We start from the raw sequence: 230,686 nt of genomic DNA, 5'->3' as shown, positions 1-230,686 counted from the left end.
CGTAAAAATGAGAGCAGTAGAATAGATTTAAACCCTTAATCGATAGAAAGATATACATAAAATCTAATTTTTAAATTACGGTTTTAACAATAAAGACATCATAAATATATGATGTCTTTATTGTTTTTAGAAACTATTTGCGTAATTATTAAAAATAAGTAGTGTTCTTGATGAGTAAGTATTAATACTTATATTTGTGTGATTCGCTTAAAGCTTTTTATGCAAAATACAGTTGTAAATACATATAGAACACCGCCAAACGTGAGATCGCTCACGAGAACGGCTTGCGAAGTATGTGATAATTCCGATTGTTTAATTAAAAATGTTTTAAAAACGTTAGGTCCTAAAACTCTAGAAAAAGAAAAGAGTGACATTCGTTGTAAAAAGGGCCAACAGTTTATAATAGAGGGCGCTCCAGTTAATGGCTTGTTTTTTATTCTCAAAGGTACTGTTAAGGTTTTTAGAACCGGTATTAATGGTCGTGAGCAAATAGTTCGTTTTGCGAAAGAAGGCGAAATTATTGGCCATCGTGGTTTTGGAACGGAAGAATATTATTCTATTGGTGCCGTGGCTTTGCAAGATACTGTGCTTTGTTATTTTTCTAAAGATAGTTTACAAGATGCTTTAAGAAAAAGCCCTGAGTTTAGTTATCAATTAATGTTGTTTTATGCCAACGAGCTTAACCGCAGCGAATCTAAAGTGAAGTCTATTTCTCAAATGACGGTTCGTGAGCGAGTTATTGACACATTGTTGTATATTAATAGAAAGTTTGGCGATTTACGTGGTTATCTCAATTTGCCACTAAGCCGAAAAGAATATGCCGATTATGCAGGAACCACAGAAGAGCAGGTAATCCGTGTGTTTTCTTTGTTAAAAAAGGAAGGTTTAATTTCTGCTAAAGGAAAAAAAATTGGTGTTCCTAATGTGCAAGTACTTAAAAATGAAATTAGCGAACATAACTATTTCTTAGATAGTTAAGCATCATTTTAAAGTTATTCAAATTATATTTTTATTTCACTTTTAGATTTTCTTGATTTCAAGTTAAAGACCGTTTAGTTTGTAAAAGTTATTCTTCATCTAAAAAACATTATTTCAACTTTATTTTTATAAATACGTGTTTTTATACGTAGTTTTTTATGTTTACTATGTTGGTTTACGTAGTTTGTTTTGTGTGTTTAAGTTATTGTTAATTAAGCTATTGGTTGTTTTAACTGTGTTTTCGCAGGTTTTTATATGATAAAAAAGCTATTGTTATATGGGGAATATCATGTATTAAATTGAGTTCTACTTATATATTTGCAACAAGTAAGTATTAATACTTAGTAATTAATTAAAACAATTCAACATGAAATCATTATTAACAAAATCCTCTTTAGTTGTTGCCTTAGCGGTTGCATTAAGTGCTTGCGGAGGCAAAGAGAAAAAGAAAGAAATAGCAGAAACTGTTGTAGCCGAAGTTTCTAAAACAAAAACATTAGATATTGAAAAACCACAATTAACATTTGGTTTTATCAAATTGACAGATATGGCGCCGTTAGCTATTGCGAAAGAAAAAGGATTTTTTGAAGATGAAGGTTTATTTGTTTCAGTTGAAGCACAATCGAATTGGAAAAATATTTTAGATCGTGTTATTGATGGTCAATTAGATGGTTCGCACATGTTAGCCGGGCAGCCTATTGCTGCGGGAGCAGGATTTGGTCGTCAAGCCGATTTAGTAACGCCTTTTTCAATGGATTTAAATGGAAATGGAATTACAGTATCCAACGATGTTTGGGCTAAAATGAAACCAAACGTACCAACAGGAGAAGATGGAAAGCCTGTGCACCCTATTAAAGCAGAAGCTTTAAAACCAGTAATTACAGAGTATAAAAACTCAGGTAAGCCTTTTAAAATGGGAATGGTTTTTCCGGTGTCTACACATAATTATGAAATTAGATATTGGTTAGCAGCAGCGGGAATTCACCCGGGTATGTATACGGCCGATAATGTTCAAGGACAAATTGATGCTGAAGTTTTACTATCTGTAACACCTCCGCCACAAATGCCAGCAACGTTAGAAGCAGGAACTATTCATGGATATTGCGTAGGTGAACCATGGAACCAGCAAGCAGTATTTAAAGGTATTGGAGTTCCTGTAGTAACAAATTACGATATCTGGAAAAACAACCCGGAAAAGGTTTTTGTAATGACAAAGAAGTTTGTTGAAGATAACCCAAACACGGCTATTGCTGTAACAAAAGCTTTAATTAGAGCTGGTAAATGGTTAGATGAGCCAAGTAATAGAGCTGAAGCTGTAAAAATATTATCAATGTCTCAATATGTTGGTGCGCCAGAAGAGGTTTTAGCCAATTCTATGACAGGAACTTTTGAGTTTGAGAAAGGTGATAAGCGTGATATGCCAGATTTTAATGTATTCTACAAATACAATGCAACTTATCCATTTTATTCTGATGGTATTTGGTTCTTAACGCAAATGCGTAGATGGGGACAAATTCCTGAAGCTAAGCCAGCAGCATGGTATAAAGAAACTATTAGTAGTATTTATAGACCAGATATCTGGACGCAAGCCGCTAAACTTTTAGTTGAAGAAGGAAACATTCCTGCAGGAGATATTCCAACTACAGATGGTTTTAAACCAGCAACAGCAGATTTTATAGATGGTACAACTTACGATGGTAAAGATCCAATTTCTTACATCAATAGTTTTAAAATAGGAAATAAAGATAAAGCGATACAATAATTAGTAAAGCCAATACATAGAGAAGTCATGAAGCAAAGTATAACATTAGGAAAAGTAACCAATTTTGTAGGGTTAGGGTTTTTAAGCACCTTAAAAGACCTATTTACTGGGAAACTAGAAAGAGAAGATTTAAAAAATGTCCTACGTAAAACCGTTGTTCCACTGGCTTCTATGCTATTATTTATTGGGCTGTGGCATTTGGGTGCAAAATCTTTGTACAACATAGAAGCAGAATTTAAAATTGAAAAAGCCCTTACTGATCAAGGTCCAGAAGCTGCCGATGCTTTGCGTAGTTGCATAGCATCGGGAGATTCTAGTTGCCAACCTAACACGTTGCCATCACCGAGTCAGGTTTGGGATTCTTATAAATCGTTATTAAGAGATCATAACATTATAAAAGCTGATAAAGCTGCGTTTATTGAAAAAACAGCTGTTTTAAACGAGAAACGTTTGGCAGAAGGTAAAGATGCTATTACATATACTGGGCGACCATCTTTTGTAGATCAAATATTTAGAAGTTTAAAAACAGTGTTTGCTGGGTTTTTATTAGCCTTATTTATTGCGGTGCCTTTAGGTATTTTCATTGGGTTGAGTCCGACTTTAAAAAGCGCATTCAACTGGTTTATTCAAATCTTTAAACCGGTATCTCCAGTAGTTTGGTACTTACTTGTTTTTATGATTGTAAAAACATTATTGATCGATTCTAGCGAGGATAGCTCGTTTACTATATCGTTTATTAGTGTTGGTTTTTGTTCTATGTGGGCCACTTTGGTAAATACTGCTATGGGTGTTGCTACGGTAGATAAAGATTATATTAATGTAGCTAAAGTATTGAAGTTAGGACCGTTTCAAAAAATATTTAAAGTGGTATTACCATCGTCTTTACCATTAATTTTTACAGGTTTAAAAATTACCCTATCGGTAGCATGGATGGTTTTAATTGCTATTGAATTATTAGCTCAAAGTCCTGGTTTAGGTCTGTTTGTTTGGGAAGAATTCCAGAATGGGGCAAACGATTCTAATGCAAAAATTATTGTGGCCATGTTTGTTATTGGAATTATTGGTTTTTTATTAGATCGCATTATGCTAACCATACAAAACTGGGTGTCTTTTGATAAAACGGAAGGGATTTAATTGAACAGACGAATTTGCGTTAGGGATTGCAGTGGAAAGCCCACAGCGTAGGCACGGAGCGAGGACTTGTAGCGTAAAGCTCGACCCTTGTGGTAACGCCCAAATAAAACTTAGAAAAATGGCATATTTAGAATTAAATAATATTTATAAAACTTACGGTAAAGGCGAAAACGAACCGGAAGTGCTATCGAACATTAATTTATCGATTGAAGAAGGTGAATTTGTTGCTATTGTTGGGTTTACTGGTAGTGGAAAAACCACTTTAGTAAACTTAATTAACGGTTTAATTACGCCAACTAAAGGTGAGGTTTTATTTAAAGGTGAGCCTGTTATGGGAACTAGCCATGAGCGAGGTGTTATTTTCCAAAACTATTCGTTGCTGCCTTGGTTAACGGTAGGACAAAATGTGTATATGGCTGTTAAGGAGGCTTTTCCTAAAAAGAGTAAAGCGGAGTTGCATGCTATTGTAGCCGATTATGTGGAGATGGTGAGTTTAACACCTGCCATTAATAAGCGTCCGAAAGAATTATCGGGTGGTATGCGCCAACGTGTATCGGTTGCTAGAGCGTTAGCCATGAAACCAGAAATGATTATTATGGACGAACCTCTTGGTGCTTTAGATGCTTTAACGCGTGGGAATTTACAAGATGAAATTTTAAACATCTGGGGAAAAGATAAACGTACAGCGCTGTTAATTACTAATGATGTAGATGAAGGTATTTACATGGCAGACCGCATTATTCCATTACGTCCTGGACCAAATGCAACTTTAGGTCCTGAGTTTAAAATTGATATTGAACGCCCTAGAGATAAAACGGAAATGAATGATAATCCGAATTTCAAAAAAACAAGAAATGCCATTATTGAGTATTTAATGGATATTGGAAATGAGAGAAAAACTGAGGCTAAGGAAGCTATTGTGCTTCCGGATTTGAGTCCTAAGGATTTTGTTAATCAATTTTAAAAGTAAAAAGCATGAGCGTTATAATTGAAAATAAACAGAGCGATATACTTAAAAAACAAATTTTTCCTTCTCATGAAGTGATGTTGGATTTGAAAAACCTGAAAAAGGTTTACCCAACCCCAAAGGGTGACTATGTGGTTTTGGAAGATTTAAACTTACAGATTAGAAAGGAAGAATTTGTTACCATTATTGGGCATTCGGGCTGCGGGAAAACAACGATGCTTTCTATGATTGCTGGATTAAACCCTATTTCGGACGGACATATATCTGTTTTAGGAAAGCATATAAAAGGCCCTGGGCCAGATAGAGGTGTTATTTTTCAGGCGCCGAGTTTAATGCCTTGGATGACATCTTTACAGAATGTTTTGTTGGGCGTAAATAAAGTGTTTCCGCATGCTACAAAAGCACAAAGGCATGATATTGCTAAGTATTATTTACAGAAAGTAGGCTTGGAAGATGCGTTTGATAAAAAGGCATCAGACCTTTCTCAAGGAATGCAACAGCGTGTTGGTATTGCTCGTGCTTTTGCTATTAAACCTAAAGTATTATTGCTCGATGAGCCTTTTGGTATGCTAGATTCTCTAACAAGAGGAGAGTTGCAAGATATTTTAATTGAAATTTGGAATAAAGAAAAAATTACAGCCGTTATGATAACGCACGATGTAGATGAAGCTATTTTTTTAGCAGATCGCGTGGTTATGATGACGAGTGGGCCTAAAGCGAAAATTGGTGATATTTTAAATATTGATTTTGAAAGACCACGAACACGTAAATCGGTTTTAGAACACGACGATTACTACAAGTATAGAAAACACTTAATAGACTTTTTGGAGCATTAAAAAGTAATATAAACATGAGATTTATCATAAAGTAAAAAAGGATAGTCTTATACATTTGCCTTAAAACATTAAAAAAGTTACAACAATCAATCACTAGATAATTAAAAACGTAAAATTAAAATTATGAAAAAAATTTATTTAACTATAAGCATACTAGCCTTAATGGTTCAATTTGCACAAGCACAGTTTACTTTAGATGGTGAGTTTAGGCCAAGAACCGAATACCGTAATGGTTTTGGTGGTATTATTCCAGATGCAGCAGACCCTGGTTTTGGAATTTCAACAAGAATACGTTTAAATACAGGTTACTCTACAGAGAATTATAAGTTTTATGTAAGCTTACAAGATGTTATGGTTTGGGGAGAAAACAGACAAATTTTACCTTACGACCAGAATAACTCGTTTGCTGTATTCCAAGCTTGGGCAGAGGTGAAATTAGGCGAAGGATTTACTACTAAATTAGGTCGTCAGGTTATTTCTTACGACGATCAACGTATTTTTGGAGGCTTAGACTGGGCACAACAAGGGCGTAACCATGATGCGGCATTATTGAAATATAAAAAAGGAAAATTTTTATTAGATGTTGGTTTAGCGTTTAATCAAGATTACTCGAACCCAACAGGATTTCAATCGACTTCTACAGCTTACGGTACTACAGGATATTTTTCTTATAAAACCATGCAATATGCTTATTTAAAACAATCTTGGGATAGTTTTTCTGGTAGCTTATTATTTTTAAACAATGGTTTTCAGAAATATGAAGCAGATGGTGTAACTCCAGATGGTGTAAACAGCATTCAAACTTTAGGAACACACTTAGATTATAAAAGTGGCGATTTTGGAGCAGCATTAAATGCTTTTACTCAAATGGGTGATACTGTTGATGGTGCTTATTTATTAGGCTTAGAGTTTACTTACAAAGCATCTGCTAAAGTTGGTTTAGGTGCTGGTATGGAACTTATTAGTGGTAACGATACTACAACTGCAGATTCTGAAGCTTTCTTCCCGCTATACGGAACCAATCATAAATTTAATGGTTTTATGGATTACTTCTACGTAGGAAATCATGCTAACAATGTTGGTTTATTTGATATACACGTAAGTGCAAACTTTAAACTTAACGAAACCTCTAGCTTAATGGTTAAAGCATTAAACTTTAGTGGTGAGCAAGAGTTAGCTAGTGGCGAGAAATCTTTAGGAACAGAGTTAGATTTAGTATATTCTAAAGCCTTTAAAGGTTATGCTTTAAAAATAGGGTATTCTCATATGTTTGCTAGTGATGGTATGTACGAGCTTAAAGGTGTTACAGAAGCTGCTGCTGCCGATGTACAAAACTGGGCCTGGGCTATGTTAGTTATTAAGCCTAAGTTTTTAAACTAAGTTACTTTTAAAGAAACTCAAAATATTAAGAATCCCGCTTTTGGCGGGATTTTTTTTGTTTAAAGATCAGCCTAACTGAAAAAGAAGTTACACGCAGTGAAAAACACCGTTAACTCATTAAGGATGGTTTATACCTCATCCTATTGATATATTCGAATAAGAAAAATATATATTATGAAACAACAATTAAGTATTTCGGTTAAGCAACCATGTTCGGAAGATTATAATCAATTTAAACCTACGGCTTGTGGCGGGTTTTGTAATTCCTGCGACAAGGAAGTGATAGATTTTAGAAGAATGAATGACCAAAAGTTAACGGCTTATTTTAAAACCAACCAAGAAAACACTTGCGGCATTTTTGCGACTTCGCAGTTAAAGACATATACTTTAGAAGATAAAACAGGAAGCAATACATCATCTTTTAATTTTCTAAGAGTGGCAAGTGTGGCTTTTATTTCGTTAATTTCTTTACAAAATATACAGGCGCAACAAATACAACGGCCAACGCAAACGGTACAAAAAGTAAATGCTTTTAGTAGCGAAGCGGAAGTGAAAAGAACATCTTCTAAAACTGAATTTTTAAAAGGAACAGTTTCTGATACGTCTAGTCCGTTACCAGGTGTAAATATTATATTAAAAGGGACTACTATTGGTACAAGCACTAATTTTGATGGTGAGTTTGAGTTTCCTGAAACCTTAAAGGAAGGAGATATTTTGGTTATAAGTTACATTGGTTTCGAAACACAAGAAATTGTAATTAAAAATAATCAAAAACCATTAGATATTGTAATGCGTGATGACGTTTGCATACTTGTTGGTAAAGTAGCTGTAAAAGAAGTTTATGAGTCTAAGCCAAACTTATGGCAAAAAATTAAAGGTATATTTTAGATGAAGCGCTTTGTATTCATTTTTATAACCTTAGTTGGTTTTACATCGGTATCTCAACAGTCAGATTTTAATACTATCGATTTTAAAGAAGCCGATAGTATTTCTGTATTGTACAATAATACCGCTTTAAAGAATTTACCTGTTTTAGCGCATAACCTCACGTTTCATTTAGATTCTGATGTCGAAAAATTTAGAGCCATTTACAAATGGGTTTGCCTCAATATAGAAGGTGATTATGGTTTTTATTTAAAAACGACTCGTAAGCGGAAAAAGTTAAAAAATGATAGTTTGGCTTTTACTGATTGGAACAAGAGTTTACAGAAAAAAGTGTTTAAACAGTTGGTAGAAAATCAAAAGACTATTTGTTCGGGTTATGCTTATTTAATTAAAGAATTAGCGTCTCTATCGGGTATAGCGTGCGGGATTGTAAATGGCTATAGTCGTTCACCAAGTAGCCAGATAGGAGCGCTTGGTGTAGCTAATCATTCATGGAACGCGGTGAAACTGAATAATAAATGGTATTTGGTAGATGCTACTTTAGCGAGCGGTTATTTTAATGTGAATGAAAACAAATTTATTAAGAGTTATAACGACGGTTATTTTTTAGCCGAACCAGAACAATTTTCTAAAAGTCACTTTCCATTAGATTTAAAGTGGTTGTTGTTAGATGAAGCTATAGATAGTAATCAGTTTGTTAATGGGCCGATGGCTTATGGGAGTTCTTTTAAATATGGCGTAGTTCCGGTATATCCAAACACTCTAAAGATTGAAGTTTTTAAAGAAGGAACGATTCCCTTTCAACTGAAAATTTTAAAAGATATTAATTTAAATGATGTTCAACTTTCTGTGAGTAATGGCGTTACTAAGGAAGTTGTACAGAATGATGATTTTACTTTTGTAGATGGGATACTGAAGCTAAATTATAGTTTTAAAACAAGAGGTCATTATGATTTTCATGTGTTGATTGATGATGAGGTTGTTGTTTCTTATGCGGTGCGGGTTTTGAAAGGGGATAAGCAAGGGAAGTTGGTTGTTTTGAATAATGAAAAGTGATTAATTGAAGAGTAGTTTTTCTTAATAAAAATTTATAGAATGATTAAAAAACACTATCTATGTAGGAAATTAACTAGCGGCTAGTATTTTAATTATTGCTAAAGTTTAGTTGAAACTATTTCTTTTTTTCTGGATAATAGTTGCTGTTTTTTTTAGATGATTAATTTACAGTCCATTAAAAATAAAACCCAAATGAAAAAAGTAAGCTTATTAGTTGTATTATTTATTATCGGATTCAATTTATCATCTTGTTCTTCAGATGATGATAACAACGAAAAACGAAGTAAAGAAGAATTGTTAATAGGAGAATGGAAAAAAAATGGCATAGGCGTTATATGTGCTTCTGGAAGTGAAAGCTTTGAAGCGTATTCTGGTTGTAAGGAAAATGGATCAATCACTTTTAATGCCGATGGAACTTATTATGATATTCCTTATATTCAATATATGGGAGACTGTATTATCGATGGAGAAAGTAATGGAACATGGGAATTTATAGATGATGAATTATATATTAGAAATAGTGAAGAAACTACCGCTTTAAAAGCTAGTTTATTTGAAATTTCCGAAAGTTCATTAAAACTAGGTGCAGATTCTAATCCATGTGATGGTGAAGATGCGCCTTCTATAGAATATATAGATTTTAGTAAAATATAATAAAAAAGTTTCTAATTTGTTGTCTATTAGCTGTGGCTAATTCTGCCATAAAATACCGTTACTCGGCATATAACTAAATGTAAATATGAAAGAAATTAGCTTTAAGAAATGGGCATTTCATTTTATAATTTGGATTTTAGTGCTTAATGTTATTATAATCTATCTAACAATAAGCCTTGTTGACTTTCCTGGATTAGAAAATAACACAATTTCTGTTTTGTTGTATCTTGGAATATTGGCTAATATTTTGTTATTTCTGAGTATAGTATTTATTGTAATTAGTAGTATTAGAAATGAGAAAAAAAATTATCAATATTGGGTTTCTATAACAGGTATTATTCTTTTCGGAATACTTCCTTTTATTTTAAGTTTTGTTGCTTACCTTATTTGAATATATATTTTAAGTTGCCGTTATTTTAGGTGTTTGTGTTTGATTGTTTTTTTTGTAGTTAAATAGTAATATTGAAATAATGAAAAAGATATTCACAAAAGCAATTTGGTTAATACTATACTTAGCATTCAATATTGTTGTGTTTTTTATTGAAATAAACCTGTTCTTCAAGAAGAATAATACGAGTTACAGCGGTAATAGCGGTGTTACTTCATTGGATGATTTTTTTGCTTTATCTCATGCTTCTTTTAATGTCCTTGGAGAATTAGCAATAGTTGGTTTTTCATTTGTGGCTATCGGTATAGCTTTGGTTGCTTTTTTACTTTTTATACCACTTCTAGTTTATTTTTTAAAACCAAAATATAAAACCAGTAAGAAGAAGTTTTTATTTAGTTTGCTAGCTGCTTTCTGTATAGTAATTATACTAAAACTGATTGTTTATATTTGGATGTTTGTGGATCTTAATTATTAATGTTCGCTTTTTATTTACAACCAGAAATGTCATTAATTTAAACAATAACTCATGAAGAAACTGATAGTTTTATTATTAATATTGGTAATGGGGTTTGCATGCTGTAAAAATTCAGAAAAGCAAATTGACAAGATTGAAATTTCTAAACAATACTTCAAAGCTCTTAGCGATTCGGATTACTCAAAAATATCTAATTGCGTTACAGATAGTATAACTACAATTGAAGGTGAGTACGAGGTAACATATTCTAAAAAGGATTATTTAGAGTTATTGAAATGGGATGCTGTTTTTAGCCCTAACTATAATATACTTGAAATAGAGGAAGCGGGTGGAATAGTGAAAGTGAAAATTTCAAAAATAGATAAAAGAATTGCTTTTCTTCAGGAAGTGCCATTTATAATGCATCAAACTATAAAGTTTCAAAAGGAAAAAATAATTAGTATTGAAACGGAATATTTGGATTTTAGAGAAGCTACATGGGAAATGAACAAAAACCGACTTATAAGCTGGGTTGATAAAAACAATCCTGAATTGAATGGATTTATACACGACCAAACAGAATCTGGCGGAATCAAATTTTTGAAAGCTATAGCGCTTTATAAAAACAGAGAATAAAGTGTTTGAACAATGAGTAAAACTCTAGATTAAATTAGGTGTTTAGGCAGCAGAATTGTTCTAATAAAAAGTCTTGATTCCTAATAAATTATAAAATTCCAAATACATTTATTACATTTAAGCATCAAACAAACTTAATTTATGCTTAAAAAAGTTTTTGGAAGCGCCGTTTTTGGTGTTGAGGCTACAACGGTAACGGTAGAAGTGAATGTAGATAAAGGCGTTGGTTACCATCTTGTAGGATTACCCGATAATGCCATTAAGGAAAGTAACTTTCGTATAGCGGCAGCACTTCAGAATAACGGATATAAAATTCCTGGTAAAAAAATCATTATTAATATGTCGCCTGCCGATTTGAGAAAAGAAGGTTCGGCTTACGATTTAACTTTAGCCATTGGTATTTTAGCGTCCACAGACCAAATTAAAGCAGAAGGTTTAGAAGAATACTTAATAATGGGCGAATTGTCTTTAGACGGTACGCTTCAGCCTATTAAAGGTGCATTGCCTATAGCTGTTAAGGCTAGGGAAGAAGGTTATAAAGGTTTTATATTGCCAGCCGAGAATGCCAAAGAAGCTGCTATTGTAGATAACTTAGAGGTTTATGGTATTGATAATATAAAGCAAGTTATAGACTTTTTTGATAAGGGAACAGCTATAGAACAAACTATAATAGATACACGTAAAGAGTTTGAGCAGAATTTAGATTTTCCGGAGTTCGATTTTGCAGATGTAAAAGGGCAGGAAGGCATTAAGCGCTGTATGGAAATCGCTGCTGCTGGCGGACATAATATTATTTTAATTGGTCCTCCTGGAGCAGGAAAAACGATGCTTGCTAAACGATTACCAAGTATTTTACCACCTATGACATTGCATGAAGCCTTGGAAACTACTAAAATACATTCTGTAGTGGGTAGAGTAAAAGATACCGGTTTAATGGCTCAAAGACCATTTAGAAATCCACATCACACAATTTCAAATGTGGCATTAGTCGGCGGCGGAAGTTATCCGCAACCAGGTGAAATATCTATGTCTCATAATGGTGTTTTATTTTTAGACGAATTACCAGAATTTAAGCGTGAAGTTCTAGAAGTTATGCGTCAGCCACTAGAAGATCGCGAGGTTACTATTTCTAGGGCAAAATTCACGGTTACTTATCCATCATCGTTTATGTTGGTAGCGAGTATGAATCCGAGTCCGAGTGGTTATTTCAATGATCCCGATGCACCTGTAACATCTAGTCCTGCAGAAATGCAACGTTATTTAAGTAAAGTGTCGGGACCGCTTTTAGATAGAATTGATATTCACATTGAAGTGACGCCTGTGCCTTTTGATAAATTATCGGATGATAGAAAAGGAGAGAGCTCGGTAGATATTAGGAAGCGTGTGACCAAAGCTAGGCAAATACAAACAAAACGTTTTGAAGATTCTGATAAAGTACATTATAATGCCCAAATGAATGTGAAGCAAATTAGAAAACATTGCGTTCTAGATGAGAATTCGAAACAGTTGCTCAAAACGGCTATGGAACGCTTAAACTTATCGGCTCGCGCCTATGATAGAATACTAAAAGTATCTCGAACTATTGCCGATTTAGAGGGTATTGCAGAGGTAAATGGTTCTCATATTAGTGAGGCTATACAATACCGTAGTTTAGATCGCGAGGGTTGGTTAGGGTAGATTTACTAAAATATTTCCTCCACATGTTTTTTAATATTTGTAGCTATTTTATCAATAGGTAAATCGTTAGCATCAAAACCAAAAGGGTCTTCAATTTCTTCAGCAATTAATTCTAAACTCGCCAATACATAAAAAACAAAAACGACTACAGGCACTGCATAATATCCTAGGCTAAACACATAGCCAAAAGGCAAAGTCATGATGTAGAAAAATATGAATTTTTTAATAAAGGCACTGTATGAATACGGAATTGGTGTGTTTTTAATACGTTCGCATGCACCGCAAATATCGGTAAACGATTGAATTTCGGCATTTAAAACGATAAGTTGATCGCCCGTAATTTTCTTCTGTTCGTGTAAATCGTTCACCTTTTGGAAAATCATTTTAGCAACTTGGTTCGGGTGGTGTTTGTGCTTGTCTATTTTTAAATCTTCATGATCAAAAAGTTGCAAACTCGTTTCTTTATTGTTTAAATGCTTTACCAAAATAGAGGCATAACTCGGTATTAACTTTTTAAAATAGCTTCTATCGTGTTCTTCTTTTAAAATAACATGTAGTTTTATGGCTAAATTTCGGCTGTTATTAACTAGTGCTCCCCATAATTTTCTACCTTCCCACCAGCGGTCGTAAGCAGTGTTTGTTCTAAAAACCAATAGCAATGAAATAACAAAACCCAACATACCATGCATTACCGTAATATTTGATAAATGACTTTTTTCTGAAAGTTTCCAGTATTCTAGTTCCATGTAGCCAACTCCATAGGTATAAATTCCAATAAAAATCATTAAAGGAAAAAGCTTTCTAAACGTATCCGATTTGTGAAATCTAAAAATAAAGGTAATCCAATCTTTTGGGTTGTATTGTACCATAGGTAAATGCGCTTGTTATAGTTTGGAGGCAAAATTATAATATATTTTACACGTATGACTTCAAAATTAAGTAAAATCTATTTTTTAAGATTTAAATATTTTCTGTATTAATAAGCATGTTTTACTAATGTTACCTACTAAATTTGGATGCTTTTATAGTTGAATATTAAAAGTATTTAGAATAATTAAATAGCAGTTCTAGGAGGTGTCGCTAATATAAATAGTTTTTATATTAAAAGGTTATTTAATACAATAGTTTAGGTCGATAAGGGGAGCTTTGGTAGAGTGAGAAATTCGATATCAATAAAACTTAAACTACTAAATAATTTTTTAGTAGTTTTGCAAAAAAAACAATTTCTTTTACAGAATATAAGCAAAACAAAAATGAGTACAGACAAAAAAGTATGGTTTATTACTGGTGTATCATCAGGATTAGGTAAACAGTTAGCTAAAGAGGTTTTATCACAAGGACAAATTGTGGTAGGAACTTTTAGAAAACAAGACCAAGTAGAGGCGTTTAACAATGAAAACCCAGGGAATTCTTTTGGTGTACTTATAGATGTTGCTTCTACACAAATGATTGTTGATGGTATTAAAACCATTTATGATAAATTCGGAAAAATTGATGTAGTTGTTAATAATGCCGGTTATGGTATTATGGGAAGTGTTGAAGAGATTTCTGATGAAGAAGTAAGAAGACAGTTTGAAGTAAACGTTTTTGGCGTTTTAACGACTATTAGAGCGGTTTTACCACAAATGCGTAAGCAACGTTCTGGACATATTATAAACATAACTTCTATTGCAGGACGTGTAGGTTCTCAAGGTTTAGGGATTTACAATGGTTCTAAATTTGCTTTAGAAGGTATTGGGGAAGCTTTAGCGGCAGAATTAAAGCCACTTAACATTAAAGTAACAAACGTTGAACCTGGACCATTTAGAACAGAATGGGCTGGAAGTTCTGCAGCTTATGATAATACTAAAATAGAAGATTACGAAAGTACGGTTGGTGAGCGTATAAGAGGTTTACAAAATTTAAGTGGAAACCAACCAGGAGATCCGCAAAAAGCGGCTGATGCTATTTACAAATTAGCTCAGTTAGAAGAAGCTCCAGTGCATTTACCTTTAGGTAAAATTGCTTATGAAGTTTTCGGAAAAGTAAATAACGGATTAATAGAAGAATTAGCTAAGTTTGAACACTTAGGTAAAGAGTGTGATTTCGAATAGGTTATTGTAACCCAATTTATATAAAGTAAAAACCGCCTAATAGGCGGTTTTTTTATGGCATAATGTTATGTAAAAGCTTTAATTTATGTCAATACTATTAAGAACAGTTTTTACAAGTACCAGTTAAAACACAATTAACATCCTGAACAATGTATGCCTTCGGGATAGAGAAATTAACTTCAGCATGCAAGCATTCTATAGTTTCACAAATTAAACATTTAAAGTGAAGATGATTCTTTGCTATTTCTTGTTCACCAACTTTGTTATACGATGCGAAATATTGTTTACCATCTTCAGCAACAATTTTATGCAAAACACCATCATCACAAAATCTATTTAAAACACGATAAATGGTTGCTCTATTGATATTAATATCTATTTCTTGTTCAATCGCATCCTGACTCATCGCTTTTCCGGTTGTTGTTAAAACCTCCAAAACAGCCTCTTTTGTTGGTGTATTTCTTCTTTTCATTTATTAATGCGATTTATTTGCAATAATTTATTGCGATTATGTTGCAATATTATAAAAACATAATATATTTGCAAAACCAATTAATGCGACAACATTGCATTTAATGTGTCGAAATAATGAGAGAAAGTTAACAAATAGTACGTTTACTTACTAGTTAAATAACATGTTTTATAAATTTTAGATGAAAATTAAAAATAACACTGTAGATATTATTGCTTTTTCTAGTTCGTTAATTTGTGCGGTTCATTGTGCTACAATACCATTGATACTTTCATTTTCATCATTGGGTAGTTTACATTTTTTAGGAAACCCTATAATAGAGTGGACCTTTATAGCTTTTGGTATTGTGTTTGTTTTAGTATCTCTTTGGCCGAGTTATAAAAAAACACATTTTAAATTAAAACCTTTACTGTATGCTTTATTAGGCTTTTCATTTATTTTATTGGGCAGGCTAGATTTAAATGAATTTTGGGAAGTAAGCAATACTGTTGCAGGAGCTTCTTTAGTATCGCTAGCACATTATTTTAATTGGAAGTTGTTACAGACAAAAGAAAATCATAAACATTAAAAATACGTTTTAGAAATTACAGTTTAATTGTAGTGTTAATACAAATAATGAAAACCAATCGCATAAAAAATAGTATTACTTATTTTTTACTTGTTATTTTCTTCTCAATGAAAATGGCAGGGTTTCATGTATTGTCTCATGCTGACGATGATGATCATGCCATACATTGTAACATATGCGATCATGCAATCACCAATAACTTAACACCTTTAATTACTCCTGTTTTTTCTAATTTTTCTTTAGATGATATTGAATATCTTCTTCCTAAAGAAATTAGTCAGAATTATAAATTTATACTGGCAAGCTCGTCTTCCAAAGATCAGCTCTTTTCCAGACCTCCACCATTTTTGTTATAATACCCTATTTCGTTTAATTTTTTAATAGCAACATTATGCCTAAGGGTTTATATAACCCTTATGGCATATATGTAAAACTTCATTTTTTTATAATGAGGTTTTAGATAAGCCATGTTGTCTTAATAAATTCCATGTTTAGGTTTGGTTTTCGCTCGCTCTCAAGGGCTATTTTTTCAATCTTATAACATTAATATGTTTTACAAAACATTAAGTATTTGGCTTTGTTTTAGTCTATACGCCATGGCATGTACCCAAGATTCTTTAATTATAAAAGGTTTGGTAGTAAATGCAAAAACTTTACAACCTATTGAAGGTGTCAATATTATCGGAGACGGTTTTTTTTCTATTTCATCCTCAGATGGTTCATTCATAATAAAAAACATTACTAATGGTAATTACGTTTTAAATGTGTCTCATATAGGCTATGCACCTAAAACTGTTAATGTGCACGTATGGCGTAATATGGATCTTATTTATGTGGCTTTAGATGAAGCTGTAACAAATTTAGATGCTGTTGAGGTTAATGGAAAGACAAGTAAAAGAAGAGATAAGGAGTCTTCAACAATTTCTTATAAGGTATCCAAAGAATTTCTAAATCAAAACCGGGAAAACAGTCTTATGCAGACCTTAAGTAAAATCCCTGGAGTAAGTACCATTAATATTGGTTCTGGGCAGTCTAAACCCGTAATTAGAGGTTTAGGGTTTAATAGGGTAGCGGTAGTGCAAAATGGAATAAAACACGAGGCACAACAATGGGGAAATGATCATGGTTTAGAAATAGATCAATATGGTATAGAGAATATACAGATAATTAAAGGTCCGGCATCTTTAGTATATGGGGCCGATGCTATTGCGGGTGTTGTAGATATAAAGCCTAATAAAATACCTGCTATAAACTCATTTAATGGAGAGGTTAATCTTTTAGGTGAAAGTAATAATGATTTACTAGGTGTTTCGGTAGGAGTAAAGGCGAGAAAGGAAAGTTGGTTTTATCGTAGTCGTTTAACATTAAGAGATTATGGTGATTACAAAGTGCCTACAGATAAAATTAATTACGAAAATTACATTTTTGAATTGCATGACAATCATTTAAGAAATACCGCAGGTATAGAGGCTAATGCTAGTTTTAATATTGGGTATTCTTCAGAGGGGTTTACTACGGAAACATCATTTAGTAACGTAAACGCTAAAAACGGTTTTTTTGCTAATGCTCATGGCTTAGAAGTTAGAACTTCTAGTATAGATTATGATAGTTCTAGTAGAGATGTCGATTTACCATACCACAAGGTGAATCATTTTAAAATTACAAACAATACATCGCTAGATTTAGGGAACCATACATTTCATTTAGATTTAGGTTACCAAAATAATAATAGAGAAGAACACTCCGAGCCTATACCACATGGTTATATGCCAACACCACCAGATAGTAAAGAGCGTGCTTTTAATAAAAACACGTACACTTTAAATGTTAAAGATGTTTTTAAACCTAATGCTAAGCATGATGTGGTTCTGGGGGTGAATATGGAATATCAAGATAACAATATTGGCGGTTGGGGTTTTTTAATTCCAGAATATACTCGTTTTACTGTTGGTGCTTTTGGTTACGATCAATTTGAAATTAATAAAAACTTACATCTACAAGCTGGTATTCGATATGATTTTGGTGTTGTAGATACGCACTCTTATTTTGATTGGTATCCGTCTACTCGAAATAATGACGATAATACAATCTCTAATATTTATCTGCAGAGGTCTCAAGATAAAACCTTGAATTTTGGAAGTACAAGTGCTTCTGTAGGGCTTAGTTATTTACGTAATAAAATAACGTATAAAATTAATATAGGAAAGAGTTTTAGAATGCCTCTATCTAATGAGTTGGCTTCAGATGGGGTTAATTATCATATGTATCGTTACGAAAAAGGGAATCTAGATTTAGATCCCGAAGCATCCTATCAATTAGATATGGAGGTAGATTATAGTGCTAAAAAGTTTAGTGTAGCCCTAAGTCCTTTTGTTAACTTTTTCGATAACTATATCTATTTAAACCCAACGTCTAGTTATTACGAAACGTTACAAATTTACGAGTATACACAAGCTAAGGTTTTTAGGGTTGGTGGTGAGCTAAGCGCAAGTAGTACGGTGCTAAAAAATGTAACGCTAAATGCTTCTGCAGAATATGTGTACTCTAGACAAACTAGCGGACCCAAAAAGAATTTTACACTGCCTTTTTCCCCACCATTATCTGGTAGGCTTTCGGCTAATTATCAATTTAAAGATTTGTTGTTTTTTAATAGTCCGCAATTAAGTGCCGAATTAAAAGTAGCAGGAGCTCAAAACGAAATTGTACCACCAGAGCAAGTAACAGCTGGCTATCAGGTTTTAAACATGGCTTTTGTTTCTAAACTTAACAGCTCTAAAAATAGCCTCCCTATAGAAATGCGATTAAAATTAAATAATGTATTCCACACAACGTATTTCGACCACACCAGTTTCTATAGGTTAATCGATGTGCCTGAGGCGGGCAGGAATATATCACTCTCTTTAACAATACCTTTTTAAATAAATTCAAATTAATTATTAAAAACAAACAAATGAAAACAACAATTATGAAAACAAATTTTAAAGTATTAGCCGTTACAGCTATTTTCGGACTGCTATTAAACTCGTGTAGTAGCGATGATACTGAAACACTAGATGCTCCTGTTATCTCTAGTTTTGAGTATGGCGAAGGTTCTACACATTCTACAGATTTAGTAGCTTATAAAGGTTCAGATATTCATCTAGAAGCTGTTATTTCTGCCGAAGCCGTAGTAAGTAGTATTACGCTTTCTATTCATGCTCACGATTTAACTCCAGGTGAGGATGAGGTAGATTGGGATTTTGAACAAGTATTTACAGATGCTAATTATTTAGTGATCAATCCTACATTTCATGAGCATGTAGATATCCCAAATAATATTCCTGTTGGAGAATACCATGTAGAATTAACGGTTGTTGATACACAAGGTAATAGCACAGAGATTGAAGGCGATCTTCAAATTTTAGATAGCATTACTATAAGTGAGGCGTCTATCGATTCTACAGTGGTACGAGGTAACGATTTTCATGTAGAATTTATGATTAATGCAGTAAATGGCATCCATAATATTACAGTTGATTTTCATGCTCATGGCGTTACTGTAGGTGAAGGTGAAGTAGAATGGGATTATGAAGAAGAGTTTTTAGATGGTTACCATGAAGAAACTGAAATAGAATTCCATGAGCATTTTGATGTTCCTGCTACAGCACCAGCTGGAGAATATCATTTAAGCTTTGTTGTTGAAGATGAAGAAGGGAACACAAAAACATACGAATCTCATATAGATATTACAGTAGAATAAATACAATTATTCCGCATAGCAGCTCATGGTGCTATGCGGTTTTTAAAACCAATAAAATGAAATTTATATCAAAATATAATTACCTAAGCATATTGTTTGTTTTAATATTAGCATCCTGCTCCGTAGATGATAGTGCAAATAAAGATGAAGAAAAACCAACAATAAGTATTAATTACACCGAAGGGTTTCCACAGGCCTGCACAGAACTTGTAAAAGGCGAAACCTATACGTTTAAAGCAATGGTTACCGATAATTTAGCCTTGGCTGCTTATAGTTTGGATATTCATCATAATTTTGACCACCATACGCACGACGATCAAGAAGAAACTTGCGATTTGGGAGATGTGAAAGCAGCAGTTAATCCATTTATCTACGTCGAAAATTTTACTATAGAAGAAGGTTTAACTTCTTATGAAATAAATATTAGTTTAACCATCCCTGATGATATTGATACAGGCGATTATCACTGCGCTTACTCGGTAACAGATTTAACAGGTTGGCAAGCTAGAACGTCTATAGATATTAAAATTATTGAATAAGTGATAATACATACTCGTAAGTTACTCCAAAAATAACAGCTAAACCGAAGCTTAACAGAGTTCCTATTAAGATGTATTCGGTAAGCTTACGGTCTTTAGCTTTAGATAAATCGCTAAAACGCAACACCGATTTTGCTGCAATTATAAAACCAATACCCTCCCAATGTTGTGTTATAATTAATGCAAATACAAACAAACGCTCAAGAATACCAATAAAAGCACCAGCATTTTCTAAAGATAGATTACTGTTGTTTTCTTTAAAATACCACTTAGAAATTACAGTTTTCATAATGATAGATGAAACCACGGTAACACCTAAAAGTGCAGTAATAAATAATAAGAATTTAGGATTGTAAAGTGAGTTTATGTTTAGCTCGTAAGGTTGATAAATACTAACAACAATAGCTATCACTATTAAATGTGCTAATTGATCTAAACCAAATAACAGGCGTCCGTTAGATTTTGTTTTCAGCCTTAGCTTAATAAGATCTATAATGTAGTGAGATAATATAATTGACACAAACGCCAGCCAATACTCAAAGTTAAATTGAAGCACCACAAGTAAAGCTGCAAAATGTACTAAAATATGATAATATAGATATTTAGACTTATGCTTTTTAGATTCTTTATGTGTAACCCATTTTTGAGGTTGTAATAGAAAATCACCTATGAAATGAGCAAGTATGAGTTTTATAAAAAGTATAATCATAGTGTTTTTACTTGTGCGTTATAGTAGTTTAATAGTTTAGAAATTTCGTCAAAACCACCACGTTTAAGGCCTTTACTAATATTACTTTGTGTGGTTTCAAAATGGTTGGCAAGCTCTACTTGAGTAAGTTCTGGGTTTTCTAGAGCCGTTTTTATAAGTTTTGCTGAGGTTGTAGTCCAGCTGTTTATAGTCAGTAAAGCCAATTCGAACATAATATTGGTTTGTAAATCAAACTGTTTAAAAGGCGATTTAATGGCTAGAGTTGTTTTCTTTAAATCATCAAAACATTCTCCAGAATTTATAAAAGCGGTGCCGTTAGATTCTGTTATTTTGTCCGATGTATAGGTTTTTTCGCCAATACCTATGGCAATTCTAACATCAATATTTTTGAATTGTTTAATACTCGATTTTATTAAAACGGCTGCTTTTAAAGCGTCTTCTGGAGCTGTTTCTAATTGAAAGCTATCTCCTCTAAAAACATCCCATTGCTTGGGTTGACGGCCATATTGGTTTAAAACCTCCTTAAGAGCATCTAACCATTTTTTTGGTTCGCTCGATTTCGAGTTAATAATATCTCCGGTTATTATGCTAGTCATTTTATTATGGGCTTCTTCATCAAATGTATTACTTTTCTTGTTTACTTCAAAATATATTCCTTTAAAATAGAATATTTGATTTTATTCCTTAATATGGTAATATTTGTATTTATGCTTGTTTAAGGTTATAATGGGATGTATATCGTAATTAACTACTATTTCTCTGCTTTAATTCTAAAAGCGAGGAAAATTAAAAATTCAAACTAATATCTTTGCATAAAAATTTAATATGGGTATGAAGTTATTTAAAGAATTTAAAGAGTTTGCCGTAAAAGGTAACATGATGGACATGGCAGTCGGTATTATAATTGGTGCTGCTTTTAACAAGGTAATCGATGTTTTAGCGAAAAAAGTAATTTTGCCTCCATTAACTTTATTAACTAGCGGTGTTAACTTTAAAGATCAGCGCCTTATCCTTAAAGATGCTGTTCTTAATGCTTCAGGAGAAATTTTAACCGATGAGGTTGCTATTGGTTATGGCGCGTTAGGTGAAGCTTTAATCGATTTTTTAATTATTGGTTTTACTATCTTTATCGTGGTGAAGTTTATGAATAGATTAAGAAATAAAGCACAAGACTCTGAAGATAAAACGGTTACAACACCTAAAGATATTGAATTATTAGCACGCCTTACCGATTTAATGGAAGAGCAAAATAAATTACTGAAATCTAAGTAGCATCATGGGAAAAACAGGGCGTGATAAAAACACGAAAAACAAAGCAAAGCATTCTAGGTTAATGGATCAAAAGAAGAATAAGAAAAAAGCCGAAATTGCTTTAAGAAAAGAGCGATTAAAGGAAATTATAAAACGTTCGAAAGAGGAGAAAAGTTAGTTTTAACTCTGCTCACTTTCAAACATATATTCACTACGTTCGTTATATTTTACATTTTCTTTTATAAGAATATCGATAGGTAAAAATGTTTTAGAATTTGGTGCTTTATTTTGAACCAAATAATCGGTTAATATACGCACAGCTTCATAGCCTTGATCGAATGGCTTTTGCGATATTAAAAAAGACACTGAGTCGTTTAATAAGCATTCTATATTTTGTGGTGTATTATCAAAACCAATCAGTTTAATGTTTTCTAAAGTTTTATTTTCAATACAATCTACAATAATATAAATCCTACTCGAAGGCACAAAAATGCCTTTAATTTCAGGGTTTTCAATTAAATAACTGTTTATTTTTTCTTTAGTTTCTACCGTGTTATCTAAGCTTTCCAACTTTAATGTTTGGCTTTTAGAGCTCACATTGTTTTTTAAAAAATAATCATTAAAGCCTTTTATTCGGTTCGATACCGCGTTGTTTTTTAATATGTTATGTCGTGCCTGTAGAATTAAAAAAGTTTCAGCATTCGGACTACTAAAATGCATTAATTTTCCAGCAATATATCCAGCATTGTATGAGTCTTGACCAACAAAAGCCATGTTTTTAAAGCCATCAATATCAATGTTTAAAAATAAATAAGGAATGTTTTTATCTTCCAAAAGTGCTACTATCTTTTTGGTTTCTTTCGAAAAGTTTGGCACCATAATTACTGCCGTAGGTTCCGATTCTAATAAAGTTTTAAAAGTTTCGAAATAGGAGTGTGCATCGTATTGGTTAAAGGTGAAATTGTTAACCTGAATACCAAACGTTTTTAAATCATCGGCTGCTTTTAAAACACCCATATGTGGCGATTTCCAAAATAAATCGTCAGCATTATGTTTAGGCATTAACGTTGCAATAGTGTGCTTATTTTTCATGGCAAGCGCACTCGCAATAGGATTTACACTAAAGTTATGCCGATCTAGAATTTCTCTAATCTTTAATTCTGTTTTTTTAGACACACCACCGCGATTGTGGATAACGCGATCTACGGTACCTTCAGAAACTTGGGCTTCTTTTGCTATATCTTTTATTGTAATCATCTTAAATAGGTCACGTTTAACTTTATACGAAGCAATTAGAAACTGAAATGTATAACTTTAATTTCAAGCAATTTAGTTAATATTTTTTATTTTTTGTGTGCGCACACTATTTTTTTTCGTTACATTTGTGTGTGCGTACACGAAAACGCAAAATTAAAGAAAAATTCAACTATCAAAACTATGAGTAAAGTAATTGTTTTAACAGGAGCAGGAGGCGTTATTTGTGGCGCATTAGCCAAAGCATTAGCAAAAGAAGGTCATAAAATTGCCGTTCTAGATTTGCGTAAAGAAGCCGCAGATATTATTGCAAACGAAATTAATGCCGCTGGCGGTGTAGCAATTGGTGTTGCTGCCAATGTTTTAGAAAAAGAATCGTTGCAAGAAGCTAAAGATATTGTGAATGCTAAATTAGGTGCTTGCGATATTTTGATAAACGGAGCAGGAGGGAATCACCCATTAGGAACAACTTCTAATCCTCATTTTGCTGAAGCAGATTTAGAAAATAAAGCAGAAGGTTTTAAAACCTTTTTCGATTTAGATCCTACAGGTATTAAGTTTGTATTCGATTTAAACTTTTTAGGGACTTTATTACCAACTCAAGTTTTTGCTAAAGATATGGTAGGTAAAAAAGGGTGTAGTATTTTAAATATTTCATCTATGAATGCTTTTACACCTTTAACTAAAATACCTGCATATAGTGGTGCAAAAGCTGCTGTATCAAACTTTACACAATGGTTAGCGGTACACTTTTCTAAAGTTGGAATTCGTGTAAATGCATTAGCACCAGGTTTCTTTTTAACCGATCAAAATAGAAGTTTACTTACCGAAAGCGATGGTAGTTTAACAGCACGTGGTAATCAAATTATAGAGCAAACACCAATGGGTAAATTTGGTGAACCAGAAGATTTAGTAGGTACAACTTTATGGTTATGTGGCGAAGGCGCATCATTTGTAACAGGTGTAGTAATCCCTATTGATGGTGGTTTTAGCGCTTATAGTGGTGTTTAAATAAATCAAATTCTGCAAGGTGTTAATCTTGTAAGTTTATAATAAAATATTAAAAATTATGGAACAAACATGGCGTTGGTACGGGCCGAATGATCCCGTATCGTTATCCGATATAAAGCAAGCAGGAGCAACAGGTATTGTTTCTGCATTACACCATATTCCTAACGGACAAGTGTGGACTGTAGAAGAAATTCAAAAAAGAAAAGATACTATTGAAAATACGGGTCTTACTTGGAGTGTTGTAGAAAGTGTACCTGTTCACGAAACTATTAAAACACGTTCAGGAAATTTTCAAGAGTATATTGAAAATTATAAAACCAGCATTAAGAATTTAGCAGTTTGTGGTATCCATATTGTATGTTATAATTTTATGCCTGTTTTAGATTGGACACGTACCGATTTAGGATTTGAAGTTGAAGATGGTTCTAAAGCCCTTCGATTTGATGTGGTTGCTTTTGCTGCTTTCGAGCTGTTTTTATTAAAACGTCCGGGTGCAGAAAACGATTACTCTTCAGAATTACAAGCCGAAGCTAAAGTTTACGCCGAAAACCTTTCCGAAGAAGATAAAACGCAATTAATTAATAATATTATTGCAGGCTTACCAGGAGCAGAAGAAGGGTATACTTTAGAGCAGTTTCAAACGATATTAGATACTTATGCTGATATTGATGCGCAAAAATTAAGAGAAAACTTAGCCGCATTTTTAAAAGAAATTATTCCTGTAGCTTCACAAAATGAGGTGTTAATGTGTATTCATCCAGACGATCCACCTTACGCTATTTTAGGCTTGCCTAGAGTTGTGAGTACAGAGGAAGATTATGCTTATTTATTTGCGCAAGTACCAGATCGATCTAACGGAATTACATTCTGTACGGGTTCTTTAGGGGTTCGAGCAGATAATGATTTGGTTCAAATATTCGAGCGTTTTGCCGATCGTGTACACTTTTTACACTTTAGAAGTACGCAACGTGATGAAAAAGGAAACTTTTACGAGGCCAACCACTTAGAAGGTGATGTTGATATGTATAGCGTAATGAAAGCGGTTGTTTTAGAAGAAAGAAGACGTATAGCTGCAGGTATGAAAGATGCTTTAATTCCTGTGCGTCCTGATCATGGACATCAAATGTTAGATGATTTACATAAGAAAACAAACCCAGGTTATTCTGGAATTGGAAGATTGCGTGGTTTAGCAGAGTTAAGAGGACTGGAGTTTGGAATTTCGAAAAGCATATAATTATGAGTACTATAAATTCAAAAAACTTTATAACTGATAATTTCTTGTTGCAGTCTGATATAGCTGAAACATTGTACCATCAGTACGCTAAAGATTTACCAATTATAGATTATCATAACCATTTATCGGCTAAGCAAATTGCCGATAATAAACCGGTTAAAAACATAACGGAGGTTTGGTTAAAAGGCGATCACTATAAATGGCGCGGCATGCGTGCTAATGGTATTGAAGAGTTTAATATTACCGGTGCGGCATCGCTAAAAGATAAGTTTTTAAGCTGGGCAGAAACAGTGCCTTATACTTTAAGAAACCCTTTGTTTCACTGGACTCAGCTGGAATTAAAACGTTATTTTGATATCGATGATATTCTACAACCAAGTACAGCTGATGCTATTTATGAGAAAGCGAATAGTATTTTAGAGCATAAAACACCTGCACAACTTTTAGAAGATATGAAGGTGGAAGTAGTTTGTACTACGGACGATCCTGCTGATGATTTAATGGATCATAAAAAAATTGCAGAAGGTGATTTTTATACCAAAGTATTACCAACGTTTAGATCGGATAATTTATTTTGGATAGGAAAGCCAAGTTTTTCTAAATATTTAATTCGTTTAGGAGATGCTTCAGGAATTACTATTAATTCTTTTGATGCTTTTTTAAAAGCGATAGATCAGCGTATTGCTTATTTTGATAGTTTAGGCTGTAAATTATCAGATTTTGGACTAGGAGAACATCTCGATATTGTAGATTTTACTGAAGAAGATGTTGCTTTAATTTTCGATAAAAAATTAAAAGGAGAAATACTTTCAACTTCAGAAATCACAACTTATCGTTCATTTTTATTTCTGTATTTAGGAAAAAAATATCACGAATTCGATTGGGCACAGCAATATCATTTAGGATCACTTAGAAATAATAATACTAGGCTAGAGGCAGAAATTGGTCTAGATGCTGGTTGCGATTCTATTGGAGATTTTCCGGTAGCAGAATTTATGTCTAAATTGTTTAAAGCTTTAGAATCTACCAATCAATTAGCAAAAACCATCACTTATAATTTAAATCCATCGCAAAACGAAGTATTCGCTACCATGATGGGGAATTTTCAAAGTGCTGATACGCCAGGTAAAATGCAATGGGGCTCTGGTTGGTGGTTTTTAGATCAAAAAGACGGCATGGAAAAACAATTAAATACGCTGTCTAATATGGGCTTATTAAGTCGCTTTATTGGTATGCTAACCGATAGCCGTAGCTTTTTATCATTCCCTAGGCATGAGTATTTTAGACGTATTTTATGTAACCTTATGGCAGAAGATGTTAAAAATGGACTTGTTCCAAATGATTTAGAATTTATAGGAAAAATAATTCAAAACATTTGCTATTTTAATGCTGTGAAATATTTTAAATTCAACGACTAGACCAAACACTAAACTAAACTAAATAAGAATGATGAATAGAATATTATGTGCCTTTTTAATTTTGTTCGTTATGCAGAGTTGCAAAAAAGACGACGATATTAAAATGATGTATTTGGCACATACATTACCGCAAACACATCCCGTTCACAAAGGGATTTTAGAATTTCAAAAGGCATTAAACGCGAAATCTGGCGGAAAAATACAAATTAAAATTTTTCCTGATGGCCAATTAGGTTCCGAGCGTGAAGCTTTAGAATTACTTCAAATAGGGAGTGTTGCAGTTACAAAAGTAAGTGCAGCCACCTTATCTAACTTTGTTCCAGAATATCATATTTTAGGTATTCCATATTTATTTAAAGATAAACAACATCAATACGATGTTTTAGAAGGCGAAGTAGGGAAATCTATTTTAGAAAAAGGAAGTAAATTTTGGCTACGTGGCTTGTGTTATTATGATGCTGGTAGCCGTAGTTTTTATACATCGAATAAAGCGATACGTAAGCCAGAAGATTTAAAAGGCCTTAAAATTAGGGTGATGAACAACCAAATGGCTATTAATATGGTAGAGGCTCTTGGAGGTTCGCCAACACCGATGGCTTATGGCGAATTATACACTGCTATACAACAAGGTGTGGTAGATGGCGCGGAGAATAATCCGCCATCATTTGTATCTTCAAATCATTACGAAGTAAGTAAATATTATACTTTAGATCAGCACTCCTCAGTGCCTGATGTGTTGTTAATTGGAACCAAATTTTGGGAGAAATTAACTGCTGAAGAAAAACAATGGGTTCAAGAAGCGGCCGATGAATCATCGCAAGCCGAAAAAGTGTTTTGGCAGAATTCAGTTGAAGAATCTATGGAGACAGCAAGAAAAGCTGGTGTAGAAATTATAATTCCGGATAAATCATTGTTTCAAGAGCAATCTAAATCTGTATTAGAGGCTTTTGTGAAAGATCATCCAGAAATGAGCGAAATCATCAATAAAATCAAAAATCAATAAGTATGAAAAAAGCAGATATTCTTTTTGAAAAAGTATGTCGGATTATGGAAATTATTTTAGTCTTCATATTCGGATTATTGGTTATTGATGTTTTAAGTCAGGTGTTCTCTAGATATGTATTAAATACATCTTTTGCATTTACCGAAGAGTTAGCGCGTTTCTCATTAATATGGTTGTCTATACTTGGTGCAGCTTACTTAAGCGGAAAAAGAGAGCACTTATCTATGGACTTTTTATATCAAAAATTTTCGAGTAAAACCAAGAAAAAAGCACTCATATTTATCGAAATATGTATTTTATTATTTGCATTGGTCGTTATGGTAATTGGTGGTTTTAATTTAGTTTATACCACATTACATTTAGGGCAATTGTCTGGTACATTGCGTATTCCTTTAGGATACATTTATGCTATTTTACCAATAAGTGGCCTTTTTATTATGTGTTTTTCTGTATACCATTTAGGAAAAATTAATGCTAACGAAATAACCGAATAATTATGAGTATTGAAGTAATAAGTATCATCGTTTTATTTGTAAGTTTCTTTACATTATTGATGTTAAGAGTACCAGTAGCTTATAGTATTGGTATCTCCACAACTATAAGTTTATTGTTGAATATTGACAAATTACCAGGTCTAACAACCATTGCGCAACGAATGACGACCGGTATTGATAGTTTTGCACTTTTGGCCATTCCGTTTTTTGTATTGGCAGGTGAAATTATGAAGCAAGGAGGTATAGCCAATAGGTTAATAAATTTCGCCAAATCTTTAGTAGCAAGTTTACCAGGAGGATTAGCTTATGTTAATGTATTAGCTTCTATGTTATTTGGTGCTATTTCTGGATCTGCTATTGCAGCAACTTCTGCCATTGGTAGTATCATGACCGATAGAATGGAAGAAGAAGGTTATCCAAGAGAATTTAGTGCATCGGTAAATATTACCTCTGCAACTACCGGATTGTTAATTCCCCCAAGTAATATTTTAATTGTATATGCCCTAGCAAGTGGTGGTACAGCATCTGTAGCAGCGCTATTTATTGCAGGTTATTTACCAGGTATTTTATTAGGTGTTGCTATCATGGGGTACATTGCTTTTGTGGCTATTACACGTAAGTTTTCTAAAGGAGATCGTGCACCAATATCTTTAATTTGGAAGTATTTTAGAAAAGCATTTTTTAGCTTATTATTATTAGTAATTGTAGTTGGTGGTATTGTTGCTGGTATTTTTACAGCAACCGAAGCTTCTGCTATTGCTGTGCTTTATGCTGGTGTTTTAGCATTAGTTTATGGCGATGTGAAACCTAAAGATTTTCCTTCTATTTTATTAACGAGTGCAAAAACTACAGCAGTAGTGATGTTTTTAATTTGTACGTCTATGGCGATGTCTTGGTTATTTTCTTTTGAAGGTATTCCGGAACTTATTAGTAGCTTTTTATTAGAACAGTTTAGTAATAAAATAGTTATATTTTTAGTGATTAACTTGGTACTTTTAATTATTGGAACTTTTATGGACATGACGCCAGCGGTTTTAATTTTTACACCAATATTTTTACCTGTAGTAGTTGCCCTAGGAATGGACCCTGTGCATTTCGGAATTGTTTTAGTACTTAACCTTTGTATTGGTTTGTGTACACCACCCGTTGGAACCATTCTCTTCGTAGGTAGTGGAGTCGCCAATGTTTCGGTATCGCAAGTAATAAAACCATTAATTCCATTTTTAGTAATTATGGTTGTTGTACTACTTTTAATTACTTATATCCCTGCAATTTCAATGTATTTACCACGACTTTTAGGGTTGTAACCGTAAATATTAAATTATAATTTTAAGGTTGAATTTTTAGAAAGCTCACAATTTTATCGAGGCTCTAAAAATTCAACCTTATTTACTTTAACACATTTTGAACCTTCAATTTGAGACTTAGCAAAAGTTTCAAATTTATAAGTCCCTTTGTTTGACTTTTATGTTAAAACCTTAAGTAAACCGGTGGATTATTGTAATTTTACTAAACAAAATAAGACAAATAACAAGTATTCGAAATAGAACATTTATAATACCAATAATTTTGATTTACATTTAAAATATAGGTACAACCTGAAATTAGATTATTATGTTTCTTTCATAGTTATTTTTACTGCAATTTATATGGATAAACCATTCGAAATAAAAATTAACGAGGACTCTCGTGTACCAAAATATAAGCAAATAGTAGATTCTATTGTAAACGATATTTCGAGAGGCAAACTATTGGTTGGTGAAAAAATACCATCTATAAATGAGTTGAGTGAATCTTGCTATTTATCTAGAGATACCGTAGAAAAAGCATACCGACAACTCAAGGAACAGAAAGCTATCGTATCAGTTAAAGGAAAAGGTTTTTATACAGCGAAAACAGATTTAATTTCTAAGGTTAATGTGTTTTTCATGATTAACAAGCTGAGTAATTACAAAATGATGATTTATAATTCGTTTGTAAAAAGCTTAGGAAGCGATGCCCTTGTTACACTATCTGTTTATCACTGCGAAGAATCTATTTTTATTAAAACCTTAGAGAAAAATTTAGGCGCCTTTGATTATTATGTAATCATGCCACATTTTAAATCTCAAGATTCTAAGCATATTAGTACAACTACGCCTGTTAAATTGGCTATAGATAAAGTCCCTAAAGATAAATTAGTTATTCTAGATAATAGTAAAATTGATATCGCTGGTAATTTTGCAGCCGTTTATCAAGATTTTAAGGAAGATATTTATGAAGCGCTACAAGAAGGTTTAGAGAGACTTAAAAACTATGACAAGCTTGTTTTGGTATATCCCGATAAGTTGGTGTATCCATATCCAAAACGTATTGTGCATGGCTTTCAGAAATTTTGCGCGGAGTTTAATTTTGAATTTGAAGTTTTAGATCAAATTTATGATCATATGGATCTTGACAGCAAAGATGCTTTTATTATTATTGAAGAAAACGATTTGGTAAACTTAGTACGCCAAGTGCGTAAAAAGAATTTGGTTTTAGGAACAGATATTGGTATTATTTCATACAACGATACACCTTTAAAAGATCTTTTAGGAATTAACGTAGTTAGTACAGATTTTCAAGCTATGGGTGACCAAGCGGCTTATTTGGTTTTAAATAATAAAAAAAATCAAGTAAAAAATGTCTTTAATTATATTGAAAGAAATTCCATTTAAATCACCAGACTTTTTTAACAAAAAAACGCCTGAATTTATTTTCAGACGTTTCTAATTCTTATACTATAAAATCTTATTGTCTAGATGATATAGGGTTTTCACGTACATATGTTTTCCCTTCAAAAGAGATGTGGTAATCGCTTTCAAAAAATCGACTTGGTAAATAATAATCGGTTGTTATAATTTGTGCACCAGATTTTTTTGCATCTTCAAAATGTTTATAATCGTTTGCTCTCGCTTCTTTTGTTCCGGCATCGGCACGTGTTCTAATAATATACCCTTTAGATACTAAACCAGATATGGTTTCATTCTCTGGGTTATTTATGATTAAAGTTGCAGCTTCTGGAGTTCCTGGTTCTGCATTTACAAACAAAACACGCTCTTTTAGTGACGGATGGTTTTTAATATATAAAGCGCGCTTAGCTTTTGCATCATCTAAAATAAAAAGAAACTTTCCACGCGAAGCTTTTAGAGTAGGCCAGTTATTATTAAAAACAGCTTCTTCTAAGGTAGCATGTTCACCTCTAACATCGTCCGGAGTTATAAGTTTATCTCTTCCAAGACCAGCTATTAAAGCATCATCCAATTTTTCAAAACCAGCTTCCGTAAAGGCTTCAGGTGTAGTTCCAAATCTATTAGTATCTCCATCTTTGGCTTCTAAAGTTATAAATACAGGTTCGTGCGTTGGGTTGGCGTCAGACCAAGATTTTATCGCCATTAAACACGCTTCTAAAGTATTGTAATGCGATCTAAAATCGATATCTGGCATGTGCAAAACTTTAAAACCTGGTTTTATCATATCTTTATTAGGGTCAAAATCTTCTTGCGCCTCGGCAAATTGTAAACCTTTAGGATTTGCAAATTTCCCGCCTTCTGTATCAAGGTAAACATCTATTTCTAAATTTCGTAAGCCTAAATCTAACTGTTCTGGTATTGAGATATGATCGTATTGTAGAGATTTCATCTTATCACTTTGTGATTCTAAAAAGGTATACAATTTATCTTCAATAGCCTTTTTATAACTGTTGTGAGAACCTATAACTTGTATTTGATTAATATGTAAGGCATCGTTTTGCGCAAACAAATTAAAACTAAAAAATAGAAGGAGTAAAGTGTTGTAATGTTTCATAAAATAAGTTGGGTTTTTTAGAGGCACAAAAGTAGACTGTTAAGTTTAATGCTATGTTAATAAATTGAAAACAAAACATGAATATTTACTTTCATATTAATGTTTTGAAAGATGTTTAGTTGGTTGATTTTGTGTTTTTTAACGATTTAAGGTCGGAATTGTAAGTTATGGTTTATTTAATAATGAGATAACGATAAGGTAAATTAGAACAGCTTAATATTTTCTTTTTTTGCAATCTCTAAGAGCATAACAACATGCTAAAACATTAAACCTATAACTTAAAAAATTCGACTCTATGTAATAATTAAATAGCAACCCTAATTTACAAATTAAAAACCGTAGTTGCTGGAACAACTACGGCTAAATTATTAAGCATTGTAAAACCAATCACTTAAAAATGTACACTAAAAATAATTTTTTTACACTAAAAAACATAGCTTTTTTAGTTTTATCTATTCTCTTATACCAAACTGGGTACGCAAATAGTATGCCTAATAGAGATTTAAATTTCAAAAATGATACCTTTCAAACAACTATAAAGGGTATTGTTTTAGACGAATCTGGAGTACCATTACCTGGAGCTACCATTATTTTAAAAGGGACTTCAACAGGTGCTTCTACCGATTTTGATGGCGTATTTTCTATTAATGCCGCAATAGGGCAAACACTTCAGGTGTCTTTTGTAGGTTACGAATCTCAGTACGTTGATGTAACTTCTACAGATTTAAAAATTAACTTAAAGCCGTTAAACGCCATGTTAGATGAAGTTCTAATTGTAGGTTACGGTCAACAAACAAAAAAGGATTTAACAGGTGCAGTAACTCAGCTTTCTACTGGCGATTTTAAAAAGGGAGTTAATGTATCACCCGATAATTTAATTCAAGGTAAAGTAGCAGGTGTACGCGTTGTGCAATCTAGTGGCGAGCCTGGTGCAGGTGTTAATGTTTCCATTCGTGGTGTAGGGTCTATCCGTAGTGGTAGTTCGCCATTATTTGTGGTAGATGGTATACCGCTAAGTAACGAAAACGTTAGTGCTGCCAGCCCAAATGTTGGTTTGGGTAGTTCTAGCGCTAAAAACCCGTTAAACTTTTTAAATACTAGCGATATTGCTTCTATTACAGTTTTAAAAGATGCATCTGCAGCAGCTATTTATGGCGCTAGAGGTTCTAACGGTGTTGTAATTATCACTACTAAAAAAGGAAAAACTGGAGAAGCGTCTATTACCGTAGATTCTTATTTAAGTATCGCTTCTGTGATTAAAAAAACAGATGTTTTATCGGCTAGTGAATACAGAAACGCTATTACAGATGTAGCTTACGATCATGGTGGGTCTACCGATTGGCAAGACGAGTTATTGCGCAGTGCTGTTACGCATAACAACAACTTCTCGTTTGCTAAAAAGACGGACAGCGGAAACTATTATACCTCTTTATCTTTTATGGATCAGGAAGGTATTGTTGAAACGAGTGGTTTTAAAAGAACAACAGCACGTTTAAATGCTGAAGAGTCATTTTTAGACAACAAACGTTTAAAAGTTAAAGTGAATTTAACGGCCAGTCAAATTAACGAAACAGGAGTTCCAAATGGAGCAGATGCTGGATCGGATGGGCAATTAATTATTCATGCATTAATGGCAAACCCAACACAACCTGTTTTTACTGAAGATGGCGATTTTACCAATTTCAACTTAAACCAGAATTATAACCCAATGTATTTGTTGGATATTTATGATGACCATACGCAAACGCTACGTGTTTTAGGAAATCTAGAAACAACATTCAGAATTATAGATGGTTTAGAATACAAGTTTAATTATGGTATAGATCGTTCGGTTTCCGAAAGAAATTCTACTATTTATCCAAATGCTACCGATAGAACGCCAGATGGTGCTTATGTTCAGAATAATTTAGAGTCTGAAAGTGTTTTAATGGAACATTATTTAACCTACCGATTTGGTTTAAACAAAAGTAAGTTTGAAGTTTTAGGAGGGTTCTCTTATCAAGAATTCGATTTCTCTGGAACTACATTTTCTTTAATAGGTATAGATGAAAAAGGTACAGGCGTAGCTCCAGAATACGATCCTGGTTATTCTGGCGAGCAATCTGGAGTTAGCGGATATGCGCAAAGAAATGAGTTGCAATCTTATTTTGGAAGATTAAACTATAATTTTGATGATAAATATTTACTTACAGCTTCTTTAAGAGCCGATGGCTCTACACGTTTTGGAGAAAATAATAAATACGGTTATTTCCCATCGTTTGCTTTAGGTTGGAATTTAGATAACGAAAACTTTATTAGTGAAATAGACGATATCGATCAATTAAAATTCAGAATGAGTTGGGGAGAAACTGGTAACCAAGAAGTTCAGAATAAAATTACTCAAGCGAGTTATTCGCAATCGGCTTCAGGTGGATATTACTTGTATGACGATTACAATTTAATAAACGGAATTGTTGTAAATCGTACGGCAAATCCAGATTTGAAATGGGAAGTGGTAACACAACTTAACGTTGGTATAGATTTTAGTTTATGGAACAACAAGCTTTACGGATCTTTAGATTATTACAATAAAACGACAACCGATGCTATTTTAAATATTTCTTCGGAACCATTAAGTCCTACTACAACGGTTTGGAAAAACATCGATGGAAAAATTGTAAACAAAGGTTTTGAGTTTGCTTTAGGTAGTAAAATTATTAATACCGAAGATTTTTCATGGAGTGTAGATGTCAACGGTGCAACTTTAGATAATGAAATACAAAATCTACCAGTATCAGAATTATACTCAGGGAGTGTTGCAGGTCCTGGATTATCTGGGGTTTTTGCCAATATCTATAAAAGCGGATACGAGGCTGGTTCTTTCTTTATGCTGAAACATTTAGGTTTTGATGCTGATGGAAACGATATTTTTGAAGATTTTAATGATGATAGCGTTATTAATACTGAAGATCGTCAAATATTTGAAGGCGCACTTCCAAATTTCACCTTTGGTTTAAATACAAACTTAAGCTACAAACGATGGGATTTAAGTCTTGCTTTTATTGGGCAAACAGGAGGTTTATTGGTTAATAATACCAACTTGGCATTAAACATCAACAATATTGTTTCAGATAGAAATGTATTGTCTCAGTTTTATAACGATGGTGCAAGTTTTACAAACCAACCACAATTGTCTACACTATACTTAGAAAAATCAGATTTCATTCGTTTAAACAATGCAAGACTTGGTTATTCTATAGATACCGATGCGCTTAATATTACGTGGTTACAAGGTTTAAACCTATACGTTAGCGGACAAAATATTTTCACAATCACTAATTATTCAGGATTCGATCCGTTGGTTAATAGTCCGCGTGCTTCTGGAGGAAATCAATCTATTGGTATAGATTACACTACTTATCCTTCCTCAAGATCATTTTTACTTGGTGCAACTTTAAAATTATAATTTATGAAAATTTCAAATAAAATATCAAAAATAGCTTCCGTATTCATGGTTGGTGCACTCGTTTTTAGTTGTACAGATTTGAATGAAGAAGTGATAGACGAAGTTATTGGTGGAGAAAGCTCTAACCCAGAAAGCGCCATGGCTGCGGCTTACGGTCAATTAGCAAATAGAACCTTTACCGATCACGGTAATGTATTTGGTTTGCAAGAATATCCAACCGATGAGTGTATGCTGCCAACCCGCGGAAGTGACTGGGGCGATGGTGGAAAATGGCGTGCATTAACCGAGTTTACTTGGGGAACAAACAATGCTGCAGTTGCCGGTACTTGGAATAATTTAACGAGCGGAATCACTAAAACCTTAACGGCAATTGAGTCTTTAGAGCAAAATCCAGATTATGCAAATTACGATTTGTTTTTAGCAGAAGCTCAAGGTTTATTGGCTTTATATGTTTACAATACGTTAGATTTATTTAACCAAGCGCCATACAGAGACCCGTTTACAGCGGGTGCGCCTTTAGAAATTCTTCAAGGAGAAACTGAAATCGATAACCTTATTGCCGATGTAGAAAGTATTATACCAAACCTTGTTAATTTAGGTGAACAACAAACCTATAATGGGCGTTTTACAAAACAGGCGGCTTATGCATTACTGGCAGATATGTACTTAAATAGAGCTGTTTTTAAAGATCGTTATAATGCCAGTTCTAGTTTTAATTTTACGGAACCTGCTGTAGATAATAATGGTAGCGATATGGATAAAGTTATTTATTACACATCATTATTAATTGATGGTAGCTTTAGTTTAGAGAGCAACTATTTCAAGAATTTTGATATAGATAATGGCAGCGGTTCTGAAATTATTTTTGCCATTGTTCAAGAAAATGATAACATTAGAAGTAGTGATAACGATTTTGCATACATGTCTACAGGGCGTGCACAAAAGCAAACACCAGATAATCGTGGTACAAACGGATCTTGCGTAGAACCTGAGTTTTACTACACTTGGGATGGAAATCATGATGATCCTCGTTTTCACCGTTACTACCAATATAGTGATGGTACTTGGTTTATGAACGATGGAACCACAGGGAGTGTACCTGCTGAAGATAGCAGAACAGATACCGGAAAGTTACTTGTACATTTTAACCGTGGTTTACAAGTAGGGCAGCAGTATGGCCCAACTTTAGACGGAAAAGGTGGTTTTAATATGACAGTTGATGGACGTATTGAAATCAGTAAATTGTACATGGAAAAAAACACGACAACACCAATGGATTACACTCCAGATTTAGATTTTAGTAACCCTGTAGAAGCTGTGTTTTCTCAAGATCAAATTAATCGTGGTGTACGTAACTTTAAATGGGAATTCGACCCTAACTACGGTAACGGAAACTCTGCTGTAGATGTGCCATTATACCGTTTAGGAGGAATGTATTGTATGCGTGCAGAGGCTTATTTCCGTAACGGAGAAACAGCTTTAGCACTTGCCGATATCAATATGTTAAGAACAAGTAGAACGCGTGAAGCACTCTTCGGAAATGCGCCAGGTGTTGCTATTACTTCTTTAGATGAAACAACACTTTATAACGAAATTGGTTTTGAAATGTATTGGGAGATGTATCGTAGAAAACAAATGATACGTTTTGGAACTTTTGATAAACCTTATACAGCCAAACCAACTACGGAGCCGTATTTAAGAGTTTATGCTATTCCTCAGGCTACTATCGATGTAACCGCTGAAATTAGTCAAAATTTCGGGTATATCAATTAAGCATCAATTTTATAAATTGGTAATATGGAAAATCTCAGGCTTATGGTCTGAGATTTTTTTTTGAAGTAGTTTTTAAGAAGTTACCCGTTTAGTAATCAGGACCACCTTGTTATTGCCTAAGTCTGTAGTGAAAAATACGTAGAGATCGCCACCATCTTTAATATTAAATTTTTTTCTGATATTTTGTACCGTTTCCGGGAAATTTCTCGTGGTGATGTTCGCTTTATTTAAGCCTCTTTTTTTTATCTCTTTTTTGTTATACGGTAAAATGTCTTCAATCTTAAAAGTCCTTCCAGGGAAATCTATTAAAGTCGCATTGGTGTATAAATGCGAATGTTTATGAAGTTTAGAAACCTGTAATTGATTAGAAATAGAATTGAAAGCGCCAGATTTTAAAATAGCCGAATTCGGCTCGTAAAGATAGGTGAGTGGTAGGCTGTAATTAGAATCAGTCGTTTTTTCTTCATCTAAAATAAAACTAAAAAGGTCTTCTTTTTCCTTTTTAATATTGCATGTTTTAATACCGATATCTCCATTGAAATCAGCTTCTAAAATCCAAAGTAATTCTTTTACTTCGTTATTTACAGCTACAACATGTATGGTTTTTACATGCTTTAATTCGCCAATACCAACGGACAAATCGAGAAGCGGTGATGTTTTAATCATAATATTTTTACTTCTTTTAAAAAGTAAATCTAAATGCGTAGGTACATTAGGTAAGCAATCATTTAAAAAGAAAACTTTTCCTTTGCTATCATGTCGTCTAGAAGGGTCTATGTAAATCCAATCGAATTGAGAATCAAGGCTTTTTAAATACTCAATACCGTCAACAGTTTGTGTTTCTATGTTTTCAACACCTAATTGTTTGTAATTATGACTAACTATTTGAGATAATTTGGGGTTTATTTCGCAATGAGTAACCTTTTTAAAGTGTTTTGAGAAATAATAACAATCTACTCCAAAGCCACCGGTTAAGTCGATTATAGCATCGCCTTGTATTAAATTAGCTTTGTGTTTTGCTGTAACTTCAGAAGAGGTTTGCTCTATGTTTAATTTATTAGGAAAATAAATGTTTTCAGCATTAAACCAAGTAGCTAACTTTTTTTCGCTTCGTTTTTTTGCTTCAATTTGTTCGATAATTTCGTTGGTTTCAACAGCTTCAAAATTGGTGCCTTTTAATAAAACGGAGCTTATATCTGCCTTTAAATGAGCATAAATAAAATTTTGAATCTCAGTATGTAGTATAGAATTATTCAAAATGAATTTATAAACCTTTAGTTAGTTTTTTTACAATCTTGTTTTCAGCTAAAAACTCTTTTAAAATCACTTTAATAGCGGTGTAAGCAGGCACGGCTATTATTAAACCAATAATGCCAAAAAGAATACCTGTAATTAAAATCACCAAAAATATTTCTAACGGATGCGATTTTACACTCTTAGAAAATATTACGGGTTGGCTGCCAAAATTATCAATAAGTTGCCCAATCATGAACACAATAAATACCCAAAATGTTTTAGGTAAAATAACGTCGTTAAAGCTTTCGCCTAAGTTACTAGTCATGGTTAAAGTAAGCATTAATGCCGCGCCAATTAACGGACCAACATAAGGAATAAGGTTCAACAATGCACATAGAAAAGCGATAACAATAGGGTTTTCTACACCAATAATAAGTAAACCGATGGTGTAAATAATAAATAGAATTAGTATTTGAAAAATAAGCCCTACAAAATATCGGGATAGTAGATCTTTAATTTTAGTTGAAGAGTTTTTCCAGCGAGACTCTTTGTTAGCGGGAATAAATGTTAGAATGCCATTTTCAAATAAACGGCTATCTTTCAAGAAGAAAAATGAAATAAATAATACTGAAAATAAACCAATACTAAAACTTCCAAGTCCACTTAAAACCGAGTTTAAAAAGTTCGGAATCATAGCGAAATTAATTTTAGACAGTAGGTTAGAGTCTTTTAAAGATTGTTCTACATCAATTTTATGTAAATCAAAATACTTGAGGATTTCAATATATAAATTTTCGATATTTTCTTGTAATAAGTCAATATCTAAAAGCGATAAATTTTGACCTTGTTTTACTACCAACGGAATAAATAAGCCAACCAAACCTATAAATAAGCTTAACAAAACAAGCATAGTTACAATAACGGCAATGGTATTTTTAAACTTCAATCTACGTTCTAAAAACAGAACAATAGGTCGGCCAATTAATGAAATTACTGCTGCTATGGCCACGTAACCAATCACCGATTGTATTTGGTATAGAAAATATAAAATGAGTGCTATGCCTAAAATAATGCCAATAGCTTTGAGTATACCGTTTGAAATGGTGTTCGAATTCATCTTGTAAATATAATATTATTTACGTTGAAATTTTGAGAGCATTCATTTTTTTGAAAAAGGTATAAACAGTAATTTATTAAAGTTGCTTTGTAATTTCGTAAACGGCGATGTTTGTGGCTTGCACAACATTCATACTGCTATTTTGGCCAAACATATCAATATGAAATACTGCATCTGATAGATTTAAAATAGCTTCGGATACACCAAAGTTTTCATCACCAATAACTAAAACAATAGATTTTTCATTTGAAATTTTAGCGGTGTGAATCGGTTCACTTTTATCCGTTATTTCTAAAGAAATAATATGATGATTGTTTTCTTTTAATTCTTTTACAACCTCTAAAGCCGATGGACATATATCATAATTAACCACTTTTTCTGTTGCTCGTGATGTTTTTGATATTTTTCGTCCCAACTGAATGTTTTCACCACAAAGCACCAATTTTTCAATTCCAAAAGCATCTGCCATTCTAAATAAACTACCAATATTTGGTGCATTGGTAACATTATCGCATACCAAAGTGATTGGAAATGTACGTTTTTTGAAGTTGGTGGTGTAGTGGGTGAGTTGCAATTTTTTTGTTTGAATGGTTAGCGTGTAATTGAGAAATTCTCATGTGAAATTACGATATAACTAATTAGGACTAGCATACATATTAGGAATAATATAAACCCAATAAGTGTTCGTTTTATTTTTTTAGACAGTTTCTCATTTAAAGAATTGGATTTAAAAAAGGGTTCAACCAACTGAAAAACAAGATGAACTATAGTTTCCATAATTTAATTTAATGTTCAAAAGCATACTTTACAATATTAGCTCCCATTTTTAGAGCCTTTTCTCTAACATCTGCAGGATCGTTATGTATTTGTGGGTCTTCCCAACCATCGCCTAAATCACTTTCATAAGTAAATAGCAATATCAATCTATCTTTTTCAAATAAACCGAATGCTTGCGGGCGTTTGCCATCGTGCTCATGTATTTTTGGTAAACCTTTAGGGAAACTAAAAGCCGAATTAAAAACAGGGTGAGTGGCTGGCAATTCGATTAAATCTTTATTCGGAAATACTTTTTTAAGTTCCTTTATAATATAAGGCTGCATGCCATAGTTATCATCAATATGCAGGAAACCACCTGAAATTAAATAGTTACGTAAATTTTCGGAATCTGTTTCATTAAAAAACACATTACCATGTCCCGTCATGTGAATAAAAGGATATTGAAAAATATCAGGACTGCTCACTTCAACAGTTTCTACTTTAGGGTTTATTTTGGTATTAATATTTTCGTTACAAAATGTAATTAAGTTTGGTAAAGCCGTGGCATTCCCATACCAATCACCACCACCTTGATATTTTAAAATCGCCAAATCTTGTGCAGTACAAACCACCGAAAGCAGACAAAATAAAATGGAAGTAATGAATTTCATGATTTAAGTGTATTACATTTCATTAATAAACGCAACAGAATGACAAGCAACAATAGCAGCAGTTTCTGTGCGCAAACGTGTTTCTCCCAAAGTTACAGGAATAAATTTGTTTTGAAGTGCTAGATCTATTTCTTTAACCGAAAAATCACCTTCCGGACCAATTAAAATAGTGATATCTTGATTCGACTGGAGTTCGTTCTTTAACGATTTCTTATCGGTTTCTTCGCAATGTGCAATAAATAAATGTCCAGAAAAGTCTTGATTTACAAAGGTTTTAAAAGGTACTGCCTCTTTTAATTCTGGTAAATAGCAACTTAAAGATTGTTTTGCTGCCGATTGAATAATGCGTTCAAAACGTTCTGGCTTAATGATTTTACGTTCGCTATGGTCGCAAATAATAGGGGTAATACTATCGATACCAATTTCTGTGGCTTTTTCTAAAAACCACTCATAGCGGTCGTTCATTTTAGTAGGAGCGACCGCTAGGTGTAGGTTATAATTTTTTTTAGGTTGTAATGTTTTGGATACAATTTCTGCTGTGCATTTATTGATATTAGGTATCGATATTTGAGCAGAAAAGAGCCAACCTTTTCCATTTGTAATATGCAAAGTATCTCCAACTTGTTTACGAAGCACTTTTACAATATGCCTGCTTTCTTCTTTTTCAAAAGAAAATTGTGTTGTGTTTTCGTTTATGTCGGGATTATAGAATAGTTGCATTAGTTTTTTGCTTCAACAATTTTTAAAACTTCAATTTCTGCGATGTCTTTGGGTTCATGTGTTTTTAAAACTACATAATACCAGTTTTTTTCAGTCACATCCACTGTGAAAATATCATTTAAGTGATGTTCGCTACTTACAATTGCGCTTTCAAAATCTGGATGTACTTCTCCTGATAAAAACCAACCTAAGTCGCCTCCTTTATTGGCGTTTTCATCCATGGAGTATTGTTTAGATAAAAAATCAAATGGTGCTCCGTTATGGTATTTTGCAATAATTTTATCACGCAAGTTATTAATTTCATCTAGTTGGTATTTCGTGCCATCTAGATAAATATACGCAACTCTGTAATAGGTTTTCTTATTCTTTTTAACAACTTTATATACTGTTTTCTCGTATTCGTTTTCGTTAACCTTAGTACCTCCAAGGCGCATATCGAAAAGCTCTTTTGCTAAATTTGTTTTGTGTTTTTCCTCGTTAAAGGTAATAAGTTTGTTTTTTTTAGAGTTTTTCGACTCTAGAAATTGTTCAATTTGTTCTGGAGTTTCAACAAGTTCTAATTCTTTTTCGATTGATTTTTGTGCGTTCAAAAAAGATGAAAAGCCTATAAAGGCTGAAATAAATAAAAGTTTGGTCATAATATTTGGGGTATATTTTCAGAGCCAAATTTAAAGTTAATGTTTGTGATATGAAAATAGAGGCTATAAGTTATTAAGAATATGTTGTTAATTGCTTTAAATTGAGTGCGTTAATTTATATTTTTTTTGCTTTGACTACGTTGAATAGCAAGGTGATTATTGAAGTTGTGCGTTATTTTTCAGCTTTAGGCTGAATAAATAAAAGCCTAGCTATTCAATTTAGAACTGTAAAAAAGGATGAATCCATAGCCCGTTCCGAAGAAAACGAAGCATATGGAGCTTTTGAAAAACAAAAAAGCCACATAAATTATGCGGCTCTTTTTGAAAAAATATTATAATGAAATTTAGATTTTTAATCGTGCTGATGCTACTACATCTTGCTCGGCAAAATCTTCTTCTAAAAATTTTAAATAACCAACAATAGCAATCATAGCGGCATTATCTGTAGTGAATTCAAATTTTGGCACGTAGGTTGTCCAACCAAACTTTTGTTCACCATCTTTTAAAGCTTGCCTTATTCCCGAATTGGCCGAAACACCGCCACCAATGGCAATATGACTGATACCTGTTTCTTTAGTGGCAAGTTTTAATTTATCAATTAGAATACCAATAATAGTATATTGAATAGAGGCACAGATGTCGTTTAAGTTTTCTTCAATAAAGTTAGGATTGGCCTTAACTTCACGCTGAATAAAATAAAGCACAGCTGTTTTAAAACCAGAAAAACTAAAATTTAATCCATCTACTTTCGGTTTTGTGAATTTAAAAGCTTTAGGATTTCCTAGTTTGGCACGTTTATCAATTTCTGGACCTGCAGGATAACCTAGCCCTAAAATTTTTCCGCTCTTATCAAAGGCTTCACCTACGGCATCGTCAATAGTTTCGCCAATTACCGTCATATCAAAATAAGAATCTACACGCACAATTTGTGTATGTCCGCCCGAAATCGTCATGGCTAAAAACGGAAAAGGTGGTTTATCAAAACCTTCTTCATCTATAAAATGAGCCAAAATATGCGCTTGCATGTGGTTTACATCAATTAACGGAATATTTAATCCGTAGGCTAAAGATTTTGCAAACGATGTACCAACCAATAAACTACCCATTAATCCTGGGCCACGTGTAAAAGCAACAGCATGAAGTTGTTCTTTGGTAATATTTGCCTTTTTTAACGCTTGGTGAACTACAGGTACAATGTTTTGTTGATGCGCTCTAGACGCCAATTCTGGTACTACACCGCCAAATTCTTCATGTATTTTTTGGGTAGCGACAACATTACTTAAAATTTTACCGTTGTGTATTACGGAAGCCGCTGTATCATCGCAAGATGACTCAATTCCGAGTATATAAATATTTTGTTCCTTCATTAGTGAATATTAGGCACAATAATTGTTAATTTTGAATCCGAGTAACCGAATTAAGAAATTCTATTTGTTTGTGATTGCAAAAATAGTTTATTCTAAATAAAATTATAACGTTAAGGGTATCAAAAAATTTCTAAAAATATTATTGAAAATAGCAGGTATATTGCTATTGTTGTTCATCATTTTGGTGTTGGTTCTCTCTATTCCTGCCATACAAACAAGTTTAGGTAATTACGTCACTAAGCGCATTAATAGTGATTTTAAGACCAATATAAATGTAGATAAAGTTAGTCTTCAATTTAATGGAGATGTTGAACTTAAGCAAATTTACATTGAAGATTATAGACAGGATACCTTAATAAGTATTGCCGAATTAAATACATCTATTCTAGGTGTTAGGAACCTAATTAATGGACAATTGGTTTTTGGAGATATTGATATTGAAAATCTTAATTTTAATATTAAAACTTATAAAGACGAAACGGATACTAATTTAGATGTTTTTGTGGCACGTTTTGATAGTGATAATCCAAGATCGGAGAAAAGTAATTTTTTATTATCGAGTAGTGATGTATCCATATACAACAGTGTTTTTAAATTTATAGATGAAAATAGAGAAACAACTAAGTTGCTGCATTTTGAAGATTTAAACATAAACGCTACCAATTTTTTAATTAACGGAAGCGATGTAAATGCCAGAATTAATACACTTAATTTTGTTGATAGTCGTGGTGTTACCGTTAAAAATATGATGACCGATTTTAGTTATACCTTAACCGATATGACTTTCGCTAATTTGAGTATTAAAACCCCAAACTCAGAATTAAAAGGCGATTTGAAATTTTCTTATGATAGAGCAGATTTTAAATACTTTACCGATAAGGTTTTGGTTTCGGCTAGTTTTAAGGATTCTAAAGTTAAGTTAGACGAATTAAATACGTTTTACAATGAATTTGGTGTAAACCAAACAGCAACTTTTAGTACAGATCTTTCAGGAACTTTAAATGATTTACAAACCTCTAATTTAAAATTAAACACCAACAGAAATACTCGAATTTACGGAGATATTAGTTTTAAAAACCTTTTTAATAAGGAGGAAGGTAATTTTTATATGAACGGGAAATTCAGAAATTTATCTTCTACATATAAAGATTTAAAAGCCTTGTTACCAAACGTACTAGGCGCAGCTATTCCGTCATCTTTTGATAGGTTAGGGTATTTTACCGTAGTTGGAAATTCTCAAATTACATCGTCTACGGTGGTTGCAGATATTCAAATAGATACCGAGCTAGGTTTTGTCGATTCTAACTTAAGAATAAGTAAAATTAACGATATTGATAATGCGGCTTATAAAGGTAATATTATTTTTGAGGAATTCGATTTTGGAACATTTTTAGACTCTCCAACCGTTGGTAAAGCATCTCTTAATTTTGATGTAGATGGTAATGGTTTTGTTACTAAAACTATTAATACACAAGTAAAAGGTGATGTGTTTGAAGTTGAGTACAATAACTACAAATATCAAGGTGTAAAAGTAGCCGGAAATGTTAGAAATAATATTTTTGACGGAAACCTTATCGCTAATGATAGAAACCTGAAATTAAACTTTACAGGCCTTGTAGATTTCTCTGAAACTGTAAATAAATATGATTTTGAAGCTAAGGTAGAATATGCCAATTTAAACGCTTTAAACTTCGTAAAAAAAGATAGTATTTCTATTTTTAAAAGTACAGTTAAAATGAATATGAATGCCAGTAATTATGATGATGCTTACGGTAAAATTTCATTTAGAAAAACTAATTATAAAAACGAAAATGACACCTATTATTTCGATGAATTCGATATTTCATCGCGTTTTAGCGAAGGTTTACGTTATATAGAAATTAACTCACCAGATATTATAGAAGGTGATTTTAAAGGAAAATTTAAATTTAAGGAGCTTAAAAAATTATTCGAAAATTCTATTGGTTACATTTATACCAATTATATACCGAATGAGGTAGAAGCGAACCAAAGCGTCGATTTTAATTTCACCATTTATAATAAAATTGTAGAAGTTATTTATCCAGAGCTTCAGTTGGCAAAAAACACCTTTATTCGTGGGCAAGTAGAGAGTGATGAAAGTCAATTTAAACTCACCTTTAAATCACCTAAAATTAAGCTTCAAAATTATTTTGCTAACAACATCGAGTTACAAGTAGATAACAGTAATCCAGTTTTTAATACTTACGTAGAAATAGATAGTTTAAATACTAAATATTACAATGTTTCTAACTTTAATTTAATTAATGTAACGGTTAATGATACGCTATTTATGCGATCGGAATTTAATGGAGGAAAACGTAATAAAGATAATTTCAACTTAAGTTTCTATCATACTATCAACGAAGCCAACGAGTCGGTTATTGGGTTTAAACAATCGGATGTTACAATTAAGGATAATAAATGGAATATTAATGAGTTACAAGATAAGTTTCATAAAATATCATTTGATAAAAAACTAACGAAGTTTAATATCGATAAGTTTAGAATTAATCATGAAAATGAAGAAATTAAACTCTCCGGATTCTTGAGAGATTCAACAGAAAAGGATATAAAACTTAACTTTACTAATGTCGATTTAGCTAAAATAACGCCGGATATTGATAGTTTAAATTTATCTGGAAACGTTAATGGTAAACTAGATTTAGTGCAGCAAAACGGGAATTATTTGCCTAATTCAAGTATCATTATTAATAACTTTAGGGTTAACGATTTTCTGTTAGGTTCTTTCGATGCTAATATTAGCGGTAATGAGTCGTTAACAAATTACACTGTTGATGCTACAATTAAAAACGATGATTCTAATTCGTTTACCGCAAAAGGTGATATTTATGTAGCAGGTAAGGCTTCTCGAATTGACGTAGGTTTGGTGTTTGATGGTTTCGATTTATATCCATTAAACCCTTTGTTACGAGATGTTTTAAGTGATATTCGAGGTAAGGCCGAAGGAGAAATACAGGTTGTTGGCGATTTACGAAAACCTAATTTTAATGGTGAACTTATAGTGAAAAAAGCAGGATTAGGAATTCCGTTTCTAAACGTGAATTACGATTTTGCAGAAAATGCTTCTGTGACTTTAAAAAATCAAAGTTTTATATTCAACAACATCAATATTACCGATACAAAATACAAAACAAAAGGATTGCTAAAAGGCGATTTAAGCCATGTTAACTTTGCTAAATGGAGTTTAGGCTTAGATATTACAACTAAAAACTTATTAATTTTAGATACGAAGGAAACGGAAGATGCGCTGTATTACGGCACAGGTTTTATTGGAGGTGAAGCTAGTATTTCGGGACCAACCGAGGAGCTAAGGATAAATGTTATTGGGGAAACTAAGCCAGGAACGGTGTTCAAAATACCATTGAATGATGCCGAATCTTTTGGAGATAACACCTTTATACATTTTATTACTAAGGAAGAAAAAGAGGCACGTAACAAAGGAGAAGAACTCATTTTTGATGAAATTAAAGGTTTAGAGCTTGATTTCGATTTAGATGTAACCGAAGATGCCGAAGTAGAAATTATAATTGATAAAGCCACAGGGCACTCCTTAAAAGGTAGAGGGCGAGGCGGATTGTTAGTTGAAATTAATACTAACGGAAAGTTTAATATGTGGGGAGATTTCGCGGTTTTCGAAGGACTCTATAATTTTGCTTATGGCGGTTTTGTGCAAAAGCAATTTACGGTTCAGCCGGGTGGAACTTTAGCTTGGGAAGGTTCGCCTTTAGATGCAGAGATAAACATGAATGCTATTTATAAAACCCAGGCAAATCCATCACCATTACTAGATACACCAATTAATAGAAGTATACCTGTAGAATTAAATATTGCTTTAACAGGAAGTTTGGAGCACCCTGTTCCAGAATTTACTTTTGAGTTTCCTAATGTGAATTCTACCATAAAATCGGAGTTAAATTACCGTTTAGAGTCGGATAGTGATCGTCAGGATCAGGCCTTGTATCTTGTTTCAACAGGTTCTTTTTCTGGAGGTTTAGATGAACTTAATTTTTCGGGCACCATTGCAGAGCGTCTTAATGGTATAATTAATAGTGTGTTTTCTAACGGAGATAGTAAACTAAGTTTAGGTCTAAATTATGAGGCGGGACAAAATACTCCAGATTATCAAACCGATGATCGTGTTGGTTTAACACTGCAAACACAAATTAGCGATCGTGTACTTATCAATGGTAAAGTAGGTGTGCCTGTTGGTGGCGCAACCGATACAGTTATTGCTGGCGATGTGGAAGTCTCTTTTCTTTTAAATGAAGATGGTACGTTAACCGCTAAAGTTTTTAACCGAGAAAACAGTATTCGTAATTTTGGTGAAGATATTGGGTACACGCAAGGTGTAGGGCTTTCGTACAATGTCGATTTCGATACGTTTAAGGAGTTGCTTAGAAAAATATTTACAAAGAAGTCCGACAAAGAAGATGATGTATTAGAGCGACCTGAAAAGGAAGCGGAAAACGCACTACCTGATTATATTTCTGTAAAGCCAGCTTCAAAAAACTAATTTTTTTTCAATAATTCTCAATAAAATTACCTCAATTTGATTTTAATCGAATAATTCGGGGTTAAAATAGCATGTTATTTCTTTTTTATTACTAAAACGTTATAGTATCAAACTACTAATAAAACAGTGTTAATAGTATGATTATATTCTTTTTCTTTATTAAATTTACGTTTTAATTATAAGAAATAAATGCCAAATAAAATAAAGAAAATAGGAGTGTTTACATCAGGAGGAGATTCTCCAGGTATGAATGCCGCCATACGTTCGGTAGTAAGGTCTTGTGCCTACTACAATATAGAATGTATTGGTATATATAGAGGTTACGAAGGCTTAATGGAAGGCGATTTTGAATCGATGGATGCCCGTAGCGTAAAAGGAATTATCAATAAAGGCGGAACTATATTAAAATCGGCACGTTCTACAGAGTTTAGAACCAAAGAAGGCCGTCAAAAAGCTTACGATCAATTAAACAAAGCAGGAATTGATGCTTTAGTTGCTATTGGTGGTGATGGTACGTTTACCGGCGCATTGGTTTTTAACGAAGAGTTCGGTTTCCCAGTAATGGGTATTCCAGGAACTATCGATAATGATATTGTTGGAACGTCTCATACATTAGGTTTCGATACGGCTCAAAACACCGTAGTAGAAGCTATTGATAAAATTAGAGATACAGCAAGTTCACATAACCGTCTATTTTTTATAGAAGTTATGGGGCGTGATGTTGGGCATATTGCTTTAAACACAGGTATTGCTGGTGGTGCTGAAGAGATTTTAATTCCTGAAGAAGACTTAGGGTTAGAACGTTTGGTAGAATCTTTAAAAAGAAGTAGAAAATCAGGTAAATCGTCTAGTATTGTAGTGGTTGCCGAAGGTGATAAAATAGGTAAAAATATTTTTGAACTTAAGGACTATGTTGATGAAAACATGGAAGGGTACGATGTTAGAGTATCTGTGTTAGGGCACATGCAGCGTGGTGGTTCACCATCTTGTTTCGATCGTGTTTTAGCGAGTAGAATGGGCGTTAAAGCCGTAGATTCTTTATTAGAAGGTAAATCTAACTATATGGTAGGTTTAATTAATAATAAAATGCAGCTTACTCCTTTAGATAATGCCATAAAAGGAAAAACAAAAATTAACTTAGAATTATTGCGTGTCTCAGATATCATGAGCACTTAACATTTATAAACAAGAATATGTCAAAATTAAAAATTGGAATTAACGGATTTGGTAGAATAGGTAGAATTGCTTTTAGAGTAGCAGCTTCTAGATCTAATGATATTGAAGTAGTAGGAATTAATGATTTATTAGATGTTGATCATTTAGCTTACTTATTAAAGTTCGATTCTGTTCACGGACAGTTTGATGGAACTATCGAAACTAAAGATGGTAACTTAGTAGTAAACGGAAACACAATTAGAGTTACTGCAGAACGTAACCCTGAAGATTTAAAATGGGATGCTATTGGAGCAGACGTTGTTTTAGATTGTACTGGTATCTTCACAACTTTAGAAGGTGCTCAAAAACATATAACTGCTGGAGCTAAAAAGGTTGCAATTTCTGCACCATCTGCTGATGCACCAATGTTCGTTATGGGTGTAAACCATAAAGAAATTACTGCTGCACATACTATCGTATCTAACGCATCTTGTACTACTAACTGTTTAGCGCCATTAGCTAAAGTAATTAACGATAAATTCGGAATTGCTGAAGGTTTAATGACAACTGTTCACGCTGCAACGGCTACACAATCTACTGTTGATGGTGTATCTAGAAAAGATTACCGTTTAGGTCGTGCTTCTTTAAACAACATTGTACCAGCTTCTACTGGAGCTGCAAAAGCTGTTGGAAAAGTAATTCCTGAATTAAACGGAAAATTAACTGGTATGGCTTTTAGAATCCCTACTGTTGATGTATCTGTAGTAGATTTAACTTGTCGTTTAGAGCGTCCAGCTCCATGGGCTGAAATTAAAGCGGCTTTAAAAGAAGCTTCTGAAGGTGAATTAGCTGGTATTTTAGGTTATACTGAAGAAGGTGTTGTATCTCAAGATTTCGTGTCTGAACCAAAAACAAGTACATTCGATGCAAACGCAAGTATGGCATTAAATGACGGTTTTGTAAAATTAGTTTCTTGGTATGATAACGAGTTTGGTTATTCAACTAAATTAATTGATTTAGCTCAACATATCGGATCAATATAATAAATAATTTATATATTTCCACAGTGTTATTTATTTTGAATAATGCTGTGGATTTTTTTATTCTAAGAACTTATGATTTTAATTGTAGATAGTGGTTCTACTAAGTCCGATTGGCTGGCTGTAGATAAAGACGGAAATAGATTAATGGATAAAATCCGAACTAAAGGATTAAACCCAGCCATATTAAGCGAGAAAAAGCTTAATAAATTAATTAAGAAAAGTAAAGAATTAAAATCTAATGCCGATAAAGTAACACACGTGTTCTTTTATGGCGCGGGTTGTGGTACAGATAATGCAAAAGACTTATTAAGTACCGTTTTAAAAGATATTTTTACTAATGCTCATGTTGAAGTTAACGAAGATACATTAGCTGCCGTTTACGCTACTATTAACGATCCAAAGGAAGCTGCTGTAGTTTGCATTCTGGGTACAGGCTCTAACTGTAGTTATTATGATGGTGAAGTGTTACACCAACGCGTTATATCACTTGGTTACACGCTAATGGATGATGCTTCTGGTAATTATTATGGTAAGCAGTTAATTAGAGATTATTACTTTGGTAACATGCCAGAAAATGTTAAAATAGCCTTTGGTGCTAAGTTTAACATGGAGGCAGATTTTATTAAATACAACCTATACAAACAACCAAGTCCTAATGCGTATTTAGCGGGATTTGCTGAATTTATGTTTTTACATAAAGATTCAGAATACACCATTAACTTAATTAAAGATGGTATTCGTTTGTTTGCAAAAAACATGATTTTCCAATTTAAAGAAGAGCTAAAAACAGCACCTGTACATTTTGCAGGATCTATAGCCTTTTTTGCTCAAAAAGAAATTAGAGAAGTTGGAGAAGAAATGGGCTTTACAGTTGGAAATTTTGAGCGTAGACCTATTGATGGTTTAGTGCCATTTCATACCAATAATTTAAAGTAAAAGATAAATGCAAAAGCATTTAGCAATTTATATATCTAATAGTTTTGATAAGGAAAGCCTTATCAAAACTATTTTTTTTGGAGAACTAATTTCTGGTTTTTCAAGTTTAAAGGGTGCACTTTTTTCTGAAGTAATTTTAAATAAATTTATAGATGAAGAAATACGTCACGGCAAAAAGAACGTAGCTACCCAAACAAAAAATAGTTTACTTCATTCTTCAGAAGGTGAACGAAAAAAAGCACTTCTCGATCATATAATAGCTCAAAAACCCGATTATTTAGTAATCGATAATGTTTTTGGCAATTTAGACGTTGCTACACAAGCATATATTGAAAAGGAGTTGGCTGCTTTAAGCGAAACAACTTCAATTGTTCAAATAGCAAATAGAAAATTAGATGTTCTTCCTTTTATAAAATGCATATATCAGGTAGAAAATAATAAGTTAGTTGAGTTTTCAAATACAGAAAATAAAACAGAACCTTTTTATTTTATTGAAGCTTTGCCTACGGTAGAGTATCATGATAAACCCGAAATTTTAAATCCTTTAGTTAAGTTTAATCAAGTATCTATTAATTACGGCGAACGTTCTATTTTAAATTCCATTTCATGGGAAATAAAATCTGGACAATTTTGGCAATTAATGGGACCAAACGGATCTGGTAAAAGTACGATACTAAGTATGATTTTTGGGGATAATCCTAAAGCGTACGGACAAGACATTACGTTATTTGGGGTAAAAAAGGGGAGTGGCGAGAGTATTTGGGATATTAAACAGAAAATAGGTTATTTTTCTTCAGAAATGCTTCGCGGTTTTACCCGCCGAGATGCCATTGGTAACATGATTGCTTCTGGTTTTTTTGATACCGTTGGTTTGTATAAAACACCAACCAATGCGCAAATAAAAATCGCGCAGCATTGGTTACGGGTTTTAAATATGTTCGATATTAGAAAACAATGTTTTTTATCGCTTTCGCGCGGACATCAGCGTTTGGTTTTAATAGCAAGAGCGATGGTTAAAAACCCTCCGTTGCTTATTTTAGACGAACCTACTAATGGTTTAGATGATAGTGATGCCGCTTTATTTTGCGAATTGATTAATAAAATAGCAACAGAAACTGATACAGCTATTCTATATGTATCTCATAGAAAAGAAGCTAATTTAGATCCTGATTTTATTTATGAATTACTTCCAACAGAACAAGGTTCTACAGGGCGTGTAATCGATTAATCTACCGCAGGTCTAATATCTACTGCTACTTTCATTTTATTGGCACCAGAACTATAAATAACACCTTTTAATGGTGGTACATCATAATAATCACGACCATAAGCCACAATAATGTGTTGGTTTTGTGGTATTTGATTATTTGTAGGGTCGAAATCTACCCATCCAAATTTTGGAATATATACAGAAAACCATGCGTGAGATGCATCGGTTCCTATTAGTTTTTCTTTTCCAGGAGGCGGTAATGTTTCTATATAGCCACTAACATAACGAGCTGGTAAGCCAATAGATCGCAGGCATGCAATCCCTATTTGCGCAAAATCTTGACAAACTCCTTTCTTGTTTTCCATAACTTCTTGGATAGGAGTAGCCACATTGGTAGCATTTGAATTAAACTCAAAATCGGTAAAAATGCGTAACATTAATTCTGAAGTCGCTTCGAATATAGGTCGGTCTGGCTTAAAAGACTTTAAGGCGTAGTCTCTGATGTTTTTGGATATTTTAGCAATTAAAATAGATTCTAATAAAAACTGTTTTACTTCTAAAATTTCAGGTGAAATAGATTTTAATTCCTTTTTGGCTTCATCTAAAGTAATAGTTAAACCACTTTCAGATTTATGTATATCAGGAGCCAAAGTATAATCACGAAGCACTTTGCTTTTTGCAATTACTTTTAATTCTTTATGGTATTGCTGTATGGAAAAACGGGTGATGGTGTTTCCGAAAAAGTCAGTACGTTCAGATATTTCTGTTGGTTTCGGACTAATTTCCAAGTCGTAACTTAAAATGGTTTGTCCCAAAAAATCACGTGGTTTTAAGGTCGCGATATTATGACAAAATGTTACGCCATTGCCGTATTTGTAACTTGTGGTATGTGATAATTGAAAAACCATTATTGAAGTGGAAAGTTTTGATTAACCAATTGATTTTGTTGATATGAATGATTGAAATATGTATCAGAAATAGATAAAGATGTTTGATGCAATAATTCACTAAGTTCAGAAAGCATATCTTCTAAATTCTCTCTTACAGCTTCTGTTTCATCTAATTCTAATAATGTATCGATATTAGATTTTAGAATTATTTGATTGGCCTCATGAATTAAATCGTAACATTTTGAGTTACCCGTAATCCCAGTTGGTAATGGTAATTTGCCAATATCTTTTAAAATACGACTTAATTGATAGGTGAGAGAACGGCTGTATTTATCGTTAAGTATAACTAATTTTACCACGTTTTCAACACTTAGGTAAGATCGGTAACTGTAACGGTAAATATTTAAACTTTCATGACTAGATAATAAAGCCTCAAGCATTTCATATTCTAAATCTTCGTCATAACTCGCTACAATTAAAGATCTGCATTTTGCAATGGTTAAACTTGCTTGTTCGGTTTGCAAACCAATAAAATAAAGAAGTAAACCTTGGTCTACTAAAATACTTTCTTCTATTAACCCCATAAAAGCAATAAGGCGAGTAATGGTGCTATCGAGTAATTTTATTAATGCTGCTACCGAGTATTCTTTGTCTTTATCATGCTTATTCCATAGTTTTTTGATACCATCGAATACGCGCCACATATCTTTAGACCATAAATTTCTTAAGGTGTAATAGGAATTATTGAAACTACCTAAAGTTTGTGCTAACGAACCTACTTTATAACTGTCTAGAACAAGTGCGTTTAGTTCTTTTAAAGGGTTTTTAAGCACGTCTTCTTTGCCTTTACCCACAAAGCCCGGTAAAGTATGGGTGATTCCTGTTATGGCTTCAAAAATAATTTTTAAATTTTCGGGAGGAACTTCACCATTTTTATATTGCGAACTTTGCATACTATTTAAACACATGCGCAATAGGCGAGAAGTGACTAGAGCACGCCCCAAGTAACGACCAGACCAAAATAAGTTTTCTGCGGTATGGCTAGGTAAATCATTTATATCTGATACAGGGTTTCTAAATGTATTATCCCAAGCATAATTATGGAAGTAGTTTTGTTGCGTATCACTAACAATCCAAAAATCTTTACTAATGCCACCTCTTTGGTTGGATACTATTAAGTTCTCCCGCTCTGCGGCAACACGTACTAAACCTCCTGGCATAATGCTGTAACCATCTTTTTTGGCGATAGCAAAGGTTCTACACATTATTTTGCGCGGCTCTAATTTACCTTCAATAAATTCTGGCGCAGTAGAAAATTGTATTTTTGCTTGTGCTACAAATCGATAAGGATTTGCTAATATTTCTTCTTTTAATTTATTTAGTTTAGCTTCATTTAAAAATTCACAGAAGTATATACTTTCTCTATTAGAGCGATCAATTCGTTTTACAACATATTTTTTTATGTTCTTTAAAACATGATTTCGTTCCTTTTCTTGTCCACACCACCAAGAGGCTATTTGCGGAAGCAGTAATTCTTCATTAAAAAAATACTTACAAATAGCATTCATAAACGGGATAAGTCCAGAGTTTTCTAAAACACCGCTACCTATTGGGTTTACAATGCTTACGTTTTTTTGCCTAATAACATCTAGAATACCTGCGATGCCTAAATAAGAATCTTCACGAAGTTCTAAAGGATCCATGTAAACATCATCTACACGCCTTAAAATAACATGAACTTGCTTTAATTCTTTTAAAGATTTCATCCAAACTCTACCATTTCTAACCACTAAATCGTTTCCTTTTACTAAAGGATAGCCAAGAAATGAAGACATGTAGGCATGCTCAAAATAAGTTTCGTTATGCGGACCAGATGTTAGTATAACAATGTTTGGATTATCGATATCTTTAGGAGCCGCATCAATAAGCATTTGGTTGTAATCCTGAAAAAAATCGCTTGGTTGTTTTACATTTATACCGTTAAATAAATTTGATGCCGCCTTGTTCATGGCGAATCTGTTTTCTAAAGCATAACCTAAACCAGAAGGTGCTTGCGTACGATCGTTAACCACCCACATACGGCCATCTGGGCCTCTTGCTAAATCGGCTGCATGAATTAGTAAATCTTTGGAGGTGTTGTATTTTATTTGATCGCATTGGCGTAAAAAACCACGATGAGCAAACAATACTTCGTGAGGTACAATACCATTTTTTATAAGCTCACGTTTACCGTAAACATCTTTTAAAATTAAATTGAGTAACTCAGCGCGTTGTTTTAAACCTTTTTCAATGGTTAGCCACTCTTTATCATGGATTAAAAAAGGCACAATGCTTAAATCCCAAGCACGGTGTAAGCCCTTTGGGTCGTTATAAACGTTGTAGGTTACACCGTTTTCGTCCATTAACCAATCAATTTCTTTTTGTCTAGAAATTAATTCGTCAGGACCTGCGGTGATTAAATTAGATAGTAAATCACCCCATTCTGGGTTAATTTTCATATTAGATTTCAATACTTCATCATAATTTTTATGATTGGTAAAATAATTCTGAAATAGTGTATTTGAATCTATGGTCATTTAATTTATTAATTACTTTTTTCTTAAATCTGTTGTGTTAGGAAACTCAAAATTAACAGGTAATTCTTTATAATTGAATTTTTTAGAACTTCCTTTCTTTTTAACGGTAATGCTTGATGTATTATCATCTGTTATAGTTTCTTTTATCGGATCGATTTCTCCTTGCGTATGCCCAGATTCCCAAAAACGGTTAATTCGTCTAGATTCTGCTTCGTAACTATTTACCGGATGTACGTCGTAAGAACGTCCGCCAGGATGTGATACAAAATAGGTGCAACCACCAATAGAACGTTTGTTCCATGTGTCAACAATATCGAAAACAAGAGGAGAATCTACACCAATAGTTGGGTGTAATGCAGAATACGGATCCCATGCCTTATAACGTATACCTGCCACAAATTCTCCTTTTACAGAGGTTGCTTTAAGGTTTACTTTAACACCGTTGCAAGTTACAACATATCTTTCTTCTGTAAAATTAGTAACTTTAATTTGAATTCGTTCCAAAGATGAATCTACATAACGTGCCGTTCCGCCGCCAGTCATTTCTTCACCTAAAACATTCCAAGGCTCAATGGCTGCACGAAGTTCGATATGAATGTTGTTTATAGTTACCATACCATGTAAAGGAAATCTAAATTCGAAAAAAGGATTAAACCATTCTTCTTTAAAGCGGTATCCAGCTTTGTTTAGAGAGTTTACAATGTCTTTTATATCTTCTCGCACAAAATGTTCTATTAAAAACTTATCGTGTAATTCTGTCCCCCAACGTACTAAATCATGCTCGTAAGGTTTTTTCCAGAACCAAGCCACCAAAGTACGTACCAGTAAATTTTGCATTAAACTCATTTGTGGATGTGGTGGCATATCGAAAGCACGAAGCTCTAAAATACCTAAACGCCCCGATGATGAATCTGGTGAATATAGTTTATCAATACAAAATTCTGCACGATGTGTATTACCGGTTAAATCGGTTAATAAATGTCTAAACAATCTATCGGTTAACCAAAATGGAACCTCGCCGTCTTTAGGTATTTGACTAAAGGCAATTTCAAGTTCGTATAGGTTTTCCATACGCGCTTCATCTATTCTTGGTGCTTGGCTGGTTGCACCAATAAAAGATCCTGAGAATAAATAAGAAAGCCCCGGATGATGTTGCCAAAAGGTTAATAAACTTCGTAATAAACTAGGTTTACGGAGTAATGGACTATCCGCAGGAGATATGCCTCCTAAAGTTACGTGGTTTCCGCCACCTGTCCCCGTGTGCTTTCCATCGAGCATAAACTTTTCGGTACCTAAACGCGATTGTTTTGCTTCCTCGTAAAGCGTAAAAGTGTTTTTAGTTAACTCGTCCCAGTTTTTGGCTGGATGCACATTAATTTCAATAACACCAGGATCGGGAGTGATTTTTAAGGACTCCAATCTGTTATCCTTTGGTGCTGGATAACCTTCTAAAATTACCGGTATGTTCAATGCTTTTGCTGTAGCTTCTATAGAAGAAAGTAAGTCGAGGTAAAATTCAGCGCAATCTAATGGCGGTAAAAATAAATATAGTTTTTGATCTCTAACCTCGGCACAAAGTGCGGTTCTAATAAAATAATTAGTTTTCGGACTTTCTAATTCGCCGTTAACAAAAGCTGCATATCTATTGGTTGCTACTTTTTTATAGCTAGGGAATCTGCCACGTTTGGTAAATTGATCGGGTTCGAATTTTGGAAATTCTTCATATTCCGATTTATGCACTAATGATGATAAAGGTAAACGTAAACCAACTGGTGAATTACCAGGCGTTAAAAATAAATGATTACGTCTAAATTGCCATGTACACGTGTGCCATTGACCAAAACTATTGTTTAAAGGCATTAAATACCCAACAACTTTATTTGTGCCTTGCTCTAATATTTCTCCTAATTTCTTTTGAATTAACGAGCCATCTTTATCTTCTCTTGGGTCAATATCTGTTGGTAAATTACCTTCTTCCCAAAGGAAATAAAAAGCATCTTCAAAGGCAGGCATTATTGTTTTATCAGTAACACCTAAATATTTGGTTAAGGTTTCTAAGAATATTTTATCGGCATTTTCGGGTACAATTTTATTATCAGCAAAGGTTGAAAGTAATTTTTCGTTATGCCAAATTACTCTACCATCTTTACGCCAGCAAAGCTCCGTTCCCCAACGTGGTAAAGGTTCTCCAGGATACCATTTACCTTGTGCGCGATGTAAAAATCCGCCTTTAGCAAATTTATTAAATAGGCGCTTCGTTAAGTCGTCTGCTAGTTGTCTTTTATGTGGTCCGTCGGCATCTGTGTTCCATTCAGGCGATTCCATATCATCAATAGAAACAAAAGTCGGTTCGCCACCCATGGTTAAACGTACATCTCCTTTTTCTAGTTCTTTTTCAACTTTAAAACCAAGTTTATAAATGTCGTTCCATTGTTTGTCTGTGTAGGGTTTTGTTACACGAGGCGATTCGAAAATGCGTTTTACAGAATTTTCAAATTCAAATTCAGTTTCACAAATATCTGTCATTCCAGAAACCGGTGCAGCACTTTCAAATGAAGGGGTACAAGCTAATGGAATATGACCTTCTCCGGCTAATAATCCCGATGTAGCATCGAAACCAATCCAACCAGCACCAGGTAAATAAACCTCTGCCCAAGCATGTAAATCTGTAAAATCTTCCTCAGGACCAGAAGGGCCATCAAGCGATTTTTCATCAGATTTTAATTGTACTAAATAACCTGAAACAAAACGTGCTCCAAAGCCTAAATGTCTCAATACTTGTACAAAGAGCCAAGCATAATCACGACATGATCCGTTTTTTTGAAGCAATGTTTCTTCACAAGTTTGTACTCCAGGGTCGAGTCTAATATTATAACTTAAGAACTCGTATATTTTCTGATTAATATCAATTAAAAAATAGATTGTTTTTCTTGGCGTATAATCTAAAGTTTTAATAAATTCATGAATAAGCGGACCATTATCGGTAATTTCTAAATAGGGTAGAAGTTCCTTTTTAATGGTGTCACTATAAGTAAACGGGTATTCTTCCGCAGCTTCTTCAACAAAAAAGTCAAAAGGATTTATGGTTTTTAAATCGGCAATAATTTCAACTTCAACAGAAAGTTCGGTCGTTTTATCAGGAAAAATTAATCGCGCTAAATAATTACCAAAGGCATCTTGTTGCCAGTTAAAAAATTGATTTTCGGGTTTAATTTTTATTGAATAAGCCTCAATTGGCGTTCTGCTATGTGGGGCAGGACGTAATCTAAAAATATGTGGAGATAGATTTATAGGTCTATCATACTTGTACTTTGTTTTGTGTGAGATTACAATTTTTAACGCCATAAATTTCTTGGTTTATTATGAATGAATTTATTAGTAAAAAAGATTCTTATAAAAATACATTAATTTTCATTGTAAAATAGTGGTTTTGAATAAAACTAGACGCTTTACTATAAGTATTAAAACATTGAAAATTATGCAGATAAAAAATGATGATTTGATGAGTTTTAGGATTGTTTATCCCTTTTTTGATAAATCATTTTTTAAATCACTAAATATTAATGATTGTAAAATCTATTTTCCTGCTCGTTAACTCTAATAAATGTGGTACGTTTGGTAAGTTCTTTTAATCGAGATGCCCCAACATAAGTACAGGTACTTCGTAAACCTCCTAAAATATCTTGCAAAGTAACGTCAACAGGACCTTTATAGGGCACTTCAACCGTTTTGCCTTCACTAGCACGATACTCTGCCACACCTCCAACATGTTTATCCATAGCTGTTGAGGAACTCATTCCGTAAAATTTTCGGAACTGTTTGCCGTTTTTTTCAATAATATCACCGCCACTTTCGTCGTGTCCTGCAAGCATACCACCGAGCATAACAAAATCGGCTCCTGCGCCAAAAGCCTTGGCAATATCACCAGGAGTTGTGCAACCACCATCACTAATAATGTGTCCGCCTAATCCATGAGCAGCGTCTGCACATTCTATTATTGCCGAAAGTTGTGGGTAACCAACGCCGGTTTTTACACGAGTAGTACAAACAGATCCTGGACCAATACCAACCTTTACAATATCGGCACCAGATAGAATTAGTTCTTCTACCATTTCGCCAGTAACTACGTTGCCAGCAATAATTACTTTATCTGGATATTGTTTTCGGGTGCTTTTTACAAAATCTGCGAAATATTCCGAATAGCCATTTGCTACATCAATACAGATGAATTTTAGTTCTGGTTTTAATGCAAATACAGCAGCAAGTTTTTCTGAATCGTTTTTACCAATACCTGTACTAACTGCAATATGATTTAAATGATTTTCTGAAATTGAAGATAAAAAAGCTTTCCATTCAGGAACGGTGTAATGTTTATGTATGGCAGAAAAAAGTCCTTTTTTAGCAAGAGATTTGGCCATTTCAAAAGTGCCCACCGTATCCATATTAGCAGCCATAATCGGGATGCCGTTCCAAACTGTAGTGCTGTGTAAAAATTTAAATTCACGCTCTAAACTTACTTCAGATCTGCTTTTTAAAGTAGATCTTTTTGGGCGGAACATAACATCTTTAAAGCCTAATTTTATTTCGTTTTCTATGCGCATTACTATCGATTGTGTTTTATTGAAAATTATTAAAAGAAAATTTAAATTTAAACAAAAAGAATAGAACAATGAATGACTAATTAATTATATTAGTGTTTTAATCATTATCTTTTTTGATTTGTTAACCTGCCAATTATAAATGAATTTTATCCCGGAGTCTGTAAAGTATATTACCGTTAAAAAGAAATTATCTTTTTCAATATTCACTTCTATTGCGGCTATTTTAATCATTGGTTATCTTTTTGTTGATGATAAAATTTATGCGGAATTAGCGGCCTTATTTCTTTTTATAGTAGCTGTTATTCAGGTTTTTGCTCTGCAATTCTTCTTAAAGAGTTTGTTAAAGAATGAAGTAATAAAAGAAAACTTAACATCTAGAATAAAGGAATTAAAAACAGATTTAGAAAAATCTGAAAATTTAGCCGAGCATAAATCAATCTATTTAGCGAACATGAGTTATGAGGTGCGAACGCCTCTTAACACGGTTTTAGGTATGCTAAATATGCTAAAACAAACCAATTTGGATAGTGATCAGGTGGCTCAGGTAGAAATTGCAGAATTTTCATCCATGCATTTATTGCAGTTGGTGAAAATGGTTACGGATAATGCAGAAGTTGATAGTGCTGATGTTAAACTGAATTTTATCGCTATAGACTTAAAACAAGATTTAGGTAACCTATTTAAAGTATTTGAATACCAAGCCTGGGAAAAAGGATTGGAGTTTGATTTTAAATTTTTGTTTGAAGAAAAAGATAAATCTTTAGTATATGGCGATTCGTCTAGAATACAACAGGTTTTAATTAACTTGATTAATAACGCTATTAAATTTACTAATGCAGGGAAGATTTCTATTATTATCGATCAAACTGTGGGAATAGATCATGAACAGATTGTAACATTTTATGTAAAGGATACTGGAGTAGGGATGCGATCTGACGAGGTTAAGCGCTTTTTTGATGATGATACTAATATTCCGGCTTCTATTATTAAAGATTATCGCGGTGCTGGTTTAGGACTTTCTATTTCGAGAAAGTTAGTTAAGCTAATGGGGGGAACCTTAAAGCTTGAAAGTAAAGAGAACGAAGGTTCAACTTTTTATTTTAGTCTTCAATTAAAAAAGACACTTAATATTAAAATGGTTGAAGAAGCAACACCTGGACTTCATGCTAAATTTAATGTGTTGGTTGCGGAAGATAATAGAATGAATCAAAAAGTAATTAAGTTTTTACTTGAGAAGCAAGGTGCCGATTGTACGTTTGCGAAAAACGGTTTAGAAGCTGTAGAACTTTATAAAATATTAGATTTCGATATGATTTTTATGGATATCTATATGCCAGATATGGATGGTTATGAAGCCACCCGTGAGATTATAAAAACCAAAAAGTATCAACAACATAAAACACCAATTATAGCCGTATCAGCAAGTGCTTTTGAAGAAGATATTGAAAGCGCAAAACAAGCCGGTGCTAATGAATTTTTAGCAAAACCTCTTGAGTTACCAAAACTAAAAGAGTTGTTGGATAAGTATGCGCTTTAGAATCTAAGGGTGTTATCTATTTTATTGCGATAACACTAATTTCTACATTTACATTTTTAGGCAGTCTAGCGACTTGTACGGTTTCGCGTGCAGGTGCTGTGGCGTCGTCAAAATAACTTCCGTAAACCTCGTTGATGTTTACAAAATCGTCCATATTACTAATAAAAATCGTCGATTTAATAACATTTTCAAAAGTCATATCAGCAGCTTTTAAAACTGCTTTTAGGTTATTCATTACCTGTGTAGTTTCAGCTTTAATATTTTCTAAAACAAGCTCACCAGTTTCTGGGTTAATAGCTATTTGCCCAGAAGTATATAATGTGTTTCCTGTTAATACAGCTTGGTTATATGGGCCTATAGGCGCTGGAGCTTCAGTAGTAGTGATTATTTTTTTCATCAGTAAAATTATTTATCAGGTTGAAAATCGTTTAAGTTCAGCAATAAAAATAAGAATTATATACTTCTGTGTAAACAAAAATATAACATCTTAACTTTAAAGTTGTACATCGGCAGATTTACGTTTTTCGTATTTAAGATCTTGTAAAAGGCTAGATTTTATACCGATGAAAAAGTTCCATGAGGTATACGTTCCGAAAGGAACCCAGCTTAAGTTCATTCTCCAGCTTTCTAAATCACGTTCAAAACGTAGTTGAGTAGAGGTGAAGCCATTGTTTTTAACATCGTAACCAGATGATGCTCCAATAGACCATTTATCTGATAATTGAATGTCTCCAGAGAACATTAATGAGTGCGATGATATTTCGTTTTGCCTTGTAGAGTTAGAATAATTTACTGCATACGCTAAACGTAAACTCCAAGGGATTTTATAGCGATAAAGGGCGCTTTTAGTGTCTTTATCTTCATCGTCTTTTTTAGCGATAGGTTTAGAGAAATCTTGAGATACACCAAACATGTCATCGTCTCGACCACCACCTTGCAAGTTTTCATCACGATTTCTATCGTCGTCTTTAGAATCTTTTTTGCCTTTTTTATCACTAGATAACGACCAACTAGCAGTCATGTTTGCACTAGTTAATCTAAATAAGCTTCCGCCGTTATCAACATTAAAAGTATCAATTCTATTATTGTTGTTATCCAGAGCGTAAGGATCTAAAGTTGCTCCAAAATTCAAACTTAATTGATTATCGAAAAGTTGTGTACCACCACTCATTCTTATTGGGCTCCATTGTAAAGAATCTCCAGCAAAATTATAAGATGTAGAAAAGTTTAAGTTATTAAGTAAAACCACCTTTTTAGGCTCGGTAGCCGTGCTATCTTTATCGCGTACTTTAGCTTCTATATTATTGGATAATGAAATACCCATAGAGCTAGAAAATGTTTGACCTGGTGTGCCAAAAATACTTTCTTCAAATCTAGTAAAGGATACATCTTCTTTGGTTTCGCCATCTGCACTTACAACCTCGTAAGTATCATAATATTTATCGAAAGCAGGATTGATATTATAACTAATAGCAGGGCGCATAACGTGCCTAATTTTCTGTATTTTAGGATCTTTACCTTCTTTTTCAAAATCGAACATACCGTAAATAGTTGTACCTAAACTAGTAGAGAAATTATAAGTTCTAAAAGAATCGAAGCCATTTACTGTTTCAGTAACGGTTTCTCTAGTTGTAGTATCAAAACTTTTATCAATAGTTTTAAATGTCCAAACTTCATTGAAGTTTGCACTGGTACTCATACTAAAATATTTGAATAACTTAAAGTTTGTGGTTAACGGGATACTATGTTGAAATCCTGCTTGAGCATCGTCGAACATTTCCTTTTTAAAGAATAAAGAATCTGTAGTTTCAATTCTATTTTCCCCACGCAGATTATACTGTAAATTTATATTTTGAATAATCCCTTTTTTAGAACCCGTTTTTGGAGCAAAAGGGTACATTCTACCAATACTACCTTGCAGTGTAGGCAACGTCATATTAATGGTTTCTGTTTGCGTATTTTGAGAGTGTGTCGCTGTTAAGCTAACATTAACCTGTGGTTCCCCTTGAAAAGTTTTAGAGTAAGAAACCGAAGATGATAATGTATTATTAAATCGGTTTGCAATATTCACTTGGTTTAAAGAGCCGCTATAATAATTGCTACTACCAAGGTTTACCGAGGCAGAAAAACGTGAATTAGGATTAGCTTTAGCGTCTTGGCTATGAGACCATCTTAAGTTGTATAAGGTGTTTTTAGCATAATCGGAAAAACCAAGTTCACTCGTTATTAAACTTTCATATCTAAAAGCTACATTACCTCTGTATTTATAGCGCTTTGCATAAGTATTTTCAACTCTTAGTCCGTAACTTCCATTAGTGTAATAATCTCCCAAAACAGTTAAATCTACATGGTCGTTAATTGCAAAATAGTATCCACCGTTTTGTAAAAAGAAACCTCGATCGTTTTGCTCACCGAAACTAGGTAAAATAACACCTGATGTATGTGTTTCGGTCTGAGGGAAAAAGGCAAAAGGTAATCCTATTGGTGTTGGTACATCGTAAATAAACAAGTTAGCTAAGCCTGTTACAATTTTTTTACCGGGAACAATTTTTGCTTTTCTTAGCTTAATATAATAATCTGGATCTTCAAGGTTTTCAGCTGTTGTATATTTTGCGTTCTTTAAGAAGTAAACCGAATCGTTTTCCTTTTTTGTGATACTAGCAATTACAGTCCCTTCACCTTGCTCGGTTTTAGAATTATATATAAGTGCTTTTTTAGATTTTGAATTAAAAACAATAGAGTCGGGCTCTACCACGCTACTTCCTTGTGTAAATACAGGTTTTTGAGTGTATTCACCAGTAGTATCAATAATACCTCGAGCACGAACGGTGTTTGTTGTATAATCTACAATAATACTTCCTGCAGAAATGTTCATGTCACCATAATCAATTTTGGCTTGATTATATAAATACAGTTTGTGTTTTATTTGATTGAAGGTGGTGTAATCTACCGCACTGTAAACCACTTTATTTTCTAAAAGACCTTTTTTAGGTTTGATAGAATCGGTTTTAGTGGAATCCTGAACTTTTTCATCAATTATTGGTGCTAGTACACTATCGGTTTTTATTGTCACCCGATTTTCAACAGAAGGTTTAATAGAATCCGTCTTTTTTTTGATGTCCTGCCCAAAGCTTAGCATGTTAATAAACATGGTAAAACTTAGTGCAAAAAGTATATTAAAGTTGTTTGTCTGCAACGCTTTTAAATGTATTTTTGTAAAAGTATGGCTCGGTTTTTGAAAAGCCAAAATTACATATATTTTTCTGTGAATGTTTTATATTCTTAGAAAAATTTTAAATTAAACTAAACCGAGTATTTTAATCGTTACTATTTTTTAAATGGCATGCTTTTAATTTTAAAAATAGCCGTATTTTTTAATACACCGGTTTAAAACACAATCTGATTTATCTCATGAAAACGAACACCTTATTACTTTTCGTATCTTTTATATTAGTATTAACATTTTCTTCATATGCAAATAATGGAAATAACGACGGCGATAAGTTTGTTGTTGTACTAGATGCAGGGCATGGCGGTAAAGACCCTGGTAATATGGGTAATGGATATAAAGAAAAAGATATTGCATTAAAAGTGGTTTTATCTATTGGAAATGCCTTAGAAAAGAACCCAAATATTGAAGTTATTTATACCCGAAAGGAAGATAAATTTATAGATTTATTTGTTCGTGGTAAAATCGCAAATAAGGCTAAGGCCGATTTATTTGTGTCTGTGCATTGCGATTCTCACACTTCTCAAGCTTATGGAGCAGGTACTTTTGTTTTAGGTTTACACAGAAACAATACTAATTTTGAAGTTGCTAAAAAGGAAAACTCGGTGATTTTATTAGAAGATAATTATCACCAAAATTATGCGGGATACGATCCTAATTCGCCAGAATCGGCAATTAGTATCATGATGGGTATGGAAGATTATCTAGATCAAAGTATTCAATTGGCAAGTTTAATTCAGAGTAATTTTGTTGGTAAATTAAAACGAAAAGATAGAAGTGTTAAGCAAGCCGGATTTATTGTGTTACATCAAACGGTAATGCCAAGTGTTTTGGTAGAGTTGGGGTTTTTAACAAATAATAAAGAAGGTGCGTATTTAAATTCGAAAAAAGGACAACAAGATATGTCTAAGGCTATTACAGATGCTATTTTGCAATATAAGGCATCAATAGAACAAAATGTAGCCCATACTGTTTTTGAAGATGAAGTTGAAGAAACGGCATCAACAAGTGATGACATATATAAGGACGTTACTTTTAAAGTACAAATAGCGGCAAGTTCAAAATCCATAGCTACAAAACCTTATAATTTTAAAGGATTATCTGCCATTTCTAAAGAAAAAACAGGTAACTTATACAAGTATTACTATGGTTCTACATCAAATTATACACAAACAAAGCAATTGGTGAGCGATGCAAAAAGTAAAGGCTATAAATCTAGTTTTGTTGTAGCTTTCAAGAACGGTAAAAAGATAAGTCTTACTGAAGCTTTAAAAAGGTAATTCAGAAAATAAGAGCATTCTTTTTAAAATTATCTTAAATTTGTCTTTGTTATTTAAAGAAAATACAATTTGAAAATATCTAGAGAAGTAAAAACAGGCATATTAGTATTATTAGGAATTATCCTTTTCATATTTGGTTTTAATTACCTAAAAGGGCAAAACCTGTTAGATAGTTCTAAAACCTACTACGCAGTTTACGATAATGTTGAAGGTTTAGCACCTGCAACACCTGTAACTATAAATGGTCTTAACGTTGGAAAAGTTATTAGTTTGAAATTTAAAGGCGATGGTTCAGGCAAATTATTAGTAGAATTATTGGTGGATAACGATTTTGAATTTTCAAAAAACAGTACTGCACAATTATATGATACTGGTTTAATAGGCGGAAAAGCCGTGGCTATAATACCGGCTTTTGATAATGCAGAAACAGCTGAAAATGGAGCTATGTTAACAGGAAAAGTAAAAGCAGGTTTAACAGATGCATTAGCAAGCCAATTAACACCGTTACAAGCTAAAATTGAAATTATGCTTACAAGTGCCGATGCTTTAATTTCTAATTTAAATGATGTTTTAGATGAAAAAGGAAAGGCAAACTTAAAGTCTAGTTTGGCTAGTTTGAGTGAAACCATGAATTCTTTTCAAGGCACTTCAAAAGCTTTAAATAATATCATGCAAACCAATCAATCTAAAATCACTACAGTTTTAACTAATGCTGAAAGTGCAAGTAACGATTTGGCTAAAATGACAGGAGAACTTTCTAAAACAGATTTAGCAGCTACCATGAAGAATTTAGAAACTACGCTAGCGAGTTTTGAAAACATTATGGCAAACCTAGAAAAGGGAGAAGGTACCATGGGCAAACTATTAAAAGACGACGATTTATACGATAATTTAGAAGGTGCAACCGCAGAATTAGAGTCTCTATTGTTAGATTTTAAATTACACCCAAACCGCTATACTAGAATTCTTTCTAAGAAAGAAATTCCATACCAAGAACCAGAAACTAACTAAGATTTAAATGACATATTTACCAAACATAGTATTCGCTATAATTTTATTTTGTGGCATTGGATATTTTGCAAAAAATGTAAAAAAACTATTCCGTAACATTAACCTCGGTCAAGATGTTGATGTTAGCGATAACAAACCCGAACGTTGGAAAAACATGGCACGCATTGCTCTTGGACAAAGTAAAATGGTGCGTCGTCCTGTTTCAGGATTTCTGCACGTTGTGGTTTATGTCGGTTTCGTTATTATAAATATTGAAGTTCTAGAAATTATAATCGATGGACTTTTTGGAACACACCGTATAGGTTTAAGTGTTTTGCCAACATCTGTCTACGGTTTTTTAATAGGGACTTTTGAAGTTTTAGCATGTCTAGTTTTTGTATCTGTAATTGTATTTTGGATACGTAGAAACGTTATTAAAATTCAACGTTTTTGGAAAAGTGAAATGACTAGCTGGCCAAAAAGCGATGGAAATATCATTCTGTATTTCGAAATGGTTTTAATGAGCCTTTTCTTAATAATGAATGCTACCGATTTGCATTTCCAAGGGTTAAACTCAGGAAACGTTATCAGTCAATATATTGCACCAATGTTTTCAGGTTTACCTGAAACAACGTTGCATTTTATAGAGCGTAGTGCTTGGTGGATACATATTGTTGGTATTTTAATTTTCTTAAACTATCTATATTTTTCAAAGCATTTACACATATTATTAGCGTTCCCAAATACGTTTTATGGCAAATTAACACCAAAAGGCCAATTCAACAATTTAGAATCGGTAACTAATGAAGTAAAACTAATGATGGATCCGAATGCCGATCCATTTGCTGCACCTGCAGAAGGTGATGTTGATGAAGTTCCTGCTAAATTTGGAGCTAGCGATGTGCAAGATTTAAGTTGGGTAAGTTTATTAAATGCTTATACATGTACGGAATGCGGACGCTGTACTAGCGAATGCCCTGCAAATTTAACAGGTAAAAAATTATCACCACGAAAAATCATGATGGACACGCGTGACCGTCTAGAAGAAGTTGGTAAAAATATCGATGCCAACAATGGTGAATTTAAAGATGATGGGAAACAATTACTTGGCGATTACATTACAAACGAAGAAATTTGGGCGTGTACTAGTTGCAACGCTTGTGTAGAGGCTTGCCCAGTGAGTATAGATCCATTATCAATAATTATTGAAATGCGTCGTTATTTAGTGATGGAACAAAGTGCGGCACCAACAGAACTTAATAACATGATGACGAATATTGAGAACAACGGAGCGCCATGGCCATACAACCAAATGGACCGTTTGAATTGGAAAGATGAAAAATAATGGATGAGATACGCTTTAACCATATTAATTATAAATTTATTTTGTTTTAATCGGGTTCAATCTCAGGTTGGATACCAAAAAGATTCACTGCAAATAAAGGTTTATGCTGCGATTGACTATGTAGATAGTCATCCATCAGAAATTAAGGTTAAAAAAGTATTTTGTGATTATTGCTCAGAGTTTCAAATAGAAAAACTATCAGAAGAGGCTTACCGAAGAACGTTTTTAATTCGTAATGATAAAAATGTTCGACTTACAAACGGCACATTTAAACATGCTTTATATATTAGAGTTTCAAAAAAGGATTTAGCGGGTTTAAAAAGAGAAAATTTTGATATAGAAGAAGAAGACATAAATACAAATAATTAAAATAAACCATTTTAATTTATAAAAGAATAAAAATGAGCGAACAACTAAACGTACCAACCATGGAAGAACTCATGGCTCAAGGCAAACAACCTGATATTTTATTTTGGGTAGGTTCCGCTGGAAGTTATGATGATAGAGCCAAGAAAATAACACGTGCTTTTGTTAAAATATTAAATAAAGCCAACGTTAATTTTGCTGTTTTAGGCACCGAAGAAACTTGTACAGGCGATGTTGCAAAACGTGCGGGTAACGAGTTTTTGTTTCAAATGCAAGCCATGATGAATATCGAGGTTTTAAATGCTTACGAGGTTAAACGTATTGTAACTTGCGATCCGCATTCTTTTAATTGCTTAAAAAACGAATACCCAAGTTTAGGTGGTAATTATGATGTTTTACACCATACACAATTTATAAAAGAGTTAATAGAATCTAAGAAATTAGAGATAAAAGACGGGGTGTTTAATGGAAAACGCATTACTTTTCATGATCCTTGTTATTTAGGTCGTGCAAACTCAGAATATGATGCACCACGTGATGTATTGGCAACATTAAACGCAAATCTTCTCGAAATGAAACGAAGCAAATCTACTGCATTATGTTGTGGAGCAGGAGGTGCGCAAATGTTTAAAGATGCAGAAAAAGGGGATAAGGAAATAAACGAACTTCGTACAGAAGATGCGCTTAAAACTAACCCAGAAATCATAGCAACGGCTTGTCCATATTGTATGACAATGATGAGCGATGGCGTAAAAGTGAAAGAAAAAGAAAGTGAAATAACCGTTTTAGATATTGCAGAATTAATTGCACAGTCTCAAGGTTTATAAATAATTCAATTTAATAAATGAAGGATGTTTAGGTTTAATTAACCCGAACGTTATTCATCTTATAAAGAAAAAAATAATGCTAGTAGATTTTAATATATTACCACCAGAATCACGCGTTTGGATATACCAAGCTAATCGTTCGTTTAACGAACAAGAGCTAGAAGAAATTAAGGCCAAACTTAATGTTTTTATAGAAAACTGGACGGCACACGGTAGCGATTTACAATCGGGTTACACTATAGAGTATAAACGCTTTATCGTTATTGGTGTTAACCAAGCTATGAGTCAGGCTACAGGTTGTTCTATAGATGCTTCGGTGCATTTTATTCAGCAATTAGAAAAGGATTACAACGTCGATTTAATGGATAAAATGAACGTGTCTTATAAGCAAGGTGAATACGTAGCTTATAAAACATTAACAGATTTCCGTAAAATGGCAAAAGACAAAGCTGTTTCTAAAAATACTATTGTTTTCAATAACTTAGTTGCCAATGTTGGTGAGTTTAAAGAAAACTGGGAAGTTCCTGCAAGTGAAAGCTGGCATAGTAGATTTGTAAAGTAAAATTTAAACACCCACAAATAATTAAAATTTGTGGGTGTTTTTTTATCCAAACAGTTTGATATTTTACAAGAATAGGGCAAAGTGTATTATTCTATAAAAAACTTTCATAATTCAAATAGAATAATGATTTTTACATCTTTGAAAAAGTAAAAACTAAATTATGGCTAAAGAGATTGTTTTATTAAATATTTCAGGACAGGATAAACCAGGTTTAACATCTAGTTTAACTGGCGTTTTGGCCGAATATGGCGCAAAAGTTTTAGATATTGGTCAGGCCAATATTCATGATACATTGTCGCTTGGTATTTTGTTCGAAATAAAATCTAAAAAGAAATCGGCAGCCGTTTTAAAAGATTTACTTTTTAAGGCTTATGAGCTTGGTATTTCGGCTAAGTTTACTCCAATTTCTTTAGATAAATATGAAGATTGGGTTACGCTTCAAGGTAAAGACCGTTATATCGTAACACTTTTAGGTGAAAAATTAGCAGCCAAACAAATATCTGAAGTAACGAAAGTAATTTCAGAAAAGAATTTAAATATTGATTCTATTAAACGTTTAACAGGGCGTTTATCTTTAAAAAAGCAATCTGAATATCCACGTGCTTCTATTCAACTTTCCATTCGTGGTCAAATTGATAATAAAGCTGAAGTTACTGCGAAGTTTATGCAGATTTCTAATGATCTCGATGTTGATATCGCTTTTCAGGAAGATAATATTTACCGTAGAAACCGTCGTTTAGTTTGTTTCGATATGGATTCTACGCTGATACAGGCTGAAGTTATTGATAAATTAGCAGAACTTGCTGGTGTTGGTGATGAAGTAAAAGCAATTACTGAATCTGCTATGCAAGGAGAAATTGATTTCAACGAAAGTTTTAAACAACGTATGAAGCTTTTAAAAGGCTTAAGTGAAGAAGTTTTACAAGATGTTGCTGTAAATTTACCAATTACAAAAGGAGCTCGCCGTTTAATTGATACATTAAAAAGTTACGGTTTTAAAACTGCTATTCTTTCTGGAGGATTCACATATTTTGGTGAGTATTTAAAAAAAGAATTAGGTATGGACTATGTTTATGCTAATCAATTAGAAATTGTAGATGGTAAGTTAACTGGTGGCTATTTAGGAGATATTGTTGACGGTAATAAAAAAGCAGAATACTTAAAAGAAATAGCCGCAAAAGAAGGTATTGATATTAGCCAAACTATTGCGGTAGGCGATGGTGCCAACGATTTACCTATGCTCAATTTAGCGGGGTTAGGGATTGCATTTCATGCGAAGCCTAAAGTAAAAGATAATGCACAAAGTTCTATATCTAGCATTGGTTTAGATGGTGTTTTATACTTGTTAGGCTATCACGACAGACATATTGATTTAATTGAGTAAAGATTATTTACTTGGTATTATAGAATAAAAAAAGCTCTAAAAATTTTTAGAGCTTTTTTTATGGATTATATTTTGTTAGTCACGATAAATAGCCATTATCGGGATGTCGAAATTGTTTAGCAAATCTTCAGTTAAACTAAAAGAGAATAGACGTTGGTAAAAATTCCGTTTATGGTTTATTAAGCAAACCATATCTATTTTGTTGTTAATGCAGTATTCTGTTAACGATTTCTTCAGGTTAATAGAATCTATAGAAATAAACTCTACATTATTTAGGTGGGCTAAATCTAACGATTGCTTAAAGGTTTCCATTAAAGGAGAAATTGATTCTACATGTGCTAAATCGAAATGAATAACATGTAGTTTTGAATTGAATTCTTGAGATTTTTCGATAACATCTCCTAACGGAATAATTTCATCTTCCTTATAATCCACTAGAAATACAATATTATCCAAATAACCATCGAAAACAGCTTTTTCTGGTATGGCAATAACGGGCTTGCTAATTTCTTCTAATATTTTAATGGTATTGGTTTCCATAAAAATGTTAAACAGGCTATTTTGGCTACTTTGTGTACCCATAATAATCAAGTCAATCTTATCTTCTTTTTTTAAAATATACTTTTTTAAAGACTCTACAAAAGTACCTTCATCTACAACATATTTTACGTTTAAATTTCCTGCCTTACTGTTTTTAATAAGTTTTTCAAATGGAGGGAATTTATCCTTTTTACTTCTAAAGTTCTGTATATCTACTTTATTGTAAACAGCCTGAGCATCTTCATTTAAAGGATCTCCGGCAGTATAAGTGTGATACACAATTAACTTAGAATTAGACTTTTGTGCATATTCCATAGCATATGTAAAAGCATTTAAGGATAATTCGGTGAAATCTGTTGGAAATAATATGCTTTTCATCTTTTTAACGATTAGGGTTATGTTTTAATTTTAAAATGAAAGTAAGGTTATAGCGTTGCTAAATATTTTACAGCATAAACTAGAACAATACTCACTACAAGGCCTATAAAAACTTTAAACAAATCCATACCTAAATTACTAAACATAGCTCTTCTAGGTTCATTTTTTCTAAGCATGTAGTTTAAGGCAATTTCTCTACCGGCCAGAATACCTATAAACACCCAGGTGGTACTCATTGGCACATTATTTAACTCCTTAAAGTAGAATAAAATAATACCGTATGTAAAATCTATAAGCGTAGCAGACCTTAAATCGACGGTGTTGGTTTTAGATTTAATAATGCCTTGTATGGCACCTCCTTTTTTCGCGATAATAAAAGCGAGCATCACTAATATAATAATTAAAGAGAATATTAACTGCCATAATTCGAGTTGTCTTGGTAAGTAAACATAAATATTGGCAAAATCCTGAATAAGCCATTGCGACCATAAAAAACCGGTAGAACCCCATTGTAAAGCGGTCCATATTTGGTTTTCTTTTGCTGTAATTGGGTTTTCTATAAATTTTTTCTCTAGTACTTTGGATATGGCCAAATACAAAATAATGGCGGCAACAAAAGAAACCGCATAACCAGAAACGGATTTTAAAACCATATCGGTTAAATTCTTTTGGTTAAAAAACGTAAGAATTAAAAATGATGTGCTTACAGGAATTCCGGTACGCGTAAGTATCATTAAAATAATAGGAGGTAATATATAATACCATGAAAAGGGGTTTGGCATAGGGTATTTTTCTAAACGTCCATAAGAGACATCGCCGTCATGAGTAATGTAACCATAGATTAGGGTAAATGTTAGAATACCACCTGCATAAAGCCACAACACCCACCATTTTTTTCGTTCATTAGAGCTTAGAAAAGTCCCTAACGTTTGGATGGTATCATTACCTATTACAGAATAGGCGGCTAATGTAAAGCCAAGATAAATAACTATTGTAGAAAAATCCATTGATAATGTTGGTCTGGTTGTTTTTTTATGTTGGTGGTAAATAACGTATTTAAAACAATATGATATGTTATATAATGTTTATTAATTAGTTAAATATTATTACTGTTAAATCTATTAAATTCAGAGGTGTAGAAGAGTTTTGTTTTTAAGAAAAAGTGTATTTATTAATTAAACTTTTTTGATTTGGTAAATCAATACTAGGGTAGAAGTGATTGGTGTAAATGTGCTATATTTTCTAAAGATTTAATAAACGTTTTAAACGATTGATTTAAAAAAGGTTAACAGTTCATTTTGATATTTTATTAAGATTTAATCTAAATAAGCTTTGATTTCTTTAAAAAGAAAATATATTTGCAATTCTATTTATATCAAGTCTAAATAAAAATAAATTATGAAATTCAAATTATTTAACCCGCTTTATCTTTTTACGTTAACACTTTTTGTAGCATCTTGTTCTAGTGATGATGATGGAGGAGACACAAGTGAAAGCATCGAAAAGTCTGCTGTTATTGAAAACTACGCCAAGCTTGTTTATCAATCTTATTTAGATAGTTATACAGGAGCTGTGTCGTTACAAACTGCGGTAGATGTTTTTATAGAAACACCAACTGATGCTAATTTTACAGCAGCAAAAACGGCTTGGTTGAGTGCTAGAGATATTTATGGGCAAACCGAAGCTTATAGAGAATGCAACGGTCCTATAGATACAGAAAATGAAGCTTGGAGTGTTGGTAATGAAGGACAACTTAATGCTTGGCCAATAGACGAAAGTTATATTGATTATGTAGCATCTGGAACAGAAGCTTATGCGGGTAGTTTTACAAGTATTATTTCTGATACGAGTGTAACCATAGATGAAGCGACTTTAGCTTCTTTAAATGAAGAAACCACCGATAAATCTATCAGTACAGGATGGCATGCTATAGAGTTTTTACTTTGGGGACAAGACAATACTTTACCAAGTGAAGATTTACCTGGGCAACGTGAGTATACCGATTATACTACCGCAGATGATGCAGATCGTAGAGCTGATTATTTACAAGCAGCAACCGATTTATTAGTAAGCGATTTAAATGCATTAACTACAACTTGGGCTCCAAATGGTACTTATAGAACTGTTTTTGAAGCTTTAGATGAAGATGTTGCGTTAAAGCAATTTATTAACGGTGCTTTCTTTATTGCTGGTGACGAATTAAGCTCGGAACGTATAATCGCCCCTGTAGATTCTACAGATGGTATTGATGGATTAGGACAAGAAGATGAGCATTCATGCTTTAGTGATAATACGCACAAAGATATTTGGGCAAATGCGCAAGGTGTTTATAACGTAGTTTTTGGAGCTTATGGTAATGTCTCTGGAGATTCTTTTTACGATTTAGTAAAAGAAAAAGATGCAGCTCAAGCTGAAAAGTTAAAAGATGCGGCAGACGAGGCTATGGCAAAAGTAAATGCAATAGCTAATAATAGCGAACCTTTTGATTATCTAATTACATTAGAAAACTCAACAGATGCTAACTTTGGTGTAGTGATGCAAAGTGTTGTTGCTTTACAAGATTGGGCAGATGAAATTAGCGCATCCGCAACTGTAATAGGAATTAATTTATAGAATAACACCCCATTTTTAAAGTGAAATCCCGAATTATACATTCGGGATTTTGCTATTTAAAATCATGATTAAAATGAAACTGAAAATCGTATTTATTTCCATAATTATAACTTGCTTATACAGTTGTTCCGATGATGATTATACGGCTACATCTAAAATTGAATATGAAGAAGGCGAAGAGTTTCTTACTAGTGATTTAGGAGTTAATTCAACAAGTAACAATGCTTTTGGTTTTGAAATCAGTGGATTATCATTTGTTGAGCAAGCCGAATTTGCTACAGGTAACTCTTTGTTTAATCAAACTTGGGTTTCCTCGCCGGCCTCTACAACAGGTCGAGATGGTTTAGGTCCAACATTTAATGCAAGAGCTTGCGCAACCTGTCACTTTAAAGATGGTCGTGGTAAAGCTTTTGTTAATGGTGAAGATTCTAGTGGCTTTTTAATGCGTATAAGTATGCCAGGACAAGATAGTAATGGAGATGCTTTGCCTGTTTTGGGCTATGGAACTCAACTTCAAGACCGAGCAAATAATGGTATTCCGTTTGAAGCAAAGGTTAATGTAACTTACGAAGTTATTAATGGAGAATATGCCGACGGAACGTCTTATCAATTACAAAAACCAATTTATAGTTTTTCTCAAGAAGCCTTTGGTTCTCTTTCTGGTGTGCTAATGTCTCCTCGAGTAGCACAACAAACTATTGGTTTAGGTTTAATTAGTGCTTTGCCAGATGAAGAAATTACAAAGTTTGAAGATGAAACCGATAGTGATAACGATGGTATCTCGGGTCGAGCAAATTATGTTTATAATTATCAAATAAACGAGAGAGATTTAGGTAAATACGGATGGAAAGCCAATGCGCCTACATTAAAACAGCAAGTTGCTGCGGCCTTACATGGAGATATGGGGTTAACCACATCATTATTTTCAGATTCTAATTGTCCGTCACCACAGCAAGATTGTGCCGATGCTATTAATGGTGGTACTCCAGAAGTTACCGATGTACAATTAGATAAAATGTTATTTTATCAGGCGCATTTAGCAGTACCTAATAGACGAAATTATAAGGATGAAAACGTACTGAAAGGTAAAGCACTTTTCTCTTCATTAAATTGTATTGGTTGCCACGCTATTAATCAAAAAACGGGTACGGAAGCGGCAAGTGATTATCTTAAAAATATAACTATAAAACCATATTCTGACTTTTTATTACATGATATGGGAGATGATTTGGCAGATAATAGACCCGATTATTTAGCAACTGGAAATGAATGGCGAACACAACCGCTTTGGGGTATTGGCCTTATTTCTACAGTAAATGGCCATACTAATTTAATGCATGATGGTAGAGCCGCAAATATTGAAGAAGCTATACTATGGCATGGTGGTGAAGCAGAAAATATAAGAGAAGATTTTAAAAACCTTTCGGTTGATGATCGTGAAAACCTTATCAGTTTTGTGAATTCACTTTAAAAAAATGATTTATTTATTAGTTTCATATTAAAACTAAAACACTATTAAAAAACATGAGAAATTTATCAATATTATTTCTGACTTTTTTACTTTTCACTTGTAACTCGTCGGACGATAATACAAAAGCATCATTTAAAGTCGATTTACTTTTAGTCGATGTTGTTAACCAAAATATTCTACCTGCTGTAGAGCATTTTGTTTCAGAAAGTGTTAATTTAAATACGGCTGTAGAAACATATTTAGCAGCTTCTACAGAATTTAATTTAGAAGCTTTACGTGTGCAGTGGCAAGTTTCCGCGAAAGCGTATGGAAGTATTTATGCTTTTAATATTGGTGATGTTCGTGGTCAGTTTATGCATCAGGCTTTATTCAATTGGCCAACATTACCAACGGCTATAGAAAACATTTTGATTAATAACGAAGTTGTGGATGAAGCGCTTGTACTAAGATTAAGTCCACAAATAAAAACACTTTCAGGCTTAGAATATTTGCTTTTTGGTGACGATTTAGCAACGGTTAATGCTGCTTTTGTTTCATCTGAAAAAAGAAGAAATTATTTAAAATATACGGCTTTGGAATTAAAGACGCAATCGGAAAGACTTCAAGGTATTTGGGGTACTGTAAACTCTGGTGCTTATGCTTCAACCTTTATAGCCAATCAAGAAACAGGAATAAAAGGATCGTTCAATTTACTATACAACGGTTTATTTAATTTGATTGATAATGCCAAGATCACCAAAATAGGTAAGCCTGCAGGTTTAGAGAATTCCGATAATGTAAATCCAGAAATTTCACAAGCTTACTTTAGTCATACTTCATTAGCTATTATCGAAAATAACATTAAAAGTTTAGAGGCGGTATATTTTAATCCAAATGGTTTGGGTATTTCAGATTATGTATACGCTACAATTGATAATGATGAATTAAACAATGCTGTAGAAGCTAAAATAGCAGAAGTTTATGCAGCTATTGATGCCATACCAACTAATTTTTATACGGCTATTACAAGTAACCCAGAAGAGGTTGAGAATTTACACGAGAAACTTGGTGAGTTAGGTGTTTTATTTAGTGTAGATGTACGTAGTATTTTATCTATTATTATCACAACAACAGATAATGATGGTGATTAATTCAATGTTTTATTTAGACTTTAAAATAGATTAAGCAGGTTTACTTCAACTTAAATTTAAAATCTGTTACAAACTTCTGTATAAATCTATCTTAAAGTCTTTTCATCTTCTTTTTAAAAGTATTATTTTGGCATGATTATTAGTATTGTATTAAACGACTAGTAATTTCTTAATTAATTCTTTTTATGCGTCATATAAAATTTACCGTAGTTTGTCTGTTTTCAGTACTTTCTATTTATGGTCAAAATTCTAAAAACCCCTTAGAAACAGCCAACCCTCAAGCTCAACATAAATGGGTAGATAGTGTGTATGCTTCACTATCCTTATCCGAAAAAATAGGGCAATTGTACATGGTTCAGGTCATGTCTAGCCAAAGTGCTGCAACAAAAGTTAAGGTCGAAAATTTAGTAAGAAACAACCATATTGGTGGTGTAATATATTCTAATGGCGGACCATACCGTCAAGCCAAACTGAATAATCAACTGCAAGCGATATCAAAAATCCCGCTTTTAGTTGGTATGGATGCCGAATGGGGTTTAAGTATGCGTTTAGATTCTACTTATGCTTTTCCTTGGAACATGACGCTTGGAGCCATTAAAGATGATAAATTAGTTGAAGAGGCTGGTCGATATATTGGCGAACATTGCAAACGTTTAGGTGTGCATTTTAATTTTGCACCTGTTGTAGATATTAATACTAACCCTAAAAATCCAATTATTGGTAACCGTTCTTTCGGTGAAGACCGAGATAATGTTACTCGTAAGGCTTCTGCTTTCATGAAAGGAATGCAAGGCGCTGGAGTTTTGGCTAATGCAAAACATTTTCCTGGTCACGGCGATACCGATCAAGATTCACATTTAACATTACCAACTATTAGTTTTAATGAAAAACGCATAGATTCTATAGAGTTATATCCATATAGAAAATTAATTACCGAAGGACTTTCTAGTGTTATGGTGGCGCATTTAAATGTACCTGGTTTAGATAATTCTGGTGTGCCTTCATCTTTATCAAAACATATTGTTACCGATATTTTAAAGGAGAAATTAGGTTTTAAAGGTCTTATTTTTACTGATGCCTTAACTATGAAAGGTGCTGCCGATTTTGATGAAACCGGCGATATTGATTTAGCTGCTTTTAAAGCTGGTAACGATGTGATGCTAATGTCTGAAAATGTAAGTATTGGTATTTCTAAAATTAAAGAAGCTTATAATAGAGGTGAAATTACAGAAGCACGATTAGAACTTTCGGTTAAAAAGATTTTAATGGCTAAGTACAAAGTTGGTTTACAGAATTATAAACCAATTAGTTTAAATAATCTTGGCAAAGATTTAAACAGACCAGAAGATGATATTTTATATGAAGAACTACTAGAAAATGCCATTACTGTTGTTAAAAACGAGAATAACTTAGTCCCTTTAAAAAAGTTGGAAATTAAATCGATAGCTTATGTTAATTTAGGTGACGATTCTGGTGATGTATTTTTTAATGAACTTAAAAAGTATGGTAAAGTACATGCCGTAAAAGGAAATAATTTAGAAGAATTAATGGGAAGGTTAGAACCTTATAATACCGTTATTGTTGGTTTACATCGCTCTAATGCTAACCCATGGAAAAGCTATAAGTTTACAGAGAAAGAGATTAGTTGGTTGCACGAAATTTCTAGATCGCACAACGTAATTTTAGATGTGTTTGTTAAACCATATGCACTTGCCGATTTAAGAACTATGGCAAATATTGAGAGTGTTATAGTAAGTTACCAAAACAGTGCTATTGCACAACAAAAATCTGCACAACTTATTTTTGGAGCTATTCCAGCAAAAGGAACACTTCCTGTTTCTATTGGACAGTTTTATAATGCTGGCGAAGGTATAGATAGTGAAGCTATAAAACGTTTGGGATACACTGTTCCAGAGCGTGTGGGAATGAATTCTGAAAAATTAAACAGAATAGATTCTATCGCTAATTATGCTGTAAACAATAAAATGACACCCGGAATTCAACTTTTGGTTGCTAGAAAAGGGAAAGTGATTTACAATAAAAATTTTGGGAAACACACCTATAGCGGAAAAGAAAAAGTGGGTTTTGATGATATTTATGATGTAGCATCTCTAACAAAAATATTAGCAACCTTGCCGTTGGTAATGGAGCTGGAAGAACAAAATGTTATTTCACTAGATACTAAATTAGTAGAAGTTTTACCTGAATACAAAGGGTCTAACAAAGAGAATGTGACTTTTAAGAAGATGCTTTCGCATTATGCTCAATTACGTCCATGGGAACCCTTCTATTATCATACTTTAGATACAGTAACTAAACGCCCTAGTGCAAAATATTATAGAAAAATTAGAAGTCCAGAATTTAATGTTGAAGTGGCCAAAAACTTGTTTTTAAGAACTGATTATCAAGATTCTATTCCGAAGATAATTAAAGATTCAGAATTGCTAGATCGCTTGAGATACCGTTATAGTGACTTCCCTTATTACATTCTAAAGAAATTTATTGAAGAGTATTACGACAGAACGTTAGAGCAATTAACGCAAGCGCATTTTTATGAGTCGTTAGGTGCGAATAACACCATGTATAATCCGTACCATAAAATAAGTAGTAAAAAAATAGTACCTACGGAAGAGGATAATTATTATCGTTTTCAAAAAGTACACGGTTACGTGCATGATATGGGAGCCGCCATGCAAGATGGTATTGGTGGCCATGCGGGGGTTTTTAGTAATGCCAACGATGTTGCGAAAATTATGCAAATGTATTTGCAGAAAGGGTATTACGGCGGAAAGCGTTATTTAAAAGAAGAAACCGTAGATAAGTTTAATACGCGTTATTTTGAAGCTCAAAATAACAGAAGAGGAATTGGTTTTGATAAACCTCAATTGGGAACAGTAGGACCAACATGTGGTTGTTTATCTATGAAGAGTTTTGGGCATTCTGGTTTTACAGGAACTTATGCTTGGGCAGACCCAGATGAAGAAATTGTATATGTATTTTTAGCAAATAGAACCTACCCAAATGCAGGTAAAAACTTGTTGTTAAAAGAAAATATTAGAACAGAAATTCAGCGTTTAATTTACGAAGCGATTGAAGATTAAAATTTTAAATTGAAGAGCATGAAAATAGGTATAGTGTGTTATCCAACATTTGGAGGTAGTGGCGTTGTAGCAACAGAATTAGGTTTAGAGCTTTCTAAGCGTGGCCATGAAATCCATTTTATTACATATAACCAACCTGTGCGATTGGAATTATTAGGCAATAACGTTCATTATCACGAAGTAAATGTACCAGAGTATCCATTGTTTCATTACCAACCCTACGAGTTAGCTTTATCGAGTAAATTGGTTGATATGGTGAAGCTTCATAAAATAGAAATCCTTCATGTACATTATGCTATTCCGCACGCATACGCGGCTTATATGGCTAAAAAAATGCTTATTGAAGAAGATATTTATGTGCCAATTGTAACTACACTTCATGGTACCGATATTACACTTGTTGGTAGTCATCCGTTTTATAAACCAGCTGTAACGTTTAGTATCAATAAATCTGATGCTGTTACTGCGGTTTCAGCGAGTTTAAAAGAAGATACACTACGTTTGTTTGATATAAAAAAGGACATTGATGTAGTGCCTAATTTTATAGATTTAGAAAAATATAAGCATCATAGCGTTACAGAATGTCAACGTGGGATGATGGCTAAAGACAACGAAAAAATAATAACACATATTAGTAATTTACGTCCCGTAAAACGAATAGAAGATGTTATTAGTGTGTTTTATAACATTCAAAAAGCAATGCCAGCCAAACTGATGTTTATTGGTGAAGGACCTGAAAAGGAAAAGATGGAAATACAATGCGCTGAACTTGGTATTACAGATAAAGTAATTTTCTTCGGAAGAAGTAATGAAATTGATAAGATACTTTGCTTTAGTGATTTATTTTTATTGCCTTCTCAAACGGAAAGTTTTGGTTTAGCGGCTCTAGAAGCTATGGCATCTGGTGTTCCTGTAATTTCAAGTAACACGGGTGGTATTCCAGAAGTTAATGTGCACGGTGTTTCAGGGTATTTAAGTGAAGTGGGGGATATTGAAGATATGAGCAAAAATGCTATACATATTTTAAGCGATGAAAATCGATTAAAAACCTTCAAAGAAAACGCTCGAAAAGAAGCCTTGAAATTCGACTTACACGAAATTGTACCGCAGTACGAGAAAATTTATGAAAAAACACTAGCCAAGTGTTTGGTGCTTTAAAATTATAAAAATAACTCAGCTTTAAATCCACTCATATTAAAAGAAAATGGAAACATTCACTTTAGCACGCGTTATTCATGTTATAGCTGTTATTTTATGGATTGGTGGAGTCTCTATGGTAACTACCGTTATTATTCCGGCCGTAAAAAAGCTAAAATCCAAAGAAGATCAAATTAAAACCTTCGAAGCATTAGAAGGTAAATTTGCTATACAAGCTAAAGTAACAACTTTACTAACCGGACTTTCTGGTTTCTATATGTTATATGTGCTCGATGCTTGGGATCGATATTTTGATTATCGGTTTTGGTGGATTCATGCTATGACTTTAGTTTGGGTACTTTTTACTCTTATTTTATATGTTTTAGAGCCGCTTATATTGCATAAATTATTCAAAAAATATGTAGAAGAAAATCCTTCAAAAACATTTTCAATACTTCATAAGGCGCATTGGTTTTTACTAATATTAAGTTTAATAACTACGGCAGGAGCAGTTGCTGGTAGTCATGGTTGGTTTTTTATAAAATAAAAATCCGCCATAAATTGACGGATTTTTAAGAGTTTCATTATTGTGTTCTAAAAGTTTTAGAGCTAATGTTTAATACACATCACTAACTGTTTCCGTTAGCGTTTTCATAAAAGCGACTAAGGCGTTTTGTTCTTCAGTTGTTAAATTAAGTTCATCGAATGGCAAAGTTTGGTGTTCTAAATCGAAACCTAGACCGCCACCACCTCCAAGGTTGTAAAATTCTACAACTTCCTCTAAAGATTTATAAACACCATTATGCATGTAAGGCGCTGTTAGAGCAATGTTTCTAATACTTGGTGTTTTAAACATGCCTTTATGTAGTGGTTCTTTAAAGCTCCAATAAAAACCTAAATCATCATCAAGTTGTTTGTTTTCTGCTGTTTCCGGAACTCCAATAACTTCTTTTTCTGTTTCAGTATAAAAAGGAGGAACTGTTCCGTTGGTTAAAGGCATAAAGTGACAAGTAGCGCACAAGGCTTTTCCCATAAATAAATTATATCCCAGTTTTTCTTCATCTGAAAAGTTATTTTCCTCGCCTCTTATGTTTTTATCAAATTTAGAATTGAAACCATTTAAGGTTGAAATATATGATGAAATGGCTTTTATAACATCCGTATTATTTGATGAAATTTTTCCGAAGGCATCTTTAAAAAGAGTGGTATAAGTTGAGTCTTTTAGAATGGCGTTTGAGAACTTATGCACATCGGAGTTAAACTCTTTATCATTTGTAAATACAGATGAAATTTGATCTAACAAGGTGTTTGAGCGTCCGTCTAAAAAGAAACTTTGTTGAAATGCCGTATTTATAAGTGTGGGTGTATTTCGTAGCAATGGTTTACCTTGATTATCTAAATTTAGTGCAACATTATCGGCATAGCCTTTATTAGGTAAATGACAGGTAATACAAGCCATTTTTCCGTTTTCGGAAAGTTTAGGGTCTGAGAATAATTTTTTACCTAAAGTAATCTGTTTCTCAGTTGGGTTTTGGTTGATAGCAGCTGTAAAATAATTTAAATTAAAACTATCGTCTTCAAAAAAAGTAGGGGCATCAAAATTAAAAGGAGTAGTGTCTATTGGTTCCCAAAGTGCACTAGATTTTCTAATATCGACCCAATTTCGAGTAATCGGATTCATATAATCGCGTGTAAATGTAAAGCGATCGAAAGTATCAAAATCTTGATTTTTATTAATAAAAGCAATAGCTTTTTCAATATTAGCATTAAAATCGGAGTCTAATTTTTCATTCTTAAGTTTAATACTATTTTGTATGGTAGCCTTATAGACGGTTTGTAAACTTTCTAGTGAAACAATAGTTTCATCAATGCCTAAATGACTTACTGGCGTATCAAAACCAGATATGGCTAAGCTTACTATACGTAATAGTTGCTGGTGTGTGGCTATAAAAAAGCGTTGTGGATTAAGATCTCTTTTGTCAATAGCTTTTTTAAGGTTAGAAAGCATGCCTTTTTGCACGTATAGTTCTTGTTTAAAATCGGCCTCGGAAGTTTCATTATCAAAAACACTTTCTTCTATTTTTTGATAACCAACTGGTTTGATAATCTTACCGGTGTCTTCTTTATAAATAGGTAGGGCAGGGCCGTTTGCTCTGTGGCCAACCTCCGGATTTAAATACGATGCGTAAGGTTCGGCTTTTTTGAAAGCAACACGAGATAAAGCGAAATAGGTTTTGGCTTTTTTACCGTGCATACCTTCCGTTTCTAAACTATCGATATAACTTAAAGCTAAATCTATGTTTTGGGAGTAATAGTTTTGTGCAGTCGACCAATTTATTACAGAAATGGTTTCTTTTTTATCCTGTTTGCATCCAGTTATTGAAATGCAAATAATTAAGAAGAATAGCGATTTTAAATATCGAAACATGTGTGAAAGTTATAAAAATGAAAGAATCTTCATTGTGAAAATGAAGATTCTTAATATTAAAAAAATATTGTGTTTACTATCTAGCTAAGCCTTTTAATAATACAATTTGTCCACCTTGGTTATGTGGTAAACTGCTAGAAACAAAATCATCGCTTTCCCAGTAATGTGGTTGTAAGTTTAAAATAAATGTATCTGGCACACCTACTTTATCAGAGATATCAGTTAAAGCACCAAACTCACCAGAAAATCCTGTAGATCCTGTTGGGTCTAAGTTATTTTCAACTTTTAATTCTAAAACAACTTTATTATTGTTACCATCTAAATCTGCTTGGTAAATTTGTGCAGCATGGTTTCTAGAGAAAGAATTTGGATCTTCTTGCACGTAGATAAAGTTTTCTGTAACGCAAATATTATCTGGACTTTGTAATTCTGCAAGGTTACCATCTTGATTGTTAGTATCAGTGTTTCCGCTAATAATTTGAGTTAATTTACCTTCTAATGGATTAGTTTCATCAAGTTCAATTTTGTAAACAGTTCCCCAATCGTTATAAGTTCCTCTTCCTGGACCTCTTCCTGTTACCGCAAAAAATACGTCTCTTGCATTGGCATCGCTACCTTTTTTATAATCAACATCTTCAACACGCATAAACTGAGAAGCAAATACATTAGTACAAGCGGTTTCCATTTCACTTTTAGTTAAAGCCGCACCATCTACGATTTCTACAAATTCGATGTCGTAAGTTTTTTGAAAATCTAAACTACCTTCGTTGTAAACTTGATCTGCAGCAACATCCATAGTTCCGCCAGCACCATCAGAAACTTGCTTAAATCTTAAAACATAAATTTTTCCGTTTGCTAAATCTGCATCACCGTTTTCAGATAAATACATAGTTACTTGGCCTTCAGACCCGCTAGAATCATCATCTCCACCAATAATTACCGTTTTACCAGTATAAGCACCTTTTGGTAATGGTACAGCGTTTTCCCAAGAGAATTCACCTAAAGCATCTAAACCAAAATCTGCAGTTGGAGTAGGTGTTTCAATCCAAGGATCAATTCCTTTAACATCGTAAGCGTAACTTTCTGAAGCAGATAAAAAGATATCTTTATCACCACCATGTACAGCAGCTTCCCACATAGTACCAGAACATTGTCTTGCATAATCTGCAACACCACTATTTAATAACCAATCGCCAGAAATAGGATTAAGGTCTTTATCAAAACGAATTCTAGAAACAGCATAATCATCTTCTGCATTTACAACATAGATGTACTCATCACCATCTTTTAAAAATCCTGCACCATCTTGAGCACCAACTAAACGAAAACCGTTAGAAAGCACATCGGTAGAACTTAATAAAGAAAAAGCTTCTACTGTACTAAATTCACTGTGTAATTTTACTAAAGGAGCTAAAGACGATTTGTTACTAAACATAGCTTCTGGTGGTGTGAAATCTTCACCATCCTCACCATCTTTTCCGTCTTCGCCATCTTTTCCGTCAACACCGTTAATACCATCTTTTCCATCTTCGATATCACAGCTAACTATTACTGTACTTGTAGATGTTACAATAAAAAGGAATAAAAATAATTTAATGTACTTGTTCATCATTTAATATATAAATATTGGTTAATTAATTCGGTTCAAAATTAGAATTTGAATCAAACAACCGTGTTAACTAACTGCTGTGCTTAATTTAATTTTAAGTAACCTTAGTGTTAAAAAGATTACTTAAATATTAACAACATGTAGAATTAGGCACTGAAATGTTAAGTGAATATAAAATGAATGTTTCTTAAATTTAATACGACAAAATTGGTGGTTCAATTTCCTGTTAATTCTTAACGAAATTTTTAGAATTGCAAAATTGAATAAGCTTATATTTACACTTTCTATCTATTTTAATATGCCAGCAGACTGTATTTCGTTTAAAAACACAGGATATTTTTCAAGTTTAATTTGCGATTATCTCGATGAAAATCAAGAGTTAAAACCATTTTACAACCGTTTTCCAAACCTTGATAATTTCAAAAATCAAATTGAAGAAAAGGGAGCCCATTTTACTCCAGAATCTCGAAAAGTATTGCATGGGGTACTAACTGAACAGTATAAAAAGGTTGAAGCTTCGGTATTAACACTTCAAAATATAGATTTATTAAAATTAGAAAACACCTTTACCGTTACAACAGGGCACCAGCTAAACTTGTTTACGGGACCACTGTATTTTCTGTATAAAATAGTATCGGCTATTAATCTTTCAAAAGAATTAAAAGAAAAATATCCCGATCAAAATTTTGTTCCTATTTATTGGATGGCAACAGAAGATCATGATTTTGATGAAATAAATTATTTTAATTTCAGAGGAAAAAAAGTGCAATGGAATAAGGACGCTAGCGGAGCTGTAGGAGAATTATCTACCGAAGGTTTAGCCGATGTTTTTGAAGTATTTTCAAATGAAATTGGACATACTAAAAATGCTGAATATTTAAAAGGTCTTTTTCAAAAGGCTTATTTAGAGCACGATAATTTAGCCGATGCTACCAGATATTTGGCAAACGCTGTGTTTCACGAATATGGTTTAGTAATTGTTGAAGCCAATAATGCCGCATTAAAAAAAGAGTTTATCCCTTTTATAGAAACCGAATTGTTGAACCAAACATCGTTTAAGGCGGTTACGGAAACTATAGAAGATTTAAATAATTATTCTGAAGGCTATAAAGCGCAAGTAAACCCAAGAGAAATAAACTTATTTTATTTTAATAAAAATTTAAGAGAACGTATTGTTTTTGAGAAAGGTGTTTATAAAGCGATAAATACCGATATAATTTGGACAAAAGCGGCTATTCTGGATGAAGTAAAAAAACATCCGGAGCATTTTTCACCAAATGTGATTATGCGACCTCTATACCAAGAAGTGATTTTACCAAACCTGTGTTACATAGGTGGAGGAGGAGAATTGGCGTATTGGTTTCAATTAAAAAAATATTTTAATACAGTAAATGTACCTTTTCCGGTATTGTTATTAAGAAATTCAGTTTTAATTCAAACGGAAAGTCAGAGTAAAAAGCTTGAAAATTTAAATATTTCTAAGGAAGATGTTTTCTTAAAGCGAAGTGCTTTCATTAATAAAAAAGTTAGAGAAATATCAAATATTGATATCGATTTGTCTGAACAAAAGAAACATTTGATAAAGCAATTTGAAAGTATGTATAAAATTGCCGAAGACACCGATAAATCGTTTTTAGGTGCTGTAAAAGCTCAAGAAGTAAAGCAATTACAAGGTTTAGAGCATTTAGAGAATCGTTTACTTAAAGCTCAAAAACGTAAATTGAAAGATGCCGTTTCGAGAATGACGGACTTACAAACCGAACTTTTTCCGGGTGGTAGTTTACAGGAACGAAACACTAATTTTTCGGAATTTTATTTAGAATATGGCGAGCAATTGTTACCAAACTTAATAAAAAACTTACAACCTTTAAAAGGCGATTTTTTACTGTTAACAATTTAGTTAAAAAAGTTGCGGTGCTAATTCGTCATTTTAAAATCAATCGTTATTTTTGCGCATGCAACATGACAAGGTACTTATTTTAGACTTCGGATCGCAATACACACAACTTATTGCCCGTCGAGTTAGGGAACTCAACATTTACTCCGAAATACATCCATTTAACAAAATTCCAACCAATTTAGACACCTACAAGGCGGTTATTCTTTCGGGAAGTCCAAACTCTGTAAGAGGTGAAGATGCTTTGCATCCTGATTTATCAGAAATTAGAGGGAAAAAACCAATGCTAGCCGTATGCTATGGCGCGCAATATTTAGCGCATTTTTCTGGAGGTGAAGTAGCACCATCGAATACCAGAGAATATGGTAGAGCGAACTTATCGTTTATAAAAACTGATGAGCCTTTTGTGAAAAACATTAGCAAAGGCAGTCAAGTTTGGATGAGCCACTCTGATACTATTAAAAAATTACCAACAAATGGTGTTTTAGTAGCTAGTACAAACGACGTAGAAAATGCCGCTTACAAAATTGAAGGAGAAACAACTTATGCCATTCAATTTCACCCAGAAGTTTATCATTCTACAGATGGCAAACAACTTTTAGAAAACTTTTTAGTGGGTATCGCTGGTTTAAAACAAGACTGGACTCCAGATTCTTTTGTTGAAGAAACTGTAGCTGCTATTCGCGAGAAAGTAGGAAATGATAAAGTAGTTTTAGGGCTTTCTGGTGGTGTAGATTCTACCGTAGCAGCGGTTTTACTTAATAAAGCGATTGGTGAAAACTTATATTGCATTTTTGTTAATAATGGATTGTTACGTAAAAATGAATTTACATCAGTTTTAAAACAATACGAAGGTATGGGCCTTAACGTAAAAGGCGTTGATGCGTCTGAGCGTTTTTTAGAAGCTTTAAAAGGTCTAGAGGATCCTGAGAAAAAACGTAAAGCCATTGGTAATTCTTTTATTGAAGTTTTTGATGATGAAGCTCACAAATTAACTGATGTAAAATGGTTAGCTCAAGGTACTATCTATCCAGATGTTATCGAGAGTGTATCTGCTACAGGCGGACCATCGGCAACCATAAAAAGTCACCATAACGTAGGTGGATTACCAGATTTTATGAAACTTAAAATTGTGGAGCCACTTCGTGCTATTTTTAAAGATGAAGTACGCCGTGTTGGTGCTACTTTAGGTATCGATCCAGAATTATTAGGTCGTCACCCTTTTCCTGGCCCTGGTTTAGGAATTCGTATTTTAGGTGATATTACAGCCGAAAAAGTACAAATGCTTCAGGAAGTAGATGCTATTTTTATAAATGGTTTAAAAGAATGGGGATTATATGATAAGGTTTGGCAAGCAGGTGCTATGTTGTTACCAGTTAACAGTGTAGGTGTAATGGGAGATGAGCGTACTTACGAGAAATGTGTTGCACTTAGAGCTGTAGAAAGTACCGATGGTATGACGGCTGATTGGGTAAACCTACCTTATGAGTTTTTACAAAAAACATCAAACGATATTATTAATAAAGTAAAAGGTGTAAACCGTGTGGTTTACGATATTAGTTCTAAGCCACCAGCAACCATTGAATGGGAATAGGGGTTTGTAACCAATTTTAATCCTATGGAATTTTGTTTTGGCAAGCAGAACACTAATGCCTATAATTTTTAGTAATTAGTTGGCTGTTTTGTTAAAAACGAACGTATATCCAAATAATGATAATACCTAATTGATGTTTAAGTTTTTTGGCATGTTATGTGCTATATCTATAAAAACAAGCATCAATTAGGTAATTTTAAAAAAACATAAATGAGTAAATTCTTTTCCATTATTTTAATTGCTATAATGTGTAGTTTTGGCACATTACAAGCACAAAATTTTAGTACACACCAAGTAAAAGCCGGGGAAACTATAGAGAGTATTGCTAAGCGTTATTATATAACCGCGAACGATATTTATACTTTAAACCCAGATGCTAAAAAGGAATTAAAGGCAAACACTATTTTAATTATTCCTATTTCTAAAGCTAATAAGCCAACAGTTACTACGGTAAAGGAATTAAAAGGTTTTAGAACACATAAAACTAAACGCAAAGAAACGTTATACAGTTTAGCTAAAAAGTACGATGTATCGGAAGATGATATTAAAAAGTACAACAAGTTTTTATATGCCAATACACTTCGTAAAGGTGATAAGCTTCAAATTCCTATTTTAAAAGAAACTAAAGTTGTTGATGAAGTAAAGAATACAAAACCATATTTGGTACAAGCCAAAGAAGGTAAGTGGCGTATTGCTTATAAATTTGGAATTACTTTAGAAGAATTGGAAGCACTTAACCCTAAAATGGGAGCTGTACTTCAAGAAGGGCAACAAATTAATGTTCCTAATTTAGAGAAAGAAGAAATTAAGAAGGTTGATGAAACTTACGGTTATTATAAAGTATTACCTAAAGAAGGATTTTATCGTCTAAAACTAAAATTAGGTTTAACTCAAGAAGAGCTAGAAGCTTTAAATCCTGAATTAAAAGAAACGGGATTAAAAGTTGGTATGATTTTAAAAACACCACAAGGCAATACTAATTTAGCGGGTGTTGTAAACGCAAGTTATGATGGTACGTCTTCTGATCTAAAAATGAAGATAAAAGATTACGGTACTAAGCATATCGCTGTTATGTTACCTTTTAGATTAAATCGTGTGGAGTTTGATACCACTGCAGACACTAAAAAAAGTATTAAAAGTGATCCGTATTTAAATGCATCTTTAGATTTTCAATCTGGAGTTTTAATGGCTATCGATTCTTTAAAAGCTTTAGGTCTTTCTCTTAAAGTTGATGTTTATGATACCAAATATGAAGTAAGTGAAGTGTCCAGAATTTTGGCAGCTAACGATTTTAGTGATGTAGATGCTGTTATTGGCCCATTAACGCCAAGCACATTTGCTAAAGTAGCATCAGAATTACAAGTAAACAATGTACCAGTAGTTTCTCCAATTGGGTTAGATTTACAATTACGTTCTAACGTTTTTCAATCTAGACCTAAAACAGAATTATTAAAAAGTAGAATTGTACAATTCGTTAAAAAAGACACCTTAAGTAATAATGTTATTATTGTGGCAGATTCTAAACACGTATCTATAGCAAACGAATTAAAGCGTACGTTTAATCAAGCTTCTATTGTTTATTCAAGAAAGAATAAAAAAGGGCAAGATGAAAATTATGTACTTGTTAATGATATTGTAGGTTCATTAAAAGCAGGTAATAACTATGTGTTTTTAGAAACCACTAATGCTGGTTTTGTATCGAATGTAACAAGTTTATTAGCTTCGGTTAATAATACTATAGAGCCTGGACAAAAAAATAACGACAAAAAGAAAATCACTTTGGTTACAACCGATATGAATGATGCTTTTGAAGGTGATCAGGTTTCTAACGAGCATTTATCTAAATTAAATTTTCATTTTGCAGCAACTTCAAAATGGTTTGATGAAACGGAGAATAGCTTTGTTAAAAAATATGAAAGTATGTATAACACAACTCCAAACAAAAGAGCTGTTCGTGGTTTCGATTTAACGATGGATGTGGTTTTACGTTTGGTATCTTCAAATAGCTTGTATGAGTCGGTTAACGACGCGCCATTAACAGAATATATTGAAAGTAAATTTGCTTATAAAAAAGATATTTCTGGGGGGTATTATAACGACAGTATCTATTTAGTAAAACATCAAAATTTACGTATTGTAGAAGTGAAGTAATTAAAAGTAAACCAAGATATAATCTAATTGTTTTATATCATATTAATAAATTCAATTTTTTATTGTGATTAAAATATTAGCATTTTTATTTTGTACTATAAGCTTCCAAACAGGAGAAGCTGTTATTTCTTGGGAAGATGATTATAAATTGTCTTGGTCAGATTTTAAAGGAAAACCAAAGCAGAATTCAGGAGCAGTTGCAGAAACTGCATCAGGAATTAGCTTTGGTTTTTCTGTTAAAGAATTAAACTCTAATATTGTAAGTTATACAACTGAAGTACATGCTTATTTTAGTGTCGAAAAATCTTGGTTTCATAAAGATAAAGCCAGTGATTATATTTTAGAGCATGAGCAATTGCATTTTGATATAACAGAATTGTTTGCAAGAAAATTTAGAAAAGAAATTGCTCAACAAAAAGTTTCAAACGATATTAAGGCTAAATTAAAAGTAATTTACAAAAAACATGTTACCGATTTAGGAATGATGCAAAAACGCTATGATGCGGAAACAGATCACTCTAAAAAAATCGATGCTCAACAACGATGGCAACTTTTTATTAAGAAAGAACTTGATAAGCTGTCTAAATTTAAACTTATAGAATAACCCTGTGGTTCCAGATAAACATTTCCTGATAACATTAGCCCATACCAAAATGCCTTTTGGTAAATATAAAGATCGTTACTTAATAGACTTACCCGAATATTATGTGGTTTGGTATCATAATAAAGGGTTTCCAAAAGGAAAGTTAGGCGATATGCTTAAACAAGTTTATGAACTTAAATTAAATGGTTTGGAAGATTTAATTAGAAATATACAGCGTAAGTATCCTAAATAAATAGTTATAGTTTATGCGCGTCTTCATTTTCAAAATCTGCATAAATTAATTAAGATTACTAGCCGCTTTTTAATTAAAACTAATAACTTTGATATTATTAGAATTTAGTTATTCTAATGGCGCGGCGCTTTTCTTAAAAGCCCGTTGTATTTAACGAAACTATATTTATACATAAAATGACTTTAGCTGATTTAAAATCGGAGTTATCTGGAGAATTATTATTCGATAATTTATCAAAATCTATTTATGCCACAGATGCTTCGGTTTATAGAATGTTGCCCATGGCGGTTGCATATCCAAAGGATAAAGAAGATATAAAAAAGCTAATTAGTTTCGCAAAATCTAATAATACAACTTTAATTCCGCGTACAGCAGGAACATCTTTAGCAGGGCAATGTGTTGGTAAAGGTATTGTGGTAGATATTTCAAAATATTTCACCAAAATTATAGCGTTTAATAAAGAGGAGCAAACCGTTACGGTACAACCGGGTGTTGTGCGCGATGCGCTTAATAATTTTTTAAAACCTCACGGCTTGTTTTTCGGCCCAAATACGTCGACTTCAAACCGATGTATGATAGGTGGGATGGTTGGTAACAATTCATCTGGAACAACATCTATTCAATACGGTGTTACCAGAGATAAAGTATTACAATTAGAAACTATTTTAAGTGATGGAAGTGAAGCTGTTTTTGGCGAATTAACTTCTGATAATTTTAAAAAGAAAATAACAGAAAATACTTTAGAGGGAAAGATTTATAAATCGATTTACGAAGAATTAAAACAGGATAAAGTCAAAAACCGAATTATTGAAAACTTCCCTAAACCAGAAATTCATAGACGAAACACAGGTTATGCTATTGATGAGTTAATAAAATCGAATGTTTTTTCGGAAACTCCTGAGAAATTCAATATGTGTAAACTGCTTTCTGGTAGTGAAGGAACATTGGCTTTTTCAACGGAAATTACTTTAAAATTAGATAAACTTCCACCTAGCGAAGCCATTATGGTTGCGGCACATTTTGATAGTATAGAAAACTGTTTAAGTGCTGTAGAATTAACTATGAAATATAATTTGTTCAATTGCGAAATGATGGATAAAACCATTTTAGATTGTACTAAACAAAATAAAACCCAAGAAGAAAATAGAGCATTTATAGAAGGCGATCCCAAAGCTATTTTAATGTGCGAGGTAAGAGGCAATTCTGTTGCCGAAGTGGAAGCTTTAGGTTTAGCTTTAGTTGAAGCTATAAAAACATCAAATCTTAGTTATGCTTACCCATTGCTGTTTGGAGATGATATTCAAAAAGCAAATAATTTACGTAGTGCAGGTTTAGGCTTGTTGGGAAATATGATTGGTGATAAAAAATCGGCAGCGTGTATAGAAGATACTGCAGTTGCTTTACCAGACTTGGCAAACTATATAGCTGAGTTTACTGCTTTAATGAAAGGCTACAATCAAGACGCCATTTATTACGCACATGCTGGTGCAGGAGAACTGCATTTACGCCCTATTTTAAATTTGAAAAAGGCTGAAGATGTTGTTTTATTTCGTAAGATAACAACCGATGTAGCTAATTTAGTTAAAAAATATAATGGATCCATGAGTGGCGAACATGGCGATGGTATTGTACGTGCTGAATTTATTCCTTTAATGATTGGTGAAGAAAATTACCAATTAATAAAGCGTATAAAATCGGTTTTCGATCCTAATAATATTTTCAATCAAGGTAAAATTGTAGATGCTTTTCCTATGGATCAAGCACTGCGTTACGAAGTAGGCCGTAAAGAACCTGAAATAAAAACAATGCTCGATTTTTCGAAATCCCAGGGCATTTTAAGAGAAACTGAAAAATGTAATGGTTCTGGAGATTGTAGAAAATTACCAGAGTTTGGCGGAACCATGTGCCCAAGTTATCGTGCAACTCGAAACGAAAAAGATACTACTAGAGCACGTGCTAATGCTCTACGAGAGTTTTTAACGAATTCTGATAAAGAAAATAAATTTGATCATGAAGAGTTAAAATCTGTGTTCGATCTATGTTTAAGTTGTAAAGCTTGTGCATCGGAATGCCCAAGTAGTGTTGATGTGGCGAGTTTAAAAGCAGAGTTTCAATATCAATATCAAAAAGAACATGGTATTCCGTTTAGAACAAAACTTTTCGCTTATAATAATCAATTAAATAAATTAGGAAGTGTAGCGCCAAGTGTAACTAATTTCATGTTTTCAAACAGGTTTACATCTTCAACATTAAAAAAAGTATTTGGTATTGCTCCCGAACGTACATTGCCATTAATTTCAAGTAAAAATTTAGAAAAAGAATATAAAATTCATTCTAAAACTAGAACTTCTAAAAGATATATTAAAACTGTTTATTTATATAATGATGAGTTTACAAATTATTTAGATACTGAAGTAGGAGTAGACGCTTTAGAGCTTTTAAATGCTTTAAATTACAAGGTTGAAATGGTTGCAAATGAGGAGTCTGGACGAACCTATTTATCTAAAGGATTATTAGAGCAAGCCAAAAAAGCAGCTAATAAAAATATTAATATTTTTAAAAATATAATTTCAGAAAACACACCTCTAATTGGTATTGAACCTTCGGCTATTCTAACTTTTAAAGATGAATATTTAAAATTAGCAGACGATAAAATTTCAGCAGAATCTATAGCAAAAAGCACATTTTTAATTGAAGCGTTTATTCAAAAAGAAATTGAATTAGGGAATATAAAAGCAGAACAATTTACTTCGGAAGCTAAAACCATTAAATTCCATGGACATTGTCATCAAAAATCTGATAGCAATCAGTTGTCTAGTTTTACCGTTCTTAATTTGCCAAAAAATTATAAAGTAACCATAATTCCGAGTGGTTGTTGCGGTATGGCAGGTAGTTTTGGTTACGAGAAAGAACATTATAGAGTAAGTATGCAAATAGGCGAACAAACGTTGTTTCCTGCCATTAAAAAAGCAGCTGTAGAGACTGTTATTTCCGCAAATGGTACAAGTTGTCGCCATCAAATTAAAGATGGTACAGGCCGTGTTGCAAAACATCCTATTAGTGTTTTAAGAGAAGCTTTACTGTATTAATTTATAGATTTGGAAAATAGTTTCAAGTGCTATAGGTTATTTATTTCTAGACAATAATTCCTTTTAAAATTTAGTGATTTTAGTAATAAATTTGAGCTCAAAATTACTTCAAAATCATTATTAATCAATCACTTTCAAATTAGCCTAAAACAATTCCTAAATAACTATTTAAATTTTGTAAATTTGCCTGCGTTTATAAGCGCAACATGACAACTACAGCAAAATACATTTTCGTAACCGGTGGGGTTACATCATCCCTAGGAAAAGGGATTATCGCGGCATCGCTCGCAAAACTTCTACAAGCACAAGGCTATAGAGTAACTATTCAAAAACTAGATCCGTATATCAATGTCGATCCAGGGACTTTAAACCCTTACGAACATGGTGAATGCTATGTTACCGAGGATGGTGCCGAAACCGATTTAGATTTAGGACACTACGAACGTTTTTTAAACGTGCCAACTAGTCAGGCAAATAATGTTACTACAGGTCGTATTTACCAAAGTGTAATTCAAAAAGAACGCCGTGGTGAATTTTTAGGAAAAACTGTTCAGGTGGTTCCTCATATTACCGATGAGATTAAAGAGCGTATCCAAATGCTTGGTAAATCTGGCGATTACGATATTGTAATTACAGAAATTGGTGGTACTGTTGGAGATATTGAATCTTTACCATACATAGAAGCTGTACGCCAATTACGTTGGGATTTAGGTGAAAATAACGGTATTGTTATTCATTTAACTTTAGTACCATTCTTATCTGCGGCTGGCGAATTAAAAACAAAACCAACCCAACATAGTGTAAAAACATTAATGGAAAGTGGAGTACAAGCCGATATTTTGGTTTGTAGAACCGAGCACCAATTACCTATGGAATTACGTCGTAAACTTGCATTGTTTTGCAATGTTAAGCAAGAGGCTGTAATTCAATCTATAGATGCGTCAACTATTTACGATGTACCTAATTTAATGCTAGAAGAAGGTCTGGATAAAGTTGTGCTTAAAAAGTTAAATTTAGAAAGCATTGTACCAGATATTTCGAACTGGAATAAATTTGTACATCGTCATAAAAATCCAAAGTATGAAATTACTATTGGTTTAATTGGTAAATATGTAGAATTACAAGATTCTTATAAATCAATTTTAGAAGCTTTTATTCACGCTGGAGCGGAAAATGAAGTAAAAGTTAATATTGAATCTGTACATTCAGAATATATAAATGAAGATAATGCTAAACTAAAACTGGGCCATTTAGATGGTGTTTTAGTAGCACCAGGATTTGGTGAACGTGGTATTGAAGGTAAAATTGATGCTGTACGTTATGTACGTGAAAACAATGTGCCGTTTTTCGGAATTTGTTTAGGTATGCAAATGGCAGTTATTGAATTTGCTAGAAACGTACTGAATTTAAAAGATGCTGATTCTACTGAAATGAGTCCGGATACCAAAAATCCGGTTATCAGTTTAATGGAAGAGCAAAAAAGTGTTACCGATATGGGAGGTACCATGCGTTTAGGAGCTTGGGATTGCGATTTAAAAATCGGTTCGGCCATTCGTGATATTTATAAATCGGAAAGTATTAGCGAACGTCATAGACATCGTTATGAGTTTAATAGTGATTACAAAGAACAAATTGAAGCTGCCGGAATGAAAGCAACAGGATTAAACCCAAATACAGGTTTAGTTGAAATCGTTGAAATCCCTACGCATCCTTGGTTTATTGGTGTGCAGTATCATCCAGAATACAAAAGTACAGTGGCCAATCCGCACCCTTTATTTGTAGCTTTTGTAAAAGCAGGATTAAACTTTAGTAAAAAGCGTAAAAGTGCCAAGATGGCACAAAACGAATAGTGGATAGTTTTTTGATTTAAGAAAAATAATAGAAAAAGGCCTGATGGATGTTTTAATTTGTCAGGTCTAAAATTTGAATACATGGAAGAAAAGAAATTAGACGTTAATTCGATTATTGGTTTTGTACTTATTTTCGGAATATTAGCGTACATGCTTTGGCAGAATAAACCAACGCCAGAAGAGCTTGAAGCACAAGAAAAAGCAAAGCAAGAACAAATTGCAGCAGAAAATAGTGCCAAGCAAAATGACACCAAAGTAATTACGGCAGACGATTTTAAAGCTGCTGGTGTTTCAGATTCATTACAATTGATTGGCTTAAAAAATAAATTTGGTGCTTTTGCTTATGCAGCATCAACGGCTTCAGATAAAGAAACCCTTGTTGAAAGTGATGTTTTCGCTTTAAAATTTAGCAACAAAGGTGGTTACCTTTCAGAATTACAACTTAAAAAGTTTGTTAATTACGATTCACTTCCTATTTACATCATAAAGGATCGTAATTCAGTGTTCAATATTAATTTTGGAACAACAGATAGTAGAACTTTAAATACTAAAGATTTATACTTTACGCCATCTGTAACTAAAAGTGGAGAGAATACTGTAGTTTCAATGAAACTTAAAGTATCAGAATCTAAATTTTTAGAATACCGTTACGAGCTTAAACCTAACGATTACATGATCGACTTTACGGTACGTTCTCAAGGGTTAAGCGATGTTATTAATAGCTCTCAAGTTATTAATTTAGACTGGGCTTTAAAAGGATATAGACACGCTAAAAGTATTTCTTATGAAAACAGGTATACGGATATTCATTATGAGTATGAAGATGGCAAAGCGAACTACACAGGTGCTCGTGATGCTGATGAGGAGTTAGAAGATGTAACTTGGATAGGCTATAAGCAACACTTCTTTTCATCTGTATTATTAACAGATACAGCATTTAAAACAGCACAGATTAAATCTGAAAACTTAGTTGATGATGAAGTTGTAGATACGGTCTATACAAAATATTTCGATTCTAAAATGCCATTGGCATTACAAGCAGGAGAGCTGAACCAGTCTATGGATTTCTATTTTGGTCCTAATGATTTTGACGTTGTAAACTCTTATGATCGTAATTTAGACGAGTTAGTGCCATTTGGTTGGGGACTTTTCGGTTGGATTAACCGTTATATCTTTACGCCATTATTCGGCTTTTTAGGAGGCTTTTTACCTTACGGTATCGCTATTATTGCTATGACGGTTTTAATTAAATTAATGCTATCATTTGTACAGTACAAGCAGTTTTTATCGCAAGCGAAAATGAAAATTCTTAAACCAGAATTAGATGCTATTCGCGAAAAGCATAAAGACAATAAAATGAAAGCGCAACAAGAAACTATGGCGTTGCAAACTAAAGCAGGAGCAAGCCCTATGGCAGGTTGTTTACCAGCTTTAATACAGCTTCCTGTATTCTATGCTTTATTTCAATTTTTCCCTTCTGCATTCGATTTAAGACAAAAATCTTTCCTTTGGGCAGACGATTTATCATCTTATGATGTTATTGCAGATTTACCGTTTAACATTCCGTTTTATGGAAACCACGTAAGTTTATTTCCGTTATTAGCATCGATTGCAATTTTCTTTTATATGCAATTAACAACAGGGCAAAACATGCAATCGCAACCACAGCAAGAAGGTATGCCTGATATGGCAAAAATGATGAAGTACATGATGTATTTCTCACCAATTATGATGTTATTCTTCTTTAATAATTACGCTTCAGGATTAAGTTTATATTACTTTATCTCGAACTTAATTAGTATCGGAATTATATTAGTGATTAAGAATTTTATTTTAGATGAAGATAAGATTCATGCACAAATTCAAGAGAAGAAAAAACAGCCTAAAAAGCAAAACAAATTTCAGAAAAAAATGGCTGAAATGATGGAGCAAGCAGAACAACAAAAGCAAGCTCAGAATAAAAAGAAATAAAGTAAACTTTTTATATAATTTTAAAGCCCATGAACTAATTAGTTTATGGGCTTTTTCTTTTCTTAAATCTTGGGCGTTACCCAAAAGGGTCAGGCTTTCGCTACTCAATCTTTTTTTAGTTAAGGCACATTGATAAAAGGTTATGCCATGCCGTGATAATAATGTTAATATATTTATTAATTAGAGTATAGCCTAAAAAAAGGATTTCAAACAAGCCGCTCAATCCTTAACGCAAAATCTAGGCCTTTCTAAGGGAGATAAATGTATTTTTACATATAAGTATGTAAATTTTAAAATCTTGTCTCAAGATTTATTAAAACATAAAAAAAATCTGCAAGTTTTTACACTTACAGACCTTTAAAGAGAGATGCTTTATATACTAAAGCTTAAAAATAAACCCTAGATTAATGCTACGGCCTATATTGTAAATACCATCGGTTTTTAATCTAGATAGATGGCTAATGTATGTTTTGTTTGTTAAATTGGTACCAGAGATTGTAACCTGAACGTCATTGTTGAAAACCTCAAAACTACCGCCTAGTCCTGCACTTAATAAGCTGTAACCATCAGTTGCTGTTTCAAAATCACCAACGTTGTTTTGGTCAAAAGCGGTTAGGAGTTTTACAAAGGCATAACCATCTTGAATCCAGTTTTTCTCAAATTCTATTCTCACCATATTGGTTAAAGTATTTGCAGGAATTAGAGGTAGATAGCTGTCATCATCAAGTTTTCCTGTAACCATTTCAAAACTAGATTCAAAGTGTAACCAATCTATAGGGTGTGGGTGTAAGTGAAAACCAAATTCTCCACCATATAGGTAAGCATCGTCTTGTAAATAAAGAAAAACCGGATCATCATTCACAAAGCTGCCATCTGGAGATAAGAAAATGTAATTATTTATTTTGTTATAAAATCCATTAGCAAAAAGCTCTAAATGTTCATTCTGAAATTCTAAAGACAAATCTGCTTGAAAGTTTTGTTCACTTTTCAAGTTTTCATTTCCAATTTCATAACGGTTTGTACCTTCATGACTGCCTTCCGAAGTTAATTCTGATAAGTTTGGAGCTCTAAACCCGGTTGCTAAATTTACACGAGTTGTTAAGTTTTTAGCAATATCTGTTTTAACTCCAAAAGCACCATTAAAACTTTCAAAGCTTTTATTTAACCCGTTTAGCACATCTATAGTTCTGGTGTCAAAACGCGCTCCAATTTGTATATCGGCTTTTTCAAAATGAATATGCGATGTTCCTAAAATACCAAAATCATTAGTTGTTGCGTCTGGTATAAGTTCTTCTTCACCGTAATTAGAATTGGTTTGGTGCATACCTTGTACACCAAATATAGTCTCAAACTTCCCTAATTGTGGTAAGCTATATTTAACATCATAGTTAGCCGTTTTAAGCTTCATGTGCAAGGCTGCTTCTAGAATATCATCATCGTGATCTTCTTCATCATGGTGCTCTTCCTCGTCATGATCTTCTTCTTCATGTTCCTCATCTTCATCGTGGTCATGTTCTTCTTCAAACTCTTTTCTATCATTATAGATATAGCCTAAATTAATATCTAATCTAGAATCGTTAAAAAACACGGTCGATTTAGAGCTCATCACGTGGTTTGTAATATCTTGATAAGGTAATAGAGGCGTTTTGTTTGTAGATTGTTCGCCAATTTCTTCAGGAATTCCAAGTTTAGAATGGTTGACATTGTAACGAAATTCAGTTTTAAATTTAGAAACTTGATAGCCAACACCTGCTTTAAAATCTTGTTCTCTAAAACGTGTGTTTGTTACGCGATAATCTTCGGTATCGTAATCTGAATGTTCAGCTAAACTTCCTCTAAATAAAAATTTCCAATTATTTTCTGAAGTTTTAAAACTAGCACTAGTGTTAAAGCCTTGTGTATTGCTAAAGTAATTTGCTCCTAAATCACCACTAGATGTTCCTTCTTCAGCAAAACGTTCTGGATTTAAATACAAAACTCCACCAAGAGCATCACTACCATAGAGTAGGGAAGCAGGGCCTTTGATAACTTCTACACTTTCAACTCCAGCATCGCTTAATCCAAGGCCGTGTTCGCCTCCAAATTGTTGATTTTCCAAACGAACACCTTGTGTGTATACTACAACACGGTTAGAGCTTAAACCTCTAATTACAGGTTTACCAATACCCATACCGGTTGTTACACTTTCTACACCTGCAATATTTGTTATTCCATCGGCTAAAGTTACAGCGCCCTTGGTTTTTAAATCTTTAATAGATTTTTGTTCAACCTTCATAACATTATCGCGCTGTAATTTATGGAAAGGCGTTGATATAATGATACTCTGCATTTCTATGGCAGATGGAGTTAACTTTATTTCAATGTCTTCTGTAGATGGTATAATTAATTTTAGAGATTGAGTTTCATAACCAATCATAGAAAATAAAATATTATAACTACCAGAAGGTAAGTTTTCGATAGAAAAGCGTCCGTTTTCATCGGTAGCAGCACCTTTTTCTAAATCTGGGAAATAGATATTTACAAAGGCTAACTGATCTTGGTTTGAAGCATCTAAAACGACACCACTTATTGTATTTTGAGCATATACACTCGAGATTGCTAAAAATAGCAACGCGCTTAAAAATATTCGCATAATGAGAGAGTTTGCGCTTTCTTGTTAAAATGAATTAAAAGAAAACGTATTAATTTAATGAATAATATAACCGAAGAAATCCGGGATGAGATATAATTAAATTAATACTGGAGGGCCGCGAAGAGAGGCCTGTAAGCGTTGAAATTCACTAATAAAACTGTATTGAGAAACAAGTTCTATTGGTGTTTCTTTTTCAATAAAGAATGTAAAAGTGTAATCTGAAAAAGAGAAGTTGTTATTGATTTGAAACTTATGAAATTCACAATCTAAATCTACTTGGTGAATATGCAAATTATCACCATTAGTACATACTTTGTGATGATGATGTGCAAAAACATGAGCCATTTTTACACCTGCTGGAACAAACAGCATGAGTGCTAACAAAACTGTTAGTGACTTAAAAATGATATGTTTTTTTATAGCGTTCAATTAATCTACCAAACGTTTTAAACCAATTCTACGGAGCATTTTCTTTTCGAAATTCCAAAAGAATTTATATTGCCCAAAGATCCAACCTATTAAAACAAGAAGGATTTGGTAAAAAATAAAACCAATAACAATATATAAAAACCAGTATGCAAATGTTGGCAAATTGTCTCGGTTAATACCCATAAGTTTTATTAACGGACGACTTACAAAAACAGAAGAAGATCCTGTAGAAGCAAAAACCAAGAAAATACTAATTAATTCCCATCGGTAATTGACCTCCCATTTTTTTTCTAGTTTCTCGAAAATTTTAAGAATGAATTTTAGAAGAACAAAGAATATTACGGCTCCTAAACCTATTAAAATAGCTAGGTTTTCTTTAGAAATAAATAAGCCTGCCAATTTAAAAGATGAGTAGCCTAATGCAACCAAACCTATAAAAGGAAAGATAAGTTGCCAATTTTTAGTTATTTGCCAGTTAGCCTTAAATTTTTGCACATGTTACGTTTAGAAATGCAAAAATAGGTAAAGTGTTTTAAATACGAGGATTGTAAGGCCCTAATCTTTGTTTATAAGTTCGTTGAAAGTAAATGAAGTAGTTATAAAGTTTGTAGTTTACTTCGTAACCATAATCTATATGGCTTTGATAATCAATTTGTAACTCGTATAAATTACTATTAAATCGAGATGGTTGATTGACGCGTTGATTCCACTCAATAACGTATTGATAATTTCTAGTTTCTAAATATTGCTGTGAATAAAAGCCTTCTGGTCGTGCTTGGCTAGCTAACCAAAAGTTAAAACCTGGTTCTATGATGATAATTTCGTATTCTAAATCGTCGTTTGAAATAGTTACAGTATCACTAAGTTTTTCGTTGGCTACTTGTTCGTTTTTTGTTTTGTTTGGAACAGCGGTTCTTCTGGTATTACAACTAGCAACAAAGGCACAAACTAATAAAAGGTATATAAAGTTTTTCATAATAAATATTGTTTAGTCAAATTTAGGCTTCATTACTCTGTTTAAAAAAGATGAATGAGTAAACCGTGTTTTTGACTGAGCGAACGGCTTTAAGTTCATTTTAAATTTACAAAAACCATTCCTTAATACAGATAAACTAAATGGTTTTAACAAAAAAAGAGTCAAGCTATTAACTTGACTCTTTTTATATATTTATGTAATTCAGGAATTTATTTACCGAAAAGACCTCCTAAAAGACCTCCAATACCACCAGATTTGTTAGCACTTCCAAGTACCATTCCAGCTACATCATCAACAACACTACCGTCACCATCTGCATCTAAAATAGACTCTAAGAAACTTTGTTCTTTATCTGCAGAACTTCCACCAAGTAGACCACCTAATAAATTACCAATTCCATTAGAATCGCTCACGTTTTGTTGTTTAGCTTGGTTGCCTAAAACACCCATTAAAATAGGAGCAGCAACTTTTAATATATTAGCAACAGAACCAGCATCTAAACCAGATTTCTGACCAATAACTTGTTCTACACCACTTTGTTTAGCACCTAAAACGTGACCTAATATTTTTTCACCATCGTTCTTTACAGCATCATCAACACCACCACTAAATAATCCGCCAAGATTATCTAAAATGTTACCGTCTTGTTTACTTTGAATAGCACCCATAAGTCCTGCTGCACCTTCTGGTGTTGCTGCATTACGTTGCATAGCTTTCATTAAAACAGGTAAAGCCATTGTTAATACGCTTCCTGTTTTGTCTGCGTCGTTTCCTGTTGATCCGGCAACACCGCTAATGATTGATTTTCCTAAGTCACTGCTTAATAAGTCTAAAATTCCTGACATTTGTTTTGTTTTTAAGTAATACCTATTTAGAAGAAAAAGGTATTTAGGGTTTATAAATTGGATTTCAAGGTACAAAAAAAGTCCTTACTTCTAATATTAGGACACATAATTTCCCGATAGGTCACATTTAAAATGAAGAAACCCTCAAAACAAATGTTAAGAGGGTTTTTATAAATTTAAATTATTACTAATTCTTATCCAAGAATAGAAATAATTTGAGTTGCTAATTCTGTTCCAATTCTATCTTGCGCTTGGTTAGTTGCTGCACCAATATGTGGTGTAAGCGATAACGCAGAATTCATTAGTAATTGCATTTCTGGTTTAGGTTCTTTTTCAAAAACATCTAAAGCAGCTCCTGCTACTTTTCCACTTTCAATAGCTTTAACAAGTGCTACTTCGTTAACTACACCACCACGTGCTGCATTAGCAATAATAACACCATCTTTCATTATTTTGAATTCTGCCTCGTCGATAACATAATCGTCTTGAGCAGGAACGTGAAGCGTGATAAAGTCCGATTGTTTTAAAACGTCGTCCTTAGAAATAGTTTTAATATCAAAGTTTACTTTTTGACCATCAAAAAATTCTAACTCTAAGTTCGCATTTTCTAAAAATGGATCGAAAGCAACCACTTTCATACCAGCTCCTAAAGCTACTTTTGCTGTGGCTTGACCAATACGACCAAAACCTAAAACACCTAAAGTTTTTCCTTTAAGCTCAGTTCCTTTAGCATAAGCTTTCTTTAAACCTTTAAAGTTGCTATCACCTTCTAGAGGCATATCGCGGTTTGAGTTATGTAAAAAACGAGCTAAACCGTAAAAGTGACCAAATACTAATTCTGCCACAGAATGAGAAGAAGCAGCTGGTGTATTAATTACAGAAAGTCCTTTTTCGCGAGCATACTCTACATCAATGTTGTCCATACCAACACCACCACGACCAATAATTTTTAATCCTGGGCAAGCATCTATTAAATCTTTACGTACTGTAGTTGCACTACGTACTAATAGAACAGCGATGTCTTTTTCGTTGATATAGTTTATTAATTGTTCTTGAGCTACAGTTGTTGTAATTACTTCGTAACCTGCTTTTTCTAAGGCATCAATTCCACTTTGAGAAACGCCATCGTTTGCTAATACTTTCATTGTAATTGTTTTTTATTCCCACATAAGTGGAAATTTTTTATATTTAATTATAGTTGTTGTCTTTATTATATTTCTGCTAACGCAGAAATCAAAAAGCTGAGTTTTAAGCTTTCGCTTCTAATTCACTCATAACTTCTACAAGTGCTTTTACACTATCTAAAGGTAAAGCATTGTACATAGAAGCACGGTAACCACCAACACTACGATGACCGTTAACAGCGCTAATTCCTGCTTCTTTCAGCATAGTTTCAAACGTTTCTTTTAAGTTATCGTTTGTTAGGTTGAAGGTTGCATTCATCATAGAACGATCGTCTTTAGCTGCGAAACCTTTAAATAATGGGTTCAAATCAATTTCAGAATACATTAAACGAGATTTCTTTTCGTTTTCTTCTGCAATAGCTGCAACACCGCCTAAACCTTTTAACCATTCTAAAGTTAACATAGTTGTGTAAACAGGGAATACAGGAGGCGTGTTAAACATACTACCTGCTTTGATGTGTAATTTGTAATCCATGATAGAAGGAATATCGCGAGATACTTTTCCTAAAATATCTTCTTTAATAACAACTAAAGTTGTTCCTGCAGGTCCCATATTTTTTTGAGCTCCAGCATAAATAAGATCGAATTGAGAATAATCTATAACACGAGAAAAGATATCACTACTCATGTCGCAAACCATAGGTACACTTGTTTTTGGAAACGATTTCATTTGTGTTCCAAAAATAGTATTGTTGGATGTGCAGTGGAAGTAATCATAGTCCGAAGGAACATCGTAACCTTTAGGGATATAGTTGTAATTAGCATCGGCAGAAGACGCTACTTCGTAAATGTCGTCTAATTTTTTTGCCTCTTTAATAGCTTTGGCACTCCAAGCTCCAGTATTTAAATAACCTGCTCTTTTTTCTAAAAGATTCATAGCTACCATTAAAAACTGTGTACTTGCGCCACCTTGTAAAAATAATGCTTTATAACCTTTACCTTCTAAACCTAATAATTCTAAAGCTAAAGCTCTAGCATTTTCCATAATATCAACAAACTCTTTACTTCTGTGTGATATTTCGATTAAAGATAAACCTGTATTATTGTAGTCAACTATAGCCTCGGAAGCTTTTAATAATACACTTTGAGGTAAAATACTTGGTCCTGCACTAAAGTTATGTTTTTTCATTTGTAAAGTTATATGGTTTTTTTATGGTTTTAAATATCATCCAAATTATACATTTTGTTATAGTTTAAAAATGTGGATGTTTCATTTAAATTTTCAAAAAATGTAAGATACAAAGTTGCTAATTAATTGCTGAATTGGTGTTAAAAATTCGATAATTTTTTCGTCAAATCGCTAACAAAAATTCAACAGAATCGACACTATCCGCATAATCCCAAAGTTCTGGTTTTTGAGTGGCACCAAATGCGATTTCGTTTTTTGCGAATCCTTTGGCGACTATACATTGTATTTTCTCCGAATCTGCTTCTAATTTTTCATTTAAAGCCGCTTCAGAATCGTAGTACTCATAAAATAGGGTTGCAATAGGTGAAGCGTAACTTTCATCTTCTTTTATCATGAAGAATCCGTTTTCTAGCATATCGAACTCACTCATTAAATATACGGCTTTGTTATAATCGTAATTATTGGCGTATTTTGCTTTGTTTACAATATCATGCCAATGGTAAATACCTTGAAAAAAGCCGTCAAATTTATATCCTTTTGGTACATAGAGTTTAGATACGTTTCTGCAACCAAGACCATAATATATAAAAATATCTTCCGATAGGTTTTTTAAATCTTCTTCAGTTTCATTTCCGGTTAAAACCGCAACCGAATTTCTATTATTTCTTATTATAGAAGGTTTTCCTTTAAAGTAATATTCAAAATAGCGGGCTGTATTGTCGCTTCCGGTAGCAATAACGGCATCAAAATCGGTAAGTTTTTCTTCCGTAAAGGTCATTTTACCTTTAAACTGAGGTTCTACAAATTCTAAATATTTAGCTAAATAGGGTAGTAGGTGCTTATCGTTACTAGATTGTTTTACAATAACTTGGTGTCCTGAAATTAATACAGCAAGAAAATCGTGAAACCCAACTAAAGGAATGTTTCCGGCCATAATAATAGCGACCTTTTTAGGTGTTACGCTATTAAACTGATAAGCATTAAGCCATGTGTTTAGCTTTTCGGGTGTTAAACTATCTGCCCAACCTTGCAATGCGAAAGCCATGTTTTCTTTAGTAAACCAACCGTTATGTTCTTCGGCAAGTTTTAGTTGATGTTTAAAACCATCGAAAAACATATCGTTATGTTCAATATTATCTTTCTTTTGTATCACTTCGTTAGAAAATTGACTTAAAAATTCTCCTAATTTTACAAAAGCGTTAATTCTTTCTTGTAAATTCATTCTTAATTTGGTTATGAATAGTTTTGGCTTTATTTTTGCAACTGCAAATTTAAGGAAACTGTAATAGAGTTCTTAAATTTTAAAAATAAAAATTACTATGGCAATTATAATAACAGACGAGTGTATAAATTGTGGGGCTTGTGAACCTGAGTGCCCAAATACAGCAATATATGAAGGTGCCGACGACTGGCGCTATAAAGATGGAACAAGTTTAGATGGTACGGTTGTTTTAACAAACGGGCAAGAGGTTGACGCTGATGAAGCGCAAGAGCCAATTAGCGACGAGCTTTATTATATTGTACCAGATAAATGTACAGAGTGTAAAGGTTTCCATGATGAGCCGCAATGTGCTGCAGTTTGCCCTGTAGATTGTTGTGTGCCAGATGAGGATGTTGTAGAAACAGAAGAAGAACTTTTGGCTAAACAACGTTTTATGCATCCTGAAGGATAGAAAATAAAAACGTTTTAAATACAAAAGAATCCTGGGCTTAGCGCTTAGGATTTTTTTTTGTATTAAACTTAAGTAAAATAACAGACCTTAATAAGGAGTTGTTTTAGGTATTTGGAAAGTCTCGGCCGCGTTTTGTTGTTAATTCGTAAGAAATTCGATTGAGTTAAATTTTACTTCAATTATGATATTTATTAATCTAATAAAGACCATATTAAGCACGGAATGGGTGTATTTTTGAATTGAATAGTCTCAAGATTTGACGTAAACTCCTTTTAGTATGAAATTTAATGTAAAAAGCGCTTTGTCTTACAATGTAAATGGTCCCACCACATTTATTTTTAATATTCATGCTTTGAATACATCTAGTCAAACGGTTTTAGAAGAAAACTTAACGATAGATCCTGCTATAAATCATGATGTTTTCACAGCTCATGATGGTCGTTCTAAATTTATGAGATTAAAAATACAGGAGCCTTGTAATTTTTCGATGTCATATTCCGCAATTGTGGACATGAGTTATAAAATTATTGATGAAAACAATTCTGAGAATTTGGTATCTGTTGTAGAACTTGATAGTTACATCGCTTCCTTTTTATATCCAAGTCGTTATTGTCAATCTGATAAGTTAATGAAGTTTTCTTTTAAGGAATTCGGTCACTATGCAACTGTGTACGATAGAGTTTTAGCAATAACCGAATGGATTTACAATAATATTGAATATACTAGTGGTAGTACAGATTCTCAAACTTCGGCCATAGATACTATTACGGAGCGTGTTGGTGTTTGTCGAGATTTTGCACATTTAGGGATTGCACTTTGTAGAGCTTTATCTATTCCGGCAAGATATTTTACTGGTTACGCGTATCAATTAAATCCGCCTGATTTTCATGCGTGTTTTGAAGCTTATATCGATGGCGATTGGATTATATTTGATTCGACTAAATTAGTTGCTGTAAACGGACTAGTAAAAATAGCAAATGGTAGAGATGCCGCAGATTCTGCTGTTGCTAGTATTTTTGGAAATGCAGTTGGTACTTCAATTACTGTAGATTGCCAAGTTATGGATGATAACTTTCAGCCCTTTATTTATGGTGGAAATCAAAAAGCTATTTCTTTTCAATAGAAACGTATTTCATAAAAATAATAAAATCCCTAAGTTTGCGCTTAGGTTTTTTTATGTGAAATTAAATTGAAACACGTCTAAAGTTTTTTAGACGGTTTTTTTTTGCTCAGTATTAAACCTTTTAAAGATAGTTTAGTCAAACCCCAAAAAAAATATAGTTATGACCAAAAAGTGGATGCGTATTATACATCGTTATTTAGGATTTTTTTTAATCGGAGTAATGATTGTATACTCATTAAGTGGAGTTATTTTAATTTTTAGAAATACCGACTTTTTAAAAAGTGAGACCAAAGTAGAAAAAACAATAAAGCCAAATTTAAGAGGAGAAGCTCTTGGTCGTGCTTTAAAAATTAAAAGATTTAGAGTTGAAAAAACAAAAGGCGATTTAGTTTTGTTTAAAAATGGACAATACAATAAAGCTACAGGTTTAGCTCAATACACAAATAAGGAATTGCCTTATGTGCTAAATAGAATGACGCATTTGCATAAAGCCACATCGGCAGAGCCTTTATTTTGGTTAAATGTATTTTCTGGTGTTTCGCTTTTCTTTTTTGCAATTTCATCTTTTTGGATGTTTATGCCTAAAACTAAAATCTTTAAAAAAGGAATGTATTTCACTGCTTTTGGTGTTGTATTGACTCTAATTATGCTATTTATTTAAAAAAGTATAGAAATTTATGTGCTATAACTTTCTTATTTTTGCATAGATGAATACAGAAAAAGTATGTTTGTTTTTAAATGGTGAGCAACCTAAATCTATTCCAGATTTAGAAAGTTATAAAATAGTTTGTGCCACAGATGGTGCTTACAAGTTTTTAGAGGCAAATAATATTGTTCCTAATTTTATTAGTGGCGATTTTGATTCAATTGAAACTATACCAGATGCTGTAGAAGTAATCCATACGCCAAATCAAGATTTTACAGATTTTGATAAAGTCTTGCAGATTCTTTTTGATAAAGGATTTAAAACGGTTCATGTTTTTGGAGCAAGCGGGAAGGAGCAAGACCATTTTTTAGGAAATTTACATACCGCACTACAATGGGAAACAAAGCTCGATTTAACTTTTTTCGATAATCATGGCTATTATTTTTTAGCTGATAAATCTTCGGAAATTAAAAATTGCTTAGATAAAACGGTGTCGTTAATTCCGTTGCCGGAAGCTACTGGTATTGTAACTGTAGGTTTGAAATATGCTTTAAACAATGAAACTTTGGCTTTTGGAGACCGCATAGGTACTCGTAATAAGGCTGTAATAGATAATATTTTGATTACTTTTAAAACGGGAAATTTATTTTTATTTATTAATGATTAATAGATTCTAAAACATAAAAAAAGCCGAGCAATATTGCTCGGCTTTTTTGTGTAAGATATTTAAAATACTTTTTATAATTTAAAGTTTAATCTAGCAAAGGCATATGTACCATCAGATCCCATTTGTACAGAATCGGCTAAACCACCTTGATCTGTCCATCCATCAAATTGTGGAGTCGGGTAGGTGTTAAATAAATTGTTAGCACCAATACTCAACTTTAGTTTATCCGAAATTTGGTAACCTAAGCTTAAATCTACAATTAAAGCTGCTTCATAAACATCGGTAGCTACAGGGAAAAGCGCATCTGCTTCAGCTTGTGTTGTTGGAGGAGAATCTACCCATTGAAAATCTTGAAGTGTTACTTCGCTAAATTGAGTTAAAGCTACGGAAGCATTGAATTTCTTGTTAGTGTATCCAAGGTTTAACCCAAATTTATAATCTGGAGCTGCAGCTTCTAGGTATGCCTGAGAAAATGGTCCGAAAAATGTAAACTCATTTAGAGCACCATTATGGATTTCTTTAATGGTTAGGTCATTTAAATTACCAATTAAATCTACTTGAATTTTACCTTCATCACCTACGCTAGTTCCATAACCTAAAACAATATCTAAACCATTGGTTCTGGTATCTACACCATTTGCAAAAAATTGCGCAGCATCTACATTCAATGGTCCTAAAACAGTTTGATCTGTAAAGTTGTCGGTTAAAATAATACGATCATCAACCGAAATAGAGTATGCATCAATAGTTGCTGTAAAACCTCCTTTTTTATAAGTAAATCCAATACTAGCGTTAAAGGCTTTTTCCTCGTTTAACTGTCCTATACCAAAAGCTTTGGTTACTGTACTGTTATTAGCTGATAGTAAAGATGGCACTGAAGTTCCGGCAACAATATTGGTAAACTTTAGGTTGTAATACAATTGAGCTAAAGATGGCGCTCTAAAGCCTGTAGAAATAGAGCCTCTTAAAGTGAAGTTATCAGTAACTTTTAATCTACTTGCTAATTTTCCGTTAAAGGTACTTCCAAAGTCACTGTATTGTTCGAAACGTAAAGCTCCTGCAAGCATAAATGCTTCGGAAACATTAAGTTCTGTATCAAAGTAAATGCCATAATTTGTTCTGCTTCTGTCTACTTCGTTATCTGGACTATAACCAGGGAAACCTTGTGAACTTCCTGATAAAACATCACCGTTAGAGTCTGTTGCAACGGTTTGTACCGCAGGGTTTGTAATTATCACGCCATTTTCATCATAAAGCCCGTAAGAAGCTTCTTCACCTGCAAAAATGCCAAAGTTCTCCGTTCTATATTCAAAACCAAAAGCTAAACTTAATCCAGAAGCGACATCATCTAAATATTTATTAAAATCTAAACCTGTAGTGTTTTGAGATAAGTAATGTCCACCTGCATCAAAATCTGTAGGCGATAAATCTTGCATAGAAGCATTGTTACTGTCCTTTATATAATAGTGAAAAAAGTTTCTTCCAAAGGTATTATTAAAATCTACATTCCATCCATTTTCCATTTCATGTCTCACACCAACCGAAACCGAAACATCGGTAATGTTAGAGGTAATTCTAGGTGTAAATCCGTTAGGGTATAAGCTAGGTACCGATCTGTTATCTCCATTTGCAAAACTATCTCTAGAAAAAGCGTAAGCATCGGTATCTCTGTAATTTCTACCACCAAAAGCATAAATTTCGGTATTATCGTTAATTGGTAAAGCCGAGTTAATCATAAAATTAAAACCATCAACACCTGCGCTACCGTATCCTTGACGCCAAGAAAACCCTGGTCTAAGTGTGTTTTGTCTCGATAAAAACTCTGTTGTGAAATTCATGTAACCACCAGCGTCGTTTAAAGATACACCATAATTAGCATCAATTTTTACAGTTTCTCCGTCCCAGCTTTTACTTTTTCCATCTAAACGATTCTCACCTTCAACATTACTTAAAGTTTCGCCTGTAGCTTCTTCCCAACCGTCACCAATAGCTGTGCTATACGCGCCGTAAGTAATACCACCAGTAAAACCATCGGTATTATCTTTTAAAACAATATTGATTACACCAGCAATGGCATCCGATCCGTATTGTGCCGAAGCACCATCTCTTAAAACCTCAATACGTTTAATAGCATTTGCAGGAATAGCGTTTAAATCTGTTCCAGAATTTCCTCTACCACGAGTTCCAAAAATATTTACTAAACTCGATTGGTGTCTTCGTTTACCGTTAATTAAAACCAAAGTTTGATCTGGACCTAAACCACGTAAAGATGCCGGAACAATATGGTCGGCACCATCAGAGCCTGATTGTTTACTGGCGTTGAAAGAAGGTGCGGCATATTGTAAAATTTCATTAACTTCAACCTTTCCGGTGTTAGAAGCAATATCAGCAACATTAATAACATCAACGGGAACAGCAGTATCTATAGCAGTTCGTTTCGGGCTACGAGAGCCTACAAGCATCACTTCATCTAAGCTAACCCCATCATCTAGGGTTACATTAAATGTTGAACGGTTGTTTACGGCTATTTCTTTAGAATCGTAACCAACATAGCTAAAAACGAGTGTTGAGTTACCATTTGCCGAAATACTGAAGTTTCCATCAAAATCTGAAATAGCACCATTTGTTGTTCCTTTTTCCACAACGTTTACTCCAGCAATTGGCATTCCCGATGCATCGGAAATATTACCTTTGACGACCTGTTGTGCATACGAAAACATAAAGCTCCCTAAGCACAGTATTAACGTGTAAAGTTTTTTCATAATTTAATTAATTTTGTTTTTGAGTTATTTAAAGCTAATATATGTTAAAATTATATTAAAATCATTTGATTCTCGCATAAAAACGTGCTTAATACGCTGTTAAAGTTTGTTTTTGTTGAATTATGTGTAATCTATTCTCTTTAAAAATAAATAATAGAAATACTCTCAATATACCCTATATTTGCACTCGAAAAATATAGGTTCCCACGTTACGGGAATAATAAAATACATATTTCAATGAAAGCAGGCATCGTAGGATTACCAAACGTAGGGAAATCGACTTTATTTAATTGTTTATCTAATGCAAAAGCGCAAAGTGCAAACTTCCCGTTTTGTACAATCGAACCTAATATTGGTGTGGTAAATGTGCCAGATCCACGTTTAGAAAAGTTAGAAGAATTAGTAAATCCAGAGCGTGTACAACCCGCAACTGTAGAAATAGTTGATATTGCAGGTTTAGTAAAAGGAGCTAGTAAGGGTGAAGGTTTAGGAAATCAGTTTTTAGCGAATATTCGTGAAACCGATGCTATTCTTCATGTTTTACGTTGTTTTGATAACGATAATATTGTTCATGTTGATGGTAATGTAAATCCTATTCGTGATAAGGAAACTATCGATATGGAGCTTCAACTTAAAGATTTAGAAACAGTTGATAAAAAACTTGATAAAGTAAAACGTGCTGCTAAAACAGGAAATAAAGACGCTCAAAAAGAAGAAGCTGTTTTATTAAAAATTAAAGCAGGTTTAGAAGCAGGAGTATCTGTTCGTGCTTTAGAATTTTCTGAAGAAGATGATATTGAATTCGTAAAACCATCTCAGTTTATTACAGATAAGCCAGTAATGTACGTTTGTAACGTAGATGAAGGTTCTGCTGTTTCTGGTAATGCTTATGTAGAGTTAGTGCGTGAGACAGTTAAAGATGAAAACGCAGAAGTTTTAGTTTTAGCTGTTGGTACGGAAGCAGATATTAATGAGTTAGATGATTATGAAGAACGCCAAATGTTTTTAGCTGATATTGGCTTAGAAGAAGCAGGAGCGGCTAAATTAATTCGTTCGGCTTATAAGTTATTAAACCAACAAACTTATTTTACAGCAGGTGTGAAAGAAGTTCGTGCTTGGACTATTGATATTGGTGCTACGGCTCCGCAAGCGGCAGGTGTAATTCATACCGATTTTGAAAAAGGATTTATTCGCGCCGAAGTTATCGGTTATGAGGATTTTGCAAGTTACGGTAGTGAAGCTAAAGTAAAAGAAGCAGGTAAAATGCGTGTTGAAGGTAAAAACTACATTGTTAAAGATGGTGATGTTATGCACTTCTTATTCAACGTATAACAATATAATATATTGCATTTTAAAAACTTCATTTCTACATCTTAGGAATGAAGTTTTTTTATGTCTAAACATGAGGTTGTTACTTGAAAAATAAGGTGTTAAATATGTAGGTTTTAATAAGAAAATTAGCTTTAAAGCTCTGGTACGAATTTCGAAGTAAAATTGAATAAAATAATGTTTATAGAAATGCTTTCACCTAGATATGTTGCGGAAAATCTAATTTGAACGTTGTAATTATGTCTTTTTCTGAATTATTATCAATATTAGAATTCTAAATTCGCGGTATGCAAGCAACAAAAAAGTTTTGGTCGGGTATCGCTATTGGTGTTTTAGGAATTGTTTTATTTTCCTCTAAAGCCGTCATGGTAAAATTAGCTTATAAGTATCAAGTCGATGCTATAAGTATTTTACTATTGCGTATGCTGTTTTCTTTTCCTTTTTATGTTGTAATTGCTATTGTTTATAGAAATAAGGTGGAAGGTGCAATCCTTAGGCATAAAGATTACGCTTGGGTGGTTTTCTTTGGTTTTGTGGGCTATTATTTAGCAAGTTATTTTGATTTTGTTGGTTTAACGTATATAAAGGCGAGCTTAGAGCGTATTATTTTATTTTTATACCCAACCATCGTTATTTTGTTAAATCGCATATTTTTAAAGCAGGCGATCTCAAAAATACAAGCCATTGCTATAGGTTTGACGTACGTTGGGATTATTATTGCTTTTTCCGATGAAGTGAACGTCTCAGGAACCGATGCTTATTTGGGAGGTTTCTTTATTTTGTTAAGCGCCATAACTTATGCTTCATATTTGGTAGGTAGCGGTTGGTTAATACCTAAATTTGGTGTTATAAAATTTACAGCTTATGCTATGCTGGTGTCTTGTTTCTGTGTATTTATCCATTACGGATTTATAGGTAAAATGGACTTATTTGGCTTTGCTTGGGAGGTTTATCTGCTAGGGTTTTTAATTGCCGTTTTTGCAACGGTAATTCCTTCATTTTTAGTGTCATTATCTATAAAGATGATAAGTTCGTCCAACTTTGCCATTGTTGCTGGTATTGGTCCTATTTCAACAATAATATTAGCATCTATCTTTTTAAATGAGTCGCTCACTTTGCTTCAGTTTTTTGGAGCGTTAATAGTAATTGGTGGTATTGTGTTTATGTCGATAAAAAGCAGGAAAAAAGACTGAAAATGGGGTTTAAATAATAAAAACACTCTATTGTTCATTACTTTGTTTGCTTGCTATTTTATTTTTTATTTACTTGTGCTATCTTAGCTTTTTAAATCCCAAAATCACGAAATATTAATGGCAGAAGAATCTAACTATACCGAAGATAATATACGCTCACTCGACTGGAAGGAACATATTAGAATGCGTCCGGGTATGTATATTGGTAAACTCGGTGATGGTAGTTCGCCAGATGATGGTGTTTATATTCTTCTAAAAGAAGTTTTGGATAACTCTATCGATGAGTTTGTGATGGGAGCGGGAAAAACCATTGAAATTTCTATACAAGGTGTAAAAATTACGGTTCGTGATTACGGTCGTGGAATTCCACTAGGAAAAGTAGTCGATGTAGTGTCTAAAATGAACACCGGTGGTAAATACGATTCTAAAGCCTTCAAAAAATCGGTAGGTTTAAATGGAGTAGGTACCAAGGCTGTTAATGCTTTATCGTCTTTCTTTAGAGTAGAATCTACACGTGATAGTAAAAGCGCTTCCGCGGAATTTTCTCAGGGAAACTTAACCAATGAGGAGTTTTTAGAAGAAACATCGCGTCGTAAAGGAACTAAAGTATCTTTCGTTCCAGATGAAATTATCTTTAAAAATTATAAGTATCGTAACGAGTATATCGTTAAAATGCTTAAAAACTATGTATACCTAAATCCAGGTTTAACTATAGTTTTTAACGGCGAAAAATATTTCAGTGAAAACGGATTAAAAGATTTATTAGCCGAAAAAATAAACGAATCAGATTTACTATATCCTATTATTCATCTTCGTGGTGATGATATTGAAGTGGCGCTTACACACAGTAAAACGCAGTATAGTGAAGAGTATAATAGTTTTGTTAACGGACAAAATACCACGCAAGGTGGAACGCACTTAACAGCCTTTCGTGAAGCCTTGGTAAAAACCATTCGTGAGTTTTATGGTAAAAATTACGATGCTTCAGATGTTAGAAAATCTGTAGTTTCTGCCATTGCTATTAAGGTTATGGAGCCGGTATTCGAGAGTCAGACAAAAACTAAATTAGGTTCTACAGATATGGGAGGCGAGTTGCCAACCGTTAGAACTTATATTAACGACTTCCTTAAAAAATATTTAGATAACTATTTACATAAAAACCCAGATACAGCCGATAAAATTCAACGCAAAATTCTGCAAGCAGAGCGTGAACGTAAAGAATTATCGGGTATTCGTAAACTGGCTAAAGATCGTGCTAAAAAAGCCAGTCTTCATAATAAAAAATTACGCGATTGTCGTGTACATTTTGGCGATACTAAAAACGTAAGAAACTTAGAGAGCACGCTGTTTATTACCGAGGGGGATTCTGCATCGGGTAGTATCACCAAATCTCGAGATGTAAATACACAAGCCGTTTTTAGTTTAAAAGGAAAGCCTTTAAATTGCTACGGATTAACAAAAAAAATAGTTTACGAAAACGAAGAGTTTAATTTACTGCAAGCCGCATTAAATATAGAAGAAAGCTTAGAAGATTTACGTTACAACAATGTAGTAATAGCTACAGATGCAGATGTCGATGGTATGCATATTCGATTGTTGTTAATTACATTTTTTCTTCAGTTTTTTCCAGAAGTTATAAAAGAAGGTCACCTTTATATATTACAAACACCATTATTTCGTGTGCGAAATAAAAAAGAAACAATCTATTGTTATTCTGAAGATGAACGCCGTAGTGCTATAGAGAAGTTAAAACCAAAGCCAGAAATCACCCGATTTAAAGGGTTAGGTGAGATTTCTCCAGATGAGTTTAAGCATTTTATAGGTCAAGACATTCGTTTAGATCCTATTATGCTAGATGATAATATGTCTATAGAAGATTTATTATCCTTCTATATGGGCAAAAATACACCAACACGACAAGAATTTATAATAGATAACCTTAAAGTAGAGGTCGATTTAATAGACGAATAACATCTTATCATTATCAAATTGAGAATTTTATATGTTTAAATTTAAATATTTAGTAATTTTGCACTACAAATATTGAAAATAATCATAAACCACTTACAGTCAAGCTGTTTTGAATTGAGTTTGAAAGTAAGTATTAAAAATTTTATAAAGATGTTATATATTAAAGAAAAGAGTAAAGAAAAAAGACGTTCCTATGACTATTTACACAATCACGATGTGACAAGTAAAGCAAAGAAACGTAGAAAAACTGGACGTGTTACCCTTAGTGGTAAACCAAAAGAGTAATCATTTTTAATGGCAGAAGACGAAAACGACGATTTAATTAACAACCAAGAAGAAGAACCCCAAGAAACCATCACCCGAGTAACGGGTATGTACAAAGATTGGTTTTTAGATTACGCATCTTATGTAATTCTGGAGCGTGCTGTGCCTGCAATCGAAGACGGTTTTAAACCCGTACAGCGTAGGATCATGCATTCCATGAAGGATTTAGATGATGGTCGGTACAATAAAGTAGCAAACATTGTTGGGCATACTATGCAGTATCACCCTCACGGAGATGCTAGTATTGCCGACGCTATGGTTCAAATTGGTCAAAAAGATTTGTTGATTGATACTCAGGGAAACTGGGGGAATATTTTAACAGGCGATCGTGCGGCAGCTTCACGTTATATTGAGGCACGTATATCTAAGTTTGGCTTAGATGTTGTTTTTAATCCTAAAATTACCGAGTGGCAAGCGAGTTACGATGGTCGACGAAAGGAACCGGTTAATTTACCGGTAATGTTCCCGTTATTATTAGCGCAAGGTGGCGAAGGTATTGCGGTAGGTCTGTCTACAAAAATATTACCACACAATTTTATAGAACTTATAGATGCATCTATTAAGCATTTACAAGGCAAGCGTTTTACAATTTTACCCGATTTCCCAACTGCCGGTATAGCCGATTTTTCGAACTATAACGACGGTCTTCGTGGCGGAAAGGTAAGAGTACGCTCAAAAATATCACAGTTAGATAAAAATACTTTAGTAATTACCGAGTTGCCTTTTGGAACGACAACCAGTTCTTTAATAGATTCTATCTTAAAGGCTAACGATAAAGGTAAAATTAAGGTTAAAAAAATTGAAGATAACACGGCTGCCGAAGTTGAAATTTTGGTGCACTTACCGTCTGGATTATCACCAGATAAAACCATTGATGCCCTTTATGCCTTTACAAGCTGCGAGTCGTCAATTTCTCCATTAGGTTGTGTTATTGAAGATAATAAACCTCTATTTGTAGGGGTTACAGAAATGCTTAGAAGAAGTACGGATAACACGGTAGACCTTTTAAAGCAGGAATTAGAAATTCGTTTAGGTGAATTTGAAGAACAATGGCATTTTGCGTCTCTAGAGCGTATTTTTATTGAAAATAGAATTTATCGCGATATTGAGGAAGAGGAAACTTGGCCTGGTGTAATTAATGCCATAGACAAGGGGCTTCAGCCACATATAAAGCATTTAAAACGTGCGGTAACCGAAGAGGATATAACCCGTTTAACAGAAATTCGAATTAAACGTATTTCAAAATTTGATATTGATAAAGCACAACAAAAAATTGATGCTTTAGAAGATCAAATTGCTGAAATTAAACATCATTTAGCTAATTTAATAGATTATGCTGTCGCGTATTTCACTCGTCTTAAAAAAGAATATGGTGAAGGTCGCGAGCGTAAAACAGAAATTAGAGTTTTTGATGATGTTGATGCTACCAAAGTTGTTATTAGAAACACAAAACTCTATGTAAATAGAGAAGAAGGGTTTATAGGAACCTCGCTGCGTCGGGATGAATATGTGGGCGATTGCTCTGATATTGACGATATTATCGTGTTTACCAAAGCTGGTATCATGATGGTAACAAAAGTAGATACCAAAACCTTTATAGGTAAAGGTATTATACACGTTGCTATCTTTAAAAAGAAAGATAAACGTACTATTTACAACATGATTTATCGTGATGGGAAAAGCGGCCCGTCGTATATTAAACGTTTTGCTGTTACAGCGGTAACGCGAGATAGAGAGTATGATTTAACCAACGGGAATAAAGGTTCGGCATCATTATATTTTTCTGCCAATCCTAATGGAGAAGCAGAAGTGATATCTGTTTTGTTACGTCAGGCTGGAAGTATTAAAAAATTAAAATGGGATATCGATTTTAGTGATATCTTAATAAAAGGACGTGCTTCTAAAGGAAATTTAGTAACTAAATACCCTATAAAACGCATAGAATTAAAGGAAAAAGGGGTTTCTACGTTAAAACCTCGTAAAATTTGGTTCGATGATACCGTGCAACGTTTAAATGTTGATGGTCGTGGTGAACTTATTGGTGAATTTAGAGGTGAAGATAAACTTCTAATCATTAATCAATCTGGAGTAATTAAAACAGTAACTCCAGAAGTTACTATGCATTTTGATGATGATATGATTGTCATGGAAAAATGGGTGCCAAATAAACCTATTTCAGCTGTATATTTTAATGGTGAAAAAGAAATGTATTATGTCAAACGTTTTTTAATAGAGCAAGAGGGGAAAGAGGAGCATTTTATTTCCGATCATCCAAATTCTTTATTAGAAATTGTTTCTACAGATTGGAAACCTATGGCAGAGATTGTGTTTGCTAAAGAACGTGGTAAAGACAGAAAAGACAACTTAGAAGTTAATTTAGAAGAATTTATAGCTATAAAAGGTATTAGTGCTCTTGGAAATCAATTAACCAAAGACAAGGTAAATCAAATTAATTTGTTAGATCCAATTCCTGTGGAATCTCCAGAAGAGGTGAATGCAGAGGATATTGAGGTTAATGGTGAGGAAACTGTTGATGGTTCTGAAGAGGCTTCAGATGATGAATCACAAACAACTTTGTTTTAATTTGTAGATGTTTCATTTTATTAATTTACTTAAAACAAAAATGCGTGTTTAACCCCAATTGAATAAGAATAAAAAAAAACCAATCTAAACTATTGTCGAGATTGGTTTTTTTTGCTTTTAAGATTTATTATTTCAAAAACTTTTTAACTGCGCTACCTTTATTAGTTACTATTTGTAAAAGGTAAACACCATGAGGTAATGTGGTAGTTTCTATAAAAGTTTGCTTACTTGTTGATACATTAACTCCAGAAATATTAAAAACTAATAATTCTTCGACATTAATTCCTTTTGGGCCACTAACACGAATGTCATTTTCCGTATTAATTATTGTAAATTCATTTTTTAAAGATGCGCTATCTGTACTTAAAGTTAGTGCAGGATCTTCGGTAACGGATTTAAATCCTGTCCAACCAGCATCTTCGTATTTTTGTGTCGTTCCTTCAGGAATGAATAAATCTATTGCAGCGTTAACATTAAAGGCATCAGAGGGTAAAATAGGAGGATTAGCACTGTAAGATTCTACATTTGTGATAAGATTATCTGCAAATGCCTCATTACCAATAAATGTAAGGTTGCTCCCTAAAACAACATGTGTTAAATAATTTTCTGAAAAAGAGCTTTCTCCAATACTAGTTACGCTATTCGGAATGGTGATTTCTTTTAATTCGTTACCCATAAATGCGTTATCTCCAATAGAGGTAACGTTAGAAGGAATTGTAATATCTGCTATTTTATTGTTATAAAAAGCATTGTTATCAATAAGTTCTACATTATCACCAATAATTACACTTGTTAAAGCATTAAAACTAAAAGCATTGCTTCCAACAGAAATTATACTATTTGGTATTGTAATAGTTGTTAAATCATTATTAGAAAACACATGATCTTCAAGAGAAGTTATGGTATTAGAGATTGTTGCGGTTTTTAATGAATTATCACTAAAAGCATAAGCGCCAACAGATGTTACGGTGTCAGGGATGTCAATGTTTTCTAATTTACTATTAGTAAAAGCATTGTTGCCAATAGATGTAATGCTATTGGGTATAGTAACACTTGTTAAAGAAGAACCAAAAAAAGCTCCAAAGCCTATGGATGCTACCGTATAGGTTGTTGAATTAGCATCATTGGTTACAGAGCTCGGTAATGCCAATGATGTCGCTGTACCTTTATAAGATTTGATTTCGACTGCAAGAGCAGGTTGTCCTGCGTTTGTATACTCAATATCATCTTTAATAAAAGGAGTTTGAGCAAATAAAACGGAATTAAATAGTAGTAAAATAAATAGATTTAAATTTTTCATTTTTTTTGGGGTTACGTTAAATTATACAAGTAGGTTTCCGTAAGGATTTACGTTAAAAATACGCATTTAGATCATTTTTTTCAATTAAAAAGTAAAATAATCGGTTAAATGACACAAAATGAAAGCGATAAATCTGATGTTTTATTTTTTAAAACTCAAAAAAAAGTGATGGCTAAAGTAAAAATGGTGGTGATGTAATTGCTTTAAAAAAAGAATTCATTATACTTTTTGTAAATACGCATAGCACAGCGTGCTCTAAAAGCTCAAAAGACAATCTAGTTTGGTAAATATTGATTTGCCTAATGATTAAGAAAGTACCAGAGGCATCAGGAAGTAAATATAAGATTACGTTTTTTTTTTTTTTTATTAAACCATTTGTGCTTGTACTGAAGTTGCTATTTTTTCTAAATCACTTTCGTAATCAAACCAAAGTGTGCTTTCATTTCTTTTAAACCAGGTAAGCTGACGTTTAGCGAAACGGCGCGTATTTTTTTTAATTTCTAAAATAGCAAACTCTAAAGTCCATTCTCCGCTTAAATATCTAAACAATTCTTTATAGCCTACGGTGTTTAAAGCATTCAAATCTTCGTAGGGAAGTAGTGTTTTAACTTCGTCTAATAAACCATTATTTATCATGATATCGACACGTTGATTTATACGATTGTAAATCAGTTCACGATCGGCTGTTAAGCCGACGGTAATTGTTGTAAACGGACGCTTGTTTTTTTCTTTATTTAAGAATGAAGAATACGGTTTTCCGCTTCCAATACATATTTCTAGCGCACGAATTACACGGTGAGGATTGTCTATAGAAATGGTTTTGTATGCCGTTGGGTCTAATGTTTTTAGTTGTGTTGCTAGATGTTCTAATCCGTTAATTTCTAATTGCTTATTAAGTTCTTCTCGAATAGATGGTTTAACTTCAGGGAAGTAATCTAAACCTTTGGTTACGGCATCGTTATATAAGCCAGAGCCGCCAACCATAATAGCGACATCATTAGATTTGAAAATTTGCTCTAAACAACTTGTAGCATCTTTTTCGAAGGCGCCAACATTGTAATTATCTTGCACCGATTTATGATGAATAAAGTGGTGTTTTGCGCCAGCAAGTTCTTCTACATTTGGGGCCGCTGTACCTATTTGCATTTCTTTAAAAAACTGACGAGAATCGGCCGAAATAATTTCAGTTTTAAAGTGCTGTGCTAGTTTTATACTTAGAGCTGTTTTTCCAATGGCGGTTGGGCCAACAATAGAAATGAGATATTTTGGTGTTGTGCTGATGAGATTTCTTTTTTTAGAGTTTTCAAAAATAGAGAAAAGCAAGGAGTTTTTTTAATGAAATAAGAAAGTATTGTGGTGTTAGCTTCTTTAAAATGGTTTTGAAAATACACTTTTAAGAAAAACAAGACTTAATTGAAGAGCAAAAGTTGGCGGATAAGTGCGTTAAGGATTGAACGGTTTGTTTAAGCTCCCCGACCTTAGGAGGGAGCGCGCAGTGAAAGCCTGACCCGATAGGGTAACGCCCAAAAATTAATGTAACTTATTGCCACAGTTGTAGCAAAATTCTGCTTCGTCTTTATGGTTACTGGCTAGGCAATTTTGGCACGATTGTGAGTTTAAATTTACTTTAGGTTTTTGTGGTGTTGCGTTTTTGTCTTTACTCTGGTTAACGTATTCGGCTGAAACAATACCAGTTGGAACCGCTATAATACCGTAACCTAAAATCATGATAATGGCAGCTATTAATTGACCAATTGGTGTTATAGGTGCGATATCGCCAAACCCAACCGTAGTCAGGGTTACAATGCACCAATATACGCTTACGGGTATGCTTGTAAATCCACTAACTTCGCCTTCTATGAGGTACATAAGTGTCCCGAAAATAATAGATAAAATAAGTACAGCAAACAGGAATACCGATATTTTTGCGCGACTGGCTTTTAACGAATTAGTAAGAACTTGTGATGCGCCAAGAAAACGTGCTAGTTTTAAGATCCGGAATACACGTAATAAACGTAAAGCGCGTAATGCGGCAAGTGCGTGAATACCACCGAATAAAAGCGATATGTATTTTGGAGTTGTTGATAATAAATCTATGATGCCGTAAAAACTGGTAACGTATTTTAAGGGCTTTTTTACCGTAACAATACGGGCGATATATTCTATACTGAATAGAATGGTAATAATCCACTCTGAAATGTTTAGTAAATTGTGGTATTTAGCATCGAAACTCTTAATACTTTCGAGCATAACGAGCACAATACTCGCAATGATAGCAATGAGTAGGATAACATCGAAAAGTTTACCCTTTGGGGTGTCGGCCTCGTAAATGATTTCGTGAAGACGGATTTTCCAATGTTTTTTTGATGTTTGACTCATAGTATTTCAAAAGTAAGAAATGATTTTCTATTTTTTCTTGAATAATATTAATGAATTTGTTTGAATATCGACAACTTTATTCATCATTTCCTTTAAATACGGGTAATATTCCGGCGGATATAGAGCATCGTTAAAGCGTATTTTAAACATAAGTTGCACTTGGTTTTCTTTTACAGCCGATGAATAAGATATACTGCCTTTGCTATTTGGTATGGCAAGATTTACGCCTTTTGGAGCTTCAGAAACTTCGTATACTTCGGGATCAAACTTCAATTTTAAGGTATAGAAATAGGTGTCGGCATACCCAAAGTCTATAGGGTAGGAGCGCTCTTGTAGTTTAAACGGATTGGTTGTAAAAAACTTTGCTATAAACGGATTTAAGTAAAGTAAATTAACGTCAGGATTATCAAACTCTAAATCGACGTTGTAAGATTCGCTAAACCCATTACTGATTTGGCTTTCACTTAATACCTCGTGGTTTGTAATCTCTAAATTCGGGTGTTTATCTTCTAGTTTATTGATGTAGTTGTCGTTATTCGGGAAATAAGCTTTTTTAGCATTTAAGGCGTGGTAGCCTGTTTTTTTACCCTTTACAGTTCCGCTAACGGTTGCATCATTATTTAGAGTTAACTCTGTGATGTACATGGTTGTGGTTGGGTATTTTGGCGTAATATCAACCCATTCGCTGCCAGCCTTAAAATCTATAACACGTCCTCTTTCATTTAGACATCTAAAAGGAATTTCTCCAAAGGTTAAAAACTTATCTGTAGCGTCTAAAAAATACGTGTCATCACCAATAGTGACTTGTACTATTAAATAATTAAAATCAGATATTACAGGGTAAATAGCGGTAGGGAATCCGTTATTTCGAGTAGAAAGTAGTACTGGTTTTACATCGATATCGGCTTCTCTTAATATATTATGAAGTAGGATGTTTATAGATGAAACGTTGCCAGAACGTGTTTCTATTAAATCTTTTATGGATACATCTTTAAAAATTTTATAATCGCCATTCCATGTATATTGCTCTTGCATGTATTGATAAATAGCTTCAGTTTTTTTTAAAGCATCGGTTTCGTTGATAATATCAGCTGTTAAAAGATCTTCTAAATCAACAGGCCTTCTAATTTGTTTACCAATTTCTTTTTCCGATTTTAGTTCTTTATCAACGCTTTTCCATGTTTTCGTGTAGTGCTTAATAGAGCCATCCATACCTCTAAAAGTCTCTAATTCGTACTCTATACGTGCTAAATAGTTGCTTTTAGTCGTCATGTAATCTTCTTCAATAAAAGCCGGAATGTCTTTCATGGCAAAGGTACTGTTTTCACAATCTGCGGTTGCGCCATTACGCATCACTAAGCATTCTTTTTTTATTTCAGATTCTGCAACATCTAGTTTTTCTTGACCGACTAATTTTGTGTGATACAGCCAGTTTGCTGGAATGCTCGCTTTGTATTCACTATAGAGTTTAGGAATATCACTCTGGAAATCCCAACCGTGATATTTAAACATAAACGGTGAAATAACCTCGTAACTATAAGTAATTACTGAGCCCTCTTTAATATTTGGTAAAGTGAATTTAACCAAAGTTGTGTTCTCGTTATAATCTTCCGTATAAATATCTTTTTCTAAAAGGTGAGATTTAATTAAATTACCACCAACGTTATTATAGGTAATGGCTTTAATATTTTCAATTTTCTCTTTACTGTTCTTGCTTTTGTATAAGTAAATAGCAACATTGGCATGCTCGAAACCTTCTGTATTAAGTAGTTTTACTTTGTGTTTTATTTTGGTGTGTAAATCGTATTCTTCTTTATCTACATAACTGTCGCCTTGCTCGTAAATCACTAAGGCGTTTGCGGAAGAATCTTTTGCAAAAGTTCTTGTTTGTACATCTTCGAGACTTACTGTAAAAGTGTCGGAGCTGTAAGGTTCTTCTTGTGCGGAAATAAATAGAGTGCTTAACAGGGAGAGGATTAGCGTAATTTGCTTCATGTGTTAGTTGAAGTTTATAATTTTTAAACGTTTGTTTTTACGAACATAATTCTTGATAATATGCTGTGCATCGCGGTTGTTTTCCATAGGAGTAATAATGGATTCTAATACCTCGATGTTGTTAATTTGATAGTTTAAATTAACAAAACCAAGTCCTTTAAAAACACCGTTTTCAATTAAAATTGCACTGCGCTCATCGACATCGCGACCTCTATCAATAATTACCATGTTTTTTTTAACGTAGCTATGCTTTTCAATTAAAGCATTTACACGTTTGTTGTATGCTTCAGGAGTTTCTTTTTGAATACAAGCACCTGCACATTCTTTAATATCGTAACTAAAGCAACTGGTTTTGGTTTTGTAGAGTCCGGCTAGCTTTTGGCACAGTTTATATTCTTCAACAACGTTTGTTAAAAAACTCTTTGCGCTTTGTCTATTGGTGAACGTGGTTATGTTTTTTTTACGACCATCGGCCACATCAATTTTCAAATTTATATAGCCGTTTTCGTCGACAAAACTATATAAAGCATGTGTAAAAATAGAACGGCGTAATGCTCTGTTAAATAGCGGTTTGTTTTGTTTTATTTCTTCGTTTTCTTTTAGAAGTGCTACAAGTTCACTTCCGGTAGATTCAAAGGTGACAGTACTTACTAAACGTTGTAGTTTTTTAGACTTCGAGTTGGTACCTGTGAAGTGTTGGTTTAGGCGTTTTTTAATGTTATTGCTTTTACCAATATAGATGATATCGCCTTCGGCATTATGTATGTAATATACGCCAGTAACCGATGGAAGGGTGTCTAAAATGTTTAAAAACTTAGAATCTAGCTTGTTTTTTTTATGAAGCTTTACAGATTGCTGAATAATATTTTTTGAGGTGTCTTTAGCAAGTAGAAGTTTAAATAATTTTACGGTAGCCAGTGCATCGCCGGAAGCACGGTGTCTATCGGTTACCGGAATACCAAGAGAGCGCACAAGCTTGCCTAAACTGTAAGAAGCTTGGTCTGGTATTAAATCTTTAGAAAGTTCTACAGTGCAGAGTGTTTTACGTTTATAATCATAACCTAAACGTCTGAATTCCGTGCCTAGAATACGATAATCGAATTGCGCATTATGCGCCACCAAAATACAATCTTCAGTAATTTCGATAATACGTTTAGCGACTTCGTAAAACTTAGGCGCATCTCGTAGCATTTTACTGTTTATACCAGTTAAATTAACAACAAAGGGCTGGATTTCACGTTCCGGATTTACAAGACTTATAAATTGATCGACAACCTCGTGGCCGTCAAACTTGTAAATGGCAATTTCGGTGATGCCTTCTTCGTTAAATTTACCACCTGTGGTTTCAATATCTACTATTGCGTACAAATGCTTTTCTTTTAGTATGTAATCGTCCGTGTGTAATTGGCGGTGCTTAAATTACCGTCTGTATACTGCGGGCCATCATGTGTATTAGTAATTCCTTAAACCAAATATACTACTTCCAACACGAACCATGGTACTTCCGCATTGAATTGCTAATTTATAATCGCCACTCATTCCCATGGAAATGGTTGTAAAGGCGCTATTATTGGGGTTTATTGTTTTTAAATCATCAAAAGTGGATTTCAGTAATTTGAATTCGCTTTCAATTTGAGTTTCATCATCTGTAAAGGTCGCCATGCCCATAACGCCTGTAATATTCACGTTTTTTAAAGCTAAAAAAGCTTCCGATTGTATAATATCGATAGCATCTTGAGGCGCTAAGCCAAATTTAGAATCTTCCGAAGCTATTTTTATTTGCAACAAGCAATTAATAACTCTATCGTGTTTTAACGCTTGTTTGTTTATTTCTTCAAGTAGTTTAAAATTATCAACACCATGAATTAAAGCAACAAAAGGCGTCATGTATTTCACTTTATTACGCTGTACATGCCCAATCATGTGCCATTGGATGTCTTTTGGCATGGCTTCATATTTGTCTGCCATATCCTGAATTTTATTTTCACCAAAAATGCGTTGTCCCGCATTGTAAGCTTCCATAATATCAGACACTGGTTTGGTTTTAGAAACAGCAACAAGCGTTACGTGTTCTGGTAAAGTTGATTTTATATGAAGGAGATTGTCGCTAACACTCATTTTATTATATATTTTGCTTGTAGTTTATTTTGTAAATAGCGCCTACAAAAATTGTTTTGAAACCTTTTCGGCTTTTCTGTTTTCGGAATAATCGTAAAAACCTTCACCTGATTTTACACCCAGTTTTCCTGCATTAACCATATTGACTAATAGTGGGCAAGGTGCATATTTTGGGTTTTTAAAACCCTTGTACATTACGTTTAAAATAGAAAGACAAACATCTAGGCCAATAAAATCGGCTAATTGTAGCGGCCCCATAGGGTGCGCCATACCAAGTTTCATTACGGTGTCTATTTCATTTACACCAGCAACCCCATTGTATAAGGTTTCTATAGATTCGTTTAGCATAGGCATTAAAATACGGTTTGCTACAAACCCAGGGTAATCGTTAACTTCTACAGGTGTCTTGCCAAGTTTAGCAGAAAGATCCATAATGGTTTTAGTAACCGCATCACTGGTGTTGTAACCACGAATAATTTCAACTAAAGTCATAATAGGCACCGGATTCATAAAATGCATACCAATTACGTTTTCTGGTTTCTGTGTTACGGCAGCAATTTGCGTAATAGAAATAGAGGAGGTGTTGGTTGCTAAAATGCAGTTAGGCTCGCAAACATCACTCAGTTGTTTAAAAATTTTCAGCTTTAAATCGAGGTTTTCGGTTGCTGCTTCTACAATTAAATCGGTGTTTTTTACACCATCAGGTATTGCTGTATGTGTGGTAATATTGGCAAGCGTATTGTTTTTATCGGTTTCGGTAATTTTTTCTTTAGTCACCATGCGATCTAAATTTTTCGCAATAGTATCCATGCCTTTTTTAAGGGCTGCTTCGTTAATATCGATAAGGTTTACGCTAAAACCACTTTGCGCAAAAGTATGCGCAATGCCATTTCCCATGGTGCCTGCGCCAATAACTGCTATGTTTTTCATTCTGGTAATTTTTTTTATTTCCGCGTAAGCGAAAACTTTAAACTATTTAGAATTTCTATTGCTTAAGCTACAGTTGTATTAAAAGCAATTAATAATTTGTGTTGCAACGCGCAAAGCTTCTGTGCCGTCATGCAGGGTTACAACTGGTGTGGTGTTGGTGTTTATGGCGTGTGCAAAAGTTTCCAACTCATCTAAAATAGAGTTATTATCGGCTACTTTTGGGTTGTCAAAATAAATTTGTTTTTTAACGCCTTCAGCATTTTGTAACACCATATCGAAATCTCCAGGTACTTCTGGAGCATCTTTCATTTTAACCACTTCACATTTCTTTTCAAGAAAATCTACAGAAATATAAGCGTCCTTTTGGAAAAAACGTGCTTTACGCATTTTTTTAAGTGAAATTCTGCTCGCTGTAAGGTTGGCAACACAGCCGTTTTCGAACTCTAAACGTGCATTGGCAATATCTGGTGTGTCGCTAATAACAGAAACACCACTGGCGGAAATATGTTTTACTTTAGATTTTACAACGCTTAAAATAATATCGATATCGTGTATCATTAAATCTAAAACCACAGGTACATCGGTACCACGCGGATTAAATTCTGCTAAACGATGCGTTTCAATAAACATCGGTGATTTTATATCGTTTTTTATGGCTAAATAAGCTGGGTTAAAACGCTCTACGTGCCCAACTTGGCCGCGTAAATTGTTTTCGGCTAAAAGTTCTCTAATATGTTCAGCCTCTTCAACGGTATTAGTAATTGGTTTTTCAATAAAAACATGCTTACCCTTTGCTATAGCTCGCTTTGCGCAATCGTAATGCGATAGGGTTGGGGTTACAATATCTACCATGTCTACAGCGTCGATTAAGGCGTCTATAGAGCTAAAAAATTTGTATCCAAACTCGGCTTCTACAAGTTTTCCGTTGGCTTCATCGGCATCATAAAACCCGACAAGATTATATTTTTCTGATTGTTTAAGTAGTCTTAAATGAATTTTTCCAAGATGACCAGCACCAAGTACTCCAGCGTTTAGCATAATAATAGGTTTTCAACAAAAATAACATATTTAAAACGTCCTTTTGCTTAATTGGGCTTAAAATTTTCTTCGGATTCTTGTTAAAAATAAATTCTTATAAAATTGTTTTACCCTTAGAAATCTTTGACTAATTTTAACCCTGTAAAACCTCCCAACCATTGAAAGACACTTTTAGACACCAAGGATTAAGACAACAACTCGTTAATGTATTAAAAAACAAAGGCATAACCAACAATGCGGTTTTGGCTGCTGTAGCTAAAATACCAAGGCATTTGTTTATGGATTCTAGTTTTTTAGATCATGCGTATCAAGATAAAGCCTTCCCGATTGCTGCAGACCAAACCATATCACAACCTTATACGGTAGCATTCCAAAGCGAGTTAATGCAAATAAAGCCTGGGCATAAAGTTTTAGAAATTGGTACAGGTAGCGGATATCAAACCGCAGTTTTGTGTGAATTAGGAGCTAAAGTGTATAGTATAGAGCGCCAAAACGAGCTGTTTAAAAAAACGAGCAAGTTTTTACCTAAATTGGGTTACCGACCTAAAAAACTCATTTTTGGCGATGGTTATGTTGGTTTAAAAACCGAAGCGCCTTTCGATAGTATTATTGTAACTGCTGGTGCGCCTTTTGTGCCAAGACCATTGTTGAGTCAGTTAAAAATTGGCGGACGCTTAATTATTCCTGTGGGAGATGATGTTCAAATTATGACACTTTTTATTAGAAAAGGGCCTAAGGAATTTGAGCAAGAAGAGTTTGGTGAGTTTAGATTTGTACCCTTACTAGGAGATAAAAACTAAGTCTGTTTTTATTCATTCTAAAATATTGATATGCTTTATTTTAATTTGAAAGAGTAAACCATTAGTTTAACGCTCAGGTTTACTCTTTTTTATTGAAAATTACTTTAAAATATCTAAGGAAATCATGCAGAGTTTCATGGTTTGGAAACTACGTTCAATATCATCATCTAAGCCAATAGAAAAACGGATTAAACCTTCCGATAGGCCCATTTCTTTTTGTTCGTCTTCTGGAATTTCGGACGATGTTGAGCTTCCTGGAGCGCTAAAAAGCGTTTTATAAAATCCAAGACTTACCGCTAAATAACCTAAGTTTTTATTCTGCATAAGTTCCATAAGCGCATTTGCTTTTTCAGCAGAACCAACATCTAGTGTTAGCATACCGCCAAAACCATAAGCCGCGTTCATCATGCTTTTAAATAGCGTGTGCGATGGGTGTGAGGCTAAACCAGGATAAACGGTTTTTAAACCCAATTGCTCAAATCTTTCAGCTAAATACAGCGCGTTTTTACTGTGTTGCTGTATTCTAATATGTAAAGTTCTTAGGTTTTTTAATACCGACGATGCGCGCAAACTATCCATAGTAGCGCCTAAAAGCATAGAAGCTCCGCTGTTTACGTTTCTTAAATCGTTAATAAACTCTTGTGTACCACAAACCACGCCACCAACCGTATCGCTAGATCCGTTAATAAACTTGGTTAAACTGTGTATTACAACATCGGCACCTAAAATGGCAGGTGATATAGATAGTGGTGAAAACGTGTTATCTACCACTAATTTTAAATTATGCTTTTTAGCAAGAGCCGCTAAATCTTTAATATCGGCAACTTCTAGCAGCGGGTTGCTAACAGACTCGCAATACAATACTTTAGTTTTTTCGGTAATAGCAGCTTCTACAGCGTCTAGCTTAGTAATATCTACAAAACTAGTAGCGATGTTAAAACGCGGTGTAAAATTTTTAAGAAACGCATACGTGCCGCCGTAAATGGTTCTGCTCGATACTATATGGTCGCCGCTACCGCATAATTGTAGTAAAACCGGAGTAATAGCGCCCATGCCAGAAGCCGAAACATTTGCGGTTTCTGTGCCTTCCATAGCAGCCAAAGCGTCGCCTAAATATAAATTAGAAGGCGAGGAGTGGCGCGAATAGAGGTAGCAACCATCGGCATTGCCTTCAAAGGTATCAAACATGGTTTTTGCTGATAGAAAGGTGTATGTGGACGAGTCGGAAATGGAAGGGTTGACACCTCCAAATTCTCCAAAGTATTGTAAATCTTGTATGTTGTTTGCGGGTTTAAAAGCCATAGGTGGTTGTTTTATGTTTTACACAAAGTAGGCTTATATTAGATTGTAAAACAAGTTAATTCTATTTTATAGGAAAATAAATCTATTTTAATTTAATTATTCGGAATATATTTCAGTACATTGTTGTTTAAACCTTGTTTTTAAGAAATATTTTCGATTATGATTTTTGATGCTACCGATAAAAAACTGCTAGAGTACCTGCAAACAGACAGTAAACAAACCAATAAGGCGCTTGCTAATAAATTAAACCTATCGGTAACAGCGGTTTACGAGCGTATTAAAAAACTAGAAAAAGCGGGTTTTATATCGGGTTATATTGCTTTAGTAAATAAAAGTAAAATTGAACGCGATTTTGTAGTGTTTTGCCATGTAAAACTCGTGCAGCACAGTCAAGATTATGTGGTAAAGTTTGAAAAAGAAGTGGCTAAGCTGCACGAAGTGCTAGAGTGTTACCATTTAAGTGGTGAGTACGACTATTTACTTAAGGTTGTCGTTAAAGATATGATGGCCTTTAGAGCCTTTATGGTAGAGAAGTTAACTTCCATAAATCATATAGGAAGTACGCATAGTATGTTTGTTATTAATGAAGTGAAATATACTACAGCGATTAATTTTTAGCCGAAAATTTTATTATTTAAGCTAATATTTAAGGTTTTTCATACGGAAAACTACTTTATTTTCTAATTGTGTTCAACTAATTTAAGATGGATAAATCTTTTTACTACATTAGCGAAAACCTAACCATTTTAACCAAATATTTATGAAGAATTTAGTGTACATTATTTTAGGCTTTGTTATAGGAGCTGCATTAACTTATTATTTTTGTCCAAGGCCATTAGAAGGTACTGTGGTAGAAATTGATAACCCAACCGGAACCATTACAATTCTAGAAGCTACAGAATTAAGTGCGAATTGGGAGAAAAACAACCCAAAAGAAATAGACTCTACAATAGAGTTAGACGATAATTCTAAAAGAAAGCCCATGCGTTCTGTAATGTGGAGCTTAAAAAACATTGAAGATTATATCGCTTTCGCTGAAAAAGAATCGGACAGTGTAGGCTATACCATGACGGGTTTACGCGTATACTTGGGTAATTACGGAAAAAACGGAAAACCTGGTAAGAAAAACAGAAATACCATGTTTATTGTACCAACTGGGCACAAAAAAACAGATAAAGCAAGTAGTTTAAATGTTTCATTTTTTGGAGATGCAGATGACGATATCCCAGTGGACCCCTTGAATGATGGTAATGGGGGTGAAGTTGGGTACCCTCCCAAATAAAAAAAACATCTTGAACGAATTTTTATTAGCATATAAAGCGCTAATTACAACTGGTGTGGAAATTTTAGCAGCTGTTACAGGTTTATACTTTTTTAAAAAGTATAAACCTACAGTTGCTAAGTTTTTTATATACTTTTTGGTGTATTTAACGTTTTGTGATTTTATTGCACTTTATCCTCTCTGTATTAAAGATGGAGGATTGTTTAGCCTTTTACAAGGCACTGTCTTTGTTAAAAATTATTGGTGGAGTACTTTGTATTGGAAAATTGGGGCTATTATGTTTTTTGCATTTTATTATCATAGAGTTTTGAAAACGGATGTTTTAAAAAAAATGGTTAAAATAGCTGCTTTTAGTTTTTTGTTGTTTTCAATAGGGTATATTGCTTTTAATTGGGACGATTATTTTGTTATGTTTTTTCCTTCTATCAATGTTTTTGGGGCTTTTATTATTTTTTTATGTACGGTTTGCTATTTTATAGAGGTATTGAAAAGTGATAAAATACTCACCTTTTATAAATCGCTAAATTTCTATATTAGTTTTGCTATTTTTATTTGGTGGCTAATTATTACACCTTTGGTGTTTTACGATGTGTATATGAGTGGGTTAGATTGGAATTTTATCTTTTTAAGATGGCAAATTTATTTAATTGCTAATGTTACTATGTATTTAACTTTTACCTTTGCTTTAATATGGTGCAAACCGGAGAACGATTAGCGAGTACGGCTTCCGAGAGATATTTATTAATTTATATGGTTGCCGTTTTGGTAATTATCACGGCTTTAGTGGTGGTGTTTTTTGTGGTGTTTTTAAAGCGAAAAAACAAATTGCTCGAAGAACGTATAAAGCAGCAACAGGCTTTTGAGTCGGAAATTGCACGTGCGCAAACAGAAACGCAAGAGCAAACCTTAAAGAATATAGGTTGGGAGCTGCACGATAATGTTGGGCAGTTATTATCTTTTGCAAGTATGCAATTAAGTATTTTAAAAATGCAAGTAGATGCCGATGTGCGTGATAAATTTAAAGATACTACTGCTGCAATAAGTGAGAGCTTATCAGAGGTACGAGCGCTTTCTAAAACTCTAAATAATGAAGTGGTTTTAAATATTGGTTTCGAGAAATCGATTTCTAATGAGTTAAACCGACTTAATAAACTAAAGTTCGCTTCCGCGGAATTAAAAGTTATTGGAGACAAGATTGAGTTTGAAGATAGAAAGCACGAAATTATTATATTTAGAATTATTCAGGAGTTTTTATCTAATACCGTGAAATATTCTCAAGCCGAGAACTTAAATGTTGTTTTAGAATACACCGATAAAAATTTAAAAATCACAGCTAAAGATGATGGTGTAGGCTTTAATATGGATACCGTAGAGAAAGGTTCTGGCTTAATTAATATGCGTAGTCGTGCTAATTTAATTGGCGCCGCTTTTAGTTTAGAATCGCAACCTGAGCATGGTGTAACCTTAATTTTAAATTACCCGTTGCTGTAATATTTCTCGTTTTATTTTCTTTTAATTTTATGTAAAGTATTTAAAAAATAACTTTAGCCATTTAAGTTTGCCTTGGTATGGCGCATAGCGCACCGGCGGATCTATCCAGTTTTTACGATTTACAATGGCTTTATGGTGCGAAAATGTATCGAAACCAAACTTACCATGGTAATTTCCCATGCCGCTAAAACCAACGCCTCCAAAGGGGAGTTTATCGTTTCCGAAATGCATAAGCGTATCGTTTATTACGCCGCCACCAAAACTAAACCTTTCAATTAATCCTTTAGAAAAGGCTTTGCTGTTCGAGAATACGTAAAAGGCAAGTGGTTTTTCATATTTAGAAATTACAGATTCAATATCTTGTTCGGTTTCAAAAGTAAGTATCGGTAAAATAGGTCCAAAAATTTCTTCTTGCATTACAGGGCTATCCAAATCGGGATTATCTAGTAGTGTAGGTGCTATGTAGCACGTGGTTTCATCTATTTCTCCACCAAAACTAATGGTTTCTTGGTTTAGCATATTTGCCAAACGCTGGGTGTTTTTCCGGTTTATAATTCTAGGAAAATCTTCCGAAGCTTTAATATCGTTGCCGTAAGCTTGTTTTATTTCTTCAATTAAAGCCTTTGTAAAATCTGCCTTTATCTGTTTTTTAACTAAAATATAATCTGGTGCAATACAGGTTTGTCCAGCATTTAAAAATTTGCCCCAAACGACGCGTTTGGCGGTAAGTTTCAAATCTACAGTATCATCTATAATGCATGGTGATTTTCCGCCTAATTCTAAAGTAACTGGTGTAAGGTGTTTTGCGGCGGCCTGAGCTATAATTTTTCCAACGGAAACACTTCCTGTAAAGAAAATATAATCCCAACGTTGGTTTAGTAGGGCTGTGGCAACATCTACGCCGCCTTCTATGCTAGTTACTAATCCCTCAGGAAACACATTTTTTACTAGGTTAGAAATAAGTCTCGAAGTATTTTCGGTAAGTTCACTTGGTTTTAAAACTACAGTATTTCCTGCTGCAATGGCTAGTATTAGAGGTTCTAAAGCTAAAATAAACGGGTAATTCCAGGGTGAAATAATTAAAACGCTACCATAAGGTTCTTTGTAAATAAAACTGCTTGCCGGAAATAGGAGCAGGCTACTAGATACGCGTTGTGGTTTTGCCCATTTTTTTAGCTTTTTAATCACCAAATTTAATTGAGACATTACCATGCTGTATTCGCTTAGGTAAGTTTCAAATTCCGATTTTTTAAAGTCTAATTTTAGGGCGTTAAAAACCGCTTGCTCGTTAGCTTCTAATTCTTCTTTTAAAGCTTTTAATATTGAAATTCGAAACGCAACAGATTTTGTTTTTCCAGATTTAAAATACTCTTTTTGCTTGACGATAATTTCAGGAATAGCTTTCAAATGGCGAGAGGTTTTTAGTTGAAGTTAAAAGGTATTTTTAAAAATGGTAACATTTTGATTTTAAGCAGTGCATGCATCCCAAATTGGATCTTTAGGTAAAGGTGCTGTAACTTGAATAGGTTCTTTTTTTACAGGGTGAATAAATCTTAAATGTCGCGCATGTAAATGGATGCTTGCGTCTTTATTACTTCTATCAAAACCGTATTTTAAGTCGCCTTTTATTTGGCAACCAATAGTTGATAATTGCGAGCGTATTTGATGATGTCTGCCTGTTTCTAAATTGATTTCTAACAGGATATAACGGTCTAATTTCTTTAGCGTTTTGTAATGAAGAATGGCTTTTTTGCTCTCATTCACTTCTTTATTATGCGCGTAAGATTTGTTATTTTTAGGGTTCTTTTTTAGCCAATGCGTAAGCGTGTCTGCGTTTTTCGGTGGCGCATTTTTCACTACAGCCCAATAGGTTTTTTTAGCTTCCTTATCGGCAAAAAGCTTGTTTAACCGCGGTAGGGCTTTGCTGGTTTTAGAAAACACAATAATTCCCGTAGTTGGCCTATCTAACCTATGGACAACGCCTAAATAGACGTTGCCTGGTTTGTTATATTTTTGAGCAATATATTCCTTAACAACTTCGCTTAGCGGTTTGTCGCCGGTTTTATCGCCTTGTACAATATCTCCGGCGCGTTTATTGACGATAATAATGTGATTATCTTCAAAAATGACCTGAAGGTTGTCTTTATTTGATAGTATTTTGCTAGACATTTATAAAATGCACGGGTTTATGCTTAATGTTTTAGATGAAATTTAAATGAAACAAACAATTAGTATTGTTCGCTTTCATTTGGGAAATCACTCGATTTTACATCTTCTACGTATTGAGATAGTGCGCCCGTCATGTCTTCATATAAATTTAAATAACGACGTAAAAATCTTGGGTGGAATTCGTGCGTCATACCAATCATATCATGTAAAACTAAAACCTGACCATCAACACCGTTTCCTGCGCCAATACCTATAATAGGAATGTTTACGCTTTCGGCTACTTTTTTAGCTAAAGCTGCAGGTATTTTTTCTAATACAATAGCAAAACAGCCTACTTTCTCTAGCATTTTTGCATCTTCGATTAAATCTTCTGCTTCTTTTTCTTCTTTAGCTCTAACGGTGTAAGTTCCGAATTTATAGATAGATTGCGGTGTTAAACCTAGGTGGCCCATTACTGGGATTCCTGCATTTAAAATGCGCTTAATAGACTCTTTAATTTCACGACCACCTTCTAGTTTTACTGAATGTGCACCACTTTCTTTCATGATTCTAATTGCAGAACGCAACGCCTCTTTTGGGTCACTTTGGTAGCTTCCGAAAGGTAAATCTACTACAACAAGTGCGCGATGTACGGCGCGAATTACAGATGATGCATGGTAAATCATTTGGTCTAAAGTAATTGGTAGCGTGGTTTCGTGACCTGCCATAACATTACTTGCAGAATCACCTACTAAAATTACGTCTACACCAGCGCCATCTACAATTTTGGCCATAGTATAATCGTAAGCGGTTAGCATTGATATTTTTTCGCCATTGGCTTTCATGTCAATCAATGTTTTTACCGTAATTCTTTTGTATTCTTTTTTTGCTGTAGACATTATATTTTATGTTTTATTTTATTAATAGGATGTTTTGCGAAGGCGTATGCTTTTAAATTTTCAACAGAAATAATATATAGGAAACGCTTCGCTTTAGTGAATGCTGTTTAGTTTGGTGTTGGTTTGTAAAAATACTAAATAAGTTTTATCAAACTTAATGTTTACTTAAGTTCTTTAAAGGTGCAGTGCTAGGCTTTCTTTTTACTGTAATATTCATTAAGAACCGACTGTCTGCCAATGGTTTTGGTAATAATGTCTTTTTCTAAATCCCAACCTCGTGCTGGAGAATATTGGCGTCCGTACCAAATAATTTGTAAATGGAGGTCGTTCCAAAGTTCTTCTGGAAATAGACGTTTGGCATCTTTTTCGGTTTGTACTACGTTTTTTCCGTTGGTTAAATTCCAGCGATACATTAATCTGTGAATGTGTGTATCTACAGGGAATGCCGGAATTCCAAAGGCTTGAGATAATACTACAGCAGCGGTTTTGTGGCCTACGGCTGGTAGTTCTTCTAAAGCTTCGTACGTTTTTGGGACTTCGCCATTGTATTTATCGATTAATATTTGCGATAAACCGTGAATACCTTTGCTTTTCATAGGTGATAGACCAACGGGTTTTATAATCTCGCGGATATCTTCTACGGTAAGTTTAACCATATCATAAGGGTTGTCGGCTTGCTCAAATAATAGAGGTGTAATTTTATTGACACGCACATCGGTACTTTGTGCAGACATTAACACGGCAATAAGTAGTGTGTAAGGATCTTTATGGTCTAAAGGAATTGGTATTTCTGGGTAAAGTTTATAAAGTGTATTAATAACAAAGTTTACCTTTTCTTGTTTAGTCATAAATTGTACTTTTGTTTTAGAAACCAAAGTTAATACTATGAACACACTAAAACAAGGTGATGCCGTTCCTAATTTTTCGGCATTAGATGAACAAGGAAATACCATTTCGTTAAGCGATTATAAAGGGCAGAAGCTAGTCGTGTTTTTTTACCCAAAGGCAAGCACGCCAGGTTGTACGGTAGAAGCTTGTAATTTGAGAGATAATTATGAGGTTTTAAAAGAAAAAGGTTATGCTTTATTGGGTGTAAGTGCAGATTCTGCTAAACGCCAATCTAATTTTAAAAATAAACACGAATTTCCATTTCCGTTATTAGCTGATGAGGATAAAACGGTAATTAACGCTTTTGGTGTTTGGGGACCAAAAAAGTTTATGGGTCGCGTTTACGACGGTATCCATAGAATGACTTTTTTAATTGATGAAAATGGTGTTGTAGAGCGCGTAATTGAAAAAGTAAAAACTAAAGATCATGCAGCTCAAATTTTAGAGTAAACGCTAAAATTAGAAATAAAAAAACGGCTATATTATTGAAATATAGCCGTTTTTGTGTTTTATGTAAAGTGTTACTTTCTTTTTCTGCTTAGCGTTAAAGGGCGTCTGGTGTAACCAAATAAACGGTATTCTTTAATTAAATCTTCGGTGCCTTCTGGAACCATAGATTCCCAGCCTGGCTCTCCGTTTGCTATTTTATTTAAGATTTCTCTCGAGAAAATATTCATGATAGATTCATCGTAATCTTCAATATCAATAACTTTTCCGTTGTATTTAAAGAATTTGTAAAGCTCCTTCATTCGTGGATAAACTTTTAAGTTTTCACTTGTAATAAGTTCTCCCGTTGCAGGATCTTTCATTGGGTATAAGTAAACTTTTAAATCTTTAAAGAATAACTTTCCGAAGGCTTCTAAAATACCACCACTAATATGTCTGTAATATTTCTCGTCGAAAATATCAACCAAATTACTAACACCCATAGCGAGACCCATTCTTGCTTTGGTGTAGTTAGAGAAGTATTCTACAACTTTAAAGTATTCCTGGAAGTTGGATATCATAACTGATTGTCCAAGAGAACATAGTAAATCTGCGCGATCTATAAAGTCTTGTTCATCAATTTCACCTTCTGCTCTTAAATTAGATAGAGTAATTTCGAAAACTACAACCGTTTTATCTTCATCTACCTTGTTTTCTTTAATGAACATTTTGTATGATTTCTCATACATGGCCATGTTCACTTTAGTTACCGGTCTAAAGCTTCCGCGTAGCGCTAAAATGTTTTTCTTGTAGAATACACGAGCAGGAAGTACGTTTGTACCATCTGGTCCGAACATTACTGCATCGGTCATGCCGTTCTTTACAAGTTGTAAACTCATTAAACGGTTGTCTATATTTTTAAATACAGGTCCCGAAAAGTTTATGGTGTCTATTTCTATTTGATCTTTATCTAGGTGATCGTATAGATAACGTAGTAATTTTTTAGGTTCGTTGTATTTGTAAAACGCGCCGTAAATTAAGTTGGTTCCTAGAACACCAAGTGTTTCTTGTTGTAAACGTGCATCGGTTTCTTTAAAACGGAGGTGTAAAATAATTTCGTTGTATTCGCCAGTGGCTTCAACTTGGTATTTAATACCTACCCAACCATGACCTTTGAATTGCTTAGCAAAATCAATGGTTGCTACGGTGTTAGCGTATGTAAAAAATATTTTATTCGGATTTTTTTCACGAGTTAAACGATTTTCCATGAGGTCCATTTCATGGGTAAGCATTTTGCGTAAACGTGCTTCTGTTACGTAACGCCCATCGTCTTCAACACCGTAAATGGCATCACTAAAATCCTTATCGTAAGCGGACATTGCTTTAGCTATAGTACCTGAGGCACCACCAGCTCTAAAAAAATGACGACAAGTTTCTTGTCCTGCGCCAATTTCGGCAAATGTTCCGTAAATGTTTTCGTTTAAGTTAATCCGTAGAGCTTTAGATTTTAACGAGGGAATATCATTAAACTCTTTATCGCCTTTAATGGTAATATCCATATATTATATAGGTTAGGTCCGTACTGACAAAGGTATTAAATAAGTATGCTAAACAAAAAAATAAGTTTATTTTTGTTTCAAAATTCACACTTTTGAAAATCACTTTTCTCGGTACAGGCACATCGCAAGGTATTCCAATAATAGGGAGTAAGCACCCAGTTTGTTTAAGTAATAATAAAAAAGACAAGCGTTTACGTGTTTCTGTTTTAGTAGAATGGAATGGGTTTACGTGTGTTGTAGATTGCGGGCCAGATTTTAGATATCAAATGCTGCGGTCGGGTTGTGAAAAAATTGACGCTATTGTGTTTACGCACGAACATTCTGACCATGTGATGGGGTTTGATGATATTCGTCCTTTTTATTTTAGACAAGGCGATATTCCTATTTATGCGCATCAGCGGGTTTTAGATTCTCTAAAGCAACGTTTCGATTATGTGTTTAAAACAGAAAATCGATATCCTGGCGCGGCGGCTGTTACGGTAAACGAAATTGAAAATAAGCCTTTTAGTCTTGGAGGTTTAGAGGTTGTGCCCGTAAATGGAACGCATGGCGGTTTGCAAGTTTTTGGATTTAGGTTTAAAGATTTTGCTTACCTCACCGATATGAAGCGTGTAGAAGCTGTTGAAATTGAAAAAATTAAAAATGTAAAGATTTTAGTGGTGAACACGTTGCGTATTGAACCACATCACTCGCATTTTAACTTAGAGGAAGCTTTAGCTTTTATAGAAAAAGTAAATCCTGAAAAAGCATATTTAACGCATATTAGTCATTTATTAGGTTTTCATGACGAGGTTGAAAAAACGCTTCCTGAAAATGTGTTTTTGGCTTATGATGAATTAGAATTAAATTTATAAAATTACCCCATGACGAAAAAGATTTTCATGTATTTGTTTGTGTTTGCGATGTTGCTTGTATTGTTTCAATACGTTAACGCGAAACGTGTTTTTGAGGATATGAATAATAAACTCGGCAAGCAAAAAGCGCAAGTTGAAAAGTATAAAGATTCTGTTTTGGTGTTGAATACTGAAATTTCAAATTTGTCGTATTTCAATTTAGAACGTAATGAAGATGCTTTGAGTTATTTTGAGCGTGATGGATTTAATGTTGAGGAATTAATTCCGTTTATAAAAGATGAACTTTATGCTTTGAATGAAGTGAAGGGTGAGCATCCGTTAATTCCTTATGCATCTAGCGAAGGACGACGTATGTTAATTAATAAAGTAAAAATGCTAAACCATAAGTGGATTATTGCTGATTTCTCGGATGGTGAATTCTGGGGTGAGCTTTTTATAACGTATCGCGTTACTGAAGAAAAAGAACTCAAGTTTAATTTAGTAGAGTCGTTTTTATATCCATTGCCATAGATTATTCTTCTCTATAAGCAATTCCTTTTTGTTTTTTAGTTTCTCCAACGTACGAGTATTCATAAGTGTAAGATGAATCGGTAGTTGTTAGTATCTTTAAGTGAATATCTTTTTGTTCTGCCATATTCTTTGGGTTTATGGTTTTAAAGATCACCTCGCAGTCGTTAATCCATCTTAGTTGCGACGAATCTGTTTTACCGTCATAGACTTCCACTTGTAGTGTTTCACTGCGTTTAAACCTCGATTTGTAGATTACATCATCAATAGTGACTTCGCTATAGAATGCGCCCGTTTTAAAATCTTTGCATTCGCGAGCAGACTCGTAACAGTTAAAAAGAAAAAGCACAGGTAAAAGGTATAGAAATCTCATAGGTATATCTTGAAATGCAAAATTACTTTAATTCTGATAGTTTTTAAAACTTCCATCGGAATAAAAAATAACAATACGCTCAATTGTTTTATCGCTATCTACTTGAAGATTTAAACTATTCTGGATGCTTTCGGTTTTAGGAGGGTTTGGAATGGCGGTATTTTGAGGTGGAGTTGGTGTATTAATTTCTTGAGCTGTTTTTTGTTGAGCAGGAAATTCACCCTTGCCATTCATTAACCAATACAATTCTACTTCCGGAAAAGCGGTAAGGGTTTTTAGAACAAATTCTAAACTCGGCTTATTTCTGCCAGACAATATATGTGAAATGCTAGAGCGTTGCACACTAATTTTTTCAGCGAAAGAAGAGGCAGATTCTCCGTAGTATTCCATCACTTTTTGGAGTCTTTTAATGAAAGCTTCGCTGTTTATCATTGTAAATTCGGGTTTCTAATGTTTGGTGTTACAAATGTAATAATTATATGTTAATTGGTAACATTAAATGTGTTAAAACTGCTGGTAACGTATAAGTTAAACTTTAAATGTTTATGTGTATTTATCTGAAAATAAGCTATTTAGTTAGTTTTTTATGAATACATTGGTTTTTATATGTAATCGCAGGTTGGAATTGTATACGAATGTAAACAAATGTATTGATTTTTAGTGTTTACAATTGTAAATTAGTAATTGTTTACATTTGTATCATAAATAAAACACATGAAATTAGAAGTTATAAAATCCTTGTTTTTAAAACACAAAGAATTGCGTTTATCACATCGTTATATCACCAACAATCATATTAAACCACTTTTAGAAAACCTAGAAAAAGAGATCGCTATTGAAGTGATTGGAGCCTCTGTTTTGGATGAATCTATTTATGGACTAAAAATTGGGCAAGGTGAAAAACGCATCTTAATGTGGTCGCAAATGCACGGAAACGAATCGACAACAACCAAAGCTATTTTTGATTTATTAAACAGCTTATTGGATAAGGATTCTAACTTAAACCACATTTTAGAAAACTGTACCTTATATATAATACCTATTTTAAATCCTGATGGCGCTAACGCTTATACTCGTATAAATGCCAATCAGGTCGATTTAAATAGAGATGCACAAAACCTTACGCAACCAGAAAGTAAGGTGTTACGCGACGTATTTACTAAGTTTAAACCACATTTTTGCTATAATTTGCACGGGCAGCGTACTATTTTTAGTGCCGGAAACACAAATAAGTTAGCTAGCGTATCGTTTTTAGCGCCTGCACAAGATCAGGCTTGTACGGTAACACCTAATAGAAAACGCGCTATGGAGGTGATTGCTGTAATGGACAAAGCTTTACAAGCTATAATACCAAATGGAGTAGGTGTTTATGATGATGCTTTTAACTTAAACTGTGTTGGTGATACGTTTCAATGTGAAAATGTGCCAACTATTTTGTTTGAAGCGGGACATTGTAAGGATGATTACGGTCGTGAGGTGACTCGTGAGTTGATTTACACTTCTTACTTAGCGTCTTTAGATTACATTGCTAAAAAGGACGTTACTGGCGATAAGTACGAGGCTTATTTTAATATTCCTGAGAACGGAAAGTGTTTTTATGATATTATTATAAGAAACGTAAAAGCCGAAAACGCTTCCGAAGAAAAAAGTATAGATATTGGTATTCTATATCAAGAGAAATTAGTTGATAACCGAATTGAATTTTTACCAAAAGTTGATAAAATTGAAAACTTAAACAACTTTTATGGGCATAAAGAATTTGATGCTAAAGGTTTAGCTGTGTTAGATGAGGAAGGAATTGATATACAAGTTGGTTACGAAAACGTTTTCGTAATAATTAATAACCAAAAAATATCATTATTAATGAAATAAAGCGCAGTTAAAGTGTGTAATTATTAACAAAAATGTATTATTTTCGCTTTTTATTTAAGAATAGTTAATTATGGGGAAAATAAAGTTAGACGAAATTGATCACCAAATTCTTGATATGTTAATCGATAACACAAGAATTCCGTTTACAGACATTGCAAAAAAATTATTAATATCTGCAGGTACTGTGCATGTGCGTGTTAAAAAAATGGAGGAAGCAGGAATTATTCGTGGTTCGTCTTTAACATTAGATTATAAAAAACTTGGTTATTCGTTTATTGCTTATGTTGGCGTTTATTTAAACAACACCTCGCAGACTAAATTCGTTTTAGAACGTATAAACGAGATTGCTTATGTTACTGTAGCACACATTACTACAGGAAAATTCAATATTTTCTGTAAAATTAGAGCTAGAAGTACAGAGCATGCGAAAGAAGTTATTTTTATGCTAGATGATATTGAAGGTGTTTATAGAACAGAAACAATGATATCATTAGAAGAAAGTATTAATGATAAAAAACGACTGATGCATTCTATTTTCAGTGATATGTAGGTAACGCATTAAAAAAGATAAATGTTAGCCCTTTCTATTTAAATAGAAAGGGCTTTTTTTATGGAAACGGTTTCTTGTAGCTGATAATAGGTATTTTGTAGAAATATTTTTTGTTTATAATTTTTATGTAGGATATTTACTTTGCTCCTGGTAATACAGAGTAAGCTAACCAAAACCAACCCATGTTATTTAATTCATTTGAATTTTTTGTATTCCTTATTGTTGTCTATTTTCTATACTGGTTTGTCCTTAAGAAAAGCCTAAAAGGGCAAAATATACTCTTGCTTGTTGCTAGTTATTTTTTCTACGGAATCTGGGATTGGCGTTTTCTCTCATTAATTCTGTTAAGCACTATTGTCGATTATATTATTGGTCATAAAATACATGATACCGATGATGATACGCGCAGAAAACGATGGCTCTGGTGTAGTGTTGTGTTTAATATTGGCTTATTAGGTTTCTTTAAATATTATAACTTTTTTATCGATTCTTGGGTAGATTTAGCTTCTAGGCTAGGTTACACCATGAAAAGTACTTGGACGTTAAAAGTGATTCTTCCGGTAGGGATTTCGTTTTATACGTTTCAAACCATGTCGTATTCTTTTGATATTTATTATAGAAAACTTAAGCCAACCAAAAGCTTTCTATCTTTTGCGGCTTTTGTAAGTTTCTTTCCGCAGTTGGTTGCAGGGCCTATAGAGCGTGCTTCAAACTTATTATCTCAAATTTCAAATAAGCGTCATTTTAGTTATGCGCAATCTGTTTCTGGTTTAAAATTAATTCTTTGGGGATTGGTTAAAAAAGTAGTAATAGCAGATGCTCTAGGACCAATTGTCGACGATATTTTCTCTAACTATGGTTCTTATCCAAGTTCAACCTTATTAATAGGTGCGATATTCTTCGGGTTTCAGATTTATGGTGATTTTAGTGGATATTCAGATATTGCTATCGGTACAGCTAAACTGTTTGGTATAGAGCTTATGTCTAACTTTAAATTTCCATATTTCTCAAGAAATATTGCTGAATTTTGGCGTCGTTGGCATATTTCATTATCATCTTGGTTTCAGGCTTATATTTACGTGCCACTTGGAGGGTCTCGAGAAGGGAAATTAAAAACCATTAGAAATGTATTTATTATTTTTCTAGTCAGTGGAATTTGGCATGGTGCGAATTGGACCTTTGTTTTATGGGGATTAGTGCATGCTTTAATATTTATTCCTGTTTTGCTTTTAGGGAATAACACCAAGTATAAAAACACAGTGATAGCGCAAGATAGTATGTTGCCCTCTGTAAAAGAACTCTTGAGTATTTTTGGTGTCTTTTTTATTGTAACCATTGCTTGGATATTTTTTAGGTCGGCATCTATTGGAGATGCTTTTAGTTTTATTAGTGGATTAACAGAGTTTTCTACAGCACCATATTTTCATCCAAATGGTTACAGAATGGCAGATTATTATATTCTGGTTGTACTGTTTTTGTGTTATGAATTTATTATTAGAAGAGATGAGCGCGCACCGTTCAACTTTAAAAACAGGTATGTTCGGTTTTTGGTTTACACCATTATGGTTTTCGCGATGATGTTGTTTTATGATAGTGGTATAGATCGTTCATTTATATATTTCCAATTTTAATCCTTATGAGAAAACTAATATTTAAATCTGGACTCTATTTCGTGCTTATCCTAGTAGCGTTAGAGCTTTTTGTTCGTGTGTTGCACTTAGGAAAAGATAGTCCTGCACGTTATATCGATGAGTTTAATGTTGAAAAATGGGTGCCTAATCAAGGTGGTTATTCGGTAACAGGAAATAGAAGGATGAATTTTGCAGAGTACCATATTAATAACTCGGGTTATAATTCGTATCGTGAATTTAATCCCACATTAGATAAAACAGAAATTGCTTTAGTTGGCGATTCTTTCATTCAAGGCTTTCATCAAGATTATTACGATTCTGTTGGTAAGAAAATTGAAAACCAATTGGATGATGTTGAAGTTTACGAGTATGGTTATGCCGGTTACGACTTTGCAGATCAACTTCATTTAATGCATCAATATAAAGATACCTTTGATAAAATTGATTATGTGGTTTTGGGTATTCGTTTTCGTGACGATTTGTTTCGTGATGAATATAAAGTTATTTACGACCGTATGCGTTTAGAATCTTCTATGTATAAAAATGCTAGAAAAATAAAGCTTTTAGTATATGCACAAGGCATTGGGATTTTAGACCCAGTTAAAAAATTTCCGGGGAAACTTATTTCTTTTTTCAAAAATAGTTCTAAAGTGGTTGTGGAGCCTAAACAAGAAACAGCTCAAGAGATAGAGGAGAAGCAGGCTAAGTATATTAAGAATTTCGAGTCGTTGGTTGAAAAATATGGTTATGATAAATCTAAATACGTACTATTGTTGGATAAGAGTGAAACGCCGCAGGTTTTCTTAACTTACTTAAGAAATCATGGTTTTAAATATATTGATTTTGGAGAGTCGTTAAATAGCTCAAAAACACCACCAACTTTAGTTTTTGATCAACACTGGAATAATCATGGTCGAAATCTAATTGCTGAGTGTATTGTTAATGCGTTTAAAAGATTTTCTGTTAATTAATTGTAGTAAAAAATTTCATAACAAACAAGTTGACCCTGTTAAAAGTATTTTAAAGAATAATTTTGATTCGTTTTTTATTATTGCCCTATATTTACCACATATTAAAAAAAATAGACGGCGTTTTAAGGTAGATATCTGTACTTAAAACGGTTTTAAATTGGGATTAATAAATTAATAAAAGCGTTAAATTAAAAAGTCTAAACCCTGATTTCCCTCGTATATACTTGGGGTCTTGTGTGGAGGCACGTCGCTTATTTATCTTACCGAGATAAGTAGCAAATTTAATTTATTACAAACAAATCATATACAGGTATATTTTATTATGAATATATTAATTACATCAGCAGGAAGACGCGTTTCATTAGTTGAAGCGTTTCAAAAAGAATTAACCGCTGTATTTCCGCAAGGAAAAGTGATGACAACCGATTTTAACATTAAACTATCTGCGGCATGTCAAGTATCAGATCAATCTTTTCAAATGCCATTAGTCAGTGATGCAGGTTATTTCGATCGCCTACTTAAGGTTTGTTTAGATAACGATATAAAATTAGTCATTCCTACTATAGACACCGAATTACTTTTATTAGCTAAAAAGAAAAAACAATTTTTAGATCACGGAATTAAAGTGATTGTTGCTTCTGAAGAGTTTGTTCAAATGTGTCGAGATAAACGTGAAATTCACGTGTTTTTTGAAAATCACAATGTACAAATAGCGAAAGAGTATTCTAAATACGATTATAAGTTACCTATTTTTATTAAGCCTAAAAATGGAAGTAGGAGTATAGATACATATACGATTACCAAGCATGAACAATTAACAAAGTATCATTTTAAAAATGATGATTTAATGTTTTTAAAATATTTAGATCATAATGAATTTGATGAATATACTTGTGATTTGTACTACGATAAAACACATAACTTAAAATGTATTGTTCCTAGAAAACGTATTGAAGTAAGAGATGGTGAAGTTAATAAATGTGTTGCCGAAAAAGGCGCTCTAGTAGATTATCTAAAAGAAAGATTAAGTTTTATTGATGGCGCTATTGGGTGTTTAACAGCTCAGTTCTTCAAGCATAAAGAAACTAATGAAATCTTCGGTATCGAAATAAACGCACGTTTTGGAGGCGGATATCCTTTATCTTATTTTGTTGGTGCTAACTATCCAAAATGGTTAATACAAGAGTATTTACAAGAGGAAGATATTACTATTGAGTATTTTGCCGATTGGGAAGAAAATTTATTAATGCTACGTTACGATAAAGAAGTTTTGGTGCATGACTACAAAGAATAAGATAGTATTTGTATTTGATTTAGATGATACACTGTACAAAGAAATAGATTTTTTAAAATCTGCCTATAGAGAAATATCTCAATATATTTCTGCAAAAAGTGATTTTGAGTCGGAAGCTATTTATGATAAAATGATTACATCTTATTATAATGGTGATAATCCTTTTCAAACGGTTTTAGACTTTGTTCATTCTGAAGAAATTACAATATCTGTATTGCTTGATATTTATAGAAACCACGAACCAAACATCTCTCTAAATGCCTCTCATCAAGAAATTTTAACTTATTTAAAAACGAATGTTTATAAAATAGGTTTAATTACAGACGGCAGAAGTATTCAGCAAAGAAGTAAATTGAAAGCCTTAGGTTTAACTGAGTATTTTGATGATATTATTATTTCTGAAGAGTTTGGATCAGAAAAACCTAATGTTAAAAATTTTAACTTTTATTTAGATAAATACGGCGAAAATTATAAGTACATTTATATTGGTGATAATACTAAAAAAGATTTCATTGCGCCCAACGCTTTAAATTGGATAAGTATCTGTTTAAGAGATAGTGGCGAAAATATACATAAACAAACATTCGATTTAGAAAAAAAATTAAAACCCTTATTTGTTATTAATAGCTTAAAGCAAATTCCAGAAATTTTAAAAAAATTGAATAATTTTAATGAACTTAGTTTATAGGAAAATAAAAAACAAGGAAGATTTAAGCGAATACCTTTCCAAGGTAAATTTATTTAAAGAAATATATCCGTTTTATAAAATTATAGTTGGAAACATAGATGAGTTAAATGACAACCAACTGGGGTATTTTACATTAGAAGAAAATGGTAACATTTTAATTCTAATGCCTTTTAGGTTACGAGAAATAGAGCATAAGGTTGAAGGAGAAACATATTATGATGTGATATCACCTTACGGCTATAGTGGTCCTTTATATAATACAAATACATCGCGAGCTTATTTATTAGATTTTTGGACCCAAGTTGATTTGTGGTACAAGGAACATAATGTGGTTTGTGAATTTATACGCTTCAGTTTAAACAATAATTACCAATTCTATTCTGGTAAATTAGTGCCAACACTATCTAATGTGAAAGGCTATATTATGGCTGATGAAAAAGCACAATGGGATGCGTTTAAACCAAAAGTAAGAAATAATTATAGAAAGGCGGTTTCCAATGGTTTGCGTTTTGAAATTACCCAAGATAGTACGAATTTAGAAGCCGTGGAATGCTTTCATAATGTTTATATTGAAACCATGACGCGTATTGGTGCTACTTCAGAGTACTTTTATTCTTTAGAATATTTTAAAAATATCGTTCAACGAAATAAAGATAATTTTGCCTTAGCTTTTGTTTATAAAGATGATATTGCTATTTCCGTTGAGCTTATCTTGATTTTAAGAACTACCATGTATTCATATCTAGGAGGTACATTAGCAGACTATTTTAATTTCCGACCAAACGATTTCTTGAAAATAGAAGTGATGAATTGGGCGCGTAAAGTTGGGCATGAGTATTATGTTTTGGGTGGTGGAAGAAAAGATGATGATAACTTGTATCATTATAAAAAGACGTTTTTCCCTAATGATGGTGATGTGTTATTTTATACAGGAAGAAAGGTTGTAAATACTAAAGTTTATAAGGCTTTAGACAAAATGGTAAACGGACCAAAAGAAGCGGGTACACCAAAATCAAAAATTTCAAGTAAAACGTACTTTCCTCTTTATAGACAACCTTAAAAGTTGTGATGAAGAAATCACATTGGAAACAGATAGTGCTCTACGACGAAAGATCTTTCTTTTTGTTAAGATAGCCTTCGTTTTCTTGTCGGTCTCTCATTTCTTGAGCAGGGTTGCCGTAAGCAATTTTAAAGCTGTTAATGTCTTTGATAACAGTAGATCCCGCACCAACATGTGTATGTGCGCCAATACTTACACCTCCAATAACGCAAGAACCAATCCCGATAGAGCTGCAGGTTTGTATGGTTACGTGGCCTGCTACATTAACGCCAGGTGCTAAACTAGAAAAAGGTTTCATAACACAGTCATGGCCTAAAGAAGAGGATGTGTTCAAAATACAAAATGCACCAATAGAAGCGTTGGCATTGGCTACGGTACCAGGCATTATGGAAACTCCTTCAGCAATAGAAACATTTTTTCCGATAATAGCATTGGGGTGAATAGCCGAAATATATTTAAAACTTAGTTGTAAGGCTTCGATTTTTAAATGCATTTGACGACGATCAAAATTATCACCAATAGCAATAATGCCTCCAATAATATGGTTTGTCTGTATTAAATCGGGTAAGTTATCTTCAGTTCCTAAAACTTCATAATTAAAAAGTTTGGATCCTATAGGTTTAAAAGAGTCTATTAAACCAAAAATATTATATGCATTTTGCCTTTCGATAATATCGATAATTACGCTGGCATGGCCAGATGCACCTATAACAACGATGTTTGGTTTTTCTGTAGAATGTAATTGCATTTAACTTGAAACTAGCTTTGGGGTTTGTAAAATTTTTACGACTCTAAAATACATGAAATAATATTCTTAAAGCTAGAATAAAGATAAATTTAACGTTCCAATTTAAAAATGAATCAACGTTAGGTTATTCATCTGCACCACCTGTAAATGTGGTCATGTTTAGACCGTCACTACTGTTTATGCCTTGTGGCACAACCAATCGTTTAGCCGTTAAAAGCATGATTTGTAAATCTAGTAAAAATGAAATATTTTCAACATACCAAACATCATAAGTGAATTTTTGATTCCAAGAAATAGAATTACGTCCTTTTACTTGAGCCCAACCTGTAATACCTGGTTTTACATTGTGACGTTTTTTTTGTTCTTCATTGTATAAAGGTAAATAATCGGTTAAAAGTGGACGCGGACCAACTAAACTCATATCGCCTTTAAGCACATTAATGAGCTGAGGAATTTCATCTAAAGAATATTTTCTTATAAAATTTCCAATTTTGGTGACACGCTGATCGAAAGGTAGAAATTCTCCATTTGCATCCTTTTTATCATTCATGGTTTTAAACTTGATAATTTTGAAAACCTTTTCGTTTTTACCAGGACGCTGCTGGTAGAAAAAAGCTTTCCCTTGGTTAGCGATTAATAAGCATACAAAAACTACGAAAAAAATAGGAGCGAGTAGAAGTAAAGCGGTAAGCGCAATTATAAAATCTAAAAATCTTTTAACTATAAAATACATGTAATAGGATTAAAATTAATTGAATAAGTGTTTCTCATTAAACTTAATTCAGGTTCAAAAGTATTGTATTTTTTTAAGGATTTAATTAAAAACACGTTTATGTTTCAATATTATCGATGTTTTAATTTTATTCCATCTGTGTGTCGATTTTATCGAAAATTTAAGAAGAAAATAGGTTGATTATTTCACTCATGTACATTATGTCGTTTTCATTATATCTATAATCTATGTGTATATTTAAATAGAAACCATAAATTTCCGGATTATTCGGCCATAAAAGGGACGGATAAATATTGTTTTTGATAAGATGTGTTTTAAAACGCGACATTATAGCTTCATCTGTAAAATGTAGCGTGAGTCCAAAAGGTGTTTCTGAGCCTTCTATTGTCTTGAAGTTTTCATTCGTTTTTAATACATGTTTTAGCGCCTCATAGTTCTTTGCTTTTAATTGTAAATAGTCAACTTTTAAATAATTTTCCAATGTTTTTTTATTGGTTTCGCTAAGTTCAACCAAATCGTAATTATGATGCATTTTAGTTTCAGCTTCACCGACGAGCGTTAGAAATTCTGTTTTCAATTCATGATCATCATGATGTTGAGATTCAAATAAAGCTTTTTTCCGCATAGCTAAATCTGTTGTGTCCCATATATCTGTAAAGATATTAGAATCGTCTAGATCTAAAACTTTTAAAGAAGTTCCGTTTGATTTCCATGCCATGCCTCCAAGCGGAGCAGGCACTGATTTTCTAAGTGATGCCACGCAAAAATGGGCTTTGCTGTTTAAACAAGCGGAGCTTAACCAACCGTGCGAATGATCTTCAATAATAGTAACATTATTAGTATCACAGGTAATATTACATTTTGAAATCCCCCAAAAGTTATTGACTAAAATAACATCGTTGCTTTGGGTGAATTCATTAGCTTCAATAGTGAAATTAGGGGCAGAAGGGTCTACTTTATACGTTTTTATGTTGCTGTAGTTACTTTTTAGCCAATGTGCTACGTGTTGGCAATAATATTCTGGCAACCAAAAAGTGTTAATGTTTGAATCTAACTTAATAGTTTCTATAACGTACTTTATCGCATGTCGGCCCGTATAAAATAGTTTATTATTTTCTGGTTGAAAGTTATTTATAGACGTTGCTAAATGTTTTGAAGCTGGATCTATATAAGAAAAAAAAGAACCATAGCCTTTTTTATCACTTTTAGTATGCGACATAATTATAAACGATATATGTTATTTAATCTCGAGACTTTAAAAATATTAATAAAATCTATACCAAAGAAGTTCTACTCTTAATTTTGTGTGATATAGTTGTTCAATGTCATTTTTCGTTTTCCTGAAGATAACAAAGGTATTTCATCAACCATTATAATGTTTATCACAGCATCCTCACCGAGGAAACTTTTAAATTTTCCTATAAGTTGGTTTTTAAACTTAAAATCTCCAGAGCAATTCAATTTAATAGTGTAGTTGGTTTTACTCTCTTGAATAAGTTGAATTTGCTTAATACCTTCAAAATGAACACTATTAATCATAATAAACGACGATACTATCACACCTTTGGTATTGTAAATAGTGTCTGTTTTTCGTCCTTCAATTCTTTTTAAAGTTGGCGGACTAACTGTAAAATCTATTGTACCCAGATCTCCGGTATCGTAACGGATTAACGGCATAGCGTAGCTAAATAGATCGGTAACTACAATACGTCCTAATTCGCCTTTTGGGGCTTTTTCGTTGTTGTGGAGATTTAATATTTCAATATGGTAAGACGCCCAATTAATTTGGAATGCCTCGCTATTTGGTGTTTGCTGTGCAAGAATACCATTTTCCATATTAGAGTAGCGCGAGAGCATAGGGCAGTTAAAATAATAGGTCATGCGCTGTTTGGTATATGCGCTGATACCTTCTGCCATTCCTATAATAGATTTAAAATTAGCGTCTATTGGTTTTTCGTCTTTATCGTCAAGGAATTTGCAAACTTGTTCAAAAGCAGAAGGAAAGCCCAACCAGCCTTTGTGTCCCGATGAATTTTTAATCTGTGCAATGAGTTTTTCAATACGCTCGTTATCTAGGTTGATAACCTCAATCGGTTTTAAGTTTTGCGCCCAGTTTTTAAAGTTTGAATTTTTAAAATTTAATCCCCAATATCTCAAATACCACAATTGATAGCCAATTTTAAAACCTGCTAATTCAGAGAAATAAATAGTGTCAGCACTATTTCTATAAATTTTATTTGTATTATGAAGCACTTTAAATGGCGTACCTGTAGAGCCACTAGTAGAGCGTGTTATGTTTTTTTTATTCAGAAAAACACTCGATTTAAAAAGCTCTTGATTTTCTGTTATCTCAATTTTATTTATAACCGGAAACTGTTCAAAATCCTTTTCAGAAAGATTAAGGCTTTTGTAAAAAGGCGTGGTTTGTATGCTGTGTTTTAAAAGTTTGGCTAAGTTTTGCTCCCGTTTAATTTTTGTAATTTCAAAATTATTGAGCGTATCACTGATGTCGTTTAAGTGTTTTTTTATCGGACTACCTTTTAAAGTATCTAACCACCAAAATAAAGTGTTGCGGAATCTTTCTAAAACAACGTTACTCATTCATTTTAATTTTTAAGCTCAAAAAGCACGTCTCTAATGTGCTTATTATTGAGGTAACCACCGCAAGCCACATCGGTAACATGTAAAGAAGGTACTTCATTACCTTCAATAAGTAATGGGCCTTGGTTTGTAATGGCAACATCCCAACCTACAATACGGTTTGGCATCGCATTTACGGCTTGTAATGCTAGTTCAAAGGCTTCTTTATGAAATGGAATTTGAAATCCATCTAAAGCCACTTGGCTATCGGGATGGTGTGTAACTTCTTTTCCACCTTCCATAACATCTTGTCGGCCTAAACCTTGTAGTTTACCCGATTCTAAATTTAGAGATATATAAAACCCTCCAGTATGTGTGTTGTCGGTAAAGGTGTTTCCCATGCCAAAACGCATAAGGGCAGAGAGTACGTGTGCTTCGTTATTAGCATCTATATAGGTATCTATTCTAATTGTATTTACCGAATTTCTGAAGATACTGTTAATACTGTCATGCTGTTCAATATAATCTTGATGTACATAGCTGTTCGCAATTAAGGCAGGGTATATATTTTCAATCTGAGAGTCTAAATTTTCTTTTTTTAGTAAAAAACAACCTTGGCCACCTTGTCCCAGCGTCGGTTTTAAAAACAGAAAGTCGTTTTGTGAATCTTTGAATACACGAGCAAAGAATTGTAAAACAGATTCTTTAGTATTTAATGTGTAACCAATATTATTGTAAAACCAACGACTATTAAAGTTGTAGCTTAATAGCGTAGGGGTTGGTATGTTTAAATTAACGCAGTGATTATAAAAACTTAATTTGTTTGCTAAAATCGCTGTAATCTCTGGGAAAACCATTTTTTGAGATCCAACAATTTGGTAAAATTCTTTTAAACTTAAATAGTTCTTATAGTTTACAACATCTTTTCGGTACAGATATTTTCTAAAATAATCTGTTGGAATCATTTGCTTATCGAGTCCGTACAAAATAGATTCCTTTAATACTTGTCTAAAAGGTTTTTTGTTCGAATCCTTTAAGTATACGTTTAGGTGTTTCAGTCTCGAAAGCATGTCTTTATTATTTTAGTGTGTTGTATTCACTCAGTAAGGCATCCCAAACCACTTGGCGTTCAAAATTATTAACAATATGCGCTCTACATAATTTCCCCATAGTTTTAGACGCGTCACCAAGTTCTAAAACGGTTTCCATGGCTTTTAGTAAAGCTTCGGTATCTTTAACAGGAATAATTAATCCTGTTTTTTCGTGATCTACAATTTCATTACATCCGTTAATATCGGTTACTATACAAGGTAATTCCATAGCGCCAGCTTGCATGACTACATTGGGAAAGCCTTCACGGTAACTCGGGAAAGTTAAGGCGTTAGAAATCGCAAAGTACGGGCGAACATCATCAACCCAACCTGTATTCATTACGGCATCGGTTTGTTCTATAAATTCTAAGGTTTCAGGAAGTAAAGGATCAAGCTCCGTTTCATAAGGGCCAACTAAAAGTAATTTTATATGATTTTGCTTAGCGTGTAACGTTTTAAAAGCAGCAACAAGTTCATTTATTCCTTTGTCTGTTACCAAACGTCCAATAAAGACAAAAACAAAATCGCTAGGTTTTATATTAAGTGTGGTTCTTAAAGCTTGGTTTTTATCGGCATCATTAAAAAGTTGCGGATCAAATAAACTGGTATCAATACCATTCGAGCTTCCGTTGGCAATCACTTTTAGTTTAGATGCCTTGGTAAAACCTTCTTCTAGAATAATATCTTTTAAGCCATAAGAGTTCGGATAAATTTTAGTGGCGCAGCTATAGGTAATGCTTTCAACGGTATTTAAAAGTGTACGTTTTAAACCCGTAGCTTCAACAAGTGGCAAACCGGCTATGGTATGTAATCTGTGCGGAACGCCAGCTAAAAACGCGGCCAGCATACCTAATGTGCCTGCCTTTGGCGTGTGGGAGTGTACAATAAAAGGTTTTTCTTTTTTGAATACTTTATAAAGTTGGTATACAGCCACTAAATCTTTAAGCGGCGTTATTTTCCGTGTCATTTCTACAGCTACGGTTGGTATGCCTTCTAATTCAATCAGTTTTTCTAAATGATTATCCTCGCCTTTAGATGATATCCCTAAGATGTCAAAGTATTGAGACATAAAGCGAAGTTGTCCTTTTAATAAGCCGCTAAGCGATAATGGGACTGTAGTTATTCTAATTATTTTTTTTTTCATTTTATCGATAGGGCGTTGTAAATCTCGACAAATATATAAAACTTAATGTTGGCTTAATATTAAGGACTTGTATTTTATAATTATAAGCTTTTTTTTTGTCATATTAATTATTGTGAACAAGTCTGTGGATCATAAAATAGGACTGTGTAAGTAAAATGACTTAACTGATTGATTTATAGGTAATTAAATTCCTACAAGCCAACAAGTCAAGTTGTAAAAAGTTATTAACAAAGGCTTTTTTTTAACTTTAACATAGTTATTTTCGCAACTTGCAAATTTAGATAGTCCAAATCTCTCTTAGCCTCGTAATTAATTAGAAGTATAACTGAAAGAAAACAGCTAGACTGTATTTCATCGTTGAAAAATGTATTTTATCGAGTATTCACCTACAGAAAACTGCATTTCATCGAAAAAATATGTTTTTAAACGATATTTCTTATAATATTGTCTCGTTGAATCTTTTGAAAATTAAATTATGAAGAAATTAAAGAATTTAATGTTAGTCGCATTAATCGGAATGAGTGTATTGGGCACATGGTCTTGTAACAACGAAGAATTGTATGAAGAACCTCTTGCTGTGATGGAAGATGAGAGTAATGAAGATGTCGATGATGCTGTTACTGATGTTAATAGTCCTTGTGATTTTACTTTAGAGAATCTTGAAGCTAATTCAACAGTTGTTGTTAACTGTATTATAGATTTACAAGGTGAATCTTTAGATTTACCAGAAAACGTAACTCTATTATACGAAGGTGGAGATATTATTAATGGTACGCTTGTTTTTTCTGAAGGGTCTTCTATTGATGGTGATTTATTAGGTAATACACTTGAGGTTGGCGGAACAAAACCAGCTTTAAGAGATACGGCTTTTGCTTTTGATCCTAAGAGATGGGGTATTGTTGAGGGTGTTGTTTCAGATGAAGTGGCTTTTAGTAACAGGGACATTTTAGAGAATACCATGGAACTTGCAAAACAATATGGTATAGATACATTTAAAATAGACGAAATGGATGCTTATTTTAAAACTGACCATATTACAGATCACCCTGCAGAAACTGCAATAAATGTACCTAGTGACTTTCATCTTATCATGACGGATAACACACATTTACGTCAACAGCCGAATGCTAATAAAAGGGCTACTCTACTTGCTGCTTATTTAATTAGCAATACTATTATTGAAGGTGGTAATTTACATGGTGATCGTGATACTCATGATTATAGTGATACCTCTACTAGTCAGGAATGGGGACACTGTATTCGAGTTGGAGCATCTAAAAATGTCATTATTAAAAATATGAATATTTATGATGCTGGGGGAGATGGTATTGATATACACGCCTATGGTCATGCATATAATTCGCATTACACATATACTGAAAATCTTTTAATTACAAATAATAAAATTTATCGAAGTAGAAGAAATGGTATTTCTATAACTGATGGTAGAAATATTGTAATTGAAGATAATGAATTTATTGATTCAGGTGTTAGCACATCACTTTCTGGAGGTGTAGCACCAGGTTGGGCTATAGATGTTGAAGCTGTAAGAAATAGTGGTGTAATTTTTGAAATAGCAGAAGATATTTTAATAAAAAATAATGTAGAAAGAGGGAGTAAATATGGAGGTTTCATTATACACACTGGAGACCGAGTGACTATCGATGGTAATACTATGGAGAATTCTATTGCATATGCAGGTACCATTGGAAGTGTTATTAAAAATAACAATTTAAAATCAAATAGTGAAACAGCATTAAGAGGTCAAACAACTGGAATTATAGCTCAAAACAAAGCGTCATCTAAAGATAACTCTGTTTATGGTAATACAGTTTATGGCTATCCTATAGGAATAAAAGTAGGTGATACTAATTTAAATGTCTATAATAATAATATTTTAGAATGTGCTGTTGGTATTTCATTAAATACTTCAAAGGATTCTAGAATTTATGGAAATACTATAAAGAGTACTACAGCAAATAGTAGAGGTATTAGCAACCATACTCATGATTATATATCTAATTTAATAATTGGTTCTGGATTAGACGAAAATAATGAATCAGCTAAAAGTAACGTGATAGATGTAGTTGGAAATGCTATTGTTTTTAATGGAATTAAAGAAATCGAAAATTCCGATACTCATTCGATTATTATTAAAAATAATATCATTGAAAACGGGGCTAATTTATGGTTAATTGATATTAATAATTTCGAAATGCACGACAATGTTATTAATACCGATATTAGAGCAATAGATATTGCAAATGCTTCAATAACTGGTAATTTTATTGAAGACTTCAAAATAGGAGATGGCTGCTCAAATTTAAATATAGAAAATAATACTGTTTGTTTAAGTTTAGCTTCTGATATTTTAAAGTTAATTAATATTAACAATACATGTAAATAGTGTAAGTTGTATTTTTGGTATAAAAAAAGCATGTAATACTTAAAGTATTACATGCTTTTTTTATAAATTCAATTAAGACATTACGAGTTAATAAGAATAAATTTGTTCGTAAAGTTTAATGTATTTGTCTACCATAATATTAATATCAAATATTTTCGCTCTCTGTTGGCAGCTTTTAACTATATTTTGATATAATTGAGGGTCTTCTGATAAGGTTTTAATATGTTGGGCAAGTTTAACATCGTTATTATCATCAAATATTAAACCAGCGTTTTTCACTATATCTCCAAGCCCAGGGGTATTAGAAGCTATAAATGGTTTTCCTGACGCCATTCCTTCAATACATGATAAAGATAAACCTTCGTAATGAGAGGATAAAACAACAATATCTACGGTTTTCAATAGACTAGGGACATCATCTCTAATGCCCAAGAATTGTATACGATTATTTAGATTAAGTTCTTTAGAAAGAGCTTTACTGTCTTTAATTAACGGGCCATCTCCAACTAACAATAAAACAAATGATTCAGGTAGATGTTTTAGGGATCTAATTAATGAGTTTTGATCTTTTTGCGTTGTAAAACTAGCAACTTGCATTATAAGAGTTTGGTTTGTATGACAATTAAATTGCGAAACATTGTAGGGTTTTGCATTATTAATAACTTCTAAGTCTATACCATTATAAATTTTATCAATTTTATTAAATTCGCCCCCTAGATGTTTTCTTAAATTATTATCAACAGCGTCAGAGATAGTTATAATTTTTGTAAATTGTCTGTATACAATTTTATCTAAAAATTTAAAAATGCTTTTTGACCGCCTTCTATTAGTTGTATTATGCTCAGTGAAAATTATTTTTTTCTTTTTTAAAGAAATTAATTGAGCAAAGGCAACCCAATAAAATGTAGGAAATAAGTGAGTTTGAATAATATCGTATTTTGATATTAAAGTTTTAATTTTAAGTATATTAATTGGATTGTATATATTTTTATCAATAGCTATTGCTTTGATGGTAATTTCTGGTATTTCTTTAATCTTGTTATACAAAGGAGTTGTTGTACCATTTAATAAAAGTATAGTCACATCATGTCCTTTTTGTTGAAATCTTATTGAAGTATCAACAACTAGTTTTTCAGCACCTCCAGAGCTTAAACTATTTACAATTTGTAATATTTTCATTTTTTTAAATTATTTACGTAGTATACGTGTGTATATAGAATTATCCCAAAAGGTATTGCTAATAGAGTTAGTATTAAATTTGGTGTTTTATAAAAAACTTTCCAATCCTTCAACTGTATGCTATGAGCTATTAAATGTATGGCGTTTTTAAATTTCACCTTTAAATATTTTGAATGTTCTATAGTTAAAATACGGGCATATTGAAAACCTTTCGGGTGTCTTCGGTATTGCTTTAATATATTTCGCGAAGATCCATCTTCCATATACTCAACAATGCATAATACTTTATTCAATGGTTTTAACTTATACTGCTTATCTATTAATAAATATAATGTACCCAATGGAACAAATCTTTCATCAGGAAAAATAGGGTAGTAAGGTTGAAATCTTTTTACAATTTCTGATCTTAAGACTAATTTTTTATCTCCAGTTACATGCCATTTATTATGCAAATCTTCGAGAGTAGTTTCATTAATTTCTTTAGGTATTTTTTGCCCTATAATTTCACTGTTTTTATAAGAATCTAAACCAATTAACCCAGCTATATTTTCATTACCCTTTACTTTACACCAACACTTAGCAATTTGTTCAATGGCATCATCAGGCATAAAGTCATCACTATCTATGCATACATTTAGCTCTGTATTGATTAAGGAATATGCTGTATTGTGAGCGCCATGCATACCCTGATTTTCTTGGTAGTGATATTGAATATCAATTAAATTTGCATCAATCCAAGATTGTACTAAAGTCTTTGTGTTATCTGTAGAACCATCATCGATAATAAGCCAGCAAAAATCTTGTTCGGTTTGTCTTACTAAACTTTCATAACATTGATTTAAGCAATAAGCTCTATTATATGCAGGAGTAAATACTGTAATAGTTTTCATAATTTAATTTTTGTCGGCGTAATAGAGAAAAAACATTAAAAAGGTAAACATAAAATATGCAGTTACAACTTTTGCTATAATAAGTTGCTGATTTTTAAAGAATTGTTTTTTTAGCAAAGGATATATTATTATAAATGCCATTAAAAACCAGGATAGATAGGCAAATCTATTAGAAAAATTGGCTCTAATTACCAAAACCCAAAAGGCATTGCACATTAAATAAGTACTAAATACTTGATTATAAAATGAATCATTAAATTTTTGCTTTACTATAAAATACCAGCCTGCAAAAATAGGAAATGCACTATAAAATAAAAAGTCCCATCTAAAACGGGTATCTGTTTGCATTGTTCCTGTCAAATAGCCAGCTAATCTATCATCTCCAAACCCTAAGCTTGTAAATAATAATATAAAAACAGATCCCAAAAATAAAGATAAAGGAATGGAAATTAGCCACGATTTTAAGTACGTAATTGGGTTGTTATACAAGTATGTAAGGCTAAATGCTCCTATAGGAAGTAATAAAGTTTTATGAAATAATGCAGATAAAATAAAAAATAATATCATGATGATCTTTTTATTTTTATAACATAAACCCCATAAAAAAAATGAGGTTGCTAAACCATTTCTAATACCATTTGTGCCGTAAGTATAAAACGAAAAAGAGATTACAAACATAAAAAACGAGTAAAACCAGTATTTATTAAAATTTCTTTTCGAAAGAAAATACATAGGTAATACATATAGAGCAACGGTTAATAAAAAGAAACCATGAAGTCCAAGAAAATGTGAGGAGGTTTTCATGTAGTAATGGAAAACAATATCTTTAGTTACATTTACTGAAGCTCCTTCTGAATAGTTCCTAAAATACCTCGCATATGTCACCATATCTCCAAACTCTTTACCGCTAACAGGGCGTAAACCTAGATATAGAATAATTAATATGAGTAATACAACCCCAGTAGATCTTAAAAATTTTATATTTTTTTCATCGTTAAGTTTTAATGTAAAAGCATGAAATAAATTTATAACGACCAAAATGAAAGAAAAATAAACAAATATGTCGTAGTAATATTTTAAAGGAAAGAAGTTTATCATTTATTCATTATTTTTAATTGCTTTCAGAAGCAAACAAGCTGTTATTACAGCATTGATTGATGACTTAGTTATATTTTGGGGAACAAAAATAAGAAGTTAAGTATATTATAAAAAACACTTATTTTGTGTACTTAATTTATCCTAATATCAAACTTTCAATTATATATTCTTGGTACCAAGAATATTAATATGTAAATTAAAAAATCATAATAATTTTCTAAAGGTATAAAGTTAATCATGATTTAAGTAGTGCTTTAAAAACTCAACATGTAAAAGAGTTCTTTTATTAGCTCCCTGAAAGCCGAGATGATAAGGAGAGTTGAAATAGTAATTGTCTCCGTAAAAATATGAAGTCGGTGAACCAATTGTTGATATATTATTTTGTTCCAGTAATTTCTCTAGATATTCTATTTTTTCTTTGTTAAGCACATAAGATGTTTTCATTAAACTTGGATATGAGAAAAAGACTTGTGCTCCCTTTGAATTTACTTTAGTAATGTAATCTTTTAAATATTTAAAAGATTCTTCATTAAATTTATCCGTTTTTTTTATTACGTATGGTTCAAAATCAATTTTAGCGAGTCCCCAGTGCGATACCATATCTCCGTATTTATTAATAGATTTTCTACTATAAACAAAATTATTGTCATTTTTAGAAAGCTTTTTTTCTTCCATTAAAATTGATTTGCTAAAACCTTTATAATTTTGAATGCTATATTTAGGAATATATTGTAAAAGATTATAGCCTTGTTTTAAAGATAACAACGGAACATTACTAGGTAGAGCCTTAAGAGAGTATAATAAAGGTTCTCTTCCTAGAAATGTATTACCATAAAATTGTGAATATGCAGGAGAAACAATTATGATATCCCCTTTTTTGATAAAATCGTAAGTATCGTCTAATATATATTTTAATCCATATCCGGCATGTATTGCCGTATTAATGGGGTTTATATTTAGGGAATCTGCAAATAACTGACTGTTAAAGCCAAATGCGACATTTGAATCTCCAACTAAAATTAATCTTGGAGATTCAATTTTTTTTAAAAGCTGATGCTTTTCAATTATACTATAATCATTACTTTTAGTAGTCGCTAAATTAGGAAGGCATATACCGAGTGTAATGAAAAATATAATTCCAAATAAGAATAAGCAAATATTGATAACAAATTTTTTCATGTAATATTAAAATTGAAAATAAATAAAATCTTGTTTTTCTGCTCCATACCAAAAAATGAAAAAGATAACTAAATAATAGATAGACCATTTAAAAATTCTATTTATTTTTAAACTTTGAATTTGTAGTCCATATTGTTTATCTCTTTGTAGCCATTCTACTAAAACTAATAAAATGATAAATAAAATAACAGATGTTTCTATTGTAGCAGCTCGAGTTATAGAATGGTTATAAAATATAGATTTAATGAATAATAGAGCATCGGTTAATGTTTCTGATCTAAAGAATATGTATGTAATACATACCAATGTGAATGTGCTAATAATTTTTGGGAGATCTGAAATTTTTGCTGTGTTTTTTTTAGGACCTTTAGCTGTTGAAATGGCCGTAAATCTTTTTTTTGAAAATATAATTGGTAAATAAAACAAGCCATGTAATCCACCCCAAACTATGAAATTCCAACCTGCCCCATGCCATAGGCCTGAAACCAAAAAAGTAATAAAAACAGCAGAAAATATACCCCGCTTTTTGTGATTTCTAAAATTTATGGCTAATGGTGTAAATACGTAGTCATTTAACCAGCTAGAAAGTGATATATGCCATTTTTTCCAGAAATCTGAAATATTTGTTGCAAAATAGGGGTAGTTAAAATTTTGTTTAAAGTCGAAACCAAATAATTTTGCTACACCAATAGCTATATCTGTATACCCACTGAAATCAGCATAAATTTGAAATGCAAAAACTACAGTTCCCGTAATTAAGGTTAATGTTGGTTGATCTGAATAATTCCCAAAGACCTCGTTTACATAAGGTGCACAATTATCTGCAATGACTATTTTTTTAAATAATCCCCACAATATTTGACTAGCACCATCAAGGGCTATTTTATAATCAAATTTTCGTTGTTTCAAAAATTGAGGTAAAAGGTTAGAGGCTCGCTCTATAGGACCAGCAACTAGCTGAGGAAAAAAAGCTACAAACGTAGCGAATGCAATAAAATCTTTAGTAGGTTCTATTTTGTTTTTACTTATATCCAAAGAATAAGACATTGTTTGAAAAGTATAAAAAGATATACCTACAGGCAGTATTATATTAAGAGAATAATGGTTTAAACTAATACCTATAGTATCAAAGGCATCAATAAAAGAACTAATGAAAAAATTAAAATATTTAAAGAAGCCGAGTATAGATAAGTTGATAGTCATTGAAATCCATAACCAATATTTTTTACTTTTTTCTCTATCTTTATTTTCAAATATTTTAAGGCCTATGAGATAATCCAATATAGAGCTAAAAAGGATTAATGATAAAAACCTCCAATCCCACCAAGCATAAAAAACATAACTGGCTATCAAAAGAAAAAAATTTTGATATTTGATATTCTTTTTTAAAAAGAACCAATAACAAATAAATACTATAGGTAAAAATATAAAAAATTCAATAGAGTTAAAAAGCATATGTTAAGATTTTTTTTCAATAATTGCAGATACGATATCACCTACATTTTTCCATTCTAGAATTTGTGAACTTTTAAATTTAATTTGGTACGTTTTTTCTATTTCTACGACTAAATAAATATGGTTAATAGAATCCCATTCTTCTATGTCGTTTGCTGTGGTTTCAGGGTTTAGAGTAATATCGTCATTTTCTAAAACTTCACGAAAAAGGTTTGATAAGTCATTTAAATATTCATTCATGATATATAATTTTTAAAGGTTTTAAAATTTTCTAAATTTAATTTGTATTGATTATTATTTTTAATGTCTTTATCAAATGATAATTTGTCTAATAAATCGGCAACTAAATTGTTCTTTGGTGTTTCTAGGTATTCTCCTAAAATAAACTCACAATTTATTTTTTTCAATTCATCTACTAGTTTATTCATTGCATAATATTCGACTTGTCTTTTCAATACCCTGCAACTCATTAACCAGGTGTCTATAAAAAAAGTGTTTTCATTTTTTCTTTCTAAAATTATTAGAGATATTAATCCGTAATCACCAAATTTATCTTTTAGTTTTACACTAAATGTAATATGATTTTTGGACTCAACCATATTAGATATGTCGTTTTCCCCATATCTTTTTGTTCTCAAATTAAATTGATTTGAACGCTGTGTTAGTTGTGCTAGTCTTGGTATGTCGTCTATTTGAAAATCAGTGATTTCTCCGACCATTTCTAATGATTTTAAATAATCATCCATATTAGTCACTGTATTCACTAATTTTTTTCTCTCAGCTTCTTGTTGATATTGAGATGTTCTATCTTTATCGTTCTCTGAATACGAAGCAGTTTCAAATAGGTTTAAACTGGAGAGAAAAGGTAAATATAAAGCAGGGTCTTCTGGTAACTCGGGGACTTTTACTTCCGGCAGAACCTGCCTAACAATATCTCGCTCAGCAGGATTATCATCAATAAATACCATAGAATCTAAACCAATATTTAAAACATCTTTTATGTACCTAATATTATCTGCCTTGTTCTTCCAGTTTGCGACAAAAACGGATATATCGTCCAGTCTTAACACCATTTCTTCATGATTTATAAATGGATCTTTAGCAATATTTTCCGTGTTTTTAGAGCATATGGCTAAAATGATACCTCTGTTTTTTAATTCCTTTGCCCATTTTTGAAGTTTTGTAAAAGCTTTTCCTATTCCTAAAGATCCAATTTGTATGTTTTCTATACCATCATCTCCAATTATTCCACCCCAAGTTGTGTTGTCTAAATCTAAAATTAAGCATTTATTAAAGCTCCCTTTTATAGCTTTTATAAAGGTTGCAACACCTTGGCTAAATTTGGCAAAAGTATCAATGGAATAATGTAAGTCAGAGTTTATATAAGAAGGCCAATCTCTGTAATCATTGGAATCTTTTAAATATTTATTTACATCAAAAATAAAGAAATCATCAGTGTTTTGAGAAATATCAATTAGATTATTATTTATTTTCCAGAGTTGATTGTAAAAACTGTGAGATGCTTTTGAAAATAGATTACCATAAAGGTTATCATCTATTAGTTCGTAAGAAAAATTAATAATTTTTGCTTGACAACCATTAGCTCTTAAAATAGAAATTCTATTTTGAACAGAGTTTTGGACATCTAAATTGAAATTTGACCTTGAACTATTCTCGCTTAAAGAGTAAAAATTATCTTTAATTTTTAAGGTCGATTCAAATAATATTATTATTTCTGGATTAAATTTATATAATTTTGATTCATTATCTATTATAGTGATATCAATTTGATCATAATCGCTTTCAAAAATTTCTGGATCAAAGTTTGCTATTTTTAAACTATTTGCTAGAGATTTTGAAAAGAAAGTGGTTGTATGATTACCTAAAACAGCTATTCTAATAGTTGTTTCAGGAGTTTTGTATGTTTTAGCTTTTTTGTTAAGTTCTCTAAAGGAAAGAGATGATTCCATAATATTGTTTTTTTAAACTATTGCTATTAATTTTGAAAGTAAAAATACGATAGGAGTAACTATATAATATTGAAAAGAGTTAAAAAGCAATTAAATTAGTTTAATTACCTGAATTTTGTTACCTACTCTAGTAAAATAAAAGAGAAAAATGTATTCGCAATAAATAAATGATTTTGAAAAAAATTAATCAAATTGTTATAAGTATTTTATGAAATAATTTATTTTAAATATGATATGGCTACTTTGTTTATATCAAATTTGTCAAGCAAGGCCTCCTTATTGTTATTCAAGATTTTTATATAATTATCATCTCCAAGTACCTTTATTAATGCTTCAGCGAGTTTAGTTTCTTCATCTAAAAGAGTTGTAGTAATTCGTTCGGGCACTTTTAAAACCCCCTTAAATAGGTTAGGCGTGACGATACCAGATTCGGTTTCTATATTATTGTTAGATTCTTGGTGGTCTTGTTTACTCATAAGCTCAATGATGCCTTTTGTACAGTAAGACGATACTATGGGAGTGCCTACTGCAATAGATTCTACTATAACATTTGGAGTACCTTCGTAATAGGAGCTAAGCACTAGGACATCACTAGCTTTAAGGTATTTATAAGGATTGCTTTTTCGTCCTAGTAAAAAGACCTTGTTTTTTATATTTAACTTATCGATAAGGGCATTTACGTAATTGCTTACACTTGGATCACCATCTCCAATAATAACTAAATTAATGTCTGGCAAATTTTCTAATACTTTATGAAAAGCCTTTATAAAGTGCCAAGGAGATTTTTGTACAGATAATCTGCCAAGAAATAATATTGTTTTTTTTGAAAATATGTCAACTTCTTTTTGTTCTGTGATTGGTTCAATTGATAGATTATGAATAGCATCAACATCATGAGGGTTGTAAATAACTTCCATATTAGAAAAGCTATAACCACAGTTTTGCTTTAAGTCTTGCTTAATAGCTTTACTGATGCAAACTAATTTGTTTAAGTTCTGGTAACTGCTTTTATAGCCTAATTTTGTTAACCTATGAAACATAGTTTTGTGCTGGAATTCAGCACTTTTTAAGGCATGAATACTACCAATTTTATATTCTTTACTAAAAGATAGAGAACTAAATAAATTAGCCATATCACCAAATGCGATAGAATGTGTGATGTTGTGCTTTTTTACGATGGCCTTAATCGCTCGTGGCGCTTTAAAATAAAACAGCAGACGATCTTTTTTAGACATGAAAGAGAAATCTTTATCGCTCAAATGTAACTCACCTTCCTTGAAATTAATTATATCGTTTTCAAGTTTTATAAATTTTAATGCTTTTACATAAAAACCTTTTTTCATATAAAAGTTATAAAAACTGAGAGCAAGTCGTTCCATGCCGCCAACACTCCCATAAGGCATTATTAAGAGAATACGTTTTTTGTTTTCTTGATTCATTATATATGATTATTTAGGAAGATGATGTTGTATAGAGTCGGATAATATTTTTGTAAATTCAACTCCCGAAAACTTATCAATATGGATACCATCGTAGGTTTTGAAGAAGTTTTCCTCTTTACAAAAATTTAAATAGTTGATTGATTCTTTATTAGTGATTTTTAAGATCTCTTCGTTAAAACTTGGCCAATATCTATTTTCTATCTCAAATAATTCTTTATCAATAGGTAGTCTGACTAAAAACACCTGTCCAAAGTTCTTTAAATAATTAGCTAATTCATTAAGATCGTTTAATCGAGTATTCGATTTTGTCCAAGTTTTACTATATCTAGTGTATAAGGATATTTGTCCGTTTTTCCATTGGTTTAAAAGCCTCGTATCTTTTGGTAAATTTTTTTCTTCCATCCAACCATCTTTATGCGTATTAGAAGATTGTCTAAAAATACCGCGAAAATGGAAAAAATTCCAGTTTTTAATTAGATATTCATAGTTGGGATTGGAATTAACATATTCCATATTATATGGCGGCATATCTTTTTCAAAATAAGTGCCTTCTTTGTCTCCGCGATTGGATAGAGTGAAGGGGTGAACAGTAATAATAAAAAGTCCATTTGTTGTAGTTGTATCGAGTTTTTTCTTAATACTGTTAAGATAAGGTTTACCATAAGCTATTTGCCCTAGAGTAAAACTATAATTAAACATAGGAAGCTCTATATCCGATCCCTCGAAATGAGCATTAATGATTCTTGGCTGAATACCTTGTAAACTTCTGGAATCACCAAAAATCATAGAGGATGCCTTTGGTGTGGTAAATTTGTTGTAAAAATAATCGACATAACCTCCATAAAAAACAAGGACAGATGTTATTATGGTAGTAACAACAGCAAAAAATAAAATGCTTTTATATAAGAATTTTTTCATAATTTAAAATTGAAAATAAATAAATGATTCCGATTTTGCTCCGAAAAATAAAATTAAACAAAATATAAAAGCATAAATGGCCCATCTAATTGGGGCTATTTTAATATGGTCCAGTACTAAACCATGCTGCTTTTCTCTTTGGAACCATTCAATAGTTATCAAGATAAGAATGTACAAAAATGGTTTAATATCTGCATTAGGAAACTGAAACAAACTCGCATTAAACATGGATCCAATATATTGAACAGCTTCGGTTACAGAAGTTGCTCTAAAAAAGATCCAAGCGATTATGGTTAAGAAAAACGTTATCGATATTTGAAAAAATTCTTTAATACTAAAGATATATTTGCCCTGTGCAACGGTGTCTGTATTTATTCTGTTTCGATTTAGTAACATGATTGGTAAAAAGTATATAGCGTTTAAGAGACCCCATATTAAAAATGTCCAGTTTGATCCATGCCAAAAACCACTTACTAAAAAGATGATAAAGGTGTTTCTAATCTTCATCCAGGTGCCACCACGACTACCACCTAAAGGAATATAAACATAATCTCTAAACCAAGTAGAGAGGGAGATATGCCAACGTCTCCAGAATTCGGCAATATCTCTTGAAAAATAAGGGAAAGCAAAGTTTTGCATTAAATTGAAACCAAAAAGTCTAGAAGTTCCAATGGCAATATCTGAATATCCAGAAAAATCACCATAAATTTGGAAGGCAAAAAAGATAGCCCCTACAAATAACCCACTGGCATTAATATCTGCTTGATTTTCAAAAATATGATTAACCACTTCGGCACAATTATCTGCAACAACTATTTTTTTAAAGAGGCCCCAGAGTATTTGTCTTAATCCATCGACGGCTTTTTTGTAATCAAAATTTCTTTTGGTATAAAATTGAGGTAGTAGGTTAGTGGCTCTTTCAATAGGCCCAGCTACAAGTTGAGGGAAGAAGCTGACAAATGCAAAAAAGGCGATAATATCTTTAGAAGGTTTTAATTTTTCTCGATACACGTCTATGGTGTAGCTCATGGTCTGGAAGGTATAAAAACTAATACCTACAGGTAATATGATATCTAAGGTTAAAGCATCTACTTGAAAACCAAATGAACTACAAGCTTCAGCAAATTCTTTAGCGAAAAAGTTATAATATTTAAAAACACCTAAAAACCCTAAATTAACCAACATGCTTATGGTTAGCCAGGTTTTTTTTGATGATTGTTTCGAGGCGCTATCTATAGCCTTACCACAATAAAAGTCGACTATAGAACTGAATATAATTAAAGAAAGGAAGCGCCAATCCCATAAACCATAGAAAAAATAACTTATAACTAATAAAAAAGCATTCTGTAATTTAAGATTTTTTTTAAATACAAACCAGTACAATATAAAAACTGTAGGTAGAAATAGTAAATATTCGAAAGAGTTGAATAGCATTTTATGATGTATTTATTTTTTAGACATAAATTGTCTTATTTTTTTTAAGCCTAATACTTTAATCAAATTGTTTATGAAACCAACTCCTAATATGGCCATCAATTTCCGCTTTAAATTAGGTAAAAATGTATGATTTTTAGACACCCAAGACATAGCGAAATGGTGAATGGTATATGTGTTTTTCGTGTTTTCTAACTGTCCTGTACCATGATTTTTTGCGCAAAAATAATCTTTAGGGAATAAATACAGGGTGTCTTTATTTTGTACCTGATCATTCACGGTTATTTGCTCAGGAGATAACTCTTTAACAGCATACGTTTGGTTAATTTGTTGCATCATAATACGTGGTAACGTAAGCGTATTAAATGTACCGTCAGGGTTTATAAAGGTTTTATCATCGTAATAATCTAGGCATTGCTTTACCCATGGTGTATGTTTTTCAGCACCAAAAACCCCAGCTTCAATAACACCTTCAATTTCAGCACCAGCGATGTAAGGGCGCTCTATTAAATCATTGAAACTTTTTAATACTTCAACATCGGTATCCAAATAAATACCACCATAATTATAAACGGCGTATAGACGGATATAATCTGCGGCAAAAGCATATTTTTTGGTTTCAAAGGCTTGTTTTACCCAAGTATTGCTCTCCAAATCGAATTTATTGGTATCCCAGTGCACAAACTCGTAATCTGGTAACACTTCTTTCCATGTTGCCATAGTTTTAGCGATAAGCGGAGGAAACTCATCGTTACTTAACCAACAAAAGTGAATAATTTTAGGAATCATGCTTTAGCGTTTTTGTAATTTAAAATAAAGTTTGGAGTCAATGTTTTAATAGTCAGTTTAAAAAGATTAAAATGCCCCGTGTAATATGGCAACGATTTTAATATATTGAAAAAGCCATTTATTTTTTGATTGATATTGCCCTCGCACAAATTATAGGCTTTGTTATAATAAAAACGATGACTTAAGTATTTCTTCTCTTTTTTGTTAAAAATAGATTGATGCTTTATTTCGAAAGCTCTTAAAATAGATAGTGCATCAATAACTTTGCGGTTAGCAGTTAGTGAAATACGAATATCAGTATGCTCAACAAGTGTTAGTAAAGGCTGGTCAAGAACACCAATTTTATAATTTTGAGCTAAAAATTTATAATGAAAATACTTATCTTGAAACCTAGGGATATCTGAAAACCCTTTAAGCGTTTTAAAGACATCCGTTTTTATCAATAGCATGGACGTAAATAGATTGCCATCCAAAATAGTATCTTTTAAATTTATGCCACGCGCTGAATTTTCTCTAGAAATTATTTGTTTTCCATTTTCATCTACACGAAACATAGAGCACATACAGGCATCTAAATTTTTGTTGGCTTCAAGAAATTCGAGTTGTAATTCAAGTTTACGTGGTTCATAAAAATCATCATCATCTAAAAAAGCAATATAATCACCTGTAGCAGAAAAAGCACCTGTGTTTCGGGCAATACAACCACCTTGATTTGTTTCGTGTGCTATATATTTAATTAAATTTTGCTCAATATATGATTGTATTGTTTTCTTAGTTTTAGATCTATGTTCATTATTACCATTATCATCAACAACTATGATTTCAATGTCCTGATATGTTTGTTTGAGTAAGCTATCAATGGCGTTTAATAGCCTATTACTTCGCTTGTATGTAGGGATGATAATTGAAATCATAAGTATGTATTATTGAGCAATTTTATTTTTATGATTATCAATAATATTAAATACTTTCTTCCATGTATTTTCCGATTCTTGTTTTAGGCGCTTACTATTTTTTAATAAGACTGCTCTTGTTGCGTTATAGTTTTCAGTATCCAATGATTTTAGTAAAACGTCGGAAATAGTTTTCCAATTATTTAATTCAATGAGTCCATTGTTGTATTCGTAATCCTCAAATAAACACTTATATTTATGACTCCAACCAGTACCTAAACAAGGAATTCCTTGACTTAATGCACTCACTAGACCGTGGAAGCGACTACTTACAACAAATTTAGATTGACCTATAACTCCTTTTATCTCTAAGGCATTATAACCAAAGTAAACAGGTATTTTTGAGGTAATACGATCATTAATATCGTTCGCGATTTTTAAATCATCTTCACCTTCATGAATTAGGAAAAAAGGATTAAGGTTTTTGCTAATAAAATGATTTGCAATATCTTCAAGCAATTTTACGTAGGTATCTGAGTTTTCAGTCTTGTCTAACATTCTGCAATTAGGGATAATTGCAATTCCATTTTTATCCTTAAATGTTTTAGGCACAACACCTTCAATCAAATTAGTAAAATCTGTTGCAAGCTCAATTTTATCAGAGGGGCCTATCACATCATGAACATATTTTAGAGATACTTTGTCACGAACGAACATAAAGTCTACTTCTTTATGTATTTCCTTAATAGCATCTTTCATCCCTGGTTTATCAAAAGAGCCAAAAGCTTGCGGTAATAATGTAACACCGCAACCAAGAGCTTTCCATTCTTTAATTTGTTTAAGTGTATATTTTGAAGTTTCTAGTCCCCATTGATCACCATAAGCAAACCCAGAAGCATCTAGAACGTAATCTAAATCTGCATTTTTTATTGCTTTGAATTTGTTAAGAATAAAATTAGGTGTTTTATCTAAAACTTTAGATAAGCCAGGGAATCTTCTTTTTAGAATGTCTGTATTTTTAAAATCAAAAAAATAATTATAAGAAAAAGAAACAATGCCATTGCCGTTTTCATAATTGTTTTCAACTTTTTCACATATAGATCTAAGCATTAATTCTGCACCCTTATTTTTGAAAAGTGCTCCGTAAATTTCTATATTCATAATCTTCTTCTATTTATTGTATGTTACTGTTTCGTTAATGTCTTTTTTCATTGAATAAGGAATTATGCCTTCTTGGTCTGCATAGCCAACTGATATCAAGAAAAGAGGCCTTTTATAGACTGGCAAGTTTAGTTCATTATTCATATTAAGTTCTAAAGGTTCTATATCTGGCCAATTAATCATGCAGGAGCTAAGCCCTAATGTTTCTAAAGCTAAAATGAATCCCATAGCACTTAATGATCCATCGATATAAATAACATGTCTATCTCGTTCATTATCATATGCGCTTAAGTCGCCTACAACAACAATAACCATTGGGAATTGTTGATGGAATCCAACAGTACCCATTGGAATACTTGCTATTTTTTTTATTTTTTTCGGGTCGTCATATACTAAAAACTCAAAAGGTTGTCTGTTACATGCGCTAGGAGCATTTAATCCAACTTTTAATGCTTTTTCTATTAGATCTCTTGGTACTTTGATATCTTTATACCAACGTACAGACCTTCTTTGCTGTGATAAAGATAAAATTTGATCATAAGTAACATCACTAAAAACAGCGTTTTTTCGAGAATAAGGCTTAATATTAGTAAGGTCGTTATTACTAAACTTATCTTGAAAATTTTTTCTTAGAGGTGTAATAATTGGAGAATCACCAGTGACATTAAAATATTCTCCTAAAACATCTCTAAACCAAATATATTCTTCGTTATTAGATATTGAGAGTTTATTAAATTCATGTAAAGTATCTTCGATAAAGCCTTCTCCAAATATAGGTCTTCTAGGCCTCATCGCTAAACCTTTTTCAATTCTGTGCACGTTTCTACGAAGTAGGTATTGATCTACCTTTTGTTCTCTTTTCTCTTTTATACCTTGAATTACAGCGTATTGTTCTCTGTTGAATTCCTTTGATAGAAAAGAATAAAAAAATGAAGCAAAACTTTTTCTTCGACTAAAAAAATGTCTAAGTTTATTTTTAAACTCCCAGATGGCTAAAGGGATTTTTTTAGAAAATTCTTTAGGTAAAATGTTTTTTATGATTTTTTTAATCATTTATTTTTTGTTATATATGGTATTAAACTTTTTTCGTAATTGTTTAGAACAAATTTATAAATAGCGGCACAAAAAATAAGCGAGTAAATTATTCCGTACATTAGAAATTCTATCCAACTTAAAATTGTTACGTACTTCGCAAGAATCATCATTGATGTGATTATGATGGCACTGATAGGTAAAACCTTAAGCAGTATGTTCTCAAAGAAATATTGCAAATTTAGTTTTAAAGAAATTTTATAGTAAAAATTAAGTATTATAAATGATACAGTAATACCTGTAGCAGTTCCAATAGCCATTCCTATTATTCCAAAAGGGTCAACTAAAAAATAACCTAGAATAACACCAAAAGTATTGCAACCTAAACTTATTAAAGTTTTATATTTTAATTTATTCTTTGCTTGTAGAATTAGTCCCGACATTCCTTGTGATAAAGGTAATATTAATGAGAACATTGTTAAAAGGGCAATGTACCATGAATCTATATAGTTTTCATTTAGCCAAAGAAGAATAAATGGTTTTCCTAGTACCAAAAAACCTCCTAAAATAAATGATAACATAATAAATAATAATCTTCCCAAACGAGTCATTTCAAAAACTAAATTATCATTACTACCTTCTAATATTACTAGTTTGGTAACTTTAGGAAGAAATAGATTTGTAATAGCTCCAGAAAATGCTCCTAAAAAACCTCCTAGCATAATACCTATTGCATAAATTGCTATCAAATCGGTATTGGCTTTAATTCCTAATATTATTTGGCCTGCTTGAAGTTGGAATTGCTGAATAAGAGCCCCTAAAAATATCCAAATAGAATATGAGAATATCTCTTTTATCAAGGGTAATTCAAAGGAATGTAATTTAAATGTTATTTTTAGCTTTTTAAAGGCATAGATAAGACTAGCAATGATAACTAAGATATTGAAAACGGTGTCGAGTATAACGAGGCCAATAGAATCCCCTCCTAATAACAATAATCCTACTACGGATATAGAACGAATTATATAGCGTACGATATTTACTGTTTTAGGATAAACGAAGTGTTCATAACCAATACAAATAGCAGTGAAAGCTCCTCCAGGAAGACTTATTGCTAAATTAAATATGAAAATTAGAAACATCACTTTGGCTTTGACTAACTCATTAGTACTTAATGAGTCGGAAAAAATATTTTCAAGGTTATAATATAATACCATTCCGATAATAACGATTGCTACCGAAATGACACCATAAATAATCATTGTGACAGCTAAAAAGTTTTCTTCCCCTGTCTTATCCTTTTGTGCTCTATATTTTGCTACAAAGCGCACAATTGTATTGTTTAGACCAAAATCTAATAAACTGATATAGCTTACAAAAGCACCTATCAAAGTATAAAGACCATACTCTGATTGCCCCAAATGCTTAATAATAAACGGGGTCAAAATTAACCCAATAATATTTGTTAGGAAAATATTTATATATGCTAAGAAAGCTCCTTTTTTGATTTGACTCAAAATTTTTGTGTTTAAGTTTAAATTACAACCTTCCGTTAACCTTCTCTTTCAAAATCCCTTTAACATCGTATAAAATACCATCGGGTTTTAATAAGCTGTTCCAGTTAATATCTAAGAATTCTTTATGCGCTACGGTAAGTACAATAACATCAAATTTACCTTCTGGTAATTGTTTTACTGTTTCTAAGCCGTACTCATGCATTACTTCCTCTGGGTTTGCCCATGGGTCGTAAATGGTCATGTCGGTTTCGTAGCTCTTCAATTGGTTAATCACATCTACAGCCTTTGTGTTTCTAACATCTGGGCAGTTTTCTTTGAAGGTGATTCCTAAATTTAAAATACGAGCGTTTTTAATACGGATATCATTTTTAACCATCAGTTTAATAATCTCTGAGGCAACGTATTGTCCCATACCATCGTTTACACGACGTCCCGCTAAAATAATTTCGGGATGGTAACCTACTTCTTGCGCTTTTTGAGCTAAATAATAAGGATCGACACCAATACAGTGCCCGCCGACTAAACCTGGTTTAAAAGGTAAAAAGTTCCATTTGGTACCAGCAGCTTCTAAAACGGCATGGGTATCGATATCCATAAGGTTGAATATTTTAGCTAGCTCGTTAACAAAGGCAATATTAATGTCACGTTGTGAATTTTCGATAACTTTTGCAGCTTCGGCTACTTTGATAGTAGGAGCGAGGTGTGTACCTGCCGTAATGATACTCGCGTACAAGGCATCTACTTTTTTACCAATTTCTGGTGTAGAACCTGCAGTTACTTTTAAAATTTTATCTACGGTATGTAATTTATCGCCCGGATTGATACGTTCTGGGGAATAACCAGCGAAAAAGTCTTGGTTGAATTTTAAACCACTTATTTTCTCTAAAACAGGTACACATTCATCTTCGGTTACACCAGGATATACAGTTGATTCGTAAATCACGATATCTCCTTTTTTAAGCACCTTGGCAACGGTTTCACTCGATTTATATAAAGGTGTTAAATCAGGTCTATTGTTTTTATCAATAGGTGTAGGGACTGTAATAATGTAATAATTACAATCTTTTATATCATCTAAATTAGAAGAACAAATTAAGCCATTCTCATCGTTTTGAGACGTTTTTAAAACGGATTTTAACACGTCTTCTTCAACCTCTAAAGTGGCGTCTATTCCTTTTGATAAGGCTTCTATTCTAGATTGGTTAATATCGAAACCAACTACGTTAAACTTTGTCGCAAATAGTCGTGCAAGTGGTAAACCTACATATCCTAAACCTATAACAGCTATTTTATCTTTGTTCATAATAATTTATTGTCCTATTGAATAATATTCGAATCCTATCTGTTCCATTTCAGCTTTATCTAAAATATTTCTACCATCAAAAATGAAGGCAGGTTTTTTCATGTTGCTGTAGATTGTTTTCCAATCGTAAGTTTTAAACTCGTCCCATTCTGTCATAATCGCTATGGCATGGGCATCGTTTGCAGCCTCGTAAGCAGAATCTACGCTTATGGCGCCTGATTCATTTTCTGCTTCGCTACGTGTGTTTAAATAATTTAAATCGGTTTGCACTTTAGCATGTGGTACTTTGGGATCGAAAACCGTAATGTTGGCCTGTTCGTTTAATAAATGATCTGCCACATAAATAGCCGCAGATTCACGGGTATCGTTAGTATCCTTTTTAAAAGCCCAACCTAAAAGCGCTATTTTTTTCCCGGAAACGGTATTGTAAAGTGTTTTGATTAAGCGATCGGAAAAACGTCGTTTTTGGTGATCATTCATGATAATCACTTGTTCCCAATAATCGGCAACCTCAGTTAAACCATAACTTCTAGCAATATAAACGAGGTTTAAAATATCTTTTTGAAAGCATGAACCTCCAAAACCAACAGAAGCTTTAAGGAATTTTGATCCAATTCTAGAATCCATTCCAATCGCTTTGGCAACTTCGTTAACATTAGCACCTGTAAGCTCGCATAATTCTGAAATAGAATTAATAGACGATATACGTTGTGCTAAAAAAGCGTTTGCGGTAAGTTTAGATAACTCCGACGACCATAAATTGGTTCGTAAAATTCTATCGTCTGCCACCCAACTGCTGTAAATATGCGCTAAAGCTTCAATAGCTTCTTCGGATTCTCCTCCAATTAAAACACGGTCTGGGTTTAATAAATCTTCAATAGCTGTACCTTCTGCTAAGAACTCAGGATTCGATAAAATATGAAAATTAATATTGTTACCTGTGTTGTGCAAAATACTTTTAATAGCCTCGGCTGTTCTCACTGGTAAAGTCGATTTTTCAACAACTATTTTATCAGTTTTAGCAACATCGGCAATATTACGGGCACATAATTCGATGTATTTTAAATCGGCCGCCATACCTTTTCCTTTTCCGTAGGTTTTAGTAGGGGTGTTTACAGATATAAAAATCATTTCAGCTTCATCTATAGCTTGATCTATATCTGTGGAGAAAAATAAATTTTTCCCACGTGTTTCTTTTACAATATCGGCTAAGCCTGGCTCGTAAATTGGAAGCCTAGAGACATCAGCATCGTTCCAAGCATCAATACGGGCTTGGTTAATATCTACAATGGTAATTTTTAAATGTGGATTATTTTTTGCTATAACGGCCATAGTAGGGCCACCAACATAACCTGCACCTATGCAGCATATACTTTTTACTTTCATAAAATTATAAATTTTCCCAATACCATGATACCGCCTCTTTTAAACCGGTATTAATATCGAATTCTGGCGCGTAGCCTAATAATGTTTTTGCTTTATTGATAGAGGCAAGAGAATGAGGGATATCTCCAGCTCTGTTGTCTCTATGTTTAATTTCTACGTTTTTTATGTTATCATCAAATTCTGATAAATATGTTTTTAAAAGCGTAGTCAATTCTTTTAATGTTGTACGTTCGCCATAAGCAACATTATAAACGGTGTTTAAGGCGTCTTTATTTGTTGTGGTAAGCGCACGTAAATTCATTTGAACCACGTTATCGATATACGTGAAATCTCTTGAATAACTTCCGTCTCCATTTATAATAGGTGACTCGTGACTCACGAATTGTTGAACAAATTTCGGGATTACTGCGGCATAAGCACCGTTAGGATCTTGTCTTTTTCCAAAAACATTGAAATAACGCAGCCCAACAACATCTAAATTATAAGTAGTATGGAAAATATCGGCATACAGCTCGTTAACATATTTTGTAATGGCATAAGGTGATAAAGGTTTGCCAATAGTCTCTTCAACTTTAGGTAAAGCTTCATGATCACCATACGTAGATGAGCTTGCTGCATATACAAAACGAGAAACCCCTGCGTCTCTAGCAGCGACTAACATATTTAAGAACCCAGAAACATTAACGTCGTTTGTAGTGATAGGATCGTTGATAGAACGTGGTACAGAACCTAAAGCAGCTTCATGCAATACCAAATCGACTGTGTTACAGGCTTTATGGCAATCGTCTAGTTTTCTAATATCACCTTCAACAAGGTTAAAGTTTGTGTTTGATAAAAAAGGTGCAATGTTTTTTCTTTTTCCGGTAGAAAAATTATCTAAACAGGTAACCTTTATATTGTGGTCTAATAAAACTTCAATTAAATTGGAACCAATAAAGCCAGCTCCACCTGTAACTAAAATGTGTTTTCCTTTCAAAGTTTTTATTAAGTCAGCAGTCATATAAAAATGGGATTTTAATTTATTAATGAGCAAATATGTGAAAAATATATTTAACTCGTTTAGTAAACTATATTAAGGTTGCCTTTTTACCGATGAAAGTCATTATTATGTTAAAATACCCGATGAAGTATCCTTTTGAAAAGAAGAATTTAATTAAAATAAAGCCTTTAGGTGCTGTATTATTTTATAAGTGCATCTGCGTAGATTTATACTATTAAGATTTATTTTGCTGTTTTCTTTCTAATGGATGTTTAATTTTTATTTAGTAATAGATGTTTGTTAAAGAATAGGGGAGAGGTTTTGTGTTTATTATTTATGTTCAATACACTGATGATATTGTTTTTATGTCACTTAATAATAGTTCTGAAGTATTTGAAAAATTAAATGAATTAACAGGTAAAATAAGATAAAGGTTATTTATTCTTTAATATAAGGACTGGTTTCGTTATGAAATATCTAAAGAGCATTATTAAGGAACAATAATTAAAATGAAGTATGAATTTGTTTTAACTCGCCATTGCATACGTGTATCTACTTATGTTTTATGAGGGTGAATTTGCTTTGTAGCTTTTTTCGTTATCGATGAGTTACAAAAGATTCACTATGAACTAAACAGCTAACTGTATTTAACCGATTTTTATAATAGTTTTAGCGAATTCCAACTAAAGTAGCATTTCTACTTAAAAACAATTAGTAAATTTACACCATCAGAGAATGCATAATTTAAATTGATTAATAGCAAGTTGATTTAATATGTTTTATAAAGTTGCTTAATACTCTCCAAGGTCATTCAATTTGAAACCCTTGATTTATTAGATTTTTAAAGTGGGTTTTATAGAATGTTTTAGAAAAAATTAGGCCAATTTTTGATTAGATGTTTGGTGATATGTCTGTAGAGGGAAAATATTATAACAAATGTTTATTTGGAATACTGTTAAAATTTATAACAGCTGGCATAATTAATGTTATTAAATAAAATGTAAATGCTAACAAAAACTAAAATTTATTTGTCGTCACCACACATGGGTGGTAATGAGCAGAAGTACGTAAACGATGCTTTTGAGACAAATTGGATAGCACCTTTAGGACCAAATGTAAATGGTTTTGAAGATGACATCAAATCTTATTTAGGTTTTAATAATGAGGTTGCCGTTCTAAGTTCTGGAACAGCATCGATCCACTTAGCTTTAGAATTAATAGGCGTATCAAAAGGCGATGAAGTATTATGCCAGAGTTTTACTTTTTCGGCATCTGCAAACCCTATTATGTACTTAGGAGCAACTCCTGTTTTTATTGATAGTGAAAAGGATACATGGAATATGTCTCCGGAATTACTTGAAATAGCTATTAAAGACAGAATAGAAAAAAATAAAAAACCAAAAGCAATTGTAGCGGTTCATCTATATGGTATGCCATATAAAGCGAATGAAATTAACGTCATTGCAAAAAAATATGACATTGCTGTTGTTGAAGATAGTGCAGAGGCCTTAGGAAGTACTTACCACGATAAAGCTTGTGGAACGCTATCTGATTTTGGAATCTTATCTTTTAACGGAAATAAAATAATTACTACTTCAGGTGGTGGTGCCTTAATTACGAAAACCAAAGCTTTAAAAGATAAAGCCGTGTTTTTATCGACACAAGCTAGAGATGATGCTCCTCATTATCAACATTCTCATGTTGGTTATAATTACAGAATGAGTAATGTTTTGGCTGGAATTGGACGCGGACAAATGGAAGTTCTAGATGATAGAGTAGCAGCGCGACGTGCTAATTATGAATTTTATAAAAAGCACTTATCTGGTTTTAATACCATCGAATTTGTAGATGAACCTGCTGGAAGTTATTCTAATAGATGGATAACCTGTATAAAAACAGACTCGTTTGAAACTCGCGAAAAAATAAGATTAACGTTGTTAGAAGACGATATAGAATCGAGACCATTATGGAAACCTATGCACACACAACCTGTTTTTAAAGATTGTTTGCATTTTTCTGATGGAACATCAGAAGATCTCTTTGAAAAAGGATTGTGCTTGCCAAGTGGTTCGAATTTAACTAACGACGACTTAAATAGAATTTTAGAAATAATCAATAATACCCCAAACTTATGATTAAAAATTACTTTGCCTTATACTCTCAGAAATACGCCTCAAAATGGCTTGTTTTAGCTATCGATTTAGCGATAGTGATGACAACGTTTTGTATGGCCTACTTTATTCGATTTAATTTTTCATTAGATTTTAATGTAGAGCAATTTACTTTACAGTTACCATTTGTTTTTACAGTGGCATTAATTAGCTTTTTAATTATAGGCTCATTTAAAAGTGTGATACGCCATACAGGTTTTACAGATGTGGTTAACTTATTTAAGGCAGTAGCATTAATTGCTGTTATAACTTGTGCTTTTGTTTTAGTTAATAATAAATTTCAGTTTGTTTCTAATTTTACCATACCCAGAACGATAATAGCTTTTCATGCTATTATTAGTTTTTTGTTTTTAAGTGCTAGTCGATTAATCTTTAAAATGGGTTTCAAGCATGTGCAATGTAAATTATTATCAACAAAGCGTATTTTAATTTATGGAGCAGGAGATCAAGGAATTATTACTTATAATGCCTTGTTGAATAATACAGCATCTAGCTATATTGTTGTTGGTTTTATTGATGATAATGTAAAGAAAAAAGGAAAAAATATTGACGGTGTGCCTATTATGGCGTTTAATCGTATTACATCTGAGTTTGCCGCAGCAAATAATATTGATGAAATTGTTGTTGCTTCTGTAGGCATAGGACCAGCGAAATTAATTGCTTTAGTTGATAATTTATCTGATGTTGATGTTAAAATAACAAAAGTACCACCTATTGAGAATTGGATTAATGGAGAGTTGAGTTCAACTCAAATTAAACAAGTGCAAATTGAAGATTTATTGGGTCGTGCACCAATTGAAATAAATAATCCGAATTTAGAGAATGAATTTAGTGGTGAAACAGTTTTAGTTACTGGTGCTGCTGGTTCTATTGGTAGTGAGTTGGTAAGACAGTTAGCTGAATTTAATGTGAAGCATTTGATTTTAGTTGATCAAGCAGAATCTCCTTTATACGATGTTGAGCAAGACTTAAAACGTGCAGGAAAAAGAAGTTACACAGCCATTGTGGCAGATATTCGTGATGGATTAAGAATTGATAGTATTTTTCAGGAATATAAACCAACTATGGTGTTTCATGCGGCAGCTTACAAGCATGTACCATTAATGGAGAAAACACCTTACGAGGCTATAAAAATTAATGTAAACGGGACTAAGTTATTGGCCGATACAGCTTCACGATATAGTGTTAAGAAATTTGTTTTTGTATCTACTGATAAAGCGGTTAACCCAACAAGTGTAATGGGCGCTACAAAGCGTATGGCTGAAATGTATATTTCTTGCCTTCAAAAAGAAAGTAAAACAAAATTTATCACCACAAGATTTGGAAATGTATTAGGATCTAATGGTTCTGTTATTCCATTATTTAAAAAGCAAATTGATAAAGGTGGACCATTAACAGTTACTGATAGTGAAATTACAAGATATTTTATGACCATTCCTGAAGCTTCTCAATTGGTTTTAGAAGCTGGAACTATGGGGAAAGGTGGAGAGATTTTCATATTTGATATGGGAGAATCTGTTAAAATATTTGATTTAGCGAAAAACATGATTAAATTATCTGGTTTAAAGTACCCAGAAGATATTGATATTAAAATTACAGGTTTAAGACCAGGTGAGAAGTTATATGAAGAATTATTGGCAAATGGTGAAAATACCTTATCTACATATCATAAGAAAATTTTAATTAGTAAGACTCGTGAGTTAGATTACGAAAAAATTAAGACTTCAATAGAAGAATTATGTATTACGAATCGTTTCCAAAATAATAACATCGTACTTAAGATGAAACGTTTAATTCCGGAGTATAAATCGAACAATTCAGATTACGAAAGATTTGATAAACGCGTTCAAACATACAAGAAAAACAAAGGTTTAGGAACTCCTAAAACCGATAAAAACTATGCTAATAGTTAATTGATTTCAAAATTTTAATAACTCCCCAAATAATTATAGAACTAATAATGAATTATTTCTCGTACAAACAACATGTCAGTAGGTTGGCAATTATACTTTTATGTTTTTTAGCGTCGTCTTGCTACACTAGAAAAGATATTGTTTATTTTCAAGATGCTAAAAATTTTGAAACTATAGTTGAAACAGACACGTTTAAGGCAAAAATTAAAATAGGCGATATTTTAAGTATTAACATTTCTACAATTGATTTAGATGTTACAAAGCCTTATAATTTAGTTGAAGCAGCGGGTGGAGATGCTGGAGGTGGTAAACTTATAGATTATTTGGTAGATGTTGATGGGAATATTGACTACCCAGTTTTAGGTAAGGTAAAATTAGTAGGTTTAACTATTGAGGATGCTAAAAACTTATTGAAGAAAAAATTCGAAGAGGGTGATTTATTAGTAAACCCTGTGGTTATGATTCGTATTAAAAACTACAGAATTTCTATTCTAGGAGGTGTGTCTAGCCCTGGTGTTTATCCTATTTTAAGTGAGCGTATATCTATTTTAGAAGCCATAGCTATGGCTGGAGATTTAAATATTAATGGGAAAAGAACGGATGTTTTAGTGATTCGGGATTTTAACGGTACAAAAACATATACGCAAATAGATTTAACGAGTAAAGAGGTGTTTAACTCACCTGTATTCTACTTAACACAGAATGACATTGTTTATGTACAACCTAATAAAGCTGCTATAAGTAGTGCCTCTGGAGATTCTAGAATCGGGTTGATATCTTCTTTAATGACAATAGCTGTTTCTGCAGTAATTCTATTAACACGATAATTTTATTACAGATATGGACAATACCTTTTCTTCATCAAAAATTGATCAAAAATTTAACTTAAAAAAAACAATAGGACTCTATACCAAACATTGGTTTTGGTTTGTTTTATCTGTTTTAATTTTCGTTTCGTTAGCTTATGTATCTTTGAGATATACGGTACCTCAATATCAAGCTTCAACAGAAGTTATGGTTATTGACGATAGTGATGAAGGTACAAACGAAATCTTTAATGAGTTATCATTGTCTTCAGGAGCAGAAGATGCTTCTATGGAAGATGAGATTTTAGTTTTTAAATCTAGAAAAGTACTTAAAAATGTTGTTGAAGGTTTAAATTTAAACGTGCAATATTTTACACAAGGTGTTGTTTTAGAAAATGAAATTTATAATAGAACACCTTTTGAGGTTAATTTAATGTTTTCAGATTCGCTAACAACAGATGTTAACTTTAATTGTTTCGTAAATGTAATTTCAGAAACGTCTTTTCAATATAGAGTTTATGAAGATGATGAGCCATCAACGAAAGAGTTCGGAACTCCAATAGAGACTTATTTTGGAAACGTTGTGATTTTGCCAGGAGTAGATGGAACAAATACTTATTTGAACCGTGATATTCGTTTACAAGTTAGTCGAGTTGCTGATGTTGTTGAAGAGTTAAGAGGACGAATAAATGTTTCTGGAGGACAAGAAGGTTCTCGTATTTTAACGTTATCATTAGTAGACCCTATTGAACAAAAGGCTAAGGATATTTTAAATACGTTGGTCGAAGAATATGATGCGCATACCTCGGAAATAAAAAACAGAAAATCGGAAGGAACATCAAGACTTATTGATGATCGTATTTCTCGTGTGTTTTCAGATTTAGAAAATGTAGATGCTAGTATTGCTCGATTTAAAATAGGCAATAAAGTAACTGATGTTGGTTCTCAAGCAGGACAATATATGACTCAAAGTTTTCAAAACGAGCAGCAGATTGAAAATATTAGAACGCAGTTAAAATTATTAAACTATACTAAAGATCGCTTATCAAGTAGTTCTGGTTCATTTCAATCTGTACCGTCAAACTTAGGAGATGGAACGATTAGTGCATTATCGGGGCAATATAATGCTTTATTGAGTCAAAGAGAAAATAAATTGAAAAGTGCGGGAGCAAAAAACTCCATTGTGCAACAGTTAGATCAATCGATATCTAATGTTAAAAACAATTTATCTCAAAATATTAATGCTACAACTAGAACATTAAATATTCAATTAAATAGTTTACAGAACCAGTACCAAAAGGTAAATTCTAAGATTAGTTCTGTTCCTGGACAGGAGAACAAGTTAAAGTCTATTGAGCGTAGTCAAGGTATTAAGGAATCTATTTACTTATATCTGCTACAGAAAAAGGAAGAGGCAATTATATCTCAAACTGTAACATCATCTAATGTAAAGGTTATTGATCCAGCTTATTCTTACGGGCAAGTTTCTCCTAAAGGTTCTATTTTATATATGGGAGCCTTATTTTTAGGATTTTTAATTCCTTTCGGATTTATTTATGCTAAAGATTTATTGGATACTAAAATTCATAATAGAGAAGACTTACATAAAGAAATTGATAATATGTCTATACTTGGAGAAGTGCCGAGAATAGCTAAAAGTGATAAACATTTAGTAGAGCGCAATGACCGTTCTATTTTATCAGAATCTTTTAGAATTATTAGAACAAACTTTGATTTTGTTAGTCGTGGTAGAAATGTAGACAAATACAACAACATTATATTTGTAACTTCTACAATTAATGGTGAAGGAAAGTCTTTTTTCAGTATGAATATGGCTTTAACATTGGCTAGCACGAACAAAAAGGTATTGTTAATTGGTGCAGATATTAGAAACCCACAAATTTTCTCTGCTATTAGATCTATTGAAGATAAAGTAACAGCACAAGCAGGACTAACTGATTATATTGCTGATAAATCAATTAATTTAAATAGTATTATTAGTGAACATACCATTAACGATATAAAGGTTGATATTTTATTCTCAGGAAAAATCCCTCCAAATCCTGCAGAATTATTAATGAGCGATCGTCTTGAAGAGTTGTTTGATACTGTTGCTGCCGATTATGATTACGTTATGGTAGATACAGCTCCATCAATGCTTGTAACCGATACGTTGTTAATTAGTAAATATGCTGGACATACATTCTATGTAACTAGAGCAGGCTATACTGAAAAAGAGATCTTAAACTTTACTAAGGAGATTCATGCTGATAACAAATTGAACGGTATGATGCTTGTAGTAAATGATGTAGACCAGTCTAACTTCGGTTACGGAGCGAGATATGGTTACTACGGTGCGCCAGAGAAGAAAGGATGGTTTAGCAGAAAAAAAGCTTAAATATCTAATCAATTAATCCATTGATTTAAATAAAAAACGCGTTAAAGTATTTACTTTAACGCGTTTTTTTATGATATAGGCTTTGGTTATAAATGATTAATTAGCATAAAATTCAAAAGCATCTAGTATTATACTATCATCAACTAAGCAGTCTATTTTAGTAACGCCAACATCTTCTAGTAAAACAAAGTTAATATTACCGTGATGGTTTTTCTTATCGTATTTAAGTAATTCAATTATGGCTGGAAGTTCACTTTTTTCAATAGTGATTTTGCCATAGTAACTTAAGAAGAGTTCTTTAATTTTTAAGGTTTTCTCTTTAGGGAAATTTGTAAGTTCTGTAGAGATATAGCATGCTAATATCATTCCAACAACTACAGCTTCTCCATGAAGCAACGTTGTTTTATTCGGATTACTTAAAAAATAAGATTCTATAGCATGTCCAAGTGTGTGCCCAAAGTTTAGTGTTTTTCTTAAACCGTTTTCAAAAGGATCTTCTTCTACAACATTCTTTTTAATAATTACCGATTCGTAAATTAATCCATCTAAATCATCTAAAGATAGTTTAGATAAATCTTCGAACTTACTCCAGTAACTATCTCCAGTAATTAAACCATGTTTTAACATTTCTGCTAATCCGGAACGCATTTGGTTTACTTCCAATGTGTTTAAATAATTAGTATCTATTAAAACCAAATCAGGATTGCTAATAACTCCTACTTGGTTTTTTAAATGTCCTAAATCTACACCGGTTTTACCTCCAACAGAAGCATCTACCATAGAAAGTAATGTTGTTGGCACATTTATGTAAGCGATACCGCGTTTAAAGGTACAAGCCACAAAACCTCCTAAGTCTGTAATAACTCCACCACCTATATTTATAAGTAAACTTTTGCGGTCGGCGTCTAATTCTGATAAGGTATTCCACACACCAACACACGTGTCAATAGTTTTGTTTATCTCGCCAGATTCTATCTCCATAATTTCAATTACAGCAGTTGTTTCCATTTTTTCTAAAAAAAGAGGTAAACAAAATTGATGTGTATTCTCATCAACAAGTATGAAAATTTTAGAAAAATTATTATCTTTAAGATGTTTGTTTAGTGAAGAATAACAAGTGTTATTAAAATGTATTGTACAGTTTTTTGTGCTAATAGAATCCATAAAATATTTAAACTTTTTAAGAATGTGAAATTAAGGAGATTTTATATAAAATGATAACTTAGCAATAATTATATTTGCAAAAAAAACGGCAAATGAATACGAATTTGATATTTAATAACACCGAAATCGCTTTTTCCTTGAAAAGTGACTCCGAATTAGAAAGAGCTTACTTCTTGTTTAAGATGATTTCTATAGAACCTTTGGTTCGTATTGGAACTGTAGCGACCAATTTTGCTTTAAAAGCGCATTTGCCTATTGAAGGATTAATTCGTTCTACGGTTTTCGATCATTTTTGTGGTGGGGTTAGTGAAGATGACTGCCTTGTCTCTATTAATAATATGTACGAAAAAGGAGTGAGCTCTGTTTTAGATTATTCTGTTGAAGGAAAAGAAAGTGAAACGGAATTTGATGGCGCTAAGGATAAGTTATTAAAAATTATAGAATTCGCTAAAAACCTTGATGCTATTCCTATTGCTGTATTTAAACCATCTGCATTTGGACGTTTTTATTTATATGAAAAATTATCAAATGGGGATACTCTAACAGAAAAGGAACAAGAAGAGTGGGACAGAGTTGTAGCAAGGTTTGATAGTGTTTGTGCCAAGGCCAAAGCTTATGATGTTGCTGTGTTAATTGATGCAGAAGAAAGTTGGATTCAAGATGCCGCCGATGATTTAGTAAGAGCATTAATGGCGAAATACAATACAGAAAAACCTATTGTTTACAATACATTACAAATGTATCGCCATGATCGTATGTTGTTTTTAGAAGCTGAACACGCAAAAGCTAAAGTTGGAAATTATTATTTAGGTTTTAAATTGGTTCGCGGTGCTTACATGGAAAAAGAAAATGATAGAGCAGAAGATAAAGGCTATTTATCTCCAATATGCGTAAGTAAAGCTGCGACAGATCAAAATTTTAATACAGCACTTAATTATATGTTAGAAAACCTAGATGACATGTCTGTTTTTGCTGGTACGCATAATGAAGACAGTTCTTACTTATTAATGGATTTAATGAGGAAGAAAGGCATTGCCAATAATGATGCTCGTGTTTGGTTTGGCCAGTTATATGGTATGAGTGATCATATTAGTTTTAACCTTGCAAATGAAGGTTATAATGTAGCTAAATACATGCCATTTGGTCCTGTGAAAGATGTGATGCCTTATTTAATTCGTCGTGCAGAGGAAAATACTTCTGTCGCTGGACAAACAGGGCGTGAACTAGCGCTATTGTCTAAAGAGAAAAAACGAAGAAAATCGATTTAATTTTTAAAGTAACTATCTAAAAGGGCTTTTACTTCTTTATTAGGGGTAAAGGCTTTAATTTCTGAAATACGCTTTAAGTAGTTAATAGGAAATATGCTTTGGGTTTTCTTTTGCACTATTAAAATATCTTTATCTTCTGAAGGAATTAGTATTTCATTTTCAGAAACCAAATCTTCATGAAGTTTTTCTCCTGGTCGTAATGTCGTGAATTTTAAGTCTACTTGTTTTTTATTGCAAAATAAAGTAAGACGTTCTACTAAGTCTATAATTTTTATAGAATTACCCATATTAAAAGTTAACAAAGTATTTTCTTGATACTTATTTTGAGATATTTTCAATATGAGTTCACAAGCTTTTTCTTTATTAATAAAATATCTAGAAATAGCCTTATGCGTTATTATAACAGGCTTTCCTATTTCAATACTTTTTTTAAATAGCGGTACTACAGATCCGTTTGAACCAAATATATTCCCGAATCGCGTGGCAATAAATATGGTAGATTTAGAAGTTGATAATGAAAGCAGATAATCTTCAGCAATACGCTTAGAAATTCCCATTATACTTATTGGATTTACAGCTTTATCTGTAGATATGTAGATGAATTTTTTAACGCCATTAATAACAGATAAATCGGCAAGTATTTGAGTTGCTAAAATATTTACCTTTATAGACTCAAAAGGATTTAATTCCATTAACGGTACATGCTTATAAGCTGCCGCATGAAAAATAACAGTAGGTTTGAGAGTTAAAAAAAGATGTTCTAAGCTTTCTTTTTGAGTAATATTTAGAATTAAGAAATTAACATTTGTTCTGTTTTCAAATTCTGGTTCGTTAATTAAATCGTGTAATGGAGATTCTGCAATATCAATTAAAATTAGGTTTTTAAATGAGTATTTGCTTATTTGTTTAGCAAGTTCGCTACCTATAGAGCCAGCAGCACCAGTAATTAGAATGGTTTCATTTTTAAAATCAAACTCTAAAATAGTTCTAGAAGGCTTTTCTATTTCAGGAAATAAACCTGATGTTTTAAGTAAATAATCAATTTGATTTTGAGTTGCTGTATCCATTAAATTTTATCTGCTGTTATGCAAATTACTGATAATAATTTCTAAGAACAAAACTTAGCAAAAAAGAGCTACTTGAATATAACTTTTATAATGGTTAGACCAATTAGTTTTAAATCGAAAAAGAAATTCCGCCTTATGATATATTCTTTATTGAATTTTAATTTATCCGGAATTATCGTTTTTATAAATAACTCTTCAGGATTTTTAGAAGCCTTCAGTAGTTCAACTTCATTTCTATACTTTAAAGATGCTAAACCTGTAATTCCGGGACGTACCTGAAAAATTTTCATATCATCTTCAGAATAAAAATTAACATAATATCTAAGTTCAGGTCTAGGGCCAACAAAACTCATATCGCCTTTTAGAATATTAATAAGTTGAGGAAATTCGTCTATTTTATAACGTCGTAAAAAATAACCAACTTTAGTAATGCGAGAATCGTGGTTACCAAGTGTTAATAAGCCTTTTTGTTGTGATTGTATTTTCATGGTTCTAAACTTGAAAATATTAAAATCACAATTGTTTTTACCAACACGTCCTTGAACAAAAAAAACTGGTCCTTTTGAATCTATTTTTATAATAATAGCCAAAAGAAGTAGAATAGGCGATAGAAATATTAAGCCAAGCAAAGAGAAAACAACATCGAAAGTACGTTTTATCATTAAGGAGTTTCTATTTTTAAATCGGTAATAGTTGCAATACTATCGCAGTTTTCAACAGTTAAAACAACATCTTTTTCGTTATATTCACCTTCTACCATATAAACACCACAAGGTTTGCTTCTAGGGTCGCTGTTAGAAAAATTAATATCTCCTTTTTTAAGAATACGTCTTATTTCGGTAGAATCAATAATTTTATCATCAATATAATTAAAAACTAAAGAGTTGAAAACAATAGTTTTGGAGTTGATATTTTTTAAAACTCGAGCATCTGGGCCATAGCTACATGATGTTTTTTTTCCGTTTAAAAAGAATGCTAAAATAATTAAGCCAATAGAAAATCCGCCAAGATAATAGCCAATACGCTGAATAAGTTTCATTTAAAATAATTTGATAATAATTTAAGGAAAGTAGGCTAGAATATAAGCAAATTAATATCGCTGTATTCTAATCCAAACCATTCTCCCACAGATTTACTCGTTAAAATCCCGTGGTAAAAATACAACCCATTTTTTAAACCGCGATCAAAACGTAGTGAATTTTCTAAACCACCATCTTCTGCAATTTTTAGTAAATATGGCGTAAAAATGTTACTAATAGAAACCGATGCGGTTCTAGAATATCTTGCAGGAATATTAGGAACGCAATAGTGAACAACGTTATGTTTTACAAAAGTGGGGTGTTTGTGTGATGTAACTTCACTGGTTTCAAAACAACCGCCCATATCAATACTTACATCAATAATAATAGCACCTTTTTTCATGTGCTGGACCATGTTTTCTGTAACAACAATAGGAGCTCTATTAGTGCCACGAACGGCACCAATAACCACATCGCATCTTTTTAAGGCTTTAGTTAAGTTTTTTGGTTGAATAGTTGATGTATACAGCGGACGCCCCAAATGCGTTTGAATACGACGCAATTTTGTTAATGAATTATCAAATACCTTTACGTTAGCTCCTAAACCAATGGCGCTTCTACTTGCAAATTCACCAACAGTTCCAGCTCCTAAAATAACAACTTCTAAGGGTGGTACACCACTAATATTACCAAACATGAGTCCGTTGCCAGTGTTGGCGTCAGATAATAGTTCTGCAGCGATAAGTACAGAAGCTGTTCCTGCAATTTCACTTAACGATTTTACCGCAGGATAGGCATTGTCAGAATCTCTAATAAACTCAAAAGCCAATGCTGTAATGCGTTTAGCTGCTAAAGTTTCAAAATACTTTTTATGTTGTGTTTTTAACTGTAAGGCAGAAATTATTATGGTTTGCGGATTTATAAGCTTAATTTGTTCTAAACTTGGTGGTTCCACTTTTAAAATCATTGGGCAGGCAAAAACCTTTTCGGTGTCTTTTGTTATTTCAGCCCCAGCTTCACTATAATCTTTATCGCTAAAATTGGCGCCTTCTCCGGCACCAGATTCTAGTAAAACACGATGACCGTTACAAACTAAAGCGTAAACAGCATCTGGTGTTAAACACACGCGTTTTTCTTTGTATGCGGTCTCTTTTGGTATACCTATAAATAAATCTCCTTTTTTCTTGAATATTTCCAGAGTTTCCTCTTGAGGTAGAAGTTGTTGCTTTGTAAAAGGTGAAAGTATTTTATTCATATTTTTATTAAAAAAAAACAAATTACAAATAAAATTTGTAATTCAATTCATCTAAATATAGAATTAAAACGAAGAAATATAAACCTTCGTGGAAATGTAGGAATTTTGATTAATCGAGGTAAGGACATACCGCAAATTATATTCGTTTTTTTATTTTAAGTTTGCATTAAGTTTACATATATGATGCGAAAAATTGTTACTTTATTTATATATTTATTTTCAATCGTAGGCCTGTCTCAAGGCTTGAAAATAAAGGGAAAAGTTGTTGATACAAAAAATAATCCTATTGCTTTTGCTAACATAGTTGTTTCTATCGGAACAAACATTTCAGATTATAAAGGTACTATTTCTAATGAAACTGGAGATTTTGAAATAGATAATTTAGAAAGTAAAAAGTACACCTTGAATATTAGTTTTTTAGGATATAAAACCCAAACTATTGAAGTTCAGGTTGATAAAAATATTTCTCTTAACGATGTTGTTTTACAAGATGAAGAACAAGAACTAGATGGTGTGCTTATTGTTGCTAAAAAGCCAACAGTAAAGCGTTTAGTGGATCGTTTAGTTTTTAATGTTGAAAATTCTACATTATCTAATAATAACATGCTTGATGTTTTGAAGCATACACCTGGAGTTATGGTAAATAATGATGGTATTTCTGTAAAACATGCAAGCCCAACTATTTACATTAACGACCGAAAGGTGCATTTGTCTACCACAGAGGTTATACAGCTTTTGGAGAGTATGCCTGCTAATAATATTAAATCTATTGAAGTAATAAGTTCGCCACCAGCTAAATATGAGGCCGAAGGAGGAGCTGTACTTAATTTTATTACAAGTAAAAATTTGGTTTCAGGATATAACGGAAGTGTTTTTGGTAATTTTAAACAAGGATTTGAATTTCCAAAATATTCGGTTGGAACAAGTCATTTTTTTAAAGGAGAAAAAATAGATGCTTATGTTAATTATAATATTAGTCCGAGAAGAGATTTTAGACATACGGATGAGTTTATAAATTTTATCGATAATGATGCAACTACTTCTAGTTGGGAAACGGATTATAATAGAACTCGAAAATCATCAAACCAAAATATAAACAGTAACATAGATTATACTATTAATGAAAATAACATCTTAAGTTTTTCGGCTAATTTAATGTTTTTGCCTAAATCGGGAACTGAGACTGATATTAATTCTTTAACGGAAGTATATGGTGCAACAGGTGTATTAGATTCTACATTTAATACTATGAATACTGCTGTAGATAAAACGACTAATGCCGCATTTACATTAGATTATGTTCATAAATTAAATCAAGATGGAGAACAATTATCATTTAGCGTACATCACACCAATTTTAATTTCGATAGTGACCAAGTTGTAAATACAGAATATCTATTTCCTGATAAATCTTTAATTAGAAACAATGTGTTTGAATCGCTATCTAGCCAAGATATTAGGCTTTACACTGGGCAGGTAGATTATGAGTTACCTATTGGCGACTCGGCTTTTTTAGAAGCAGGAGGGAAGGCTTCATTTATAAACTCGGAGAGTGTTATAGATCGATTTTTGATTGAAAACGGCACTAGGGAACAAGATTTTACAAATTCTGACACTTTTCTATATGATGAAGCTAATCTAGCTCTTTACGGTAGTTATAGTAAAGATTGGGATAATTGGAGTTTAAAAGCAGGATTAAGAACAGAATACACAACTATTGAAGGGAATTCGCTATCTGAAAATCAAACTAATAAATCTGATTATATTAAGTTCTTCCCTACGTTTCATATTATGAATGTTTTAAACGAAAATAATGAAATTTATTTCACTTATAATAAAAGTATATATAGACCAAGATATAGCCAGTTAAACCCTTTTAAATTCTTTTTAAGTGATAACTCATATAATACTGGAGATCCAAATTTAAAACCGCAAATTGAAGATAGTTTTACTTTAGGTTATACTTTAAATTCAAAATATACTTTCGAGCTTTATTATAGAAACGAGAATGATCCTTCAATACAAATTACGTTTCAAGATAATGATTCTAAATTGTTAAAAAATATTGATACCAATATAGATAGAAGTATATCTTATGGATTGGATTTCACAACATTTACCCCCGTGATGTCTAACTGGGATGTTTATGCATATTCGTCATTGTTTTATTATGAAAATAGATTTACTGCTTTAGAAAGCAATAGCCAATTATATACTACCGATAAATGGTCTGTGTATTTGCAAATGGTAAATTATTTTTCTTTTTTAAAGGATAAAACATTAACCGCAGATGTAGTGTTAACTTATATTTCGCCATTAGTGAATGGACCTAGTGAAGTTAGTAATAGAACGGGACTAGATATAAGTTTTCGTAAAACGTTTTGGAATAATAGAGCGTCTTTAACTATGGGCGTTACAGATATTTTTAACACTCAAAATTTCACACAAACCACAAAGTATTTAAATCAGGATATATTATTAAATTCTAGAATTGAAAACAGAATGTTTACGTTTGGTTTTAATTATAAGTTTGGTAATTTCAGGTTACAAACAAATAAGAAAGATATAGAGTCTATTGAACGTGATAGACTAAATTAATTAGGCTAAAGTTTCATTCGATGATTGCTATTTTGTATTACTTCTTTAAGCTGGCTTAAAACTTATTACTATAAACTCAATTTTAAAGCTCCTCCTAAATATTTAGACAACTTCTTTCACCCTATGTTGAGATTTATTTTTGAGCACGTTAAAAGCTTTCATAAAAAAAGAATCCGCAAAACCAATTTGGCTTTGCGGATTCTTTTTTATATGATCTTCATGTATTTTTAAATACTATTTCCTGATAACACTAGGAAATCTTTCATAAAGCTTCAATAAAAGAAATACTGTTTACAGAGTAGTTAGTTCTTATTAGAAATATTCTTTTACTTTATGCCAAAAACTTGTTGGCGACACTTTAAATTCGTCCTCTAAATCTTGTAGGGACTTGTTTGCGTTATTTACCTTATTAAATATTTGTGCTCTTATTAGGTAAATGGAGGGAATGATTATAACCATAATCGGAATCAAATACACGAGTTGGTTTGAATCCACATAATTTAAATCATCATTTATTGTTGTGAATATTTGATAAATATACATCGAAATTGGCACTAACAATGTGTGGTACCACCAATGGCGACAAGTAAAAAACCAAATAAACAGTAAAAATAGGGGCATTGCTTTTCCCATTATGGTCCAAGCGACAGTAAGCATACTTCCGTAATATCTACTATCATATCTGAACAAAAAAGTATCCCAAGTTGGTGTATTTGGGACACTTTCATATAGGTAAAATAAATAGGGGCTAGCTGCAATTAACGTTGCGACTATACTTCCTATTATCAAACTTTGTTTATCCGTGCGTTGGAACTCTGATTGCACTTCTTTGAATTTTTGCAGTTTGTTGTTCATCTTGATTAATTGTGTTAGCTGCATAAGCTGTCAACAACATTCCTCCGAAAATCGCAACTGCGATTAAGTAATTTTTTGCTTTCATTCTGTAGGGGTTTTAAAATTTATAATTCAAATCTAAATAAAGACCGAGTTGTAAATCCTACTGAAATGTTAAAATTATGTTAAAAACATTGTTTTTAAAAATTCCCGCTGTGGGTTTCCCGTAAAACATTATTTTTTAGGAACTTTTTTGGTTGTTATAGCGTATTACTAGCTATAGTTGTTAGGGTTGATACTGTTTATTCTGCTATTAATTGACGTTTATTTTCCGATTGAATTGATAACTTTATAACGCATTCATCACCCGATAAAATTGGTTCTATAATATCAGGCCATTCAATAATTATCCAATTATCAGAATCCAAATAATCTTCTATACCAAAATTATAGGCTTCTTCTAAATCATTAATTCTATACAAATCAAAATGAAAAATTTTTTCTTCATTCAATTTATATTCATTTACAATAGAAAAGGTAGGACTACTAACATCGTCGTTACTACCTAAAGTTTTTACAATGGCCTTGATTAATGTTGTTTTACCAACACCCATGTCGCCGTAAAATAATAGGGTTCTACCAGATGTATAACTAATAAGTTGTTTTGCAACTTGTTCAACCTCGTCTATTGTATAAATTATATTCAATTCGAAAATTTTAACTTAACAATATTAAGGAATATAATTTAAAAACACCAAAAAATATGTTAAACTTATTAGTGTTTATCGCTGCTCGCACATATTTTTTTGTAAAACGTAGTATGATTCTTTCTAATCCGAATCAGTCTAGTCTTGGTTTTGATATAGGTATTTATGAAATGCCTTACATAATTATTCAAGCTTTATTATAATAGTTAACTGAGTGTTTTTATATTTTAATTTATGAACATAAAAAAAGTGCTCAAGATGTTTTAACATCTAGAGCACTTTTGAGGAATATTAATTGTAAAATTATAGTAAAACTATAATTAAAAATTTTTATCCGTGCGTCGGTACGCGAATCGCACTTCTTTGAATTTTAGCGGTTTGCTGCTCATCTTGTTCAATTGAATTCGCTGCATAAGCTGTAAATAACATTCCTCCGAAAATCGCCGCTGCGATTAAATAATTCTTTGTTTTCATTCTATAGGGATTTAAATAATTATATTCCAAATCTAAAGAAAGAGAGAGATGTAAATGATACTAAAATGTTAAAATTATGTTAAAAACGTGTTTTTTTTAAAAAATTGATACGGTTTTCCCGTAAAAAAACAGTTGTTAGGTGATTTTTCTTATAAAAAAATCGACTGCTAGCCATTCTCATTGAGTTTATAGTAGTTTGGAGAATTAGCTTCTTACACTTTTTTCACTCTGCATGGTGCTTCTAAATTTATATAAAGCCTTGACAAAATGGACTCTAAGTAGGCAAACGTATGTTTTTTATACTAAAAATAGCCATTTCAGTTTTATAATTTAAAAACTAAAATGGCTATGTATTTATAACATTCTTCTTGTTAAGGGGATGTAGGGTTTATTTTTTTGGATTAAATACCACAAATGGAATAATCATCTCCTCTAACGATACGCCACCATGTTGATATGTATTTCTAAAATAGCTTACATAATGGTTGTAGTTGTTTGGGTAAGCAAAAAACATATCAGTTTTCGCGAAAATAAACGAGCTACTCATGTTAATAGATGGTAAATGGATTTCTTTAGGATCTTTTGCCTCAAAAACATCTTTGTTTTCGTAAGTTAAACTTCGTCCTGTTTTATAACGCAGGTTTAAACTAGTATCGCGATCGCCAATAACCTTAGATGGGTTTTTTACATTTATAGTGCCATGATCGGTGGTTAAAATAAGCTTAAAGCCCATTTGTTGCGCTTGCTGAATCATTTCGAGTAAAGGTGAGTTTTTAAACCAACTATGCGTTAAGGAGCGATAAGCTTTATCATTAGAGGCTAGTTCTTTTACAACTTCCATTTCCGTTTTAGAGTGTGAAAGCATATCTACGAAATTGTAAACCACTACCGTTAAATCGTTCTTTTTTAAACTTTTAAAATTATCAACTAATTTTTTTCCCGATTTTAAGTTGGTTATTTTGTAATACTCATGCTCTAAATTACTAAGGCCTAAGCGTTTTAATTGAGTTTCTAAAAATTCCGCTTCAAATAAATTTTTACCACCTTCATCTGTATCGTTTTTCCAATATTCAGGAAAAAGCTTTTCCATATCGCTTGGCATTAAGCCAGAAAAAATAGCATTTCGCGCATATTGTGTAGCAGTAGGTAATATGCTGAAAAAGGCATCTTCCTTTTCTTTTTTATAATAGTTGTTAATTATTGGTTCGAAAACTTTCCATTGATCGTAGCGTAAATTATCAATTACAACCAATAAAGTTGGTTGCTCTTTACTAATTTCAGGAGCAATTTTTTCTTTAAATAGCGTATGCGACATAATGGGCGCATCAGTATTAGGTTCAAACCAATCCGCATAATTCTTATCTATAAATTTTCCAAAGTGAGCATTGGCTTCGTTTTTTTGAGATTCCAAAATTTCGAACATGCCAACATCTTCAATGTCTTCTAACTGAATTTCCCAATACACTAGTTTTTGATAAAGTGCAACCCATTCTTCGTAACTATTTACCATGGATAAATCCATAGCAATTTTTCTAAATTCTTGTTGGTAATTAGAAGTCGTTTTCTCCGAGACTAATCGGGAGTGATCTAAATTCTTTTTTAAACTCAGTAGAATTTGATTGGGGTTCACAGGTTTTATTAAGTAATCTGCTATTTTGTTACCAATAGCTTCTTCCATAATGTATTCCTCCTCACTTTTAGTAATCATTACTACCGGAAGGCTATCGCGTTTCTCTTTAATTTCGTGTAACGTTTCTAAGCCGCTTAAACCTGGCATGTTTTCATCTAAAAATACAATATCAAAATTTTCATCATCTAAAATATCAATAGCTTCCGATCCACTATTACATTTAGTAACCTGGTAGTTTTTCTTTTCTAAAAATAAAATATGTGGTTTTAGTAAATCAATTTCATCATCTACCCAAAGTATTTTTATTGTATTCATTTGTATGTTTTTGTAACGGTTTGTAAAGTTTAAAATATTAAGATATCATTGATATTCACGAGCGCTAAAATTTTAGTGTGGCTCATATCATATACCTATATTTGTAAATAATAATTGTAAAAACTTAAAGTTTGAACAAACTAAAGATATTAAACGACCCAATTTACGGATTTATTACTATTCCAAATTCGCTAATATTCGATTTAATTCAACATAAATACTTTCAGCGCTTGCGTAGAATTACGCAAATGGGTTTGTCATATATGGTATATCCGGGCGCACACCATACCAGATTTCATCATGCTATTGGTTGCGTGCATTTAATGCAACAAGCGGTTAATGTACTTCGTTTTAAAGGGGTTAGCATTTCAGAAGATGAAGAAAACGCGCTTTATATAGCTATTTTATTGCACGATATTGGGCATGGTCCGTTCTCACATGCCATGGAGCATAGTATTGTAAATAACGTGTCTCACGAGGAAATTTCAATGCTTTTTATGGAGCGTTTAAATGAAGAATTTAACGGAAGTTTAACGCTGGCCATTGAAATATTCAAGGGGAATTATCATCGTGAGTTCATGTATCAGCTAATTTCTGGTCAGTTTGATATGGATCGTGCCGATTATTTAAAACGGGATAGTTTTTATACCGGTGTAGCCGAAGGAAACATTAATAGCGAACGTTTAATAACCATGTTAAACGCGGTTAATGATAAACTTGTTGTTGAAGAAAAAGGGATTTACAGCGTAGAAAAGTTTATAATTGCACGCCGTTTAATGTATTGGCAAGTGTATTTGCATAAAACAGGTATTGTGGCCGAGCAACTTTTAATACGTGTTTTAAAACGCGCCAAAGAGTTAACATTAAAAGGAGTAGAGCTAGAAGCGAGCAAACCATTGCAGTATTTTCTGAAAAATGAAATTTCTATTGATGATTTTAATGATGAAGTGTTAAACGTGTTTTCTCAATTGGATGATTACGATATTATTTCAGCAATGAAGGCTTGGCAATTTAATGACGATTTTGTTTTAAGAAATATATGCGAAATGATTATTAATAGGAATCTTTTAAAAATCAAGTTAAAGAATAAACCTGTTAAGAAAACAACGTTAGAAAAACAGATTAAACTCTTTGTAAATAAGCATAATATAACTAGAGAAGAGGCTGACTACTTTGTGTTTACAGGAAGTATTTCTAACCAAGCATATCAGTTAGAAACGCAAGGAATTAACATCTTGCATAAGTCTGGGAAAATAGAAGATATTGTAAAAGCATCCGACCAGCTTAATTTAAAAGCACTATCAAAACGGGTTACCAAATATTATATATGTTACCCTAAGGTTAAAGTTTAACACATTTTTCCTATTTTTGCCAAAAATTAAACAAAACAATAAATCTTTAGTGTGAAGTTTACTGCACAACAAATAGCGGGTATTTTAGAGGGAGAAGTTGTCGGGAACCCGAAAGCTGAAGTCTCTAAACTATCAAAAATAGAAGAAGGGTTTGAAGGTTCTTTAACCTTTTTAGCCAATCCTAAATACACCGCACATATATATAAAACACAAGCGTCTATTACTATTGTAAATAAAACGTTTGAACCAGATAACGATCTAAAAACCACACTTATTAAAGTAGACGATGCTTATATGGCATTTTCTAAAATACTAGAATATTACAATTCGGTAAAACTTAATAAAGTAGGTGTAGAGCAGCCTTCTTTTATCTCGGAATCTGCTAAGTACGGTGAAAACTTATACATAGGAGCTTTTAGTTATATTGCCGATAATGTGGTAATTGGAAATAATGTAAAAATTTTCCCTAATAGTTATATAGGTGATAATGTAACGTTAGGTGACAATACTATTATATTCTCAGGAGCCAAAATATATTCAGAAACTATTATAGGTAAAAACTGTGTTATTAATTCTGGAGCTATTATTGGTGCCGACGGATTTGGATTTGCTCCAAATGAGAATGGCGGATACAATAAGGTTCCACAAATAGGGAATGTAATTCTAGAAGATTTTGTTGATGTTGGCGCAGGTACAACTATTGATAGAGCAACATTAGGCTCAACCATAGTAAGAGAAGGTGTTAAATTGGATAATCAAATTCAAATTGCACATAATGTAGAAATTGGTAAAAACACTGTAATTGCCGCACAAACCGGTATTGCTGGCTCAACACATATTGGCGAACATTGCCAAATTGGTGGGCAAGTTGGTATTGCAGGCCATATTACTATTGGTAACAATGTGAAAATACAAGCACAGTCTGGTATTGCTAGACATGTAAAAGATAATGAAATTCTCCAAGGCTCACCAGCTTTGGCTATTAGCGATTATAATAAGTCGTATGTTCACTTTAAAAATCTTCCTAAGATTGTTAAAAATATAAATGATTTAGAAAAAATAAATGGGAATAGTTAACACTGAGATCAAACAAAAAACCATTCTAAAAGACGTTACTTTAACAGGAGTTGGTTTACACACAGGTAAAAATGTAACCTTAACTTTTAAACCAGCTGCAGCTAATACTGGGTTGTGTTTTAAACGTGTAGATTTAGAAGGCGCACCTGTAATAGAGGCCGATGCCAACTATGTAACCAGTACACAACGTGGTACATGTTTAGAGAAAAACGGAGTGTCAATTCAAACATCAGAGCATGTTTTAGCTGCTTTTGTTGGGTTAGATGTCGATAATGCTTTAATTGAATTAAATGCAGCCGAGCCTCCAATTATGGATGGATCGTCTAAGTTCTTTGTGGAAGCTATTGAAAAAGCCGAAATTGTAGAGCTAGATGCTTTTAGAGAAGAGTATGAGGTAACAGATATTATTTCATATACAGATGAAGAGTCTGGTAGTGAGATTTTGGTAATGCCTGCTAAAGAGTATCAAATTACTACTATGGTAGATTTTGGTACTAAGGTTTTAGGAACTCAAAATGCAACTTTAAATCAAATTTCAGATTTTAAAGAAGATATTTCTAACTCAAGAACATTTAGTTTTCTTCATGAAATAGAAATGCTTTTAGAGCATGGCTTAATTAAAGGTGGCGATTTAAACAATGCTATTGTTTATGTTGATAAAGCCTTATCTCCAGAAACTATGGAGAAGTTAAGAATAGCTTTTAAGAAAGATAATATTGCCGTTAAACCAAACGGTATTTTAGATAATTTAACATTGCATCACCCAAATGAGGCGGCTCGCCATAAACTATTAGATGTTTTAGGAGATTTAGCTTTAGTTGGTACACGCATTCGCGGAAAAGTGATCGCTAACAAACCTGGGCATTATATTAATACGCAGTTTGCTAAAAAATTGTCTAAGCTTATTAAAATTGAACGTAGAAACAATGTTCCTAAAATAGATTTGAATCAAACACCTTTAATGGATGTTAATCAAATTATGGATATGTTGCCTCACCGTCAGCCATTTTTATTAATCGATAAGGTTTTTGAACTGTCTGATAGTCATGTAATCGCTCAGAAAAATGTTACCATGAACGAAGAGTTCTTTAAAGGTCATTTTCCTGGCGCTCCAGTTATGCCAGGTGTTTTAATAGTAGAAGCTATGGCACAAACGGGCGGTATTTTAGTTTTAAATACAGTTCCTGATCCAGAAAATTATTTAACATTTTTCATGAAAATGGATAAAGTTAAGTTTAAACAAAAAGTTGTTCCTGGCGATACATTAATTTTTAAATGTTCGTTAATTACACCAATACGTCGAGGTATTTGTCATATGCAAGGTTATGCTTATTCTAACGGTAAGCTTTGTGCAGAAGCAGAATTAATGGCTCAAATATCAAAAGTAAAATAAGTAGGTCTAAGTGGGTAATTCCTGCTTTAACTTATTAAGACTAAACTAAAAACTTACAAATGAATCAACCATTGGCATATGTGCATCCAGGTGCAAAAATTGCAAAAAACGTGGTCATAGAGCCTTTTACTACCATACATAACAATGTTATTATTGGTGAAGGCACATGGATAGGTAGTAACGTAACCATTATGGAAGGTGCACGTATTGGAAAGAATTGTAATATTTTTCCAGGATCTGTAATTTCTGCAGTTCCGCAAGATTTAAAATATAACGACGAAGATACCACTGTTGAAATTGGCGACAATGTCACTATTCGTGAGTGTGTAACCATAAATAGAGGTACTACCGATAGAATGAAAACAGTTATTGGTAATAATTGTTTAATTATGGCATATTGCCACGTTGCCCACGATTGTATTGTTGGAAATAATTGTATTTTTTCTAATAATAGTACGCTTGCTGGCCATATCACTATTGGTGATTATGTGGTTTTAGCAGGTATGACGGCTGTACACCAATTTGTATCTATTGGTAATCATGCCTTTGTAACTGGCGGATCTTTAGTTAGAAAAGATGTACCTCCTTTTGTAAAAGCAGCAAGAGAGCCACTTTCTTATGTGGGTATTAATTCTGTTGGATTAAGACGAAGAGGTTATATCACCGAAAAAATTAGAGAAATTCAAGATATCTATAGAATTTTATATCAGAAGAATTATAACAATACGCAAGCTGCTGAAATTATTGAGGCAGAAATGGAAGCAACTCCAGAACGTGATGAAATTCTTCAGTTTATCAAAAATTCTCATAGAGGTATCATGAAGGGATACTTCAAAGCAAATTAAAACGATTACTTAATCTTTCAAAAAAGAGATTAAAACAAATATTAAATTTCAAAATTAAATTATGGTAACTACAAGTGATATTAGAAACGGTTTATGTCTTAGATACAATAATGATATATATAAAATTGTAGAATTTTTACATGTAAAACCAGGAAAAGGTCCAGCATTTGTAAGAACTAAAATGAAAAGTGTAACAAGCGGAAAGGTTATAGATAACACATTTTCTGCAGGTCATAAATTAGAAGATGTTCGTGTTGAAACTCATAAATTTCAATATTTATATAATGATGGTGAGTTTTACCATTTCATGAATGAAGCAGATTATACTCAAATTCGTTTATTAGAAGCAGCTTTAGATAACCCTGGTTTAATGAAAGAAGGCGAAGTTGTAACCGTATTAATTAACACTGAAGATAACTCACCACTTTCTGTAGATTTACCAGCAAGTGTTGTTTTAGAAATTACAGCAACGGAACCTGGTGTTAAAGGTAATACGGCAACTAATGCTACAAAACCTGCAACCGTAGAAACTGGAGCAACTGTAAATGTACCTTTATTTATTAATGAAGGTGATAAAATTAAAGTTGAAACAGCAAAAGGAACTTACAAAGAACGTGTAAAAGAGTAAAACAATTCTTTGTAATAGCTGTCTAAACCTATGAAATTTCCAAAACAACATACTTTAAAACAAATTGCAGATCTTATTGGTTGTGACTTTGTTGGGGATTTAAATTTTCCTGTTCTAGGCATGAATGAAATTCATGTTGTAGAAGCAGGTGATATTGTTTTTGTAGATCATCCAAAATATTACGATAAAGCTTTAAACTCAGCAGCAACTATTATTTTAATTAATAAGAAGGTAGATTGTCCAGAAGGGAAAGCGTTATTAGTAAGTGACGATCCGTTTAGAGATTTCAATACTTTAACCAATCACTTTAAGCCTTTTCAGTCGGCTAACAGTGCTATTTCAGGGTCCGCTAAAATTGGAGAAAACACAGTAATTCAACCAAATTGTTTTATTGGGCATAATGTTGAAATAGGCGAAAATTGCGTAATTCATGCCAATGTTAGTATATATGATGATACCGTAATTGGGGATCATGTTACCATTCATTCAGGAACTGTTTTAGGTGCAAATGCATTCTATTATAAAAAACGTCCTGATGGTTATGATAGATTAAAATCGGGCGGACGTGTGGTTATTGAAGACCATGTTGATATCGGAGCTGCATGTACTATAGATAGAGGTGTGACAGCCGATACACGTATTGGTTACGGATCTAAATTAGATAATCAAATTCAAATTGGGCATGATACCGTTTTAGGGAAAAAATGCCTTATTGCATCACAAGCAGGTATTGCGGGTTGTGTGGTTGTTGAAGATGAAGTTGTAATTTGGGGACAAGCAGGTGTAAAAAGCGGAATTACTATTGCAAAAGGTACTGAGCTTTTTGCGCAATCTGGCTTAGGACATTCAACCGATGCGAACAAAGCATATTTTGGTTCACCTGCGGGTGAAGCTAGAGAAAAATTTAAGGAATTAGCCTATATTAGAAAGATTCCAGAAATATTAAAATCAATAAAAAAATAACAAAAAGTAATTCGGTTTTTACTTTAAAAATAGAATTCAAAAAATTACTTTTGTTAAGTAAATAAAATAACGATAAAAAATCTTCTATGAGCGTTTTAGTAAACAAAGATTCAAAAATAATAGTTCAAGGTTTTACAGGTAGTGAAGGTACTTTTCACGCCAGCCAAATGATTGAATACGGAACCAACGTTGTTGGTGGTGTTACACCAGGAAAAGGTGGTCAAACACATTTAGACAGACCTGTTTTCAATACTGTATTAGAGGCAGTAGAGCAAGTAGGAGCAGATACTACCATTATTTTCGTACCGCCAGCTTTTGCTGCCGATGCCATTATGGAAGCTGCCGATGCTGGAATAAAAGTTATTATTACAATCACTGAAGGTATTCCTGTTGCTGATATGATTACAGCATCTACTTATATAAAAGGTAAAGATTGCCGTTTAATCGGCCCAAACTGTCCAGGTGTTATTACGCCAGGTGAAGCTAAAGTTGGTATTATGCCAGGTTTCGTTTTCAAAAAAGGTACAGTAGGTATTGTTTCTAAATCAGGAACTTTAACGTATGAGGCTGCTGACCAAGTTGTAAAACAAGGTTTAGGTATAACTACAGCTATTGGTATTGGAGGAGATCCAATTATTGGAACATCTACTAAAGAAGCTGTTGAATTATTAATCAACGATCCAGAAACTGAAGCTGTTGTGATGATAGGTGAAATTGGAGGTCAATTAGAAGCTGATGCTGCTAATTGGTATAAAGCTAGTGGAAGTAAAAAACCAGTTGTTGGTTTTATCGCTGGTGAAACTGCACCTGCAGGTCGTACAATGGGACACGCTGGAGCTATTGTTGGTGGTAGTGATGATACTGCACAAGCTAAAAAGAAAATTATGAAAGCATGTGGAATTCACGTTGTTGATTCTCCTGCTGAAATTGGAAAGAAAATTGCAGAAGTTTTAGGTAAATAATTACTGAAACTCAAATATAATTCATTTGAAAAAACGTTAACTTATTTAAGTTAACGTTTTTTTTATGCTTAATTTTAAGCACACAATCTAAAAACTTCAATCTATGACTCAAATTAAAACACTTTTTGTGTTAGCAATTTTAGCTATTTGCTTTAGTTGTAAAACAGATCAAAACTCAGAAGTTGCTGCTGCTACAACAGCGCATACAGATGCTAATGGGTTTTCTTATGAAATTACCGAAAATGACCCAACCGGTTTAAGACTTTACACCTTAGAAAACGGATTAAAAGTTTATCTAAGTAAAAATACCGATGAACCTAAAATCCAGACTTATATTGCTGTTCGTGCTGGTTCTAATTACGATCCTAAGCAATCTACCGGTTTAGCTCATTACCTGGAACACATGGTGTTTAAGGGTACGGACAAAATAGGTACGCTAGATTGGGAGAAGGAAAAAGTATATTTAGATTCTATTTCTAATTTATATGAAGCGCATCGCGCAGAAACGAATCTTGATAAGAAAGAAGAACTATACAGAAAGATAGATGAAGTTTCTCTAGAAGCATCTAACTATAGTGTTGCAAATGAGTATGATAAAATGATTAGTTCTTTAGGAGCGACAGGAACTAATGCACATACTTGGTTTGAAGAAACGGTTTATAAAAATAAAATTCCTGCTAATGAATTGGATAAATGGTTAACTGTAGAAAGTGAGCGTTTTAGTATGCTGGTTTTACGTTTGTTTCATACAGAATTAGAAGCTGTTTTTGAAGAATTCAATAGAACTCAAGATAGTGATTTCAGAAAAGGATATTATGCTATGTTGAAAGGCTTATTTCCTAATCATCCTTATGGTCAACAAACCACAATTGGTAATGCCGAGCATTTAAAAAACCCATCTTTAGTAGATATTCATAATTACTTCAACACGTATTATGTGCCTAATAATATGGCTATGGTTTTAGTTGGCGATTTAGATTTTGATGCTACCATAGCAAAAGTTAATAAAGCTTTTGGTGCATTTGAAAATAAAGAAGTTACTCACCCAGTTTTACCAAAAGAAGACGCACTTACATCTCCGGTAATCAAAGAAGTTTTTGGCCCAACAGCTGAAAATGTATCTATAGCGTTTAGAGCTAATGGCATTGGGAGTGAAGATCAAAAATTTGTAACCTTAGCAGATATGATTTTGGCTAATGGAAACGCAGGTTTAATAGATTTAAATTTAAACCAGAAGCAGGTTGTACAAAATGCTAGTTGTTCTCCAACATTTTTAAATGATTATGGTTACCACCAATTTACAGGGACGCCAAAAGAAGGACAGTCTTTGGATGATGTTAAAGCTCTTTTATTAGAACAAATTGAAAAATTAAAGAAAGGCGAGTTTGATGATTGGATGATTGATGCTGTGGTAAACGACTTAAAACTGAGTCAAACCAAACAATACGAAAACAGTACAGCTTTGGCTTCTGCATATTATAACGCCTTTATTCATCATGAAGATTGGGCTAGTAAAGTGAAGTTTTTAAACGATTTAAAAAAGGTAACGAAACAAGAATTGGTAGATTTTGCCAACAAATTTTACCAAAACAATTATGTGGTTACCTACAAACGTCAAGGTGAAGATTCTAATATTGTTAAGGTTCAAAACCCAGGTATTACCCCGGTTCATTTAAATAGAGATAAAAGTTCTGAGTTTTTAACCGCTTTCAATAGTATGGAGTCTGAGGATTTAAAACCCAAATTTATAGATTACAAAACGGCTATTAAAACTACAGAAACCACTAACGGGATTGGGGTATCTTACATTGAAAATGAATTGAATGATTTATTCGATTTAAATATCATTTTCGATATGGGTGGCGATAACGATAAAAAACTAAAGCTAGCGGCTAATTACATGGATTACTTGGGAACGGCTAAGTATAGCAACGAGGAGCTAAAAAAGGAGTTTTACAAGCTTGGAGTAAGTTATTATGTTTTTGCTGGAGATGATAAAACTTATGTAAGTCTCAACGGTTTAAAAGAAAATTTACCAAAAGGGTTAGAACTTTTAGAACACTTATGGAATAACGCGGTTCCAGATCAGGATGCATATAAAAAATACGTAGAATCTATTATAAAAGAACGTCAAGATAGTAAAGGACAAAAAGGAAGTATTCTTTGGAACGGTTTAATGAGTTATGGTAAATATGGCGAAAAATCTCGTTTAAGAAATATTTATAAAACTGATGAGTTAAACGCTATTGACCCTAAAGAATTGGTTGATATTGTTAAGGATATGAAAAACTACAATCAACGTGTTTTTTATTATGGAAAAGATGTTGATGCAGTTGTAGCGGCTCTTAATTCAAGTCATACCATTCCTGAAGATTTAAAAGAGTATCCAGAAGCTTTAGTTTATGAAGAACAAGAAACAGGTGGAAATGTTTACTTTGTAGATTTCGACATGGTACAGTCGGAAATGTTATTTTTAGCAAAAGGAGAACCTTTTAAAGCAGAAAATATTGCAGCTTCAACGTTATTCAATACTTATTTTGGTAGCGGATTATCGTCCATAGTATTTCAAGAAATACGCGAATCTAAATCTTTAGCATACTCTGCTTTTTCTAGTTACCAAATGGCTGATGAAAAAGAAAATGCGAATTACGTTATGGCATATATGGGTACGCAGGCTAACAAAATGCCACAGGCTGTAAGTGCCATGATGGATTTAATGACTAATATGCCTGAAGCTGAGAAACAGTTTAATGCAGCTAAAGAGGCAACTCTAAAGAAAATAGCAGCACAGCGTATTACTAAATCTAATATTTTCTGGAATTATGAAAGTTTGAAAAAACGTGGTATTGAGAATGATAACCGAGAGGAAATGTATAATACCATAAAAGATATGACTATTGAAGATTTACGCGACTTTTTTAATAGTAATATAAAAGGTGAAAACTATAATGTAATGGTTATAGGAAATAAAAAAGACATCGATTTTAAAGCTTTAAAAGAGCTTGGTAAAGTCCAAGAAATGGATGTAGATTATCTGTTTAATTATGAAAAGACAGAAAAATTAAAAATGTAAACAAATAGCCGATAAGTTTTTTAACCTATCGGCTTTTTTTATGTGCAGTTATAATAGGAATTCTTATATTTGATTTTGGTTAAAGGTTAACAATAATCATTGACAGAGTTAGAAATCAACTAAAAATTTATAATCCATTTTAGAAGCAAATAAGCGGTTAAAACCTGTTTATTTAGAGTCTTAAAAAAATGGCAAGTAAAAATAATAAGTAAATACATGAAATTATTAGAAGGAAAAACGGCCATAATTACTGGTGCAAGTAGAGGTATTGGGAAAGGTATAGCCGAAGTTTTTGCACAACAAGGTGCAAATGTAGCGTTTACATACAGTTCGTCTGTAGAAGCAGCTAATGCATTAGAAAAAGATTTAATTGCACTTGGTGTAAAAGCTAAAGGTTACCAAAGTAATGCTGCAAATTTTGACGATGCTCAAAAATTAGCGGCAGATGTAGTTGCTGAGTTTGGAAGTATTGATATTCTTGTAAACAATGCAGGTATCACTAAAGATAATTTATTAATGCGTATTAGTGAAGATGATTTTGACACTGTAATTGAGGTGAACTTAAAATCGGTTTTCAACATGACGAAAGCGGTACAACGTACCATGTTAAAACAACGTAAAGGCTCTATCATTAACATGAGTTCTGTTGTTGGAGTTAAAGGTAACGCTGGGCAGACCAATTATGCGGCATCAAAAGCTGGTATTATTGGTTTTTCTAAATCTGTAGCTTTAGAGTTAGGTTCAAGAAACATTAGAAGTAACGTAGTTGCTCCAGGTTTTATTGAAACTGAAATGACAGCTAAATTAGATGAAGAAGTCGTGAAAGGATGGAGAGCAGGTATTCCATTAAAACGTGGAGGAACTCCAGAAGATATCGCAAATGTTTGTGTGTTTTTAGCGAGTGATATGTCTGCTTATATTACAGGGCAAACATTAAATGTTGATGGCGGAATGCTAACTTAAAATAATTTTCCATTTTCTCGCAAGAGGGAATTTCATCAAAACACATCAAAAATTTTAATGAGTTCAGAAACTCTATTATACATTATACTCGCTGGAATAGTAGCGCTTTCATTAGCTCTGTTTCAGTATATCAATAAAAGGAAAAGCATGTCTAAATTGAACATGCTTTTCGCTTTTTTGCGATTTATTAGTATATTTTCAATTCTTATTTTATTAATAAATCCAAAATTCAACCAAACTACGTTTACTACAGAAAAGCCAAACTTGGTTATCGCTGTAGATAATTCGAATTCTATAAAACATCTTAATCAAAGTGAAAAGGTTAAAACTTTAGTTGAAACAATTTCTGAAAATTCAGAATTAAAAAACAAATTTAATCTTTCCTTTTACACTTTTGGAGAAACCTTTAAAGCTTCCGATTCTCTTACTTTTACAGAAAAGCAATCGAACATCAATGAAGCCTTTACTCAGTTGTCGCAAATTTATAAAACAAGTAATGCACCAACAGTTTTAATTTCCGATGGAAATCAAACATTAGGGAACGATTATGAGTTTGCGAGCAATACTTATAAGCAGCCTGTTTACTCAATAATATTAGGTGATACTATTACGTATGTCGATTTAAAAATCCAGCAGTTAAACGTTAATAAGTATGCTTATTTAAAAAATAAATTTCCGGGAGAAGCCATTGTGGTTTACAGCGGAAACTCTAATGTAACTTCTAAGTTTGTTGTAAAGCAAGGTAATATTACCGTGTTTTCTCAAAACGTGTCTTTTTCAAAAAACAATAATTCAGCACTTCTTAATTTTAATTTACCAGCTTCTCAAGTAGGGGTTAGTGCTTATAAAGCATATTTAGTTCCAATAGAAAACGAAAAAAATAAGGTTAATAATTACAAGAATTTCGCTGTAGAAGTTATCGATCAAAAAAACAATATTGCTGTAGTTTCTACGTTTTCGCATCCAGATTTGGGGAGTCTTAAAAAAAGTATAGAAAGTAATGAGCGTAGTACAGTTTCGTTTTTTGAGCCAAATGAATTTGTTTCAAAAATAAATGACTTTCAATTAGTTATATTGTATCAGCCGAACAATAAGTTTAAAGAGCTGATTACTAAGTTGAATGCTGAAAACAAGAATAAATTTATAATAGAAGGAAGTAATACTGATTTAGATTTTCTGAATAAAAACAATACAACTTACGATCATGAAATAACAGGTCAAACAGAAAATTATCAGGCTCAATTAAATTTAAATTACACGTCTTTTTTAGTAGATGATATTAATTTTGAATCGTTTCCGCCATTAAAATCAAATTATGGATCGATTGTTTTTACGGTGCCGTTTGAAACTATTTTATATAAAAATGTTAATGGTATTTCAACTCAAGAACCGTTATTTGTAACGTTGGAAACAGGAGGAAGGCGAGAAGCTATTCTCTTTGGTGAGAATATCTGGAAATGGCGTTCGCAGAGTTTTTTAAATTCAAAATCGTTTAATGAATTTGATGATTTCCTTGGGAAGATTATTCAATATTTAGCTTCAAATAAAAAGAGAAATCGTTTAAATGTTGATTATGAATCTTTTTATAATGGAAGTGGAAATATTGTTATTAAAGCTGAGTTTTTTGACAAGAATTTTATTTTCGATACGCGCGAAAGTCTTCAGATAAAGCTAATTGATAAGCTTTCAAAAGAAGAAAAAACGTTTCCTTTTATTCTTAAAAATAATAACTATCAAGTAGATTTAAGTAGTTTACCGCCTTCAGAATATAGTTTTACTGTTCGTACGTCAAAAGAAAACCTATCGAAATCTGGTAGTTTTCAAATTCTAGAATACAATGTGGAGCAGCAATTTTTAAATGCAAATTCTAAAAAATTAAAACAATTGGCTGTAAATAGTAATGGTGAGAGTTATTTCATTGATAACCATAAAGGTTTAATTACAGATTTATTAAGTGATGATCGCTATCAGCCTATTCAAAAAAGCCATAACACGAGTCGTCCGTTAATAGATTGGAAGTACTTATTGGCTATTATTGCATTGGCGCTTTCTGCAGAGTGGTTTTTACGTAAATATAAAGGTCTCATTTAATTGAAAAAAAAGGAGTAAACCTTCATTTTAATTGAAGTTTCACTCCTTTTTTTATATTAAAACTTTGAGATGTATTATCCTCGTATTGATAATAATGGAATATCTAATCCAGAAGACATAATACGTGTTTTACTTTTATGAATTAACGAAGACCAGAAGCCGTACTCGTAAGGCACCATAATTAGGATATCGGGTTTGTATTCTAGCATTTCGTTTCTTATTTCGTCTATAACAGCTTCAGATTGCACGTTTTTGTAATAATATGAGACTTCTTCTAATGGTTTTAAAATTTCAACGTTGCTTTCTAATTCTGATATTTTATTATTTACATGAAACACTCTCAGTTCGGCATCAAACTTTTTAGTAGTCTTCTTAATTTCTTTTAAGATATTAGATGTTAATCCTTTATCCAAATCACAAGCGAATAATATTTTATCGATACTTGTAAATTTCGCTTTTATTGGCACAGCCAAAATAGGAATTTGAATTTTATTAATTGCTTCAGAGGTTGTACTGCCTAATAAATCGCCTTCTATGGTTTTTGTATGCATACCCATAATAATCATATCGGCATGATGTTCTTCAATAGAGCGCTGCAGTTGTTTAAAGTATTCTCCCATGGCGAAATCCACCTTAATTTCAATACCGTAAGTTTCAGAAAGTTTTTTAGCACGGTTTTCAATTTTGGTTTTTGCGTAATCTATAGATTGTAATATGTTTTTGTAAGGCAATCTAGATTGCACAACATGTATAGATAAAATATGTAAATGAAAAAGCACCAGTTTAGCTTTAACTTTTTTAGCGGTTTGTATGGCGTATAAGGTTGCATTTTGTGCTTCTTCCGAGAAATCGGATGATATGATAATTGTTTTCATAACATTATAGTTTTAGGGTGTAAAATCTAGATTAAAATTAAGAATTTTAGAAGGAATTAGCTATAGTTTTAACACTTGATTTGTGGTGTCTATAATTGGTTTTTAATTCGTTAAACCTGTTTAAATACCTTATCTTTGAGAACTAAATAAAAAATTAAATATGGAAAAATTACCAAAAATTGCATTTCCCTTTATTATTGGAATAATTGTACTAATTATAGTTGTATCAAAATCTTTAGTAACCATTGGTCCTGGTGAAGGTGGTGTTTTATTTGAGCCTTTAGGAGGTGGTGTTAATACGGAACATACTTATGGTGAAGGTTTCCATATTGTAGCACCATGGAACGATATGATTGTTCAAAAGGTACGCCAGCAATCTATTTCAGAAAACATGAATGTACTTTCTGTAAATGGTTTAGATATTACTGTAAGCGGAACAATTTGGTTTCAGCCAGAGTTTAAAAACTTAGGTAATTTAATACAAACAAAAGGTGAAGATTATATTCGTGAGCTTTTAAACCCAGCGATTAATGCGGCAGCAAAAAGTGTTGTAGGGCGTTATACGCCAGAGCAATTATATTCTAGTAAAAGGGATATTATTGAATTAGAGATTTTGGAAGAAGTAAGAAACGAGTTAGATGGTCAGTTTGTAAATGTAAAACGTGTGCTTGTAGAAAACGTAAAACTACCAACTACTATTAAAGATGCTATTGAGCGCAAGCTTAAACAAGAGCAAGAATCTTTAGAATACGAGTTTAGATTAGTTACCGCGAAAAAAGAAGCAGAAAAAGTAATTATTGAAGCGCAAGGTAAGGCTGATGCAAATAGAATTTTAAGTGCATCGCTTACAGATAAAATACTTCAGGATAAAGGTATTGAAGCTACAGTAAAATTATCAGAATCTCCAAACAGTAAAACTATTATTATTGGTTCTGGTGATAGTGGATTACCTATTATTTTAGGAAATCAATAATTAAAATGAGCAGTATGGATTAAACAACTCAGTATTTTAAACCTTATTTTGAAGATTAATTAATCTTTTTTAAATAAAACTAAGGAAAGTATAAATGTTGAAAATTTAATTCTGAATAATTTGGCGTTTTAAACATATATTTTGCATATTTGTAACGTTATAAAAACAAAAGACATGACTTTTATTCAAATCCATCATCATTTTCAAATTTGCTCTCAGGCGAAGTGAAAATGTATTGAATAAAATCAACATATATTTAAACCCGTTTGAGCCAATCAAGCGGGTTTATTTTTTTAAAACCAACGAGATTGTTTCAAACTCATAAACCAAATAAAATGAGTAACTTAAGAATTGCAGTACAAAAATCAGGACGTTTAAACGAAGACTCAATGGCGCTTCTAAAAGATATCGGTATTTCTATCGATAACGGTAAAGACCAATTGAAAGCTTCGGCTAAAGGGTTTCCTGTAGAAGTGTTTTATTTAAGAAATGGAGACATTCCTCAATATTTAAAAGATGGTGTTGTAGATGCCGCTATTATCGGAGAGAATGTTTTAATTGAAAAAGGAGAAGGTATCAATGTGGTTGAAAAATTAGGTTTTTCTTCATGCCGCGTTTGTATTGCTGTGCCAAAAGACGCCGATTACAATGGTGTTAAAGATTTAGATGGTACGCGTATTGCAACATCTTACCCAAATACAGTACAACAGTATTTAAAGAAAAATGGTATTACAGCAAACCTTCATATTATTAATGGTTCTGTAGAAATTGCACCAAATATTGGTTTAGCCGATGCTATTTGCGATATTGTTTCTAGTGGAAGTACACTGTTTAAAAACAATTTAAAAGAAGTTGAAACGATTTTAACTTCGGAAGCAGTACTTGCGGTTTCGCCAGTTTTAAGTGAAGAAAAGCAAGCTATTTTAGATACCATTCAATTTAGAATTCAATCGGTTTTAAAAGGAAGAAACTCTAAGTATGTGCTTTTAAATGCACCAAACGATAAATTAGACGCTATTATTTCATTACTACCAGGAATGAAAAGTCCAACGGTATTGCCATTAGCGCAAGAAGGATGGAGTTCTGTACACTCGGTAATCCCGAAAAACGATTTCTGGAATATTATTGAAGGCCTAAAAGCAAATGGCGCACAAGGTATTTTAGTTTGTCCAATTGAAAAAATGGTGCTTTAATTAATTTGTTTTTCTATTTCCGTTAAAACGGAAATCTCAAAATGTAAGAGTATGCAAATAATAAACAATCCAAATAAAAGCGATTGGTCGGAAATTTTAAAACGTCCAACCCAAACGGTTAACGATATTGAAGGCACAGTAACTAGCGTGTTTAAAGACGTTGTAAATCGTGGTGATGCAGCAATTAAAGAATACACCGCTCGTTTTGATGGTGTAGACTTAGAATCGAATATTGTATCTACCGAAGAGATTGAAGCGGCTGTAAAAACAGTTGCAGAACCACTTAAAAATGCCATTAAAAAAGCAAAACAAAATATTGAAGTTTTTCATAGGGCACAGCAAACATCGAAAGTTGAAGTAGAAACAACAAACGGTGTATCGTGCTGGCAAGAAAAAAGACCTATTGAAAAAGTAGGTTTGTATATTCCTGGCGGAACAGCGCCTTTATTCTCAACGGTTTTAATGTTGGCAGTTCCAGCACAAATTGCAGGTTGTAAAGAGATTGTTTTATGTTCTCCTCCAAATAAAAAAGGGGAGTTGGCGCCAGAAATTTTGTTTGCGGCAAATTTATGTGGTGTTACTAAAATCATAAAAGTTGGTGGTATTCAAGCTGTTGCTGGTTTAACTTTTGGAACAGAAAGTATACCTCAGGTTTATAAAATTTTCGGACCTGGTAATCAATTTGTAACCGTGGCTAAACAGTTAGCAACCAAACACGGTGTGGCTATAGATATGCCTGCGGGACCAAGTGAGTTATTGGTTGTTGCCGATAAGAGCGCAAATGCAGCTTATATTGCTTCAGATTTGTTAAGTCAAGCTGAACATGGTACGGACAGTCAGGTTATTTTGGTTTCAACTTCAAATGATATTATTGAAAAGGTTTCTGTTGAAATTGAGAAGCAATTAGAAGTACTTCCGCGTAAAGCGATTGCAGAAAAAGCGATTGCTAATTCTAAGCTAATTTATGTTGAAAATCATGAAGTTGCCTTAGAGATGATAAATGATTACGGCCCAGAACATTTTATTATTTGTACTGAAGCTAATGACTTTTATGTTGATGGTATTCGCAATGCTGGTTCTGTTTTTATTGGTGATTATACACCAGAAAGTGCAGGAGATTATGCTTCAGGAACTAACCATACTTTACCAACTAACGGATTTAGTAAAGCATATTCGGGTGTGAATTTAGATAGTTTTTTAAAGCAAATGACGTTTCAGAAAATATCTAAAGAAGGACTTTTAAATATCGGTGAAACTATTGAGTTAATGGCAGAAGCAGAAGGTTTACAAGCTCATAAGAACGCTGTTTCTATTCGATTAAAAGATTTAAAATAAATAAGTTGTTGAACTTGTTTCAGCAAAACACAAATAATTAGACGCTGTGATAAATGCAGTGTAGCACAATAATGAACATTCAAAATTTAATAAGGCCAACCATAAAAGCATTAAAGCCGTACTCGTCTGCAAGAGATGAGTTTCAAGGGAACAGTGATGCTATGGTGTTTTTAGATGCTAACGAAAACCCGTATAATAACGGTGTAAATCGTTATCCTGATCCGCAACAAAAAGGGGTGAAAGCCATTTTATCAGAAATTAAAGGGGTTTCAGCAAAACATATTCTTTTAGGGAATGGAAGTGATGAAGTACTCGATTTAATTTTTAGAGCCTTTTGTGAGCCGCATCAAGATAACGTGATTTCTTTACCGCCAACTTATGGTATGTATGAGGTTTTAGCGAATTTGAATGCTGTTGAAATTCGTAAAGTTAATTTATCGGAAACCTTTCAACCTAAAGTTGATGCCATTTTGGAAGCGAGCGATACGAATAGTAAAGTGTTGTTTTTATGTTCACCAAATAACCCAACAGGGAATAGCTTTTCAACGGAGTCTGTAGAAAAATTATTGAAAGCATTTAAAGGTTTAGTGGTTATTGATGAAGCGTATATCGATTTTTCAACTGAAAAAAGTTGGTTAACACGTTTAGAAGAATTTCCTAATTTAGTCATTACTCAAACGCTTTCAAAAGCTTATGGTATGGCTGGAATTAGACTCGGGATTTGTTATGCTTCCGAAGAAATAATTGCTGTTTTAAACACCATTAAGCCGCCGTATAATGTTAATGAATTAAGTCAGAAGAAAGCCATTGAGCTTTTGAAAGACAGTGATTTAGCCAAAAATCAAATTAATAGTATTCTTGAGGAACGAACAGAACTAGCTTTAGAGCTAGAGAATGTTTCTTTTGTTTCAAAAATATATCCATCTGATGCTAATTTTATTTTAGCAAAGGTCGATGATGCTACAAAACGTTATAATCAACTAGTAGAAAAAGGGGTTGTTGTTAGAAATAGGACCACGCAGTTTGGTTGTGAAGAGTGTTTGAGATTTACCGTTGGAGTTAAGGAGGAGAATGAGGAATTAATAAAAAATCTTTTATTACTTTCGAAATCCTGAACTTGTTTCAGGAACTTAATAAATGAAAGATGGAGGTTTGTTCAAATGAAATATATTACTGTTACATTTTAACAAATAAAAATAGAACGGTGTTGTATATCGGTTATACTGATAATTTAGAAAGACGAGTTAATCAACATCGAAAAGGAAGCGGAGCATTATTTACTAAGAAATATAATGTGACCGATTTAATTTATTTTGAAGCATTTTTTGAAAAAAAAGAGGCTAAAGCAAGGGAGAAACAATTAAAAAATTGGCATAAAGAATGGAAATGGAATTTAATAAAAGAAGCCAATCCAGAATTAAAAAGTATCATGATTAATTAAAAGACCCTGAAATAAATTCAGGGTTATAACAAGTTATATGAAAAAAGTATTATTTATAGATCGTGATGGCACCTTAATTAAGGAGCCGGCAGACGAACAAGTAGATTCATTTGAAAAACTGGTTTTTTATCCGAAAGTATTTCAATTTTTAGGTAAGATTTGTAAAGAATTAGATTTCGAAATTATCATGGTAACCAACCAAGATGGTTTGGGAACATCCGATAATCCTTCTGAGAAATTCTGGCCAATTCACAATTTTGTATTAAGTACATTCAAAAATGAAGGCATCGATTTTAAAGAAGTTTATATCGATGAAACTTACGCTAAAGATAATGCACCAACAAGAAAGCCAAACACCGGATTATTAACCAAGTTCTTTTCAGATGATTACGATTTAGAAAATTCGTTTGTAATTGGTGATCGCTTAACAGATATTGAATTAGCTAAAAACCTTGGTTCCAAAGGCATTTTCATTAATGATGAAACGCACTTAGGAACTGATGAAATTACGGTGAAGCGTGAAGCGCTAGACCCTTATATAGCTATAGAAAGTAACGATTGGGAAGCTATTTATAACTTCTTAAAACTAGAAGATCGCGTTCAAGAAATTACGAGAAACACCAATGAAACTCAAATTTATATTAAGTTGAATTTAGATGGTTCTGGTAAGAATGATATTAATACGGGTTTATCGTTTTTCGATCATATGTTAGATCAAATTGGGCGTCATGGTGCTATGGATTTAACAGTTAAAGTAGATGGTGATTTAAATGTTGATGAACACCATACTATCGAAGATACCATGATTGCTTTAGGGGAGTTATTCAATAAAGCTCTAGGTAATAAATTAGGTATTGAGCGTTACGGATTCTGTTTACCAATGGATGATTGTTTAGCGCAAGTAGCTGTGGATTTTGGTGGTAGAAACTGGTTAGAATGGGATGCGGAATTTAAACGTGAAAAAATTGGTGATATGCCAACTGAAATGTTTTTCCACCTGTTTAAATCGTTTACCGATGGTGCTAAATGTAATTTAAATGTTAAGGCCGAAGGCGTAAACGAGCATCATAAAATAGAAGGTATTTTTAAAGCCTTCGCAAAAGCAATGAAAATGGCGGTTAAACGCGATTCCAACAAAATGTTTTTGCCGAGTACAAAAGGGATGTTATAAAATGGTTTTGGTTTTTAGTGGATGGTTATTAGTATAATCATCCACTAAAAACCAAAAACGAACAACAAGAAAATGAAATTAGTTATAATAAATTACGGAGCTGGAAATATAAAAAGCATACAGTTTGCTTTTAAACGCTTAGGTGTCGATGCTATTTTATCGAACGATCCTGAAGAAATTTTGGCGGCCGATAAAATTATTTTCCCAGGTGTTGGAGAAGCAAGTTCTGCCATGAAAATGTTAGAAGAAAGTGGTTTAGCCGATTTAATTCCGACTTTAAAACAACCTGTTTTAGGCATTTGTTTAGGTATGCAACTCATGTGTAAAACCACAGAAGAAGGTAATACCAAAGGACTAGGCATTTTTCAAACCGATGTAAAACGTTTTGATCATTCTGTAAAAGTACCGCACATGGGTTGGAATGTGATTAAAGATTTAAAATCCGATTTATTCAAAAGTCTTAAAGACAACGAATACATGTATTTGGTGCACAGTTATTATGCTGAGCATTGTAATGAAACCATTGCAAAAACCGATTATGGCTTAAATTATGCATCGGCTTTACAACACAATAATTTCTATGGTGTACAATTTCATCCAGAAAAAAGTGGAACCGAAGGCGCTAAAATTTTACAAAACTTTTTGGACCTTTAGTTTACATCCTAGGTAATTACAACGGAGTAAAACAAATAACCAACAACAAGTAACCAAAAAAAATGAGAATAATACCAGCAATAGACATTATAGACGGCAAATGTGTACGACTTTCAAAAGGTGATTATAACACTAAAAAAATATATAATGAGCATCCTTTAGAAATCGCTAAACAGTTTGAAGCTCATGGTATTGAGTTTTTACATTTAGTAGATTTAGATGGTGCTAAGGCTAGCCATATTGTAAATCATAAAGTTTTAGAAGAAATAGCTTCTAAAACGAGTTTAAAAATTGATTTTGGTGGTGGTTTAAAAACGGATGACGATTTACGAATTGCATTCGAATCTGGTGCTGGTCAAATTACTGGTGGTAGTATTGCGGTAAAACAACCTGATATTTTTAAAAATTGGTTATCCAAATTTGGTTCAGATAAAATCATTTTAGGAGCAGATGCCAATAACGAAAAGATTGCTATTAGTGGTTGGTTGGAAGAATCTGATGAAGATTTAATTCCCTTTGTTCAAAATTATCAAAAAGATGGTGTGCAGTATGTTATTTGTACCGATATCGCTAAAGATGGTATGTTAGAAGGTCCGTCTTTCGATTTGTATGAAAAAATGTTAGCACAGCTTCCAAATATAAAATTAATTGCAAGTGGAGGTATTTCAACCTTTGACGAATTACCAAAATTAGCCGAATTAGGCTGCGAAGGCACCATAATCGGGAAAGCCATTTACGAGAATAAAATAAGCTTAAAACAATTAGAGGATTTCATTTTAAATAAATCCTAATCCGTTTTTAGAAGGTTATTTATTGATAGTGAACAACTAAAAACCAACAACATTAAAAATAATGCTTACAAAAAGAATAATTCCTTGCTTAGATATTAAAAACGGTCGTACTGTAAAAGGTGTGAACTTTGTAGATTTACGCGACGCTGGAGATCCGGTAGAATTGGCAAAACAATATGCCGATGTTGGTGCAGACGAACTTGTTTTTCTGGATATTTCGGCGACTTTAGAAGGTCGTGGCACCACGTTAGATATGGTTTTACGTGTTGCAGAACAAGTTAATATTCCGTTTACAGTAGGTGGTGGGATTTCTTCTGTAGAGCATGTAGACGAGCTTTTACACTGTGGTGCAGATAAGGTATCAATAAATTCATCGGCAGTAAAACGTCCTGAATTAGTAAACGAGTTATCAAATAAATTTGGAAGTCAGTGTGTGGTTGTCGCTATCGATGCTAAACAAGTGGACGGACAATGGAAAGTGCATTTAGCTGGTGGAAGTATTCCAACGGATATTGATTTATTTGAATGGGCAAAAGAGGTTGAAACTCGTGGTGCAGGTGAAATTTTATTCACATCAATGAATCATGATGGCACAAAAAACGGTTTTGCTAATGAAGCTTTAGCTAAATTATCAGAAAGCTTGAATATTCCGATAATCGCATCGGGAGGTGCGGGTAATGTTCAACATTTTATTGATACCTTTGAAATCGGAAAATCGGATGCGGCTTTGGCTGCTAGTGTTTTTCACTTTGGTGAAATTCCAATTCCTGAATTAAAAAAAGAATTAAAAGCAAATAATATCGAAGTACGACTTTAGTCGTCATGCTGAATCTAATTCAGTAACCTATAAAAATTTATTATGACTATTAAATACGACAGTAACGGACTAGTACCTGCAATTATTCAAGATGCAACAACAAAAAATGTATTGATGTTGGGGTATATGAATGCTGAATCTTACGAGAAAACTTTAGAAACTAAGACAGTTACTTTTTTTAGCAGAAGCAAACAACGTCTTTGGACTAAAGGTGAAGAAAGTGGTAATTTTTTAAATGTAGTCGATATTAAAAACGATTGTGATAACGATTCTCTTTTAATACAAGTAAATCCTGTTGGACCAACTTGCCACACCGGAACTGATACGTGTTGGAAAGAAGAAAACAAATCTAATTACGGGTTCTTTTCAACTTTAGAAGATGTTATAACCGAACGTGTTGCTAATAAGGATACTCAAAAATCTTATGTAGCGAGTTTGTTTGCAAAAGGCATTAATAAAGTGGCACAAAAAGTAGGCGAGGAGGCTGTAGAAACGGTTATTGAGGCTATGGATAATAACGATGAGTTGTTTTTATACGAATCTGCTGATTTAATGTTTCATTACCTGATGTTGCTTCAAGCTAAAGGCTTCACGTTAAAAGATATTGAAAAGGAATTAGTAGGCAGACACAAGTAAACCGTTCCTTTTGAAAAAATATTTTTATTTAATTACCATTCAATATTTGGGCTATCGTTTTCATGGTTGGCAAAAACAGCCAGACGTGAAAACGTTACATTTAATGGTAGATAGAACGTTTAATTTTATTTTAGAAGGTAAACGTTTTAAAAGTTTAAGTTCTGGTAGAACAGATGCTATGGTGTCTGCAGAATGTGCAGCAATAGAGTTGTTTTTATTTGAACCTATTGAAGATCTATCTGCTTTTTTAGAGCTCTTTAATCGTAATTTGCCTCAAGATATTCGCGCCTTAGATATTAAGGAAGTTGATGCGAAGTTCAATATTATTCAGAATTCTAAAATTAAAGAATATTTATATTTATTTGCTCATGGCGAAAAATGTCATCCGTTCTGCGCGCCTATAATGACCACTATTCTTGATGAGTTGGATATTGAGCTAATGAAAGAAGGTGCGAAATTATTCGAAGGTGAGAATTATTTAAAAACGTACTGCTACAAACCTACCGATAATGGTATCTACACACGTGAAATTATGCTGTGTGAATTGGTAGAAAACACACTATATACTGCTAATTATTTTCCTAAAAAAACCTATATTCTACGCGTACAAGGCAAAGGTTTTATGCGAAACCAAATTCGTTTAATGATGGGAACGCTTATAGATTTAGGTAAAGGTAAATTAACACTTCAAGACATAAAGGATAGTTTAAAACCTGATAATGATATTAAAATGAATTATATCGCTCCAGCATCTGGTTTAATTCTAAAAAACATCGATTTTATAGATTAATTTATAATCTTTTCTTCTTAATTAATTTAACTTTTTGGGTTTTATTTAACATAATTTAAGTTAAATAAATCTTAATACCGTTAAAGCCTGTTAAAGCACTTGACAATTTTTATATAGCCCTTATATTGAGTGGGAACACAAACAATAAATTATGAGCTATTTAAAAATGAACGATGAAGAAGTATTACCCGTGGTGGTAGAAATGAATATTTTATTAGCTGACTACCACGTTTATTATCAAAAATTACGAAGCAACCATTGGAATATTGTTGGAAGAAATTTTTTCGATTTACATGAAAAATTTGAAGATATGTACAATGATGCTCGTATTAAAATTGATGAAATCGCAGAGCGTATCTTAACGCTGCGTTATCACCCAATGAGCCAAATGGAAGATTATCTTAAATCTTCAACTATAAAGGAAAAGGCCGTACTAAAATCCGATCGTGCTATGGTTTTAGAAACCTTAAATGATCACAAATTACTTTTAGAACAAATGGGGAAAGTAATGGAAAAAGCAGAAACAGCTTCCGATGAAGGAACTGCAGATTTAATTGGTGCTTACATTTGTGAACTTGAAAAAACAAGTTGGATGTTAGAGGCGTGGACAAAAAAGCCATCTGAAATTGCACATCCTGAATCTGCGGAGGCTATTTAAGTTTTGTTAATTTTTCTTAAAAATTAATTAATAAATCATAAAAAAAAATATTTACAAAAATGGATACAGCATTTAGTGAGGCTTTTGATGGCCTTGTAACAAAATTAGAGGGTTGGTTTGCAACCATAATACATTATTTACCAAATATAGCACTAGCAATTTTAGTATCAGTAGCTGCATATTTTGTAGCGAAATATGTTAATAATTTTACGTATAAAATTATTTCAAAAAGAGTAAAACAAGACTCTGTTTCTAAAATGATGTCTCGGATTGCTGCAGTAGTTGTAGTGCTAATAGGTTTATATATCTCTTTAGGGATACTTAATTTAAGTAAAACGTTAACCTCGTTATTAGCTACAGCAGGTGTTGCTGGTTTAGCTATTGGTTTAGCATTACAAAATACGCTAAGTAATACGGTTGCTGGTATATCTCTTTCGTTTAGAGAGAAAATTCAAATTGGAAATTGGGTAGAAACCAATGGCCATTCTGGAGAGGTAATGGATATAAATTTAAAAGAGTTTGTTATAAAGGAAGCCGATAATAATATTGTGATTCTTCCTAATAAAATGATTTTAGAAAATCCTTTAAAAAATTATTCTTTAACAACCAGAATGCGTGTCGCATTAAATTGTGGTGTTGGGTATGAATCTGATTTGGAAGAAGTAAAAAGATTAACAAAACAAACTATAGCAGAAACTTTTGACCAAGTAGAAAGTGCAGATGATGTTGAGTTTTATTATGAAGAATTTGGAGGAAGTTCTATTAATTATTTATGTAGATTTTGGATTGATTCTGAAAGTTTACTTGAAAAATATAGAGCAAAAACATCGGCTATTATAGCAATTAAGAAAGCTTACGATAAGGCTGGAATTAACATCCCGTTCCCTATTAGAACGTTACAATTTGATAACAAATTATCTGTAGAAGGAGAGCAAGTAGCTAAGCAGAATGAATTCTCTAACAACTAGAGTGGATTTATCATCCGTGATAAATTATTAATTCAAATTATTAAAAATAAAAACAATGAAAAATTATATATACATGTTTGTACTGCTGGTTTGTGGTACATCCATGGCACAAGAAAAACCCATAGAAGTAAAACAAGAAACTATTGAAAAAACGGTTAAATACAATAATGGCGAAGAAGTTACGGAAAGTAAACTTAAAGTTATTTCTCGAGAAACATCTAACGTGGAATTGGCTTTGGATGATAAAGAAAAGGTAGATCAACAACGTGTTGCAACAACTAAAAAGATTGAGACCATGGTGATGGTAGATGATGATTTAGATCCCGATTACGATTTATTATCTAAAGAGACACACTATATAAGCAATGATAAAAGCTTTAAATTTTCGCCTAGTGACGGCGGATTCAATATTATTTTTGATAATAATGATAATGAATTTGTGGTTGTTGGTAAAGCGTGGAGCACAAAAAATCCTGGGAGTTATATTGTAAAAGGAGAAACATATAACGGTATTGGTTACTTAACCGAGAAAAGTGAGTTTGTTGTAGAATATTACAATGCCAATTCTGATCGTATAGAAATGGTTTCATACAAACCAGTAAAACTATAATGAATAACCATGTAAGTTATTAATAAAAGTCCCGATTCATTTGGGGTTTTTTGTATTTTAGATGTTCAATAAAAGTAAAGTAATATATATGAGTGTTTCTGTGCCGAAAGCGGCTTTTACATATTTAAAAAAATTAGAAAAAAATAATAACCGCGAATGGTTTGGAGAGCATAAACTAGAGTTTCAATCCGTTCAAAAAGATATAAAAGTATTTTATAATGCGCTTTTAGAAGCTTTAAATGCACATGATGAAATCGATAAACTGAAAATTTTTAGAATTTACAGAGATGTTAGGTTTTCTAAAAATAAACTTCCATATAAAACGCATTTTAGCGGTTCTTACCATAGAGTAAAACCTAGATTGCGTGGTGGTTATCATGTACAGATTAAACCAAATAACGAGAGTTTTATAGCGACCGGATTTTGGGATCCAGCTCCGGCCGATTTAATGCGAATTAGAAAAGAATTCGAAATGGACGATTCTGAGATTCGTGATATTATTAACGATAAAACGTTTAAAACAACTTGGGGAGGCTTTGTTGGTGACGAAGTGAAAACGGCACCACGCGGGTTTAATAAAGAAGATAAGGCGATCGATTTAATAAAGAAGAAACAATATATTTTTATTAAAAAATATACCGATGCCGAAGTTTTAGATTCTAATTTTATAAACGAAGTAAGTTCTGCTTTTAAAATAATTCGTCCGTATTTTGATTATATGAGCGATGTATTAACTACTGATTTAAATGGAGTTTCATTAATAGAAGATTGATTAATTAGGTGAAATAAGGAGAGTATTCATTTTTTTGATTCAATTCGAAAAACATAATCTTTTTTATTAGTTTAGGCGTATATGTTTATTTAAAAGCCCTAAACATATGAAAAACCAAAACTTACTATCAATTTGCTTTATTTTAATAACATCACTTAGCTCTTTTTCACAAATAAATCAGGTTAACTTTGTTAATTCTGATTATAGTTATGGAGTTCAACCTACAAACATAGGGTCTAGTGATATTTATGATGCCTACCTTGCCTGGAGAAATACTTTTGCAGAAACTTGCGTGAATGGACGCTACCGTATAAAATTTGATACGCCATCAGAAACTGTATCTGAAGGAATTGGATACGGTATGTTGCTTTCTGTTTATGCCAATGACAAGGAATTATTCGATGGTTTATGGCTGTATTATAAGGATTTCTCTAATAATAATGGTGTGATGAACTGGAAAATTAGTGAGTGTTCAACCGTTATTGGTTTTAACGGAGCATCTGATGCAGAATTAGATGCCGCTTACGCTTTAATTGTTGCAGATAAAAAATGGGGCAGTTTAGGTGATTTAGATTATAAAGAAAATGCTTTAACTTTAATAAACGCCATTAAAAACCACGAAATAGAAAATGGTACTTACGTTCTAAAACCTGGAGATGTTTGGGGCGGGTCGAGCAATACCAATCCCTCTTATTTATCACCTGGATATTTTAAGGTTTTTGGAACTTATTCTAATGATGTTGCCTTTTGGGAGGCTGTAAGCGATAAAAGTTATGATATTTTAAATGCCAACTTATCTAACAACAATGCATCTTATAATTTAGTTTCAGATTGGTGTAAGGTTGATGGAACATATTCAAATGAAGTGTCCTGGGCTTACGATGAAGGGAAATCTTATTATTATGATGCGGCTAGAACACCTTGGCGAATAGCTTTAGACTATATATGGTATGGAGGTTCGAAAGCTCTTAATTACGCTTCTTTATGTAATGATTTTGTAAATGCTCAAGGTGGTTTTAATCAAATTTACCCAGGCTATTCTCAACAAGGCGTTGCTATAGATATATCTTATAAAGACCCCACTTTTACAGGAGCGTACGCCGCAGCAGCGATGTCTGCATCTAATCAAAATTTTGTAAATAATGGTTATTCCGAATTAAAAAACCAACCTACAAATGCCTATTTTGGAGCTACTTTAAGAGTTATTTATATGTTTGCATTATCAGGAAACATGTATAATGCAATTTCAAACAATACTTTGGGTACTGAAGCTGATACTCAAAACTCTTTTAGTTTCTATCCAAATCCCGTTTTAAATGATCTAAACATTTCATTTACAACATCAAGATACAGAAATATAAATGTGTATTCTATTAACGGTCAACTTTTACTATCTAAAAACGAAAATTCTTTAAGCGTAAAAATAGATTTAAGTAATTTTAAAGCCGGAATTTATTTTCTAAATATCGATAACAAAGAAAACTTAAAAATAATTAAAACCTAATTTACGTTTCCAAAACAAAAGGCATTACATTTTATCTATTTCATTTTAAAATAAATAAAAAGATAACGCTTAAAATTTAGTTAAACAGCAGTTAGTAATTCCGGTTTATCAAAAAGTTGAATATTGCTTAAAAGTCTATCTTTTACAATATTCATCATGCGTTTGTTTAGCGCCGATGAATTTTCGGTATAAATTAAATATTCTTCCACAGTAAAAACACCGATAATCATGCCTTTTAGAGAGTTTCTGAATTTCATGTTTTTCTGAATGGCATTTTCAATATATTCCATACGTTTATCGAGTGTTAAACCATAAAAAACCGATTTATGCTTTATAATGTAATTTCTAAAAGCAGCAACAAGTAAATCGTTTTGCATCTTAATGCATGGCCGAAGTACTAGGTTTTGGAAACGCTCCTCGCTGCTCATAGCATCATTAATGGTTGCTGTTAAAATCTCTGGACGAATACTCTTCAAATTAAAGTCTCTTGAATTCATAGTTTTGATTTTTACTCAAGGTAGAAATTATTAGGGCTGTAATAGTATTTGTGTATTTTAATTATTCACGAGGTTATTAACATTTAATATTTTTATCTTTATAATCTCATTATTTTACATCTTTTTAAACCGCATTAATACAACGTTTTACATGAAATTTGGCAGTGTTACAAATCCTGATACTATTGATTTTACCTTACCCCAAGATCATATAGATACTAAGCGCATTTTAAATACGGTAAAGGATGATAATATGCCAGATATTTATGTAGGTTGTGCAAAATGGAATAGGGGAGATCTTAAGGGGTTTTATCCTCGTGGTACAAAAGATGAACTTAAATATTATGCTTCGCAATTTAATTCTATAGAACTAAACGCTACATTTTATCGCATTTTTCCTGCGGAACAATTTGAAACCTGGTATAATAAAACACCAGAAGGGTTTAAGTTTTTTCCGAAGTTGAA

General features: G+C 32.7%; 198 protein-coding genes (2 of these 198 cut by a window edge). 114 read left to right on the top strand and 84 right to left on the bottom strand.

Annotated features, from left to right (window positions below; all coding sequences use genetic code 11):
- The 13 genes from ccsA to BM246_RS04975 all read left to right on the top strand — a co-directional run.
- Positions 1-39, top strand: the 3' end of a protein-coding gene (ccsA, locus tag BM246_RS05040; protein ID WP_074936218.1) for a cytochrome c biogenesis protein. Its footprint begins 3,132 nt before the window's first position; only the last 39 of its 3,171 coding nucleotides appear in the window; its start codon lies off the left edge, out of view; the stop codon is at positions 37-39.
- A 180-nt stretch (positions 40-219) separates the two neighbouring features.
- A complete protein-coding gene (locus BM246_RS05035) occupies positions 220-978 on the top strand; it encodes a Crp/Fnr family transcriptional regulator (RefSeq protein ID WP_175489776.1) in 759 nt (252 codons plus the stop codon).
- A 367-nt stretch (positions 979-1,345) separates the two neighbouring features.
- Positions 1,346-2,740 (top strand): CmpA/NrtA family ABC transporter substrate-binding protein, encoded by a 1,395-nt coding sequence (locus BM246_RS05030; RefSeq protein ID WP_074936217.1) that lies wholly within the window; start codon positions 1,346-1,348, stop codon positions 2,738-2,740.
- Between the two features lie 27 nt (positions 2,741-2,767).
- Complete coding sequence (locus BM246_RS05025; RefSeq protein WP_074936214.1) at positions 2,768-3,874, top strand: ABC transporter permease; 1,107 nt, start codon at positions 2,768-2,770, stop codon at positions 3,872-3,874.
- Positions 3,875-3,992: 118 nt separating this feature from the next.
- A complete protein-coding gene (locus BM246_RS05020) occupies positions 3,993-4,838 on the top strand; it encodes an ABC transporter ATP-binding protein (protein WP_074936212.1) in 846 nt (281 codons plus the stop codon).
- An 11-nt stretch (positions 4,839-4,849) separates the two neighbouring features.
- Positions 4,850-5,677 carry an ABC transporter ATP-binding protein gene (locus tag BM246_RS05015; RefSeq protein WP_074936210.1) on the top strand — a complete coding sequence of 276 codons (828 nt, stop codon included), beginning with the start codon at positions 4,850-4,852 and terminating at the stop codon, positions 5,675-5,677.
- A gap of 123 nt (positions 5,678-5,800) precedes the next feature.
- Positions 5,801-7,057: an alginate export family protein gene (locus tag BM246_RS05010; RefSeq protein ID WP_074936208.1), complete on the top strand. Its 1,257-nt coding sequence runs from the start codon at positions 5,801-5,803 to the stop codon at positions 7,055-7,057.
- A gap of 174 nt (positions 7,058-7,231) precedes the next feature.
- A complete protein-coding gene (locus BM246_RS05005; protein WP_074936206.1) occupies positions 7,232-7,945 on the top strand; it encodes a carboxypeptidase-like regulatory domain-containing protein in 714 nt (237 codons plus the stop codon).
- Positions 7,946-8,998, top strand: a complete 1,053-nt coding sequence (locus tag BM246_RS05000) for a transglutaminase domain-containing protein (protein WP_074936204.1) — start codon at positions 7,946-7,948, stop codon at positions 8,996-8,998.
- A 192-nt stretch (positions 8,999-9,190) separates the two neighbouring features.
- Positions 9,191-9,652 (top strand): lipocalin-like domain-containing protein, encoded by a 462-nt coding sequence (locus BM246_RS04995; protein WP_159140046.1) that lies wholly within the window; start codon positions 9,191-9,193, stop codon positions 9,650-9,652.
- A 470-nt stretch (positions 9,653-10,122) separates the two neighbouring features.
- Complete coding sequence (locus BM246_RS04985) at positions 10,123-10,515, top strand: hypothetical protein (protein ID WP_042494856.1); 393 nt, start codon at positions 10,123-10,125, stop codon at positions 10,513-10,515.
- A 51-nt stretch (positions 10,516-10,566) separates the two neighbouring features.
- Positions 10,567-11,130 carry a hypothetical protein gene (locus BM246_RS04980; protein ID WP_074936199.1) on the top strand — a complete coding sequence of 188 codons (564 nt, stop codon included), beginning with the start codon at positions 10,567-10,569 and terminating at the stop codon, positions 11,128-11,130.
- 141 nt (positions 11,131-11,271) lie between these two features.
- On the top strand, positions 11,272-12,807 hold the full coding sequence (locus tag BM246_RS04975) for a YifB family Mg chelatase-like AAA ATPase (RefSeq protein WP_074936197.1): 1,536 nt from the start codon (positions 11,272-11,274) through the stop codon (positions 12,805-12,807).
- A gap of 5 nt (positions 12,808-12,812) precedes the next feature.
- Here BM246_RS04975 and BM246_RS04970 read toward each other — a convergent pair whose 3' ends face one another.
- Entirely contained in the window at positions 12,813-13,676 is an 864-nt protein-coding gene (locus BM246_RS04970; RefSeq protein WP_042503904.1) for a bestrophin family protein, read from the bottom strand.
- 384 nt (positions 13,677-14,060) lie between these two features.
- On the opposite strand from BM246_RS04970, the gene BM246_RS04965 reads away from it, so the two are divergent.
- Positions 14,061-14,900: an oxidoreductase gene (locus BM246_RS04965; protein WP_042503905.1), complete on the top strand. Its 840-nt coding sequence runs from the start codon at positions 14,061-14,063 to the stop codon at positions 14,898-14,900.
- A 97-nt stretch (positions 14,901-14,997) separates the two neighbouring features.
- On the opposite strand, the gene BM246_RS04960 is transcribed toward BM246_RS04965, so the two are convergent.
- Positions 14,998-15,372 (bottom strand): Fur family transcriptional regulator, encoded by a 375-nt coding sequence (locus BM246_RS04960; RefSeq protein WP_042494860.1) that lies wholly within the window; start codon positions 15,370-15,372, stop codon positions 14,998-15,000.
- 181 nt (positions 15,373-15,553) lie between these two features.
- Between BM246_RS04960 and BM246_RS04955 the strand changes: the two genes are divergently transcribed.
- The 5 genes from BM246_RS04955 to BM246_RS04935 all read left to right on the top strand — a co-directional run bounded on the left by BM246_RS04955 (position 15,554) and on the right by BM246_RS04935 (position 20,218).
- Positions 15,554-15,940: a MerC domain-containing protein gene (locus BM246_RS04955; RefSeq protein ID WP_042494861.1), complete on the top strand. Its 387-nt coding sequence runs from the start codon at positions 15,554-15,556 to the stop codon at positions 15,938-15,940.
- A gap of 47 nt (positions 15,941-15,987) precedes the next feature.
- A complete protein-coding gene (locus BM246_RS04950; protein ID WP_139221852.1) occupies positions 15,988-16,296 on the top strand; it encodes a hypothetical protein in 309 nt (102 codons plus the stop codon).
- Between the two features lie 240 nt (positions 16,297-16,536).
- The gene (locus BM246_RS04945; RefSeq protein WP_231961821.1) at positions 16,537-18,858 is read left to right on the top strand and encodes a TonB-dependent receptor; all 2,322 of its coding nucleotides are present in this window, start codon (positions 16,537-16,539) and stop codon (positions 18,856-18,858) included.
- Positions 18,859-18,890: 32 nt separating this feature from the next.
- Complete coding sequence (locus tag BM246_RS04940) at positions 18,891-19,679, top strand: DUF4625 domain-containing protein (protein WP_231961820.1); 789 nt, start codon at positions 18,891-18,893, stop codon at positions 19,677-19,679.
- A 56-nt stretch (positions 19,680-19,735) separates the two neighbouring features.
- Positions 19,736-20,218 carry a DUF4625 domain-containing protein gene (locus tag BM246_RS04935; RefSeq protein ID WP_074936189.1) on the top strand — a complete coding sequence of 161 codons (483 nt, stop codon included), beginning with the start codon at positions 19,736-19,738 and terminating at the stop codon, positions 20,216-20,218.
- Here BM246_RS04935 and BM246_RS04930 read toward each other — a convergent pair.
- Together BM246_RS04930 and BM246_RS04925 are read right to left on the bottom strand one after the other, a co-directional pair.
- Entirely contained in the window at positions 20,208-20,927 is a 720-nt protein-coding gene (locus BM246_RS04930; RefSeq protein ID WP_042494864.1) for a DUF3307 domain-containing protein, read from the bottom strand. The two genes, BM246_RS04935 and BM246_RS04930, sit on opposite strands and share 11 nt — an antisense overlap.
- Positions 20,924-21,523 carry a SatD family protein gene (locus tag BM246_RS04925; RefSeq protein WP_074936187.1) on the bottom strand — a complete coding sequence of 200 codons (600 nt, stop codon included), beginning with the start codon at positions 21,521-21,523 and terminating at the stop codon, positions 20,924-20,926. The genes BM246_RS04930 and BM246_RS04925 overlap by 4 nt, the downstream gene beginning before the upstream one ends.
- Positions 21,524-21,758: 235 nt before the next feature.
- Here BM246_RS04925 and mscL point away from each other — a divergent pair, with 235 nt between their 5' ends.
- Positions 21,759-22,199, top strand: a complete 441-nt coding sequence (gene mscL, locus BM246_RS04920) for a large conductance mechanosensitive channel protein MscL (protein WP_042495371.1) — start codon at positions 21,759-21,761, stop codon at positions 22,197-22,199.
- Positions 22,200-22,203: 4 nt separating this feature from the next.
- On the top strand, positions 22,204-22,356 hold the full coding sequence (locus BM246_RS19920; protein ID WP_162857627.1) for a hypothetical protein: 153 nt from the start codon (positions 22,204-22,206) through the stop codon (positions 22,354-22,356).
- Positions 22,357-22,358: 2 nt separating this feature from the next.
- Here the strand turns inward: BM246_RS19920 and BM246_RS04915 are convergent, their stop codons facing one another.
- A complete protein-coding gene (locus BM246_RS04915) occupies positions 22,359-23,435 on the bottom strand; it encodes a substrate-binding domain-containing protein (protein WP_074936184.1) in 1,077 nt (358 codons plus the stop codon).
- Between the two features lie 180 nt (positions 23,436-23,615).
- Here BM246_RS04915 and BM246_RS04910 point away from each other — a divergent pair, with 180 nt between their 5' ends.
- From BM246_RS04910 to BM246_RS04880, 7 genes are all read left to right on the top strand, one after another.
- Positions 23,616-24,443, top strand: a complete 828-nt coding sequence (locus tag BM246_RS04910) for an SDR family oxidoreductase (RefSeq protein ID WP_042495374.1) — start codon at positions 23,616-23,618, stop codon at positions 24,441-24,443.
- A 58-nt stretch (positions 24,444-24,501) separates the two neighbouring features.
- Complete coding sequence (uxuA, locus tag BM246_RS04905) at positions 24,502-25,677, top strand: mannonate dehydratase (RefSeq protein ID WP_074936183.1); 1,176 nt, start codon at positions 24,502-24,504, stop codon at positions 25,675-25,677.
- Positions 25,678-25,679: 2 nt separating this feature from the next.
- Entirely contained in the window at positions 25,680-27,095 is a 1,416-nt protein-coding gene (gene uxaC, locus BM246_RS04900) for a glucuronate isomerase (RefSeq protein WP_074936181.1), read from the top strand.
- 28 nt (positions 27,096-27,123) lie between these two features.
- Positions 27,124-28,098, top strand: coding sequence for a TRAP transporter substrate-binding protein (locus tag BM246_RS04895; protein ID WP_175489775.1), 975 nt, complete (start codon positions 27,124-27,126; stop codon positions 28,096-28,098).
- 2 nt (positions 28,099-28,100) lie between these two features.
- Positions 28,101-28,592, top strand: a complete 492-nt coding sequence (locus BM246_RS04890; protein WP_074936175.1) for a TRAP transporter small permease — start codon at positions 28,101-28,103, stop codon at positions 28,590-28,592.
- A 2-nt stretch (positions 28,593-28,594) separates the two neighbouring features.
- On the top strand, positions 28,595-29,899 hold the full coding sequence (locus tag BM246_RS04885) for a TRAP transporter large permease (RefSeq protein ID WP_175489774.1): 1,305 nt from the start codon (positions 28,595-28,597) through the stop codon (positions 29,897-29,899).
- A 342-nt stretch (positions 29,900-30,241) separates the two neighbouring features.
- Positions 30,242-31,288 carry a GntR family transcriptional regulator gene (locus BM246_RS04880; RefSeq protein ID WP_042494871.1) on the top strand — a complete coding sequence of 349 codons (1,047 nt, stop codon included), beginning with the start codon at positions 30,242-30,244 and terminating at the stop codon, positions 31,286-31,288.
- A 73-nt stretch (positions 31,289-31,361) separates the two neighbouring features.
- Here BM246_RS04880 and BM246_RS04875 read toward each other — a convergent pair whose 3' ends face one another.
- Entirely contained in the window at positions 31,362-32,417 is a 1,056-nt protein-coding gene (locus BM246_RS04875) for a phosphatidylinositol-specific phospholipase C1-like protein (RefSeq protein WP_074936172.1), read from the bottom strand.
- Positions 32,418-32,814: 397 nt separating this feature from the next.
- On the opposite strand from BM246_RS04875, the gene BM246_RS19755 reads away from it, so the two are divergent.
- Positions 32,815-35,862, top strand: a complete 3,048-nt coding sequence (locus BM246_RS19755) for a SusC/RagA family TonB-linked outer membrane protein (RefSeq protein WP_139221851.1) — start codon at positions 32,815-32,817, stop codon at positions 35,860-35,862.
- Positions 35,863-35,865: 3 nt separating this feature from the next.
- On the top strand, positions 35,866-37,635 hold the full coding sequence (locus BM246_RS19750; protein WP_083415717.1) for a RagB/SusD family nutrient uptake outer membrane protein: 1,770 nt from the start codon (positions 35,866-35,868) through the stop codon (positions 37,633-37,635).
- 72 nt (positions 37,636-37,707) lie between these two features.
- On the opposite strand, the gene BM246_RS04865 is transcribed toward BM246_RS19750, so the two are convergent.
- From BM246_RS04865 to tsaD, 7 genes are all read right to left on the bottom strand, one after another.
- The gene (locus BM246_RS04865; protein WP_074936170.1) at positions 37,708-38,892 is read right to left on the bottom strand and encodes a class I SAM-dependent methyltransferase; all 1,185 of its coding nucleotides are present in this window, start codon (positions 38,890-38,892) and stop codon (positions 37,708-37,710) included.
- Between the two features lie 7 nt (positions 38,893-38,899).
- Complete coding sequence (locus tag BM246_RS04860; protein ID WP_074936167.1) at positions 38,900-39,988, bottom strand: AI-2E family transporter; 1,089 nt, start codon at positions 39,986-39,988, stop codon at positions 38,900-38,902.
- 76 nt (positions 39,989-40,064) lie between these two features.
- A complete protein-coding gene (locus tag BM246_RS04855; protein WP_074936164.1) occupies positions 40,065-40,562 on the bottom strand; it encodes a TrmH family RNA methyltransferase in 498 nt (165 codons plus the stop codon).
- A gap of 211 nt (positions 40,563-40,773) precedes the next feature.
- The gene (locus BM246_RS04850) at positions 40,774-41,415 is read right to left on the bottom strand and encodes a DUF4159 domain-containing protein (RefSeq protein WP_074936162.1); all 642 of its coding nucleotides are present in this window, start codon (positions 41,413-41,415) and stop codon (positions 40,774-40,776) included.
- A gap of 12 nt (positions 41,416-41,427) precedes the next feature.
- Complete coding sequence (locus tag BM246_RS04845) at positions 41,428-42,135, bottom strand: 16S rRNA (uracil(1498)-N(3))-methyltransferase (RefSeq protein WP_074936160.1); 708 nt, start codon at positions 42,133-42,135, stop codon at positions 41,428-41,430.
- Entirely contained in the window at positions 42,135-42,773 is a 639-nt protein-coding gene (locus BM246_RS04840; protein ID WP_074936157.1) for a peptidylprolyl isomerase, read from the bottom strand. Before BM246_RS04840 ends, BM246_RS04845 begins: the two co-directional genes overlap by 1 nt.
- Before the next feature lie 344 nt (positions 42,774-43,117).
- Positions 43,118-44,140 (bottom strand): tRNA (adenosine(37)-N6)-threonylcarbamoyltransferase complex transferase subunit TsaD, encoded by a 1,023-nt coding sequence (gene tsaD, locus BM246_RS04835; RefSeq protein ID WP_042503933.1) that lies wholly within the window; start codon positions 44,138-44,140, stop codon positions 43,118-43,120.
- A gap of 142 nt (positions 44,141-44,282) precedes the next feature.
- Between tsaD and BM246_RS04830 the strand changes: the two genes are divergently transcribed.
- The 5 genes from BM246_RS04830 (at position 44,283) to BM246_RS04810 (ending at position 53,057) form a co-directional block, all read left to right on the top strand.
- Complete coding sequence (locus tag BM246_RS04830) at positions 44,283-48,695, top strand: translocation/assembly module TamB domain-containing protein (RefSeq protein WP_231961819.1); 4,413 nt, start codon at positions 44,283-44,285, stop codon at positions 48,693-48,695.
- A gap of 189 nt (positions 48,696-48,884) precedes the next feature.
- Positions 48,885-49,871, top strand: coding sequence for a 6-phosphofructokinase (pfkA, locus tag BM246_RS04825; RefSeq protein ID WP_042503934.1), 987 nt, complete (start codon positions 48,885-48,887; stop codon positions 49,869-49,871).
- Between the two features lie 17 nt (positions 49,872-49,888).
- The gene (gene gap, locus BM246_RS04820; RefSeq protein ID WP_042494878.1) at positions 49,889-50,893 is read left to right on the top strand and encodes a type I glyceraldehyde-3-phosphate dehydrogenase; all 1,005 of its coding nucleotides are present in this window, start codon (positions 49,889-49,891) and stop codon (positions 50,891-50,893) included.
- 72 nt (positions 50,894-50,965) lie between these two features.
- Positions 50,966-51,829, top strand: a complete 864-nt coding sequence (locus tag BM246_RS04815; RefSeq protein ID WP_042494879.1) for an N-acetylglucosamine kinase — start codon at positions 50,966-50,968, stop codon at positions 51,827-51,829.
- A gap of 7 nt (positions 51,830-51,836) precedes the next feature.
- Positions 51,837-53,057: an ATP-binding cassette domain-containing protein gene (locus BM246_RS04810; RefSeq protein ID WP_074936153.1), complete on the top strand. Its 1,221-nt coding sequence runs from the start codon at positions 51,837-51,839 to the stop codon at positions 53,055-53,057.
- On the opposite strand, the gene BM246_RS04805 is transcribed toward BM246_RS04810, so the two are convergent.
- The 4 genes from BM246_RS04805 to BM246_RS04790 form a co-directional block, all read right to left on the bottom strand.
- Positions 53,054-53,947: a transglutaminase family protein gene (locus BM246_RS04805; RefSeq protein ID WP_074936150.1), complete on the bottom strand. Its 894-nt coding sequence runs from the start codon at positions 53,945-53,947 to the stop codon at positions 53,054-53,056. The two genes, BM246_RS04810 and BM246_RS04805, sit on opposite strands and share 4 nt — an antisense overlap.
- Positions 53,947-56,505: a circularly permuted type 2 ATP-grasp protein gene (locus tag BM246_RS04800; protein ID WP_074936148.1), complete on the bottom strand. Its 2,559-nt coding sequence runs from the start codon at positions 56,503-56,505 to the stop codon at positions 53,947-53,949. Before BM246_RS04800 ends, BM246_RS04805 begins: the two co-directional genes overlap by 1 nt.
- Before the next feature lie 12 nt (positions 56,506-56,517).
- Positions 56,518-59,850 carry a transglutaminase family protein gene (locus BM246_RS04795; protein ID WP_074936146.1) on the bottom strand — a complete coding sequence of 1,111 codons (3,333 nt, stop codon included), beginning with the start codon at positions 59,848-59,850 and terminating at the stop codon, positions 56,518-56,520.
- 215 nt (positions 59,851-60,065) lie between these two features.
- Positions 60,066-61,106 carry a GMP reductase gene (locus BM246_RS04790; RefSeq protein ID WP_074936144.1) on the bottom strand — a complete coding sequence of 347 codons (1,041 nt, stop codon included), beginning with the start codon at positions 61,104-61,106 and terminating at the stop codon, positions 60,066-60,068.
- 139 nt (positions 61,107-61,245) lie between these two features.
- Between BM246_RS04790 and BM246_RS04785 the strand changes: the two genes are divergently transcribed.
- On the top strand, positions 61,246-62,643 hold the full coding sequence (locus BM246_RS04785; RefSeq protein ID WP_074936141.1) for a response regulator: 1,398 nt from the start codon (positions 61,246-61,248) through the stop codon (positions 62,641-62,643).
- 16 nt (positions 62,644-62,659) lie between these two features.
- On the opposite strand, the gene BM246_RS04780 is transcribed toward BM246_RS04785, so the two are convergent.
- Entirely contained in the window at positions 62,660-63,040 is a 381-nt protein-coding gene (locus BM246_RS04780; protein WP_042506467.1) for a RidA family protein, read from the bottom strand.
- A gap of 96 nt (positions 63,041-63,136) precedes the next feature.
- On the bottom strand, positions 63,137-65,890 hold the full coding sequence (locus tag BM246_RS04775; RefSeq protein WP_042506468.1) for a putative LPS assembly protein LptD: 2,754 nt from the start codon (positions 65,888-65,890) through the stop codon (positions 63,137-63,139).
- Positions 65,891-66,054: 164 nt separating this feature from the next.
- On the opposite strand from BM246_RS04775, the gene BM246_RS04770 reads away from it, so the two are divergent.
- From BM246_RS04770 to serB, 7 genes are all read left to right on the top strand, one after another.
- Positions 66,055-67,152 (top strand): N-acetylmuramoyl-L-alanine amidase family protein, encoded by a 1,098-nt coding sequence (locus BM246_RS04770; protein WP_042506470.1) that lies wholly within the window; start codon positions 66,055-66,057, stop codon positions 67,150-67,152.
- A 69-nt stretch (positions 67,153-67,221) separates the two neighbouring features.
- A complete protein-coding gene (locus tag BM246_RS04765) occupies positions 67,222-68,163 on the top strand; it encodes an MlaD family protein (RefSeq protein ID WP_074936139.1) in 942 nt (313 codons plus the stop codon).
- 7 nt (positions 68,164-68,170) lie between these two features.
- Positions 68,171-69,487 carry a 4Fe-4S dicluster domain-containing protein gene (locus BM246_RS04760; RefSeq protein ID WP_074936136.1) on the top strand — a complete coding sequence of 439 codons (1,317 nt, stop codon included), beginning with the start codon at positions 68,171-68,173 and terminating at the stop codon, positions 69,485-69,487.
- 3 nt (positions 69,488-69,490) lie between these two features.
- Positions 69,491-69,856, top strand: a complete 366-nt coding sequence (locus tag BM246_RS04755) for a hypothetical protein (RefSeq protein WP_052415523.1) — start codon at positions 69,491-69,493, stop codon at positions 69,854-69,856.
- Positions 69,857-69,888: 32 nt separating this feature from the next.
- Positions 69,889-70,680, top strand: a complete 792-nt coding sequence (locus BM246_RS04750; protein ID WP_042506474.1) for a (Fe-S)-binding protein — start codon at positions 69,889-69,891, stop codon at positions 70,678-70,680.
- 76 nt (positions 70,681-70,756) lie between these two features.
- The gene (locus tag BM246_RS04745) at positions 70,757-71,242 is read left to right on the top strand and encodes an ABC transporter ATPase (protein WP_074936134.1); all 486 of its coding nucleotides are present in this window, start codon (positions 70,757-70,759) and stop codon (positions 71,240-71,242) included.
- A 160-nt stretch (positions 71,243-71,402) separates the two neighbouring features.
- On the top strand, positions 71,403-72,626 hold the full coding sequence (serB, locus tag BM246_RS04740) for a phosphoserine phosphatase SerB (RefSeq protein ID WP_042506476.1): 1,224 nt from the start codon (positions 71,403-71,405) through the stop codon (positions 72,624-72,626).
- A gap of 75 nt (positions 72,627-72,701) precedes the next feature.
- Here the strand turns inward: serB and BM246_RS04735 are convergent, their stop codons facing one another.
- Together BM246_RS04735 and BM246_RS04730 are read right to left on the bottom strand one after the other, a co-directional pair.
- On the bottom strand, positions 72,702-73,544 hold the full coding sequence (locus BM246_RS04735) for a universal stress protein (RefSeq protein WP_042494891.1): 843 nt from the start codon (positions 73,542-73,544) through the stop codon (positions 72,702-72,704).
- A 47-nt stretch (positions 73,545-73,591) separates the two neighbouring features.
- A complete protein-coding gene (locus BM246_RS04730) occupies positions 73,592-74,551 on the bottom strand; it encodes a hypothetical protein (RefSeq protein ID WP_074936131.1) in 960 nt (319 codons plus the stop codon).
- 391 nt (positions 74,552-74,942) lie between these two features.
- Between BM246_RS04730 and BM246_RS04725 the strand changes: the two genes are divergently transcribed.
- The 6 genes from BM246_RS04725 (at position 74,943) to BM246_RS04700 (ending at position 83,543) form a co-directional block, all read left to right on the top strand.
- Positions 74,943-76,157: an imelysin family protein gene (locus tag BM246_RS04725; protein WP_074936129.1), complete on the top strand. Its 1,215-nt coding sequence runs from the start codon at positions 74,943-74,945 to the stop codon at positions 76,155-76,157.
- Between the two features lie 73 nt (positions 76,158-76,230).
- Positions 76,231-77,628: a di-heme oxidoreductase family protein gene (locus BM246_RS04720; RefSeq protein WP_074936443.1), complete on the top strand. Its 1,398-nt coding sequence runs from the start codon at positions 76,231-76,233 to the stop codon at positions 77,626-77,628.
- Positions 77,629-77,681: 53 nt separating this feature from the next.
- A complete protein-coding gene (locus tag BM246_RS04715) occupies positions 77,682-78,758 on the top strand; it encodes an imelysin family protein (RefSeq protein WP_074936127.1) in 1,077 nt (358 codons plus the stop codon).
- A gap of 185 nt (positions 78,759-78,943) precedes the next feature.
- Positions 78,944-81,859, top strand: a complete 2,916-nt coding sequence (locus BM246_RS04710) for a serine hydrolase domain-containing protein (protein ID WP_074936125.1) — start codon at positions 78,944-78,946, stop codon at positions 81,857-81,859.
- An 18-nt stretch (positions 81,860-81,877) separates the two neighbouring features.
- Positions 81,878-83,017 (top strand): N-acetyl-alpha-D-glucosaminyl L-malate synthase BshA, encoded by a 1,140-nt coding sequence (gene bshA / locus BM246_RS04705; RefSeq protein WP_074936123.1) that lies wholly within the window; start codon positions 81,878-81,880, stop codon positions 83,015-83,017.
- Positions 83,018-83,063: 46 nt separating this feature from the next.
- A complete protein-coding gene (locus BM246_RS04700; protein WP_042506484.1) occupies positions 83,064-83,543 on the top strand; it encodes a membrane protein in 480 nt (159 codons plus the stop codon).
- Between the two features lie 69 nt (positions 83,544-83,612).
- On the opposite strand, the gene BM246_RS04695 is transcribed toward BM246_RS04700, so the two are convergent.
- Together BM246_RS04695 and BM246_RS04690 are read right to left on the bottom strand one after the other, a co-directional pair.
- Complete coding sequence (locus tag BM246_RS04695) at positions 83,613-85,424, bottom strand: cytochrome-c peroxidase (RefSeq protein ID WP_074936121.1); 1,812 nt, start codon at positions 85,422-85,424, stop codon at positions 83,613-83,615.
- 76 nt (positions 85,425-85,500) lie between these two features.
- Positions 85,501-87,036, bottom strand: coding sequence for a PhoX family protein (locus tag BM246_RS04690; protein WP_139221850.1), 1,536 nt, complete (start codon positions 87,034-87,036; stop codon positions 85,501-85,503).
- Positions 87,037-87,331: 295 nt separating this feature from the next.
- Here BM246_RS04690 and bshC point away from each other — a divergent pair, with 295 nt between their 5' ends.
- From bshC to yidC, 8 genes are all read left to right on the top strand, one after another.
- The gene (gene bshC / locus BM246_RS04685; RefSeq protein ID WP_074936115.1) at positions 87,332-88,933 is read left to right on the top strand and encodes a bacillithiol biosynthesis cysteine-adding enzyme BshC; all 1,602 of its coding nucleotides are present in this window, start codon (positions 87,332-87,334) and stop codon (positions 88,931-88,933) included.
- Between the two features lie 55 nt (positions 88,934-88,988).
- The gene (gene guaA / locus BM246_RS04680; RefSeq protein ID WP_042506487.1) at positions 88,989-90,524 is read left to right on the top strand and encodes a glutamine-hydrolyzing GMP synthase; all 1,536 of its coding nucleotides are present in this window, start codon (positions 88,989-88,991) and stop codon (positions 90,522-90,524) included.
- 210 nt (positions 90,525-90,734) lie between these two features.
- Entirely contained in the window at positions 90,735-92,675 is a 1,941-nt protein-coding gene (locus BM246_RS04675) for a LysM peptidoglycan-binding domain-containing protein (protein WP_074936113.1), read from the top strand.
- Between the two features lie 64 nt (positions 92,676-92,739).
- Positions 92,740-93,279: a DUF922 domain-containing protein gene (locus BM246_RS04670; RefSeq protein ID WP_083415716.1), complete on the top strand. Its 540-nt coding sequence runs from the start codon at positions 92,740-92,742 to the stop codon at positions 93,277-93,279.
- 4 nt (positions 93,280-93,283) lie between these two features.
- Positions 93,284-93,511 carry a DUF3820 family protein gene (locus BM246_RS04665; RefSeq protein WP_074936106.1) on the top strand — a complete coding sequence of 76 codons (228 nt, stop codon included), beginning with the start codon at positions 93,284-93,286 and terminating at the stop codon, positions 93,509-93,511.
- Positions 93,512-93,687: 176 nt separating this feature from the next.
- A complete protein-coding gene (locus BM246_RS04660) occupies positions 93,688-96,600 on the top strand; it encodes an FAD-binding and (Fe-S)-binding domain-containing protein (protein ID WP_074936103.1) in 2,913 nt (970 codons plus the stop codon).
- 206 nt (positions 96,601-96,806) lie between these two features.
- Complete coding sequence (locus BM246_RS04655; protein WP_074936101.1) at positions 96,807-98,450, top strand: CTP synthase; 1,644 nt, start codon at positions 96,807-96,809, stop codon at positions 98,448-98,450.
- Between the two features lie 81 nt (positions 98,451-98,531).
- Positions 98,532-100,421 carry a membrane protein insertase YidC gene (gene yidC, locus BM246_RS04650; RefSeq protein WP_074936099.1) on the top strand — a complete coding sequence of 630 codons (1,890 nt, stop codon included), beginning with the start codon at positions 98,532-98,534 and terminating at the stop codon, positions 100,419-100,421.
- A 379-nt stretch (positions 100,422-100,800) separates the two neighbouring features.
- On the opposite strand, the gene BM246_RS04645 is transcribed toward yidC, so the two are convergent.
- The 8 genes from BM246_RS04645 to BM246_RS04610 form a co-directional block, all read right to left on the bottom strand.
- Positions 100,801-103,053, bottom strand: a complete 2,253-nt coding sequence (locus tag BM246_RS04645; RefSeq protein WP_074936097.1) for a TonB-dependent receptor — start codon at positions 103,051-103,053, stop codon at positions 100,801-100,803.
- Between the two features lie 96 nt (positions 103,054-103,149).
- Positions 103,150-103,482 carry a hypothetical protein gene (locus BM246_RS04640; RefSeq protein ID WP_042506494.1) on the bottom strand — a complete coding sequence of 111 codons (333 nt, stop codon included), beginning with the start codon at positions 103,480-103,482 and terminating at the stop codon, positions 103,150-103,152.
- A complete protein-coding gene (locus tag BM246_RS04635; RefSeq protein WP_074936095.1) occupies positions 103,483-103,977 on the bottom strand; it encodes a DUF6787 family protein in 495 nt (164 codons plus the stop codon).
- Between the two features lie 37 nt (positions 103,978-104,014).
- Positions 104,015-104,458 carry a DUF6146 family protein gene (locus tag BM246_RS04630; protein ID WP_042506496.1) on the bottom strand — a complete coding sequence of 148 codons (444 nt, stop codon included), beginning with the start codon at positions 104,456-104,458 and terminating at the stop codon, positions 104,015-104,017.
- A gap of 209 nt (positions 104,459-104,667) precedes the next feature.
- Positions 104,668-105,303 (bottom strand): DUF937 domain-containing protein, encoded by a 636-nt coding sequence (locus BM246_RS04625; protein WP_042506497.1) that lies wholly within the window; start codon positions 105,301-105,303, stop codon positions 104,668-104,670.
- Between the two features lie 194 nt (positions 105,304-105,497).
- Complete coding sequence (locus tag BM246_RS04620; protein ID WP_042494914.1) at positions 105,498-106,448, bottom strand: D-2-hydroxyacid dehydrogenase; 951 nt, start codon at positions 106,446-106,448, stop codon at positions 105,498-105,500.
- Between the two features lie 103 nt (positions 106,449-106,551).
- A complete protein-coding gene (serC, locus tag BM246_RS04615; protein WP_042494916.1) occupies positions 106,552-107,616 on the bottom strand; it encodes a 3-phosphoserine/phosphohydroxythreonine transaminase in 1,065 nt (354 codons plus the stop codon).
- Between the two features lie 163 nt (positions 107,617-107,779).
- The gene (locus tag BM246_RS04610) at positions 107,780-108,838 is read right to left on the bottom strand and encodes an acyl-CoA reductase (protein ID WP_074936093.1); all 1,059 of its coding nucleotides are present in this window, start codon (positions 108,836-108,838) and stop codon (positions 107,780-107,782) included.
- 97 nt (positions 108,839-108,935) lie between these two features.
- Here BM246_RS04610 and BM246_RS04605 point away from each other — a divergent pair, with 97 nt between their 5' ends.
- From BM246_RS04605 to BM246_RS04590, 4 genes are all read left to right on the top strand, one after another.
- Positions 108,936-109,289, top strand: coding sequence for a 4Fe-4S dicluster domain-containing protein (locus tag BM246_RS04605; protein ID WP_074936091.1), 354 nt, complete (start codon positions 108,936-108,938; stop codon positions 109,287-109,289).
- A gap of 277 nt (positions 109,290-109,566) precedes the next feature.
- A complete protein-coding gene (locus BM246_RS04600; protein ID WP_074936089.1) occupies positions 109,567-110,412 on the top strand; it encodes a transglutaminase-like domain-containing protein in 846 nt (281 codons plus the stop codon).
- Between the two features lie 160 nt (positions 110,413-110,572).
- Positions 110,573-111,073, top strand: a complete 501-nt coding sequence (locus BM246_RS04595) for a hypothetical protein (RefSeq protein WP_074936087.1) — start codon at positions 110,573-110,575, stop codon at positions 111,071-111,073.
- A 46-nt stretch (positions 111,074-111,119) separates the two neighbouring features.
- A complete protein-coding gene (locus BM246_RS04590) occupies positions 111,120-111,725 on the top strand; it encodes a thiamine diphosphokinase (protein ID WP_074936086.1) in 606 nt (201 codons plus the stop codon).
- Between the two features lie 71 nt (positions 111,726-111,796).
- Here the strand turns inward: BM246_RS04590 and BM246_RS04585 are convergent, their stop codons facing one another.
- The gene (locus tag BM246_RS04585) at positions 111,797-114,487 is read right to left on the bottom strand and encodes a TonB-dependent receptor (protein WP_074936084.1); all 2,691 of its coding nucleotides are present in this window, start codon (positions 114,485-114,487) and stop codon (positions 111,797-111,799) included.
- A gap of 237 nt (positions 114,488-114,724) precedes the next feature.
- On the opposite strand from BM246_RS04585, the gene ychF reads away from it, so the two are divergent.
- From ychF to BM246_RS04565, 4 genes are all read left to right on the top strand, one after another.
- The gene (gene ychF, locus BM246_RS04580) at positions 114,725-115,819 is read left to right on the top strand and encodes a redox-regulated ATPase YchF (RefSeq protein ID WP_042494922.1); all 1,095 of its coding nucleotides are present in this window, start codon (positions 114,725-114,727) and stop codon (positions 115,817-115,819) included.
- A 284-nt stretch (positions 115,820-116,103) separates the two neighbouring features.
- Positions 116,104-117,009, top strand: coding sequence for a DMT family transporter (locus BM246_RS04575; RefSeq protein WP_042506502.1), 906 nt, complete (start codon positions 116,104-116,106; stop codon positions 117,007-117,009).
- Positions 117,010-117,126: 117 nt separating this feature from the next.
- Positions 117,127-118,980 (top strand): DNA topoisomerase IV subunit B, encoded by a 1,854-nt coding sequence (locus BM246_RS04570; protein WP_074936082.1) that lies wholly within the window; start codon positions 117,127-117,129, stop codon positions 118,978-118,980.
- A gap of 294 nt (positions 118,981-119,274) precedes the next feature.
- A complete protein-coding gene (locus BM246_RS04565) occupies positions 119,275-121,887 on the top strand; it encodes a DNA gyrase/topoisomerase IV subunit A (RefSeq protein WP_042506503.1) in 2,613 nt (870 codons plus the stop codon).
- Between the two features lie 127 nt (positions 121,888-122,014).
- Here the strand turns inward: BM246_RS04565 and BM246_RS04560 are convergent, their stop codons facing one another.
- From BM246_RS04560 to BM246_RS04525, 8 genes are all read right to left on the bottom strand, one after another.
- Entirely contained in the window at positions 122,015-123,187 is a 1,173-nt protein-coding gene (locus BM246_RS04560) for a leucine-rich repeat domain-containing protein (RefSeq protein WP_074936080.1), read from the bottom strand.
- A 366-nt stretch (positions 123,188-123,553) separates the two neighbouring features.
- Positions 123,554-124,510, bottom strand: coding sequence for a tRNA (adenosine(37)-N6)-dimethylallyltransferase MiaA (gene miaA, locus BM246_RS04555; RefSeq protein WP_394363842.1), 957 nt, complete (start codon positions 124,508-124,510; stop codon positions 123,554-123,556).
- A 207-nt stretch (positions 124,511-124,717) separates the two neighbouring features.
- On the bottom strand, positions 124,718-125,566 hold the full coding sequence (locus BM246_RS04550; RefSeq protein WP_074936078.1) for an ion transporter: 849 nt from the start codon (positions 125,564-125,566) through the stop codon (positions 124,718-124,720).
- A gap of 27 nt (positions 125,567-125,593) precedes the next feature.
- Positions 125,594-127,561: a DUF3857 domain-containing protein gene (locus BM246_RS04545; RefSeq protein WP_074936076.1), complete on the bottom strand. Its 1,968-nt coding sequence runs from the start codon at positions 127,559-127,561 to the stop codon at positions 125,594-125,596.
- A gap of 3 nt (positions 127,562-127,564) precedes the next feature.
- Complete coding sequence (locus tag BM246_RS04540) at positions 127,565-128,929, bottom strand: exonuclease domain-containing protein (RefSeq protein ID WP_042506506.1); 1,365 nt, start codon at positions 128,927-128,929, stop codon at positions 127,565-127,567.
- Positions 128,930-129,013: 84 nt separating this feature from the next.
- On the bottom strand, positions 129,014-129,679 hold the full coding sequence (locus BM246_RS04535) for a YggS family pyridoxal phosphate-dependent enzyme (protein ID WP_074936074.1): 666 nt from the start codon (positions 129,677-129,679) through the stop codon (positions 129,014-129,016).
- A gap of 42 nt (positions 129,680-129,721) precedes the next feature.
- Positions 129,722-130,609, bottom strand: a complete 888-nt coding sequence (locus tag BM246_RS04530) for a 3-hydroxyacyl-CoA dehydrogenase family protein (protein WP_074936071.1) — start codon at positions 130,607-130,609, stop codon at positions 129,722-129,724.
- A gap of 78 nt (positions 130,610-130,687) precedes the next feature.
- On the bottom strand, positions 130,688-131,647 hold the full coding sequence (locus tag BM246_RS04525; protein ID WP_074936069.1) for a Gfo/Idh/MocA family oxidoreductase: 960 nt from the start codon (positions 131,645-131,647) through the stop codon (positions 130,688-130,690).
- Positions 131,648-131,805: 158 nt separating this feature from the next.
- On the opposite strand from BM246_RS04525, the gene BM246_RS04520 reads away from it, so the two are divergent.
- Positions 131,806-132,447, top strand: a complete 642-nt coding sequence (locus BM246_RS04520; RefSeq protein ID WP_074936067.1) for a protein-L-isoaspartate(D-aspartate) O-methyltransferase — start codon at positions 131,806-131,808, stop codon at positions 132,445-132,447.
- Positions 132,448-132,546: 99 nt separating this feature from the next.
- Here the strand turns inward: BM246_RS04520 and BM246_RS04515 are convergent, their stop codons facing one another.
- Positions 132,547-133,749 carry an aminotransferase class I/II-fold pyridoxal phosphate-dependent enzyme gene (locus tag BM246_RS04515; protein WP_074936064.1) on the bottom strand — a complete coding sequence of 401 codons (1,203 nt, stop codon included), beginning with the start codon at positions 133,747-133,749 and terminating at the stop codon, positions 132,547-132,549.
- A gap of 159 nt (positions 133,750-133,908) precedes the next feature.
- Between BM246_RS04515 and BM246_RS04510 the strand changes: the two genes are divergently transcribed.
- From BM246_RS04510 to BM246_RS04495, 4 genes are all read left to right on the top strand, one after another.
- Entirely contained in the window at positions 133,909-134,367 is a 459-nt protein-coding gene (locus BM246_RS04510) for an Lrp/AsnC family transcriptional regulator (RefSeq protein ID WP_074936062.1), read from the top strand.
- A gap of 142 nt (positions 134,368-134,509) precedes the next feature.
- Complete coding sequence (locus BM246_RS04505; RefSeq protein ID WP_074936060.1) at positions 134,510-135,031, top strand: hypothetical protein; 522 nt, start codon at positions 134,510-134,512, stop codon at positions 135,029-135,031.
- Positions 135,032-135,041: 10 nt separating this feature from the next.
- On the top strand, positions 135,042-135,746 hold the full coding sequence (locus tag BM246_RS04500; protein WP_074936438.1) for a hypothetical protein: 705 nt from the start codon (positions 135,042-135,044) through the stop codon (positions 135,744-135,746).
- Positions 135,722-136,522: a sensor histidine kinase gene (locus BM246_RS04495; RefSeq protein WP_074936059.1), complete on the top strand. Its 801-nt coding sequence runs from the start codon at positions 135,722-135,724 to the stop codon at positions 136,520-136,522. Before BM246_RS04500 ends, BM246_RS04495 begins: the two co-directional genes overlap by 25 nt.
- A 27-nt stretch (positions 136,523-136,549) precedes the next feature.
- Here BM246_RS04495 and BM246_RS04490 read toward each other — a convergent pair whose 3' ends face one another.
- The 4 genes from BM246_RS04490 to BM246_RS04475 form a co-directional block, all read right to left on the bottom strand.
- On the bottom strand, positions 136,550-137,920 hold the full coding sequence (locus BM246_RS04490) for an aldehyde dehydrogenase (RefSeq protein WP_074936436.1): 1,371 nt from the start codon (positions 137,918-137,920) through the stop codon (positions 136,550-136,552).
- Positions 137,921-137,989: 69 nt separating this feature from the next.
- Complete coding sequence (locus BM246_RS04485) at positions 137,990-138,691, bottom strand: RluA family pseudouridine synthase (RefSeq protein ID WP_074936057.1); 702 nt, start codon at positions 138,689-138,691, stop codon at positions 137,990-137,992.
- A 59-nt stretch (positions 138,692-138,750) separates the two neighbouring features.
- Positions 138,751-139,569 carry a 3-methyl-2-oxobutanoate hydroxymethyltransferase gene (gene panB, locus BM246_RS04480; protein WP_042494940.1) on the bottom strand — a complete coding sequence of 273 codons (819 nt, stop codon included), beginning with the start codon at positions 139,567-139,569 and terminating at the stop codon, positions 138,751-138,753.
- A 188-nt stretch (positions 139,570-139,757) separates the two neighbouring features.
- Positions 139,758-140,417 carry an endonuclease III domain-containing protein gene (locus tag BM246_RS04475; RefSeq protein WP_042506973.1) on the bottom strand — a complete coding sequence of 220 codons (660 nt, stop codon included), beginning with the start codon at positions 140,415-140,417 and terminating at the stop codon, positions 139,758-139,760.
- 37 nt (positions 140,418-140,454) lie between these two features.
- Between BM246_RS04475 and bcp the strand changes: the two genes are divergently transcribed.
- Complete coding sequence (gene bcp, locus BM246_RS04470) at positions 140,455-140,907, top strand: thioredoxin-dependent thiol peroxidase (protein WP_074936055.1); 453 nt, start codon at positions 140,455-140,457, stop codon at positions 140,905-140,907.
- Positions 140,908-140,978: 71 nt separating this feature from the next.
- Here bcp and BM246_RS04465 read toward each other — a convergent pair whose 3' ends face one another.
- A complete protein-coding gene (locus tag BM246_RS04465) occupies positions 140,979-142,442 on the bottom strand; it encodes a nicotinate-nucleotide adenylyltransferase (RefSeq protein WP_074936053.1) in 1,464 nt (487 codons plus the stop codon).
- Positions 142,443-142,534: 92 nt separating this feature from the next.
- On the opposite strand from BM246_RS04465, the gene BM246_RS04460 reads away from it, so the two are divergent.
- Entirely contained in the window at positions 142,535-143,296 is a 762-nt protein-coding gene (locus BM246_RS04460; RefSeq protein ID WP_042506965.1) for an MBL fold metallo-hydrolase, read from the top strand.
- Between the two features lie 9 nt (positions 143,297-143,305).
- On the top strand, positions 143,306-143,806 hold the full coding sequence (locus tag BM246_RS04455; protein ID WP_074936051.1) for a hydrolase: 501 nt from the start codon (positions 143,306-143,308) through the stop codon (positions 143,804-143,806).
- A gap of 1 nt (position 143,807) precedes the next feature.
- Here the strand turns inward: BM246_RS04455 and BM246_RS04450 are convergent, their stop codons facing one another.
- Both BM246_RS04450 and BM246_RS04445 read right to left on the bottom strand, forming a co-directional pair.
- Positions 143,808-144,176 (bottom strand): hypothetical protein, encoded by a 369-nt coding sequence (locus BM246_RS04450; protein ID WP_042494946.1) that lies wholly within the window; start codon positions 144,174-144,176, stop codon positions 143,808-143,810.
- Between the two features lie 27 nt (positions 144,177-144,203).
- Positions 144,204-144,608 (bottom strand): helix-turn-helix domain-containing protein, encoded by a 405-nt coding sequence (locus tag BM246_RS04445; protein ID WP_042494948.1) that lies wholly within the window; start codon positions 144,606-144,608, stop codon positions 144,204-144,206.
- Positions 144,609-144,890: 282 nt separating this feature from the next.
- Between BM246_RS04445 and BM246_RS04440 the strand changes: the two genes are divergently transcribed.
- The 7 genes from BM246_RS04440 to BM246_RS04410 all read left to right on the top strand — a co-directional run bounded on the left by BM246_RS04440 (position 144,891) and on the right by BM246_RS04410 (position 152,242).
- Positions 144,891-146,048, top strand: a complete 1,158-nt coding sequence (locus BM246_RS04440) for a M14 family zinc carboxypeptidase (protein WP_074936049.1) — start codon at positions 144,891-144,893, stop codon at positions 146,046-146,048.
- 70 nt (positions 146,049-146,118) lie between these two features.
- A complete protein-coding gene (locus BM246_RS04435; RefSeq protein ID WP_042494949.1) occupies positions 146,119-146,598 on the top strand; it encodes an Lrp/AsnC family transcriptional regulator in 480 nt (159 codons plus the stop codon).
- A gap of 182 nt (positions 146,599-146,780) precedes the next feature.
- On the top strand, positions 146,781-148,229 hold the full coding sequence (locus BM246_RS04430) for an MBOAT family O-acyltransferase (RefSeq protein WP_074936047.1): 1,449 nt from the start codon (positions 146,781-146,783) through the stop codon (positions 148,227-148,229).
- Between the two features lie 5 nt (positions 148,230-148,234).
- Positions 148,235-149,200, top strand: coding sequence for a hypothetical protein (locus BM246_RS04425; RefSeq protein WP_074936046.1), 966 nt, complete (start codon positions 148,235-148,237; stop codon positions 149,198-149,200).
- A gap of 322 nt (positions 149,201-149,522) precedes the next feature.
- Entirely contained in the window at positions 149,523-150,494 is a 972-nt protein-coding gene (locus BM246_RS04420) for an ATP-grasp domain-containing protein (protein WP_074936044.1), read from the top strand.
- Positions 150,478-151,182 carry an HAD family hydrolase gene (locus BM246_RS04415; protein WP_074936042.1) on the top strand — a complete coding sequence of 235 codons (705 nt, stop codon included), beginning with the start codon at positions 150,478-150,480 and terminating at the stop codon, positions 151,180-151,182. Before BM246_RS04420 ends, BM246_RS04415 begins: the two co-directional genes overlap by 17 nt.
- Complete coding sequence (locus BM246_RS04410; RefSeq protein WP_074936040.1) at positions 151,166-152,242, top strand: GNAT family N-acetyltransferase; 1,077 nt, start codon at positions 151,166-151,168, stop codon at positions 152,240-152,242. The genes BM246_RS04415 and BM246_RS04410 overlap by 17 nt, the downstream gene beginning before the upstream one ends.
- 40 nt (positions 152,243-152,282) lie before the next feature.
- On the opposite strand, the gene BM246_RS04405 is transcribed toward BM246_RS04410, so the two are convergent.
- From BM246_RS04405 to BM246_RS04380, 6 genes are all read right to left on the bottom strand, one after another.
- Positions 152,283-152,990: an acetyltransferase gene (locus tag BM246_RS04405; RefSeq protein ID WP_074936038.1), complete on the bottom strand. Its 708-nt coding sequence runs from the start codon at positions 152,988-152,990 to the stop codon at positions 152,283-152,285.
- Between the two features lie 124 nt (positions 152,991-153,114).
- A complete protein-coding gene (locus tag BM246_RS04400; RefSeq protein ID WP_042506759.1) occupies positions 153,115-153,723 on the bottom strand; it encodes a sugar transferase in 609 nt (202 codons plus the stop codon).
- Positions 153,724-153,883: 160 nt separating this feature from the next.
- A complete protein-coding gene (locus BM246_RS04395) occupies positions 153,884-154,942 on the bottom strand; it encodes a hypothetical protein (RefSeq protein WP_074936036.1) in 1,059 nt (352 codons plus the stop codon).
- A 77-nt stretch (positions 154,943-155,019) separates the two neighbouring features.
- Positions 155,020-156,324, bottom strand: a complete 1,305-nt coding sequence (locus BM246_RS04390; protein ID WP_074936034.1) for a phenylacetate--CoA ligase family protein — start codon at positions 156,322-156,324, stop codon at positions 155,020-155,022.
- 5 nt (positions 156,325-156,329) lie between these two features.
- Entirely contained in the window at positions 156,330-157,373 is a 1,044-nt protein-coding gene (locus BM246_RS04385) for a sugar-transfer associated ATP-grasp domain-containing protein (protein ID WP_074936032.1), read from the bottom strand.
- 7 nt (positions 157,374-157,380) lie between these two features.
- Positions 157,381-158,538 carry a glycosyltransferase family 4 protein gene (locus BM246_RS04380; RefSeq protein ID WP_074936030.1) on the bottom strand — a complete coding sequence of 386 codons (1,158 nt, stop codon included), beginning with the start codon at positions 158,536-158,538 and terminating at the stop codon, positions 157,381-157,383.
- A gap of 475 nt (positions 158,539-159,013) precedes the next feature.
- Here BM246_RS04380 and BM246_RS04375 point away from each other — a divergent pair, with 475 nt between their 5' ends.
- Positions 159,014-160,945, top strand: a complete 1,932-nt coding sequence (locus tag BM246_RS04375; RefSeq protein ID WP_083415714.1) for a right-handed parallel beta-helix repeat-containing protein — start codon at positions 159,014-159,016, stop codon at positions 160,943-160,945.
- Between the two features lie 87 nt (positions 160,946-161,032).
- Here BM246_RS04375 and BM246_RS04370 read toward each other — a convergent pair whose 3' ends face one another.
- From BM246_RS04370 to BM246_RS04285, 18 genes are all read right to left on the bottom strand, one after another.
- Positions 161,033-162,124 (bottom strand): glycosyltransferase, encoded by a 1,092-nt coding sequence (locus BM246_RS04370; protein WP_074936026.1) that lies wholly within the window; start codon positions 162,122-162,124, stop codon positions 161,033-161,035.
- Positions 162,121-163,014 carry a glycosyltransferase family 2 protein gene (locus BM246_RS04365; protein ID WP_074936023.1) on the bottom strand — a complete coding sequence of 298 codons (894 nt, stop codon included), beginning with the start codon at positions 163,012-163,014 and terminating at the stop codon, positions 162,121-162,123. Before BM246_RS04365 ends, BM246_RS04370 begins: the two co-directional genes overlap by 4 nt.
- A gap of 3 nt (positions 163,015-163,017) precedes the next feature.
- On the bottom strand, positions 163,018-164,112 hold the full coding sequence (locus tag BM246_RS04360; protein WP_074936021.1) for an EpsG family protein: 1,095 nt from the start codon (positions 164,110-164,112) through the stop codon (positions 163,018-163,020).
- Between the two features lie 231 nt (positions 164,113-164,343).
- Positions 164,344-165,291 (bottom strand): hypothetical protein, encoded by a 948-nt coding sequence (locus tag BM246_RS04355; protein WP_074936019.1) that lies wholly within the window; start codon positions 165,289-165,291, stop codon positions 164,344-164,346.
- 6 nt (positions 165,292-165,297) lie between these two features.
- Entirely contained in the window at positions 165,298-166,746 is a 1,449-nt protein-coding gene (locus tag BM246_RS04350) for an MBOAT family O-acyltransferase (RefSeq protein WP_074936017.1), read from the bottom strand.
- 3 nt (positions 166,747-166,749) lie between these two features.
- Entirely contained in the window at positions 166,750-166,986 is a 237-nt protein-coding gene (locus BM246_RS04345) for an acyl carrier protein (protein ID WP_074936015.1), read from the bottom strand.
- On the bottom strand, positions 166,983-168,716 hold the full coding sequence (locus tag BM246_RS04340) for an HAD-IIIC family phosphatase (protein WP_083415713.1): 1,734 nt from the start codon (positions 168,714-168,716) through the stop codon (positions 166,983-166,985). Before BM246_RS04340 ends, BM246_RS04345 begins: the two co-directional genes overlap by 4 nt.
- Before the next feature lie 218 nt (positions 168,717-168,934).
- Positions 168,935-170,155 (bottom strand): glycosyltransferase, encoded by a 1,221-nt coding sequence (locus BM246_RS04335; protein WP_074936013.1) that lies wholly within the window; start codon positions 170,153-170,155, stop codon positions 168,935-168,937.
- 9 nt (positions 170,156-170,164) lie between these two features.
- Complete coding sequence (locus BM246_RS04330) at positions 170,165-171,076, bottom strand: hypothetical protein (protein WP_074936011.1); 912 nt, start codon at positions 171,074-171,076, stop codon at positions 170,165-170,167.
- A gap of 3 nt (positions 171,077-171,079) precedes the next feature.
- Positions 171,080-172,510, bottom strand: coding sequence for an MBOAT family O-acyltransferase (locus BM246_RS04325; protein ID WP_074936009.1), 1,431 nt, complete (start codon positions 172,508-172,510; stop codon positions 171,080-171,082).
- Between the two features lie 12 nt (positions 172,511-172,522).
- Complete coding sequence (locus BM246_RS04320) at positions 172,523-173,299, bottom strand: glycosyltransferase family 32 protein (protein ID WP_074936007.1); 777 nt, start codon at positions 173,297-173,299, stop codon at positions 172,523-172,525.
- On the bottom strand, positions 173,296-174,213 hold the full coding sequence (locus BM246_RS04315) for a glycosyltransferase family 2 protein (RefSeq protein WP_074936005.1): 918 nt from the start codon (positions 174,211-174,213) through the stop codon (positions 173,296-173,298). Before BM246_RS04315 ends, BM246_RS04320 begins: the two co-directional genes overlap by 4 nt.
- Positions 174,214-174,222: 9 nt before the next feature.
- Positions 174,223-175,353: a polysaccharide pyruvyl transferase family protein gene (locus BM246_RS04310; protein WP_074936003.1), complete on the bottom strand. Its 1,131-nt coding sequence runs from the start codon at positions 175,351-175,353 to the stop codon at positions 174,223-174,225.
- 9 nt (positions 175,354-175,362) lie between these two features.
- Positions 175,363-176,406 carry a nitroreductase family protein gene (locus BM246_RS04305; protein WP_074936002.1) on the bottom strand — a complete coding sequence of 348 codons (1,044 nt, stop codon included), beginning with the start codon at positions 176,404-176,406 and terminating at the stop codon, positions 175,363-175,365.
- A complete protein-coding gene (locus tag BM246_RS04300; RefSeq protein WP_074936001.1) occupies positions 176,403-177,902 on the bottom strand; it encodes an oligosaccharide flippase family protein in 1,500 nt (499 codons plus the stop codon). The genes BM246_RS04305 and BM246_RS04300 overlap by 4 nt, the downstream gene beginning before the upstream one ends.
- Before the next feature lie 22 nt (positions 177,903-177,924).
- Positions 177,925-179,205 carry a nucleotide sugar dehydrogenase gene (locus BM246_RS04295; protein ID WP_074935999.1) on the bottom strand — a complete coding sequence of 427 codons (1,281 nt, stop codon included), beginning with the start codon at positions 179,203-179,205 and terminating at the stop codon, positions 177,925-177,927.
- A 6-nt stretch (positions 179,206-179,211) separates the two neighbouring features.
- Entirely contained in the window at positions 179,212-180,591 is a 1,380-nt protein-coding gene (locus BM246_RS04290; protein WP_074935997.1) for a nucleotide sugar dehydrogenase, read from the bottom strand.
- Between the two features lie 4 nt (positions 180,592-180,595).
- Entirely contained in the window at positions 180,596-181,591 is a 996-nt protein-coding gene (locus BM246_RS04285; protein WP_074935995.1) for an SDR family oxidoreductase, read from the bottom strand.
- Positions 181,592-182,574: 983 nt separating this feature from the next.
- On the opposite strand from BM246_RS04285, the gene BM246_RS04280 reads away from it, so the two are divergent.
- The 4 genes from BM246_RS04280 to BM246_RS04265 all read left to right on the top strand — a co-directional run bounded on the left by BM246_RS04280 (position 182,575) and on the right by BM246_RS04265 (position 188,858).
- Complete coding sequence (locus BM246_RS04280) at positions 182,575-183,705, top strand: aminotransferase class I/II-fold pyridoxal phosphate-dependent enzyme (RefSeq protein WP_074935993.1); 1,131 nt, start codon at positions 182,575-182,577, stop codon at positions 183,703-183,705.
- Entirely contained in the window at positions 183,702-185,654 is a 1,953-nt protein-coding gene (locus BM246_RS04275) for a polysaccharide biosynthesis protein (protein ID WP_074935992.1), read from the top strand. The genes BM246_RS04280 and BM246_RS04275 overlap by 4 nt, the downstream gene beginning before the upstream one ends.
- Before the next feature lie 83 nt (positions 185,655-185,737).
- Positions 185,738-186,481: a polysaccharide biosynthesis/export family protein gene (locus BM246_RS04270; RefSeq protein ID WP_231961818.1), complete on the top strand. Its 744-nt coding sequence runs from the start codon at positions 185,738-185,740 to the stop codon at positions 186,479-186,481.
- A 13-nt stretch (positions 186,482-186,494) separates the two neighbouring features.
- Positions 186,495-188,858, top strand: a complete 2,364-nt coding sequence (locus tag BM246_RS04265; RefSeq protein WP_074935988.1) for a GumC family protein — start codon at positions 186,495-186,497, stop codon at positions 188,856-188,858.
- Positions 188,859-188,954: 96 nt separating this feature from the next.
- Here the strand turns inward: BM246_RS04265 and aroB are convergent, their stop codons facing one another.
- The gene (aroB, locus tag BM246_RS04260; RefSeq protein WP_074935986.1) at positions 188,955-190,022 is read right to left on the bottom strand and encodes a 3-dehydroquinate synthase; all 1,068 of its coding nucleotides are present in this window, start codon (positions 190,020-190,022) and stop codon (positions 188,955-188,957) included.
- 92 nt (positions 190,023-190,114) lie between these two features.
- Between aroB and BM246_RS04255 the strand changes: the two genes are divergently transcribed.
- Positions 190,115-191,290: a proline dehydrogenase family protein gene (locus tag BM246_RS04255; protein WP_074935984.1), complete on the top strand. Its 1,176-nt coding sequence runs from the start codon at positions 190,115-190,117 to the stop codon at positions 191,288-191,290.
- On the opposite strand, the gene BM246_RS04250 is transcribed toward BM246_RS04255, so the two are convergent.
- From BM246_RS04250 to BM246_RS04235, 4 genes are all read right to left on the bottom strand, one after another.
- Entirely contained in the window at positions 191,287-192,357 is a 1,071-nt protein-coding gene (locus tag BM246_RS04250) for a polysaccharide biosynthesis protein (protein ID WP_074935982.1), read from the bottom strand. The genes BM246_RS04255 and BM246_RS04250 overlap by 4 nt on opposite strands.
- 68 nt (positions 192,358-192,425) lie before the next feature.
- Positions 192,426-193,019, bottom strand: a complete 594-nt coding sequence (locus tag BM246_RS04245) for a sugar transferase (protein WP_042494995.1) — start codon at positions 193,017-193,019, stop codon at positions 192,426-192,428.
- Complete coding sequence (locus BM246_RS04240) at positions 193,019-193,396, bottom strand: DUF4258 domain-containing protein (RefSeq protein WP_042494997.1); 378 nt, start codon at positions 193,394-193,396, stop codon at positions 193,019-193,021. The genes BM246_RS04245 and BM246_RS04240 overlap by 1 nt, the downstream gene beginning before the upstream one ends.
- A 35-nt stretch (positions 193,397-193,431) precedes the next feature.
- The gene (locus tag BM246_RS04235) at positions 193,432-194,631 is read right to left on the bottom strand and encodes an alanine dehydrogenase (protein ID WP_042506886.1); all 1,200 of its coding nucleotides are present in this window, start codon (positions 194,629-194,631) and stop codon (positions 193,432-193,434) included.
- A gap of 180 nt (positions 194,632-194,811) precedes the next feature.
- Between BM246_RS04235 and BM246_RS04230 the strand changes: the two genes are divergently transcribed.
- The gene (locus tag BM246_RS04230; protein WP_074935980.1) at positions 194,812-197,229 is read left to right on the top strand and encodes an outer membrane beta-barrel family protein; all 2,418 of its coding nucleotides are present in this window, start codon (positions 194,812-194,814) and stop codon (positions 197,227-197,229) included.
- Between the two features lie 312 nt (positions 197,230-197,541).
- Here the strand turns inward: BM246_RS04230 and BM246_RS04225 are convergent, their stop codons facing one another.
- The 5 genes from BM246_RS04225 to porX form a co-directional block, all read right to left on the bottom strand.
- Positions 197,542-198,054, bottom strand: a complete 513-nt coding sequence (locus BM246_RS04225; protein WP_231961817.1) for a hypothetical protein — start codon at positions 198,052-198,054, stop codon at positions 197,542-197,544.
- On the bottom strand, positions 198,026-198,169 hold the full coding sequence (locus tag BM246_RS19915; protein ID WP_162857623.1) for a hypothetical protein: 144 nt from the start codon (positions 198,167-198,169) through the stop codon (positions 198,026-198,028). Before BM246_RS19915 ends, BM246_RS04225 begins: the two co-directional genes overlap by 29 nt.
- Positions 198,170-198,365: 196 nt before the next feature.
- On the bottom strand, positions 198,366-198,770 hold the full coding sequence (gene tsaE / locus BM246_RS04220) for a tRNA (adenosine(37)-N6)-threonylcarbamoyltransferase complex ATPase subunit type 1 TsaE (RefSeq protein ID WP_042495002.1): 405 nt from the start codon (positions 198,768-198,770) through the stop codon (positions 198,366-198,368).
- Between the two features lie 330 nt (positions 198,771-199,100).
- Positions 199,101-199,244, bottom strand: coding sequence for a hypothetical protein (locus BM246_RS19910; RefSeq protein ID WP_162857622.1), 144 nt, complete (start codon positions 199,242-199,244; stop codon positions 199,101-199,103).
- A 388-nt stretch (positions 199,245-199,632) separates the two neighbouring features.
- A complete protein-coding gene (gene porX / locus BM246_RS04215) occupies positions 199,633-201,189 on the bottom strand; it encodes a T9SS response regulator signal transducer PorX (RefSeq protein ID WP_074935978.1) in 1,557 nt (518 codons plus the stop codon).
- Between the two features lie 131 nt (positions 201,190-201,320).
- Here porX and BM246_RS04210 point away from each other — a divergent pair, with 131 nt between their 5' ends.
- The 10 genes from BM246_RS04210 (at position 201,321) to BM246_RS04165 (ending at position 214,536) form a co-directional block, all read left to right on the top strand.
- On the top strand, positions 201,321-202,541 hold the full coding sequence (locus BM246_RS04210; RefSeq protein WP_042495004.1) for an HD domain-containing protein: 1,221 nt from the start codon (positions 201,321-201,323) through the stop codon (positions 202,539-202,541).
- A gap of 51 nt (positions 202,542-202,592) precedes the next feature.
- Complete coding sequence (gene lpxD, locus BM246_RS04205) at positions 202,593-203,618, top strand: UDP-3-O-(3-hydroxymyristoyl)glucosamine N-acyltransferase (protein WP_074935976.1); 1,026 nt, start codon at positions 202,593-202,595, stop codon at positions 203,616-203,618.
- A complete protein-coding gene (locus BM246_RS04200) occupies positions 203,605-205,011 on the top strand; it encodes a bifunctional UDP-3-O-[3-hydroxymyristoyl] N-acetylglucosamine deacetylase/3-hydroxyacyl-ACP dehydratase (protein ID WP_074935974.1) in 1,407 nt (468 codons plus the stop codon). The genes lpxD and BM246_RS04200 overlap by 14 nt, the downstream gene beginning before the upstream one ends.
- Before the next feature lie 59 nt (positions 205,012-205,070).
- A complete protein-coding gene (gene lpxA, locus BM246_RS04195) occupies positions 205,071-205,856 on the top strand; it encodes an acyl-ACP--UDP-N-acetylglucosamine O-acyltransferase (RefSeq protein WP_074935972.1) in 786 nt (261 codons plus the stop codon).
- A 61-nt stretch (positions 205,857-205,917) separates the two neighbouring features.
- Positions 205,918-206,484: an elongation factor P gene (gene efp, locus BM246_RS04190; RefSeq protein ID WP_042506815.1), complete on the top strand. Its 567-nt coding sequence runs from the start codon at positions 205,918-205,920 to the stop codon at positions 206,482-206,484.
- Positions 206,485-206,514: 30 nt separating this feature from the next.
- Positions 206,515-207,447 (top strand): UDP-3-O-(3-hydroxymyristoyl)glucosamine N-acyltransferase, encoded by a 933-nt coding sequence (locus BM246_RS04185; RefSeq protein ID WP_074935970.1) that lies wholly within the window; start codon positions 206,515-206,517, stop codon positions 207,445-207,447.
- An 86-nt stretch (positions 207,448-207,533) separates the two neighbouring features.
- Positions 207,534-208,409 (top strand): succinate--CoA ligase subunit alpha, encoded by an 876-nt coding sequence (gene sucD / locus BM246_RS04180; protein WP_042506813.1) that lies wholly within the window; start codon positions 207,534-207,536, stop codon positions 208,407-208,409.
- A 103-nt stretch (positions 208,410-208,512) separates the two neighbouring features.
- Entirely contained in the window at positions 208,513-211,482 is a 2,970-nt protein-coding gene (locus BM246_RS04175) for a M16 family metallopeptidase (RefSeq protein ID WP_074935968.1), read from the top strand.
- 216 nt (positions 211,483-211,698) lie between these two features.
- The gene (fabG, locus tag BM246_RS04170; RefSeq protein ID WP_042495010.1) at positions 211,699-212,445 is read left to right on the top strand and encodes a 3-oxoacyl-[acyl-carrier-protein] reductase; all 747 of its coding nucleotides are present in this window, start codon (positions 211,699-211,701) and stop codon (positions 212,443-212,445) included.
- 57 nt (positions 212,446-212,502) lie between these two features.
- On the top strand, positions 212,503-214,536 hold the full coding sequence (locus BM246_RS04165; protein ID WP_074935966.1) for a hypothetical protein: 2,034 nt from the start codon (positions 212,503-212,505) through the stop codon (positions 214,534-214,536).
- A 74-nt stretch (positions 214,537-214,610) separates the two neighbouring features.
- Here BM246_RS04165 and BM246_RS04160 read toward each other — a convergent pair whose 3' ends face one another.
- Complete coding sequence (locus BM246_RS04160; RefSeq protein ID WP_074935964.1) at positions 214,611-215,411, bottom strand: universal stress protein; 801 nt, start codon at positions 215,409-215,411, stop codon at positions 214,611-214,613.
- 160 nt (positions 215,412-215,571) lie between these two features.
- On the opposite strand from BM246_RS04160, the gene BM246_RS04155 reads away from it, so the two are divergent.
- From BM246_RS04155 to BM246_RS04085, 16 genes are all read left to right on the top strand, one after another.
- Entirely contained in the window at positions 215,572-216,384 is an 813-nt protein-coding gene (locus BM246_RS04155; protein ID WP_042495022.1) for a prohibitin family protein, read from the top strand.
- Positions 216,385-216,719: 335 nt separating this feature from the next.
- On the top strand, positions 216,720-217,577 hold the full coding sequence (gene hisG / locus BM246_RS04150) for an ATP phosphoribosyltransferase (protein ID WP_074935961.1): 858 nt from the start codon (positions 216,720-216,722) through the stop codon (positions 217,575-217,577).
- 51 nt (positions 217,578-217,628) lie between these two features.
- The gene (hisD, locus tag BM246_RS04145; RefSeq protein WP_074935958.1) at positions 217,629-218,912 is read left to right on the top strand and encodes a histidinol dehydrogenase; all 1,284 of its coding nucleotides are present in this window, start codon (positions 217,629-217,631) and stop codon (positions 218,910-218,912) included.
- Positions 218,913-218,983: 71 nt separating this feature from the next.
- Complete coding sequence (hisC, locus tag BM246_RS04140) at positions 218,984-220,027, top strand: histidinol-phosphate transaminase (protein ID WP_074935956.1); 1,044 nt, start codon at positions 218,984-218,986, stop codon at positions 220,025-220,027.
- 29 nt (positions 220,028-220,056) lie between these two features.
- Positions 220,057-220,353 carry a GIY-YIG nuclease family protein gene (locus BM246_RS20095; RefSeq protein ID WP_042495024.1) on the top strand — a complete coding sequence of 99 codons (297 nt, stop codon included), beginning with the start codon at positions 220,057-220,059 and terminating at the stop codon, positions 220,351-220,353.
- A gap of 37 nt (positions 220,354-220,390) precedes the next feature.
- Positions 220,391-221,524 carry a bifunctional histidinol-phosphatase/imidazoleglycerol-phosphate dehydratase HisB gene (gene hisB, locus BM246_RS04135; protein ID WP_074935954.1) on the top strand — a complete coding sequence of 378 codons (1,134 nt, stop codon included), beginning with the start codon at positions 220,391-220,393 and terminating at the stop codon, positions 221,522-221,524.
- 72 nt (positions 221,525-221,596) lie between these two features.
- Entirely contained in the window at positions 221,597-222,178 is a 582-nt protein-coding gene (hisH, locus tag BM246_RS04130) for an imidazole glycerol phosphate synthase subunit HisH (RefSeq protein WP_074935952.1), read from the top strand.
- A 62-nt stretch (positions 222,179-222,240) separates the two neighbouring features.
- Positions 222,241-222,969: a 1-(5-phosphoribosyl)-5-[(5-phosphoribosylamino)methylideneamino]imidazole-4-carboxamide isomerase gene (gene hisA, locus BM246_RS04125; protein WP_074935950.1), complete on the top strand. Its 729-nt coding sequence runs from the start codon at positions 222,241-222,243 to the stop codon at positions 222,967-222,969.
- 61 nt (positions 222,970-223,030) lie between these two features.
- Positions 223,031-223,786, top strand: coding sequence for an imidazole glycerol phosphate synthase subunit HisF (gene hisF / locus BM246_RS04120; protein ID WP_042495030.1), 756 nt, complete (start codon positions 223,031-223,033; stop codon positions 223,784-223,786).
- Between the two features lie 42 nt (positions 223,787-223,828).
- The gene (gene hisIE, locus BM246_RS04115; RefSeq protein ID WP_042506800.1) at positions 223,829-224,422 is read left to right on the top strand and encodes a bifunctional phosphoribosyl-AMP cyclohydrolase/phosphoribosyl-ATP diphosphatase HisIE; all 594 of its coding nucleotides are present in this window, start codon (positions 223,829-223,831) and stop codon (positions 224,420-224,422) included.
- Between the two features lie 10 nt (positions 224,423-224,432).
- On the top strand, positions 224,433-225,212 hold the full coding sequence (locus BM246_RS04110; protein WP_074935948.1) for a tRNA pseudouridine synthase A: 780 nt from the start codon (positions 224,433-224,435) through the stop codon (positions 225,210-225,212).
- A 151-nt stretch (positions 225,213-225,363) separates the two neighbouring features.
- The gene (locus tag BM246_RS04105) at positions 225,364-225,870 is read left to right on the top strand and encodes a Dps family protein (protein WP_074935946.1); all 507 of its coding nucleotides are present in this window, start codon (positions 225,364-225,366) and stop codon (positions 225,868-225,870) included.
- Positions 225,871-225,929: 59 nt separating this feature from the next.
- On the top strand, positions 225,930-226,838 hold the full coding sequence (locus tag BM246_RS04100; protein ID WP_074935944.1) for a mechanosensitive ion channel family protein: 909 nt from the start codon (positions 225,930-225,932) through the stop codon (positions 226,836-226,838).
- Positions 226,839-226,893: 55 nt separating this feature from the next.
- Entirely contained in the window at positions 226,894-227,448 is a 555-nt protein-coding gene (locus BM246_RS04095) for a hypothetical protein (protein ID WP_139221849.1), read from the top strand.
- A gap of 88 nt (positions 227,449-227,536) precedes the next feature.
- Positions 227,537-228,220 carry a DUF2461 domain-containing protein gene (locus tag BM246_RS04090; RefSeq protein WP_074935942.1) on the top strand — a complete coding sequence of 228 codons (684 nt, stop codon included), beginning with the start codon at positions 227,537-227,539 and terminating at the stop codon, positions 228,218-228,220.
- Positions 228,221-228,326: 106 nt separating this feature from the next.
- Positions 228,327-229,724 carry a glycosyl hydrolase family 8 gene (locus BM246_RS04085; protein WP_074935936.1) on the top strand — a complete coding sequence of 466 codons (1,398 nt, stop codon included), beginning with the start codon at positions 228,327-228,329 and terminating at the stop codon, positions 229,722-229,724.
- An 80-nt stretch (positions 229,725-229,804) separates the two neighbouring features.
- On the opposite strand, the gene BM246_RS04080 is transcribed toward BM246_RS04085, so the two are convergent.
- Positions 229,805-230,221 carry a hypothetical protein gene (locus BM246_RS04080; RefSeq protein WP_042506795.1) on the bottom strand — a complete coding sequence of 139 codons (417 nt, stop codon included), beginning with the start codon at positions 230,219-230,221 and terminating at the stop codon, positions 229,805-229,807.
- A 151-nt stretch (positions 230,222-230,372) separates the two neighbouring features.
- On the opposite strand from BM246_RS04080, the gene BM246_RS04075 reads away from it, so the two are divergent.
- Positions 230,373-230,686: the 5' end (the start) of a DUF72 domain-containing protein gene (locus BM246_RS04075; RefSeq protein ID WP_074935935.1), read on the top strand. It continues 574 nt past the right edge of the window; 314 of the gene's 888 nt are visible here — the first part of the coding sequence; it begins with the start codon at positions 230,373-230,375; the stop codon falls past the right edge of the window.

Origin of the sequence: Algibacter lectus (assembly GCF_900112395.1) — a bacterium.
GTDB lineage: Bacteria > Bacteroidota > Bacteroidia > Flavobacteriales > Flavobacteriaceae > Algibacter > Algibacter lectus.
This window is presented reverse-complemented; position numbering and strand designations above follow the sequence as displayed.

Excerpts from the sequence above, each read along its gene's own strand:
- BM246_RS04465 (WP_074936053.1), bottom strand. The coding sequence starts at position 142,442 with ATGGATATTACCATTAAAGGCGATAAAGAGTTTAATGATATTCCCTCG.
- bshA (WP_074936123.1), top strand. The coding sequence starts at position 81,878 with ATGAAAATAGGTATAGTGTGTTATCCAACATTTGGAGGTAGTGGCGTT.
- BM246_RS04435 (WP_042494949.1), top strand. The coding sequence starts at position 146,119 with ATGGGGAAAATAAAGTTAGACGAAATTGATCACCAAATTCTTGATATG.
- BM246_RS04700 (WP_042506484.1), top strand. The coding sequence starts at position 83,064 with ATGGAAACATTCACTTTAGCACGCGTTATTCATGTTATAGCTGTTATT.
- BM246_RS05010 (WP_074936208.1), top strand. The coding sequence starts at position 5,801 with ATGAAAAAAATTTATTTAACTATAAGCATACTAGCCTTAATGGTTCAA.
- BM246_RS04970 (WP_042503904.1), bottom strand. The coding sequence starts at position 13,676 with ATGGTACAATACAACCCAAAAGATTGGATTACCTTTATTTTTAGATTT.
- BM246_RS04390 (WP_074936034.1), bottom strand. The coding sequence starts at position 156,324 with ATGAGTAACGTTGTTTTAGAAAGATTCCGCAACACTTTATTTTGGTGG.
- BM246_RS04535 (WP_074936074.1), bottom strand. The coding sequence starts at position 129,679 with ATGAGTGTTAGCGACAATCTCCTTCATATAAAATCAACTTTACCAGAA.
- hisIE (WP_042506800.1), top strand. The coding sequence starts at position 223,829 with ATGACTATTAAATACGACAGTAACGGACTAGTACCTGCAATTATTCAA.
- BM246_RS04235 (WP_042506886.1), bottom strand. The coding sequence starts at position 194,631 with ATGAATAAAATACTTTCACCTTTTACAAAGCAACAACTTCTACCTCAA.
- BM246_RS04315 (WP_074936005.1), bottom strand. The coding sequence starts at position 174,213 with ATGATTTCAATTATCATCCCTACATACAAGCGAAGTAATAGGCTATTA.
- BM246_RS04745 (WP_074936134.1), top strand. The coding sequence starts at position 70,757 with ATGCTAGTAGATTTTAATATATTACCACCAGAATCACGCGTTTGGATA.
- BM246_RS04305 (WP_074936002.1), bottom strand. The coding sequence starts at position 176,406 with ATGATTAAAAAAATCATAAAAAACATTTTACCTAAAGAATTTTCTAAA.
- BM246_RS04595 (WP_074936087.1), top strand. The coding sequence starts at position 110,573 with ATGACCAAAAAGTGGATGCGTATTATACATCGTTATTTAGGATTTTTT.
- BM246_RS04410 (WP_074936040.1), top strand. The coding sequence starts at position 151,166 with ATGAACTTAGTTTATAGGAAAATAAAAAACAAGGAAGATTTAAGCGAA.
- BM246_RS04080 (WP_042506795.1), bottom strand. The coding sequence starts at position 230,221 with ATGAATTCAAGAGACTTTAATTTGAAGAGTATTCGTCCAGAGATTTTA.
- BM246_RS19920 (WP_162857627.1), top strand. The coding sequence starts at position 22,204 with ATGGGAAAAACAGGGCGTGATAAAAACACGAAAAACAAAGCAAAGCAT.
- BM246_RS04495 (WP_074936059.1), top strand. The coding sequence starts at position 135,722 with ATGGTGCAAACCGGAGAACGATTAGCGAGTACGGCTTCCGAGAGATAT.
- sucD (WP_042506813.1), top strand. The coding sequence starts at position 207,534 with ATGAGCGTTTTAGTAAACAAAGATTCAAAAATAATAGTTCAAGGTTTT.
- BM246_RS04330 (WP_074936011.1), bottom strand. The coding sequence starts at position 171,076 with ATGAAAAAATTCTTATATAAAAGCATTTTATTTTTTGCTGTTGTTACT.
- BM246_RS04610 (WP_074936093.1), bottom strand. The coding sequence starts at position 108,838 with ATGAATTTACAAGAAAGAATTAACGCTTTTGTAAAATTAGGAGAATTT.
- ychF (WP_042494922.1), top strand. The coding sequence starts at position 114,725 with ATGAAAGCAGGCATCGTAGGATTACCAAACGTAGGGAAATCGACTTTA.
- tsaD (WP_042503933.1), bottom strand. The coding sequence starts at position 44,140 with ATGAAGGAACAAAATATTTATATACTCGGAATTGAGTCATCTTGCGAT.
- panB (WP_042494940.1), bottom strand. The coding sequence starts at position 139,569 with ATGTCTACAGCAAAAAAAGAATACAAAAGAATTACGGTAAAAACATTG.
- BM246_RS04475 (WP_042506973.1), bottom strand. The coding sequence starts at position 140,417 with ATGACTAAACAAGAAAAGGTAAACTTTGTTATTAATACACTTTATAAA.
- BM246_RS04400 (WP_042506759.1), bottom strand. The coding sequence starts at position 153,723 with ATGTATTTTATAGTTAAAAGATTTTTAGATTTTATAATTGCGCTTACC.
- BM246_RS04570 (WP_074936082.1), top strand. The coding sequence starts at position 117,127 with ATGGCAGAAGAATCTAACTATACCGAAGATAATATACGCTCACTCGAC.
- BM246_RS04545 (WP_074936076.1), bottom strand. The coding sequence starts at position 127,561 with ATGAAGCAAATTACGCTAATCCTCTCCCTGTTAAGCACTCTATTTATT.
- BM246_RS04930 (WP_042494864.1), bottom strand. The coding sequence starts at position 20,927 with ATGATTATACTTTTTATAAAACTCATACTTGCTCATTTCATAGGTGAT.
- BM246_RS04365 (WP_074936023.1), bottom strand. The coding sequence starts at position 163,014 with ATGAAAACTATTACAGTATTTACTCCTGCATATAATAGAGCTTATTGC.
- hisA (WP_074935950.1), top strand. The coding sequence starts at position 222,241 with ATGAGAATAATACCAGCAATAGACATTATAGACGGCAAATGTGTACGA.
- BM246_RS04770 (WP_042506470.1), top strand. The coding sequence starts at position 66,055 with ATGAAAACGAACACCTTATTACTTTTCGTATCTTTTATATTAGTATTA.
- BM246_RS05025 (WP_074936214.1), top strand. The coding sequence starts at position 2,768 with ATGAAGCAAAGTATAACATTAGGAAAAGTAACCAATTTTGTAGGGTTA.
- BM246_RS04735 (WP_042494891.1), bottom strand. The coding sequence starts at position 73,544 with ATGAAAAGCATATTATTTCCAACAGATTTCACCGAATTATCCTTAAAT.
- BM246_RS04950 (WP_139221852.1), top strand. The coding sequence starts at position 15,988 with ATGAAAACCAATCGCATAAAAAATAGTATTACTTATTTTTTACTTGTT.
- BM246_RS04960 (WP_042494860.1), bottom strand. The coding sequence starts at position 15,372 with ATGAAAAGAAGAAATACACCAACAAAAGAGGCTGTTTTGGAGGTTTTA.
- BM246_RS19755 (WP_139221851.1), top strand. The coding sequence starts at position 32,815 with ATGTACACTAAAAATAATTTTTTTACACTAAAAAACATAGCTTTTTTA.
- BM246_RS04940 (WP_231961820.1), top strand. The coding sequence starts at position 18,891 with ATGAAAACAACAATTATGAAAACAAATTTTAAAGTATTAGCCGTTACA.
- BM246_RS04250 (WP_074935982.1), bottom strand. The coding sequence starts at position 192,357 with ATGGATACAGCAACTCAAAATCAAATTGATTATTTACTTAAAACATCA.
- BM246_RS04630 (WP_042506496.1), bottom strand. The coding sequence starts at position 104,458 with ATGAAAAACTTTATATACCTTTTATTAGTTTGTGCCTTTGTTGCTAGT.
- serB (WP_042506476.1), top strand. The coding sequence starts at position 71,403 with ATGGCTAAAGAGATTGTTTTATTAAATATTTCAGGACAGGATAAACCA.
- BM246_RS04165 (WP_074935966.1), top strand. The coding sequence starts at position 212,503 with ATGAGTTCAGAAACTCTATTATACATTATACTCGCTGGAATAGTAGCG.
- BM246_RS04875 (WP_074936172.1), bottom strand. The coding sequence starts at position 32,417 with ATGAAACATTACAACACTTTACTCCTTCTATTTTTTAGTTTTAATTTG.
- BM246_RS05005 (WP_074936206.1), top strand. The coding sequence starts at position 7,232 with ATGAAACAACAATTAAGTATTTCGGTTAAGCAACCATGTTCGGAAGAT.
- porX (WP_074935978.1), bottom strand. The coding sequence starts at position 201,189 with ATGAATACAATAAAAATACTTTGGGTAGATGATGAAATTGATTTACTA.
- BM246_RS04310 (WP_074936003.1), bottom strand. The coding sequence starts at position 175,353 with ATGAATATAGAAATTTACGGAGCACTTTTCAAAAATAAGGGTGCAGAA.
- BM246_RS04290 (WP_074935997.1), bottom strand. The coding sequence starts at position 180,591 with ATGAAAGTAAAAAGTATATGCTGCATAGGTGCAGGTTATGTTGGTGGC.
- BM246_RS04240 (WP_042494997.1), bottom strand. The coding sequence starts at position 193,396 with ATGAAACTTATTCAGCGTATTGGCTATTATCTTGGCGGATTTTCTATT.
- BM246_RS04750 (WP_042506474.1), top strand. The coding sequence starts at position 69,889 with ATGAGCGAACAACTAAACGTACCAACCATGGAAGAACTCATGGCTCAA.
- BM246_RS04295 (WP_074935999.1), bottom strand. The coding sequence starts at position 179,205 with ATGAACAAAGATAAAATAGCTGTTATAGGTTTAGGATATGTAGGTTTA.
- BM246_RS04440 (WP_074936049.1), top strand. The coding sequence starts at position 144,891 with ATGAAATTAGAAGTTATAAAATCCTTGTTTTTAAAACACAAAGAATTG.
- BM246_RS04510 (WP_074936062.1), top strand. The coding sequence starts at position 133,909 with ATGATTTTTGATGCTACCGATAAAAAACTGCTAGAGTACCTGCAAACA.
- mscL (WP_042495371.1), top strand. The coding sequence starts at position 21,759 with ATGAAGTTATTTAAAGAATTTAAAGAGTTTGCCGTAAAAGGTAACATG.
- guaA (WP_042506487.1), top strand. The coding sequence starts at position 88,989 with ATGCAACATGACAAGGTACTTATTTTAGACTTCGGATCGCAATACACA.
- BM246_RS04885 (WP_175489774.1), top strand. The coding sequence starts at position 28,595 with ATGAGTATTGAAGTAATAAGTATCATCGTTTTATTTGTAAGTTTCTTT.
- BM246_RS04255 (WP_074935984.1), top strand. The coding sequence starts at position 190,115 with ATGAATACGAATTTGATATTTAATAACACCGAAATCGCTTTTTCCTTG.
- BM246_RS04805 (WP_074936150.1), bottom strand. The coding sequence starts at position 53,947 with ATGGTTTTTCAATTATCACATACCACAAGTTACAAATACGGCAATGGC.
- BM246_RS04995 (WP_159140046.1), top strand. The coding sequence starts at position 9,191 with ATGAAAAAAGTAAGCTTATTAGTTGTATTATTTATTATCGGATTCAAT.
- BM246_RS05020 (WP_074936212.1), top strand. The coding sequence starts at position 3,993 with ATGGCATATTTAGAATTAAATAATATTTATAAAACTTACGGTAAAGGC.
- BM246_RS20095 (WP_042495024.1), top strand. The coding sequence starts at position 220,057 with ATGGAGGTTTGTTCAAATGAAATATATTACTGTTACATTTTAACAAAT.
- BM246_RS05015 (WP_074936210.1), top strand. The coding sequence starts at position 4,850 with ATGAGCGTTATAATTGAAAATAAACAGAGCGATATACTTAAAAAACAA.
- BM246_RS04895 (WP_175489775.1), top strand. The coding sequence starts at position 27,124 with ATGATGAATAGAATATTATGTGCCTTTTTAATTTTGTTCGTTATGCAG.
- BM246_RS04790 (WP_074936144.1), bottom strand. The coding sequence starts at position 61,106 with ATGCGCATAGAAAACGAAATAAAATTAGGCTTTAAAGATGTTATGTTC.
- BM246_RS04565 (WP_042506503.1), top strand. The coding sequence starts at position 119,275 with ATGGCAGAAGACGAAAACGACGATTTAATTAACAACCAAGAAGAAGAA.
- BM246_RS04720 (WP_074936443.1), top strand. The coding sequence starts at position 76,231 with ATGAAACTGAAAATCGTATTTATTTCCATAATTATAACTTGCTTATAC.
- BM246_RS04275 (WP_074935992.1), top strand. The coding sequence starts at position 183,702 with ATGATTAAAAATTACTTTGCCTTATACTCTCAGAAATACGCCTCAAAA.
- BM246_RS04525 (WP_074936069.1), bottom strand. The coding sequence starts at position 131,647 with ATGCTAAACGCTGGAGTACTTGGTGCTGGTCATCTTGGAAAAATTCAT.
- BM246_RS04955 (WP_042494861.1), top strand. The coding sequence starts at position 15,554 with ATGAAAATTAAAAATAACACTGTAGATATTATTGCTTTTTCTAGTTCG.
- BM246_RS04505 (WP_074936060.1), top strand. The coding sequence starts at position 134,510 with ATGAAGAATTTAGTGTACATTATTTTAGGCTTTGTTATAGGAGCTGCA.
- BM246_RS04380 (WP_074936030.1), bottom strand. The coding sequence starts at position 158,538 with ATGAAAAAAAAAATAATTAGAATAACTACAGTCCCATTATCGCTTAGC.
- BM246_RS04840 (WP_074936157.1), bottom strand. The coding sequence starts at position 42,773 with ATGACCAAACTTTTATTTATTTCAGCCTTTATAGGCTTTTCATCTTTT.
- BM246_RS04445 (WP_042494948.1), bottom strand. The coding sequence starts at position 144,608 with ATGATAAACAGCGAAGCTTTCATTAAAAGACTCCAAAAAGTGATGGAA.
- lpxA (WP_074935972.1), top strand. The coding sequence starts at position 205,071 with ATGAATCAACCATTGGCATATGTGCATCCAGGTGCAAAAATTGCAAAA.
- BM246_RS04095 (WP_139221849.1), top strand. The coding sequence starts at position 226,894 with ATGAAAAATTATATATACATGTTTGTACTGCTGGTTTGTGGTACATCC.
- BM246_RS04185 (WP_074935970.1), top strand. The coding sequence starts at position 206,515 with ATGAAATTTCCAAAACAACATACTTTAAAACAAATTGCAGATCTTATT.
- BM246_RS04175 (WP_074935968.1), top strand. The coding sequence starts at position 208,513 with ATGACTCAAATTAAAACACTTTTTGTGTTAGCAATTTTAGCTATTTGC.
- BM246_RS04200 (WP_074935974.1), top strand. The coding sequence starts at position 203,605 with ATGGGAATAGTTAACACTGAGATCAAACAAAAAACCATTCTAAAAGAC.
- BM246_RS04980 (WP_074936199.1), top strand. The coding sequence starts at position 10,567 with ATGAAGAAACTGATAGTTTTATTATTAATATTGGTAATGGGGTTTGCA.
- BM246_RS04325 (WP_074936009.1), bottom strand. The coding sequence starts at position 172,510 with ATGCTATTCAACTCTTTCGAATATTTACTATTTCTACCTACAGTTTTT.
- BM246_RS04710 (WP_074936125.1), top strand. The coding sequence starts at position 78,944 with ATGCGTCATATAAAATTTACCGTAGTTTGTCTGTTTTCAGTACTTTCT.
- BM246_RS05035 (WP_175489776.1), top strand. The coding sequence starts at position 220 with ATGCAAAATACAGTTGTAAATACATATAGAACACCGCCAAACGTGAGA.
- BM246_RS04695 (WP_074936121.1), bottom strand. The coding sequence starts at position 85,424 with ATGTTTCGATATTTAAAATCGCTATTCTTCTTAATTATTTGCATTTCA.
- BM246_RS04335 (WP_074936013.1), bottom strand. The coding sequence starts at position 170,155 with ATGAATCAAGAAAACAAAAAACGTATTCTCTTAATAATGCCTTATGGG.
- BM246_RS04690 (WP_139221850.1), bottom strand. The coding sequence starts at position 87,036 with ATGATGAACAAGTACATTAAATTATTTTTATTCCTTTTTATTGTAACA.
- BM246_RS04945 (WP_231961821.1), top strand. The coding sequence starts at position 16,537 with ATGGCATGTACCCAAGATTCTTTAATTATAAAAGGTTTGGTAGTAAAT.
- BM246_RS04780 (WP_042506467.1), bottom strand. The coding sequence starts at position 63,040 with ATGAAAAAAATAATCACTACTACTGAAGCTCCAGCGCCTATAGGCCCA.
- gap (WP_042494878.1), top strand. The coding sequence starts at position 49,889 with ATGTCAAAATTAAAAATTGGAATTAACGGATTTGGTAGAATAGGTAGA.
- hisC (WP_074935956.1), top strand. The coding sequence starts at position 218,984 with ATGAACATTCAAAATTTAATAAGGCCAACCATAAAAGCATTAAAGCCG.
- BM246_RS04810 (WP_074936153.1), top strand. The coding sequence starts at position 51,837 with ATGCAAAAGCATTTAGCAATTTATATATCTAATAGTTTTGATAAGGAA.
- BM246_RS04660 (WP_074936103.1), top strand. The coding sequence starts at position 93,688 with ATGACTTTAGCTGATTTAAAATCGGAGTTATCTGGAGAATTATTATTC.
- BM246_RS04160 (WP_074935964.1), bottom strand. The coding sequence starts at position 215,411 with ATGAAAACAATTATCATATCATCCGATTTCTCGGAAGAAGCACAAAAT.
- BM246_RS04715 (WP_074936127.1), top strand. The coding sequence starts at position 77,682 with ATGAGAAATTTATCAATATTATTTCTGACTTTTTTACTTTTCACTTGT.
- BM246_RS04395 (WP_074936036.1), bottom strand. The coding sequence starts at position 154,942 with ATGTCGCATACTAAAAGTGATAAAAAAGGCTATGGTTCTTTTTTTTCT.
- uxaC (WP_074936181.1), top strand. The coding sequence starts at position 25,680 with ATGAGTACTATAAATTCAAAAAACTTTATAACTGATAATTTCTTGTTG.
- BM246_RS04845 (WP_074936160.1), bottom strand. The coding sequence starts at position 42,135 with ATGCAACTATTCTATAATCCCGACATAAACGAAAACACAACACAATTT.
- fabG (WP_042495010.1), top strand. The coding sequence starts at position 211,699 with ATGAAATTATTAGAAGGAAAAACGGCCATAATTACTGGTGCAAGTAGA.
- BM246_RS04455 (WP_074936051.1), top strand. The coding sequence starts at position 143,306 with ATGACGAAAAAGATTTTCATGTATTTGTTTGTGTTTGCGATGTTGCTT.
- BM246_RS04965 (WP_042503905.1), top strand. The coding sequence starts at position 14,061 with ATGAGTACAGACAAAAAAGTATGGTTTATTACTGGTGTATCATCAGGA.
- BM246_RS04405 (WP_074936038.1), bottom strand. The coding sequence starts at position 152,990 with ATGCAATTACATTCTACAGAAAAACCAAACATCGTTGTTATAGGTGCA.
- BM246_RS04730 (WP_074936131.1), bottom strand. The coding sequence starts at position 74,551 with ATGGATTTTTCTACAATAGTTATTTATCTTGGCTTTACATTAGCCGCC.
- BM246_RS04755 (WP_052415523.1), top strand. The coding sequence starts at position 69,491 with ATGAGATACGCTTTAACCATATTAATTATAAATTTATTTTGTTTTAAT.
- BM246_RS04860 (WP_074936167.1), bottom strand. The coding sequence starts at position 39,988 with ATGAATTCGAACACCATTTCAAACGGTATACTCAAAGCTATTGGCATT.
- BM246_RS04915 (WP_074936184.1), bottom strand. The coding sequence starts at position 23,435 with ATGATTACAATAAAAGATATAGCAAAAGAAGCCCAAGTTTCTGAAGGT.
- bshC (WP_074936115.1), top strand. The coding sequence starts at position 87,332 with ATGCCAGCAGACTGTATTTCGTTTAAAAACACAGGATATTTTTCAAGT.
- BM246_RS04625 (WP_042506497.1), bottom strand. The coding sequence starts at position 105,303 with ATGTCAGGAATTTTAGACTTATTAAGCAGTGACTTAGGAAAATCAATC.
- BM246_RS04605 (WP_074936091.1), top strand. The coding sequence starts at position 108,936 with ATGGCAATTATAATAACAGACGAGTGTATAAATTGTGGGGCTTGTGAA.
- efp (WP_042506815.1), top strand. The coding sequence starts at position 205,918 with ATGGTAACTACAAGTGATATTAGAAACGGTTTATGTCTTAGATACAAT.
- BM246_RS04155 (WP_042495022.1), top strand. The coding sequence starts at position 215,572 with ATGGAAAAATTACCAAAAATTGCATTTCCCTTTATTATTGGAATAATT.
- BM246_RS04485 (WP_074936057.1), bottom strand. The coding sequence starts at position 138,691 with ATGTCTAGCAAAATACTATCAAATAAAGACAACCTTCAGGTCATTTTT.
- BM246_RS04620 (WP_042494914.1), bottom strand. The coding sequence starts at position 106,448 with ATGAAAGTATTAGCAAACGATGGCGTTTCTCAAAGTGGAATTGATGCC.
- BM246_RS04600 (WP_074936089.1), top strand. The coding sequence starts at position 109,567 with ATGAAATTTAATGTAAAAAGCGCTTTGTCTTACAATGTAAATGGTCCC.
- BM246_RS04975 (WP_074936197.1), top strand. The coding sequence starts at position 11,272 with ATGCTTAAAAAAGTTTTTGGAAGCGCCGTTTTTGGTGTTGAGGCTACA.
- BM246_RS04725 (WP_074936129.1), top strand. The coding sequence starts at position 74,943 with ATGAAATTCAAATTATTTAACCCGCTTTATCTTTTTACGTTAACACTT.
- serC (WP_042494916.1), bottom strand. The coding sequence starts at position 107,616 with ATGAAAAAACATAACTTTAGTGCAGGACCAAGTATTTTACCTCAAAGT.
- BM246_RS04910 (WP_042495374.1), top strand. The coding sequence starts at position 23,616 with ATGAGTAAAGTAATTGTTTTAACAGGAGCAGGAGGCGTTATTTGTGGC.
- BM246_RS04105 (WP_074935946.1), top strand. The coding sequence starts at position 225,364 with ATGAGCTATTTAAAAATGAACGATGAAGAAGTATTACCCGTGGTGGTA.
- BM246_RS04360 (WP_074936021.1), bottom strand. The coding sequence starts at position 164,112 with ATGATAAACTTCTTTCCTTTAAAATATTACTACGACATATTTGTTTAT.
- BM246_RS04320 (WP_074936007.1), bottom strand. The coding sequence starts at position 173,299 with ATGATTCCTAAAATTATTCACTTTTGTTGGTTAAGTAACGATGAGTTT.
- BM246_RS04085 (WP_074935936.1), top strand. The coding sequence starts at position 228,327 with ATGAAAAACCAAAACTTACTATCAATTTGCTTTATTTTAATAACATCA.
- BM246_RS04450 (WP_042494946.1), bottom strand. The coding sequence starts at position 144,176 with ATGAGATTTCTATACCTTTTACCTGTGCTTTTTCTTTTTAACTGTTAC.
- BM246_RS04385 (WP_074936032.1), bottom strand. The coding sequence starts at position 157,373 with ATGCTTTCGAGACTGAAACACCTAAACGTATACTTAAAGGATTCGAAC.
- BM246_RS04675 (WP_074936113.1), top strand. The coding sequence starts at position 90,735 with ATGAGTAAATTCTTTTCCATTATTTTAATTGCTATAATGTGTAGTTTT.
- hisB (WP_074935954.1), top strand. The coding sequence starts at position 220,391 with ATGAAAAAAGTATTATTTATAGATCGTGATGGCACCTTAATTAAGGAG.
- BM246_RS05030 (WP_074936217.1), top strand. The coding sequence starts at position 1,346 with ATGAAATCATTATTAACAAAATCCTCTTTAGTTGTTGCCTTAGCGGTT.
- BM246_RS04585 (WP_074936084.1), bottom strand. The coding sequence starts at position 114,487 with ATGAAAAAACTTTACACGTTAATACTGTGCTTAGGGAGCTTTATGTTT.
- BM246_RS04420 (WP_074936044.1), top strand. The coding sequence starts at position 149,523 with ATGAATATATTAATTACATCAGCAGGAAGACGCGTTTCATTAGTTGAA.
- BM246_RS04645 (WP_074936097.1), bottom strand. The coding sequence starts at position 103,053 with ATGCGAATATTTTTAAGCGCGTTGCTATTTTTAGCAATCTCGAGTGTA.
- BM246_RS04575 (WP_042506502.1), top strand. The coding sequence starts at position 116,104 with ATGCAAGCAACAAAAAAGTTTTGGTCGGGTATCGCTATTGGTGTTTTA.
- BM246_RS19910 (WP_162857622.1), bottom strand. The coding sequence starts at position 199,244 with ATGAAAACAAAGAATTATTTAATCGCAGCGGCGATTTTCGGAGGAATG.
- BM246_RS04655 (WP_074936101.1), top strand. The coding sequence starts at position 96,807 with ATGACAACTACAGCAAAATACATTTTCGTAACCGGTGGGGTTACATCA.
- BM246_RS19750 (WP_083415717.1), top strand. The coding sequence starts at position 35,866 with ATGAAAATTTCAAATAAAATATCAAAAATAGCTTCCGTATTCATGGTT.
- BM246_RS04550 (WP_074936078.1), bottom strand. The coding sequence starts at position 125,566 with ATGAGTCAAACATCAAAAAAACATTGGAAAATCCGTCTTCACGAAATC.
- BM246_RS04345 (WP_074936015.1), bottom strand. The coding sequence starts at position 166,986 with ATGAATGAATATTTAAATGACTTATCAAACCTTTTTCGTGAAGTTTTA.
- BM246_RS04245 (WP_042494995.1), bottom strand. The coding sequence starts at position 193,019 with ATGATAAAACGTACTTTCGATGTTGTTTTCTCTTTGCTTGGCTTAATA.
- hisG (WP_074935961.1), top strand. The coding sequence starts at position 216,720 with ATGAGTAACTTAAGAATTGCAGTACAAAAATCAGGACGTTTAAACGAA.
- hisD (WP_074935958.1), top strand. The coding sequence starts at position 217,629 with ATGCAAATAATAAACAATCCAAATAAAAGCGATTGGTCGGAAATTTTA.
- BM246_RS04415 (WP_074936042.1), top strand. The coding sequence starts at position 150,478 with ATGACTACAAAGAATAAGATAGTATTTGTATTTGATTTAGATGATACA.
- uxuA (WP_074936183.1), top strand. The coding sequence starts at position 24,502 with ATGGAACAAACATGGCGTTGGTACGGGCCGAATGATCCCGTATCGTTA.
- BM246_RS04560 (WP_074936080.1), bottom strand. The coding sequence starts at position 123,187 with ATGAAAAATTTAAATCTATTTATTTTACTACTATTTAATTCCGTTTTA.
- BM246_RS04880 (WP_042494871.1), top strand. The coding sequence starts at position 30,242 with ATGGATAAACCATTCGAAATAAAAATTAACGAGGACTCTCGTGTACCA.
- BM246_RS04515 (WP_074936064.1), bottom strand. The coding sequence starts at position 133,749 with ATGGCTTTTAAACCCGCAAACAACATACAAGATTTACAATACTTTGGA.
- BM246_RS04985 (WP_042494856.1), top strand. The coding sequence starts at position 10,123 with ATGAAAAAGATATTCACAAAAGCAATTTGGTTAATACTATACTTAGCA.
- yidC (WP_074936099.1), top strand. The coding sequence starts at position 98,532 with ATGGAAGAAAAGAAATTAGACGTTAATTCGATTATTGGTTTTGTACTT.
- BM246_RS04285 (WP_074935995.1), bottom strand. The coding sequence starts at position 181,591 with ATGACTGCTGACTTAATAAAAACTTTGAAAGGAAAACACATTTTAGTT.
- BM246_RS04760 (WP_074936136.1), top strand. The coding sequence starts at position 68,171 with ATGACATATTTACCAAACATAGTATTCGCTATAATTTTATTTTGTGGC.
- BM246_RS04890 (WP_074936175.1), top strand. The coding sequence starts at position 28,101 with ATGAAAAAAGCAGATATTCTTTTTGAAAAAGTATGTCGGATTATGGAA.
- BM246_RS04230 (WP_074935980.1), top strand. The coding sequence starts at position 194,812 with ATGATGCGAAAAATTGTTACTTTATTTATATATTTATTTTCAATCGTA.
- bcp (WP_074936055.1), top strand. The coding sequence starts at position 140,455 with ATGAACACACTAAAACAAGGTGATGCCGTTCCTAATTTTTCGGCATTA.
- BM246_RS04375 (WP_083415714.1), top strand. The coding sequence starts at position 159,014 with ATGAAGAAATTAAAGAATTTAATGTTAGTCGCATTAATCGGAATGAGT.
- BM246_RS04590 (WP_074936086.1), top strand. The coding sequence starts at position 111,120 with ATGAATACAGAAAAAGTATGTTTGTTTTTAAATGGTGAGCAACCTAAA.
- pfkA (WP_042503934.1), top strand. The coding sequence starts at position 48,885 with ATGCCAAATAAAATAAAGAAAATAGGAGTGTTTACATCAGGAGGAGAT.
- BM246_RS04850 (WP_074936162.1), bottom strand. The coding sequence starts at position 41,415 with ATGAAATTCATTACTTCCATTTTATTTTGTCTGCTTTCGGTGGTTTGT.
- BM246_RS04815 (WP_042494879.1), top strand. The coding sequence starts at position 50,966 with ATGATTTTAATTGTAGATAGTGGTTCTACTAAGTCCGATTGGCTGGCT.
- BM246_RS04800 (WP_074936148.1), bottom strand. The coding sequence starts at position 56,505 with ATGACCATAGATTCAAATACACTATTTCAGAATTATTTTACCAATCAT.
- BM246_RS04425 (WP_074936046.1), top strand. The coding sequence starts at position 148,235 with ATGAGAAAACTAATATTTAAATCTGGACTCTATTTCGTGCTTATCCTA.
- BM246_RS04370 (WP_074936026.1), bottom strand. The coding sequence starts at position 162,124 with ATGAAAATATTACAAATTGTAAATAGTTTAAGCTCTGGAGGTGCTGAA.
- BM246_RS04530 (WP_074936071.1), bottom strand. The coding sequence starts at position 130,609 with ATGAAAAACATAGCAGTTATTGGCGCAGGCACCATGGGAAATGGCATT.
- BM246_RS04795 (WP_074936146.1), bottom strand. The coding sequence starts at position 59,850 with ATGGCGTTAAAAATTGTAATCTCACACAAAACAAAGTACAAGTATGAT.
- BM246_RS04785 (WP_074936141.1), top strand. The coding sequence starts at position 61,246 with ATGAATTTTATCCCGGAGTCTGTAAAGTATATTACCGTTAAAAAGAAA.
- BM246_RS04430 (WP_074936047.1), top strand. The coding sequence starts at position 146,781 with ATGTTATTTAATTCATTTGAATTTTTTGTATTCCTTATTGTTGTCTAT.
- BM246_RS05000 (WP_074936204.1), top strand. The coding sequence starts at position 7,946 with ATGAAGCGCTTTGTATTCATTTTTATAACCTTAGTTGGTTTTACATCG.
- BM246_RS04355 (WP_074936019.1), bottom strand. The coding sequence starts at position 165,291 with ATGAAAAAATTTGTTATCAATATTTGCTTATTCTTATTTGGAATTATA.
- BM246_RS04925 (WP_074936187.1), bottom strand. The coding sequence starts at position 21,523 with ATGACTAGCATAATAACCGGAGATATTATTAACTCGAAATCGAGCGAA.
- BM246_RS19915 (WP_162857623.1), bottom strand. The coding sequence starts at position 198,169 with ATGAAAGCAAAAAATTACTTAATCGCAGTTGCGATTTTCGGAGGAATG.
- aroB (WP_074935986.1), bottom strand. The coding sequence starts at position 190,022 with ATGGATTCTATTAGCACAAAAAACTGTACAATACATTTTAATAACACT.
- hisH (WP_074935952.1), top strand. The coding sequence starts at position 221,597 with ATGAAATTAGTTATAATAAATTACGGAGCTGGAAATATAAAAAGCATA.
- BM246_RS04350 (WP_074936017.1), bottom strand. The coding sequence starts at position 166,746 with ATGCTTTTTAACTCTATTGAATTTTTTATATTTTTACCTATAGTATTT.
- BM246_RS04280 (WP_074935993.1), top strand. The coding sequence starts at position 182,575 with ATGCTAACAAAAACTAAAATTTATTTGTCGTCACCACACATGGGTGGT.
- BM246_RS04340 (WP_083415713.1), bottom strand. The coding sequence starts at position 168,716 with ATGGAATCATCTCTTTCCTTTAGAGAACTTAACAAAAAAGCTAAAACA.
- BM246_RS04935 (WP_074936189.1), top strand. The coding sequence starts at position 19,736 with ATGAAATTTATATCAAAATATAATTACCTAAGCATATTGTTTGTTTTA.
- BM246_RS04265 (WP_074935988.1), top strand. The coding sequence starts at position 186,495 with ATGGACAATACCTTTTCTTCATCAAAAATTGATCAAAAATTTAACTTA.
- BM246_RS04090 (WP_074935942.1), top strand. The coding sequence starts at position 227,537 with ATGAGTGTTTCTGTGCCGAAAGCGGCTTTTACATATTTAAAAAAATTA.
- hisF (WP_042495030.1), top strand. The coding sequence starts at position 223,031 with ATGCTTACAAAAAGAATAATTCCTTGCTTAGATATTAAAAACGGTCGT.
- BM246_RS04100 (WP_074935944.1), top strand. The coding sequence starts at position 225,930 with ATGGATACAGCATTTAGTGAGGCTTTTGATGGCCTTGTAACAAAATTA.